Origin of the sequence: Microbacterium sp. Leaf159, assembly GCF_001423615.1 — a bacterium.
GTDB lineage: Bacteria > Actinomycetota > Actinomycetes > Actinomycetales > Microbacteriaceae > Microbacterium.
The window spans coordinates 738,878-963,778 of record NZ_LMOU01000001.1; the positions used below are offsets into that span (position 1 = coordinate 738,878).

The 224,901-nt window shown below is 68.1% G+C and carries 217 protein-coding genes, 2 tRNA genes, 1 other RNA gene and 1 pseudogene (1 of these 221 running past the window's edge); 85 read left to right on the forward strand and 136 right to left on the reverse strand.

Annotation, left to right across the window (positions count from 1 at the left end; all coding sequences use genetic code 11):
- The 3 genes from ASF80_RS03625 to ASF80_RS03635 form a co-directional block, all read right to left on the reverse strand.
- Positions 1-916 (reverse strand): acetyl-CoA C-acyltransferase (locus tag ASF80_RS03625; RefSeq protein WP_414845660.1); only part of this gene is annotated, 916 nt, incomplete at its 3' end.
- 38 nt (positions 917-954) lie between these two features.
- A complete protein-coding gene (locus ASF80_RS03630) occupies positions 955-1,605 on the reverse strand; it encodes a CoA transferase subunit B (protein ID WP_200934739.1) in 651 nt (216 codons plus the stop codon).
- 1 nt (position 1,606) lies between these two features.
- Positions 1,607-2,380 (reverse strand): CoA transferase subunit A, encoded by a 774-nt coding sequence (locus ASF80_RS03635; RefSeq protein WP_056308060.1) that lies wholly within the window; start codon positions 2,378-2,380, stop codon positions 1,607-1,609.
- A 105-nt stretch (positions 2,381-2,485) separates the two neighbouring features.
- Between ASF80_RS03635 and ASF80_RS03640 the strand changes: the two genes are divergently transcribed.
- The 4 genes from ASF80_RS03640 to ASF80_RS03655 are packed head-to-tail and all read left to right on the forward strand — an operon-like array spanning position 2,486 to position 5,486.
- Positions 2,486-3,274, forward strand: coding sequence for an IclR family transcriptional regulator (locus tag ASF80_RS03640; protein WP_056308062.1), 789 nt, complete (start codon positions 2,486-2,488; stop codon positions 3,272-3,274).
- 43 nt (positions 3,275-3,317) lie between these two features.
- Positions 3,318-3,755 (forward strand): MarR family winged helix-turn-helix transcriptional regulator, encoded by a 438-nt coding sequence (locus ASF80_RS03645; protein WP_082488174.1) that lies wholly within the window; start codon positions 3,318-3,320, stop codon positions 3,753-3,755.
- Entirely contained in the window at positions 3,746-4,978 is a 1,233-nt protein-coding gene (locus ASF80_RS03650) for an MFS transporter (protein WP_414845673.1), read from the forward strand. Before ASF80_RS03645 ends, ASF80_RS03650 begins: the two co-directional genes overlap by 10 nt.
- 34 nt (positions 4,979-5,012) lie before the next feature.
- Positions 5,013-5,486: a YbaK/EbsC family protein gene (locus ASF80_RS03655; protein ID WP_056308067.1), complete on the forward strand. Its 474-nt coding sequence runs from the start codon at positions 5,013-5,015 to the stop codon at positions 5,484-5,486.
- 5 nt (positions 5,487-5,491) lie between these two features.
- Here ASF80_RS03655 and ASF80_RS03660 read toward each other — a convergent pair whose 3' ends face one another.
- Positions 5,492-5,872, reverse strand: a complete 381-nt coding sequence (locus ASF80_RS03660; RefSeq protein ID WP_157520969.1) for a hypothetical protein — start codon at positions 5,870-5,872, stop codon at positions 5,492-5,494.
- Between the two features lie 142 nt (positions 5,873-6,014).
- Positions 6,015-6,087 (reverse strand) — tRNA-Lys (locus ASF80_RS03665).
- Positions 6,088-6,234: 147 nt separating this feature from the next.
- On the opposite strand from ASF80_RS03665, the gene hisN reads away from it, so the two are divergent.
- Positions 6,235-7,032: a histidinol-phosphatase gene (gene hisN / locus ASF80_RS03670; protein ID WP_056308072.1), complete on the forward strand. Its 798-nt coding sequence runs from the start codon at positions 6,235-6,237 to the stop codon at positions 7,030-7,032.
- Positions 7,033-7,045: 13 nt separating this feature from the next.
- A complete protein-coding gene (locus ASF80_RS03675) occupies positions 7,046-7,612 on the forward strand; it encodes a hypothetical protein (RefSeq protein WP_056308074.1) in 567 nt (188 codons plus the stop codon).
- A 42-nt stretch (positions 7,613-7,654) separates the two neighbouring features.
- Here ASF80_RS03675 and ASF80_RS03680 read toward each other — a convergent pair whose 3' ends face one another.
- Positions 7,655-7,969 (reverse strand): hypothetical protein, encoded by a 315-nt coding sequence (locus ASF80_RS03680; RefSeq protein WP_056308076.1) that lies wholly within the window; start codon positions 7,967-7,969, stop codon positions 7,655-7,657.
- Positions 7,970-8,055: 86 nt separating this feature from the next.
- Here ASF80_RS03680 and ASF80_RS03685 point away from each other — a divergent pair, with 86 nt between their 5' ends.
- Positions 8,056-8,910 (forward strand): hypothetical protein, encoded by an 855-nt coding sequence (locus ASF80_RS03685; protein ID WP_056308078.1) that lies wholly within the window; start codon positions 8,056-8,058, stop codon positions 8,908-8,910.
- Positions 8,911-8,993: 83 nt separating this feature from the next.
- Here the strand turns inward: ASF80_RS03685 and ssrA are convergent.
- Positions 8,994-9,363, reverse strand: a transfer-messenger RNA (tmRNA) gene (gene ssrA, locus ASF80_RS18670).
- A 142-nt stretch (positions 9,364-9,505) separates the two neighbouring features.
- On the opposite strand from ssrA, the gene ASF80_RS03690 reads away from it, so the two are divergent.
- Positions 9,506-10,174, forward strand: coding sequence for an SIMPL domain-containing protein (locus ASF80_RS03690; protein ID WP_056308080.1), 669 nt, complete (start codon positions 9,506-9,508; stop codon positions 10,172-10,174).
- A 6-nt stretch (positions 10,175-10,180) separates the two neighbouring features.
- On the opposite strand, the gene hflX is transcribed toward ASF80_RS03690, so the two are convergent.
- Complete coding sequence (gene hflX, locus ASF80_RS03695) at positions 10,181-11,692, reverse strand: GTPase HflX (RefSeq protein WP_056308082.1); 1,512 nt, start codon at positions 11,690-11,692, stop codon at positions 10,181-10,183.
- A gap of 68 nt (positions 11,693-11,760) precedes the next feature.
- On the opposite strand from hflX, the gene ASF80_RS03700 reads away from it, so the two are divergent.
- Positions 11,761-12,402 carry a class I SAM-dependent methyltransferase gene (locus tag ASF80_RS03700; protein ID WP_056308083.1) on the forward strand — a complete coding sequence of 214 codons (642 nt, stop codon included), beginning with the start codon at positions 11,761-11,763 and terminating at the stop codon, positions 12,400-12,402.
- Between the two features lie 18 nt (positions 12,403-12,420).
- Here ASF80_RS03700 and ASF80_RS03705 read toward each other — a convergent pair whose 3' ends face one another.
- The 16 genes from ASF80_RS03705 to dapA form a co-directional block, all read right to left on the reverse strand.
- Entirely contained in the window at positions 12,421-13,074 is a 654-nt protein-coding gene (locus tag ASF80_RS03705; protein WP_056308085.1) for an HAD family hydrolase, read from the reverse strand.
- A complete protein-coding gene (gene dapF / locus ASF80_RS03710; RefSeq protein ID WP_056308087.1) occupies positions 13,074-13,946 on the reverse strand; it encodes a diaminopimelate epimerase in 873 nt (290 codons plus the stop codon). The genes ASF80_RS03705 and dapF overlap by 1 nt, the downstream gene beginning before the upstream one ends.
- A 22-nt stretch (positions 13,947-13,968) precedes the next feature.
- Positions 13,969-14,412 carry a GNAT family acetyltransferase gene (locus ASF80_RS03715; protein ID WP_056308089.1) on the reverse strand — a complete coding sequence of 148 codons (444 nt, stop codon included), beginning with the start codon at positions 14,410-14,412 and terminating at the stop codon, positions 13,969-13,971.
- A gap of 27 nt (positions 14,413-14,439) precedes the next feature.
- On the reverse strand, positions 14,440-14,967 hold the full coding sequence (locus ASF80_RS03720) for a dihydrofolate reductase family protein (protein WP_056308091.1): 528 nt from the start codon (positions 14,965-14,967) through the stop codon (positions 14,440-14,442).
- Between the two features lie 64 nt (positions 14,968-15,031).
- Positions 15,032-15,970, reverse strand: coding sequence for a tRNA (adenosine(37)-N6)-dimethylallyltransferase MiaA (miaA, locus tag ASF80_RS03725; RefSeq protein ID WP_056308093.1), 939 nt, complete (start codon positions 15,968-15,970; stop codon positions 15,032-15,034).
- Positions 15,971-15,983: 13 nt separating this feature from the next.
- Complete coding sequence (miaB, locus tag ASF80_RS03730) at positions 15,984-17,531, reverse strand: tRNA (N6-isopentenyl adenosine(37)-C2)-methylthiotransferase MiaB (RefSeq protein WP_056308095.1); 1,548 nt, start codon at positions 17,529-17,531, stop codon at positions 15,984-15,986.
- An 83-nt stretch (positions 17,532-17,614) separates the two neighbouring features.
- Complete coding sequence (locus ASF80_RS03735; protein ID WP_235559871.1) at positions 17,615-18,103, reverse strand: regulatory protein RecX; 489 nt, start codon at positions 18,101-18,103, stop codon at positions 17,615-17,617.
- 486 nt (positions 18,104-18,589) lie between these two features.
- On the reverse strand, positions 18,590-19,633 hold the full coding sequence (gene recA / locus ASF80_RS03740; protein WP_056308098.1) for a recombinase RecA: 1,044 nt from the start codon (positions 19,631-19,633) through the stop codon (positions 18,590-18,592).
- Positions 19,634-19,898: 265 nt separating this feature from the next.
- Positions 19,899-20,123, reverse strand: coding sequence for a DUF3046 domain-containing protein (locus ASF80_RS03745; protein WP_056308099.1), 225 nt, complete (start codon positions 20,121-20,123; stop codon positions 19,899-19,901).
- Positions 20,124-20,145: 22 nt separating this feature from the next.
- The gene (locus ASF80_RS03750) at positions 20,146-20,454 is read right to left on the reverse strand and encodes a helix-turn-helix domain-containing protein (RefSeq protein ID WP_056308102.1); all 309 of its coding nucleotides are present in this window, start codon (positions 20,452-20,454) and stop codon (positions 20,146-20,148) included.
- Positions 20,455-20,595: 141 nt separating this feature from the next.
- Positions 20,596-21,078 carry a CinA family protein gene (locus ASF80_RS03755; protein ID WP_056308103.1) on the reverse strand — a complete coding sequence of 161 codons (483 nt, stop codon included), beginning with the start codon at positions 21,076-21,078 and terminating at the stop codon, positions 20,596-20,598.
- Complete coding sequence (gene pgsA / locus ASF80_RS03760) at positions 21,075-21,650, reverse strand: CDP-diacylglycerol--glycerol-3-phosphate 3-phosphatidyltransferase (RefSeq protein ID WP_056308105.1); 576 nt, start codon at positions 21,648-21,650, stop codon at positions 21,075-21,077. Before pgsA ends, ASF80_RS03755 begins: the two co-directional genes overlap by 4 nt.
- The gene (locus tag ASF80_RS03765) at positions 21,650-24,391 is read right to left on the reverse strand and encodes an FtsK/SpoIIIE family DNA translocase (RefSeq protein ID WP_056308107.1); all 2,742 of its coding nucleotides are present in this window, start codon (positions 24,389-24,391) and stop codon (positions 21,650-21,652) included. Before ASF80_RS03765 ends, pgsA begins: the two co-directional genes overlap by 1 nt.
- An 82-nt stretch (positions 24,392-24,473) precedes the next feature.
- Positions 24,474-24,968: a GNAT family N-acetyltransferase gene (locus ASF80_RS03770; protein WP_056308109.1), complete on the reverse strand. Its 495-nt coding sequence runs from the start codon at positions 24,966-24,968 to the stop codon at positions 24,474-24,476.
- 67 nt (positions 24,969-25,035) lie between these two features.
- Positions 25,036-26,712 carry a ribonuclease J gene (locus ASF80_RS03775; RefSeq protein WP_056308111.1) on the reverse strand — a complete coding sequence of 559 codons (1,677 nt, stop codon included), beginning with the start codon at positions 26,710-26,712 and terminating at the stop codon, positions 25,036-25,038.
- A 68-nt stretch (positions 26,713-26,780) separates the two neighbouring features.
- Entirely contained in the window at positions 26,781-27,758 is a 978-nt protein-coding gene (gene dapA / locus ASF80_RS03780; protein WP_056308113.1) for a 4-hydroxy-tetrahydrodipicolinate synthase, read from the reverse strand.
- A 154-nt stretch (positions 27,759-27,912) separates the two neighbouring features.
- Between dapA and ASF80_RS03785 the strand changes: the two genes are divergently transcribed.
- Positions 27,913-28,452 carry an NUDIX domain-containing protein gene (locus ASF80_RS03785; protein WP_056308115.1) on the forward strand — a complete coding sequence of 180 codons (540 nt, stop codon included), beginning with the start codon at positions 27,913-27,915 and terminating at the stop codon, positions 28,450-28,452.
- Positions 28,453-28,512: 60 nt separating this feature from the next.
- Here ASF80_RS03785 and ASF80_RS03790 read toward each other — a convergent pair whose 3' ends face one another.
- Genes ASF80_RS03790 through ASF80_RS03800 form a run of 3 tightly spaced genes read right to left on the reverse strand, consistent with a single transcriptional unit; the run spans position 28,513 to position 30,556 of the window.
- Positions 28,513-29,274: an SDR family NAD(P)-dependent oxidoreductase gene (locus ASF80_RS03790; RefSeq protein ID WP_056308117.1), complete on the reverse strand. Its 762-nt coding sequence runs from the start codon at positions 29,272-29,274 to the stop codon at positions 28,513-28,515.
- The gene (locus tag ASF80_RS03795) at positions 29,274-29,750 is read right to left on the reverse strand and encodes a dihydrofolate reductase (RefSeq protein ID WP_056308119.1); all 477 of its coding nucleotides are present in this window, start codon (positions 29,748-29,750) and stop codon (positions 29,274-29,276) included. The genes ASF80_RS03790 and ASF80_RS03795 overlap by 1 nt, the downstream gene beginning before the upstream one ends.
- Complete coding sequence (locus ASF80_RS03800) at positions 29,747-30,556, reverse strand: thymidylate synthase (RefSeq protein WP_056308121.1); 810 nt, start codon at positions 30,554-30,556, stop codon at positions 29,747-29,749. The genes ASF80_RS03795 and ASF80_RS03800 overlap by 4 nt, the downstream gene beginning before the upstream one ends.
- A 96-nt stretch (positions 30,557-30,652) precedes the next feature.
- Here ASF80_RS03800 and ASF80_RS03805 point away from each other — a divergent pair, with 96 nt between their 5' ends.
- The 3 genes from ASF80_RS03805 to ASF80_RS03815 all read left to right on the forward strand — a co-directional run bounded on the left by ASF80_RS03805 (position 30,653) and on the right by ASF80_RS03815 (position 32,161).
- Positions 30,653-31,066 carry a thioredoxin family protein gene (locus ASF80_RS03805; protein WP_056308123.1) on the forward strand — a complete coding sequence of 138 codons (414 nt, stop codon included), beginning with the start codon at positions 30,653-30,655 and terminating at the stop codon, positions 31,064-31,066.
- Positions 31,067-31,088: 22 nt separating this feature from the next.
- Complete coding sequence (locus tag ASF80_RS03810; protein ID WP_056308124.1) at positions 31,089-31,655, forward strand: DUF4395 domain-containing protein; 567 nt, start codon at positions 31,089-31,091, stop codon at positions 31,653-31,655.
- Between the two features lie 83 nt (positions 31,656-31,738).
- A complete protein-coding gene (locus ASF80_RS03815; RefSeq protein WP_056308126.1) occupies positions 31,739-32,161 on the forward strand; it encodes an OsmC family peroxiredoxin in 423 nt (140 codons plus the stop codon).
- Positions 32,162-32,167: 6 nt separating this feature from the next.
- Here the strand turns inward: ASF80_RS03815 and ASF80_RS03820 are convergent, their stop codons facing one another.
- The 5 genes from ASF80_RS03820 to ASF80_RS03840 form a co-directional block, all read right to left on the reverse strand.
- Positions 32,168-32,602 carry a hypothetical protein gene (locus ASF80_RS03820; RefSeq protein ID WP_056308128.1) on the reverse strand — a complete coding sequence of 145 codons (435 nt, stop codon included), beginning with the start codon at positions 32,600-32,602 and terminating at the stop codon, positions 32,168-32,170.
- Positions 32,602-33,342 (reverse strand): 4-hydroxy-tetrahydrodipicolinate reductase, encoded by a 741-nt coding sequence (gene dapB / locus ASF80_RS03825; protein WP_056308130.1) that lies wholly within the window; start codon positions 33,340-33,342, stop codon positions 32,602-32,604. The genes ASF80_RS03820 and dapB overlap by 1 nt, the downstream gene beginning before the upstream one ends.
- A 59-nt stretch (positions 33,343-33,401) precedes the next feature.
- The gene (locus ASF80_RS03830; protein ID WP_056308132.1) at positions 33,402-34,004 is read right to left on the reverse strand and encodes a histidine phosphatase family protein; all 603 of its coding nucleotides are present in this window, start codon (positions 34,002-34,004) and stop codon (positions 33,402-33,404) included.
- 80 nt (positions 34,005-34,084) lie between these two features.
- Complete coding sequence (locus ASF80_RS03835) at positions 34,085-35,113, reverse strand: aldo/keto reductase (protein WP_056308133.1); 1,029 nt, start codon at positions 35,111-35,113, stop codon at positions 34,085-34,087.
- A gap of 217 nt (positions 35,114-35,330) precedes the next feature.
- A complete protein-coding gene (locus ASF80_RS03840; protein ID WP_056308135.1) occupies positions 35,331-37,607 on the reverse strand; it encodes a polyribonucleotide nucleotidyltransferase in 2,277 nt (758 codons plus the stop codon).
- 363 nt (positions 37,608-37,970) lie between these two features.
- On the opposite strand from ASF80_RS03840, the gene ASF80_RS03845 reads away from it, so the two are divergent.
- Positions 37,971-39,281: a UDP-glucose dehydrogenase family protein gene (locus ASF80_RS03845; RefSeq protein ID WP_056308137.1), complete on the forward strand. Its 1,311-nt coding sequence runs from the start codon at positions 37,971-37,973 to the stop codon at positions 39,279-39,281.
- Between the two features lie 74 nt (positions 39,282-39,355).
- Here the strand turns inward: ASF80_RS03845 and ASF80_RS03850 are convergent, their stop codons facing one another.
- Positions 39,356-41,281, reverse strand: coding sequence for a GDSL-type esterase/lipase family protein (locus ASF80_RS03850; RefSeq protein ID WP_235559872.1), 1,926 nt, complete (start codon positions 41,279-41,281; stop codon positions 39,356-39,358).
- 154 nt (positions 41,282-41,435) lie between these two features.
- Here ASF80_RS03850 and ASF80_RS03855 point away from each other — a divergent pair, with 154 nt between their 5' ends.
- Both ASF80_RS03855 and ASF80_RS19010 read left to right on the forward strand, forming a co-directional pair.
- Positions 41,436-42,005 (forward strand): DedA family protein, encoded by a 570-nt coding sequence (locus ASF80_RS03855; RefSeq protein ID WP_235559873.1) that lies wholly within the window; start codon positions 41,436-41,438, stop codon positions 42,003-42,005.
- A 39-nt stretch (positions 42,006-42,044) separates the two neighbouring features.
- On the forward strand, positions 42,045-42,221 hold the full coding sequence (locus tag ASF80_RS19010) for a DUF5302 domain-containing protein (protein ID WP_162239110.1): 177 nt from the start codon (positions 42,045-42,047) through the stop codon (positions 42,219-42,221).
- Between the two features lie 63 nt (positions 42,222-42,284).
- Here the strand turns inward: ASF80_RS19010 and ASF80_RS03860 are convergent, their stop codons facing one another.
- Positions 42,285-43,724: a cation:dicarboxylate symporter family transporter gene (locus ASF80_RS03860; protein WP_056311738.1), complete on the reverse strand. Its 1,440-nt coding sequence runs from the start codon at positions 43,722-43,724 to the stop codon at positions 42,285-42,287.
- Between the two features lie 160 nt (positions 43,725-43,884).
- Here ASF80_RS03860 and ASF80_RS03865 point away from each other — a divergent pair, with 160 nt between their 5' ends.
- A complete protein-coding gene (locus ASF80_RS03865) occupies positions 43,885-45,165 on the forward strand; it encodes an ATP-binding protein (protein ID WP_056308141.1) in 1,281 nt (426 codons plus the stop codon).
- A complete protein-coding gene (locus ASF80_RS03870) occupies positions 45,162-45,860 on the forward strand; it encodes a response regulator (protein ID WP_056308143.1) in 699 nt (232 codons plus the stop codon). Before ASF80_RS03865 ends, ASF80_RS03870 begins: the two co-directional genes overlap by 4 nt.
- A 92-nt stretch (positions 45,861-45,952) precedes the next feature.
- Here ASF80_RS03870 and ASF80_RS03875 read toward each other — a convergent pair whose 3' ends face one another.
- From ASF80_RS03875 to ASF80_RS03885, 3 genes are all read right to left on the reverse strand, one after another.
- Entirely contained in the window at positions 45,953-47,305 is a 1,353-nt protein-coding gene (locus ASF80_RS03875) for an FAD-binding oxidoreductase (RefSeq protein ID WP_162239111.1), read from the reverse strand.
- 80 nt (positions 47,306-47,385) lie between these two features.
- Positions 47,386-48,030, reverse strand: a complete 645-nt coding sequence (locus ASF80_RS03880) for an FMN reductase (protein ID WP_056308147.1) — start codon at positions 48,028-48,030, stop codon at positions 47,386-47,388.
- A 1-nt stretch (position 48,031) separates the two neighbouring features.
- Complete coding sequence (locus tag ASF80_RS03885) at positions 48,032-49,255, reverse strand: LLM class flavin-dependent oxidoreductase (protein WP_056308149.1); 1,224 nt, start codon at positions 49,253-49,255, stop codon at positions 48,032-48,034.
- A 108-nt stretch (positions 49,256-49,363) separates the two neighbouring features.
- Between ASF80_RS03885 and ASF80_RS03890 the strand changes: the two genes are divergently transcribed.
- Both ASF80_RS03890 and ASF80_RS03895 read left to right on the forward strand, forming a co-directional pair.
- Positions 49,364-50,521, forward strand: a complete 1,158-nt coding sequence (locus ASF80_RS03890; protein WP_056308151.1) for an acyltransferase family protein — start codon at positions 49,364-49,366, stop codon at positions 50,519-50,521.
- A complete protein-coding gene (locus tag ASF80_RS03895) occupies positions 50,518-51,381 on the forward strand; it encodes a serine hydrolase domain-containing protein (RefSeq protein WP_056308153.1) in 864 nt (287 codons plus the stop codon). Before ASF80_RS03890 ends, ASF80_RS03895 begins: the two co-directional genes overlap by 4 nt.
- A gap of 13 nt (positions 51,382-51,394) precedes the next feature.
- Here the strand turns inward: ASF80_RS03895 and efeB are convergent, their stop codons facing one another.
- The 3 genes from efeB to efeU are packed head-to-tail and all read right to left on the reverse strand — an operon-like array spanning position 51,395 to position 54,910.
- Positions 51,395-52,684, reverse strand: a complete 1,290-nt coding sequence (gene efeB, locus ASF80_RS03900) for an iron uptake transporter deferrochelatase/peroxidase subunit (RefSeq protein WP_056308155.1) — start codon at positions 52,682-52,684, stop codon at positions 51,395-51,397.
- A 46-nt stretch (positions 52,685-52,730) separates the two neighbouring features.
- Positions 52,731-53,963, reverse strand: a complete 1,233-nt coding sequence (efeO, locus tag ASF80_RS03905) for an iron uptake system protein EfeO (RefSeq protein ID WP_056308157.1) — start codon at positions 53,961-53,963, stop codon at positions 52,731-52,733.
- Positions 53,960-54,910 (reverse strand): iron uptake transporter permease EfeU, encoded by a 951-nt coding sequence (efeU, locus tag ASF80_RS03910; protein WP_056308159.1) that lies wholly within the window; start codon positions 54,908-54,910, stop codon positions 53,960-53,962. Before efeU ends, efeO begins: the two co-directional genes overlap by 4 nt.
- A 156-nt stretch (positions 54,911-55,066) precedes the next feature.
- Here efeU and ASF80_RS03915 point away from each other — a divergent pair, with 156 nt between their 5' ends.
- Positions 55,067-56,071: an isopenicillin N synthase family dioxygenase gene (locus tag ASF80_RS03915; RefSeq protein ID WP_056308160.1), complete on the forward strand. Its 1,005-nt coding sequence runs from the start codon at positions 55,067-55,069 to the stop codon at positions 56,069-56,071.
- 9 nt (positions 56,072-56,080) lie between these two features.
- On the opposite strand, the gene ASF80_RS03920 is transcribed toward ASF80_RS03915, so the two are convergent.
- The 3 genes from ASF80_RS03920 to rpsO all read right to left on the reverse strand — a co-directional run bounded on the left by ASF80_RS03920 (position 56,081) and on the right by rpsO (position 57,743).
- The gene (locus tag ASF80_RS03920; protein ID WP_056308162.1) at positions 56,081-56,443 is read right to left on the reverse strand and encodes a transcriptional regulator; all 363 of its coding nucleotides are present in this window, start codon (positions 56,441-56,443) and stop codon (positions 56,081-56,083) included.
- Positions 56,436-57,317: a hypothetical protein gene (locus ASF80_RS03925; RefSeq protein WP_157520970.1), complete on the reverse strand. Its 882-nt coding sequence runs from the start codon at positions 57,315-57,317 to the stop codon at positions 56,436-56,438. The genes ASF80_RS03920 and ASF80_RS03925 overlap by 8 nt, the downstream gene beginning before the upstream one ends.
- 156 nt (positions 57,318-57,473) lie before the next feature.
- Positions 57,474-57,743 (reverse strand): 30S ribosomal protein S15, encoded by a 270-nt coding sequence (rpsO, locus tag ASF80_RS03930; RefSeq protein ID WP_017203073.1) that lies wholly within the window; start codon positions 57,741-57,743, stop codon positions 57,474-57,476.
- Positions 57,744-57,928: 185 nt separating this feature from the next.
- Between rpsO and ASF80_RS03935 the strand changes: the two genes are divergently transcribed.
- The gene (locus ASF80_RS03935; RefSeq protein WP_056308166.1) at positions 57,929-59,221 is read left to right on the forward strand and encodes an MFS transporter; all 1,293 of its coding nucleotides are present in this window, start codon (positions 57,929-57,931) and stop codon (positions 59,219-59,221) included.
- A gap of 31 nt (positions 59,222-59,252) precedes the next feature.
- Here the strand turns inward: ASF80_RS03935 and ASF80_RS03940 are convergent, their stop codons facing one another.
- The 4 genes from ASF80_RS03940 to ASF80_RS03955 form a co-directional block, all read right to left on the reverse strand.
- Entirely contained in the window at positions 59,253-59,807 is a 555-nt protein-coding gene (locus ASF80_RS03940) for a YceI family protein (protein ID WP_056308168.1), read from the reverse strand.
- Between the two features lie 181 nt (positions 59,808-59,988).
- Positions 59,989-60,357 (reverse strand): FKBP-type peptidyl-prolyl cis-trans isomerase, encoded by a 369-nt coding sequence (locus tag ASF80_RS03945; protein ID WP_056308170.1) that lies wholly within the window; start codon positions 60,355-60,357, stop codon positions 59,989-59,991.
- Between the two features lie 233 nt (positions 60,358-60,590).
- Positions 60,591-61,292: an alpha/beta fold hydrolase gene (locus tag ASF80_RS03950; RefSeq protein ID WP_056308172.1), complete on the reverse strand. Its 702-nt coding sequence runs from the start codon at positions 61,290-61,292 to the stop codon at positions 60,591-60,593.
- Between the two features lie 13 nt (positions 61,293-61,305).
- Complete coding sequence (locus tag ASF80_RS03955) at positions 61,306-62,745, reverse strand: PrsW family intramembrane metalloprotease (protein WP_200934740.1); 1,440 nt, start codon at positions 62,743-62,745, stop codon at positions 61,306-61,308.
- An 89-nt stretch (positions 62,746-62,834) separates the two neighbouring features.
- On the opposite strand from ASF80_RS03955, the gene ASF80_RS03960 reads away from it, so the two are divergent.
- Positions 62,835-63,704 (forward strand): fumarylacetoacetate hydrolase family protein, encoded by an 870-nt coding sequence (locus tag ASF80_RS03960; protein WP_056308173.1) that lies wholly within the window; start codon positions 62,835-62,837, stop codon positions 63,702-63,704.
- A 69-nt stretch (positions 63,705-63,773) separates the two neighbouring features.
- Here ASF80_RS03960 and ASF80_RS03965 read toward each other — a convergent pair whose 3' ends face one another.
- The gene (locus tag ASF80_RS03965; protein ID WP_056308175.1) at positions 63,774-65,234 is read right to left on the reverse strand and encodes an aspartate ammonia-lyase; all 1,461 of its coding nucleotides are present in this window, start codon (positions 65,232-65,234) and stop codon (positions 63,774-63,776) included.
- Positions 65,235-65,327: 93 nt separating this feature from the next.
- Entirely contained in the window at positions 65,328-66,242 is a 915-nt protein-coding gene (locus ASF80_RS03970) for a phosphodiesterase (protein ID WP_056308176.1), read from the reverse strand.
- 81 nt (positions 66,243-66,323) lie between these two features.
- On the opposite strand from ASF80_RS03970, the gene ASF80_RS03975 reads away from it, so the two are divergent.
- Positions 66,324-66,890: a TetR/AcrR family transcriptional regulator gene (locus tag ASF80_RS03975; RefSeq protein WP_056308178.1), complete on the forward strand. Its 567-nt coding sequence runs from the start codon at positions 66,324-66,326 to the stop codon at positions 66,888-66,890.
- 24 nt (positions 66,891-66,914) lie between these two features.
- On the opposite strand, the gene ASF80_RS03980 is transcribed toward ASF80_RS03975, so the two are convergent.
- Both ASF80_RS03980 and ASF80_RS03985 read right to left on the reverse strand, forming a co-directional pair.
- Entirely contained in the window at positions 66,915-67,250 is a 336-nt protein-coding gene (locus tag ASF80_RS03980; protein WP_056308180.1) for a hypothetical protein, read from the reverse strand.
- Entirely contained in the window at positions 67,247-68,629 is a 1,383-nt protein-coding gene (locus tag ASF80_RS03985) for an inorganic phosphate transporter (protein ID WP_056308183.1), read from the reverse strand. The genes ASF80_RS03980 and ASF80_RS03985 overlap by 4 nt, the downstream gene beginning before the upstream one ends.
- A gap of 156 nt (positions 68,630-68,785) precedes the next feature.
- On the opposite strand from ASF80_RS03985, the gene ASF80_RS03990 reads away from it, so the two are divergent.
- Positions 68,786-70,885, forward strand: coding sequence for a S9 family peptidase (locus ASF80_RS03990; RefSeq protein ID WP_056308184.1), 2,100 nt, complete (start codon positions 68,786-68,788; stop codon positions 70,883-70,885).
- A 74-nt stretch (positions 70,886-70,959) separates the two neighbouring features.
- Here the strand turns inward: ASF80_RS03990 and ASF80_RS03995 are convergent, their stop codons facing one another.
- From ASF80_RS03995 to ASF80_RS04025, 7 genes are all read right to left on the reverse strand, one after another.
- Positions 70,960-71,988: an ATP-dependent 6-phosphofructokinase gene (locus ASF80_RS03995; protein WP_056308186.1), complete on the reverse strand. Its 1,029-nt coding sequence runs from the start codon at positions 71,986-71,988 to the stop codon at positions 70,960-70,962.
- A gap of 221 nt (positions 71,989-72,209) precedes the next feature.
- The gene (locus ASF80_RS04000) at positions 72,210-74,354 is read right to left on the reverse strand and encodes a DEAD/DEAH box helicase (RefSeq protein WP_056308188.1); all 2,145 of its coding nucleotides are present in this window, start codon (positions 74,352-74,354) and stop codon (positions 72,210-72,212) included.
- A 208-nt stretch (positions 74,355-74,562) separates the two neighbouring features.
- Positions 74,563-75,516: a bifunctional riboflavin kinase/FAD synthetase gene (locus ASF80_RS04005; RefSeq protein ID WP_056308190.1), complete on the reverse strand. Its 954-nt coding sequence runs from the start codon at positions 75,514-75,516 to the stop codon at positions 74,563-74,565.
- Positions 75,513-75,959, reverse strand: coding sequence for a hypothetical protein (locus tag ASF80_RS04010; RefSeq protein ID WP_235559874.1), 447 nt, complete (start codon positions 75,957-75,959; stop codon positions 75,513-75,515). Before ASF80_RS04010 ends, ASF80_RS04005 begins: the two co-directional genes overlap by 4 nt.
- A 53-nt stretch (positions 75,960-76,012) precedes the next feature.
- The gene (locus ASF80_RS04015) at positions 76,013-76,381 is read right to left on the reverse strand and encodes a hypothetical protein (protein ID WP_056308194.1); all 369 of its coding nucleotides are present in this window, start codon (positions 76,379-76,381) and stop codon (positions 76,013-76,015) included.
- Positions 76,378-77,271, reverse strand: a complete 894-nt coding sequence (truB, locus tag ASF80_RS04020; RefSeq protein WP_056308196.1) for a tRNA pseudouridine(55) synthase TruB — start codon at positions 77,269-77,271, stop codon at positions 76,378-76,380. The genes ASF80_RS04015 and truB overlap by 4 nt, the downstream gene beginning before the upstream one ends.
- 28 nt (positions 77,272-77,299) lie before the next feature.
- Positions 77,300-77,947 (reverse strand): hypothetical protein, encoded by a 648-nt coding sequence (locus ASF80_RS04025; protein WP_157520971.1) that lies wholly within the window; start codon positions 77,945-77,947, stop codon positions 77,300-77,302.
- A 76-nt stretch (positions 77,948-78,023) separates the two neighbouring features.
- Here ASF80_RS04025 and ASF80_RS04030 point away from each other — a divergent pair, with 76 nt between their 5' ends.
- On the forward strand, positions 78,024-78,890 hold the full coding sequence (locus ASF80_RS04030) for an A/G-specific adenine glycosylase (protein ID WP_056308200.1): 867 nt from the start codon (positions 78,024-78,026) through the stop codon (positions 78,888-78,890).
- 25 nt (positions 78,891-78,915) lie between these two features.
- Here the strand turns inward: ASF80_RS04030 and ASF80_RS04035 are convergent, their stop codons facing one another.
- The 5 genes and pseudogenes from ASF80_RS04035 to nusA all read right to left on the reverse strand — a co-directional run bounded on the left by ASF80_RS04035 (position 78,916) and on the right by nusA (position 85,876).
- Entirely contained in the window at positions 78,916-81,063 is a 2,148-nt protein-coding gene (locus ASF80_RS04035) for a helix-turn-helix transcriptional regulator (RefSeq protein WP_157520972.1), read from the reverse strand.
- 110 nt (positions 81,064-81,173) lie between these two features.
- Complete coding sequence (gene rbfA, locus ASF80_RS04040) at positions 81,174-81,608, reverse strand: 30S ribosome-binding factor RbfA (RefSeq protein WP_056308204.1); 435 nt, start codon at positions 81,606-81,608, stop codon at positions 81,174-81,176.
- 53 nt (positions 81,609-81,661) lie between these two features.
- Positions 81,662-84,483 (reverse strand): annotated as a pseudogene (gene infB, locus ASF80_RS04045) (translation initiation factor IF-2); the annotation flags it as partial.
- A gap of 95 nt (positions 84,484-84,578) precedes the next feature.
- Positions 84,579-84,833, reverse strand: coding sequence for a YlxR family protein (locus ASF80_RS18675; protein ID WP_082488176.1), 255 nt, complete (start codon positions 84,831-84,833; stop codon positions 84,579-84,581).
- A 59-nt stretch (positions 84,834-84,892) separates the two neighbouring features.
- Complete coding sequence (gene nusA / locus ASF80_RS04050; protein ID WP_056308208.1) at positions 84,893-85,876, reverse strand: transcription termination factor NusA; 984 nt, start codon at positions 85,874-85,876, stop codon at positions 84,893-84,895.
- Between the two features lie 131 nt (positions 85,877-86,007).
- Here nusA and ASF80_RS04055 point away from each other — a divergent pair, with 131 nt between their 5' ends.
- A complete protein-coding gene (locus ASF80_RS04055) occupies positions 86,008-87,363 on the forward strand; it encodes a flavin monoamine oxidase family protein (RefSeq protein WP_056308210.1) in 1,356 nt (451 codons plus the stop codon).
- On the opposite strand, the gene ASF80_RS04060 is transcribed toward ASF80_RS04055, so the two are convergent.
- Positions 87,332-88,372 carry a TIGR00730 family Rossman fold protein gene (locus tag ASF80_RS04060; protein ID WP_056308212.1) on the reverse strand — a complete coding sequence of 347 codons (1,041 nt, stop codon included), beginning with the start codon at positions 88,370-88,372 and terminating at the stop codon, positions 87,332-87,334. The two genes, ASF80_RS04055 and ASF80_RS04060, sit on opposite strands and share 32 nt — an antisense overlap.
- Before the next feature lie 118 nt (positions 88,373-88,490).
- Here ASF80_RS04060 and ASF80_RS04065 point away from each other — a divergent pair, with 118 nt between their 5' ends.
- Positions 88,491-88,994 carry a pyridoxamine 5'-phosphate oxidase family protein gene (locus tag ASF80_RS04065; RefSeq protein ID WP_056308214.1) on the forward strand — a complete coding sequence of 168 codons (504 nt, stop codon included), beginning with the start codon at positions 88,491-88,493 and terminating at the stop codon, positions 88,992-88,994.
- A gap of 68 nt (positions 88,995-89,062) precedes the next feature.
- Here the strand turns inward: ASF80_RS04065 and ASF80_RS04070 are convergent, their stop codons facing one another.
- Together ASF80_RS04070 and ASF80_RS04075 are read right to left on the reverse strand one after the other, a co-directional pair.
- Entirely contained in the window at positions 89,063-90,820 is a 1,758-nt protein-coding gene (locus ASF80_RS04070) for a proline--tRNA ligase (protein WP_056308216.1), read from the reverse strand.
- A gap of 42 nt (positions 90,821-90,862) precedes the next feature.
- Positions 90,863-91,633 (reverse strand): isocitrate lyase/PEP mutase family protein, encoded by a 771-nt coding sequence (locus tag ASF80_RS04075; RefSeq protein WP_056308218.1) that lies wholly within the window; start codon positions 91,631-91,633, stop codon positions 90,863-90,865.
- Between the two features lie 218 nt (positions 91,634-91,851).
- On the opposite strand from ASF80_RS04075, the gene ASF80_RS04080 reads away from it, so the two are divergent.
- From ASF80_RS04080 to ASF80_RS04100, 4 genes are all read left to right on the forward strand, one after another.
- Positions 91,852-93,153, forward strand: a complete 1,302-nt coding sequence (locus tag ASF80_RS04080; RefSeq protein ID WP_056308220.1) for an HNH endonuclease signature motif containing protein — start codon at positions 91,852-91,854, stop codon at positions 93,151-93,153.
- Between the two features lie 81 nt (positions 93,154-93,234).
- Positions 93,235-94,650, forward strand: coding sequence for an RNB domain-containing ribonuclease (locus ASF80_RS04085; RefSeq protein ID WP_056308222.1), 1,416 nt, complete (start codon positions 93,235-93,237; stop codon positions 94,648-94,650).
- 18 nt (positions 94,651-94,668) lie between these two features.
- On the forward strand, positions 94,669-95,577 hold the full coding sequence (locus tag ASF80_RS19235; protein WP_082488177.1) for an NUDIX domain-containing protein: 909 nt from the start codon (positions 94,669-94,671) through the stop codon (positions 95,575-95,577).
- Positions 95,578-95,614: 37 nt separating this feature from the next.
- Positions 95,615-96,307, forward strand: a complete 693-nt coding sequence (locus tag ASF80_RS04100; RefSeq protein ID WP_157520973.1) for a nucleotidyltransferase domain-containing protein — start codon at positions 95,615-95,617, stop codon at positions 96,305-96,307.
- Positions 96,308-96,330: 23 nt separating this feature from the next.
- On the opposite strand, the gene ASF80_RS04105 is transcribed toward ASF80_RS04100, so the two are convergent.
- The 3 genes from ASF80_RS04105 to ispG are packed head-to-tail and all read right to left on the reverse strand — an operon-like array spanning position 96,331 to position 98,765.
- A complete protein-coding gene (locus ASF80_RS04105) occupies positions 96,331-97,197 on the reverse strand; it encodes a hypothetical protein (protein ID WP_056308226.1) in 867 nt (288 codons plus the stop codon).
- 60 nt (positions 97,198-97,257) lie between these two features.
- On the reverse strand, positions 97,258-97,596 hold the full coding sequence (locus ASF80_RS04110; RefSeq protein WP_056308228.1) for a nuclear transport factor 2 family protein: 339 nt from the start codon (positions 97,594-97,596) through the stop codon (positions 97,258-97,260).
- Positions 97,597-97,613: 17 nt separating this feature from the next.
- On the reverse strand, positions 97,614-98,765 hold the full coding sequence (ispG, locus tag ASF80_RS04115; RefSeq protein WP_187249498.1) for a flavodoxin-dependent (E)-4-hydroxy-3-methylbut-2-enyl-diphosphate synthase: 1,152 nt from the start codon (positions 98,763-98,765) through the stop codon (positions 97,614-97,616).
- A gap of 231 nt (positions 98,766-98,996) precedes the next feature.
- Between ispG and ASF80_RS04120 the strand changes: the two genes are divergently transcribed.
- Positions 98,997-100,880: a chorismate-binding protein gene (locus ASF80_RS04120; RefSeq protein ID WP_056308230.1), complete on the forward strand. Its 1,884-nt coding sequence runs from the start codon at positions 98,997-98,999 to the stop codon at positions 100,878-100,880.
- A gap of 21 nt (positions 100,881-100,901) precedes the next feature.
- Here ASF80_RS04120 and ASF80_RS04125 read toward each other — a convergent pair whose 3' ends face one another.
- Positions 100,902-102,218, reverse strand: coding sequence for a M50 family metallopeptidase (locus ASF80_RS04125; protein WP_120493112.1), 1,317 nt, complete (start codon positions 102,216-102,218; stop codon positions 100,902-100,904).
- Positions 102,219-102,300: 82 nt separating this feature from the next.
- Here ASF80_RS04125 and ASF80_RS04130 point away from each other — a divergent pair, with 82 nt between their 5' ends.
- The 3 genes from ASF80_RS04130 to ASF80_RS04140 all read left to right on the forward strand — a co-directional run bounded on the left by ASF80_RS04130 (position 102,301) and on the right by ASF80_RS04140 (position 105,396).
- Positions 102,301-102,873, forward strand: coding sequence for a hypothetical protein (locus tag ASF80_RS04130; RefSeq protein WP_056308232.1), 573 nt, complete (start codon positions 102,301-102,303; stop codon positions 102,871-102,873).
- Between the two features lie 91 nt (positions 102,874-102,964).
- Positions 102,965-103,684 carry a YcnI family protein gene (locus tag ASF80_RS04135; protein WP_056308234.1) on the forward strand — a complete coding sequence of 240 codons (720 nt, stop codon included), beginning with the start codon at positions 102,965-102,967 and terminating at the stop codon, positions 103,682-103,684.
- Between the two features lie 89 nt (positions 103,685-103,773).
- The gene (locus ASF80_RS04140; RefSeq protein WP_056308236.1) at positions 103,774-105,396 is read left to right on the forward strand and encodes a Mur ligase family protein; all 1,623 of its coding nucleotides are present in this window, start codon (positions 103,774-103,776) and stop codon (positions 105,394-105,396) included.
- Between the two features lie 42 nt (positions 105,397-105,438).
- On the opposite strand, the gene dxr is transcribed toward ASF80_RS04140, so the two are convergent.
- Both dxr and ASF80_RS04150 read right to left on the reverse strand, forming a co-directional pair.
- Positions 105,439-106,521, reverse strand: coding sequence for a 1-deoxy-D-xylulose-5-phosphate reductoisomerase (gene dxr, locus ASF80_RS04145; RefSeq protein ID WP_056308238.1), 1,083 nt, complete (start codon positions 106,519-106,521; stop codon positions 105,439-105,441).
- A gap of 37 nt (positions 106,522-106,558) precedes the next feature.
- Positions 106,559-107,542, reverse strand: a complete 984-nt coding sequence (locus ASF80_RS04150) for an FKBP-type peptidyl-prolyl cis-trans isomerase (RefSeq protein WP_056308239.1) — start codon at positions 107,540-107,542, stop codon at positions 106,559-106,561.
- Positions 107,543-107,665: 123 nt separating this feature from the next.
- On the opposite strand from ASF80_RS04150, the gene ASF80_RS04155 reads away from it, so the two are divergent.
- Positions 107,666-108,445: a lysophospholipid acyltransferase family protein gene (locus ASF80_RS04155; protein WP_056308242.1), complete on the forward strand. Its 780-nt coding sequence runs from the start codon at positions 107,666-107,668 to the stop codon at positions 108,443-108,445.
- Between the two features lie 85 nt (positions 108,446-108,530).
- Here ASF80_RS04155 and ASF80_RS04160 read toward each other — a convergent pair whose 3' ends face one another.
- Complete coding sequence (locus ASF80_RS04160; RefSeq protein ID WP_056308243.1) at positions 108,531-109,022, reverse strand: OsmC family protein; 492 nt, start codon at positions 109,020-109,022, stop codon at positions 108,531-108,533.
- Between the two features lie 58 nt (positions 109,023-109,080).
- Between ASF80_RS04160 and ASF80_RS04165 the strand changes: the two genes are divergently transcribed.
- On the forward strand, positions 109,081-110,103 hold the full coding sequence (locus tag ASF80_RS04165) for an asparaginase (protein WP_056308245.1): 1,023 nt from the start codon (positions 109,081-109,083) through the stop codon (positions 110,101-110,103).
- A 62-nt stretch (positions 110,104-110,165) separates the two neighbouring features.
- Here the strand turns inward: ASF80_RS04165 and ASF80_RS04170 are convergent, their stop codons facing one another.
- The 16 genes from ASF80_RS04170 to prmC form a co-directional block, all read right to left on the reverse strand.
- On the reverse strand, positions 110,166-112,934 hold the full coding sequence (locus ASF80_RS04170; RefSeq protein ID WP_056308247.1) for an FtsK/SpoIIIE domain-containing protein: 2,769 nt from the start codon (positions 112,932-112,934) through the stop codon (positions 110,166-110,168).
- A 58-nt stretch (positions 112,935-112,992) separates the two neighbouring features.
- A complete protein-coding gene (locus tag ASF80_RS04175; RefSeq protein WP_056308249.1) occupies positions 112,993-113,790 on the reverse strand; it encodes a PP2C family protein-serine/threonine phosphatase in 798 nt (265 codons plus the stop codon).
- A gap of 245 nt (positions 113,791-114,035) precedes the next feature.
- A complete protein-coding gene (locus tag ASF80_RS04180) occupies positions 114,036-114,857 on the reverse strand; it encodes a large exoprotein (protein ID WP_200934741.1) in 822 nt (273 codons plus the stop codon).
- A 116-nt stretch (positions 114,858-114,973) separates the two neighbouring features.
- Positions 114,974-115,720, reverse strand: a complete 747-nt coding sequence (locus ASF80_RS04185) for a YaaA family protein (RefSeq protein ID WP_056308251.1) — start codon at positions 115,718-115,720, stop codon at positions 114,974-114,976.
- A gap of 77 nt (positions 115,721-115,797) precedes the next feature.
- On the reverse strand, positions 115,798-116,058 hold the full coding sequence (locus tag ASF80_RS04190; protein ID WP_056308253.1) for a F0F1 ATP synthase subunit epsilon: 261 nt from the start codon (positions 116,056-116,058) through the stop codon (positions 115,798-115,800).
- A gap of 2 nt (positions 116,059-116,060) precedes the next feature.
- Positions 116,061-117,515: a F0F1 ATP synthase subunit beta gene (gene atpD, locus ASF80_RS04195; protein WP_045255375.1), complete on the reverse strand. Its 1,455-nt coding sequence runs from the start codon at positions 117,513-117,515 to the stop codon at positions 116,061-116,063.
- Positions 117,516-117,536: 21 nt separating this feature from the next.
- A complete protein-coding gene (locus ASF80_RS04200; protein ID WP_053095762.1) occupies positions 117,537-118,436 on the reverse strand; it encodes a F0F1 ATP synthase subunit gamma in 900 nt (299 codons plus the stop codon).
- Between the two features lie 20 nt (positions 118,437-118,456).
- Positions 118,457-120,097 (reverse strand): F0F1 ATP synthase subunit alpha, encoded by a 1,641-nt coding sequence (gene atpA / locus ASF80_RS04205; RefSeq protein ID WP_056308255.1) that lies wholly within the window; start codon positions 120,095-120,097, stop codon positions 118,457-118,459.
- Positions 120,098-120,144: 47 nt separating this feature from the next.
- Positions 120,145-120,933, reverse strand: coding sequence for a F0F1 ATP synthase subunit delta (locus ASF80_RS04210; RefSeq protein ID WP_056308257.1), 789 nt, complete (start codon positions 120,931-120,933; stop codon positions 120,145-120,147).
- Complete coding sequence (locus ASF80_RS04215) at positions 120,933-121,487, reverse strand: F0F1 ATP synthase subunit B (RefSeq protein WP_056308258.1); 555 nt, start codon at positions 121,485-121,487, stop codon at positions 120,933-120,935. The genes ASF80_RS04210 and ASF80_RS04215 overlap by 1 nt, the downstream gene beginning before the upstream one ends.
- A gap of 27 nt (positions 121,488-121,514) precedes the next feature.
- Positions 121,515-121,751, reverse strand: a complete 237-nt coding sequence (atpE, locus tag ASF80_RS04220) for an ATP synthase F0 subunit C (RefSeq protein WP_042541851.1) — start codon at positions 121,749-121,751, stop codon at positions 121,515-121,517.
- 43 nt (positions 121,752-121,794) lie between these two features.
- Positions 121,795-122,577, reverse strand: a complete 783-nt coding sequence (atpB, locus tag ASF80_RS04225; RefSeq protein ID WP_056308260.1) for a F0F1 ATP synthase subunit A — start codon at positions 122,575-122,577, stop codon at positions 121,795-121,797.
- A 146-nt stretch (positions 122,578-122,723) separates the two neighbouring features.
- Complete coding sequence (locus ASF80_RS04230; protein WP_056308262.1) at positions 122,724-123,299, reverse strand: hypothetical protein; 576 nt, start codon at positions 123,297-123,299, stop codon at positions 122,724-122,726.
- The gene (locus tag ASF80_RS04235) at positions 123,296-124,468 is read right to left on the reverse strand and encodes an MraY family glycosyltransferase (protein ID WP_056308264.1); all 1,173 of its coding nucleotides are present in this window, start codon (positions 124,466-124,468) and stop codon (positions 123,296-123,298) included. The genes ASF80_RS04230 and ASF80_RS04235 overlap by 4 nt, the downstream gene beginning before the upstream one ends.
- Complete coding sequence (locus ASF80_RS04240; RefSeq protein ID WP_056308266.1) at positions 124,465-125,172, reverse strand: L-threonylcarbamoyladenylate synthase; 708 nt, start codon at positions 125,170-125,172, stop codon at positions 124,465-124,467. The genes ASF80_RS04235 and ASF80_RS04240 overlap by 4 nt, the downstream gene beginning before the upstream one ends.
- 47 nt (positions 125,173-125,219) lie before the next feature.
- Positions 125,220-126,080 carry a peptide chain release factor N(5)-glutamine methyltransferase gene (gene prmC, locus ASF80_RS04245; protein ID WP_056311747.1) on the reverse strand — a complete coding sequence of 287 codons (861 nt, stop codon included), beginning with the start codon at positions 126,078-126,080 and terminating at the stop codon, positions 125,220-125,222.
- Positions 126,081-126,181: 101 nt separating this feature from the next.
- Here prmC and cysK point away from each other — a divergent pair, with 101 nt between their 5' ends.
- Together cysK and epsC are read left to right on the forward strand one after the other, a co-directional pair.
- Complete coding sequence (gene cysK / locus ASF80_RS04250) at positions 126,182-127,120, forward strand: cysteine synthase A (RefSeq protein ID WP_056308268.1); 939 nt, start codon at positions 126,182-126,184, stop codon at positions 127,118-127,120.
- An 8-nt stretch (positions 127,121-127,128) separates the two neighbouring features.
- Positions 127,129-127,698 (forward strand): serine O-acetyltransferase EpsC, encoded by a 570-nt coding sequence (gene epsC / locus ASF80_RS04255; protein ID WP_056308270.1) that lies wholly within the window; start codon positions 127,129-127,131, stop codon positions 127,696-127,698.
- A 30-nt stretch (positions 127,699-127,728) separates the two neighbouring features.
- Here the strand turns inward: epsC and ASF80_RS04260 are convergent, their stop codons facing one another.
- Together ASF80_RS04260 and ASF80_RS04265 are read right to left on the reverse strand one after the other, a co-directional pair.
- Positions 127,729-128,130: a phage holin family protein gene (locus ASF80_RS04260; RefSeq protein ID WP_056308272.1), complete on the reverse strand. Its 402-nt coding sequence runs from the start codon at positions 128,128-128,130 to the stop codon at positions 127,729-127,731.
- Positions 128,131-128,253: 123 nt separating this feature from the next.
- Positions 128,254-129,798 carry a CitMHS family transporter gene (locus ASF80_RS04265; RefSeq protein ID WP_056308274.1) on the reverse strand — a complete coding sequence of 515 codons (1,545 nt, stop codon included), beginning with the start codon at positions 129,796-129,798 and terminating at the stop codon, positions 128,254-128,256.
- Between the two features lie 145 nt (positions 129,799-129,943).
- On the opposite strand from ASF80_RS04265, the gene ASF80_RS04270 reads away from it, so the two are divergent.
- Together ASF80_RS04270 and ASF80_RS04275 are read left to right on the forward strand one after the other, a co-directional pair.
- A complete protein-coding gene (locus ASF80_RS04270; protein ID WP_056308276.1) occupies positions 129,944-131,599 on the forward strand; it encodes a sensor histidine kinase in 1,656 nt (551 codons plus the stop codon).
- The gene (locus ASF80_RS04275) at positions 131,596-132,249 is read left to right on the forward strand and encodes a response regulator (RefSeq protein WP_056308278.1); all 654 of its coding nucleotides are present in this window, start codon (positions 131,596-131,598) and stop codon (positions 132,247-132,249) included. Before ASF80_RS04270 ends, ASF80_RS04275 begins: the two co-directional genes overlap by 4 nt.
- 78 nt (positions 132,250-132,327) lie before the next feature.
- On the opposite strand, the gene prfA is transcribed toward ASF80_RS04275, so the two are convergent.
- The 5 genes from prfA to lysA form a co-directional block, all read right to left on the reverse strand.
- Positions 132,328-133,407, reverse strand: a complete 1,080-nt coding sequence (gene prfA / locus ASF80_RS04280; RefSeq protein WP_056308280.1) for a peptide chain release factor 1 — start codon at positions 133,405-133,407, stop codon at positions 132,328-132,330.
- An 11-nt stretch (positions 133,408-133,418) separates the two neighbouring features.
- Positions 133,419-135,419 (reverse strand): transcription termination factor Rho, encoded by a 2,001-nt coding sequence (gene rho / locus ASF80_RS04285; protein ID WP_056308282.1) that lies wholly within the window; start codon positions 135,417-135,419, stop codon positions 133,419-133,421.
- 196 nt (positions 135,420-135,615) lie between these two features.
- Positions 135,616-136,551, reverse strand: coding sequence for a homoserine kinase (gene thrB, locus ASF80_RS04290; protein ID WP_056308284.1), 936 nt, complete (start codon positions 136,549-136,551; stop codon positions 135,616-135,618).
- Positions 136,548-137,855 (reverse strand): homoserine dehydrogenase, encoded by a 1,308-nt coding sequence (locus tag ASF80_RS04295; RefSeq protein WP_056308286.1) that lies wholly within the window; start codon positions 137,853-137,855, stop codon positions 136,548-136,550. The genes thrB and ASF80_RS04295 overlap by 4 nt, the downstream gene beginning before the upstream one ends.
- Positions 137,856-137,919: 64 nt before the next feature.
- On the reverse strand, positions 137,920-139,329 hold the full coding sequence (gene lysA / locus ASF80_RS04300) for a diaminopimelate decarboxylase (RefSeq protein WP_056308288.1): 1,410 nt from the start codon (positions 139,327-139,329) through the stop codon (positions 137,920-137,922).
- A 149-nt stretch (positions 139,330-139,478) separates the two neighbouring features.
- Here lysA and ASF80_RS04305 point away from each other — a divergent pair, with 149 nt between their 5' ends.
- Positions 139,479-140,534 (forward strand): YhjD/YihY/BrkB family envelope integrity protein, encoded by a 1,056-nt coding sequence (locus ASF80_RS04305; protein ID WP_056308290.1) that lies wholly within the window; start codon positions 139,479-139,481, stop codon positions 140,532-140,534.
- 2 nt (positions 140,535-140,536) lie between these two features.
- On the opposite strand, the gene ASF80_RS04310 is transcribed toward ASF80_RS04305, so the two are convergent.
- Together ASF80_RS04310 and argS are read right to left on the reverse strand one after the other, a co-directional pair.
- A complete protein-coding gene (locus ASF80_RS04310; protein ID WP_056308292.1) occupies positions 140,537-141,388 on the reverse strand; it encodes a DUF2993 domain-containing protein in 852 nt (283 codons plus the stop codon).
- 37 nt (positions 141,389-141,425) lie between these two features.
- Entirely contained in the window at positions 141,426-143,090 is a 1,665-nt protein-coding gene (gene argS / locus ASF80_RS04315) for an arginine--tRNA ligase (protein WP_056308294.1), read from the reverse strand.
- Between the two features lie 70 nt (positions 143,091-143,160).
- On the opposite strand from argS, the gene ASF80_RS04320 reads away from it, so the two are divergent.
- A complete protein-coding gene (locus ASF80_RS04320; protein ID WP_056308296.1) occupies positions 143,161-143,970 on the forward strand; it encodes an SGNH/GDSL hydrolase family protein in 810 nt (269 codons plus the stop codon).
- Between the two features lie 16 nt (positions 143,971-143,986).
- Positions 143,987-144,059: transfer RNA gene (locus ASF80_RS04325), tRNA-Arg, on the forward strand.
- Between the two features lie 112 nt (positions 144,060-144,171).
- On the opposite strand, the gene ASF80_RS04330 is transcribed toward ASF80_RS04325, so the two are convergent.
- Entirely contained in the window at positions 144,172-145,044 is an 873-nt protein-coding gene (locus ASF80_RS04330; RefSeq protein WP_056308298.1) for a helix-turn-helix transcriptional regulator, read from the reverse strand.
- Positions 145,045-145,174: 130 nt separating this feature from the next.
- Here ASF80_RS04330 and ASF80_RS04335 point away from each other — a divergent pair, with 130 nt between their 5' ends.
- On the forward strand, positions 145,175-146,155 hold the full coding sequence (locus ASF80_RS04335) for an aldo/keto reductase (RefSeq protein ID WP_056308300.1): 981 nt from the start codon (positions 145,175-145,177) through the stop codon (positions 146,153-146,155).
- A 136-nt stretch (positions 146,156-146,291) separates the two neighbouring features.
- On the opposite strand, the gene ASF80_RS04340 is transcribed toward ASF80_RS04335, so the two are convergent.
- Positions 146,292-148,646: an arylsulfatase gene (locus tag ASF80_RS04340; protein ID WP_056308302.1), complete on the reverse strand. Its 2,355-nt coding sequence runs from the start codon at positions 148,644-148,646 to the stop codon at positions 146,292-146,294.
- Positions 148,647-148,880: 234 nt separating this feature from the next.
- Here ASF80_RS04340 and ASF80_RS04345 point away from each other — a divergent pair, with 234 nt between their 5' ends.
- Entirely contained in the window at positions 148,881-149,603 is a 723-nt protein-coding gene (locus ASF80_RS04345) for a GAP family protein (RefSeq protein ID WP_056308303.1), read from the forward strand.
- Between the two features lie 38 nt (positions 149,604-149,641).
- On the opposite strand, the gene ASF80_RS04350 is transcribed toward ASF80_RS04345, so the two are convergent.
- Entirely contained in the window at positions 149,642-151,999 is a 2,358-nt protein-coding gene (locus ASF80_RS04350) for an arylsulfatase (protein WP_056308305.1), read from the reverse strand.
- A gap of 195 nt (positions 152,000-152,194) precedes the next feature.
- Here ASF80_RS04350 and ASF80_RS04355 point away from each other — a divergent pair, with 195 nt between their 5' ends.
- Positions 152,195-153,844 carry a SulP family inorganic anion transporter gene (locus tag ASF80_RS04355; RefSeq protein ID WP_056308307.1) on the forward strand — a complete coding sequence of 550 codons (1,650 nt, stop codon included), beginning with the start codon at positions 152,195-152,197 and terminating at the stop codon, positions 153,842-153,844.
- 10 nt (positions 153,845-153,854) lie between these two features.
- Here the strand turns inward: ASF80_RS04355 and ASF80_RS04360 are convergent, their stop codons facing one another.
- From ASF80_RS04360 to ASF80_RS04390, 7 genes are all read right to left on the reverse strand, one after another.
- Complete coding sequence (locus tag ASF80_RS04360) at positions 153,855-154,739, reverse strand: formylglycine-generating enzyme family protein (protein WP_414845661.1); 885 nt, start codon at positions 154,737-154,739, stop codon at positions 153,855-153,857.
- A 15-nt stretch (positions 154,740-154,754) separates the two neighbouring features.
- Positions 154,755-156,440 carry a SulP family inorganic anion transporter gene (locus ASF80_RS04365; RefSeq protein ID WP_235559876.1) on the reverse strand — a complete coding sequence of 562 codons (1,686 nt, stop codon included), beginning with the start codon at positions 156,438-156,440 and terminating at the stop codon, positions 154,755-154,757.
- 52 nt (positions 156,441-156,492) lie between these two features.
- Complete coding sequence (locus tag ASF80_RS04370; RefSeq protein WP_235559877.1) at positions 156,493-157,881, reverse strand: hypothetical protein; 1,389 nt, start codon at positions 157,879-157,881, stop codon at positions 156,493-156,495.
- A gap of 158 nt (positions 157,882-158,039) precedes the next feature.
- A complete protein-coding gene (locus ASF80_RS04375) occupies positions 158,040-158,714 on the reverse strand; it encodes a GAP family protein (protein WP_056308311.1) in 675 nt (224 codons plus the stop codon).
- A gap of 22 nt (positions 158,715-158,736) precedes the next feature.
- On the reverse strand, positions 158,737-159,093 hold the full coding sequence (locus ASF80_RS04380) for an SHOCT domain-containing protein (RefSeq protein ID WP_056308312.1): 357 nt from the start codon (positions 159,091-159,093) through the stop codon (positions 158,737-158,739).
- 1 nt (position 159,094) lies between these two features.
- A complete protein-coding gene (locus ASF80_RS04385) occupies positions 159,095-159,529 on the reverse strand; it encodes a DUF6325 family protein (protein ID WP_056308314.1) in 435 nt (144 codons plus the stop codon).
- A complete protein-coding gene (locus ASF80_RS04390) occupies positions 159,522-161,219 on the reverse strand; it encodes a SulP family inorganic anion transporter (RefSeq protein WP_056308316.1) in 1,698 nt (565 codons plus the stop codon). Before ASF80_RS04390 ends, ASF80_RS04385 begins: the two co-directional genes overlap by 8 nt.
- A gap of 243 nt (positions 161,220-161,462) precedes the next feature.
- On the opposite strand from ASF80_RS04390, the gene ASF80_RS04395 reads away from it, so the two are divergent.
- Together ASF80_RS04395 and ASF80_RS04400 are read left to right on the forward strand one after the other, a co-directional pair.
- The gene (locus ASF80_RS04395; protein ID WP_056308319.1) at positions 161,463-161,849 is read left to right on the forward strand and encodes a PLDc N-terminal domain-containing protein; all 387 of its coding nucleotides are present in this window, start codon (positions 161,463-161,465) and stop codon (positions 161,847-161,849) included.
- Between the two features lie 4 nt (positions 161,850-161,853).
- Positions 161,854-162,294 (forward strand): DUF6325 family protein, encoded by a 441-nt coding sequence (locus ASF80_RS04400; RefSeq protein ID WP_056308320.1) that lies wholly within the window; start codon positions 161,854-161,856, stop codon positions 162,292-162,294.
- A 9-nt stretch (positions 162,295-162,303) separates the two neighbouring features.
- On the opposite strand, the gene ASF80_RS04405 is transcribed toward ASF80_RS04400, so the two are convergent.
- Together ASF80_RS04405 and ASF80_RS04410 are read right to left on the reverse strand one after the other, a co-directional pair.
- A complete protein-coding gene (locus tag ASF80_RS04405) occupies positions 162,304-164,715 on the reverse strand; it encodes a LuxR C-terminal-related transcriptional regulator (RefSeq protein WP_414845662.1) in 2,412 nt (803 codons plus the stop codon).
- Positions 164,716-164,889: 174 nt separating this feature from the next.
- Complete coding sequence (locus ASF80_RS04410) at positions 164,890-165,999, reverse strand: DUF998 domain-containing protein (RefSeq protein ID WP_157520975.1); 1,110 nt, start codon at positions 165,997-165,999, stop codon at positions 164,890-164,892.
- 185 nt (positions 166,000-166,184) lie between these two features.
- Here ASF80_RS04410 and ASF80_RS04415 point away from each other — a divergent pair, with 185 nt between their 5' ends.
- The 4 genes from ASF80_RS04415 (at position 166,185) to ASF80_RS04430 (ending at position 170,657) form a co-directional block, all read left to right on the forward strand.
- Entirely contained in the window at positions 166,185-167,018 is an 834-nt protein-coding gene (locus ASF80_RS04415) for a mechanosensitive ion channel family protein (protein ID WP_162239112.1), read from the forward strand.
- A gap of 208 nt (positions 167,019-167,226) precedes the next feature.
- A complete protein-coding gene (locus tag ASF80_RS04420) occupies positions 167,227-168,768 on the forward strand; it encodes an arylsulfatase (protein ID WP_056308326.1) in 1,542 nt (513 codons plus the stop codon).
- Between the two features lie 43 nt (positions 168,769-168,811).
- Entirely contained in the window at positions 168,812-169,699 is an 888-nt protein-coding gene (locus tag ASF80_RS04425; protein WP_268776009.1) for a formylglycine-generating enzyme family protein, read from the forward strand.
- A 28-nt stretch (positions 169,700-169,727) separates the two neighbouring features.
- Positions 169,728-170,657 (forward strand): HAD family hydrolase, encoded by a 930-nt coding sequence (locus tag ASF80_RS04430; RefSeq protein ID WP_056308328.1) that lies wholly within the window; start codon positions 169,728-169,730, stop codon positions 170,655-170,657.
- Positions 170,658-170,726: 69 nt separating this feature from the next.
- Here ASF80_RS04430 and hxlA read toward each other — a convergent pair whose 3' ends face one another.
- Positions 170,727-171,350, reverse strand: a complete 624-nt coding sequence (hxlA, locus tag ASF80_RS04435) for a 3-hexulose-6-phosphate synthase (protein ID WP_056311754.1) — start codon at positions 171,348-171,350, stop codon at positions 170,727-170,729.
- A 76-nt stretch (positions 171,351-171,426) separates the two neighbouring features.
- A complete protein-coding gene (gene hxlB / locus ASF80_RS04440; RefSeq protein ID WP_056308330.1) occupies positions 171,427-172,008 on the reverse strand; it encodes a 6-phospho-3-hexuloisomerase in 582 nt (193 codons plus the stop codon).
- A gap of 91 nt (positions 172,009-172,099) precedes the next feature.
- Here hxlB and ASF80_RS04445 point away from each other — a divergent pair, with 91 nt between their 5' ends.
- Positions 172,100-172,936, forward strand: a complete 837-nt coding sequence (locus tag ASF80_RS04445) for a helix-turn-helix transcriptional regulator (RefSeq protein WP_082488182.1) — start codon at positions 172,100-172,102, stop codon at positions 172,934-172,936.
- Here ASF80_RS04445 and ASF80_RS04450 read toward each other — a convergent pair.
- Entirely contained in the window at positions 172,922-174,553 is a 1,632-nt protein-coding gene (locus ASF80_RS04450) for a DHA2 family efflux MFS transporter permease subunit (protein WP_056308333.1), read from the reverse strand. The two genes, ASF80_RS04445 and ASF80_RS04450, sit on opposite strands and share 15 nt — an antisense overlap.
- Positions 174,554-174,733: 180 nt before the next feature.
- Here ASF80_RS04450 and ASF80_RS04455 point away from each other — a divergent pair, with 180 nt between their 5' ends.
- The 9 genes from ASF80_RS04455 to ASF80_RS04495 all read left to right on the forward strand — a co-directional run bounded on the left by ASF80_RS04455 (position 174,734) and on the right by ASF80_RS04495 (position 184,785).
- A complete protein-coding gene (locus ASF80_RS04455; RefSeq protein ID WP_082488183.1) occupies positions 174,734-175,210 on the forward strand; it encodes a GtrA family protein in 477 nt (158 codons plus the stop codon).
- Positions 175,207-176,679 (forward strand): glycosyltransferase, encoded by a 1,473-nt coding sequence (locus tag ASF80_RS04460; RefSeq protein WP_235559879.1) that lies wholly within the window; start codon positions 175,207-175,209, stop codon positions 176,677-176,679. Before ASF80_RS04455 ends, ASF80_RS04460 begins: the two co-directional genes overlap by 4 nt.
- Positions 176,676-178,685: a glycosyltransferase family 39 protein gene (locus ASF80_RS04465; RefSeq protein WP_056308334.1), complete on the forward strand. Its 2,010-nt coding sequence runs from the start codon at positions 176,676-176,678 to the stop codon at positions 178,683-178,685. The genes ASF80_RS04460 and ASF80_RS04465 overlap by 4 nt, the downstream gene beginning before the upstream one ends.
- 38 nt (positions 178,686-178,723) lie before the next feature.
- On the forward strand, positions 178,724-179,566 hold the full coding sequence (locus tag ASF80_RS04470; RefSeq protein ID WP_056308336.1) for a DUF4397 domain-containing protein: 843 nt from the start codon (positions 178,724-178,726) through the stop codon (positions 179,564-179,566).
- Positions 179,566-180,723, forward strand: coding sequence for a glycosyl hydrolase family 8 (locus ASF80_RS04475; RefSeq protein WP_056308338.1), 1,158 nt, complete (start codon positions 179,566-179,568; stop codon positions 180,721-180,723). The genes ASF80_RS04470 and ASF80_RS04475 overlap by 1 nt, the downstream gene beginning before the upstream one ends.
- Positions 180,723-181,346, forward strand: a complete 624-nt coding sequence (locus tag ASF80_RS04480; protein WP_056308339.1) for a class F sortase — start codon at positions 180,723-180,725, stop codon at positions 181,344-181,346. Before ASF80_RS04475 ends, ASF80_RS04480 begins: the two co-directional genes overlap by 1 nt.
- 19 nt (positions 181,347-181,365) lie before the next feature.
- Entirely contained in the window at positions 181,366-182,157 is a 792-nt protein-coding gene (locus ASF80_RS04485; RefSeq protein WP_056308341.1) for a polyprenol monophosphomannose synthase, read from the forward strand.
- Positions 182,158-182,284: 127 nt separating this feature from the next.
- On the forward strand, positions 182,285-183,484 hold the full coding sequence (locus ASF80_RS04490) for an AI-2E family transporter (RefSeq protein WP_082488345.1): 1,200 nt from the start codon (positions 182,285-182,287) through the stop codon (positions 183,482-183,484).
- The gene (locus ASF80_RS04495) at positions 183,481-184,785 is read left to right on the forward strand and encodes an ion channel protein (RefSeq protein WP_235559880.1); all 1,305 of its coding nucleotides are present in this window, start codon (positions 183,481-183,483) and stop codon (positions 184,783-184,785) included. Before ASF80_RS04490 ends, ASF80_RS04495 begins: the two co-directional genes overlap by 4 nt.
- Positions 184,786-184,800: 15 nt before the next feature.
- Here the strand turns inward: ASF80_RS04495 and ASF80_RS04500 are convergent, their stop codons facing one another.
- Complete coding sequence (locus ASF80_RS04500; protein ID WP_056308343.1) at positions 184,801-185,427, reverse strand: hypothetical protein; 627 nt, start codon at positions 185,425-185,427, stop codon at positions 184,801-184,803.
- Between the two features lie 82 nt (positions 185,428-185,509).
- The gene (locus ASF80_RS04505) at positions 185,510-186,643 is read right to left on the reverse strand and encodes an AI-2E family transporter (RefSeq protein WP_056308345.1); all 1,134 of its coding nucleotides are present in this window, start codon (positions 186,641-186,643) and stop codon (positions 185,510-185,512) included.
- A 113-nt stretch (positions 186,644-186,756) separates the two neighbouring features.
- Between ASF80_RS04505 and ASF80_RS04510 the strand changes: the two genes are divergently transcribed.
- The 4 genes from ASF80_RS04510 (at position 186,757) to ASF80_RS04525 (ending at position 189,205) form a co-directional block, all read left to right on the forward strand.
- A complete protein-coding gene (locus tag ASF80_RS04510; RefSeq protein WP_200934742.1) occupies positions 186,757-187,224 on the forward strand; it encodes a MarR family winged helix-turn-helix transcriptional regulator in 468 nt (155 codons plus the stop codon).
- Positions 187,225-187,250: 26 nt separating this feature from the next.
- A complete protein-coding gene (locus ASF80_RS04515; RefSeq protein ID WP_056308348.1) occupies positions 187,251-187,673 on the forward strand; it encodes an organic hydroperoxide resistance protein in 423 nt (140 codons plus the stop codon).
- Between the two features lie 46 nt (positions 187,674-187,719).
- Positions 187,720-188,697 (forward strand): zinc-binding dehydrogenase, encoded by a 978-nt coding sequence (locus tag ASF80_RS04520; RefSeq protein ID WP_056308350.1) that lies wholly within the window; start codon positions 187,720-187,722, stop codon positions 188,695-188,697.
- Between the two features lie 106 nt (positions 188,698-188,803).
- A complete protein-coding gene (locus ASF80_RS04525) occupies positions 188,804-189,205 on the forward strand; it encodes a RidA family protein (RefSeq protein ID WP_056308352.1) in 402 nt (133 codons plus the stop codon).
- A gap of 18 nt (positions 189,206-189,223) precedes the next feature.
- Here ASF80_RS04525 and ASF80_RS04530 read toward each other — a convergent pair whose 3' ends face one another.
- The 5 genes from ASF80_RS04530 to ASF80_RS04550 are packed head-to-tail and all read right to left on the reverse strand — an operon-like array spanning position 189,224 to position 193,279.
- On the reverse strand, positions 189,224-190,300 hold the full coding sequence (locus ASF80_RS04530; RefSeq protein ID WP_056308355.1) for a DNA polymerase IV: 1,077 nt from the start codon (positions 190,298-190,300) through the stop codon (positions 189,224-189,226).
- A 60-nt stretch (positions 190,301-190,360) separates the two neighbouring features.
- Positions 190,361-190,753 (reverse strand): DUF1304 domain-containing protein, encoded by a 393-nt coding sequence (locus ASF80_RS04535; protein ID WP_056308356.1) that lies wholly within the window; start codon positions 190,751-190,753, stop codon positions 190,361-190,363.
- Positions 190,754-190,780: 27 nt separating this feature from the next.
- Positions 190,781-191,674, reverse strand: coding sequence for a CPBP family intramembrane glutamic endopeptidase (locus ASF80_RS04540; RefSeq protein WP_056308358.1), 894 nt, complete (start codon positions 191,672-191,674; stop codon positions 190,781-190,783).
- Positions 191,671-192,396 carry a tRNA (guanosine(46)-N7)-methyltransferase TrmB gene (gene trmB, locus ASF80_RS04545; RefSeq protein ID WP_056308359.1) on the reverse strand — a complete coding sequence of 242 codons (726 nt, stop codon included), beginning with the start codon at positions 192,394-192,396 and terminating at the stop codon, positions 191,671-191,673. Before trmB ends, ASF80_RS04540 begins: the two co-directional genes overlap by 4 nt.
- A gap of 43 nt (positions 192,397-192,439) precedes the next feature.
- Complete coding sequence (locus ASF80_RS04550; RefSeq protein WP_056308361.1) at positions 192,440-193,279, reverse strand: DUF3097 domain-containing protein; 840 nt, start codon at positions 193,277-193,279, stop codon at positions 192,440-192,442.
- Positions 193,280-193,401: 122 nt separating this feature from the next.
- Here ASF80_RS04550 and ASF80_RS04555 point away from each other — a divergent pair, with 122 nt between their 5' ends.
- The 4 genes from ASF80_RS04555 (at position 193,402) to ASF80_RS04570 (ending at position 197,598) form a co-directional block, all read left to right on the forward strand.
- Complete coding sequence (locus ASF80_RS04555; RefSeq protein ID WP_056308363.1) at positions 193,402-195,450, forward strand: TPM domain-containing protein; 2,049 nt, start codon at positions 193,402-193,404, stop codon at positions 195,448-195,450.
- A gap of 55 nt (positions 195,451-195,505) precedes the next feature.
- Positions 195,506-196,249, forward strand: a complete 744-nt coding sequence (locus ASF80_RS04560) for a PspA/IM30 family protein (protein WP_056308365.1) — start codon at positions 195,506-195,508, stop codon at positions 196,247-196,249.
- A 66-nt stretch (positions 196,250-196,315) separates the two neighbouring features.
- Complete coding sequence (locus tag ASF80_RS04565; RefSeq protein ID WP_056308367.1) at positions 196,316-197,119, forward strand: arginase family protein; 804 nt, start codon at positions 196,316-196,318, stop codon at positions 197,117-197,119.
- The gene (locus ASF80_RS04570) at positions 197,116-197,598 is read left to right on the forward strand and encodes a hypothetical protein (RefSeq protein ID WP_056308369.1); all 483 of its coding nucleotides are present in this window, start codon (positions 197,116-197,118) and stop codon (positions 197,596-197,598) included. Before ASF80_RS04565 ends, ASF80_RS04570 begins: the two co-directional genes overlap by 4 nt.
- Here ASF80_RS04570 and ASF80_RS04575 read toward each other — a convergent pair.
- From ASF80_RS04575 to ASF80_RS04585, 3 genes are read right to left on the reverse strand one after another with little or no spacing between them, the layout of a single operon-like run.
- On the reverse strand, positions 197,556-198,026 hold the full coding sequence (locus ASF80_RS04575; protein ID WP_056308371.1) for an SIP domain-containing protein: 471 nt from the start codon (positions 198,024-198,026) through the stop codon (positions 197,556-197,558). The genes ASF80_RS04570 and ASF80_RS04575 overlap by 43 nt on opposite strands.
- A gap of 33 nt (positions 198,027-198,059) precedes the next feature.
- Positions 198,060-198,782 (reverse strand): tyrosine-protein phosphatase, encoded by a 723-nt coding sequence (locus ASF80_RS04580; protein ID WP_056308372.1) that lies wholly within the window; start codon positions 198,780-198,782, stop codon positions 198,060-198,062.
- Positions 198,779-199,255, reverse strand: coding sequence for a carboxymuconolactone decarboxylase family protein (locus ASF80_RS04585; RefSeq protein ID WP_056308375.1), 477 nt, complete (start codon positions 199,253-199,255; stop codon positions 198,779-198,781). Before ASF80_RS04585 ends, ASF80_RS04580 begins: the two co-directional genes overlap by 4 nt.
- Before the next feature lie 171 nt (positions 199,256-199,426).
- Between ASF80_RS04585 and ASF80_RS04590 the strand changes: the two genes are divergently transcribed.
- From ASF80_RS04590 to ASF80_RS04615, 6 genes are all read left to right on the forward strand, one after another.
- Entirely contained in the window at positions 199,427-200,353 is a 927-nt protein-coding gene (locus tag ASF80_RS04590; RefSeq protein WP_056308377.1) for an alpha/beta fold hydrolase, read from the forward strand.
- Between the two features lie 93 nt (positions 200,354-200,446).
- Positions 200,447-201,961 carry an ABC transporter substrate-binding protein gene (locus ASF80_RS04595; RefSeq protein ID WP_056308379.1) on the forward strand — a complete coding sequence of 505 codons (1,515 nt, stop codon included), beginning with the start codon at positions 200,447-200,449 and terminating at the stop codon, positions 201,959-201,961.
- A 13-nt stretch (positions 201,962-201,974) separates the two neighbouring features.
- Positions 201,975-202,922: an ABC transporter permease gene (locus tag ASF80_RS04600; RefSeq protein ID WP_056308381.1), complete on the forward strand. Its 948-nt coding sequence runs from the start codon at positions 201,975-201,977 to the stop codon at positions 202,920-202,922.
- On the forward strand, positions 202,919-203,788 hold the full coding sequence (locus tag ASF80_RS04605) for an ABC transporter permease (protein ID WP_157520976.1): 870 nt from the start codon (positions 202,919-202,921) through the stop codon (positions 203,786-203,788). The genes ASF80_RS04600 and ASF80_RS04605 overlap by 4 nt, the downstream gene beginning before the upstream one ends.
- Entirely contained in the window at positions 203,785-204,576 is a 792-nt protein-coding gene (locus ASF80_RS04610; protein ID WP_056308384.1) for an ABC transporter ATP-binding protein, read from the forward strand. The genes ASF80_RS04605 and ASF80_RS04610 overlap by 4 nt, the downstream gene beginning before the upstream one ends.
- Positions 204,573-205,367, forward strand: a complete 795-nt coding sequence (locus tag ASF80_RS04615) for an ABC transporter ATP-binding protein (protein ID WP_056308386.1) — start codon at positions 204,573-204,575, stop codon at positions 205,365-205,367. Before ASF80_RS04610 ends, ASF80_RS04615 begins: the two co-directional genes overlap by 4 nt.
- A 9-nt stretch (positions 205,368-205,376) precedes the next feature.
- Here ASF80_RS04615 and ASF80_RS04620 read toward each other — a convergent pair whose 3' ends face one another.
- The 4 genes from ASF80_RS04620 to ASF80_RS04635 are packed head-to-tail and all read right to left on the reverse strand — an operon-like array spanning position 205,377 to position 208,463.
- Positions 205,377-205,994, reverse strand: a complete 618-nt coding sequence (locus ASF80_RS04620; protein ID WP_056308388.1) for a GNAT family N-acetyltransferase — start codon at positions 205,992-205,994, stop codon at positions 205,377-205,379.
- Between the two features lie 4 nt (positions 205,995-205,998).
- Positions 205,999-206,709, reverse strand: coding sequence for a uracil-DNA glycosylase (locus ASF80_RS04625; protein WP_056308390.1), 711 nt, complete (start codon positions 206,707-206,709; stop codon positions 205,999-206,001).
- Positions 206,710-206,712: 3 nt separating this feature from the next.
- On the reverse strand, positions 206,713-207,495 hold the full coding sequence (locus ASF80_RS04630; RefSeq protein WP_200934743.1) for an SDR family oxidoreductase: 783 nt from the start codon (positions 207,493-207,495) through the stop codon (positions 206,713-206,715).
- Positions 207,489-208,463 (reverse strand): DMT family transporter, encoded by a 975-nt coding sequence (locus ASF80_RS04635; protein ID WP_082488184.1) that lies wholly within the window; start codon positions 208,461-208,463, stop codon positions 207,489-207,491. Before ASF80_RS04635 ends, ASF80_RS04630 begins: the two co-directional genes overlap by 7 nt.
- A 34-nt stretch (positions 208,464-208,497) precedes the next feature.
- On the opposite strand from ASF80_RS04635, the gene ASF80_RS04640 reads away from it, so the two are divergent.
- The 4 genes from ASF80_RS04640 (at position 208,498) to metX (ending at position 212,937) form a co-directional block, all read left to right on the forward strand.
- Complete coding sequence (locus tag ASF80_RS04640) at positions 208,498-209,088, forward strand: TetR/AcrR family transcriptional regulator (RefSeq protein ID WP_056308392.1); 591 nt, start codon at positions 208,498-208,500, stop codon at positions 209,086-209,088.
- A 143-nt stretch (positions 209,089-209,231) separates the two neighbouring features.
- The gene (locus ASF80_RS04645) at positions 209,232-210,554 is read left to right on the forward strand and encodes a bifunctional o-acetylhomoserine/o-acetylserine sulfhydrylase (protein ID WP_056308393.1); all 1,323 of its coding nucleotides are present in this window, start codon (positions 209,232-209,234) and stop codon (positions 210,552-210,554) included.
- Between the two features lie 149 nt (positions 210,555-210,703).
- Complete coding sequence (locus ASF80_RS04650) at positions 210,704-211,642, forward strand: endonuclease/exonuclease/phosphatase family protein (RefSeq protein ID WP_056308395.1); 939 nt, start codon at positions 210,704-210,706, stop codon at positions 211,640-211,642.
- An 86-nt stretch (positions 211,643-211,728) separates the two neighbouring features.
- Positions 211,729-212,937: a homoserine O-acetyltransferase MetX gene (gene metX / locus ASF80_RS04655; RefSeq protein ID WP_056308398.1), complete on the forward strand. Its 1,209-nt coding sequence runs from the start codon at positions 211,729-211,731 to the stop codon at positions 212,935-212,937.
- On the opposite strand, the gene ASF80_RS04660 is transcribed toward metX, so the two are convergent.
- The 3 genes from ASF80_RS04660 to ASF80_RS04670 are packed head-to-tail and all read right to left on the reverse strand — an operon-like array spanning position 212,934 to position 215,595.
- The gene (locus tag ASF80_RS04660; protein ID WP_056308400.1) at positions 212,934-213,560 is read right to left on the reverse strand and encodes an NUDIX hydrolase; all 627 of its coding nucleotides are present in this window, start codon (positions 213,558-213,560) and stop codon (positions 212,934-212,936) included. The genes metX and ASF80_RS04660 overlap by 4 nt on opposite strands.
- A 28-nt stretch (positions 213,561-213,588) precedes the next feature.
- Entirely contained in the window at positions 213,589-214,809 is a 1,221-nt protein-coding gene (locus ASF80_RS04665) for an MFS transporter (protein WP_056308402.1), read from the reverse strand.
- Between the two features lie 9 nt (positions 214,810-214,818).
- Positions 214,819-215,595, reverse strand: coding sequence for a helix-turn-helix transcriptional regulator (locus ASF80_RS04670; RefSeq protein WP_120493171.1), 777 nt, complete (start codon positions 215,593-215,595; stop codon positions 214,819-214,821).
- A gap of 48 nt (positions 215,596-215,643) precedes the next feature.
- Here ASF80_RS04670 and ASF80_RS04675 point away from each other — a divergent pair, with 48 nt between their 5' ends.
- On the forward strand, positions 215,644-216,102 hold the full coding sequence (locus tag ASF80_RS04675; protein ID WP_056308406.1) for a DUF2000 family protein: 459 nt from the start codon (positions 215,644-215,646) through the stop codon (positions 216,100-216,102).
- Positions 216,103-216,112: 10 nt separating this feature from the next.
- On the opposite strand, the gene ASF80_RS04680 is transcribed toward ASF80_RS04675, so the two are convergent.
- The 3 genes from ASF80_RS04680 to ASF80_RS04690 are packed head-to-tail and all read right to left on the reverse strand — an operon-like array spanning position 216,113 to position 218,522.
- Positions 216,113-216,445 (reverse strand): MTH1187 family thiamine-binding protein, encoded by a 333-nt coding sequence (locus ASF80_RS04680; RefSeq protein ID WP_056308407.1) that lies wholly within the window; start codon positions 216,443-216,445, stop codon positions 216,113-216,115.
- Positions 216,446-216,450: 5 nt separating this feature from the next.
- Positions 216,451-217,689, reverse strand: coding sequence for a hypothetical protein (locus tag ASF80_RS04685; RefSeq protein ID WP_235559881.1), 1,239 nt, complete (start codon positions 217,687-217,689; stop codon positions 216,451-216,453).
- The gene (locus ASF80_RS04690; protein WP_056308410.1) at positions 217,686-218,522 is read right to left on the reverse strand and encodes an NAD(P)H-hydrate dehydratase; all 837 of its coding nucleotides are present in this window, start codon (positions 218,520-218,522) and stop codon (positions 217,686-217,688) included. Before ASF80_RS04690 ends, ASF80_RS04685 begins: the two co-directional genes overlap by 4 nt.
- Before the next feature lie 56 nt (positions 218,523-218,578).
- Between ASF80_RS04690 and ASF80_RS04695 the strand changes: the two genes are divergently transcribed.
- Positions 218,579-219,646 carry an NADH:flavin oxidoreductase/NADH oxidase gene (locus tag ASF80_RS04695; RefSeq protein ID WP_056308412.1) on the forward strand — a complete coding sequence of 356 codons (1,068 nt, stop codon included), beginning with the start codon at positions 218,579-218,581 and terminating at the stop codon, positions 219,644-219,646.
- An 84-nt stretch (positions 219,647-219,730) separates the two neighbouring features.
- Here ASF80_RS04695 and ASF80_RS04700 read toward each other — a convergent pair whose 3' ends face one another.
- From ASF80_RS04700 to ASF80_RS04710, 3 genes are all read right to left on the reverse strand, one after another.
- A complete protein-coding gene (locus ASF80_RS04700; RefSeq protein ID WP_056308415.1) occupies positions 219,731-220,792 on the reverse strand; it encodes a hemolysin family protein in 1,062 nt (353 codons plus the stop codon).
- Positions 220,789-222,105, reverse strand: coding sequence for a hemolysin family protein (locus ASF80_RS04705; protein WP_056308417.1), 1,317 nt, complete (start codon positions 222,103-222,105; stop codon positions 220,789-220,791). Before ASF80_RS04705 ends, ASF80_RS04700 begins: the two co-directional genes overlap by 4 nt.
- 110 nt (positions 222,106-222,215) lie before the next feature.
- Complete coding sequence (locus tag ASF80_RS04710) at positions 222,216-223,670, reverse strand: GuaB1 family IMP dehydrogenase-related protein (protein WP_056308419.1); 1,455 nt, start codon at positions 223,668-223,670, stop codon at positions 222,216-222,218.
- 158 nt (positions 223,671-223,828) lie between these two features.
- On the opposite strand from ASF80_RS04710, the gene ASF80_RS04715 reads away from it, so the two are divergent.
- Positions 223,829-224,901, forward strand: the 5' portion of a protein-coding gene (locus ASF80_RS04715; protein WP_056308421.1) for a multifunctional oxoglutarate decarboxylase/oxoglutarate dehydrogenase thiamine pyrophosphate-binding subunit/dihydrolipoyllysine-residue succinyltransferase subunit. The gene runs 2,611 nt beyond the window's last position; 1,073 of the gene's 3,684 nt are visible here — the first part of the coding sequence; it begins with the start codon at positions 223,829-223,831; its stop codon lies beyond the right edge, outside the window.

Consider the following 224,901-nt stretch of genomic DNA (forward strand, 5'->3'; position numbering starts at 1 on the left):
CGATGGCTCGCGCCGGCTGCGCCTGCAACGAGTTGTCCGGGCCCGCGGTCTGCCCGCTCGCACCGACGGTCACGAGCACCGGCCAGCCCTTGGACTCCGCCAGCGCACGGGTGGTGACGACGACCGCTGATGCACCGTCGGAGATCTGCGACGAGTTGCCGGCGGTGATCGAGCCTCCCTCGGCGAACGCCGCCCGCAGGCCGCCCAGCGATTCGACGGTCGTGTCGGGACGGATGCCCTCGTCTGCCGACACCCGGAGGTCCTCGCCCCGGCGCTGGGGCACCGAGACAGCGACGATCTCGTCGTCGAACACCCCGGCCTTCTGCGCCGCGGCCGCTCGCTGATGAGACAGCGCGGCGACCGCATCCTGCGCCTCGCGCGTCAGCTCGTAGCGGGAGTTGTGTCGCTCGGTGGAGGCCCCCATGCTCTCGCGGTCGTACGCATCGGTGAGACCGTCGTAGGCCATGTGGTCGAGCACCTCGACGCTGCCGTACGTCCAGCCGTCACGAGAGCCCATCAGCAGATGAGGAGCGCGGGTCATGGATTCCATACCCGCCGCGACGACGACCTCCGCGTCGCCCGTGCGGATCATCCGGGCCGCATCGATGATCGCGGTGAGCCCGGAGAGGCAGACCTTGTTCACCGAGTGCGCTGGCACGTCCCAGCCGATACCCGCACCGATCGCCGCCTGACGCGCGGCGTTCTGTCCTGCGCCCGCAGCGAGCACCTGACCGACGATCACGGCGTCGACATCTGCCGGATCGACGGAAGCCTGCTCGAGGGCGCCGCGGATCGCGAACGCTCCGAGCTGCGGCGCGGTGAAGCTCGCCAGCTGACCCTTCAGCCGCCCCTGCGGAGTGCGGGCTGCCGCGACGATGACGACATCCTCGCGGTCGGTGTGATCGTGTGCGGTCATCTCTGTCCCTCTGTCCTGTCGTTCATACGTGCTGCCGTTCATGCCCGGTGCAGCGCGTCAGCGATGAGGAGCGGCGGTTCGGTCGCAGCGACGACCTGCTCCACGGTGACTCCCGGCGCCAGCTCGACGAGCACGAGCCCTTCCTGTGTGACGTCGATCACCGCGATGTCGGTGATGATCCGGTCCACGACTCCCCGCCCGGTGAGCGGCAGCGAGCAGTCCCGGACGATCTTCGCCGAGCCGTCCTTGGCGACGTGCTCCATGAGCACGATCACGCGGGCGGCGCCGTGCACGAGATCCATCGCTCCGCCCGGGCCCTTCACCATCTTTCCAGGGATCATCCAGTTCGCGAGGTCACCCGTGGCCGACACCTGCATCGCTCCGAGGATCGCGGCGTCGATCTTGCCGCCGCGGATCATCCCGAAGCTCAGCGCCGAGTCGAAGAACGCCGCGCCGGGAAGGACCGTCACCGTCTCCTTGCCCGCGTTGATGAGGTCGGGGTCCACCGAGTCCTCCTGCGGGTACGGACCGACGCCCAGTATCCCGTTCTCCGACTGCAGCACCACGGTCACCCCCTGCGGCACGTGATTCGGCACGAGCGTCGGCAGACCGATGCCGAGGTTGACGTACGAGCCGTCCTGCAGTTCGGCCGCTGCACGGGCGGCCATCTCGTCACGCGTGAGCGCCATGTCAGGCTCCTTCCGCGGCGACCGTGCGCCGTTCGATGCGCTTCTCGATGTCGCCGCCGACCTCGACGACCCGATGCACGAAGACGCCGGGCAGGTGGACGCGATCGGGATCGAGCTCGCCGGGTTCGACCAGCTGCTCGACCTGAGCGATGCAGATCCGCCCGGCCATCGCGGCGAGCGGGTTGAAGTTGCGCGCGGCCTTGTTGAAGATCAGGTTGCCGTGCCTGTCGCCGACGAGGGCGTGCACGAGGGCGAAGTCGGTGCTGATCGCCTCTTCGAGCACGTATTCACGCGACTCTCCCGCGACCTCGAAGCTGCGCACGTCTTTGGGAGGGGATGCCACTGCCACCGCGCCATCCGGGTTGTAGCGTCGGGGCAGCCCGCCCTCGGCGACCTGGGTCCCCACTCCGGTCTGCGTGTAGAACGCGGCGATCCCTGATCCGCCCGCGCGGAGCTTCTCGGCGAGCGTTCCCTGGGGCGTCAACTCGAGCTCGAGCTCACCCGACAGGAACTGGCGTTCGAACTCCTTGTTCTCACCGACGTAGGACGACGTCATCTTGCGGATGCGCTGAGCGGCCAGCAGGACCCCCAGCCCCCAGTCGTCGACACCGCAGTTGTTGCTCACGATGCTGAGGTCGCGGGTTCCCTGCGCGAGAAGGGCCTCGATCAGGGCGATCGGATTGCCGGAGAGCCCGAATCCGCCCACCGCGAGCGAGGAACCGTCCTCGATGTCCGCGACGGCCTCTGAGGCCGATGCCCACTGCTTGTCGATCACGCGTGCTCCTTCGAAGACGTGCCTGAGTCCAGCATCCGCCCGCGGGCGCCCTCACCGGAAGGCGACTCTTGCGATGTGGACGCTTCACGACGTAGCGTCCACATTATGGAATCCGTTTCGCGCAGTGTCCCCGGCGCCCAGGCCATCGCACGGGCCGCCTCGCTCCTGAGACTGGTCACCGCGGGCGGCCCCGACGGCGCGTCGCTGCAGGATCTCGCCCGCTCTGCGGATCTGTCGCGATCGACGGCCCATCGAATCCTGTCGGCGCTGCGAGCCGAGGGGCTCGTCGACCGCGACGCCGAGAGCACGAGGTGGATGCCAGGGCCCGAGCTGTTCCTGATGGGCTCCGTCGCCGCAGCGCGCTATGACGTGACGGCACTGGCGCGCGACATCGTGCGCTCACTCGCGGTCAAGACGGAGGAGAGCGCCTTCCTCTCGGTGCGGCGCGCGGACGAGACCGTCTGCCTGCTGCGCGAGGAAGGGTCCTTTCCGATCCGCTCCTTCGTTCTGAGTGAGGGCGTGCGCTTCCCCCTCGGCGTCGCCAGCGCGGGGCTCGCCATCCTCTCCTTCCTTCCTGACCACGATGTGGACGCGTATCTGGAGAGACATCCCGACCTCGAGACCGCCTGGGGACGTCCGCACCGAGAACGCCCGCTTCGCACGAGGATCGCCGAGACGAAGGAACGCGGGTACGCCGTGAACCCCGGGCTCATCGTCGAGGGCAGTTGGGGCCTCGGCGCCGCGGTGTTCGACCGGTCGGGTCGACCCGAATGGGCCCTGAGCCTGACGGGCGTCGGCTTCCGGTTCGGCCCCGATCGGATCACGGATCTGGGGCGTACCCTCCTCGCTCACGCGCACCAGCTCTCCGCGCGGATCGCAGGCTCACGGCGTTGACCCCGCAACCCGTATACATACCATCGGGTATATACTCGTTGGTATGCAACGTCAGGATGTCATCCCTTCACTCGTGCTCTCCGGGTACGCCCTGGGCCGAATAGCCGCCAAGGATGCCGGAAACGACGCCCCAGCTGCTCAGTGGCGGGTGCTGAACCTGCTCGAGCAGTCCGGCCCGAGACGCGTGGGCGAGCTCGCTGCCGCGGCGCGGACGACCCAACCGGGAATGACGCGGCTGATCGGCACCCTGGAGCGCGAGGGCCTCGTGCTCCGTTCTCCCGTCGCCGAGGACTCCCGGGCGATCGCCGTGGCGATCACGTCGAGGGGCTCGGATGCACTGAAGGCCTGGCGTGCGGAGTTCCGCGACATCCTGACCCCCCGCTTCGCCGGCCTCGACGACGACGAGTGGAGCATCCTCACCCGCGCCGCGGAGATCCTCGCAGCGCACACCGAAACCAACTCGACAGGAGCATCAGAGTGAGCACCACCACCACCTCAGTGTGGAAGCAGCCAGCGCAGGTATGGGCGGTCGCCTTCGCGTGCGTCGTCGCCTTCATGGGCATCGGCCTGGTGGATCCGATCCTGCCCGCCATCGCCGAGTCGCTCCAGGCGAGCCCGTTCGAGACGGAGCTGCTGTTCACGAGCTACCTCGCGGTGACAGGACTCGCGATGCTCGTGACCAGCTGGATCTCGTCCCGTATCGGGGCGAAGAAGACGCTCCTGATCGGCCTCGCGCTCATCGTGGTGTTCGCCCTGTTCTGCGCGCTCAGCGGCAGCGTCGATGCGGTCATCGGCTTCCGCGCCGGCTGGGGGCTCGGCAACGCGCTGTTCATCTCCACGGCGCTCGCGACAATCGTGGGCGCCGCCTCGGGCGGCAGCTCTGCGGCGATCATCCTCTACGAAGCCGCCCTCGGCCTCGGCATCGCGATCGGACCGCTCCTCGGCGGACTGCTGGGCGAGCAGAGCTGGCGCGCGCCGTTCTTCGGAGTCGTGGTGCTGATGGCGATCGCCTTCCTGGCCGTTCTCGTCCTCCTCCGCGGCCCCGGGGAGAAGCGCACCCCCGTCCCCTTCTCGGCGCCCTTCAAGGCTCTCGGCCGCCCCGCGCTGGCGATCCTCGCCGTGGCCGCGTTCTTCTACAACATCGGGTTCTTCATCCTGCTCGCCTTCTCGCCGTTCCCGCTCGGCTTCGGCGCGATGGGCATCGGCTTCACCTTCTTCGGCTGGGGCCTCGCGCTTGCGATCACCAGCGTCTGGGTGGCTCCCCTGCTGATGCGCCGGATGTCGCGTACCAGCGTCATCCTCACTGTCCTGCCCCTCCTCGCGATCGATCTGGTCGTCGCGGGGTTCCTGGTCGAATCCGCTACCGCACTCGTCGTGTGCATCGTCATCGGCGGACTGCTCCTCGGCGTCATGAACACCGTGCTCACCGAAGCGGTGATGGAGGCGACCGACCTGCCGCGTTCGGTCGCATCCTCCGCATACTCCTCGGTGAGGTTCCTCGGCGGCGCGATCGCCCCGCCGCTCGCCGCAGCCCTCTGGCACGCGTTCAACGCCACGATCCCCTACGTCGTCGCCGCGGTCGCCGTCCTCATCGCCGCCCTCACCGTCTTCCTCGGCCGCAGGATCCTCTCGCACATCGACGACGAGCCTGAGGACGCCACGACCGAGGACGCCGAGGCGATCCTGATCGGCGACGCCGCCTGATCCGCGAGTCTGCTGCGTTCGGTACCGTGGGCCCATGAGCGCCCTCCCCGAACGCAGCAGACTCGTCCAGCAGCACCTTCGAGAGGCGGGCGTCGAGTCAGAGATCCGCGTCCTCCCGGACTCCGCCCGCACCGCCGCCGAAGCCGCAGCCGCCATCGGATGCGACGTCGCAGCGATCGCGAACAGCCTCGTGTTCGTCGCGGATGGAACCCCCGTGCTCGTCATGACGAGCGGCGGCCACCGGGTGGACCTCGAGGTCCTCGCCCGGAGCATCGGCGCAGACGCCATCGGGATGGCACCGGCATCCGTCGTCCGCGAAGCGACCGGGCAGGCGATCGGCGGCGTCGCACCGGTCGGGCACCCGGCGCGGCTGCGCACCTACATCGATGACGCGCTCGGTGACCACCCGGAGATCTGGGCTGCCGCTGGCCACCCGCATACGGTCATGCCGCTCACCTTCGAGAGCCTGAGGGCGCTCACCGACGGCGAGGTCATCGCCGTCGCCTGAGCGCGTCACTTGACGGTGACGGTGATCTCCGCGGTCTCCTGATCGCTCACATCCTCGGGAACCGAGCCACGGAACTGGTACTCGAACTGAATCACCGTCGTGCCGTCGCCGACCGGCGCGAAGCGATACGACAGCTCGCTCGGAGCGCCCGCCTCGCCGTCTTCACCGAGGTAACGGGAGCGTTCGTCTCCGGGCCCGAGCACCTCCGGGTCGGGCTCCTGGGTGATGATCCATTCGTCGCCGACGGTGTGATTCACCTCGCCGAAATCGACGACGAGCGCCTCACCCGGAGCCAGCGTCACGGAGGACGTCGTGTGGTCGACGGTCTTCTCCATCACCGTGGAACAGCTGCTGAGCCCCAGCCCGACGACCGCCGTGACAGCCACGACGGCGCACCTCGCCACCAGTATCCGCATCGCCATCCCCTTAGCGTTTGCATCAAACTAGCGCACAGGACGCGATCAGGGCAGTAGCACCGCGGACGCGAAAAAGCCCCGATGACTGGCGAGAGTCATCGAGGCTGATCCGTGCACCCCCTCGGACTTGAACCGAGAACCCACTGATTAAGAGTCAGTTGCTCTGCCGATTGAGCTAGAGGTGCGTGGCCCGGTGAAACCCCGGCCGAGGAATTACATTACCAGCCGATGGCCGCCGTGCGAAATCGAGGCGGGTACATCGCGTCCGCCGCGCGTGTCGCCCCGAGTCCGCCCCTCTCTGGGCCCGCCATCGGGCCCGTTATCCTAAGAGAGTGACCGCCTCCCCCAGCGCCGACGACCTCTCTCGCGACCTCGAGCTCGCCCTCCGGCTGGCCGACGCCGCCGACGCGCAGTCGTTGCCGCGATTCGACAGCCCCGATCTCGAGGTATCGACCAAGGCCGACCACTCTCACGTGACCGACGCCGACCTCGCGACGGAACGAGCGATCCGCGAGGTCCTTGCGTCCGAGCGCCCGGAAGACGGGATCTTCGGCGAGGAGTTCGGCGCACAGGGCAGCACGCATCGTCAGTGGATCATCGATCCGATCGACGGCACGGCGAACTTCCTCCGCGGCGTTCCCCTCTGGGGCACCATGATCGCGCTCGCGGTCGACGGCGTCCCGCAGGTAGGAGTTGTCAGCATGCCCGCGCTCGGCCGGCGCTGGTGGGCAGCCGCAGGATCCGGCGCGTGGACGGCGACGGATGCCGAGCCCCGCCGCATCCGCGCATCCTCGGTGTCGTCTCTCGATGACGCGAGCGTGAGCTTCCAGAGCATCGCGCAGTGGGCGGAGTCCGGCCACCTCGATCAACTGCTGAAGCTCGCCGACCGGGTCTGGCGGGACCGCGCATACGGAGACATCTACGCGTACATGCTGCTCGCAGAGGGACGCATCGACATGGTCGCCGAGTTCGGCGTCAAGGAGTACGACGTCGCAGCGGCCGTGCCGATCGTGCGGGAGGCCGGAGGCCGCATGACCGGCTTCGACGGCACCGAGACGATCTCGGACCTGTCGACACTCGCCAGCAACGGCGTCCTCCACGACGCTTTCCTCGAGCTCCTCCACGACTGACGAAGGCACCGCGATGATCACACGCACGACCTCCGCCGCATTCGGCGCACTGCTGCTCGCAGTGGCGCTCACCTCCTGCGCCGGCACACCTGACGCCGAGGCGACCCCGACTCCGAAAGCTCCGAAGCCCTCCCCCACCGCGACCGCTGAGCCGGTCGCGACGCAGCCTCCGGAGACCGCGACGGAGCCGACATGCGACACGATCGTGTCCGCCGGCACCGTGCAGGCACTCACGGATGCCGGGTGGACGTTCGAGGAGAAGGAGTTCGTGATCGGTGACGTCACGCTCTCCGACGGACTGCTCTGCTTCTGGGCGGACTACACGGTCGCCTCGGACCACGGTCAGCTCTACGGGTGGTCGGAGATCTCCGCCGACGACGCGACGCAGGCGCAGTCCTCACTCCTGTCGCAGGGGTGGACGCGCGAGGACGGCTCCGACGGCATCTACATCACCGAGAACCCGCAGTTCTCGATGGGCACCGACGAAGACGGCTACGGCATGACCTACCTCTTCGGAGACGGCTGGGTGAAGTTCGCCGACACCCGTCAGGGGCTCATCCTCATCGAGTGGGCGGGCTGACCGCGCTCACCCTCCCGTGGGACGCGCGACCCACCTGCGCGATCACTGCGTCGGCGCGTCGATGACCTCGTCGACCAGAAGGATGCCACCCGTCGAATTCACGGACTGCATCAGGTCTTCGATCCACCTCGCGTTCAACTGAGGCTGCTCCGGCTCGTCGAACGTGAAGCGGAGCGGGATGGACGGATGGATCCAGATCGTGGATCGCCCGCCGGGCTCGCCCTCGGGATGACGCCACGACAGGGTGAAGCTCTCCTGCCTGCGGAGCTTCGTCGCGATGACGATCTTCAGGTGCGCGAGCGCGCGGTCCTCTATATGGATCGGAACATCGGATGCTCCGTAGAACAGCGTGGCCATCCGCCCAGAATACTGGTTGCCGTCCGTCATACCGAGCAGACATCGCACGCCCGAGACCCGGATTCCCGCGGTGTATCGTCTCTCGCATGGAGCCCTCCCTCGCCGACATCGCCGTCGAGCTCTACGTCGGACCTCCGGCGGACTTCGTGGCCGCACGCAACGCCCGCGCCGCCGAGACCGCAGACCCCGCCCTGGCAGCCCGGATCCGCGCCCTGAAGAAGCCGTCGGTGGCCGCATGGGTGGTCAATGTGTTCGCGCACGAGCGAGCCGCCCAGCTGGCCGAGGCACTGCACCTCGCACAGGAGCTGCAAGAGGCGCAGGAGGATCTGGATGCTCGGGCGCTTTCCCAGCTCGGCCGTGACCGTCGTGCCCTGACGAACAGGCTCGCGACTGCTGCCGCCGAGCTCGCCGAAGCACGCGGCGAGCGGATCACGGCTTCCACGCGGGAAGCAGTCCAGCAGACGATCACCGCTGCGTTCTTCGACCCGACGGCCGCGGCTGCCGTCACCTCCGGGCGACTCATCCGCGAGCTGGAACCCTCGACCGCCTTCGCCGAGATCGCGGACAGCCTCGTCGGCGGAGGTGCGCCCGTCCTGCCCGAGACCACTGCCAGACCTGTCGACGAGGTCAAGGCGCGCCGTGATCGTCGAGATGCGGAACGAGCCGTGCGCGATGCGGACAGGGCGCATGAGCGCGCTGTGCGCGACGCCGCTGCGGCGGACCGCGCTCTGCGCGTCGCCTCACTACGGGTCGAAGAGCTGGACCGGCGCGAGCGCGACTTGGAGGCCGAGTTGACGACGGTCCGGAACGACGCGAAGCGCGCTCGCGCCGAGGTCCAGCACGCCGGCGAGGAGCAGCAGGAACTCGCTCAGCGCATCGGTGACACCGAGGCTGCCCTGCGGGCCGCGCAGGCGGCTCTGGGGGACCTCGGCCGCTCCTGAACCGAGCCGCGTCCGGACACAGAAGAACCCCGAGGTCGGCACCTGCGTACCGGCCTCGGGGTTCTCTCTCGTGACAGCGACCGTGGTGGAGCTGGGGGGAATCGAACCCCCGTCCAACGCTGAGTCTCCACGCCTTCTCCGGGCGCAGTCTGTGCAGACGTTCTACTCGGCTCCGACCTTTGTCACAGACACCTAAGTCGACAAGCCCAGCCTGGGAAGAGTCCCACGTGACGTCCAGACGCCATCACGCAGCAAGATTCCTAGATGACGCCAGGATCCGTATCGGAATCACATACGGCCTGACGGACTATCGGGCTCGCTTATGCAGCGAGGGCGAAGTCGTTGCGCTTGGTTTCGGCAACTATTGTTTTGCAGAGAGCGTTTACGAGATAACTCTGCATCCTCGGCCCGCTTCTCGTGGATTCACAGGCGCTGTCGAAACCGATCAGCCCCGTGGTCCTTCTCTCGAAGGAGCCGCTGTCACTCTGTGGAATTTCCAACCCGGGAACCGGAGTACCCGAGCATCACAGACTACAACGTTCGTCGCGGCTTCGCCATTCCGCTCGTGCGCCGGGCGCTGGCGTAGAGTCGCCCCATGAGCGAAGTCACCGTCACCGTCCGCGGCGAGCACGAGGCGCGGGTCGCGCCGGAGCGCGCCACCATCCGTGTGAGCGTCCGCGCCGAGGGGCCGGAACGTGCCTCTGTGGTCGACCGGGTGATGAGACTGGCCGAGCCCGTCCGCGACAGCATCACCACGCGTGAAGACGCCGGGACCGTCGTCGAGTGGACGAGCAAGCGGCTCTCTGTTCGCGCCGAGCGGCCATGGAACAACGAGGGCAAGAGGCTCGCCCCGGTGTACTACGCGAGCATCGACCTGACCGCGACGTTCGCCGAGGCATCCGAGCTCTCCATCTGGGTGTCGGACGTGTCCCCCTGGGACGGTGTCGAAGTCGGCTGGGTGAACTGGCACCTCACCGCTGCGACGAACTCCCGGATCGAGCGCGAGGTCGCCGCCGAGGCGGTCGGGGTGGCCGTCGTGCGAGCTCAGACGTACGCGACTGCCCTCGGGCTCGGTGACGTCGTGCCGATCGAGATCGCGGATGTCGGACTGATCGCCCCTTCGCCCGCACCGCCGTTCGCAGGCATGGCGAAGGCGCGAGGATCCGCGCTCGCCTCCGCCGATGCCGGCAGCGCATCCATGGAGTACGAGCCTGACGAGATCGTCATCTCCGCCACCGTCGAGGCGCGCTTCCTCGCGCGCTGAGCCGACTCAGGCGTCCGCTGCGAACGGAGCGAGGTCAGCCGCCAGACGCTCGGACACCCGAGCATGCACAGCGGTGCCGTTCTCCTGGTGCTCCACCGACAGCAGCATCCCGGTCTCGTGGATAGCGGCGACGAGATCGCCGCGATCGTAAGGGACGACCGCATGCACCTCGACCGCAGGCTTCGGAAGAGCCTCCTCGATGGCCGCTCGGAGCTCCTCGACGCCCTCACCTGATCGCGACGAGACGAAGTGCGCCTTCGGCTCGAGTCCGCGCAGCACGAGTCGTTCGCTGTCGTCGATGAGATCGGCCTTGTTGAACACGACCAGTTCAGGCATGTCCCGCACACCCACGTCACCCATCACATCGCGGACGGTCTGCAACTGACCGGCGGGATCCGGGTGCGCGCCGTCGACCACGTGCAGCACGACATCGGCGTCACCGACCTCTTCGAGCGTCGATCTGAAGGCCTCGACGAGCTGATGCGGGAGGTTGCGCACGAACCCGACCGTGTCCGTGAGGGTATAGACGCGGCCGTCCGAGGTCTCGGAGCGACGCACGGTCGCGTCGAGCGTCGCGAACAGAGCATTCTCGACAAGCACCCCCGCGCTCGTGAGCGCGTTGAGCAGACTCGATTTGCCCGCGTTCGTGTAACCGGCGATCGCGACGGACGGAATCGTGTTGCGCTTGCGTTCGGCGCGCTTCGCCTCGCGCGCGGGACCGAAGTCGCGGATCTGGCGGCGCAGCAGCGCCATCTTGGTGCGGATGCGGCGACGGTCGAGCTCGATCTTCGTCTCACCGGGACCACGTGAGCCCATACCGGCTCCGCCGGCACCGACCTGGCCACCGGCCTGCCGGCTCATCGAGTCTCCCCAGCCGCGCAGGCGCGGGAGCAGGTACTCGAGCTGCGCGAGCTCGACCTGCGCCTTGCCCTCACGACTCTTCGCGTGCTGGCTGAAGATGTCGAGGATCACCGTGGTCCGGTCGATGACCTTGACCTTGACGACGTCTTCGAGAGCGCGCCTCTGGCTGGGCGCGAGTTCGGTGTCGGCGATCACCGTGTCGGCGCCCGTGGCGGCGACGATGTCCTTGAGCTCCTGAGCTTTGCCGCGTCCGATGTAGGTCGCGGCATCCGGGTGCGGGCGGCGCTGCAACACGCCGTCGAGCACGACCGCTCCCGCGGTCTCGGCCAGAGCGGCGAGCTCCCGGAGTGAGTTCTCGGCATCTTCCTGAGCGCCCTGCGGGTACACGCCGACGAGCACCACGTTCTCGAGCCGCAGCTGGCGGTACTCGACCTCCGTGACGTCTTCGAGCTCGGTCGAGAGACCGCCCACGCGCCTCAGCGCGTGCCGGTCCTCGAGGTCCCACTGGTCGCCGTCCGACGAGGCGTGAGACGCCGTGGATCGATCCTGCAGCGCCTGCGCGTCACCGAAGACACGCGCTTCGGTGCGCTTCTCCGCATTCGCGAGCACGCGATCGACTGCTTCGTCACCGGTGGAGTGTGTGGTGGTCTCCGTCATCCGTCCCTTATCTCTGGGTTTTGTTGCGAGCCTTAACCTTAGCCCGCGCTGTCCGCTACGCTCACGGTATGGGGTCCGACCATTACTTCACCGCGGCCCCGGCAAGCCCCGAGAACCTGCGATCGATCCGTGTGACGCTCGCAGGCCGTGAGCTGGATGTCACCACCGCTGGTGGCGTCTTCAGCCCGGATCGGCTGGATGCCGGTACTGCCGTCCTTCTCGCAAACATGCCTCCCGTCCCGCCAGGAGGTCATCTTCTCGACCTCGGAAGCGGGTGGGGGCCGATCACGCTGTCGATGGCACTCGCTGCACCCCATGCGACGGTGTGGGCCGTGGACGTGAACGAAAGAGCGCTCGACCTGGTTCGCCGCAATGCCTCGGCTCTCGGTCTCAAGAATGTCAACGCATCTCTGCCTCAGGATGTTCCCGCCGACGTGTCGTTCCGGTCGATCCGCTCGAACCCGCCGATCCGCGTGGGCAAGAACGAGCTGCACGGATTGCTCGAGAAGTGGATCCCCCGACTCGATGAGCGCAGCGACGCCTGGCTCGTCGTGCAGCGCAATCTCGGCGCGGATTCGCTGCAGCGGTGGATCGGCGCGACGTTCCACCCCGGCTTCAGCGTCCACCGGACGACGACGGCCAAGGGGTACCGGGTGCTGAAGGTCCGAAAGCACGGCACCCCTCCGACCGAGCCCATCACGCTCGTCTGACCGACCGCGGCGTGCTGCTCACCGGAGCATCAGCCCTGGCAGCTGGAGCATGTCCGTGAACACGGTCGCTCCTTCTCGCTCCAACCAGTCGGCCGGAGTGAGTCCGCCGGCATACCCGAAGACCCGCATCCCCGCAGCGCGCGCGGCCTGGACTCCGAAACGGCTGTCTTCGACCACCGCGCAGCGTTCCGGCACGACACCGAGCTGCTCGGCCGCGTGCAGGAAGAGGTCCGGATCAGGTTTGCCGTTCTGGACGTCGTCTGCGCTGAAGATCCGCCCCTCGAAGCGCGGGAGGAGTCCGGTCAATCCCAGCGTCCGTCGGATCTTCGCATGCGTCCCGCTCGATGCGACGCACGTCGCGACCCGGATCTCATCGAGCGCGGCCTCGACTCCCGGCACCGCCGTCAGATCGCGCTCGAACGCGTCGATATACCAGGGCTGATAGGGCGACTCCCAATCGTCCGGAAGCGGTCGGCCGAGGTATGCCTCGACCTCGGCGCGGAAATGCGCGGAAGAGCGTCCCACGAAGCGGTGCAGGATCTGCTCGCGCGACAGCGGCCAGCCGAGATCGGCGAGGACCCGACGGTCGACCTCGATCGAGAGCCTCTCGCTGTCGACGAGGACTCCGTCACAGTCGAAGATGACCAGGTCGATCGGTTCGATCGGCTGCATCAGATCAAGTCGACCTCGCCGCTGAACACCAGCTGGGCAGGCCCTGACAGCGCGACGTGCTCGCCGTCCTCCGCCGGGAACATACGTACCCCGAGCGTGCCTCCCGGCACCTCGACGCGCCAGTTGTGAGGGGCCTTCTCGCCCGCCCAGTGGCGGACGGCGAGAGCCGTGGCCGCGACACCCGTGCCGCAGCTGAGCGTCTCTCCGACACCGCGTTCGGACACGCGCATGCTGACGTGACCTATCCCATCGCGCACGAGCGGCTCGCCAGGGACGACGAACTCGACATTGGCCCCCGCAGGGAGCACCGGCTCGAGCACCGGGGCGCGGTGCAGCTCCAGCGAAGCCAGTTCGGCGTCGGATGCGAGAGCGACCACGACGTGCGGGTTGCCGACGTCGATGCCCAACCCGGGGCGTGTGACCGGAAGGCCATCGGCCGTGACCAGCGGGTCGTCGCCGGAGAGCTTCCACAGCCCGAGATCGACCTGGTAGCCCGTCTCACTGCGCGTCACATCACGCACTCCCGCGCGAGTGCCGATCGGAAGCGTCGATCCGGGTTCGATGGTGGCGAGGCCGGACCGCACGAGGTAGTGCGCGAACACACGGATCCCGTTGCCGCACATCTCGGCGATCGAGCCGTCGGCGTTCCGGTAGTCCATGAACCACTCGGCGTCCGGTTCCTCAGCGAGCGCCGCCCGACCGTCGGCGATCGCGGCGGAGCGGACGACGCGGAGGACGCCGTCTGCCCCGATGCCGAAGTGTCGGTCGCACAGTACAGCGACCTGCTCAGCGCTCAGATCGAGAGCGCCGTCGGGGTCGGCGACGATGACGAAATCGTTGCCCGTGCCGTGTCCTTTGGTGAATGCGACCATTCGACCAGTCTAGGGATCCCGGCTATGCGTCGACGATCAGACGCTTTCCCGTGTTCGATACCGAGAACCGCTCGTACCCGAGAGCGTCGTGGAGACCCAGCACTGTGTCGTTTCCCTCGCGGACCATGAGTTGCACCTTCGGGCACCCCAGCGCGAGAAGAAGTCGCTCGGCCTCGCAGACGAGCGCGCGGGCGATCCCCCGGTGCCGGTGCGATGTGGCGGTCGCCAGGTAGTACAGCCACCCGCGATGGCCGTCGTATCCGGCCATGACGGACCCGACGATCGCCGGCTCGTCCTTCCCTGCCGCGGAATCTTCGACCACGAGGAAGAGCTCGGGCTGCACCGTGAGCTTGCGCTCGATGTCGAGTCGCGGGTCGTTCCACGGGCGGGTCAGACCCGCCTCATCCCACAGTGCGACCACCGATTCCGTGTCGCTGCGATCGAACGCCCGTACCACCCAGTTCATGCCTGCAATTCTAGGATCGATGCCACATCAGCCACGCACCACGCGGTACCGCCCGCACATGAAATTGCGGTTGCGCGCGACCTCGACGAGCTCGAGATCCAGGCTCCTCGGGAGGAGCGGCGCCCCGGATCCGAGCGTGACAGGTGCATACTGCACCCACACCTCGTCGAGCAGACCCGCATCCGCGAACTGCCCCGCCAGGTCTCCCCCGCCGACGACCCAGAGGTCCTTGCCGTCCGCCGCGTCGACCATCTCGCCGTGGACCTCGGCGACGTCGCCCTGTGCGATGCGGATCGCGGCCCCCTCGGGCACTTCGAGGGCTCGGTGAGTGAACACCCAGGTGGGCTGCGCATACCCCCAGCGCCCACCTTCGTGTCGCATGACCCACTCGTAGGTCGACGCACCCATCGCGAGAGCGCCGACCGTCTTCTCGAAGGCGGCGTAGGCCATCGGGCCGTCGTGGTCGATGTCCTGCTTCAGGAGCCAATCGAGAGAATGCTGGTCGGTCGCGATGAAGCCGTCGAGGCTGCTCGCCGTGTAGAAGTGGGTCGCCATGCGCTCACCTTCGCATGGACCACCGACATCGGGCACTGGTTGCGGACGTGGCGGCGCACGCACATCACGGCGCGAGGAGCGCGGCAGCGGCGACAGGCGGTTCGTGCCAGGTCAGTCCGGGGTAGCGCTTGAACCACGACACCTGGCGGCGGGCGTACCGGCGCGTGAGTGCCCGCGTCTCCTCTATCGCCTCGGCCCGGGTCAGTCGTCCGTCGAGCTGCCCGAGAGCCTGGGCATATCCGATCGCCCGCGGAGCCGTCGCACCACGTTCGAGCCCCTGCTCACGCAGCGCCCTCACCTCGTCGACGAGCCCGGCCTCCCACATCCTGTCCACTCGAGCGTCGAGTCGGTCGACCAGGGTGCCGCGGTCCACGTGCAGACCGATCAGTCGTGTGTCGGCCTGCCAGAGAGAAGGCTGCTCGGGCAGCGCAGCACCGTGTGTCGCACTCCCCTGCTCGAGGACTTCGAGCGCGCGGATGACCCGCCGGCCGTTCCGAGGATCCACCTTCGAAGCTGCTGCGGGGTCGAGGGTTCTGAGCCGCTCGAGCAGAGAATCGATGCCGTCGGTCTCGAGCTCTCGCTCGAGACGCTCTCGGATCACCGGATCGCGCGGGGGGAACGCGAAGTCGAAGACGATGCTGGAGACGTAGAGACCCGATCCGCCGACGAGGATCGCATCCCCACCGCGCTCCTGGATGCCCGTGACGGCGGCGCGGGCGAGGGGCTGGTACCAGGCCACAGCGGCGTCCTCGTCGACCTCGCGAACGTCGAAGAGGTGATGCGGGATCCCTCTTCGGTCGCTGGGCGCGAGCTTCGCCGTGCCGATGTCCATGCCGCGGTAGAGCTGCATGGCGTCCGCGTTCACGATCTCCGCGGGGTTGCCTCTCTCGCGCAGCGTCTCGGCCAGGTCGAGAGCGAGGTCGCTCTTTCCCGTGCCGGTCGCGCCGACGATCGCCCACAGTCGTGGCGGTCGTGGAACTCCATGCGACTCCGGATCGCTCATGCGCGAGCTGTGGTCACACGCCGACGCGAAGCGTCGGCAGGCCGAGGGAGACAGCGCGGAGGCCGTCCCCGGTGCTCGGGGCAGGAACAGCGCACGAGTCCGCCTGAGCTCGATCCCAGGCGTCTCCGCCACGCGTACGGCGGATCCGTAGGGGCGCTCCGGTCGGATCGTCCGCGAGAAGGTGGAATGGTGCGGCGTGGGTGATCGTCACCGAGACCACGTCGCCAGGGCGCGGCACCGCCGAGCCTGCAGTGACCTCGAAGTGGACGAGTCGGTTGTCCTCGCCACGACCGGTCAGGCGGTGAGTCTCGGCATCCTTCTTGCCCTCACCTGTCGAGACCAGCACCTCGACCTCACGGCCCACCTGCTTCTGGTTCTCCTCGAGGGAGATCCGCTCCTGGAGCTCGATGAGGCGGTTGTAACGCTCCTGTACGACGGCCTTGGGAACCTGGTCCGCCATCGTCGCCGCCGGCGTGCCCTCGCGGATCGAGTACTGGAAGGTGAACGCACTCGAGAAGCGAGCCTTCTCGACGACGCGCATGGTGTCCTCGAAGTCCTCGTCGGTCTCGCCGGGGAACCCGACGATGATGTCCGTGGTGATCGCGGCGTTCGGGATGCGGTCGCGCACCCTGTCGAGAATCCCGAGGAACTTCTCGCTCCTGTACGAGCGGCGCATAGCCTTGAGGATCCTGTCACTGCCCGACTGCAGAGGCATGTGCAGCTGAGGCATGACGTTGGAGGTCTCCGCCATCGCGTCGATCACATCGTCGGTGAAGGCCGCGGGGTGCGGGCTCGTGAAACGGATGCGCTCGAGTCCGTCGATCTCCCCCGCGGCGCGGAGCAGCTTTCCGAATGCCTGTCGGTCGCCGAACTCGACTCCGTAGGAGTTGACGTTCTGTCCGAGCAGCGTGACCTCGATGGCGCCGTCTTCGACGAGCAGGCGGATCTCGTTCAGGATGTCACCGGGGCGGCGATCCTTCTCTTTGCCTCGGAGGCTGGGGACGATGCAGAAGGTGCACGTGTTGTTGCACCCGACCGAGATGGAGACCCAGCCGCTGTGCGCGGAATCCCGCTTCGTCGGGAGAGTCGACGGGAACACCTCGAGCGATTCCAGGATCTCGAGCTCGGCATCGCCGTTATGACGCGCACGCTCGAGGAGTCCCGGAAGGGAGCCCATGTTGTGGGTGCCGAACACGACATCGACCCAAGGGGCCTTGTCGAGCACGGCCTGCTTGTCCATCTGGGCGAGGCATCCGCCGACGGCGATCTGCATGCCGTCCTTGCGTCGCTTGACCCCTGCGAGCTGACCGAGGGTGCCGTAGAGCTTTCCGGAGGCGTTGTCACGCACCGCGCACGTGTTGATGATGACGACATCGGCCTCGTCACCCGCGGCGGCGCGGACGTACCCTGCGCTCTCGAGTGACCCAGACAGCCGCTCGGAATCGTGGACGTTCATCTGGCATCCGAAGGTGCGCACCTCGTAGGAGCGGCTGCGTCCGTCGGCGTCGATTGCTGCCGACGACGAACTGATGATCGTCGGCTCACTGCGCGGGATAGTCATGGTTCCACCATTCTACGAGCGCATTCGGGCACCGTCAGCGGCGGATCGATGTGTCGCAGAGATCGATGATCAGGCGATCGGCCTCAGTCGGAGTCCACGAAACGCACACCGGACGTCGGCCTCCCGAACGACGCCTCCGCGAGAGCGGACTTCGCCGCGGTCATCGCGACCGAGCCGTTGTAACCTCGGCGGGAGAGCTGACCGACGAGGCGCCGCAGCGCTGTGTCACCGTCGAGACGTGACAGCCCCCGCGCCTTGGTGCGCGCGTACTCGAGCGCGCGCTCGGCGTCGTCGTCCGGCAGCTCGTCGAGCGCTGCCTCGACCACGTCTCGGGGGATTCCCCGCTGCGCGAGCGCCCTGGACAGAGCGACACGGCCCTGCCCCTTTCGCTCGACGCCCGACGTGACGAGCTGACCGGCGAGCAGAGCATCATCGAGATACCCTCTTCGACAGAAATCGTCGAGGATGTCATCTACAGCGCCGGAATCGAGACGGGTTCCGTCTTGTTCATGGCCTTTGAGAACCATCCGTGCCTCGGAGATCGAGAGCGACCGAGAGCGCAGCTTTCGCACCAGCAATTCCTCTGCGGCTTCTCGTACGCGTGCCGGATCGGCTCCCCCGTTGTCACCGTCGAGGTCGCTCTGCGGCTGCAGCGCCCGCAACCGTGGCGCAGATCGTGCCGCCGCTCCGCGCGCCGGATGTCGGTCGCTCGGATCGCGGGAATCGATCGACGCGGCCGGAGTCGCGGGTGTCATCGGGCCGGCGTCACCCCACGTCGAGTTCCACGCCGGGGCATCATCCGCTGAGACGGGTGCATCTCCACTGAGCCGGCCGGAGCCGGTGAGCCCGGCGTCCGCGGAGGCACGCCGCTCGGAGCGACCATCTTCCGGCGACTCCGGCGCCGTTCGCTCCGTCGCGTCCGCCGAGCCTCTGCCGGCCGGACGCTCGCGTGAGGCGTTCCGGCCGAACAATGGAATGACGGGGGCGAGCTGATCCCGCCCGCCCCCGTCATCACTCATGGCCCACTCCGATCGCGGAACGACCTCGAACCGTCATGATCACGCCGGGCGACGCTCGGCGAGCTCGTCAGCGGGAGCCTCGACGGCGCCACCGATCCCGAGCTTCTGCTTGATCTGGGTCTCGATCGCGAGTGCGACGTCGGGGTTCTTGAGCAGGAACGTGCGTGCGTTCTCCTTGCCCTGGCCGAGCTGATCGCCGTCGTAGGTGTACCAGGAGCCGGACTTCTTCACGATGCCGTGCTCGACACCGAAGTCGATCAGGCTGCCCTCTCGCGAGATGCCGACGCCGTACAGGATGTCGAACTCGGCCTGCTTGAACGGCGGAGCCATCTTGTTCTTGACGACCTTGACCCTGGTGCGGTTTCCGACCGCGTCGGTGCCGTCTTTCAGCGTCTCGATGCGTCGGATGTCCATGCGGACCGACGCGTAGAACTTCAGCGCCTTTCCGCCGGCGGTGGTCTCCGGCGATCCGAAGAAGACACCGATCTTCTCGCGCAGCTGGTTGATGAAGATCATCGTGGTGTTCGTCTGGTTGAGCCCACCGGTGAGCTTTCGCAGAGCCTGCGACATGAGTCGAGCCTGCAGACCCACGTGCGAGTCCCCCATCTCGCCCTCGATCTCTGCGCGAGGCACGAGAGCCGCCACGGAGTCGATCACGATCAGGTCGATGGCGCCGGAGCGAACGAGCATGTCGGCGATCTCGAGGGCCTGCTCACCCGTGTCGGGCTGCGAGACGAGGAGAGCATCGATGTCGACACCGAGTTTGGCTGCGTAGTCGGGGTCGAGCGCGTGCTCGGCATCGATGAAGGCGGCGATGCCACCGGCGCGCTGGGCATTGGCGATCGCGTGCAGTGTGAGAGTCGTCTTACCGGAGGACTCAGGGCCGTAGATCTCGACGATGCGGCCACGCGGGAGGCCGCCGACGCCGAGAGCGACGTCTAGGGCGATGGAGCCGGTCGGGATGACCGCGACAGGGGCGCGTTCATCGCTGCCCAGTCGCATGACGGAACCCTTTCCGAACTGGCGATCGATCTGGGCGAGTGCGGTCTCGAGGGACTTCTCGCGGTCAGCGGGTGATGGCATGACGGGCTCCTTATGCTCGCGTGGTGCCGCCTGTAGGCTGTCGCGGTCCTCCCGGCTGGGCGGAACTCTCCGACAAGGCGTATGGCTCTTCGGCTTGTCTTCACCGTACGAGGCACCTCGGACATTGAGTCGTCAGCACCAGGAATCAGGGAGAACAAGATCTCTGAACCACTTGTGCAGAAGACTACGCCCTTTTCGAACACATCTTCGATGACACGCCGGTTCGGCGTGTCGGGAGACCGAACGCGTCGAACGCGTCAGACGGTCACTTCTTGCGGGGCTCGAGGCGCCCGGCGCCATGGCGGCGCTCGAGTGGCACGTCCGTCTCGGCGCACAGCGCGAGCCAGATGTCGCGCGGTGGGACTCCGGCATCCAGAGCCTCGTCTGCGGTGCGGCCGGAGAGCTGCGTCAGGACGAGGTCGCTGACGAGAGATGAACCTCGGCCACCGAACTCCGCGTCGACGGCGCGGAGGAACTCACTGCGACGCATGAAGAGCGGGAACCCTCGACGCTCAGCGCAGCGAGAGCTCGGGCTCGACCGAGGCGACGAGGTCGTCGGGAACGACGTCCGGGAACACCTGGATGCCCTCGAGGACGGAGATTCGATCGCCGACCTCGCGCATGATGATCGAGATGGGAACATCGAGCGCGTCCGCCACGGAGGCGAGGATCTCGCTCGATGCCTCTTTCTGGCCCCGCTCCACCTCGCTGAGGTAGCCGAGCGCCACAGAGGCCTTGCTTGCGACCTGCCGGAGCGTACGCCCCTTCTGCAGGCGGAAGTCCCTCAGCACATCGCCGATTTCCTGTCGTACAAGAATCATCGGAACCTCCTCCCAGATCGTCTTCTCGAGGTCTCCCTCGAGGAGATCGCCAGTCTAGTCCTACCGACCTTCACAAAATCTACCTTCGCACGCTGTGCTTTCGGTGTGAGCACATCGATGACAACGGAAGTCATGGCCCGCCTATTCCCGGACGAGTCGAACGAGCAGGGCGAGCGCGGCGTCGACCGCCTGCGCGCGGATCTCTGCGCGATCACCGGGGAACTCATGGGGCTCGATGACGGATGCGGTCGGCGTCACGACGGCGATGTGCACGGTGCCGACCGGTTGACCGTCAGGCGACTCCGGTCCGGCGATCCCCGTGGTCGAGACTCCGACGTCCGCGGGGCGACCCTCGACGCTCACTGCACGCCGAACCCCGTCGGCCATCTGCCGAGCGACCTCGGGGTGCACGGGACCGTGCGCGGCGAGAAGGTCAGCATCGACTCCGAGCAGACTGTGCTTCACCGGTGTCGCGTAGGCGACCACCGCACCGACGAACGACGCGGACGCCCCGGCGACGGAGACGAGTTCGGCAGCGACGGCGCCGCCGGTCAGGGACTCCGCCACCCCGAGGGTCCATCCGCGGGCGACCAGGCCGTCGAGAGCCTCCGATGCGGCAGTCACGAGGGCTGCCGAGAGCCTCTCACCTGCGCGACGATGTAATCGATCCCGCTCGCCACCGTGAGGATCAGCACGACGATCATCAGGAACGCCGTCACGATGATCCAGGGGCCCAATCCGATGAGCACGTGCAACGGGAGAAGTGCCCAGGAGAGCGCAACTGCCTGCACCGCCGTCTTCACCTTGCCCATCCAGGCCGCCGCGACCACATGCTCCTTCGCGACGATGAGCCGGTGGACGGTGATACCGACCTCACGGATCAGGATCACGATGACCAGCCACCAATTCAGTTCACCCAGCACCGCAAGACCGACGAAGCCCGCACCGGTGAGCAACTTGTCGGCGATCGGATCCCAGAGTTTGCCGAAGTCGCTGACGATGTCATATCTGCGAGCGAGATAGCCGTCGACCCAATCGGTCGAGATCGCGACGATGAAGAGCACCGCCGCGATCCATCGCATCACGAGGTCGTCGACACCGTACGTTCCGCCGATGAGGAGCAGGACGAAGAAGATGACCGCGAGCGGGATGCGCGCGACGGTGATCGCGTTGGGAAGCTGCCGGGGAATCGCCATCAGTCGCGCCCCGTCAATCCCCAGGCGTCTTCGTCGCCGTCTCCGTCGGCCTCGACGACCGGCAGGCCCTGGAACTGGGCTTCGACCGGATCGTGCGGCGTTCCCGCGGCAGTGGCCGACTGAGTGGCCGCCGCCGCCGGCTTCGCCGGGACGTCATCGCCTCGGAGCTTCGCCATGACCTGCGGGAGCTGCTCGGCCGTGGCCAGCACATCGCGTGCCTTCGATCCCTCCGAGGGTCCGACGATCTCGCGTGACTCCAGCAGATCCATCAGTCGGCCGGCCTTCGCGAAGCCGACGCGCAGCTTGCGCTGCAGCATCGAGGTCGACCCGAACTGCGACGACACGATCAGCTCGGCGGCAGCGAGGAGGAGCTCGAGGTCGTCTCCGATGTCCTCGTCGACCTCCTTCTTCTTGGCCGGCTCCATCGCCTCCTGCACGTCAGCACGGTAGTCGGGGCGCGCCTGACGGGTCACATGTTTGACGACCGCGTCGATCTCCTTCTCGTCGACCCACGCCCCCTGCAGACGGAACGGCTTCGATGAGCCCATCGGCGAGAACAGGGCGTCACCCTGACCGATCAGCTTGTCGGCGCCGGGGCTGTCGAGGATCACGCGGCTGTCGGTGACGCTGGTCACCGCGAAAGCGAGCCGTGACGGCACGTTGGCCTTGATGAGACCGGTGACGACGTCGACGCTCGGTCGTTGAGTGGCGAGGACCAGATGGATGCCGGACGCACGAGCCAGCTGCGTGATGCGCACGATCGAATCCTCGACGTCGCGCGGGGCCACCATCATCAGGTCGGCGAGCTCGTCGACGACCACGAGGAGGTACGGATAGGGCTTGAGCACCCGCTCGCTCCCGACCGGCAGCTCGACCTCGCCGGCGCGTACTGCTCGGTTGAAGTCGTCGATGTGGCGGAAGCCGAACGACGCGAGGTCGTCGTACCGCATGTCCATCTCCTTCACGACCCATTGCAGCGCCTCGGCCGCCTTCTTCGGGTTCGTGATGATGGGCGTGATCAGGTGCGGAACGCCCGCATAGCTCGTGAGTTCGACGCGCTTCGGGTCGATGAGGACCATCCGGACGTCCGTCGGGCGTGCCCGCATGAGCAGGCTCGTGATCATCGAGTTCACGAAGCTCGACTTGCCGGAGCCGGTGGAACCGGCGACGAGCAGGTGGGGCATCTTCGCGAGGTTCGCGATGACGATGTTGCCGCCGACGTCCTTGCCGACGCCGATCGTCATCGGGTGAGTGCTCTTGTGGGCAGCCGGAGACCGCAGTACGTCGCCGAGCGCGACCATCTCTTTGTCGGCGTTGGGGATCTCGATGCCGATGGCGCTCTTGCCTGGGATCGGCGAGAGGATGCGCACGTCGTTGGACGCGACCGCATAGGCGAAGTTGTTGCTCAGCTGAAGGATCTTCTCGACCTTGACGCCGTGTCCGACCTCGACCTCGTACTGCGTGACCGTCGGTCCCCGCGAGAAGCCGGTCACCTTCGCGTCGACCTTGAACTGCGTCAGCACGCTCGTGATCTGCTCGATCACCTTGTCCGTGGCCTCGGACCGGGCGACCGGAGGCGGTCCTTCGACCAGAAGCCCCGGCGACGGCAGGATGTACGGAGCCACAGGCGCCTGAGGGCCCCGCTCCCCCGGTCCGGCGGTTCCGAAGCCGTCGAGTCCTGGCAGCTCGGGAACCTCGCCGGTGTCGGACTCGTCGTCGAGGAGAGCGGTCGTCTGCTGCCCCGCCAGCGACTCCGTCACCGACCGGACGTCGGAGAGCACCTCGGTCGCGGCGTCGTACGGGTCTTCGACGACGACGGCCTGGTCGTAGGCCGGAGTCGGCTCGGAGGTCGTGAGCAGAGCGGTGATGTCGTCGGAGCCGAGAGTCCCCTCGTCGGGGTCCTCTTCACGGCCGGTCTTGTTGCGCCGCCACCAGGGCAGGACATCAGGATCGTCGACCTTGTCTGCCTCGTCGATCGCGACGGCATCCTTCGTCGGCTTCTCGGTGCGCTCGGCATCGAACATCCACGCGTACAGGTCGCCGAGTCGCTGGCCGATACGGTTCGGCGGCGTCTTGGTGAGGATCAGCACGCTGAGCCCCGCGAGGAGGGCGAGCACGATGTAGGCGCCCACGGGGGTGAGGTACGAGAGGGGCTCGCCGACCATCCACCCGAACAGGCCGCCCGCCTCGCTCAGAGCCGGCATGCCGTCCTTCGGCTGGGCGCGCACGAGCAGTCCTGCAGAATCGGCGCGGCCGGCGGCGATGTGGCAGAAGCCCGCGAGCGTGAGCACGAAGAGGCCGAACCCGATGCCGATGCGGCCGTTGTCGTGCACCGACGACGGATGCCGGAACAGCCACCCCGCGAGCAGCAGGAGCAGCACGGGCATCACGAATGCGACCCGACCGACCAGCAGACCGACCGAGTAGGCACTGATGTTCGAGGCGACCTCGTTGCCGATGAAGAACCATTCGTTGACTGCGCCGGCGATCGCGAGCAGCACGAGCAGGAACGGGAAGCCGTCGCGCCGATCGTCCTTCTCGAGGGTCTCAGGCCCGAACGCGCGGAAGAGTCCGCCGACGCCGTGGGCGAGACCGCCCCACGCGCGCACGGCGACGGGAGGCTTGTCGAGTTCGTCGATGTATTTCTTCGGCGCCGCCTGAGCCTTCGGAGCGGCCTGCCTCTTGGGGCGAGGCGTGGCGCTCTCGGACGCGCGCGCTGACTTCGTGGTACTCCTGGCCATGCTCTCACGTTACGACCAGAGGCCGACATTCCCCGTAATGACGCGGCATTCCGGAGTCTTCGCCCGGGTCCGAGGGTGGCGCTCAGGACATCCGATGAACCATCGTGTCGCGGACTTCTCCGATGTCCGTGACCACGAACCCCTCCGACCGATAGAGCGTCCTCGCGAAGTTGTCGCGTTCGACGCTCAGGCTGATGCGCGGATGCCCCTGCTCTCGTGCGTGCGTCACGAGACGGCGGAGCAGCAGGCGACCGACACCGTGGGCGCGCCAGATGGGCTGCACGCCGATGATGAGCTCCGGCACTGCCGTTCCGACGAATCCGAACCCCGGATCGTCCTGCGACAGCATCCGGTACCAGGCGGCCCCGATCGGCCTGTCATCCGAGTCGACTGCGACGAAGCCTGCATCCGCGGGGCGCATCCACCCCGCGACGTATCGGCGATGCTCGGTCGCGGTGAGGATCTCGTGACGAGCCCGCGCTCCACCTGAACGCCAGTTCGCAGCCTCCACGACCATGTCGCCGAGGAAGCTCCCGTCCGCCTGCGCGGCGGGCCTGATCGAGAAGGCGTCGGACATGCCCAGAGCCTACGGTGCGCGCGTTACAGCCGGGTGTCGTCCGACTGTGAACGCGCGACCGGCGTGGTCAGGCCTCGATGACGAGGGGGACGATCATCGGACGACGGCGGAGCTTCTGGTTGACCCAGCGTCCGATCGTCCGGCGGATGACCTGCGACAGCGCATGGGTGTCGCGGACTCCGTTGCCGGAGGCCTCCTTGAGCGCCGCGATGATCTTCGGCGTCACGTCGTCGAACACCGAGTCGTCCTCAGCGATGCCACGTGCGTGGATCTCGGGGCCCGAGATGATCCGCCCGGTCTGGGCATCCACGACGACGATGACCGAGACGAAGCCCTCTTCGGCGAGGATGCGGCGGTCCTTGAGGTCGGCGTCTGTGATGGCACCGACGGTGGAGCCGTCGACGTAGACGAAGCCGAGGTCGAGCTGGCCGACCACCCGGGCGTCACCGTCCTTCAGGTCGATCACCGTGCCGTTCGATGCGATGATCGTGCGCTCGGCCTCGACCCCCGTGTCCTGGGCCAGTTTCGCGTTGGCGATCAGGTGGCGGTACTCGCCGTGGACGGGGAGGACGTTCTTCGGCTTGAGGATGTTGTAGCAGTAGATCAGCTCGCCGGCTGCGGCGTGCCCCGAGACGTGGACCTTGGCATTCGCCTTGTGCACGACGTTCGCGCCGAGCTTCGTGAGGCCGTCGATCACTCGGTACACGGCGTTCTCGTTTCCGGGGATCAGGCTCGATGCCAGGATGACGGTGTCGCCCGGACCGGGTTCGATCGCGTGATCGAGGTTGGCCATGCGGCTGAGCACTGCCATCGGCTCGCCCTGCGAGCCCGTGGACATGTAGACGATCTTGTCGTCGGGAAGATCCCGCGCCTTCTTGTAGTCGATCAGCAGGCCGCTCGGCACCTTGAGGTAGCCGAGGTCCTCGGCGATCGTCATGTTGCGCAGCATGCTCCGCCCGAGCAGCGCGACGCGGCGTCCGTGCGCGTGGGCCGCGTCAAGGACCTGCTGCACTCGGTGCACGTGACTGGAGAAGCTCGCGACGATCACGCGGCGCGGAGCCTTGCCGATCACCTGGTCGAGCACCGGTCCGATCGAGCGCTCGGTCGGCGTGAAGCCGGGCACGTCCGCGTTCGTGGAGTCGACGAGGAACAGGTCGACTCCCTCCTCGCCGAGGCGCGCGAACGCACGGAGGTCGGTGATGCGACCGTCGAGCGGCAGCTGATCCATCTTGAAGTCACCGGTCGCCAGAACGAGCCCGGCGGGCGTGCGGATCGCGACGGCCAGGGCATCCGGGATCGAGTGGTTGACCGCCACGAACTCGAGGTCGAAGGGGCCGACCTGTTCGCGCTGTCCTTCCTTCACGGTGAGGGTGAAGGCCTTGATGCGGTGCTCCTTGAGCTTCGCCTCGACCAGCGCGAGCGTGAGACCCGATCCGATCACAGGAATGTCGCTCTTCAGACGCAGCAAGTAGGGAACCGCGCCGATGTGATCCTCATGACCGTGCGTGAGCACGACGCCGACGATGTCGTCGAGACGCCCCTTGATCGGCTCGAAGTCGGGAAGGATCAGGTCGACACCCGGCTGGTGCTCCTCGGGGAACAGCACACCGCAGTCGACGATCAGGATCTTGCCGTCGAACTCGAAGATCGTCATGTTGCGGCCGATCTCGCCGAGGCCGCCGAGCGGAGTGACCCGCAGCGTCCCCTCGTCGAGTGCTGCGGGTTCTGCGAGCGGGATGGACATGGTGTCTCCTCAGTCGGACACTCGACGCGTCCGTTCGTTCATGGTGACGCGGCTCACCGCGCCGGGTGTCAGCGAGTCGTGCCGTGCACCTTGGGCAGGGCACCGCCCGCGGCCGCGTTGCGGTCGGGGCGGAAGTTGGAGAAGTCGGCGCCGGGAACGTCCTTCACGAGATCGAGCTCGTCCTCGATGAGGGCGGCCTCCCACTCTTCGGGACCCACCAGCGGCAGACGGACGCGCGGGCTCGAGATACGTCCGAGTCCGTGCAGGATGTACTTGGCCGCGACGGTGCCCGGCACGTGCGTCATGACGGCGCGCACGAGCGGCTCCAGCCGCTTGTGCTCCGCGGTCGCGGTCGTGAGGTCGCCGCGGTTCACGGCGTCGATGATCGTGCGGTACGGAGTCGCCGCGATGTTCGCGGTCACACCGATCAGCCCGGTCGCGCCGATCGCGAGGTGCGGAAGGACGTTCGCGTCATCGCCCGAGAAGTACATCAGGTCGGTCTGGTTGAGCACGCGGCTCACCTCGGAGAAGTCGCCCTTGGCGTCCTTCACGGCGAGGATGTTCGGGTGCTTGGCGAGTCGCAGGATCGTCTCGTACTTGATGGGCACGCCCGTGCGCCCCGGGATGTCGTAGAGGATCACCGGGAGGTCGGTGGCGTCGGCCACCAGACGGAAGTGGGTCAGGATGCCGGCCTGCGTGGGCTTGTTGTAGTAAGGCGTGACGATCATGATGCCGTCGGCGCCGGCCTTCTCGCTGGCCTTGTACAGCTCGATCGCATGCGCGGTCTCGTTGGACCCGCCACCCGTGATGATCTTGGCGCGGCCGGCCGAGACCGACTTGCCGATCTCGACGAGCTTGAGCTTCTCGGGGTCCGTCAGGGTCGAGGTCTCGCCGGTCGTTCCCGTCACGACGATTCCGTCAGCACCGGCGGTGATGACGTCATCGATGTGCTTCTCGACGGCGGGCCAATCGACTTCACCGTCGGCCGTCATCGGAGTGACGAGCGCGACGAGAACCTGTCCGAATGGGTTGCCCGAGTGCGTCATGCCCCCAGCGTATCGGTTAGCGTGCCGCTCACCCAGACGAGGGACGGCGGATGACATCTCCGCGGGCGATCGCGATCTTCTCGTCGAGCACCGGACAGGCCAGCTCGCCGACGGCGAACTCGTCGATCCTAGGGATCCGCATAGGCTCGACTCCATGGCATGGGTCACACACGAGTCGTCGACGGTGTATGAGAACCGGTGGATCGAGGTGCGGGAGGACCAGGTCACGGGACCCGGGGGCGATGGGATCTACGGCGTGGTGACCATGCGGCATCCGGCGGTCTTCGTCGTCGCTCTCGATGATGAAGACCGCGTCTGCCTCGTCACGCTCGAGCGCTACACGACCGGCGTCTCGATCGAGGTGCCTGCCGGAGGTAGCGACGGCGAGGATCCGCTCGCAGCCGCGCAGCGCGAGCTGCTCGAGGAGACGGGCTTCGTCGCCGAGGACTGGACGGCACTCGGAACGATGAACGCCCTCAACGGGATCGCCCACGCGCCCGAGCACGTGTTCCTCGCTCGGAGCCTGACTCCGTCCGATGACTCCACGCACACCCAGGCGGAGGAGGGCATCGACGCCGTCACCTGGCTGCCGTTCTCCGACGTGCTCGGCATGATCTCCGACGGCCGGATCACCGATGGAGAGACCGTGGCTGCCATTGCCTACGCCGGCATCCGTCTGGGCAGATTCCGCTGATCTCGTAGCGCCCTGCTTCGCACGCCACGCGCCCGCTGCAGGACGAGATCGGCGTTCAGCTCAGACGCGACCCCGGCGAGCGACGCCCGACGTCACCGAGCTCGGCAGCAGGCGCGCGATCGCGACGATCGCCTTGTAGCGCAGTGACGGGATCGAGACGGCCCTGCCTCGCGCCGCATCGTGGAGCCCTTCGCGCACGACGTCACGTGCGTCGAGCCACATGAACGCCGGAACGCCCTCGTGCCCCGGCGCGAGCCCCATCCGCTCGTGGAAGGTCGTGTGCGTGAAACCGGGGCAGACCGCGGTCACACTCACCCTGTCGGAGGCGTACTCGGCGTTCGCCCAGCGGCTGAAGCCGATGAGCCAGCTCTTGCAGGCCGAATACGTCGAGCGGGAGATGAACCCGGCGACGGACGCGACGTTGATGATGCGGCCACCGCGGCCTCGCATCGACCCGAGCGCCGCATGCATGAGGCGCATCGACGCCTCGACGTGGACGCGGAGGTGCCGCACCTCGTCGTCGATGTCGTTGTCGGCGAACTGCAGCGGCAGGCCGAAGCCGGCGTTGTTGATCAGCAGATCCACCGGGTCGGAGGCATCGCCCAGACGGTCGGCGACGCGGTCCACATCGGCGGCCTCGGAGAGATCCGCGACGAGGATCTCGACTGCGATGCCGTATTCGCTGCGCAGCTCCGCCGCGACGCTCTCGAGAGCATCCGTCGACCGGGCGACGAGCACGAGGTCGGCGCGGCGACGGGCGAGCTGGCGGGCGAACTCGACACCGAGCCCTGCGCTCGCGCCGGTGATCAGTGCGGTGGGCATCAGCGCTCGTATCCCAGGAAGCGGAAGCGGACTCCCGACCGGGAGGTCTGCCACTCCCCCTCGTCGACCAGCCGCCACCCGGTCTTCGACGGGGCGTAGGCATCGCCCGCGACGTCGAGGTCGAGCTCGGTGACCTCGAGACGGTCGGCATCTGCGATCACGAGCCGGAAGATCTCGGCTCCTCCGATGATCCAGACCCTCTCGTGTCCGCGCACCGCATCGGTGACGGTCGCTGCTCGCCTGACGCCCTCTTCGGTCCAGTCCTGCTGGCGCGTGATAACGATGTTCTCGCGCCCGGGGAGCGGGCGGAATCGTTCAGGCAGCGAGTCCCACGTCTTGCGCCCCATGATCACGGGCGCTCCGAGGGTCTTCTCCTTGAAGTGGGCGAGATCTTCGGGGACGTTCCACGGCATTCCGCCTTCGGCTCCGATGACGCCGCCCTGGGCTTCGGCCCAGATCAGGCCGACCCACGTCACACCGCCACCGCCGCCCGGATCGGGGCATGGTGCTGATAGTCCTCGACGATGAAGTCGTCGTAGGCGTAGTCGAAGATCGATTCCGGCTTGCGTGCGAAGCGCAGCGACGGGTAGGGATACGCGTCGCGGGTGAGCTGCTCGCGCACCTGATCGAGGTGATTGTCGTAGATGTGGCAGTCGCCACCGGTCCAGACGAAGTCTCCCGGCTCGAGCCCGACCTGCTGAGCCACCATCAGCGTCAGCAGGGCGTAGGACGCGATGTTGAACGGGACGCCGAGGAACAGATCGGCGCTGCGCTGGTAGAGCTGGCACGAGAGCTTGCCGTCTGCGACGTAGAACTGGAAGAGCGCGTGGCACGGGGCGAGTGCCATGTCGGGGATGTCCGCGGGGTTCCACGCCGAGACGATCAGGCGTCGGGAATCGGGAGCCTTGCGGATCTGATCGATCACGTCGCTCAGCTGGTCGATGCTCTCGCCGTCAGGCGTCGGCCAGGACCGCCACTGCACGCCGTAGACGGGTCCGAGATCACCCGAGGCGTCGGCCCACTCGTCCCAGATCGTGACACCGTTGTCCTGGAGCCACTTGACGTTGGAGTCGCCTCTGAGGAACCAGAGGAGCTCGTAGGCGATCGACTTGAAATGCACGCGCTTCGTCGTGATCAGCGGAAAGCCCTGCGAGAGGTCGAAGCGGATCTGCCTGCCGAAGACGCTGGTGGTCCCCGTGCCGGTGCGATCCGACTTGTGCGTGCCGGACTCCAGCACGTCGCGGAGCAGGTCTTCATACGGCGTCGGGACGGCTGCGCTCATGTCTGCCAGACTACCCGCCCACAAGCGCCGAGAGTCCGTTCGTCACGATGCGACACATCGGCCCCGGCGTGTCCGAACGGCCCCTATTCTCAATCCATGTCGCCCGGAATCGCCCTCGCCGTGATCGGTGCGCTCCTCGTGATCGCCGCCGTCGTCGGGATCGTGCTGCGGATCCTCGACGGACGACGGCGAGGTGGTGGCCATCTCCTGTTCGATCCCGCCGATGCGGATGCCGATCGGCTCGGCTCGCACGCCACGCTCGTGCAGTTCAGCACCGAGATGTGCGCGCGCTGCCCTCAAGTGCGCAGGATGCTGTCGAGCTACGTCGCAGATGCCGACGGCCTGCATCACCTCGAGGTCGACCTCACGCATCGACCCGATCTCTCGGCGCGATACAAGGTCCTGCAGACCCCGACGACGTTCGTCGTCGACGGCTCCGGTGCCGTCCGCGCGCGATTCCACGGTGTACCGCACCGCCACGCACTCACCGAAGCACTCTCCGCCGTCTGAGGCGAGAAGGACTGGAGCAGAGATGACCACTCCCGCAGGCATCGACCCCCGCGGCCCTCGCTTCGCCGCGACGATCACGACCGTGCTGCTTCTCGCCGCGACGTTCCTCGGGCTCGTCGGCATCTCGACGGCGCGGTCCTTCGGCTGGTTCGCGTACCAGCCGCTCGCGGCGGCGGACTTCGCCTCGGACACGTGGGCGATCGTCGCAGCATCCCCCGCCCAGCGCGCACTCGATCCCGGCTTCCTCCTCACGGTCATGATCGCCCTGCTCTTCCTCTGGAGCGTGCTCTCCCCCGCAACGGCACCCTGGGGTGTCGTGTTCCGCCGGTTCGTGCGGCCACGACTCGCACCGCCCGCCGAGCTGGAGGATCCTCGTCCTCCGCGCTTCGCGCAGGGTGTGGGCCTCTTCGTCGTCACGATCGGACTCGTCCTGCACCTGGTCGGTGTGCCGTGGGCGCTGCCGATCGCGACGGCCGCGGCGTTCATCGCCGCCTTCCTCAACGCCGCATTCTCGTTCTGCCTCGGCTGCCAGATCTACCTGCTTCTGCAGCGTGTCGGCATCCTCGGCCGCACGCCCTCCGCGGCCTGAGCGCGGTTCCGCCCGACGTACCCGATCGATAGGCTGGCCCCACACGCGAGCGCACATCCCGCGACGCGAGAACCGGAGGAATCATGCCCGTCACCAGCGAAGCCACCACCACCTGGACCGGATCCCTCGCGGAAGGCTCGGGCACCGTCGCGTTCTCCTCGTCGAAGCTCGGCACCTTCCCGATCAACTGGAAGGCCCGCAGCGAGGGCAGCGACACCACCACCCCGGAGGAGCTGATCGCCGCGGCTCACGCCTCATGCTTCAGCATGGCCCTCTCGCACGCCCTCTCAGAGAACGGCACCCCGCCGGAGCGCGTCAACACCAGCGCTTCGGTCACCTTCAAGCCCGGTGTCGGAATCACCGGAAGCCACCTCAACGTCAACGCGGTCGTTCCGGGACTCACTCCCGAGGCGTTCCAGACGATCGCGGCCGAGGCCAAGGTCGGCTGCCCCGTGTCCCAGGCTCTCGCCGGCATCGAGATCACACTCGAGGCCACACTCGCCTGAGTCGGATCAGCTCCGCGCGATGCGGATCGCCTCGCGGATGCTGGCGCGGGCGTCCTTGCGGCGCCCCGCCGCATCCTGCACGACACCCAGACGGTAGCGTGCCCGCCAGTCTCCCGGAGCCGCATCCGCGTCGGCGGTGTACCGCTGGATCATCGGATCGGCGTCAGCGCGGGCGATCCGCCCGCTGGGGGTGAGTTCGGTCTCCGCCTCGGGCATGCCGCCCTCGGCATCCAGCTCGCGCCCCAGCCGGTCGGCCGCGAAGCCGAACTGCATCTCGCGCACGAGTGCCCACGCGCCGATGGGGGCGAGCACGATGAGCGCTATCCCCATTCCGATCGATACCGGGGTCCCGACGGCGAAGAACATCACGGCCAGCCACACGGCGACCGCCAGATAGACGAGAAGCGCTGCGCCCATCAGGCCCACGCCGATTCGCGACATCACGAACGGAGGCCGATGTCGATCATGCTCTCGAGACCGACGAACACACCGGTGGCACTCGCTGCGAAGGGAACGGCGAGACGGATGCCCGGAGCGTAGGCGAGGGCGGGGTCGACGGTGTCGTGCGTGAACGTCAGCGATTCTCCGGGCCCGGAGAGGATGACCTCCTGCTTCGCGATGACGCCGGGGCGACGCAGCGAATGGATCGGCACGCTGCCGACCTGCTGTCCACGTGCACGCTGATCGGCATGCGGGGCGCTGACCGGTCCCTGCTCGGCGCGTGCGGCCGCGATCAACTCGGCGGTGCGGACCGCCGTACCGCTCGGCGAATCGACCTTCGCCTCGTGATGCGCCTCGATGATCTCGGCGGAGCCGAAGAACGGTGCGGCCGCAGCAGCGAGAGCAGACCCGAGCACGGACCCCAGCGAGAAGTTAGGGATGAAGACGACGCCGGTACCGGCGTTCTCGGCCAACGGGCGCACGAGAGCGATTCGCTCCGACGACCAGCCGGAGGTGGCCACCAGCACATTGATCCGGCGTTCGACCGCAGCCCGCACGACGTCGACGCTCACCTGAGGTGTCGTCGCATCGATCACCAGCGCCGCGCCGTCCAGTTCGGCGAGGTCGCTTCGAGAGGTGAGCACGCGACTCACCTCGAAGCCCTCGAGCTCGTCGATCACCGCATGGATGATCGAGCCGAGCTTTCCGGTGCCGCCGACGAGTGCTACCTGCGTGGTCATGCGTTCAGTCTATTTCGCAGGGGCTCGCCGAACTCCGCGGCGGGCCGCGCACGGCCGAATCAGACCGGCATGGCGTCGGGGATGCCCGTTCTGAGCTCGACCGGGAGGTGCCCCGTGTCGTTGTGCGTGAGCAGGGTCCACGGACGCCCCTGCTTCTGCGCGATGACGGTGAGACCGCAGTGCGCCTGATTGAGGGTCATCCACCGCCACTCGGGAGCGCCGAGCACCTCGCGGACGAACCATGAGATCACGAAGTTGTGGGTGATGAGCACCTCGTGCACGTCGCCCGGCTTGCGCACGAGGAACTCGTTCACGGCGTCGTACATCTGGGCGCGGCCCGCATCGAGCTCCGCCTCGGTGATCGAGCCGAAGAACGGTTCGTAGGCGGCAGGTGTCTCCTCGGTCATGCCGGTGGGCACGCAGTCGAACAGCAGGGCGGTCGGCGCGGGGTCGACGGACGGGAGTCGGGCGGCGATCGCTCGGGCCGTCTCGTTCGCACGCAGCAAGGGCGAATGCCAGACCGCATCGAGAGGCAGACCCGAGAGGCGGTCTGCGATCAACTCGGCCTGACGCTGACCCCGTGGCGACAGCGGCCCGTCGGCGAGACCATGCTCGGCGTCCTGATGTTCACCATGTCGGACCAGATATATGTAATGCGTCACAAACTCGCTCGCTTCATCGACAGCGCTTGCCGGGATTCACTCCACCCTATGCCAGGTCTGTGACAGGGGCGTTACGACGCTCAGTTGCCGGCGCGAGTGAGCTCGGCGACCTGTGTGCGCGAAAGAGTGACGCCCGCACCCTGCATGAGCTCGTCGACATGATCGGTCGCGAACGTGTTGACGATCGGCGCTGCGATCGTGCGCTGCGCGAGCAACCAGGCGATCGAGACGGCGGCGACCGGCACCTCGAGCTCGGTGGCCACCTGGTCGAGGGCTCGGAGGATCTTGGTGCCCCGACGGTTGAGATGACCGCGGAGCTGCTCGCCACGCACCCCTCTCGAGGTCAGTGCCTTGCTGCGATGCCTGCCGGACAGGAACCCGTGCTCGAGGGCATGCGACGGCGTGACGGCGAGGCTCTGCGCACCCGCCACGAGTCGCAGATCGCCCTCGAACGGCTGCCGACGGATGAGGTTGTACGGAGAGTCGATGACCTCGATGCGCGGGTATCCGGCAGAGGCGAGGATGCGCGCCTCGACGAGTCGCTCCGGAGCGAATCCGAACGCCCCGAGAGCGCCGATCTTGCCTGCATCGACCATCCACTCGACGGTCGCGAGCGTGTCTTCGAGGTTCGTCGTCTTGTCGAGGGTCGCGTCGAGGTAGAGCACATCGATGCGATCGACTCCCAGACGCGTGAGCGATCCCTCGACCGCGCGCACCAGATTGACGGAGCCGAGACCGGGATTGTCGGCGTGCGCGCCGATGCGCACACTGAGCAACGCGCGTTCGCGCTGTCCGCGCGTCTGCAGCCACTGTCCGATGATGTGCTCACTGCGTCCGCCCGAGAAGCCGTCGGCCGTGTGGATCGCGTTGCCGCCGAATTCGACGTAGCGGTCGAGGATCCCGTGGCTCGTCTCGAGATCGACGTTCCAGCCGAACTCCGCCGCACCGAGCATCAGCGGGAACGTGTCGAGACCGGTCTCCCCGAGCGGGACGCGGATGCTCTCCCCTATTCCGGGTCCGACGATCGGGATGGGGGCGGACGGGTGCTCTGCCGCGCTCTGCTGCGCGCGTTCGGGCGACGTACCTGCGCCTACGCTGAACAACCGCATATCCTCACCCCCGCGTCGGTCGGTGCGTACCGACCTGCGTCACTGCCTGTAATTGCACCCCCCGGTGCGTACTTCGAGAGTAAGCGACATCCGCGAACTCGCCGACCAATCCAGGGAACGGCGCAAGAACTTCCCATAACGGTTTGATCACATCGGATACGACGAAGCCCGAGCCGTCCGTGAGGACAGACCCGGGCCTCGTGTCGAAGCGCTCCGATTACTCGGCTGCGGCCTCTTCAGCAGGAGCTGCGTCCGCTGCGGGAGCGTCGTCGAGCACAGGCTCGAGCGACAGCTTGCCGCGGTCGTCGATCTTCGTGATCTTCACGAGGATCTTCTGACCGACGGAGAGCACGTCGTCGACGTTCTCGACGCGCTTGCCACCGGCGAGCTTGCGCACCTCGGTGACGTGCAGCAGGCCGTCCTTGCCCGGGAGCAGGGAGACGAACGCACCGAACGTCGCGATCTTCACGACGGTTCCGAGGAACTGCTCGCCCACCTCGGGGTTGGTCGGGTTGGCGATCGCGTTGACCTGGGCGCGGGCGGCCTCGGCCGACGGGCCGTCGGTCGCGCCGATGTAGACGGTGCCGTCCTCCTCGATGGAGATCTGCGCACCGGTCTCGTCCTGGATCGCGTTGATCGTCTTGCCCTTCGGGCCGATCAGCTCACCGATCTTGTCGACCGGGATCTGCACGCTGATGACGCGAGGCGCGGTGGGCGCCATCTCGTCGGGAGCGTCGATCGCAGCGTTCAGGACGTTGAGGATCGTCAGACGCGCGTCGCGGGCCTGGGTCAGCGCGCCTGCGAGCACCGACGACGGGATGCCGTCGAGCTTCGTGTCGAGCTGGATCGCCGTGACGAATTCGCTGGTACCGGCGACCTTGAAGTCCATGTCGCCGAGAGCGTCCTCGGCACCGAGGATGTCGGTGAGTGCGGCGTAGCGCGTCTCACCGTTGACCTCGTCGGAGACGAGACCCATCGCGATACCGGCGACGGCTGCGCGCAGCGGCACACCCGCGTTCAGGAGCGACAGGGTCGACGCGCAGACGGAGCCCATCGACGTCGAGCCGTTGGAGCTCAGCGCCTCGGAGACCTGACGGATCGCGTAGGGGAACTCCTCGCGGCTCGGCAGCACCGGCACGAGTGCGCGCTCGGCGAGGAAGCCGTGCCCGATCTCGCGACGCTTCGGCGAACCGACCCGGCCGGTCTCACCGGTCGAGTAGGGCGGGAAGTTGTAGTGGTGCATGTACCGCTTGCTCGTCGTGGGCGACAGCGAGTCGATCTGCTGCTCCATCTTGAGCATGTTCAGCGTGGTGATGCCCATGATCTGGGTCTCGCCGCGCTGGAAGATCGCGGAGCCGTGAACACGCGGGATGACCTGCACCTCGGCGTCGAGCGGACGGATGTCCGCCAGACCACGGCCGTCCATGCGCACGCTCTCCGTGAGGATGCGGCCGCGGACGATCTTCTTCGTGACGGACTTGTACGCCGCGGAGAACTCGAGCGGGGCTCCAGCGGGCAGGTTGCCGGCCTCGACCGCTTCGATGAGCTGCGCCTTGACGCGGTCCTTGACCTCGTCGTCCTTGCCCTGACGCTCCAGCTTGTCGGCGATCTGGTAGACGTTCACCAGGTCGTCGTAGGAGCGCTCGGCCACGAAGTCGTAGACCTCGCTGGAGTACGGCGGGAAGACCGGGTACACGCCCGGCTCCTTCGCAGCCGTGGCTGCGAGCTCGGCCTGAGCCTTGACGAGCTGCGCGATGAAGGGCTTCGACGCTTCGAGACCCTGCGCGACGACGGCCTCGTCGGGCTTCGTGGCGCCGGCCTTGATCAGGTTCCAGCTGCCCTCGGTGGCCTCAGCCTCGACCATCATGATCGCGACGTCTTCGGTGCCGTCGGACTTGGTGACGACACGACCGGCGACGATCAGGTCGAACACGGCCTCGCTCACCTGCTCGGCGGTCGGGAACGCGACCCACTGGTCGGCGTGCTCGCCCTGACCCGGGATGAACGCGAGGCGCACACCGGCGACCGGGCCCGAGAACGGAAGACCCGAGATCTGCGTCGACGCGGAGGCCGCGTTGATCGCGAGAGCGTCGTAGAACTCGCCCGGAGCGATCGAGAGCACGGTGATGACGATCTGGACCTCGTTGCGCAGGCCGTCGACGAACGACGGACGCAGCGGACGGTCGATCAGACGGCAGACGAGGATCGCCTCGGTCGAGGGACGACCCTCACGACGGAAGAACGAGCCGGGGATCTTGCCCGCTGCGTACGAACGCTCTTCGACGTCGACCGTCAGCGGGAAGAAGTCGAAGCCCTCGCGCGGGTGCTTGCCGGCGCTCGTGGCCGAGAGGAGCATGGTCTCGCCGTCGAGGTAGGCGGCGACTGCGCCCTGAGCCTGCTGCGCGAGGCGGCCGGTCTCGAAGCGGATGGTGCGGGTGCCGAAGCGGCCGTTGTCGAGAACGGCCTCGGTGGCGGTGATTTCAGGACCTTCCAAGAGGTCTCTCCTTCTTTGTTTAGACTCGCGAATCCGTATGACGCGCGAGCGTGTTCATGAAGGAGCGGATGCAGCCGGATACGGGCGCGCGGGCAATCCCGCGAATGTCGCCTGCGCTGGCCACCAGTAGAAAGCCACCCGACGACCCGCCGAGGAACCCACCACAGGGGACCAGCTCTCCGCCGATCGCTCCATGAGTCGATATGAAGTTGTGCAGCCGACAGACGTCGACCTCGTCCAGCCTACCAGCGGCGCCCCGGAAACCCTCTCGACCGTGCGATCCGGATGTTCGGACACGCGTCGTCCACACGTCGTTCACCGACCGGATGCCGGCCCGTGAGGAGCATCCGCTGTCCTGGCACCATGCGCATGTCAGTGATCGGATGCGGGTACCTCGGTGCCGTGCACGCCGCAGCGATGGCCTCGATCGGACACGACGTCGTCGGGATCGACGTCGATGCACAGAAAGTCGCGGCGCTGGCAAGCGGCACAGCGCCGTTCTTCGAGCCTCAGCTCGCAGAGCTCCTGCAGGAGGGCCTCGCGTCAGGTCGATTGAGATTCAGTACCGAGATGTCGAGTGCGACGGGGGCCGCGATCCACTTCATCGCCGTCGGCACTCCGCAGGTCCCGGGCGGGCATGCCGCAGATCTGCGGTTCGTCGACGCGGCCGTGACTGCACTGCTCCCCCACCTGCGCCCGGGAGACGTGGTGGCCGGCAAGTCGACGGTGCCCGTGGGGACGGCCGAGCGGCTGAGCGCGGCGGTCGCCGAGACCGGCGCGACGCTCGTGTGGAACCCCGAGTTCCTCCGCGAGGGCTGGGCGGTGCACGACACGATCTCGCCCGACCGCCTTGTGGTGGGTGTGCCGTCCGGGAGCGACGGCGAGCGTGCTGCGGATGCGCTGCGCGAGGTGTACCGCCCCGCAGTGGAGGCCGGCACACCGTTCCTCGTGACGGATCTGGCGACGGCAGAGCTCGTCAAGGGCGCGGCCAATGCCTTTCTCGCCACCAAGATCTCGTTCATCAACGCGATGGCCGAGATCGCGGAGGCCTCTGGCGCCGACGTCGCGCTCCTCGCGGATGCCCTCGGACACGACACCCGCATCGGGCGCCGATATCTGGGCTCAGGGATCGGATTCGGCGGCGGCTGCCTCCCGAAGGACATCCGTGCCTTCGCCGCCCGCGCCGAGGAGCTCGGACGCGGTGAGGCCGTGGGATTCCTCCGGGAGGTCGACTCGATCAACCTCCGGCGACGCGAGCGAGCTGTGCAGCTCGTCGTCGACGCCCTCGGGGGTCTGGTGTTCGGACGCCGGATCGCGGTGCTCGGCGCCGCGTTCAAGCCCTTCAGCGATGACATCCGCGACTCGCCCGCTCTCGACGTCGCCGTCAGGCTGCGCGGCCTGGGCGCAGACGTGGTCGTCACCGACCCGGCCGCTCTCGACAACGCCGCGGCGGCGCACCCCCAGCTCGGCTACGCGACCGAACGCGACGACGCGCTCCGCGACGCGGATGCCGTGGTGATCGTCACGGAGTGGGATATCTACCGCCGCGAGATGACTCCCGAGCACGCCGGGTCGCTCGCCGCAGGCCGAGTCATCGTCGACGGCCGGAACTGCCTCGATGCCGCCGCCTGGCGGGCCGCGGGCTGGGCGTATCACGGCATGGGACGCCGCTGATCGAGCCGGGTCGCACGATCGGGCGGTCCCCCGACCCGACCGCCTGAGCCGTCTGGGCGTTCGCCCGGGTCGCGTCAGCTCACCCGCACCCCGCTGCGCGAGGTCGACCGGCCCAGGTACACGTAGTCGTCGTGCTTCGCGCTGCGCCCATCGCCCGCGGCCCGACCGTGTATCCGACGCCACACCCACGGCAGTGCGTGTCTCCGCCACCACAAGCCCGCACCGATCGGCTCGTTCTCGTGCAGCGCCGCATCGAGAGCGCCGAGCGCGTCCGCGTGCGGGACGGCCAGCATCTCGCCCGCTCGGTACGCGAGGAAGCGGTGACCTCGGCTGCTCAGATGCACGAGGTCCTCGCCCCAGTTCGATCGGTCGGGAAGGGAAGGATGCAGATCGGTGTCGATCAGGATCGCCCCGGTGCGGGCGGCGATGCCGGCGAGCGCCGTCGCGAATGCAGCGAATCGGCGGGAGTAGATCGCAGCCGCCCTCCGGCGAGGGAGGAAAGGCGTGACCAGCACGACATCGGCTCCGATGTCGCGGAGTCGCCGGACTGCGCCCTCGACCTCTGCGGCGAGCGCGGGCACGTCGGCGGTGGGCTTCACCAGGTCGTTCGCCCCGATGAGGATCGACACGAGATCCGGTTCGAGTTCGAGGGCGCGCGGGAGCTGGATCTCGCAGACGTCCCGGACCCGCTTCGATCTGATCGCGAGGTTCGCGTAGTGCAGTCCGCCGCGAGCGGCGAGCAGCAGTGCGAGGCGGTCCGCCCATCCGCGCAGGGCTCCGTCCGGCGCCGGATCGCACAGCCCTTCGGTGAGGGAGTCGCCCATCGCCACGTAGCGGTGCCAGCGACGAGGATCGACGGGAGCAGCGATCTCAGGGCGGGTCAGGCGACGCGCGCGGAGCCCCGAGTCCACGGCGCGAAGCGTCCGTGCCTCGTCGAAATGGCCGAGCAGCTGGTCGCACACGCTCGACCAGCTGCGCCCCTGCACTGCCTGGTGTCCTGCCTCGCCGAACGCCCTGCGCTTGCGACCGTCTCCGGCGAGGTCGGCGACCCTCATCCGCAGATCCGCCAGGTCTCCAGGTCGGTACAGCCATCCGTCGATCCCCATCCGCACCAGGTCCAGGGGACCGCCACGTCCGGTGGCGACGACGGGGACCCCGCTCGCGTGCGCCTCCTGCAGGGTCTGACCGAACGTCTCGCTCTCCCCCGGGTGCACGAACACGTCGAACGACGCGGTCGCCGCGGCGAGCGCTTCTCCCTCGAGATGGCCGAGGAAGAGCGCGTGGGGCATCAGGGCGGCCAGCTTCATCCGGCTGGGCCCGTCCCCGACGATCACGAGTCTTGCTCCGGGGATGCTCTGCAGCACAGCGAGGTCCTCGACCTGCTTCTCGGGCGCGAGGCGGCCGACGTATCCGATCACGACATCACCGCCCCACTCCGCTCGCAGCGTCTCGCTGCGTCGGGAGGGCTGGAACCGTTCGGCGTCCACACCTCTGCCCCACCGACGTACCCGATCGACTCCGAGAGAGGTGAGACGCTGCGCGGAGTCGGCGGACGGCGCAAGCGACAGGGTCGCGCGACGGTGGAGCCGGGCGATGTGAGCATGCGCGACACCGGTCGTCACGGGTACCCGGTATCTCTCGGTGTACGCGGCGACATCGGTCTGATACGCCGCGACCGCGGCGACGTCGAGACGCTCTGCGGCGAGCGCTCCCCTCCAGCCCAGCGCGAACGGCGAGGCGAGGTGCACGACGTCGGGCTGGAAGCGACGGAGGGATGCGGCGACGCGGTGCGCTGGCGAGGTGCCCACCCGCACGTTGCGGTACCCGGGGAGGGCAACGCTCGGGATGGGCTCGATGGCAGCACCGTCGATCTCGGTGGGCATGCCGACGGCATCCGGCGCGATCACGTGCGCCTCATGGCCTGTGCGCTCGAGGTGCTTCAGGATCTGCAGGACGGACCCGGTGACACCGTTCATGTGCGGAAGGAAGGACTCTGTCACGATCGCGACTCTCACATGCCCAGGATGCCGCCGACGACGGGTGCCGACCGCGTGAAACCCCTCAGAGCACCAGAAGTTCACCGGATGCTGGATCGCGCGTCACCGGCTATCCGGTCGTTGGTTCCCGTTCACCTGCGCCGAGCACTCTGGAGCCGTGTCCGATCTGCTCGCCGGCCCCTGGGCCCTCGCCGTCATGAGCCTCCTTGTCCTCGGCGACTCGTTCTTCGTGGTCGTGCCGGGGGAGATCGCGGTCACGGCTCTCGCGGCGGTCTCTCAGTCATCGGGGGCGCCACCCCTGTGGGCGGTGATCGTCTGCGCGGGAGTCGCGGCCGCCGCGGGAGACACTGCCTGCTATCTGATCGGTCGCACGGTCGGGACGGAACGGTGGCGGTGGATGCGGGCGCCTCGCGTGCGCCAGGCTCTCGCCTGGGCAGGGCGACGACTCGACGGCGGAACGGCCACCGTGCTGTTCACAGCCCGCTTCGTTCCGTTCGCACGCCTGGCCATCAACCTCGTCGCCGGCGCCTCGCGCATACCTCCCGGCCGATATCTGTGCCTGGTGGGCGTGGCGGCCTTCGGGTGGGCCGCCTATCAGGCGTCCGTGGGCGCCATCGTCGCCGCTCTCGTGCCCGGTGGCCCGGTGGTGGCCGTCGTCGTGTCCGTGGCGGTGGCAGTCGGCCTCGGTGCGGTGATCGACCTCGTCTCCCGCAGAGCGCGGAGGTAATCCACCCACCCGTCGGAGGCGTGCCCTAGGCTGGCGAACATGAGCACCGAAGAAGGCGCCTCCTCCAGCGAGGACATGAAGCGCAAGTTCAAGGAAGCGCTCGAGAAGAAGAACGCGCACCACAGGCAGGGCGAGGCCCACCTGGACGGCGACTCCGCCGTCCACGGCGCACCCGCCCCGCAGACGCGGCGCGAGTTCCGACGCAAGAGCGGTTGACCACACGGATGCGGGAGCCGGCGACTGCCGGCTCCCGCATCCTTCTTCTTCCCGGCCCGAGGCTCAGTTCTGTGCGGCGCGGAGACGCGCCCGCTCCTCTTTCGCAGCCATCTCGTCGAGGGCAGACTCCTTGAGACCCTGCACGTCGACGGCCTTCCGCTCATCGACCATCCCGTGCTCGTCGACCCCGTCGAGCTGCGACTCCTCGAACGGAAGCGCGCCGCTGAGCACCTGCTGAACGCGATCACGATCGATCTGACGCGTCCACGTGCCGATCAGGAGCGTGGCGACCGCGTTGCCGGTGAAGTTGGTGAGCGCTCGCCCCTCGGACATGAACCGGTCGATACCGACGATCACGCCGACACCGTCGACCAGATCGGGACGGTATGCCTGCAATCCACCGGCGAGCGTCGCGAGTCCCGCACCTGTGACGCCGGCGGCTCCCTTGCTCGCGATGATCATGAACACCAGCAGCCCGATCTGCTCGCCGATCGACATCGGCTGCCCCATCCCCGTGGCGATGAACAGCGACGCCATGGTCAGGTAGATCGCAGTGCCGTCGAGGTTGAAGGAGTACCCCGTCGGCACCGTGATGCCGACGACCGGCTTCGATACGCCGATGTGCTCCATCTTCGCGATCAGCCGCGGGAGCGCGGACTCCGACGACGAGGTGCCGACGATGAGCAGGTACTCACGTGCCAGGTACTTGACGAGGCTGAAGATGTTCACCCTGGTGACGGCGAAGAGCAGCGTCCCGAGCACCACGACGATGAACAGGAAGCAGGTGATGTAGAACGCGATCATGAGAACGCCGAGGCTCCAGATCGCCGCGATCCCCGTCTTGCCCACCACCGCTGCGATCGCTCCGAACGCGCCGAGAGGGGCGAGCCACAGGATCATGCCGAGGATGCGGAACACGAGCTTCTGGAGGTTCTTGACCGCATCCATGATCGGCGCGCCCTTCTCGCCGAGCCCCTGGAGCGCGAAGCCCACGAGCAGGGCGATGAACAGCACCTGCAGGACGCTCTCACCGGTGAACGCCGAGAAGAAGGTCGTCGGGATGATCCCGAGGATGAACTCGGTGGTGGTCTTCGCCTCGGTCTCGGTCGCGTCGTAGCTCGAGTTCGCCATGTCGAGGCCCGCACCCGGGTGGATGATGTTGCCGACGACCAGGCCGATCGCGAGCGCGAACGTGGACATGACCATGAAGTAGAGCAGCGCCAGACCGCCGATCTTCCCGACGGTCGCCGCCTTCGCGATGGACCCGACGCCGACGACGATCGTGCAGAAGATGATCGGCGCGATCATCATCTTGATCAGCGACACGAAGCCCTTGCCGATCGGCTCGAGACTCTGGCCGACCTCCGGCCAGATCAGGCCGACCGCCGCGCCGAGCACGACGGCGATGATCACCGACACGTACAGCCAGGTGTGCCGATCCCAGGCCTGCTTGCCCCGCCGCCAGTGGAATCCGGGAAGCGAGAACCCTGTGGTGATGGCCATGTTTTCCTCCTTGATCATGAACGTCTTCGTCTCATGCCCGCAGGCGCCGTCGCCTTCGGTAAGCTCACCGTCGCGGACTTCCCCCGGCAGCACCATTTGTGGTCGTATTGGTCACCACCGATATCCGGACTCCGCGATCACCGACGATCGGAAGGACGCGATGAGACACGCGCGCGACACGAGGAGCACCGCTTCCCGGGTCTTCCTGGTGCTCCTGGCTGCCGCGATCGTGGTCGGCGCTCTGGTGGCCGTCTTCCTCGTCGTGGATGCGCAGCGCGCCACCCACGCGGAAGCCGAGCGGGTCACGGCGGCGACAGCGGTGACGCTCGCGTCGTCCCCTCTCGTCGTCGAGGCTCTTGCGACGGAGGACCAGGCGGACGCGACCCGTGCGCTCGAGCCGTACGCTCTCGATGTCATCGCAGACGCCGATCTCGACTTCGTGACGATCATGACGCGCGACGGCACTCGGCTCACACACCCCGACGTCGACCAGATCGGCGGGGAGTACCTCGGCACCATCCCCGACTCGCCGCGCACACTCACCGAGGTCTTCACCGGCACCCTCGGCCCTTCGGTGCGCACCATCGTGCCGGTGGTCGCATCGGGTGGCGAACTGCTCGGCTGGGTGTCATCCGGCGTGACGATCGAATCCATCTCCGAGACCCTCGTGCGTCGGCTGCCGCTCTCGATCGGCATCACCGTCGGTCTCGTGGCTCTCGGCGCTCTCGGCGCGTGGGTCGCTCGCCGGTTCACACGGGGCATCGCGGGAGACCTGCCACCGGGTCAGGTGAGGGATGCCGTGTCGTCATATGAATCCCTGCGCACCCTGGGCGACGCGCTGCGCGCTCAGACACACGAGCACGGCAACCGCATGCACACGGCGGTCGCGCTTCTCGAGCTCGGCCGTGACGAGGAGGCGATCGAGATCCTGACCGAGACCTCACGCCAGAGCCAGTCGCTCGTCGACCAGGTCACCGCGCGACAGGCTGGCGACCCCGCCGTCGGCGCCCTGCTTCTCGGCAAGGCGTCGCAGGCAAAGGAGCGCGGGATCGACTGGCGGGTCCGCATCGACCCGGCCACCCCCGCTTCCCCGCTCTCCCCCGTCGACAGCGTCGCCGTGCTCGGCAACCTGATCGACAACGCCATGGATGCCGCCGCCACCGGCGCCGAGCGCTGGGTGGAGGTCTCGCTGCGCCCCTCGAAGGACGGCGGAATCGTCCTCGAGGTGTCCGACGGCGGTGACGGCATACCCTCCGAGCTGCGCGAGCGCGTCTTCACCCACGGCTTCTCGACGAAGCCTGCAGGCGCCCAAGGGCGCGGAGTCGGCCTCGCCCTCGTCCGCGCGGTGGTCGTCGGGGTGGGCGGCACCGTGGAGCTCTCCGCTCATCCGACCACGTTCACCGTCATCCTTCCGTCGGCGAGAGGACGCAGGAGCCCATGATCCGCACGCTGATCGTCGATGACGACGCTCTGACACTCGAGCTCCACCGCTCGTACCTCGAGAGGATCGACGGCTTCGTCGTGGGTGGGGAGTGCACCGGCGCCAGGGCGGCACTGACCGCCGTGCTCGATCAGCCGCACGACGAGCCGTTCGACCTGGTCCTCCTCGACATCACGATGCCCGACGGCTCGGGCATCGATGTGCTCCGTGGGCTCCGCGCCCGATCCGCCGCCGTGGACGTGATCGCGATCACCGGCGTGCGCGACGCGGAGACCGTCCGGCAGATGGCCGCTCTCGGCGTCTACCAGTACCTCGTCAAGCCGTTCCCCTTCGCGGTTTTCCACGAGCGTCTGACCGCTTATCGCAACCATCGGAAGCAGGCGCGGTCGACCGCCGGAGAGGCGACCCAGGCCGAGATCGATGCGCTGCTCGGGCGCACGACGGGGACGATCCCGATTCCCAAGGGGCTGTCGCCCGCGACACTGCAGAAGGTGACGGCAGAGCTGCGCTCCTCCGGCGCCGCTGTCTCGGCGAGCGAAGCGGCTGCGCGGCTCGGGATGTCACGCGTGTCCGTGCGGAGGTACCTGGAGCATCTGACCGATTCGGGCATCATCACACGCAGCGCCCGCTACGGCGCACGTGGACGCCCCGAGACGGAGTACCGCTGGACTCGACGCGTCGACGGAGACGACTGACGCCGGCGCCGCACCCGCGTCCGTCCCGATCTTCCGGACGACGCGTCTTTCTGCCGGATGCGGCCCGCTGTCAGACCGGTGTCTGACCGATCTCAGCGCGGGAGCCGCCCCTCGTGGATCAGGGAGTCGGGGTCGGCGGCAGCCCTGAGGGCGCGCAGGCGGTCGACCGCCGCCGGGTCGCCGCAACGCTCGAGAGTCTCGCCCGGACCCAGGAACGTCGGGACCGTGTGTGGAGCGATCGCGTGCGCCAGCACCTCACGAAAGCCCGCCATACTCGCCTCCCCCGGTTCGCTCGGCGCCCCGGGGAAGACCGGCACCAGGGCGTGGAGCAGCCAGCCGGCGCCCTGAAGTGTCGCGAATCCCGCGCGTCGGGGTTCATTCAGCACACCACCGAGCATCCGGATGTCGATGCCCATGATCGGCCACTGCTCCGGCAGCGCGCGGAAGCGGAACAGTTCGTCGATCGTCTCGTCGTCGAGCGACGAGAGCGCAGCAGAGACACCCTTGCCCGGCGTCGGCTCGGTCGGTTCACCACTCGACGCCGCGACAGTCTTCGGCGATGTGGCCCCCGAGACCTCACGACGGACCGTGCCCACTCGCCGCACCTGCTCGATCAGCTCATCGGCGGCTCCGACCGTGGACAGCGCCTGCACGGTCACGAAGCTGCGTCCACGGATCTCGTCGGGAAGCTGCGGAGCGTCGGGCATGCGCATCGAGTTCACGAACACGTTGAGCGATGCAGGGGCCCCCGCGGACAGATCGCGGACGGCCCGCATCACCGGCCCCGCGTCTGCGGCGTCGAACGTGAGCTCGGTTCCCCAGAGCGTCGGTGCGGGAACCAGGTCGATCTCGAGGGACGTCACGATTCCGACGACGCCGCCCGCTCCGCGAAGCGCCCACATCATCTCGGGGTCGCTCTCATCGTCGACCCGCTCATGGGTCCCGTCGCTGCGCAGCACCCACGCGGCCCTGAGGTTGTCGGATCCGAGTCCCGCCGTGCGACTGAACCAGGAATGGCCGCCACCCAGGGTGTACCCCGCGACGGCGACGACCGGGCTCGTACCGGCAGGAGCCACCCATCCTGTTCCTTCGAGCGCCTCGACGACGGCGCCCCAACGGACGCCGCTGCCGACGCGGACCACGCCCGAACCGAGGTCGACCGACAGCTCGTCGAACGCCGCCATTCGGACGATGAGGGCGCCGGCCAGGTCTCCGCCGGCGCCGTGCCCGGTGGGCTGCACCGCGAGCGTCACGCCCCCGTCGCGAGCGGCGTCGAGCAGAGCGCGCAGATCGCGCAGATCGGCCGGTGCGGCCACGCCCACCGGATGCTGTTCGATCGCCAGGTTCCACGGACGACGCGCCGCGTCGAAGGAATCGTCGCCGGGGAGGATGAGGGCGCCGCGCAGAGCATGCCGTGCGGAGTCGAGCACAGAACGAAGGGCCATGAGGTCACCGTACGACGCCCTTCGGACATCGTCTACGGCCTCATGGCCCTGCAGTCGTTCCCGGTCGAGCCGGGGATCGGTCATTCGCCGGCGAGACCACCGAGCATGTGACCGATCGACCGCCCTTCACCGAGGTAGGTGGCCGGATCGTACGGATCGGCGACCGCGGTCGTCTCGCGCCGCGCGATGGCATCGGCCAGTTCACGCGCGCCCTTCTCGACCCGTTTCGCGAGCGGGGCGACGTCGTCCCCGGCTCCTCCCCAATCGCTGGATGCGGCGAACACGCCGGTCGAGACGGCCTCGGCGTGCAGGTAGGCGAACAGAGGGCGGATCGCGTAGTCGATCGCGAGCGAGTGCCTAGCGGTGCCGGCGTTGGCGCCGATCAGCACCGGCTTGCCCGTGAGCGCGTCGGGATCGAGCACGTCGATGAACGACTTGAACAGTCCGTTGTAGCTCGTCGAGAAGATCGGCGTGACGGCGATCAGGGCGTCCGCCGACACGACCGTGTTGATGGCGGTCTCGAGTGCCGGCGGAGCAAACCCGGTGAGCAGGTTGTTCGTGATGTCATGCGCGTAATCGCGCAGCTCGATCACGTCGATGCTGGCGTCGATGTCGTGCGCGGCGAGCGCCTTCACGGTCTCGGCCGCGAGACGATCCGCGAGCATCCGCGTCGACGACGGGTTCGAGAGCCCCGCGGAGACCACGGCGATCCTGCGAGTGGCCATCTCAGGCTTCCTTCCGGCTCAGTCCGAACGCGGCACCGGCCGGAGCCGGGGTGTCCTGGTACGGCGAGTCGCCGGTCAGGTTGTCGCCGCGGTTCGCGCCGGGGCGTGCCTGACGCGTGGGACCGTCGCCGAACTCGGCCTTCACCCGCGACGCGTGGGTCGGGGCATCCGGCACGCTCGCCGGGCGATCCTTCGCGAGCTCCTTGCGGAGCACCGGCACGACCTCCGAGCCCAGGATGTCGAGCTGCTCGAGCACCGTCTTCAGCGGAAGGCCTGCGTGGTCGATCAGGAACAGCTGGCGCTGGTAGTCGCCGTAGTGCTCGCGCATAGCGGCGTAGCGGTCGATGACCTGCTGAGGCGATCCCACCGTGAGCGGGGTCATCTCGGTGAAGTCCTCCATGCTCGGACCGTGACCGTAGACCGGGGCGTTGTCGAAGTACGGGCGGAACTGGTTGACCGCATCCTGCGACTTCGCGGCCATGAACACCTGCCCGCCGAGCCCGACGATCGCCTGCTCCGGCGTGCCGTGTCCATAGTGCGCGTAGCGCTGGCGGTACAGCTCGATCAGGCGCTGGTAGTGCTCCTTGGGCCAGAAGATGTTGTTCGCGAAGAAGCCGTCGCCGTAGTACGCGGCCTGCTCGGCGATCTCGGGCGTGCGGATGGATCCGTGCCACACGAACGGAGCGACGCCGTCGAGCGGGCGGGGAGTCGAGGTGAAGCCCTGCAGCGGGGTGCGGAACTTGCCCTCCCAGTCGACGACGTCCTCACGCCACAGCTTGTGCAGCAGGGCGTAGTTCTCGATCGCGAGCGGGAGACCCTGACGGATGTCCTGTCCGAACCAGGGGTAGACCGGCCCGGTGTTGCCGCGGCCGAGCATGAGGTCCATGCGACCGTCCGAGACGTGCTGCAGCATCGCGTACTCCTCGGCGATGCGCACGGGGTCGTTCGTCGTGATGAGCGTCGTCGAGGTCGACACGATGAGTCGCTCGGTCTGGGCGGCGAGAGCCGCCAGGAACGTCGTGGGGCTCGAGGACCAGAACGGAGGGTTGTGGTGCTCGCCGATCGCGAAGACGTCGAGACCGACCTCTTCGCTGTGCTTGGCGATCGCCAGCGTGGCTTTGATCCGCTCCTGCTCACTCGGCGTGACGCCGGTGGTGGGGTCGCGGGTGATGTCGCTGACCGACATGATGCCGAACTGCACCGGGACGCCTGCCTGCTCACTCATGATTGCTCCGTCTTCTCCGAACCGATGTCTTGCATCCGGTTCTATTCATTTGAATGTATCTGAGTCAACGCGATGCGAGCAACTTTATTCCCCGAGTAGCCTCAGAGGATGAACACCGCCGGAGCCGACACGACGAACCCCGCCACCGGATCCGTCCCGAAGCCCCGCAAGCGTGTTCCCTTCTGGGACAACGCACGCTACGCGTGCATCGTCCTCGTGGTGCTCGGCCACGCGATCCAGCGCCTCACCTACGACTCCGACATCGCGCTCGCGGCATACCTGGCGCTCTACGCCTTCCATATGCCTGCGTTCGCGATCATCTCCGGGTACTTCTCCAAGTCGGGCTCCCCCACCCGCGTGCAGATGGCCCGTGTCATCACGGACATCCTGCTCCCGTACGTCATCTTCGAGTTCCTCTGGACCCTGACGAAGTGGCTCGTCGAAGGACAGGCCGACCCGAACTTCACCAAGCCGTCGTGGACGCTCTGGTTCCTGCTGGCCCTCGGCATCTTCCGTCTCGTCCTTCCCTACCTGGCGCTGCTGCGCTGGCCCCTGTTGTGGACCGTCATCATCTCGATCGGAGTGGGATACCTCCCGAACGTCGACAGCACGTTCTCGCTCTCGCGGACGCTCGGTCTGCTGCCGTTCTTCGCGCTCGGCTGGTGGCTGCGCGAGCGCGATGTCGTCGCGCGTTTCCGCCTGCTCGACGCGCGTCCCTGGTGGGTGCGGCTCGTCAGCCTCCTGGTGCTGGGCGCCGCCGGATTCGCCGCCTGGAGATGGATCGACATCTGGAAGCAGGTCGACCTGCGCCACTGGCTCTTCTACGAGGACGCATACGCGGATCTCGGCGGAGAGCAGTGGTGGGCCGGCGGTGTGCGCATCGCTCTGATGCTCCTCGCGGTGCTCCTCAGCGTGGCGTTCTTCGCCCTCATCCCCCGCGGCACCCACTGGTGGACTCGATTCGGTCAGTACACGATGTACGTCTTCCTGCTGCACTCCTTCGTGCTCTACCCCTTCCGCGAGTCCGGTGCACTGCGCGATCTCGACCCGACGTGGCTGTGGCTGCCCCTCGTCACACTCCTCTCGGTGGCTCTCGCCCTGGCACTGGCCACCAAGCCCGTGCGCTGGCTGTTCCGTCCGCTCGTCGAGCCTCGCCCTCGGTGGCTCTTCCGGGATCCGGAGCTCGCGGGCCGCGAGGGTCATCGCAGCGATCCCACCGGATCCCGTCGGCCGCGCCAGACCGCAGCCGCTAGCCTGAAGGAGTGACTCGAGCCCACCAGATCCGCGACCGGCTCGTGGATCATGCGGATGCATCGGGGTTCGGCGCCCACGGTCTCCACGTCCGCGTCGGCAGCGATGTCGCAGAGCACCGGTGGACCCCCGACGTCCGCGAGGAGATCCACTCCGTCGCGAAGGGCGTGTGCGTGCTCGCCGCAGGCCTCGCCGCCGACGAGGGCCTCATCTCGCTGGACGCTCCGGTGGCCGAGTACCTGCCGGACTTCGTGCTCGGCGACCGCGTCGATGAGGTCACGCTTCGACAGCTGCTGTCCATGTCGAGCGGCATCGACCTCCCCTGGTCCGAGACCCTGATGACCGACTGGCCGGATCTCGCGCGCGAGTTCCTCTCACGCCCGTCGCGCGGGCGCGTCTTCCAGTACTCCAACGCCAGCACCTACACCGCCATGACCGTACTCGCCACGAGAGTCGGCGACATCGTCGACTTCCTGCGCCCGAGGCTGTTCGAACCGCTCGGCATCGACGACCTGGAGTGGGAGCGGTGCCCTCGGGGACGGATCGTCGCCGGGAGCGGCATCGCCCTGCGCACCGAGGAGCTCTCACGCCTGGGACGACTCGTCCACGACCGAGGCGAGTGGGAGGGGCGACGCCTCGTGCCCGCTTCGGTGATCGACGCGATGCACTCCGACTGGGTGGTGGCGGGCGCGAACCCCGCCTACGAGCGCTATGCGCTGGCGGGGTGGGACGGCCCAGGCACTGCGTGGCGTCTGCACGGCGCCTACGGGCAGCTGCTGATCTTCTGCGATGACGCGGTCGTCACCATCACGGCGGATGACCACTTCGGCGCGGACGCGATGTCCGCGTTCGTGGTCGAGACCCTCCGCGCCTGATCGCGGTCTCGCGTCAGGAGAAGAGCTCGGCGCCGACGTACGACCCCGGCGTCGCACCGGCGGGGATCGCCCAGATCCCCGAGCCCACGTGCCGGATGTACTCGTTCATGAGATCCGTGGACAGCCGTCGCTGGAGGGTGATGAACTGCGCGGGGTCGCGCTGATACGACAGGAAGAACAGCCCGGCGTCAAGGCGCCCGAGGTCGTTGTTGCCGTTGACGTAGTTGAACCCGCGGCGGAGGATGCGGATGCCGTCGTTCTGATCGGGGTGCGCCAGGCGCACATGCGCGTTGCTGTCGATGGCCGAGGTGCCGAAGTCGGGTGCGGTGAACTCGTCACCGCCCGACAGCGGCGCCCCCATGCCCTTGTCTCGCCCGATGATCGCATCCTGCTCGGAGAGCCGCACGCGATCCCACGTCTCTATCAGCATCGCGATCTTGCGGGCCACCAGGTACGAGCCGCCCTTCATCCATGCGGGCTCGTCGGACGGCCCCACCCAGACGTTCTCGTCGAGAGCGGCGGAGTCGTCGGCGAGGATGTTCGCGGTGCCGTCCTTGAACCCGAAGAGGTTTCGCGGGGTCGCCTGATCCGATGTCGTGCGGGAGGTCTTGCCGAAGCCGAGCTGCGACCAGCGCAGCTTCGCACGCCCGAAGGCGATGCGGCTGAGGTTGCGAATCGCATGAACGGCGACCTGAGGATCATCCGCGCAGGCCTGGATGCAGAGATCGCCGTGGGACGTCTGCGGATTCAGGTCGTCGCCGAGGAAGGCGGGCAGACGCTCGAGGGCGGCAGGGCGTCCTGCCGCGATGCCGTACCGGTCGCCGTCCTCGTTCTCGAACAGTCCGGGGCCGAAGCCGATCGTGATGGTGAGACCTGCCGCGGGCAGCCCGAGCGCCTCTCCGGTGTCATCAGGCGGGACCTCGGCATCGCCGCCGACCGCACCGGTTGCGCTCACCTCGAGGCCCTGGGTCATCCGAGAGGCGGCGTACGTCCAGTCCTGGAGCAGCGTGATCAGGTCATCGCGATCGGTGCGGGGCATCATGTCGAACGATGCGAAGTGCAGGTGCTCCTGCACGGGTGTGGTGATGCCGGCCTGATGGGCACCGAAGAAGTCGTATGCGTTTTCGGCATCGGCATGGGCCCTGGCACGGCCGAGAGCGACTCCGCCGGTCAGCCCGGCTCCCACCCCGACCGCCAGAGAGGCCACCCCGCCGCCGAGCGCCAGGCCGAGGAGTCCTCGTCTGCTGAGACCTGTCGGCGCGGTCGCCGCGGCCGCCTCCTCCGTCACGGAGTCGGCGGCCACAGCATCCTTCGAGCTTTCTTCCACCTGCGAGATCGTACCCGTCGGATCAGTCGAGGACTGTGCCCGTGAGCTGCGACAGCGGCTCGGCGAGGGCGTTGATGAGGTCGGTGAACTCGCGCTTGTCGGCATCGGTCAGCTCTGCGTATCCGACGAAGCCGTCGGCGAGCGAACCGTGAGCCGCCAGGGACGCCTCGAGAGCCGCGTATCCGTCCTCGATCTCGGTGACGAGCGCCTCACCCTCGTCGCCCTGCGCCGTGGCGAAGTCCTGCACGAGCGAGAACGCCATCTTGGAGCCTTCGACGTTCGCCGCGAAGTCGTAGAGGTCGGTGCCGGACCACCAGTCCTCTTCGCCGGAGATCTTTCCGGTCGCGACCTCATCGAGCAGCGCGATCGCGCCGTTCGAGATGCCGCCGATGCCCTGGTCGTCGAGCGCCGTGGTGAAGTCGTCCGAGTGCACGTAGTCGTACAGCTCCTGCACGTCGGCGAGCAGCTGGTCGCCGTACTCGGCTCGCTCCTCGGCTGTGGACGGCGCCCAGTCCTGCCAGGCAGGCGTCTCGCCGTCGGCGTTGAGCGCGTCCTGCGCGGGTACCCAGAGGTCCTTCTCGATGCGGTGGAAGCCCGTCCAGTCCAGCCCCTCGGCCACGGCATCCACCTCGCGGTAGTCGATTCGCGGGTCGAGGGTGCCGAGAGCCTCGGCGACGGGCTCGATGCGCTCGTAGAAGGCTCGCGTCTGCGGGAAGAGGGCGCGTGCCGTCTCGTCGTCACCCGATTCGTAGGCGGCGACGAGGTCGTCCACCGAGGGCACGAGCTGTCCGACCTGGTCCTTCACGAACGCGGCGTACAGATCGACGGCCTGCTGCTTCTGCTCGGCGTCCTCGCCTGCGACCGCGACGCGGTCTCCGGTCACCGTGAACTCCGACTTGCCGATGCCTTCACCGATCATGCCCGGCTTGCAGAGCGTGAAGTACTTCCCCGGCTGGGCCACGACCGTCAGGGTCCGCGACGCGGAGGGTGCGATGTTCTCGACCTCTCCGACGATCCGCAGTCCGTCGTCCGCGAGCAGATAGAACTCGGACGTCTGACCGCTGTCGTTCGTGACGTCGAACGTGAGCGTTCCGCTCTTCGCGGTCGCGCCCGACACAGCGCACTCCGAGTCGGTCGACGAGACGTCGAAAGCCGCGCCGGCCGCGACGTCGCTCTTGGCGACGCAGCCGCTCAGGAGGAGTGCGGCAGCTCCGGCGGCTGCGACGGCACCGAGGATTCGGCGAGAGGTGGTCATGCTGCTCCTTGCTGGGTGAGAGTGGATGCCGACGCGTCCTCGTCTGCGGAGGTCGGCGGACGAGGCGTGACGGCCCGACGGGTGCGGAGCCCCCGGACGAAGAAGAATCCGACGACGGCCAGATAAAGGGCCCATGCGGTGACCTGGAGCCACGTCATACGCGGCATGAACCCGACGGTCGCCTGGAGGATCGTCGCCCAGACGCTGTCAGGGGCGATGACGTTCGTGACATCGAACGCCCACCCGAACGGGAAGGCCGCCCAGCCGAGGGCGACGGCACCCGTCGCGGCATCGATCGGGGCGACGGCGGTGAAGGGACCTGGCAGCGCACCGGCCTCCTGCAGGTCCATGATCGCGTAGGCGAGCACGCCCGCCGCGACGATGACGAGGAAGCCGCTCGTCCAGGTGAAGAAGCGACGGAGATCCAACCGCACGGCACCGCGCGCGAGGAGCCATCCGATCACGACGGCGGCGAGAAGACCCAGCACCGCGCCGAGCAATGCCGAGGGTGCGTCTCCGAAGGACTGCACCATCGACCACAGCAACAGCGTGGTCTCGATCCCCTCCCGCGCGACCGAGACGAAGCCGATCGCGATCAGGGCCCAGATGCCGCCCTGCGTGAGAGCGCGGTCGAGCCCGCCCTCGAGCGTCGCCTTCATCGTGCGGCCGGCCTTCTGCATCCAGAAGATCATCCACGTGACCATGCCGACGGCGAGCAGCGAGAGCAGCCCGCCGATGAGCTCCTGCGCCTCGAACGTCAGGGAGTATGCACCGAACGTGAGAATCGCTCCGATCCCCAGAGCAAGGGCGATCGCAAGCGCCACACCCGCCCAGAGCCGGGGTAGTGCGTCACCTCGGCCGAGGCGCCGGAGGTAGGCGACGAGGATGCCGACGACCAGCGCGGCTTCAAGGCCTTCGCGGAGACCGATGAGGAATGTGGCGAGCACGGAGGGAGACTCTCTGAGAAAGAATGAGGTAAGGCATCCCTTACCTCAGAGAGATTAGCACCCCGTCCGCGCTGTCCTTTCACCCGCACCTGCGACCGGCGGTAATTCGACGCAATACTCGACCGCACTCCCCTGCAGCCGATCTACGCTCGGTGGATGGCTGATCTCTCGCTTCCCATCCTCGACCTGTCCCAGCTCGATGCCGGCCCCGAGGCCGCCGCGCGGTTCCGCGACGACCTGCGGGCAGCCACCCACGACGTGGGCTTCTTCTATCTCACCGGCACGGGCATCTCCCCGGAGCTCGAAGCGCGCCTGCATCGGGCCGCGCTCGACTTCTTCGCTCTGCCGGACGAGGACAAGCTCGCGATCGAGAACGTCAACAGCCCGCACTTCCGCGGGTACACCCGCATCGGCGGCGAACGGACCCAGGGCAAGGTCGACTGGCGCGAGCAGATCGACATCGGCCCGGAGCGCGAGCCCATCGAGGGCGGACCGGCGTTCAACCGTCTGGTGGGTCCGAACCTGTGGCCGGCAGCGCAGCCCGAGCTCAAGGCGGTCGTCACCGAGTGGCACGACACGCTGACCGAGATCGCGCAGAAGCTGCTGCGCGCCTGGGCCACGACCCTCGGGGCCGAGGAGACGTACTTCGACGAGCCGTTCCGCGACCCGTCGACGCTGATCAAGATCGTCCGCTATCCGGGCACTCATGAGCCGGAGCCCCAGCAGGGCGTCGGAGCGCACAAGGACTCCGGTGTGCTCACCCTGCTCTGGGTCGAGCCGGGCAAGGGCGGACTGCAGGTGGAGCGGAACGGTGAGTGGGTGTCGGCTCCTCCGGTGCCCGGCGCGTTCGTCGTGAACATCGGCGAGCTGCTGGAGTATGCGACCGGCGGCTACCTCAAGGCGACGAACCACCGCGTGATCTCCCCCAGGGCGCCGGAAGAGCGCATCTCGATCCCGTTCTTTTTCAACCCGGCGCTGGACCAGCAGCTGCCACTCCTCGAGCTGCCGGCGGACTTGGCCGCCGAGGCGACCGGCATCACCGAGGATCCGACCAACCCCATCCACGCCACCTACGGGGAGAACGCGATGAAGTCCCGGTTGCGCGCGCACCCCGATGTGGCAGCGATCCACCACGCCGACCTGGTCGGTGCGAAGGCCTGAGGCCGGCGGCTAGCCGCTTTCGTCACTCCGGGTCATGCCCCAGGGCGACTGCCGTCCGCCGAGCTCGACGATCTCTCGGAGCGCATTCAGGTGGCCGTTGAACGCCTGCCGTCCTGTTTCGGTGGAGCGGACCCATGTGCGGGGACGGCTCCCGGCCTGCCCCTTCCGCGTGGCGACATAGCCCGTCGACTGAAGATGGGTTATCGCCTTGCTGAGCGCGGAGTCGTTGGCCTGGAGGACACGGGCGAGGGTTCCGAAGTCGAGCTCGACACCATCTGCGAGTGATGCCAGCACCGAGAATCGGATCGGCGACGAGAAGTTGTCATCGAGCCGGATTCGCGGATGCTGCCCACGCGAGCCGACGTCAGCCACGGTCGTTCGCCCGGGCACGCAATGGACGCGATACGACGAACCCCGCGATCGCCAGAGCTCCTGCGGCCACTAGCGCGACGGTGGAGTCGATGTCTACACCGAAGGATGGCGCGATGGCAAGGGCGCAGAGCACGAGCGCGCCGATGCTGATGACCATGATCTGGGGCCACCGCCACACCTCACCGAGGTACGCCAGGCCCCAGTCGCTTCTCGCTGCGATGCTCACGGTGATGAGCCCCGCACCAGCGAGGATGGTGACGATGCTGGACAGCAACGGGTCGCCGATCCCGACAGCAACGACCGCCGCGGCCAGGACGAGCCCGAGAACGAACGTGGTCACCCGCGCGGGCACCCGGAACGCGGTGGGTCCGTCGGGGCGCACCCTGGGAGCATGACGGCTCGACCAGAGCTGGACCAGGCCGATGCCCACGAGAATGAGGCATGCCGACCACGCCGGGCCCGCGAGGAGCAGGAATGATGCGTCATCCCCGACCGCGATGTACAGCACGGCAGACACCAGGATTCCCAGAACGCAGAGCGCGATCGCACCGTAGTAGAGCCAACGATTCCTGGTGAACCGGCGTTGGGCACCACCGCGCTCGGCCACCCCCGAGATGATCTGCGTGGAAGCGGCCATCAGGACGACGAGCAGCGGGACGGTGCTCGATTCGCCCGAGCGGAGCAGGCCGATGTTGCTGGTCACGAAGAGGAACACGACGGCCGCGCCGATCAGCGTCGTCCATGCCTGGAGCCGCGTGCTCACCTGGGAGTTCCGACGCTCCTCGACGGCTTCCGCTTCTTCGAGATACCGCTGAGCGATGTCCGCGCTCGGCGGTGCGAGCGCCTCCTGCCCCTGGACCGGCTTCTGCTCCATCGTCTGACCTCCGATCACTTTCCCTCAGGAAAGCTCACTACTTTCCTACGGGAAAGTACGAGAGACATCAACCCCAGAACATGACGAAGGCCGCCCCACACCTGGGACGGCCTTCTCAAGAATGTTCTGCGCGATTGTACGCTGGCTCGCTTCGCCTTATCGGCGGAGACCCAGGCGTGCGATCAGCGAGCGGTAACGCTCGATGTCGACGCTCTGGAGGTAGCCGAGCAGACGACGGCGCTGACCCACGAGCAGGAACAGGCCACGACGCGAGTGGTGGTCGTGCTTGTGCTCCTTCAGGTGCTCGGTGAGGTCCTTGATGCGCTGCGTCAGCATCGCGGCCTGCACCTCGGGGGATCCGGTGTCACCGGGGTGCGTCGCGTACTCTTCGATGATCGCCTTCTTGACGTCTGCTTCCAGTGCCATAGATTCGATCCCCTCTCTGCTTGTTGCGCGGTGCCCGACGCCTGATGCGTGAGCTCTCTTTATCCGCGGCCGATCGAACGGCAACCTGAAGAGTCTACCAGGACTCCGTGGCGCTGCGTGACCGGCGGCGGCCTCCGCTCCTCGCACCTCGGATACGCTCGGAACATGCATGACAGGCACGCGGCGTGAGCACGGCTCGCAGTCATCTGATCGATCTCAGTCCACTCAAGGCCAGCCCGGCATTCGCGCGCATGTGGACCGGCTCCGTGCTCGCCGGCATCGGCGGTCAGCTCACGATCGTGACCGTGATGCTGCACGTGTTCGCGCTCACCGGTAGCACCTTTGCAGTCTCGATGATCGCCGTGGCCGGTCTCGTGCCGATGATCCTCGCCGGCCTCTACGGTGGGATGCTCGCCGACGCGTTCGACCGGCGTCGTGTCGCCCTGATCGCCGCGACGGTGACCTTCGCGTCGACCGCCCTGCTCGCAGCCCTCACCTGGACGGGCGCCGAGACGATCTGGTGGCTGTACATCCTGAGCATCGTCAACTCGGCCGCGAACTCCGTCGGAATGGCGACCCGTACCGCCATCGTTCCGCGCCTCATCCCCCGGGACCTGCTGGCCGCGGCATCCGCGCTCAACGGCGTCGCGTTCGGTCTGACCGTGATGGCGGGCCCCGCCCTGGCCGGGATCCTCGTCGCCCTCACCGGATACGGGTGGACCTACACGATCGACGTCGTCCTGATGCTCTCGATGTTCCTCGGGCTCTGGACTCTCCCGACGTTGCGCCCCGAAGGCGAGATCGTGCGCCCAGGACTCGCCTCCCTCGTCGACGGGTGGAGGTTCCTGAAACGAGCGAGCAACATCCGCACGCAGTATGTCATGGACATCATCGCGATGACCTTCGGCCAGCCGCTGGTGCTGTTCCCGGCACTCGGCACCGTGCTGCTCGGCGGCGGCGCGGTGACAACGGGCATCCTCACAGCCGCGGTCGCCGTCGGGACCTTCGCGTCGAGCCTGTTCTCGGGGCGCGTGGTTCAGTACCGATGGCACGGAAGAGGTATCGAGCGAGCGGTCGAGGCGTACGGCGCATCGATCCTCGCGTTCGGTGTGGTCCTGCTGATCGGCGCGTTCTCGGATCCGGCGACGGAGAAGATCCCGAACGTCGCACTGATCGTCGCCGCGTGCATCGCCCTCGCCCTGTCGGGCGCGTCCGACAACGTCAGCTCGATCTATCGGAACACGATGATGCAGGCGGCCGTGCCGGACACCATGCGCGGACGACTGCAGGGCGTGTTCATCATCGTCGTCGCCGGGGGACCACGGATCGGCGCACTGTACGCGGGAACACTCGCGTCGATCACGACGCTGTGGTTCCCGCCTCTGCTCGGCGGATTCCTGGTGATCGCTCTCGTCGCACTGCTCGCACGACGCAGCTCCCGGTTCCGGGCCTACGACGCAGAGAACCCCGAGCCCTGAGGGCCCGGGGTTCTCTGAGATCACCTGGTGATCAGTCCTGCTGCAGCGCGCCCTGCAGGTCGAGGCTGATCGTGACGTCCTTGCCGACGAGCACGCCGCCGGTCTCGAGCGCCGCGTTCCAGGTCAGGCCGAAGTCCTCGCGGTTGATGACGGTCTTCGCCGAGGCGCCGGCCTTGTAGTTGCCCCACGGGTCGGAGCCGAAGCCGCCGAAGTCCAGCTCGAAGCTGACCGGCTTCGTGATGCCGCGGATGGTCAGGTCGCCGTCGACGAAGAGCTCGCCGCCCTCTGCGCGTGCACCGGTCGAGACGAACTCCATCGTCGGGAAGTTCTCGGTGTCGAAGAAGTCACCCGAACGGAGGTGCGTGTCGCGACCCTCGTCCTTCGTGTCGATCGAGGTGACGTCGACGCTCGCCTCGACGCGGGCCTCGAGCGGGTTCTCGGGAGCGACGAGAGTCGCGCTCTTCACACCGAAGGTGCCGCGCACCTTGGAGATCATCATGTGGCGCACGCTGAAGGTGACCTCGCTGTGCGACGGGTCGAGCACCCAAGTGCCTGCGCGGTAGCCGGGAATGTCGATGCTGGTCATGGTTTCTCCTCGGGAGACATCAGCCGCACTGTGCGGCAACGGATGAGGGGCCGTGTTCACGGCGTCACGGGTTACAACTTACATGCAGATGCATGTATTCCCCTGAATGCCGAAGTTCTTCGCCTACTCATGACGAAGGCGCCGGCCCTGACGGGGACGGCGCCTTCCTGTGTCGAGCGACTCAGCCGACGGCGACGAGGTCGATGATGAAGATGAGGGTCTTGCCGGACAGGAAGTGTCCACCTCCGACGGGCCCATATGCCAGGTGCGGCGGGATGACGAGTTCGCGGCGTCCGCCGACCTTCATGCCGGGGATGCCGTCCTGCCAGCCCTGGATCAGGCCGCGAAGCGGGAACTGGATGGTCTCGCCACGACCCCACGAAGAGTCGAACTCCTCGCCGGATTCGAACTCGACACCGGCGTAGTGAACGGTCACGGTGTCGCCGGGCTTCGCCTCGGTGCCGTCTCCTTCGATGATGTCGCGGATCACGAGCTCCGCGGGAGCGGGACCGGTGGGGGCGTCGAACTCAGGCTTTGTGCGATCAGTCATGCTTCCATCCAACCCGAGCCTCGGGGCGCGGGTCAACGCGGTGACGACTGCTCAGAGCGAACACGGGACTCGCCCGGCAGAGCGGGAGCCGACCGCCGGCTTCCACGAAGGTCTTGACACTCGCCCACACCGGGTGCACCCTGTTTACAGACCAACTCAGCGCCCGGTAGACATGCAGGCATCGCCGCAGCACCGGGCGCTGAGTCTGTCACGAGGCGTCGCACCGGGCGGCCTCAGATTCCGGTCGGATCGACCTCGTCCGCATATCCGATGAGGATCGACGCGAGCTCATCGGGCCGACTGAGCGCGACGCAGTGGCTCCCCCGGATCTCGTCCGCGACCACGCCGAGGCGAGTCCGCGCGAGATCATGCAGGAAGTCCGGTGGGAAGAATCTGTCCTCGGTGCACACGACGACACGTGTCGGCACGTTCGGCCATGATGTCAGCGGCCAGACAGCGGCCATCGCCGCTGCGGAGGGATGCGCACGCTCTCGCCGCATCGCCTCCTCGGCCAGCGGGCGAGGAACGTCGTGGAAGAACCCCACGAACGGATCTGCATTTCCGGTGAGTCCGCCGTCCAGCGCGGCCTGCGCCTCGGCGGCCGCACCGAAACCGGTGCTCTGCCACCACTCGTCGGGCGACTCCCCCGGTTCGGGGATCATCGCCGCCAGCATCACGAGGGCGTCGGCCGACAGCCTGTCGGCGACGATCGGCGCCGTGAATCCGCCGAACGAGTGGCCGACCACGATCCCGCCTCGGCGATGGCCGACCGCCGCGACCACGGCATCCGCGTAATCGTCGAGCGTGAGCGCCTCATCATCGCCGGGCAGGTCGGGCGCGAACACCTCGTGCCCCCGCTCCTGGAGAGCCGCCGCGACCAGATGCCATGACCACCCTGTGTCTCCTGCACCGTGCACGAGGACGAAGGTGGCCATGGGTCCTCGTGACTCAGTAGGCCAGCAGCGCGGCTCGGGTGGCCCGTGTCCGCGCGAGCAGGGCCTGCTCATCCGCCGGAGCCATCGGATCGCGTCCGGTGATGGCGCGCTGGCGGACGGATGCGAGCGTCGTCGCATCCTTGATGAACTCCCGCATGAGCGGGCGGCGGTCTCCGCGCAGCTGCGATGCCCAGCCGAGCCCCGTCTTGCGACCGGCCGGCGTCGCCAGCATGGTGACCTCTTCCGGCGTGAACCACCCGGCTGCGGCATAGTCGCCGAGCCGCGCCCTGGTGAGACGCGACTCCTCGCGCCGGAGAGCGATGATCCCGAAGATGAAGCCGACGAACAGCGGCACCTGGAGCACGAAGTACAGCAGGAAGAAGTTCGCGAACGACGATCCGTTCCAGAGACCGTGCAGGAACATCGCACCCAGCATCCCGAGGAGCCCGAAGCCGAGTACGGCGCCCGTGGACGCATGCCGCCGGGCCGCCAGGCCGATCGCGAGGCCGGTCAGCGAGGTGAACATGGCATGGGCGAACGGCGACATGATCGCGCGCAGGATGAAGGTCACGGTCAGCTGCTCACCGCCGCCCTCGATGAGACTGATCGCGAAGTACTGGATGTTCTCCGTGAAGGCGAACCCCGCGCCCACGAGAGCGCCGTACACGACACCGTCGACCGGACCGTCGAAGGCGCGACGGGCGATGAGGAAGATCAGGAAGACGCCGAAGCCCTTCCAGAACTCCTCGACGATGGGCGCCTGGATGACGGCGCCGGCGACCTCTCCCCGGAACCCGAGGACCGCGGTGAGTCCGAGATCGACGAGGAGGGTGAGTCCCACGGCGGCGATCGCGCCCCACGCGATCGCGAAGAACACGAGGGACTTGGGCTCGGGTTCCCACCGGTCGATCATCCGCACGACGAAGAAGACGATCGCGAGCGGAACGAGAGCCAGAACCAAGCCGATGATCGATGCGAGCGGGCCGAGGAAGAGCCCGAAGTACGCGATCAGAGCGAGCAGCAGCAGTCCGAGGAAGCCGAACAGCGAGTAGAGGGCGATGCGTCCGCCGCGACGGGCAGCGGGCAGCGCGGGCAGCCCCTGCGCCGGGGATGGGGCTGCGGGTGCCGGCGGAGAGTAGGGAGTCGGCTGAGCGAGCACGGACGCATACGCCGGACGCTGCGTGAACTGCGCGGGTGTGTAGTTCGACTGCGCGTACTGCTGGGCGGAGTACTGCTGCGGAGCCGGCGGCTGATATCCCGGCTGTGCGTATCCCGGCTGCTGCTGCGGGTATCCCGGCTGCTGCTGTGCGTACCCCGGCTGCTGCTGCGGATACGCCTGCGGCTGCGGCGCTGCCGGAGGCTGCCCCGGCGTCGGCGCCTGCTGGGCCGGAGGGTGTTGGGGCGCAGGCGGCGGCGTGTACGGCGATGGCTGGGACGGTCCTCCGGAACTCATAGGCAAAAGCATATGGGGAACAATCAACTTCCCCACGGTCTGGCGACTTCCTCCAGCAATTCCCGTGGCTCACCGGATAGCGTAGGAGCATGCGGTTCGCTCATCTGCGTCGTGCCGACTCTCCCGCTGCGCATCTCGCAGTGGTGGAGGGTGCCGACGCCATCCTCGTCTCCGATCTCCTTCCCGACCCCCCTGGCTCTCTGCAGCAGCTGATCGAAGGCGGAGAGCAGATGCTCGCCGCACTGCGGTCGGCCGTCGCGGGCGGCGATGCCCCTCGGCATCCGCTCGAAGCATGGGACTTCGCCTCCGCGGTCATCGCTCCCCCCGCCGTCCTCGCGGTCGGGCTCAACTACGCGGCGCACTCGAGCGAGCTCGGTCTGAAGACCGACGCAGCGCCGACCGTCTTCACCCTGTGGCCCAACTCCCTCACCGGGCACGAGCAGACCACATCGTGGCCGCGCGCGCTGAGCGAGGCCGTGGACTACGAGGCTGAGCTCGGGGTTCTGATCGGCACGCCCGCCAAGGACGTCAGCGAAGCAGAGGCGCTCTCGTACGTCTGGGGCTACACGGTCGTCAACGACATCACCGCGCGTAACGTCCAGTTCTCCGAGGCGCAGTGGTCTCGCTGCAAGTCGTTCGACGGATTCACGCCGACCGGGCCTTTCGCCGTCACGGCCGACGAGATCTCCGACCCGCAGGACCTGCACATCTGGGCCGTCGTCGACGGACAGACCGTGCAGGACGCGAGCACGGATCAGATGGTGCGCTCGGTCGCGAAGCTCATCGCGCACCTCTCGCAGTCGCTGACGCTGCTGCCCGGCACGCTGATCTCGACGGGAAGCCCCGGCGGCGCCGGTTACTCCCGTGATCCTCAGATCTTCCTGCGCGATCGTTCGACGGTGACCGTCGGCATCGACGGCATCGGCGAGCTGACCACGCACTGCCGCGTCGAGGGCTGAACGCCTCGCACGCAGACACGGCGAAGGGGCCCCGGCGGATATCCGCCGGGGCCCCTTCGCCGTGTCTCGTCAGATCTCGATGAGATCTTCGGGGGCGATGACCGGGATCGCCGCCGTGATCGCCTCGAGACCGGACAGGCGCGCCGGCGACAACTGCTTGATGACCTCTTCACGCGACATCAGACCGGCCTCGACGACCAGATCGGCCACGTTGCGGTTCGTGAGGAGCGCGGTCTTGGCCAGCGCGGCCGCCGCCGCGTAGCCGATGAACGGGGTGAGCGCGGTGATGACGCCGACCGACGCTCCGACCATCGCACCGAGGCGGTCGCGGTTCGCGGTGATGCCGTCGACGCAGTTCACGCGCAGCGTCCACATCGCCTGGCGCATCCAGGTGATCGACTGGAAGATCGAGTGCGCGATGACCGGCTCGAAGGCGTTGAGCTGCAGCTGACCGGCCTCGGCCGCCATCGTGACGGTCATGTCCGCACCGGCGACGGCGAAGGCGACCTGGTTGACGACCTCGGGGATCACGGGGTTGACCTTGCCGGGCATGATGCTCGAACCCGCCTGCATCGCGGGCAGGTTGATCTCACCGAAACCGGCCTGCGGGCCCGACGACAGCAGCCGCAGGTCGTTGCAGATCTTCGAGAGCTTCATCGCATTGCGCTTCAGCGTCGACGAGAACGACATGAATGAGCCGGTGTCGCTGGTGGCCTCGACGAGGTCGGCGGAGGTGACGAGGTCGAGCGATGTGATCTCGCGCAGATGCTTCAGCACGGCGGGCGCGTAGTCGACGTGCGTCGTGATGCCGGTGCCGATCGCCGTGGCGCCCATGTTGATCTCGAACATGAGCGAGGCGTTCTCGGTGAGACGCGTGTGGTCGAAGCCGAGCGTCGATGCGAACCCGTGGAACTCCTGACCGAGCGTCATCGGAACGGCATCCTGCAGTTGCGTGCGGCCGACCTTGAGCACGTCGTGGAACTCGTGCGACTTGTTGAGGAACGACACGCGCAGCAGATCGAGTTCCTCGAGCAGCGAGCGCAGGGTCAGCGACAGGCCGATCTTCACGGCGGTCGGGTACACGTCGTTGGTGGACTGGCTGCGGTTGGTGTGGTCGATCGGCGAGAGGAACGCGTAATCGCCCTTCTCGTGACCCGCAAGCTCGAGGGCGATGTTGGTGATGACCTCGTTGGCGTTCATGTTCGTCGAGGTCCCGGCACCACCCTGGATGACGCCGACCGTGAACTGGTCATGGAACTCCCCGTCGATCACGCGCTGCGCCGCACGGTCGATCAGGTCGGCCCGCTCGGCATCGAGGACGCCGATCTCGCGGTTGGCTCGAGCGCTGGCCTGCTTGACCATCGCGAGTGCGACGATCAGGTCGGGGTAGACCGAGATCGGACGCTTGGTGATCGGGAAGTTCGCGTCGGCGCGAGCAGTGTGGATCCCCCAGTACGCGTCGGCGGGAATCTCCATGCTCCCGAGCGAATCGGTCTCGGTACGGGTGAGGGCAGGCGCGGCAGAAGCCATGTCACATCCTTGTGGGTAGTGGCGAGTGTGTGGTGCGGGGGATGCATCCAGTCTACGCCCGAGTGCATGCGCCGACAGGGATACGACGGCGCGTCAGCGTTTGCGCGAGAACGCCTCGAGTCGCTTCTCCGGGCTGAGCCTCCCCATCCTCTCCAGCCACGCCTGAGAGAAATGGTCGCCGGTCGGGGCGTCGGCCACCGGAACCACGGTGTGCGTGATCGTGTCGGGTCTCACATGCACGATCTGGAACGCCTGAGCCGCATCCATCCCGTTCACGTCGGCTGCAGGGCGGGCGACGTTCATCGTGTAACACGTCGCCGACGAGACGCTCACCGGCACCCCGGCGAACGTTCCGTGTGCCGAGTAGTGCAGGTGCCCGGCGAGGATCCCGCGCACGTCGCTCCCCCGGATGACCTCGGCGAGTTCGTCCTGGTGCCGAAGCTCCAGAATGTCGAACAGCGGGACATGGCTCGGGAGTGGTGGATGATGCATCGCGAGCAAGGTGCCATGAGGTGCGGGTTCACGGAGCAGGTCGGCGAGCCACGCGAGCTGGCCGTCGTCGAGGTCGCCGTGATGCCAGCCGGGAACGCTCGTGTCCAGAGCGATCAGCCGCAGTCCGTCGAGGTCCCAGACACCGGTGATCGGATCTTGGCTCGGCTCCTGGTCGAGCAGTCCTTCGCGCAGCGCCGGACGTTCGTCGTGGTTCCCCGCGACCCAGACGACGGGTGCGCCGAGTTCGATGGCCACCGGTTCGACGGCGGTGCGCAGGCGCCGATAGGCGTCGGGCTCCCCCAGATCCGTGAGGTCACCCGTGATCACGATCGCCGCGGGGTGCGGATGCACGTTCCGGATCGCGTCGAGCGTGCGGGCGAAGTTCGACTCCACGTCGTAGCGACCGCCGAGCCTCGCGCCGCCGGCGAGGAAATGCGGGTCGCTCACGTGGATGATCACGTGGGATGCCGGTTCGTGACGGCCGAAGACGAACTCGGAGTCGGAGTGCGCTGCCATGATGCCAGCCTAGGCGCGACTCCGACACCGGCACGAGGAGCGGTACCACATCAGCTGTAGTAGTCGAGATAGGGTTCCTCCATGGCGAAGAACCAGACCAGACGAAGACTGATCGCGGATGCCGGACTCTCGGTCCTCGCGGCGGAGGGTTCACGAGGGCTCACTCATCGAGCCGTCGACCTCGTCGCCGGCGTCCCCGTGGGCACCACGTCGAACTACTTCCGGAGCCGCGATTCCCTCGTGGAGGGGCTCGTCGAGCGCATCGGAGAGCGTCTCGCCCCGAGCGAGGACGATCTCGCTCGCCGGTCGTCGGAGGCGCCCAGCAGGGAACTGTTCGCGGACTACATCCGCGACATCGTCCGACGCCTCACCGAGGATCGGGATGTGACGCTCGCCCTCTTCGAGCTACGACTCGAGAGCAGCCGCCGACCCGAGGTCGCTGCGCTCCTCGGCGCGTGGCAGCGGGCCGGATTCGCCGGAGACGTCGAGTTCAACTCGTCTGCGGGACTCCCGGGCGGCCGCCGCGAGATCGCGCTGTTCCACTACGCGATCGACGGGCTGATGCTCGATCGGCTCACCACTCCGATCGATCCGGACACCTCGACGGATGACATCGTCGACGACCTCGTCGCAGGGCTGCTGCGCTGAGAACGCCCGACTCTCGACGCCCGGTCAGTGCCCGACGACGATGATGAGGATGCCGGCCACGACCGCCACCGCGCAGAGTGCGAAGCATCCGTAGGCGCCGAAGAGGGCCACGCGACGCTGTCCGTCCGTCAGAGGACTCTTCTTCGCAGCCTTCGCAGCCTGCTTCGCGGCACGCTTGAGCTCCTTCTCTGTGATCACGGTGATCGCATCGGTGAACTCGGCAGGACTCACGACAGGGGCGCGACCGCTGCGGACCAGCAGCCGGAGCCCGAAAGCGTAGAACGTCACCACTGCGCAGGCGCCGACGAGCGCTGCGAGGAACACCTGGACGAATGCACTCCAGTCGATGTCGACGCTCACTTCGATTCCTCGCTGTTCGCCGTCTCGGCATCGTCGATCTTCGGGGGCGTCTCGTTCTTCGCCGCCTTCTTCGTGGCCTTCGCCCTCGCATCGGCCTTCGCGTCGGCCTTCGCCTTGGCGTCGGCCTTCGCCTGGACCTTGACCTGCTCCCGAGCCTCCGCGCGAGCCTTGGCCTCAGCCTTCGCATCGGCGATGCGCTGCTGACGGCGGGTGAGAGGGGTGGTGTCGGGGTGCTCGATCGCCAGCCCCGATTCCGCCACGTCGCTCATCGCATTCGCGGGAGTCACGGCGTCCTTGCGCGAACGCAGGAAGAGTCCGATGATGACCGCGAGAGCCAGCACCGTGTCGATCGCGATGCCCCAGTTGCCGAGCCATGTGATCAGGAGCGCGGCGAGAGCACCGACGGCACCGGCGGCCGGAAGCGTGAGCAGCCAGCCGATCGCGATGCGACCGGCAGTGCGCCACCGCACGGTCGAACCACGGCGACCCAGCCCCGATCCGATCACGGATCCCGATGCGACCTGCGTCGTCGAGAGGGCGAATCCGAAGGCGCTGGATGCGAGGATCGTCGCGGCGGTCGAGCTCTCTGCCGAGAAGCCCTGTGCGGGCTTGACCTCGGTGAGTCCCTTGCCGAGGGTGCGGATGATGCGCCAGCCGCCGAGATAGGTGCCGAGCGCGATCGTGACGGCGCAGGCGATGATGACCCAGAGATGCGGGTCGGCCTGCGAACTGCTCTGCCAGCCGACCGTGATCAGCGCGAGGGTGATGACACCCATCGTCTTCTGGGCGTCGTTCGTGCCGTGCGCGAGCGCCACCAGCGAGGAGGTGAAGATCTGCCCCCAGCGGAAGCCGTCGCGACCGTCGGGCTTGCCGTCGTATCGCCGCGTGATCGAATACGCCAGCTTCGTGGCGGCGAACGCGATGATGCCCGCGGTGAGCGGAGCGATGAGAGCGGGGAGGATGATCTTCGACAGCACCATGCCGAAGTCGATCCCGCCGACTCCGACTCCGATCAGCGTGGCCCCGATGAGGCCGCCGAACAGCGCGTGGGAGGAGCTCGATGGCAGACCGAGCAGCCAGGTGAGCATGTTCCAGGTGATCGCGCCGATGAGACCGGCGAAGATCATCGGCAGGAACGCATCACCTTGGATGGTGTCCTCTCGGATGATCCCGTGCGACACGGTCTTGGAGACCTCTGTCGAGAGGAATGCACCGACCAGGTTCAGGACCGCTGCGAGAAGCACCGCGGTCTTGGGCTTGAGAGCACCCGTCGCGATGGGCGTCGCCATCGCGTTCGCGGTGTCGTGGAACCCGTTGGTGAAGTCGAAGAAGAGTGCCAGCAGGATAACCAGCACGACGATGAGGGCTGCGGTTTCCACCGTTCGCTTTCGGTCGTTGAGGAAGAAGGAGGTGTCGACGTGATCGACGTGACGAACGAAGAGTTCACCGTGGGTTTGACTTCCGTTAACCGGCCCCGGGCAATCTTCCCACCCTGTCGGGTGCCGGTCAACTCGACCTGGGCTAGCGTGGGAGCCGTGACTGATGCCCCGATCGCAGACCGCCGCTCGACACTCCGCACTCACCACGGGGACACCTTCGATGACCCGTACGAATGGCTGCGGGAGAAGGACTCCCCCGAGGTGATCGCGCATCTCGAGGCCGAGAACGCACACACCGAGTCGGAGCTCTCCCCCCTCGCCGGACTGCGCGAGACGCTGTTCCAGGAGATCAAGGGTCGAGTGCAGGAGACAGACCTCTCCGTGCCGACTCGGCGCGGCGACTGGTGGTATTACAGCCGCACCGAGGAGGGCTCCCAGTACGGCATCCACTGTCGTACTGCTGCGGCCGAGGGCGACTGGACTCCCCCGGTGCTCGAACCCGGCGTTCCGGTGGCCGGTGAGACCGTGCTGCTCGACGGCAACGTCGAGGCCGAGGGCCACGAGTTCTTCTCACTCGGCGCGTTCGACACCTCGGACGATGCCACCAGGCTGCTGTGGGCGACGGACTTCGAAGGCGACGAGCTCTATACGGTGCACGTCCGCGACCTCGTCACCGGAGAGACTCTCGCCGACGAGATCCCCGACACGGGAGGCGCGTTCTTCACCCCCGACGGCACCGGCATCCTCTACACGACCAGGGATGACGCCTGGCGCCCCGACACCCTCTGGCTGCACCGCCTCGGCACGCCGGTGGCGGAGGACGTGAAGCTCTTCCACGAACCCGATGAGAAGTACTGGCTGGGCGCCGGGATCACCCGCAGTCGCAGGTACCTGGTGATCGCCGTCGGCTCCAGCATCACGAGCGAGGAGTACCTCGTCGATCTCTCGGGCGATCTGACCGCGCCGCCCGAGATCGTCTGGCCCCGGCGCGAGGGCGTCGAGTACTCGCTCGAGCACGCGGTCGTCGACGGAGAGGATCGCCTGTACATCCTCCACAACGACGGCGCGCTGGACTTCGAGCTCGTGTCGGTCGCCGCATCCGCTCCCGGGGGCGAGCGTAGGGTCGTCCTGGCGCACGAACCAGGGCGCCGACTCCTCGGCATGGACGCGTTCCGCGACTTCGCCACGGTCGAGTACCGCCGTGAGGGGCTGGAGCGCGTCGGGCTGCTCGACTACTCGACGGACGCCGTCGAGGACATCGTCTTCGACGAGCCCCTGTACTCGGCCGGTGTCAGCGGCAACCCGGAATGGCACTCGCCGTACCTGCGCCTCGGCTACACCTCGTTCGTCACACCCGGCACCGTGTACGAGCTCGACCTCGCGACGCGCGAACTCGAACTCCGCAAGCAGGTCGCCGTCCTCGGCGGCTACGACCCGCTCGACTACGGCCAGCAGCGCGCCTGGGCCACCGCATCCGACGGCACTCGCGTGCCCATCTCGCTCGTCTGGAAGCGCTCCTTCGGCGACCCGGGTTCCGAGGCTCGACCCGTTCACCTCTACGGCTACGGGTCATACGAGCACTCGATCGACCCCGGCTTCTCGGTCGCCCGTCTGTCCGAGCTCGACCGAGGCATCGTCTTCGCCGTCGCGCACGTGCGCGGTGGCGGCGAGATGGGACGGCAGTGGTACGAAGACGGCAAGCTGCTGAACAAGCGCAACACGTTCACGGACTTCGTCGCATGCGCCGAGCACCTCGTCGAGCAGGGCATCACGACCCCCGAGAGGCTCGTCGCGGAGGGCGGCAGCGCCGGCGGCCTGCTCATGGGAGCCATAACGAACCTCGCTCCCGAGCTCTTCGCCGGAGTTCTGGCCGCCGTTCCGTTCGTCGACGCGCTCACGACGATCCTCGACCCGTCGCTCCCGCTCACGGTGATCGAGTGGGACGAATGGGGTGACCCGCTGCACGGGGCTGACGTCTACGAGTACATGAAGTCGTACTCGCCGTACGAGAATGTGCGTGAAGGCGTCGAGTATCCCCGCATCCTCGCCGTCACGTCGCTCAACGACACCCGCGTGCTCTACGTCGAGCCGGCCAAGTGGATCGCGGCGCTGCGCGTCGCAGGAGCCTCGGACGCAATGCTCAAGTGCGAGATGGTCGCCGGTCACGGTGGCGTGAGCGGGCGGTACAACTCGTGGAAGGAGCGCGCCTTCGAGCTGGCGTGGATCCTCGACACGGTCGGGCTCGCCTCACGCTGACCACCCTCAGCGACGAGAGCGGGCCGATCCGGTGAGGATCGGCCCGCTCTCGTGAGGAGTGTCTCGCCGTCGGCTCAGCCGAACAGGGCGGCAGCTTCGTCGTAGCGGCTGCGGGGAACCGTGTTCAGCTCGCCGAGGGCCTCGGCGAACGGGACACGCACGATGTCGGTCCCCTGCATCGCGACCATCTGGCCCCATGCTCCGTCAACCAGTGCATCGGCGGCGTGCAGTCCGAGTCGCGTGGCGAGCACGCGGTCGAACGCCGAGGGCGATCCCCCGCGCTGGATGTGACCGAGGATCGTGGCGCGAGTCTCGATTCCGGTGATCCTCTCGATCGCCGGTGCGAGCTGGTCGCCGATGCCGCCCAGACGGGGGCGGTTGAATGCGTCCAGCCCCTTGTCGCTGTACGCCTCGTCCATGCCGAGCAGCTTGAATCCTTCGGAGACCACGACGAGCGGCGCGCGACCGCGATCGTGGGCACTCGAGACGAGCTCGGTGATGTCGTCGATCGACATCGGGACCTCGGGGATGCAGATGGCGTGTGCGCCCGCCGCCATCCCGGCGTGCAACGCGATCCAGCCGACGTGGCGCCCCATGACCTCGGCCACCATGCAGCGCTGGTGGGAGTCTCCGGTGGTGCGCAGACGGTCCATCGCATCCGTGGCGATGTTGACGGCCGTGTCGAAGCCGAACGAGTAGTCGGTGGCGCGGAGGTCGTTGTCGATGGTCTTCGGCACGCCGATGACGTTGATGCCGTCCTTCGCGAGGCGGTCGGCCGCTGCGAGGGTCCCCTCGCCGCCGATGGCGATGATGCCGTCGATCTTGTGGCCGTAGAGCGTCTTGGCGATGTTCTCCGCGCCGCCGCGCTCACCCTCGTAGGGGTTGGTGCGGCTGGTGCCGAGGATCGTTCCGCCGACCTTCGACAGGCCCTTCACCTCGTGCCGGGTGAGAGGGAAGAAGTCTCCGTCGACGACGCCTCGCCATCCGTCGCGGATGCCGACGAACTCGAGGTCGTATGTCGTGGTGCCCTTGAGCACGATGCCGCGGATCACCGCGTTGAGTCCGGGGCAGTCGCCACCGCTCGTCAGAATGCCGATCTTCATGCTTGCCTCAGACGGGTTCAGGGGAAGGGGAAAAGGCGACGCTGCCTGCGATCGACACTAGTGCCCCGATGCGCGCACGCGCCATTCGAGGCGACGAAAACCGAGGATCTTGCGGTCACCTCGGGACGATTCGCAAGAAATGCCTTGAGCGGCCCGGGAGAACGAGAAATCGGCGCCAAGAATCGAGATTCTTAACGCCGATCTTTCGAGAGCTGCTACCGTCAGGCCGCCCCGAGGGCTTCCCGCAGCAGGTGCATGAGAGCCCCGAGCTGCACGGGCTCCGCCGCCGCGTCATCGACGGCCTCACCGTCGAGAGCCCGCGCCGCGAGCCCCTGCTTCTGGTCGATGAGTTCGGCGATCTTCGCATCGACGGTGTGAGCCGCGATGATCCGCCACGCCGTGACCGGCTCGTCCTGACCGATGCGGTGCACTCGGTCGATCGCCTGAGTCTGCTCCGCAGCTGTCCACGAGAGCTCTGCGAGGACGACGTTGGATGCCGCCTGCATGTTGAGGCCCACGCCGGCTGCCGTCAGCGAGCACACCGCGATGCCGACGTCGGGATCGCTGTTGAAGTCATCGATCGCCTGCTGACGCGCGGTCGACGTCTGGTCGCCACGGATGGAGACCGAGCGGATGCCGGCCGACGCGAAGTGCGCCTCGGCCTGATCCATCACGTCGATGTGCTTCGCGAAGAACACGACCTTGCCCACCGAACGCTGGAGCTGCGCCGCGTAGTCCGCCGCGAGCTGCGCCTTCGCCTGTCCGATGCGACGAACCATGGTGAAGACGTTGTCACCTCCGGTGCCTGCGGCCTTCGATTCCTCGAGCTCGTTCTGAGCGACCAGTCGAACGATGTCCTCGTCGATCTCGCCCGGTGCGAGCCCGCGGTCGCCGCGTGCCTCGATGATCCTGCGGTAACGCGCCGCGAGCCGCTCACCGAGCTCGCGCTCGGCCTGACGGATGCTGCGCCCGAACTCGTCATCCAGCTGCACCGGCAGATCGGCGATGAGCTTGTCGGGGAGATCGGCCGCGACATCCTTCTTCTTACGGCGGACGATCCCCATGGAGATGACCGCTTCACGGGCCTCGGGATAGAACGCCTTGTCTGCAGGCGTGAATCCGGTCGCGTCGAGCTTCTCCATCAGCTCGGGGCCGGGCTTCTCGCCCGTCGTCCAGCCGAGGAAGCGCCAGATCGCGTCGAAGTCCTCGACGTCATTGATCAGCGGCGTTCCGGTGAGTGCGAGCATCAGCGGGTTGCCGCCCGGCGTGCGCTCGCGCACGCGGTTGGCCAGCGAGAGCACGTTCTGGGAGCGCTGCGAGCTGAGGTTCTTGATGAAGTGCGCCTCGTCGACGACCATGCCTCGGAGGCCGATCGATGCGAGCCACGACATGTGACGATCGAGGATCTCGTAGTTCACGATGAAGATGTCGGCGAACGCGTCGATGTCGGTGCCATCACCCTGGATGACCGTCGCTCGGCGCTGCGGCGTCCATCGCTCGACCTCCCGCGCCCAGTTCATCTTCACGACGTTGGGCACCACCACGAGAAGCGGGTACGCGCCGGCGACAGACGCGGCGAGCAGGGACTGAGCCGTCTTGCCGAGGCCGGGTTCGTCGGCGAGGAGGAAGCTCCTGTGTCCCTCGCGCACAGCCTCGAGGAAGCGCGACTGGTGCACCATCACCTCGAGACCCTTCGGCGAGAGGTGGTCGTACTCGGGTGCGGGCGGGAGATCCATGCTCGCCGCGCCTCCCCCTGCGCCCGTCTCGAACGCCTTGTAGAGGGGCCCCATGAGCTCCCAGCCGTCGAGGCGGCGGCGGGGGGTCGTGCTGGCGCGCGGGGTGAGATCCGGAGCGAGGAACGGGTTCGCGAGCTGGCGCGATTCGACGGACGGCGGCGTCACCTGACGTTCGGCGATCGCGGCGGACACGACGGACGTCTGCACGGGCGCTATGTCGGCGATGATGAGTTCTTCGGGGGCGAGTTCCGCACCCGACTCGAGCAGCCAGTCGCGCCGCATCCGCTTCGCGACAGGCGACGTCGCCTGATCGGCTTCGAGCAGCTGGATCAGCGACGTGTCGCGGGCAGCGGTCTTGGCGAGGATAGTCGCGACGCCGTCGAGCCGCTTGAGGAGCTCCGCACGGGCGGCATCGGCGATCTCGGTGTCCGCCTTGACCCTGGCGCGCTCTTCGCGCACCAGGAACGCGATCACCTGGAACTTCACCCGGTTCGTCGGGCCCAGCTTTCCCCGCTGCGACTTCGCCTCGATCTCGCGCACCTTGCGCGCGAGGATCGGGATGAGGGGCGCCTCATCGTCGCGACGAGACGTCTTCTTGCGCCGCGTTGCGGCAGTCGCCGTGGTCGGCATGCTCCTCCTGAGCGTGAAGGCCGAGCATCCACAGGATGCGGCAGCCGTTCTCGATGTCCGCGTGTGGCGTGAGCCAGGACCGTACGAACAGTAGTTCCGGTGATCATCGACGCGCGACTCGGTCGCGAGATTCGCCGACCACCGTGGCCCATTCTACGCCATGCCGACCTGCGGACCGAGATCACGTCACGGAGAGTTGGGGCGGAGTTCAGCTTCGCGGAGCTGCGAGGACCCGTTCGGCGTCGGTGACGTCGGCGGCCATCTGCGACTTGAGCTTCTCGATGCCCTCGAAGGCGACCATGCCGCGCAGACGTTCGACGAACTCGACGGTGACGTCGTGGCCGTACAGATCGAGGTCCGTCTCACCGAGCACGTGTGCTTCGACCTGGCGTTCGAGGACGTCATCGAACGTCGGGTTGGTGCCCACCGAGATCGCAGCCCGGTGACGGATCCCGGTCTCGTGATCGACGAGCCAGCCTGCGTACACCCCGTCGCCCGGCACGAACGAGTCGACCGAGGCCGAGAGGTTCGCTGTCGGGAATCCGAGTTCCCTCCCGCGCTTGAGTCCGTGCACGACCTCGCCCCGCACGTCGACGTGGCGGTCGAGCACACGCGCGGCAGTCGTCACATCCCCGTCCATCAGCAGTTCGCGGATCCAGGTCGACGAGACCCGTCGCTCGGAGCCGTCAAGGAAGACGTCGTCGACGACCTCGACGGTGAAGCCGAGCTGCGGACCCAGCTCCCGCAGCAACGCGGGCGTTCCCGCTCCCCCGCGCCCGAACCGGAAGTCCTCGCCCACGAGCACCGTCGACACCCCGAGCGCTCCGACCAGGATGCTCGTGACGAATTCCTCGGCGCTGCGCGCGGCGAACTCGGCGTCGAAAGTGAGCAACAGAGTCGCGTCGAGTTCGAGCTCGCTCAGCAGCTCGAGCTTGCGCTCGACGGTGACGACGTTCTCGGGGCAGCGATCGGGTCGCAGCACGGCGAGCGGATTGCGGTCGAACGTGACGGCGACCGCGCGGAGGCCGGACTCTTCGGCAACCTGCTTCAGCCGGCGGATGACCGCCCGATGCCCGGCATGGACGCCGTCGAACTTTCCGATCGCGACGACGGAGGGACCGAAGTCCTCCGGCACCTCCTGAGGGTCGCGGAAGACGATCATGCGGACACCTCGGCGGCGGGTGCCTCCTGCACAGCACGGGTCGGTCGGTGGGTGCGCAGCCACCAGATCCCGAAGACCGGGAGCACGAGCGGGATGAACACGTAGCCCCGCCCGAACATCGACCAGACGGTGTCATGCGGGAAGAGGTCGGGGAAGAAGATGCTGAGCGCGCCGATCACCAGGACGCCCGTGAGTTCGAACACGATCGCGATCCACGCCACGACGTACCAGCCACGCCTCTCAGCGAGCACGAGCGCCAGGGTCGCGAGGATGTAGACGACCGCTGCCAGCGCCGAGAGCGAGTACGCCACTGGCGCCTCGTCGAACTGCCGGAAGATCTGCACGAAGCTTCGACCGGTCGCCGCCAGCGCCATGACGGCGTAGACGATCACGAGGACACGGCCGATGCCGGTCATCCTGGAGGTGGGGACGGTGGTGCTCATAGCTCCACCCATTCTAGGTCCGGGCCGGGGACCCAGGATGCCCACCGGGAAGCTCAGGCGACCTGGATCGTCCAGATGACGTGCATCCGCCAGACCATGATCGCGACGGCGAGCCCGGCGACTCCGAGGATGACCGTGCTCCACCTGCTTCTCTCCATGAGCGCCCAGAGCACCGCACCGATCGGCAGCAGCACCGCGGAGACGAGATAGACCCAGTACTCGAGCAGATCACCCGTCGGAGGGTTGCCCACGAGCGGTGCCACGATCGCGACGACGACCTGCACGACCAGGAGCAGCTCGACGAGCGCGAGAGCGCCGACCGAGAAGTCGCTCGGACGCCGACCGGCGAGACCGAGGATGATGCAGAAGAGTCCGGCGGCGGTCGCCACCGCGATCTGGGCGATCGTCAGCCACAGGATCATCGGGTCGCCTCGGGCATGTTCATCGCGCTCTTCAAGTCAGCTCCCCGTCGCTCGACGACGCCGACGAGCACACCGTCCTCGTCGATCGCGGCGGCCAGGACACCGGTCAGTCGAGAGGCCTGGTCGGTGAGCCGTTTGCCGTGCCGGAGATCCCTGGCATCCGCCGCCGAGACGGGGAGCGGGTCGAGCACCCGTGCTGCCGCAGCGGCCGGAGTCAGAAGCGCCGTCTCGACGATGTCCTCGATCACCACGGCATCCGCGACGTCGAAGTCGCCGACTCGGGTGCGTCGCAGCGCAGTGAGGTGTCCTCCGACGCCGAGATCTGCGCCGAGATCGCGGGCCAGTGAGCGGATGTAGGTGCCGGACGAGCAGTCGACCACGACGTCGAGATCCAGGAAGCCGTCGCCCGAGCGCTCGGCGAGGATCTCGAACCGGGAGACCGTGACATCGCGCGCGGCGAGGACGACCTCCTCCCCGGCCCGCACCCGGTCGTAGGCGCGTCGGCCGTCGACCTTGATCGCTGACACCGAGCTCGGCACCTGCGAGATCTCCCCCGTCAGCGTGGCCACACCCGCCGCAACCCGCTCCGGAGTCACCGCATCCCACGCCTGCTCGGGCGCGCGTGTGAGGATCTCGCCGTCGGCGTCGTCCGTGCCGGTCGTCTGCCCGAGCCTGATCGTCGCCTCGTACGTCTTGTCCGCGCCGACGATGTAGGTCAGCAGGCGCGTGGCGCCCTCGACGCCGATCACGAGCAGGCCGGTAGCCATCGGATCGAGAGTCCCGGCGTGCCCGACCTTGCGGGTACCGAGCGCCCGTCGCGTGCGCGCAACCACATCGTGGCTGGTCAGTCCAGCGGGCTTGTCGACGAGGAGGATGCCGGGCGAGACCATCCATCAAGCCTACGGTGCGACCGGATGCTCAGCCGCACACCTCGTACGAGGGCTCGTCCCGGGTCGTGACGACGATGTCGGATGCCACGTCCGCGCCCTCCCTGAACTCGAAGAAGACATGAGCCGCGTCGTCGCTCGCAAGCATGAGCCACGTGCCGCCTCCGATCTGCGCGGTCCCCTCCTGCGCATCCGGGTACGCCGCGAGGACTTGAGCCTTCGTCGCTCCGAGCCCGATCCCCTCCGCCGTGACGGGACTCGGGACCGGTGTCGGGGTCTCGGCGGCCGTGTAGACCGAGATCTCCCCGATCGGCGCCGTGTCGCTTTCCGTGCCTCGCACGAAGTAGACCCCATAACTCGAGTCCGGCGCATTCCACCATGCGGTCCACGCGCAGTTCTCGGTGTCGTTCGTCCACGTCTCGGGTAGGCCGGCGAGAGTGGTGGTGAGGTCGCCGCCGATGTCGATGGGACCGACGCCGCTTTCGCTGATGACCCACGTCGTCGGATCGGCGGGGTCGGCGGTCGGCACTGCGCTGGGCGATGGCGAGGGGGTCGGAGTCGCGGTGGCGGACGGCGACGGGTTGGACGTCGGCGCCGACGCGGGCTCGGACGCGCACCCCGCTATCGACCCCACGAGGAGCATCCCCGACATGATCGCCATCGTCGTCTTCATCTTCATCTGTCCCGCCTCCGGTGCGCTTCGGTTCGCCTAGGCTGTCGAGGTGCCCTCGACGTCTCATCCCGCTGCTGCGACGATGGAGCCTCTGGCTGCATGGTATCGGGAGGCCGCACGCGATCTTCCGTGGCGACGCCGCGAGTTCCACGAGGAGTTCGGTGCCTGGGGAACGCTCGTCAGCGAGTTCATGCTGCAGCAGACGCCGGTGACGCGGGTGATCCCGCATCTCGAGGCCTGGCTCGCGCGATGGCCGACACCGCGTGCTCTGGCAGGCGCCACCCCTGCCGAGGTCGTGCAGCAGTGGGCGAACCTCGGTTATCCCCGGCGGGCGCTGTGGCTGCATCGGGCTGCGATCGAGATCACGGACCGCCACGAGGGCGTCGTTCCCCGCGATGTCGAGCCGCTCCTGCTCCTCTCAGGCATCGGCGATTACACGGCCAGGGCGGTCGCCGTCTTCGCCTACGGCGACCGGCATCCCGTCGTCGACACGAACACACGTCGTGTGCTCGCCCGGGCGATCCTCGGGCAGGCGCAGCCCGGTTCGCCGTCTCGTCGGGACCTCGACCTCATGGACTCGCTGCTCCCCGCGGGCGATGCCGAGTCTGCCGTGTTCAACGCGGCCGCGATGGAGCTCGGCGCGACGGTCTGCACGTCGCGTTCGCCTCGCTGCGAGATCTGCCCACTGATCGACGACTGTGCCTGGGTGGCGGCCGGACGCCCCGACACCGGTGACACTCGACGACGCCAGGCGACTTTCGAGGGCTCCGACCGTCAAGCCAGAGGCGCGGTCCTGCGGGTCCTTCGCACCGCAGCCCCGGAGCCGGTGCTTTTGCAAGGCGTGCTGCCCGACTGGCCGGATCCGCTTCAGCGCGACCGAGCGATCGATTCGCTCATCGCCGACGGGCTCGCCGAAGCCGACGGCGAGACGCTCTCACTCCCCCGTTGAGACCTTCTCCCCCGGGGGAAGCCGGTCAGACGTACTGCCCGATGCGATGTGCCAGCACGGTGAGCTCGACCCTCGTTCGCACCTCCAGTTTCGCGAAGACGCGCCCCAGGTGCACCTCGACGGTGCGGACCGAGACATGGAGCGAATCGGCGATGTCTCGATTGGATGCACCGCTGACGACGAGCATCGCGACCTCGAGTTCCCGGGCTGTCACTATCGACTCCCAGACGCGTCGGCACGACGAGAGCGGGTCGCCGGCCGACGTGGAAAGACGATTCTCCGAAGCGAGCCGCGCGGCGATCGCGCGCGACCACGCAGTTGCGCCTGAGACGTCCAGAAGACTGACAGCGGTCGCGAGATGCTCTCGCCCGATCTCCAGGTCGCCCCTGATGAGGGAGCGTGTTCCGATCATGGCCTCGACCCGCCCCCGAGAGAAAGGAGAGGTGAGCGTCCGCGCTGCATCGACGACTCGTGGCCGTTCGACACGCCAATCCTCGTCCGAACAGCTCGTGATGCGAACCCTCAGCTGCTGAGCGAGGGTGATCTCCGGTGGTTCGATCCGCTGTGTGCTCCACGAAGCGATGTCCGCGACCACGATCGCCTCTTCCAGGCCCGGCACAGACATCGTCGTCTGGGGTGCTCCGCGATCCCGCCAGACGCGCATGCACGCTGCCGCCTCAGCGGAAGCACCTGCGAGGAAGGCCTCGATTCCCCGATCGACGAGCTGGTCGATGCGGACGGGCGAAGGGAGCGCGGAAGTCAGCGCTCTGGCGAACGGGCCGAGCCTGCCGAGCACAGCGAGATCGAGCCGCCGAGCGATGACCACTCCGAGCCCCGCGAACGGGACTGCGATCGGCAACTCCAGTGAAGCTCTGAGCATCGTCTCGCGTGCGGCGCCGATGTCTCCGCGCCACATGAGCAAGAGCACCTCCACGACCGCCCGGTAGGCACCGACGAGCGGACTGGACTCGAACCCGGCGACGAACGGATCGACCTCGACGTCTATGCCGGAGTCGCCCACGGCAAGCAGCCTGAGTCCTCTGTCGACATCTCCTTCGATCGCCGCATGCAGCGCCCGCAGCATCCCCCCAGTGAGGGGGCCCGCTCCGTGCACGTCCTCCGCGCCGCGGTCACCCCCGACGAGCCAGGCGAGCGCGACGACGGGATCACGCAGTGATCGCTCCGCTCCCGACCTCGCGCACCCCTCTCGGAGCTCGTCGAGCCAGAGGCGCATCCCGGGGCGGTCGCCGCGTTCGGCACACAGCACTGCGGCGAAGGCGGCGGCACGCGCCCAGGAGTACCAGAGCCCGGCGTCATCGCTGCGGGGTCGAAAAGCCTCGGCATCGAACTGCGGTACCGCGCCTCGAAGGTGGGCTTGGGCGACGAGCAGACCGCCCAGTCCTTGCAGCCGCTGATGTTCATCGCCGTCGGGGAAGAGCTTCGCGAGTGTGCTCGCCGCTTCGACTGCGTGTCCGGCGGCGATCGCTGCGACACCCGCGACCAGGTTCGCCTCGTCCCTGGTCGTGCCACTCGCGTGAGCCGCGGCCTCTGCGGCGAGGTGGAAGGCCCTCTCACTGCGCCCAGCCTCGGAGAGCTCCCTCGCTATGCGAGTCAGTTCTCCTGCCGCGACCGGCTCCCCGTGCATCGATGCGCGAGCCCTGTGCCAGTCCGCGTCGACCGCTTCGCCGCGTTCGCGGAAGACACGGTGCAGTCGCGCGTGGACGGCTAACGCCACGGATCGTGAGGTAGTCGCTCTCAGCCAGATGGCCAGACGCGGCTCGACGAGGCGGACGCGCCCCGCATGCATGTCCAGATGTCGACCGGCTGCGCCCCGGTGCAACTCGGCTGCGCTCTCACCTGCGAAATCGAGGAGCGGAGCAAGCCTGTCGTCGAGGCGCAGCGAGACCGCCACCAGAACCTCGCGATCGGCGGGGGCGAGTTCCAGATGCGCGAACAGAGCCTCGATCGAGGGGACCATCGGCAACGGGGACGGCAGCGCCCTCAGACCCCGGCGTTGAGCGGCATCGAGCCTGGCGGCAACGGCCCTGATGGTCGGGCCGTCCGCCGCAAGCTCGGAAGCGAGGCGGGCGGCGACATGCGGCGCACAGCTCAGCTCATGCGCCAGGAGGTCGTCGAGGATCTCCTCCATCACCGCCGATGCGACCGAAGTCACCCCGTGCGCACGCGAAGCGTCGATGCCGAACCCCCCAGTCCCCACGGGCGACCGCCCATGCGGACTGAGGTTATCAATACACGCGGATCCTCAGACGAGGGCTCCGATATTCAGGACTGCGTGTCGTCGTCGTCCTGGCGGATGTAGGGGTCTGCGTCGCCTGCGTGTGATGCGGAGGACGCGAGCTTCGCCACATCGGCGTCGCGCTGCTGAGCCTCACGGAGGAGAGCCGAGATGTGGTCGGCGTTCTCAGGCAGCGCGTCGGGGATGAACTCGAGCGTCGGGACGAGTCGAGTGCTCAGCTGCTTGCCGACCTCGCTGCGCAGCATCCCGGTCGCCGATGTCAGCGCCGCCCCGCTGGAGAGACGCTCCTCTTCGGTGCCGAGCACCGTGTAGAACACCGAGGCGTGCTGCAGGTCGCCGCTCACGCGGACGTCGGTGATCGTCACGAAGCCGAGGCGCGGGTCTCGCAGCCCCTTCTCGAGTCGCTCAGCGAGGATCACACGAATGCGATCGGCCAGACGTGCCTGTCGTTCACCAGCCATTGTTCTCTCCCTCTACGTACCCTTCGGGCGAGGATGCATGACGCATCCTCGCNTTCTCGACCAGCTCAGTGGTCTCGATCTCGTCGCCGATCTGGATGTCGTTGAACTTGCCGAGGCCGATACCGGCCTCGTAGTCCGTGCGCACCTCGGTGACGTCGTCCTTGAAGCGACGCAGCGACTCGATGGCGAGGCCATCGGCGATCACCACACCGTCGCGGATGACACGAGCCTTGGCGTTTCGCGTGATCGTTCCCGACCGCACGATGACACCGGCGATGTTGCCGAACTTCGAGGAGCGGAACACCTCGCGGATCTCGGCGACACCCGACTGGATCTCTTCGTACTCCGGCTTGAGCATGCCCTTGAGCGAGCTCTCGATCTCGTCGATCGCGTTGTAGATGACCGAGTAGAACCGGATGTCCACGCCTTCACGCTGAGCGCGCTCGCGCGCCTTCGTGTCGGGGCGGACGTTGAAGCCCACGATGATCGCGTTGTCGATCGTCGCGAGGTTGACGTCGGACTCCGTGATCGCACCGACACCGCGGTGGATGATGCGGAGCTGCACCGAGTCGTCGACCTCGATCTTGAGCAGCGACTCCTCGAGTGCCTCGACGGCACCCGAGACGTCACCCTTGATGATGAGGTTGAGCGACTCGACCTTGCCCTCTTCGAGAGCACGGGTGAAGTCCTCGAGCGAGATGCGCTTGCGGGCCTTGGCCAGCTGGGCGTTGCGCTCGACCGCTTCACGCTTCTCAGCGATCTGACGGGCCATGCGGTCCTCTTCGGTGACGATGAAGACGTCGCCGGCACGCGGCACGGAGTTCAGACCCTGCACCTGCACCGGACGCGACGGGTAGGCCTCGAGGACCTGCTCGCCGTTCTCGTCCGCCATCGCACGCACACGGCCGTAGGCCGTTCCGGCGACGATCGCGTCTCCGACGCGGAGCGTTCCGGACTGGATCAGCACCGTGGCGACCGAACCGCGACCCTTGTCGAGCTTCGCCTCGATGGCGACACCGCGAGCGGCCTTGTTCGGGTTGGCCGTGAGGTCCAGACCAGCGTCGGCCGTGAGCAGCACCGCGTCCAGGAGATCCTGGATGCCGGTGTTGGCACGTGCCGACACATCGACGAACATGACGTCTCCGCCATACTCCTCGGCGACCAGACCGTACTCGGTGAGCTGCTGACGGACCTTGGCCGGGTTGGCGTCGGGCTTGTCGACCTTGTTCACCGCGACCACGATCGGCACGTTCGCCGCCTGGGCGTGGTTCAGCGCCTCGACCGTCTGCGGCATGATGCCGTCGTCGGCCGCGACGACGAGGATCGCGAGGTCGGTGACCTGCGCTCCACGTGCACGCATGGCGGTGAACGCCTCGTGACCCGGGGTGTCGATGAAGGTGATGGCACGCTCGATGCCCTCGTGCTCCGTCCACACCTGGTACGCACCGATGTGCTGCGTGATGCCGCCGGCCTCACCGTCGATGACGTTGGTCTGTCGGATCGCGTCGAGGAGTCGCGTCTTACCGTGGTCGACGTGACCCATGACGGTGACCACCGGAGGACGGATCTCGAGGTCGTCCTCGCTCTCCTCCTCGAGCTCCTGCTCGAGGTTGAGACCGAAGCCCTCGAGGAGCTCCTTGTCCTCGTCCTCGGGCGAGACCATCTGGATCTTGTAGCCGAGCTCGGCACCCAGTACCTCGAACGTCGCCTCGTCCAGCGACTCGGTGGCCGTGGCCATCTCGCCGAGGTTGAAGAGGATCGTCACGAGGGTTCCGGGCTGGACCGTGTAACCGGTCAGCGTCTCGATCTTGTCGGCGAAGTCCGCGATGGATGCGCCACGGCGCATGCGGATGATCTCCCCGTTACCGCGGGTGACGTTGACGCCACCGACGACCGGGGCGCTCCGCATCTCGAATTCCTGCCGCTTCGCCCGCCGCGACTTGCGCTGCTTGCTCTTGCCGCCGCCCTTGCCGAAGGCACCTGCGGTACCTCCACCGGGGCCACGACCGCGACCGCCACCGCCACCGGGACGACCTGCGAAGCCACCGCCGGGACGAGCGCCGGGGCCCGCACCGGGTCCACCGGCACCACCGGGACGACCGGGGCCACCCGGACGCTGCTGGAACGGTGCACCACCGGGACGACCACCCTGACCGCCGCGCGGAGCGCCGGGACGGGGGGAACCGGGACGAGGCGCACCCGGACGCGGGGCGCCGGGACGCGGAGCCTGCGGACGCGGGATGTTGCCCGGCGTCGGGCGCTGGCCCATTCCCTGCGCCGAGGCGAAGGGGTTGTTCCCCGGACGCGGACCGGTGGGACGCTGTCCCATGCCCTGCGCGGTGGAGAACGGGTTGTTTCCGGGGCGCGGGGCGCCGGGCTTCGGAGCTCCGCCGTCGTTCGACTTCGGAGCCGCGGGGCCGGGGGTCTCCGCCGCCGGAGCAGCAGGCTCGGCCGGAGCCTCGGCTGCCGGAGCAGCGACAGGCGATTCCGGAGCAGGCGCCGGCTTGGGTCCGGGCTTCGGACCAGGAGTCGGTGCACCGGAACCGGGCTTCGCAGCACCGGGGGTCGTAGCATCGGGCGTTGCCTCTGCCGACTTCGCACCGGGCTTGGCAGCACCGGGCTTGGCGGCACCGGGCTTGGCTGCACCGGGCTTGGCTGCAGCAGGCTTCGCTGCGGCAGCGGGTGCCGCATCGCCGGACGACTTCAGCGAGGCGTCCGACTCGATGGCAGCGCGCAGCTTGCGCGCCACCGGAGGTTCGATGGTCGAAGAGGGGCTCTTGACGAACTCTCCGAGTTCCTTGAGCTTTGCAAGTGCGATCTTGCTGTCGACGCCGAGTTCGGCGGCGATCTCGTGTACGCGTGGTTTACCAGCCACAATTCTCCTGTCTGGGGTCGGTCCACCCAGACAGGGCAGACCACTAGTCGCGGACGGGTCTCATTTCGAGCCGTTCACTTTGTTTCCATAGCCGTTCAGCCTTTGTTTCTTGGTGGGTGCTGTTCGATGTTCCGCGTGTCCAGATCGCTGGAGACGCGCAGTGCTCTTCCGAAAGCCCGACGCCGCAGAGCGGCATCCATGCATTCCGGTGTCGGATGAACCCACGCGCCTCGCCCCGGCAGGACAGCACGCTCATCGATGATGAGCGTCTCGTTCTGGGACACCACCCTGAGAAGAGCGGCGCGGGGAGCACGCGTGCGACAACCGACGCACATTCGTACGGGTTCCATCTTACACCTGTGTTCCCGTCCGACTCACGCGAGGGGCGCGAGCCGGACGTGACGAGCGGTCAGTCCAGGACGCTGTCGGGCTGAATATCGATCTTCGCGCCCGTGAGCTTGGCGGCGAGGCGGGCGTTCTGCCCCTCCTTGCCGATCGCGAGCGAGAGCTGGTAGTCGGGCACCAGGGCGCGCACGGCCTTGGTGTTCGCGTCGAGGATGAACGCGCTCGTCACCTTGGCGGGCGAGAGGGCGTTCGCGACGAAGGGCGCGAGTTCCGGATCGAAGTCGACGATGTCGATCTTCTCCCCCGCGAGCTCTTCGGTGACGGCACGGACGCGACGGCCCATCTCACCGATGCAGGCACCCTTGGCGTTGATGGCCGGGTCGTTGGCCCGAACGGCGATCTTCGTACGGTGGCCGGCCTCGCGGGCCAGCGAGACGATCTCGACGAGTCCGGCGGCGATCTCGGGGACCTCCAGCGCGAACAGCTTGCGGACGAGCCCAGGGTGCGTACGCGAGACGGTGATCTGTGGCCCCTTGAGACCCTTCGCGACACTGGTCACGTACACCCGGAGGCGCGACCCGTGCGTGTACTCCTCGCCCGGCACCTGCTCCTCGGGAGGAAGGATCGCCTCGACGGCCCCGAGGTCGACGTGGATCATGCGGGGATTCGGGCCCTGCTGGATCACTCCGGCGACGATGTCGCCTTCCTTGTCCTTGAAGTCACCGAGAACGACGTCGTCCGCGATGTCGCGCAGACGCTGGCTGATGACCTGCTTGGCGGCGAAGGCCGCGATGCGTCCGAAGTCGTCGGGCGTGGCATCCTCTTCGCCGATGATCGCGCCCTCTTCGTCCTTGACGACCTGCAGCACGGCGACGTGCCCGGTCCGACGATCGAGTTCCACGCGAACCCCTTCGGGGGTGGCTCCGTCTGCGGAGACGTGCTTCGAGTACGCGGTCAGGATGGCCTGTTCGATGATCGAGACGAGTTCATCGAAGGGAATCGCCTTCTCCTTCTCGATCCCACGCAGCAGACTCAGTTCGATATCCATGACGGCTCCCTATTCAGCTCTCGTCGCGCGGGTGTGCTCGCACGACATCCGTACCACGATACCCTGTGCCCACCGCCCCATGCCACGGCGGCCGCCGCAGCGCCGCGGCGCCAGGACCGCAGGAGGACCCAGTGACCACGTACGACGCCATCGTCATCGGAGCAGGGATGTCGGGAGTGACGGCCGCGAGGATGCTCTCCGACGCCGGCGAGAGGGTCCTGGTGCTGGAGGCTCGCGATCGCGTCGGGGGTCGGATGAACACCGACCGGACGGCCGGCTTCCCCGTAGACCTCGGAGCGTCCTGGGTGCACGGCATCGACGGCTCGCGCCTCTGGGACCTCGTGCAGGCCCTGGACATCCCCACGATCGAGTACACGGTCGGCAGCTTTCAGGCCGGTGGCCGCCCGATCGAGAACTTCGACGGGAACGGCACGCCGATGGATGCCGCGAGTACGGCGCAGTGGATCGAAGACGTCGCCGCGGCCGACCGCCTGCTGGTCGAGGAGATCGCCACGTCCTCCCCCGGCGACACGTACCTCGATGTGACCGAGCGGGCGCTCGACCGCTCCGGTTTCGATCCGGAGCGCATCGACGAGGTCCGCGAGTTCTTCCGACACCGCGTCGAGGAGCAGTGCGGAGCCTGGATCGGCGACCTCGACGCGCACGGACTCGACGAAGACGCCATCGACGGCGACGAGGTGATCTTCCCGCGCGGTTACGACGAGATCCCCCGTCGTATCGCCGAGGGGCTCGACATCCGGCTCGAGCACATCGTGACGCGGGTCGCTCGGACGCCGGACGGGGTCGTCGTCACGACCGACGCCGGCGACTTCTCCGCCCGCAGCGGGCTGGTCACGGTGCCGCTCGGCGTGCTCAAGGCCGGTTCGATCGACTTCAGCCCACCCCTGCCCGACGCCGTCACGGGTCCCGTCGAGCGTCTCGGCATGGGCGTCTTCAACAAGATCTTCATCCAGTTCCCGGAGCGCTTCTGGGACGAGGAGAGCTATGTGATCCGAGCGCTCGGCGAGGCCGGGGAGCACTGGCACTCCTGGTACGACGTGTCGGCGGTCAGCGGGCTGCCCACCCTCCTCACCTTCGCCGCCGGCCCGTTCGGACGTCGGATGCAGGAACTCGCCGACGAGGAGATCGTCGCAGACGTGCTCGGCGCGCTGCGCACGCTGTACGGCGACGCCGTCGGGGCGCCCACAGCGCACTGGATCACCCGCTGGGGACACGATCCGTTCTCGAACGGGTCGTACTCGCACCTGGCTGTCGGGTCATCGCATCACGACCACGACGACGCGGCCGGCCCCGTCGACGGAGTGCTGCACTTCGCGGGCGAGGCCACCTGGGGCGATGAGCCCGCCACGGTGGGGGCCGCCTACTACTCAGGCCACCGCGCGGCCGAACGCATCCTCGGGCACGAGGTCGATCTCGCCTCGTTCGCGGCAGGGATCAGAGCGCGGGAGCAGAATCCAGCGAGTTGATCGCACCGATCAGACGGAACAGGTTGCCGACCTGGCGCTGATCGAGGTGAAGCGCGAGCCGAGGCAGGTGCAGCACGTCGTCGTCGGCGACCTCGGGCGACCGGGGCGCGGATCGCTCGATACGGCCGCTCACCAGCATCCCGGCGAACTGCTCGTTCAGACGATCGAGCTCGGTATCTGTCGGTTCGGTGCGGAGGCGGAGCACCAGGGTGTCCCCCACCCAGCGCAGCGAATCGTAGTTGCGCCAGAAGCCGGCGATCACCGCGGCCGCCGACTCGACCGAGTCCGTGATGACGACACGGTCGAAGTCGCCTTCGGAGATCACACCGGTCGGCGCGAGATCCTCGTCGATGAAGCGCTTGAGCCCGTTCCAGAACGTACCGCCGGGTTCGTCGAGCAGCACGATGGGCGTCGGCTCGGCCTTGCCCGTCTGCTGCAGAGTCAGGAGCTCGAACATCTCGTCCAGAGTGCCGAATCCGCCCGGAAGGCAGATGAAGCCGATGGACTCCTTGATGAGCATGAGCTTGCGGGTGAAGAAGTACTTCATCGCGACGACATGGTCGCTTCCCGCGACGAGGCTGTTCGCCTTCTCCTCGAACGGCAGCCGGATCGAGACGCCCAACGAGAGCGCAGGACCCGCGCCTTCAGCCGCCGCCTGCATGATTCCGGGGCCGGCGCCCGTCACGACCATCCAGCCGTCCGCGGCGAGAGCCTCAGCGACGGCTCGCGCCTGGACGTAGAGCGGATCGTCCTGCCGCGTGCGGGCCGATCCGAAGACGGTGACCTTCGGCACTCCCTCGAAAGGCGCGAAAAGCCGAAAGGCGTCGCGCATCTCGGCCAGCGCCGCGGACGCGATCTTGAGGTCGAGCCTGTTGGTGCCGTCCTCGCCCAGCAGGATCGCCGTACGCATCATGCGCATCACCAGACGCCGATCGGTCTTGACGCCGGCCTCGTCCAGCACGGCGTTGATCTCGGAGCTCAGCGATTCCGGCAGCGGTTCCTCGGTCATGTCTCCAGACTGTCACGCGTGGCCTGACGCATGTGCGGCGCAACGCCGCTCGCGATCATGTGGCGCTCTTCCTGTCAATCCCCGTGCCTCGCGGTCACACGAGTACGAAGCTGTCGACATGACAGAGATCACTGGACCTGAAGCCCTGGCCCGAGTCGCCGAGCTCGTGGAGGACATCGACTTCACGATGCTGACGACGACAGACGACGACGGCAATCTCGTGAGCCGCCCCATGTCGACGCGGCAGATGGACGACGCCGGCGACATCTGGTTCTTCACTGCGGAAGACACCGAGAAGGTCGACGAAGCACGCAAGCACCACGACGTCGGATTGTCGTACTGCGATGCCAAGGGGATGCGCTACGTCTCGGTCGCAGGCAAAGCGACGATCGTGCACGACCGCGCGAAGATGGAGGAGCTCTACTCCCCCTCGCTGGAGATCTGGTTCGCGGACGGCCTCGACACCCCCGGAATCGCCCTGCTCAAGGTGACACCGACCGTGAGCGAGTTCTGGGAGCCCGCGAAGGGGAAGATCGCCATGGCAGCGGGCGCACTGAAGTCGCTCGTCACCAAGGACACACCCGATGACGACATCATGAACCACGGGCACATCGTCTGCTGACGCCCGACTCGCTCATGAGAACGCCGCGCACCCCGGAATGGGGATGCGCGGCATTCTGATGACGGCGATCAGCGCCGGCTGAGCCTTTCGATGGCCTCGGCCACCGACACGGCGTCGCGCTCACCGGTGCTGCGATCCCACAGCTCGACCTGGCCCTCGGCGGCGCCGCGGCCCACGATGACGATCTTCGGAACGCCGACGAGCTCGGCGTCGCCGAACTTGACTCCGGGCGAGACCTTCGGGCGGTCGTCGTAGAGCACGTCGAGCCCCGCGGACTCCAGCTGCGCCGACAGGTCGGCTGCGACGTCGAATGCGACCTGGTCGCGGCCTGCGGCGACGACCTGCACGTCGAACGGGGCGACGGATGCGGGCCAGATGAGCCCCTTCGCATCGTTGTTCAGCTCAGCGATGATCGCCAGGATGCGCGTCACGCCGATGCCGTACGACCCCATCGTGACGGTGACGAGCTTGCCGTTCTCGTTCAGCACCTTGAGTCCGAGCGCTTCCGCATATTTGCGACCCAGCTGGAACACGTGGCCGATCTCCATACCGCGTGCGAGCTCGACCGGACCGGAGCCGTCAGGAGCCGGATCGCCCGCGCGGACGTTGGCGATCTCGACGATGCCGTCGGCGAAGAAGTCACGCCCTGCGACGACCGAATGCGCGTGCTTCTCGTCCAGGTTCGCACCGGTGATCCAGCTCGTCCCCTCGCTCACACGGGGGTCGACCAGGTAGCGGATGCCGGTAGCCGATTCCTCGCCGAGCACAGCCCCCGTGGGTGACCAGGGGCCGATGTAGCCCTTGACGAGCAGCGGATTCTTCTCGAAGTCGTCTGCCGTGGCGGTCTCGACCTCTGCGGGCGCGAACGCGACCTCGGCCCGCTTCTCATCGACCTCGCGGTCGCCGGGGATGCCGACGACGACGAGCTCACGGGTGCCGTCGAGGTGCGTGAGGGCGAGCACGACGTTCTTGAGCGTGTCCGCTGCGGTGTAGTCGCCGTCCAGGTGCGCGTTCGAGTGCGCGACGAGAGTCTCGATCGTGGGCGTGTCCGGCGAGTCGAAGATCACCGGTGTCGCATCCGCGTCGAACGCGATCGCGTCGGGTACTGCGGTCGTGAACGCCTCCACATTGGCGGCGTATCCGCCGCCGCTGCGGACGAACGTGTCCTCGCCGACGGGAGTCGGGTGCAGGAATTCCTCGCTCCGCGAGCCTCCCATCGCTCCGGCATCCGCCTGGACGATGACGTACTCGAGGCCCAGGCGCTGGAAGATGCGCTCGTAGGCATCGCGCTGAGCCTGGTAGCTGACGTCGAGGCCCTCATCGGACGAATCGAACGAGTAGGCGTCCTTCATCGTGAACTCGCGTCCGCGAAGCAGACCTGCCCGGGGACGGGCCTCATCGCGGTACTTGTCCTGGATCTGGTAGAGCGTGAGGGGAAGGTCCTTGTACGACGAGTACAGGTCCTTCACGAGCAGCGTGAAGGCTTCCTCGTGCGTCGGGGCGAGCAGGTAGTCGCCGCCCTTGCGGTCCTGGAGACGGAACAGCAGGTCGCCGTACTCGTCCCACCGCCCGGTCGCCTCATACGACTCGCGCGGCATCAGAGCCGGGAAGTGCACCTCCTGCGCGCCTGCTGCGGCCATCTCCTCGCGGACGACGGTCTCGATCTTGGCCTTCACGCGGAGCCCCAGCGGGAGCCACGCGAAGATGCCGGCAGCCTGCGGTCGGATGTACCCGGCGCGGATCAGCAGCTTGTGGCTCGCGACCTCTGCGCCTGCAGGGTCTTCACGGAGCGTGCGGAGGAAGAATTTCGAAAGACGAGTGACCACGGGGCAAGTCTACTGACCGGTGGTCACTCGTTTCCCGATGCGTCAGTTGAGTGCGGGGAGTCCGTTGGGGATCACGCCGCCGGCGTACAGGCTCGCCGCGAGGTCCTGCACGGCGGTGAGCGCCACGCGCTGCGGAAGGGGTCCGTAGGAGATGCGAGCGACGCCGAGCTTCTCGTACTCCGACGCCGCGAGGGTGCCGGGCAGCCCGATGACGCTGAGCTTGCCCTCGCCGAGGCCCTCGACGAGCTGACGGGTGATGTTCGCGTCGAGCATCCCGGGAACGAAGACGGCGGTGGCTCCGGCGTCGAGGAACGCACGGCCGCGCTGGATCGCGTCGGCGACGCTCTCGGCGACCGGCCGGTGGCCCGCACGCACGAACGCGTCGGTGCGGGCGTTGAGGGCGAAGGGCACGCCCTCGGCCTCGGCTGCCTTGACGATCGCCTCGACAGCCGCGACCGACTCGTCGAACGGCTTGAGGCGGTCTTCGACGTTCGCACCCACCACGCCTGCGCCGATCGCGAGACGCGTGGTCTCGCCTGCGTCACCGTAACCGTCATCGAGATCAGCGGTCACAGGAACGGAGACGGATGCCGCGATGCGCCCGACCATGTCGATCATGATGTCGCGGGTGATGGTGCCGTCCTCGAATCCGAACGAGGCGGCGATGCCATGCCCCGCGGTGGCGATCGCCTTCGTCTCGGGAAGCTTCGCGACGGCGCGGGCGGACACGACGTCCCACACATTCACGACACGGAGGATCTCCGGAGCCTCGTAGAGTCCGATCAGGGTCTTGGCCTTCGCAGCAGTGGTCATGCCTCCACGCTAACGCCCAGTATTCCGGTCTGGGTCGGACGGACACGCGAATCACAGGTTCCGGACAGTGCGTCGACGTTCATCGACTCGGACCTCACGGTGCTGTTCTCCCTGCAAGTCATTGTCGTGTTCTGGCATGTCGATGTTCTCGACCTAGGCGTGGGTTTTCCCGCCTGATCTGGGGCGGGAATGTCTGTGGTCCGTGGTGTGATGCAGGCATGACGGCACTGATGGACGCGACGGTGGAGCAGCTGGGTGCGCTCGGCGCTGTCACCGAGATGCTCGTCGAGGTCGATCGCACGATCGGGTCGTTGCTGGCCGCACGTGACGGACTCCTCGCTCTCGGGTCGCGGATCGCCGTCGAGGCGGCCGGGCAGGTCGAGGAGGCGACGGCAGACGGAGTCGATCTGGCTACGCGGGCTGTCGCGGCGGAATTCGGCGCCGCTCTGCGGGTCAGCGATCGGACTGTGCAACGGCGCATGCTCGATGCCGAGGTCATCGTGTCTCGGTTCCCGCGGGTGTGGCGGGCGCAAGGTGCAGGTCTCATCAGCGCCGCACATGCGCGGGTCATCGTCGATGCGGGTCGGCACCTTGAAGATCCTGCCGCGCGCGATGCGTATGCCGCGCGGCTGGTCGCGTTCGCGCAGACCGAGTCCCCGAATCGGGTGGGGCGGATGGCGAGGCGAGTAGCCGACCGGTTCCAGCCACGCAGCATCGACGCCCGCCACGCCGATGCCCGCAAGCAGCGTGGCGTATGGGTGAAGAACCGGGCCGATGGGATGGCGGAGCTGAGCATCTTCGGCCCGGCCGCGCTCGTGCACGGCGCGTTCGAGAGGGTCGACGCGATGGCGAAAGCGGCCCTCGCTGATTCGTCGAACGGATCCAGTTCTCGCTCGTCCCGGGACGCATCATCCCGTGACGAGCGCACGCGGGGTCAGGCCCGCTCCGACGTCGCCCTCGACCTTCTCCTGACCGGCGCACCGGCCGGGCACGACACAGAGGGGATGCTCGGAGCCATCCGAGCGACGGTGTCGATCACCGTCCCCGTGATGTCGCTGATCGGCGCGAGCACTGTCCCGGCCGAACTCGACGGGTGCATCCCGATCGACATCCGCACCGCGCAGTTGCTCGCCGGCACGGCGGCCGGGTGGGATCGCGTCCTGACACATCCGATCACCGGAGCGCTTCTCGCGGTCGACCGCTACCGGCCCTCCGCCGCAGTGAGACGACACCTCACAGCCCGAGACCAGCGATGCCGGTTCCCGGCCTGCGGATATTCCGCCCGAGACTGCGACATCGACCACACGCGAGACCATGCCACAGGCGGAACCACCGACGCCGACAATCTCGGTGATCTCTGCCGACGCCACCACTCCCTCAAACACCGCACACCATGGCATGTCGAACACCTCGGCGACGGCGTCTTCGCCTGGACCAGCCCGACAGGCCAGACCTACCTCGACAAACCCCCGGTGCAGAACACCAACATCGTCACGGAGGACGACACACCACCCTTCTGATAATCCTCCGACGGCGCGGATTCCGCCGGTTGAGATCCGCCGGCCGCACGTCCCTCGTAACGGGCGACATAGTGTGGGGTCATGCCTCAGCGCCGATCCCACGTTGCTCCGTCCGCCGCGCAGACGGAACTCTCCGTAGCGCTCGCCGCTCTCCGGGAGTCTCTGGACGCTCCCGCAGATTTCTCCGCCGCGGTGCTGGCCGAGGCTGCTGCTTCGGAAGCCGCGACTCCAGAAATCGACCTGCGCGACGTCCCGTTCGCCACGCTCGATCCGCGCGGGTCTCGCGATCTCGACCAGGCCTTCCACCTCGAGCGGCGGGAAGGCGGATACACCGTTCGCTATGCGATCGCCGATGTGCCCGGATTCGTGGCTCCCGGCGGTGCGGTGGACGAGGAGGCCCGTCGTCGGGGCCAGACGCTGTATGCGGCGGACGGCACGGTCCCCCTGCATCCGAAGGTGCTGAGCGAGGATCGCGCGTCGCTGCTGGCGGATGTGGATCGCCCCGCGCTGGTCTGGACCTTCGCCCTCGATTCTGAGGGAGTCGTCGAGGACTTCCGGCTGGAGCGGGCCCTGATCCGCTCGCGCGCGCAACTCGACTACGTCAGCACCCAGGCGGCGCTCGACCGGGGCGAGGAAGGCCCGGCCACCCTGCTCCCGGAGATCGGCGCTCTGCGGATCGCACAGGAGAAGATCCGAGGCGGCGCGAGCCTGAATCTCCCGGACGAGGAGGTCGTGCGAGGAGTCGACGGAACCTATTCGATCGAACGTCGGCACCCGCTTCCCGTCGAGGAATGGAACGCTCAGCTGTCCCTCATGACGGGTATGGCGGCAGCTTCCCTGATGATCGAGGCCGGCATCGGCATCCTGCGGACGATGCCTCAGCCCGACGAGAAGTCCTTCGATGCGTTCCGTCATCAGACAGAGGCGCTCGGCCGCCCCTGGACGACGGGCCGATACGGCGACTATCTGCGCGAACTGGATCGCGCCGACCCCATGACCCTCCCGATCCTCGAGGCGGCGGCGTCGCTCTTCCGCGGAGCGGGCTACGTGACCTTCGACGGCTCTGTGCCGTCCGACATCGAGCAGGCGGCGATCGCCGCACCGTACGCGCACGCCACGGCGCCTCTGCGCCGTTTCGTCGATCGCTGGTCGCTCGCGATCTGCCTCGCCGTGTCCGAGGGGCGCGAGGTGCCGGTCTGGGTCCGCGAGTCCCTCGCTGGTCTCCCGGCACTGATGCAGGAGTCCGGTCAGCGCGCGTCCAAGCTCGATTCCGCGACGATCAACTGCGTCGAGGCTGCGCTGATGACTCCCCTGGTCGGCTCCACGATCGATGCGACCGTGATCGAGATCCGCGGCGAGCGGGCGACGGTCCAGATCGCCGACCCTGCCGTCACCGCTTCCGCCCCGATTCCGGACGGCGCCGTTCCCGGAGACGTCGTGCAGCTGCATGTCGTGCGCGCCGACATCAGCCGCGGTGAGATCGAGTTCTCGGTCTGACCGCCTAGGCTCTGGGCCATGCCGATCTCGCCATACCTGAGCGACCTCCGTGGGCGCGTGGGGCATGCTCTCCTTCTACTCCCCGCCGTCACGGCGGTCATCCGGCGGGACGATCGATTTCTGCTGTGTCGGCAAGCGCACGCGCGCGAGTGGGGACTCCTCGGCGGCGGAATCGAGCCACTCGAGAAGCCGGAGGACGCCGTCCTGCGGGAAGTGCGGGAGGAGATCGGCGTCGCAGCCACCATTCACGGGATCGTGGGGGCATACGGAGGCGAGGATCTGCTCGTGAGCTATCCGAACGGCGATCGTGTCGGATACACGACGATCGCCTACTCGTGTTCGATTCCGGTCGACGCGGAGTTGCAGTTCACAGACGGTGCGCTCATCGAAACGGGGTGGTTCACGACGACGGAGATCGCGCGACTTCCGCGCGATCGATGGGTCGACAGGATCATCGGCGATGCCGGCCGCCCCGGTGGGGTGCTGGCAGCGGATCAGATGAGCGTGGTTGAGAAAGCCGTGTGCTACGTCATCGCGGAGGATCGCCTGCTCGTCTTCACCCACGACGACACCGACATACTCGCCACCGGCGTTCAGGTCCCTGCGGGAACCGTGCGGGATGACGAGAGCGCTGCACAGGCGGCTGAGAGAGAATTGTTCGAGGAGACCGGACTCCGCGGCGCCGTGACGCGCAGCCTCGGCACCGAGTTCTACGACCTCGCCCCGCTCCGCGATGAAGTGGCACTCCGACATTTCTTCCGGTTGGAGGTCGTTGATCCCGAGGTCTCCGCTGTCTGGCAGGCCGGCGAAGCCGATCCGGCGACCGGCGACTCTCCCATCTCATGGACATGCCGGTGGATCCCGCTCGCTCAGGCGCATGTGCTCGCCGGTGGCCTCGGTGCTCGACTCGGCGCAGCGCTCCGCTGACGCCGGAACGCGCACGGACGGTCGTTACTCTTGCGACGTGGACCACTTCACTGTCGCTGAACGATTCGTCGCCGCCCGCTACCCAGGCGCAGCCGTCGCCATCGTGGCGGGAAGCACCGCACGCAGCGCGCGCACCCCGACGAGCGACATCGACCTGCTGCTCCTCGGAGAAGAGCTCTTCGACGCCGACGATCAGACGAGCGAGGCCTCGACTCAGGTGTTCGAGGGCGAGATCTTCGAGGTGTTCGCGTACACACCGGCGGGTTTCGACGAGTGGGCCGACCGAGGCATCGCACAGCACCGCCCGGTGACCGTGCACATGCTCATCGAAGGCACCGCGATCCGAGACGACGGACGCCTCGCCGCTCTCCGCCGTCGTTGGCAGAAGGTCCTCGACACGGGTCCCTCACTCAGCACGCAGGAGTGCGCCTTCCGTCGCTACGTCATCACCGATGTGCTCGACGACCTCAGGGATGCGGCAGACCCCCTCGAGCAGCAGGTCGAGGCCGCCATCCTGTTCGAGAGGATCGCGGAGCTCATGCTCCTCAGCGAGGGACGCTGGATCGCGACGGGCAAATGGCTTCCGAGGCGGCTCCGGGACTTCAGCAGCGAGCGCGCCGAGCTGCTGAGCACCCCGCTGCTCGACCGCGATTACGCGACGTTCGCCGCCCGTGTCGAAGACGAGCTCGACCGCGCAGGCGGCCGGGTGCAGAGCGGCTTCGTGCGCTGAGCGATCTCGTGTGCTGAGCAACCTCAGGAAGCGGGCACGGCACGCGTCGTCATGACCAGAAGCTGCGGATCTGTCAGGTCGAGCGTCACCGAGATCGAGACGAACTCGGTGAGGGATGCCACGTGCGTGCCGCCGCACAGGATCTCCGCCGTCCCTTCGGGCAGCTCGCAGTGCCAGCTGCGACGATCCACGATCGTCGGGCCCTCGGTCACCACGCGGCTCGACGCACCCGACGCGACCCAGTCGGCCAGCCGGGCGTTGATCGACGCCTCACGATCCGCGAGTGTCGCGGCGAACGTCTCGGTGTCGAAGCCCGCCCTGCGCAGGCTCTTGCCCAGGCGGTACTCGTCGACCGCGCCGTCCGCGTGGATCCGGCTGGACTGATTGGCCTTGCCCTCGAAGTTCGGCGCGCCCAGAGCATCCTCGCCCGGATCCTTGCGCCACAAGTCCGCAAGGGCAAGATCGAGTGCCAGAGACGCCAGATGACACGCGGTGTGACCTCGGCTGAGACCGGCCCGACGGGACGAGTCGACCGACAGTTCCACGCGTGCGCCCTCCACCAGCCAGGACGGGGTCTCTCCTTCGAGCGGATGACCGACGAGCCACGTCCAGCCCTCAGCGCCGCGCTTCGCTGGGATGTCGGATCCCACCGCGAACTCGCCCTCGTCGGACACCGCGGCCATCAGAGCCTCGGTGACGCGGACGGCGGCCCCCTCGATAGCGATCTCGCCGCTGTCGCCCGGCTGATCCGGCCAGGTGTGATCGACCGGATGGAACGGCGTCGCGTCCACGACGACGACCGTGCCCGCGGACGTCGATTCTACCCGGGCGACAGTGCTCGATCCCGAGACATCGCCGCCGGCGAAGGACACGACGGTTGACGAGGACATGGGGCTCCTTGAGAGGTTCATGACGAGCGCCGCCCCCGCAGGAGGGGTCGTGCGATCGAATCAGTGGGACGGCGGGATGGTGAAGCTCGCGAGCCTGTCCCCGTCGACGACGAGGATCCCATCGGATTCTCCGGTGAAGACGCTGCTGGTCCACCCGAATCGGATGCGGGTGGTGTCGCCCTCCGTCGTCGCGGACAGGACCGTCATCCGGGCTCCGGCGCCGATCGCGTCGGTGTCGGCCCAGCTGCGCACGCCGTCGCGCCCCGCTTTGACGGTGCCCCAGTCGCTCACGAAGCCCTCTTCAGTGAAGGCACCGACGAAGGCATCGGTGTCGGCTGCGTTGATCGCATCGACCAGCGCCTGGACGGGGGCTGGTACGGCCGGCTTCGGCGACGTCATCTCACGCGTCCCGACACTCAGACCGTGACGACCTGCGCGGTGCCGAGCGGCGCCTCGGGTCCCATGTCCGCGGCGATCCGGTTGGCCTCTTCGATCAGTGTCGCGACGATGTCGGCCTCAGGCACGGTCTTGATGACCTCGCCCTTGACGAAGATCTGGCCCTTGCCGTTGCCGGAGGCGACTCCGAGGTCTGCCTCGCGAGCCTCGCCAGGTCCGTTCACGACGCAGCCCATGACCGCGACGCGCAGCGGCACCGTCATGTCCTTGAGGCCCTCGGTCACGTTCTCGGCGAGCGTGTACACGTCGACCTGCGCGCGTCCGCACGACGGGCACGAGACGATCTCGAGCTTGCGCTCACGGAGGTTCAGCGACTGCAGGATCTGGTGCCCGACCTTGACCTCTTCGGCGGGCGGCGCCGAGAGGGACACACGGATCGTGTCGCCGATGCCCTCGCCGAGGAGGATGCCGAACGCCGTGGCGCTCTTGATCGTGCCCTGGAACGCCGGCCCTGCCTCGGTCACGCCGAGGTGCAGGGGCCAGTCGCCTCGCTCGGCGAGCAGGCGGTAGGCCTTCACCATCACGATGGGGTCGTTGTGCTTGACCGAGATCTTGAAGTCGTGGAAGTCGTGCTCCTCGAACAGCGATGCCTCCCAGACAGCGCTCTCGACGAGCGCCTCTGCCGTGGCTTTGCCGTACTTGGTGAGGATGCGACGGTCGAGCGATCCGGCGTTCACGCCGATGCGCAGTGAGACGCCGGCAGCCTTGGCGGCCTCGGCGATCTTGCCGACGTTGCCGTCGAACTCGCGGATGTTGCCCGGGTTCACGCGCACGGCACCGCAACCGGCATCGATCGCGGTGTAGATGTAGCGCGGCTGGAAATGGATGTCCGCGATCACCGGGATCTGACTCTTCATCGCGATGATCTTCAGCGCGTCGGCGTCGTCCTGATGAGGAACGGCGACACGGACGATCTCGCATCCGGATGCGGTCAGCTCGGCGATCTGCTGGAGAGTCGCGTTGATGTCCGTCGTCTTCGTCGTCGTCATGGACTGCACGGTGACGGGAGCGTCACCGCCCACGAGCACCTTGCCCACCTTTATCTGGCGAGACTTCCGTCGCGGGGCGAGGACTTCGGGGATCTTCGGCATCCCAAGGTTCACTGCTGGCACAATCCCCAGCCTACGCCGCCTGGATGCACACAGGCTGGATGTCGGACGGCTCGGGTCGCCGGTCATACGGCGGGGTGAGTATTCGACGGTGTGATAGTTTTCAGCCCATGCTCGCGAACTTCACCTGGTGGCCCGCCTCTTAGGCGGTGTGTTCGCGTTCCCACGAATCCAGACCGCCTCCGGGGCGGTCTTTTCGTTGAGCCGAGCCGGAGCCACGCACAGGAGACACCGATGACCCTCTCACGTCTTGCCGAGCTCACCGCAGATCCCACGGCCTCGTTCGTGCTGATCGCGCGCGACGGCGCGGACACCGTCGAGCTGCTCACGGGCGAGGTCGTCGACGTCGACCTGCTCGCCGACATCCCGCTCACGATCGACGGGACTCCGCGCGAGATCTTCGCCATGGTGCCGTACCGCCAGGTGCGCGAGCGCGGATTCGTCGCCCAGGATGACGGAGCGCCGCTGCGCTGCATCGTGGTCGACGAGCACCTGCATCTTCCGGCTCCTGCGCTGATCGCCGATCTGCCGGCCGCCGCCGTCCCCCTGCGCGACGGCGGATTCGACATCGCAGACGAGGAGTACGCCGCGATCGTCGAGACCGTGATCGCCGACGAGATCGGCCGAGGCGAAGGCGCCAACTTCGTGATCCGCCGCGACTTCACCGCCGAGATCGACGTCGACGACCGCACTGCCGCCCTCACGTGGTTCCGCGCCCTGCTCACACACGAGCGCGGCGCCTACTGGACCTTCGCCGTCGTCACGCCCGGGCACATCGCCGTCGGCGCGAGCCCCGAGGCGCACGTCGTCGCCCGCGGCGGCGTCGTCACGATGAACCCGATCTCGGGCACCTTCCGGCACCCCGCCGGCGGTGCCACCAAGGAGACGCTGGTCGACTTCCTCTCCTCCACGAAGGAGACGGAGGAGCTGTTCATGGTCGTCGACGAGGAGCTCAAGATGATGAGCGCCGTCTGCTCCGACGGCGGTCGCATCACCGGGCCGCACCTCAAGGAGATGTCGCGCCTCACGCACACCGAGTACATGCTCCGCGGGCGCAGCGCGCTCGACCCCCGCGACATCCTCCGCGAGACCATGTTCGCGCCCACCGTCACCGGCTCGCCGATGCAGAATGCGTGCGCGGTCATCCGCCGCCACGAGAAGAAGCCCCGCGGGTACTACTCCGGTGTCGCGGCGCTGTTCACCCCGAATGTCGAAGGCGGGCACGATCTCGACGCCCCCATCCTCATCCGCACCGTCTATCTGAAGGACGGCTCGCTCAGCGTGCCCGTGGGAGCTACGCTCGTGCGCCACTCCGACCCTCACGGAGAGGTGTCCGAGACACACGGCAAGGCGGCCGGAGTGCTCGGCGCGATCGGCGCGATCGACCGGGACAGTGCCGCTGAGGCACGCGAGGACGCGGATGCACCGGGCGCACCGCAGTCCCTCGCCGCCGACCCGACGGTGGCCGCGCTCCTCTCTTCGCGCAACGCGCGTCTCGCGGACTTCTGGCTGAACCCCCAGGGCGACGACCTCACAGGTCCGTTCGCGGGGAAGACGTCGATCGTGGTCGACGCCGAGGACCGTTTCACGACGATGCTCGCCCACCAGCTCCGCCACCTGGGGCTGGACGTCACAATCCGGGCGTGGAGCGAGGTGACCGATGCGGAGCTCGACTCCGCCGACCTCGTCGTCGCCGGCCCCGGCCCCGGCGACCCTCGCGACACCGACAGTGCTCGCATCGCCCGGATGCGACAGGTCGTCTCGGGCCGCGTCGCCGCGGGCGCACCGCTGCTCGCGGTCTGCCTGAGCCATCAGATCCTCAGCGACAGCCTCGGCATCGACCTCGCCCCGCTCGGTGCACCGCATCAGGGTTTGCAGAAGGCTGTGCCCGTCTTCGGCGAGGATGCGTCGATCGGCTTCTACAACACCTTCACCGCCAGGGTCGCACCGGGGACCACGTCCGTGGGTGCCGCCGAGGTGTCCGCCGACCCCGCGTCAGGAGACGTCTACGCACTCCGCGGCGAGCACTTCGCATCGGTGCAGGGCCACCTGGAGTCGATCCTCTCCCGCGACGGCATCCGCACTCTGGAGCGTCTGGTCTCGCACGCGCTCGCCTGAGCGGCGCTGCGGCCGGTCTGCTCAGCCCCCGAAGAGTTTCACCGGGTTGAAGAGATCGGCGAGCAGCAGCACCGCGCCCATCGCGATGAGCAGCGTTGCGACGACGACGGTCAACGGCACCAGCCTGGTGGCGTCGACGGGCGCGGGCGGCGGACGACGGAACAGCTTCGCCCAGGCGCGACGGATGCCGTCCCACAGTGCGACGACGACGTGACCTCCGTCGAGCGGCAGCAACGGGATCAGGTTGAACACGAAGAGGGCGACGTTCAGCGAGCCGAGCAGGCCGAGCAGCACCGAGAAGCGGTTGAGGACCGGCGCGTCGGTGGCCGCCACCTCGCCGGCGATACGACCGACGCCCACGACGCTCAGCGGTCCGTTCGGATCCCGCTCGCTGCCCGTCACCAGGGAGACACCGGTCTCCCAGATACGGACGGGGAGCGTCAGGATCATCGAGCCGACGCGAGCCACGGTGTCGCCCGCCATCTGCGGGCCTGCTGACAACGGCTGCTGCACGAAGCCCATCTGCGCGCCCATGCCGACGTAGCCGACCTCCTTGACCACGGGCTGACCATCGCCTGCGATGACCGGCTGACCGCTCGCGTCCGTGATGGTGCGCTCAGCCTCGATAGGCGTGATGGTCAGGGTCTTCTCTGCCCCGTCGCGGAGTACGACGAGATCGAGCGTCTCGCCAGGAGCCGCCTGCACGATCGCGGTCGCCTCCGCGAAGGTCGACACCGGCTGACCTCCCACGGACACCAGCACATCGCGAGGCTTGATTCCCGCCTCCGCGGCGGGCGTCGCCGGATCATCGGCCGAGCACTCCGTCGCCGTGGAACCGGCCGGAAGCACGCACTCGCTGACGGATGCGATCGTCGTGGTTCCCTGCTGCACGCCGATACCCGACACCAGGACGGTGAAGATCACGATCGCGAGGAGGAGGTTCATCAAAGGGCCGCCGAGCATCACGATGACGCGCTTCCACACGGGCAGGCGGTAGAAGACCCGATCCTCTGCGCCCTCCGCGATCGTCTCGTCATTCGCGGATCGTGCGTCCTGCACGAGAGCCCGGAAAACGCCCTTCGCGGGTCCCGATGCTGTGGATGCCGGGTACATCCCCGACATCGAGATGAAGCCGCCGAGCGGCAGGAGCTTGAAGCCGTACTCCGTCTCGCCGATCCGCTTGGACCAGAGCCTCGGACCGAAGCCGATCATGTACTGGCCGACACGAACCCCGAAGAGCTTCGCGGGCAGGAGGTGGCCGACCTCGTGCAGGCCGATCGAGAGGCCGAGGCCGATCAGCATGAACACGATGCCACCCAGATAGAGCAGTGCTTCCACTCCCCCAAGCTAGTGCTCGCAGCCTAGGAATAAGCCCCACGCCGCGACAGGGCCCGCCGGGCAGGCCCATTAGGCTTGTCGGGTGACCTCCCGCCAGCTGCGACTCCTGCGCGCGGCTTCGGCATCGACGGTCGCCACGCTCCTCGCTGCGACGTCTCACACGATCGCCGGGGGTGCCGCGCCGCATCCGCTTCTCGTCGTCGCCGTCATGACGCTCGTCGTCCCGATCGCCGCTCTGATCATCGGCGGGCGCGCCTCACGGCTCCGGGTCGCGGCGACCGTGTCGGTCAGCCAGGCGGCCTTCCACATCGTGTTCCAACTGCTGGGCGCTCCGACCGGGACCACCGTGCTCTCCGGGCATCAGCATCACCTCGATCTCGCCTCCCTCGGCCCGATGGCTGCGGCGACCGCCCCCGACCTGCTCATGGTCATCGGCCACCTGGGTGCCGCGGTGATGACGACCGCACTGGTCTGGCACGGCGAATCGATGGTGCGTGCGGTCGCCGGGTGGATGCAGGCGCAGCTGCGCCGTGCGGTCACCGCCTTCCGCGCGAGCCACCGGCATCCGACCCCTCCCGTCTTCGCCCTGCCGCTGCTGGTCGATCGCGCTCTCTCCCTCTCTCTGTCGCGTCGAGGCCCCCCGGCGATCATCTGATCGTCACATCGCCTCACCGAGGCGTTTCCTCACCCCGCGGATGCCGCGCCCATCTCTGCGCGCCCGCACGACAGCAATCAGGAGTTCCACCATGCGTTCCACCACCCGTCGCAACACCAGCGCCCGCCGCACCCCCACCACCCGCCGCAACGTCGCCGCCGGACTCATCGGAGGCGCCGTGCTGGCCCTCGCGATCCCCGCGATGGCCAGCGCCCACGTCAGCGTCAGCCCGGACGAGCTCACCGCAGGAGACCACGGCGTGCTCACCTTCTCGTTCGCCCACGGCTGTGACAACTCACCCACCACCTCGCTGAAGGTCACGATGCCCGAGGGGCTCGCCTCGGTCGCACCCACCATGGACAGCGACTGGACGATCGACATCGAGAAGGGCGACGACGGCCTCGTCAGCGCCGTGACCTACACCGCCGTGACACCGGTGCCGAACGAGCTGCGCGGCGCCGTCAGCATGTCTGTCGGGCTCGACGAGAACACCCCCGATTCCCTCGCGTTCCCCGTGATCCAGACCTGCGTCGACGGCAGCACCGAATGGACGCAGCTCGCAGAGGATGGCGAGGACCCGCACAGCCTCGACGCGCCAGCTCCCGTGGTCGAGGTCGCCGCCGCGGCCGCAGACGGTCACGGCGAGCACGACGCTGCGAACGACGCCGAAGACGCGGACGACGCCGATTCTGCTGCCGCCGATGAGTCAGGGGCTTCGAACGCGCTCGGCACGGCGCTGGGCGCAGGCGGCCTCGTCGCGGGCGTCGCCGCGCTCATCGTCTCCGTGCTGGCCTACCGCCGCAAGGTGTGACGTCCCGGCGCGTCTCCTCGGCTCGATGGGGCCGAGGAGACGTGCCGCACCCCGTGATCTCTCCGGAGCCGTGAGATCATGGATGCGACATGTCGATTGAACAACAACCGAGCCTGCCTCCCGTGCTCCGCCCCGCGAACCCGCCCCGGCGTGAGCTGTCCGAACTCGCCTCTCGATTCGCGCGCGACGTCCGCGGGGAGGTGAGCGGTGTCACCCTGTCGGGGATCACGCTCGCCACCGCCGACCTCCGCCCCGGCGAGGCCTTCGTCGCGATCCGAGGCGTGAACCGCCACGGTGCCGAATTCGCGGTCACCGCCGCCGAGAAGGGCGCCGTCGCGATCATCACCGACGAGGCCGGCGCCGAGATCGCGGAGCCCGCAGGCCTGCCCGTGATCGTCGTCGACGACCCGCGCGCGGTTCTCGGCGCGTTGAGCGCCTGGGTCTACGGCACCGGAGCAGGCGAGCCTCTCCCGCTGCTGTTCGCGACCACCGGGACGAACGGCAAGACGAGCGTCTCGCACCTGCTCGAGGGCATCCTCGACCAGCTCGGCGTCATCACCGGGCTCTCCTCGACCGCAGAGCGGCACATCGCGGGAGAGGTCATCGTCTCGAGACTCACCACCCCCGAGGCATCCGAGATGCACGCTCTGCTCGCGTTGATGCGCGAGCGCGACGTCGAAGCCGTGGCCGTCGAGGTCAGCGCGCAGGCGCTCTCGCGTCACCGCGTCGACGGCATCCGCTTCGATGTGGCCGGATTCACGAACCTCAGCCACGACCACCTCGACGACTACGCCGACATGCAGGAGTACTTCGAGGCGAAGCTCCCGCTCTTCCGCCCCGACCGCGCGACGCGTGGTGTGGTCTGCCTCGACTCCGCCAACGGGGCGATCGTGGTGGAGCGCGCGGAGATCCCGGTCGTCACCGTCGGGACGCCGTCCATCGCTGCCGACCCCGCTGCCGCCGCGAACGCCGACTGGGTCGTAGAGATCGACGACGAACGCGCGTCAGGGACCACTTTCACGCTGACGGGTCCTGCCGGATCCCTCACGACCACCGTTCCGGTGATCGGCCCTCACATGGCCGCGAACGCCGCTCTGGCTATCGTGATGCTGCTCGAGGGCGGCTATGCCTGGGACCGCATCGTGGCAGCCCTCGAGCGCGACGGCGGCATCGACGCCCACCTGCCCGGTCGCACCCAACTCGTGTCCGGTGACACGGGCCCCGTCGTCTTCGTGGACTTCGGGCACTCCCCCGACGCCTTCGAGAAGACTCTCGCAGCCGTGCGCCGCGTCACCCCGGGCAGAGTGCTGATGCTGTTCGGCGCAGACGGCGACCGCGACGCCAGCAAGCGCTACGACATGGCTCGCACGGCCGTCGAGGGCAGCGACATCCTCGTCGTCACGGACCACCACCCTCGCTTCGAGGACGCGGAATCGATCAGGGCCACTCTGGTCGCCGGAGCCCGCCGCGCACGCCCGGACGCGGAGATCCACGAGTACTCGCCGCCCGAGGCGGCCATCGTCGCCGCCGTCGGCCTCGTCGGCGAGGGCGACTCGATCCTGTGGGCCGGCCCCGGACATCAGGACTACCGCGACATCCGCGGAGTGCGCACCCCCTATTCGGCGCGCGAGCTCGCTCGCCGTGCTCTGCGCGCAGCGGGATGGCCGGTGCCGGACTCGCACTGGCCCGTGCCCTATCCCGACGAAGACTGATCACGGTCAGTGGCCGCAGCGACCGCTGCGGCCATTGTCGTCTCAGGCCTTGGCGATCAACTGATCCGCCTTGCGGCGAGCCCACTCCTCGGCCTCGGCAAGGGTCTCGACCGTGAGCGTCTGCGGCGGCTCATGGGCGTCGACCACCCGTGCGATCGTGTCGACGATCCCGAGGAACGGCAGTCGCCCTTCGTGGAACGCGTCGACCGCCTGCTCGTTCGCGGCGTTGTAGACCGCGGGGAACGTGGCTCCCGCACGGCCCACGGCCTTGGCGAGGGCGACGGAGGGGAAGGCTTTGTGATCGAGGGGTTCGAAGGTCCAGGACGTCGCCTGGGTCCAGTCGAGCGGGCGGCCCACGCCGCCGACGCGATTCGGCCAGTCGAGTCCGAGCGAGATGGGCAGACGCATGTCGGGCGGAGACGCCTGGGCGATCGTCGATCCGTCGATGAACTCGACCATCGAGTGCACGATCGACTGCGGATGCACGACGACCTCGATGTCGTCGTAGGCGACGTCGAACAACAGGTGGGCCTCGATGACCTCGAGCCCCTTGTTCACGAGCGTCGAGGAGTTCGTGGTGACCATCCGGCCCATGTCCCAGGTGGGATGGGCGAGGGCCTCCTGCGGAGTCACCTCGGCCATCTCGTCGCGCGAACGTCCGCGGAACGGTCCGCCGGATGCCGTGACGACGAGACGTCGCACCTCGGCGTGGGTTCCACTGCGCAGCGCCTGCGCGATCGCGGAGTGCTCCGAGTCGACGGGGACGATCTGATCGGGGGCCGCAGCCGCGAGAACGAGCTCGCCGCCGACGATGAGCGACTCCTTGTTCGCGAGAGCGAGAGTCCGCCCTGCCTTCAGCGCCGCGAGAGTGGATCCGAGCCCGATGGATCCGGTGATCGCGTTGAGCACGACATCGGCATCGACGTCCCGCACCAGCTGTTCGGCCTCGGCGGCGCCGAGCGCCGTGCTCTCGACCTGGAACGTCTGGGCCTGCTCAGCGAGCATCTCCGCGTTCGAGCCAGCACCGAGGCCGACGAGTTCGAATCGACGGGGATTGGCGCGGATGACGTCGAGCGCCTGCGTGCCGATGGAACCTGTGGAGCCGAGGACGATGATGCGACGCATGCCGCCAGCCTATGGCAAGCCCTCGGCCCCTCAGCCCTTACGGGGCCTGCTCGATGGGCGTGGTCGCGAGGATGTCGACGACGAAGACCAGGGTCTCGTTCTGCAGTTCGTTGCCCTCGGATGCGCCGTAGCCGTCCTTCGGGGGCATCGCGACGACGACCTGGGATCCGACCTGCTGGCCTTCGAGCGCCATCTTGAAGCCGGTCACGACGCCGCTCGTCTGGAACTGCGAGGGCTCTGCGTCGCGGCTCCAGCTCGAGTCGAACTCGGTGCCGTCCGACCACTTGACTCCGCGATACTGCACGGTGACCAGGTCACCGGCGCCGACGACGGCTCCGTCACCCTGCTTGAGGACCGCGACCTCGGTCTCGGTAGGAGCATCCGAGTCCGGGATGGTGATGGTGGGAGAGCCGGCATCGTCGAGCTCGACGGTGGGCATGCCCTCGGTCGCATCGACATCAGAGCCGGAGGCGGTCTTCGGGAGCTGCTCGATGGTCTCGACGTAGAGGACGCTCGGGTTCATGCCCTCCTGTGCGGCCGGCAGCGTCAGAACGATGCTCGAGCCGATCGGGAGGCACTCCGCGGCGACGGTGAAGACGGTCGACTGGGTGGGGTCCACGATCTGCTGCGGCTGCTGCACCGCGAGAAGAGCGGACAGCACGCCGTCGGGGCCGCGCTCCGAGGTGCTGAGCACCTCGTTGGTCGTGGCATCCACGAGCTGGTAGCGCAGCGAGACGAGATCGCCGGGCATGACGTCGTCGCCGTCGCCCTCGACCACGACGGAGCGCTGGGCTTCGGCGAGATCGGCATCTGCGGGAACAGTGACCTTCGCGTCGGCTCCGGTGCCCTCGACGGACACGGCGTCGGAGCCTGCGCCCGAGGCCAGGTCTGCGAGGCAGGAGCTCTGCGCCGACGGATCGGGCGTTCCTGTCGATTCCGGTGCAGCATCGCCGGAGCACCCGGCGAGGAACAGGGTCGCCGCAGCGACGGTGGACAGGACGATGAGCGGACGCTTGCGCACAGTGAGACCTCAGGATCGCGGGCGGGACACCTCATCATCCCCCATACCCCTTTGTCGATGCTGGGAGGCGCGCTCTGGCGCTTCATTCCCACCGAGGCATGGATCCGGGGGTAATCTGCTCTGATGACGTCAGAGCAGTCCGTGGAGCCCGAATCCTCGCCCGCAGAGACTGAGAAGCCTCGTCACGCCGGTTTCGCTTACGCGCTAGGCCGCAGCCTCATCACGCCTCTCGCGCGCACGATCTACCGCCCTCGCATCGAGGGAAGGGAGAACGTCCCGAAAGACGGCCCCGTCATCTTCGCGAGCAATCACCTCTCATTCATCGACTCGATCGCGATTCCGGTCGCGGCTCCGCGCCCCGTGCACTTCCTGGCGAAGTCGAGCTATTTCGAAGGACCGGGGCTCAAGGGCTGGTTCAGCAAGACCTTCTTCGAGTCCATCGGGGCGATCTCGGTGCGCCGCGGCGCAGGCAAGGCCGCTCTCGATGCACTCGAGGTGCAGCGTCAGCTGCTCGACGAAGGGCTCGCCGTCGCGCTCTACCCCGAGGGAACTCGCTCGACCGACGGACGTCTGTACAAGGGACGCACCGGGGTCGCCTTCCTCGCGCTGCAGACCGGCGCACCGGTCGTCCCCGTGGGGCTGATCGGCACCGACAAGATGATGCCGGTCGGTGCCAAGGTGCCGACGCTCAAGGAACGCATCACCGTGCGGTTCGGTGAGCCGCTGGATCTCTCCCCTCACGGCCCCGCCACGAGCGGTCGCGCGCGTCGGCTCGCGACCGACGAGATCATGGCGGCAATCCATGCGCTGTCCGGGCAGGAGCTTGCCGACGCGTACAACGAGGCGCCGGCTCAGGGCACGATCGAGAAGATCAAGCAGGCTCTCCCGCACGAGCGACGCTGAAGTCTCGGATCTCCTGATCTCCTGATCTCGGCCGTCGCGCGGCGCCGTCCGCCGCGGCTGGACACCGCCCGCATCGTCTGCGGACCTAGCTCTGTGCGCGCACCGTGGCCTCGTGACGCACGGGGAAGTTCATCGAATTCGCGATGAAGCACCACGCGTTGGCCTGTGCGTGTGCGCGCTCGGCGGCGTCGATCATGGATGCATCGGCGACCACGACCTCAGGGCGCAGCATCACTTCGACGAAGGCGCCACCACCCGTGCCGTCCTCACGCATCATGCCCGAGGCGGTGTCGCGGTACGAGACGACCACGACACCCGCAGTGACGCAGGCGTGCAGGTACGAGAGCAGATGGCACTCGGAGAGCGAGGCGAGCAGGAGGTCCTCGGGATTCCAGCGCGACGGGTCGCCGCGGAACGGCTTGTCGGCGGATGCCAGAACGTCGGGCTTGCCCTCGACCTCGAGCGTCACGTCGCGGCGGTAGTCGCGATAACCGCTGGTGCCCGTGCCGGAGTTCCCGGTCCAGGTGGACGTGAGTGAGTAGCGGTGCTCGCCGAGAGGCGCGGGACGATCTGCCATGCCGACAGTCTGCCAGCCGCGGCGAACCTCGGGAACTGCTCTGCCCTGGCACAGCCCCATGCCGAACCGACGATATCCTGGGGAGGTGCTGGAGACTCTCACCGTTCAGGATGCCGTAGAACTCGCCGTGGTCGAACGGAGCGGGTTCGTCGAATCCCGCCATGCCGGAGCGGCCGTGGTCCTCTCCCCCGACGGCGACGTCATCGCCCGTCACGGCAATGCGGATGCGCTGATCCTTCCGCGATCGAGCCTCAAGCCGCTCCAAGCGGTGGCGTGCATCACGGCCGGCGCCTCTCTCGAAGGCGAGCAGCTCGCCATGTCGACCGCGAGCCACAGCGGCACGGACCGGCATGCGTCCGTCGTGCGCGACGTGCTCACAGAAGGCGGACTCACCGAAGACCACCTCGCCTGCCCACCCGCGTGGCCCGGAGACACGTCCGCCCGCGACGAGCTGGTGCGCGAGCACGGGGCACAGACCCGGATCCGTATGAACTGCTCCGGCAAGCACGCGGCGATGCTGCGGGCCTGTGTCGCCACGGGCTGGCCCACCGACGGGTACCTCGATCCCGCGCATCCGCTCCAGGTGCACATCCGCGATGTCATCGAGCGCCTCACGGGCGAGAAGGTCGCCCACACAGCGATCGACGGATGCGGCGCGCCGGTGTATGCGCTCACCTTGACCGGCCTCGCCCGGTCGATCCACCGGATCGGGACCGCCTCTGACCGCTCCCCCTTCGCTCTGCACCGTGTCGCGGGCTCGCTGGTGCGCGCGGTCCGCGAACACCCCTGGACGATCGACGGCCCCGGTCGCCCTGACACGATCGCCATCGAGAAGCTCGGGGTCTTCGCGAAGGGTGGCGCCGAGGGCGTCATGGTCATGGTCGCCCCGAACGGCACCACCGTCGCCCTGAAGATGCTCGACGGCGGCGCCCGCGCCTCCACGATCGTCGCTGCGACGCTCCTCGCACGCGCAGGCGGACTGACCGACGCCGAGGTCGCGACGCTCGGTGCCGCGCTGTCGCTCGAGGTGCTCGGCGGAGGGGCGGACGTCGGAGTCATCCGGCCCGGCAGCGGCATCTGAGGCCACGCGCCCCAGGCTGATCCTTCTCAGGGAGGCCGCGACCGTCCTCGGGTGCGCCGACATCACCGCGTGCCGACGAGCGCGGGGATCACCACTCGCCGGGGCGCGGAGTCTCCCGACAGCGACCATGCTCGTGCTGCATGGAGACGCGAGTACGGAGGGAGTTCCCGTACGCCCGCCAGTTGCCGCAGGTCCGTCGGGTTCTCGGCTCTCACGAGCACCTCGCCTTCACCGCGAATCCGCTGCCACAGAGCCCAGTGACGCTGCCAGCCGTCCGACTCGCCGACCAGGATCACCGGGCGACCTGAGTTCACCGCCTCGACCGGCTCGCCCGAGACCGACAGGACATCGCACTCGAGATACGCACGAGCCAGTGTTTCGGCGACCACGGCGGCGCCGGGTGTGACGAGCGCGTTCACTGCTGACCGTGGACTCCACGGGGCATCCTCGTCGGCGTGCGCCGTCGCGCGCCGCAGGCCCGTCGGGCGGAGTCTCTCCTCCGGAACCCATGTGATCTGCAACTCACGGTCCCCCATTCGCAGGCGACCAGGCGGACGATCGCGGTCGTAGCCGTCGGACTCGCCGCCGGCGGCCAGATGATCGACACGGCTCGGCATGCGCAGCAGCCCACGTCTCGGCAACGAGTCGAGCAACCTCCCGACCTGCCCTGCCGCCCGCGTCGCCGTCACCACGAAGGTGGTGCCCCCGCCACTGCGCAGAACCTGCTCCCACAGCTGGGCCAGATGCTGTCCGTACTCGATCGGCAGGTCGTTGATCTGGGCATCGATGTCGTCGCAGAGCACGAGTTCACGCCTCGGCGCACGACCCGACACGAGTGCGACGACCGCGTCCCAGGCGCGCTCCGGATCACGAGGAATCCACAGCGCCTCCGGATGCTGGCTCGCCAGAGCACGCAGGGCCGAGGTACGGCCGGAGCCGGGAGCGCCGATCAGGGCGATGCCACGATCCGAGCCGACCGTCAGGACCTCGAGCGGCTGACTCTGATGCTTCGGGTCGTCGACCCGCCCGAGGATCAGCTCTCCTCGCGCGAGCATCTCGCGGCTCAGATCGGCCAGAGGAAGGACCGCCGGCAGCGCGGGGAGCCAGGGGCTCTGAGGCGTCTCGACCCCTGCCCAGGTCACGGCGACAGCACGGAGGTCTGCAGCGCCGGTGAGGGCGACCCTCAAAGGAAGCGGGTCAGAGTCCTGGGGGCGACGGGCGAGAGCGAGCCCCCTCGACTCCACGCCACCCGGGAGGTCGGCGGCCGCGTCCGTGCCGATCACCGCGCGACTGTCTGCGGCCTCACCCACACGCAGACTCACCCGCAGCGGGCAGTTCGCCGCGAGCGCGTCCCGGATCACCCCTGATGCGCGCTGGGTTCCGAGGATGAGATGCATGCCGAGCGCTCTGCCGCGAGCGGCGATGTCCGTGAACACGACACCGAGATCGGTGTGTTCCTGCAACAGCGCAGCGAACTCATCGACGACGATCACCAGCCTCGGCATCACGATCTCTCCGATGTCGCGCGCGCCGGCCGCTGCAAGCACCGTCTCCCGTCGACGCAGCTCCGCCGTCAGGCTCGAGACGCCGCGCCGTGCTCCCCGTTCATCGAGATCGGTGATCACCGCCGCGACCTGCGGGAGCGCCCGCAGCGGCTCGAACGCGGTTCCGCCCTTGAAGTCCGCAAGCACGAAGATCACGCGCTCCGGGCCGTGCACGCTCGCTATGGCCGTCACCCAGGACACCAGAAGCTCGCTCTTGCCGCTGCCGGTCGTCCCCGTGACGATGGCGTGGGGCCCATCGTCGACGATGTCGAGAATCAGGTCGTCTCGCTCACCCCTGCCTATCGCGGCCGGCAGCCCGCTCCGCGACATCGGTTGGGTGAGATCCTCGAGCCGCACTGCAGCGGGGAGAACGTCGAGATCCTCCGCGTCGTCGACACGAGACTCGCCGATGACTGCGGCCTGGGCGCGGGACAGGCACTCCGCAGACACTTCGATGATGCCCTCGGGTGTGCGCACTGTCGCGCGATGCGGTTCGACGATGTCGATCACCGTGATGATGCCCTCCGGCACGTCGTCGTCGCGGGCAAGCAGCCAGAACATCGCATCCACCGCCGGTCGCGTATCACCGCTCCGCGCGATGCCCAGCCGGAACGCCCTGCGACGAACGGCCCCGGCATGAGAGAAAGCGGACACTCCCCATTCATCGAGATGGTCTCCCACGATCGCGAGTTGCGCGGCGCCGAACCGCAGACACAGCTGGACGACCAGTGCTCGTGCCGCGGCATCGACGATCGGCGCAGCACCGCGCAGCGCGACGCCACTACCGAGAGCCACGGCGATCGGCACCTTCTCGAGCCGGCCGCACCTCGAGCGGAACTCCCGCTCGCGCTCTCCATCCCCTCCTGCCGCCCTGACCGTGCTCCGGGCGATTCCGCTGCCGACGACGATGTCGGTGCCCGCCTCGGGCGCATCGAGTCCGCGCAGCGGGGACTGCTCCAGGCACGACGCGGCGTCCGGCTGCCGGTGCCAGCGGATCTGACGCTCTTCATCGTGAAGCCGGGCGAGCTGGGCCTCTGCCGCCGACCAGGCCACGGCGCTCTCCGCTTCTGCCAGCCGATGCGCCTTGCGTCGGGAGCGCGCACCGTCGATCAGCGAAGCGAAGATCATCAGTGGTCCGAGCGCCGCGAAGCACAACGAGAAGAGCGAACCGGTCACGAGCCAGAGGACCACACCGGCGACCACCGGCACGAGCGCCGCGATGAACGGGGTCGGCGGTCGGCGCGGCGGGGCGGGGGCAGCAGGGATCGTGATCGGCAGGGAGTCCATGCCGATCAGTCGACACCATCGAGGGGCCGCGTCGGGCGCCCTCCACAGCAGTCGGGACCTATTCGGTGGGAGCGTCCGATGTGGAGGAAGATTCGTCCGCTACCTGCACGATGACGAGCGTCACGTTGTCACGCCCGCCGTTCTCGAGAGCTGCGGCGAGCATGGCATCGACAGCCGCCGCAGGATCGGCGTGCTCACGGAGGAAATGCTGGATCCCGTAGTCCGTCAGCTCTTTCGTGAGGCCGTCCGAGCAGATCACGAAACGATCTCCGGCGCGTACCTCGAGAGTGACGTAATCGGGAGCGGTCAGCTCGCTCGCACCGACAGCGCGAGTGATGACGTTGCTGTACGGGTGCCCCTCGGCCTCTTCCGGGCTGATCTTGCCCGCGGCGATGAGCTCCTGGACGACCGAGTGGTCGGTGGTCACCTGCACGAGACGGTCGTCGCGAAGAAGATAGACCCGCGAATCGCCGATGTTGAGTGCGGCCCAGTGCGGCTCGTCATTCTCGAACTCGAGGAACACTCCGGTGAGTGTCGTTCCCGTCCCCTCGTCGGTCGTCTCCGGGTGGTCGGCGATGTCACCGACAGCCAGCTGGAGAGCACCCTCGATGGACTCACGCTCGACGGATCCTGAAGCGACGACGGCCTCGAGCCGGTCGACCGTGCTTCGGCTCGCGATCTCGCCACCGGCATGGCCGCCCATGCCGTCCGCGACGATGAACAAGGGATAGTCCGCGAAGAACGCGTCCTGGTTCGTCTCGCGTCTCTTGCCGACGTCGGTGACTCCTGCCCAGGAGAGCAGCAGCGTGCGCTGCGCAACCGTGACGCTTCGCGTCTTCGTCCTCGTGTCAGACACTCGTCGCCTCCGAAATTCCTGCGGGTCGGGCCGCGCCGGGATACTCACACATCGTAGTGGACACAACGACGCTCGCACCGCGCCCGGGTCTCGGCAACGCGAGAAGAACGGTGGCGCCGACCCGGCGCTGCGACGTGAGCATTCCCCCACGCTATCGCCTTCACCCGACACGCCTGGAATCGGCGAACACGATCCCAATACGCAACAGAGCCCCCGACCGGAGTCGGGGGCTCTGCATCACGTGATCAGGCCGGAGGCTGCGTGGGGTTCGTCGGCGGCACGGGCGGTGCTGCCGGCGGAGCTGCGGGCGGTGCCGGCGGGACCTGCGGTGCGGCAGGAGGTGTCGACGGTGCTGCCGGGGGCACGCCGGGAGCCGACGGCGCCGACGGAGCAGCGGGAGGCGCATAGCCCGGCTGAGCGGGCGGCGCGTAGCCGGGCTGAGCCGGGGGCGCGTAGCCCTGAGGAGCAGGAGGTGCGTAGCCCTGGGGAGCGCCGTAGCCCTGAGGGGCGCCGTAGCCGGGGCCGGCCGCCGGACGCGGCTGCACGGGGATGCCCTGCCAGACGGTGCGGTCGGCGAGGAAGCCGTTGTTCGCCCACGATGCCGGAGCGATGTTCGGGTTCCAGCGCGACTTGTCGAAGGCGTTGATTCCGAGCCACACGAGAGAGAGGAAGACGTACAGGATGACCCAGACGGAGTCCTTCTGCAGCTTGAGACCGACGCGCCACGCGGCGAGGACCGCGACGATCGCGAATCCGATGCCGACCAACCAGCCGAGAACCGGGATCCAGGTTAGCAGGCTGGCGAAGACGAGCCACGGGCTCACATCGCCGAGCTTGAAGAAGATCATGAGGTTGTAATACGGAACCCAGGCACGCCACTTGCCCTCGACGCCCGCCTTCTCGAAGATCTTCATGAGGAACAGTGCACTGAGCACGTAGCCGCCGACGGCGAAGACGAAGATGAAGATGGCGTAGATCGCCCAGAAGGCGGCCGCTGCGGCCCCGCCCCCGTCGTAGTTATACGATGACGCGATCGCCGCGCTTACGTCGCCGATAAATGAGAACATGAACCCCTCCGGATCCGATGGAGCAGACGCCTTGCGCGCCGCGACACCCACCATAGCGGGGTCGCGATATACGGGGCAACGACACACGCAGGAGAGGCCGCCTGTGTGACGCTGTGTCACTCGGAGACGACGAACTCCAGGATTCCGGGCTCCGGCGCGTCTCGGAGCACGATACCTCGCGACTCGGCCCAGGTACGCAGGGTGCGCACCGACCGCACGCGCGGGCGGTCTTCGGCAAGCGCCCGGGTCAGCAGCCCTTTGGACTTCTTGTTGAAGTGGTTGAGCGCACGCCCATGCTCGGTCACCACCCGCACGTACGCGGAGGGGACGGAGGCAGGCACCGGCCCGAGCGCGACGTAGGCCTCGCTTCGCAGGTCGAGGACGAACGCCGGGTCCTCCCCCGCTATCGCCTCGGTCGTCGCGTCCGCCCAGTGACGGCGAAGCGCCGACAGTCCCGGCAACGATGTGCCGGCCGCCAGCCGGTATGGCGGGATGGCGTCGAGAGCACCGATGGGCCCGAGCGGCGCCGAATGGATCCACGCATGCGATCCGAGCCAGCGTCGGGACGCCGACGACAGCGTCTGTGCGTCGAGGGCATCGTAGAGCACTCCTGTGTAGCGATCCACCGCGGGCATCGTCGCGGCGGAGCGCAGCATCCGGTTGTGGACCACGTCAGCCGCCTGCTTCGGGCTCAGCTTGAGCACCTTGAGTGCGGCCGCCTCGTCGGCTGCGAGATCGACGAGCGCGTCGATCACGGCATGACGTTCGCCGTGCAGACCGGGAAGCGCGAGCGCGCTGACATCGAGGGGGGCGCCGTTCCCGCCGGGGCGCTTCGTCTCTGACGGAGGAAGCAGGATCTTCATGGGACCTCTGGGGATACAGACGCGTCCGCCTCGGCTCCCACTGGGGGCGCCGAGGCGGACGCGATGAACTGAACTGATCAGGCGATGAGAGCCGCGTTGCCCGCCACGATCGTCAGGACGTCGCTCTCCATCGAGAGGAACCCGTCCTGTGCGTTGGCGAGCACCTTGGTGCCGTCCGTCTGCGTGATGCGGACCTCGCCCTGGGCGAGGATCGCCAGAACCGGCTCGTGGCCGGTCATGAAGCCGATCTCACCTTCGACGGTCTTGGCGACCACGAGGCTCGCCTCTCCCGTCCAGACCTCCGCGTCTGCGGAGACGAGGCTGACATGCAGCGCCATGGTCAGCCGTTCTCCTTCTGGATCTTCGCCCACTGCTCTTCGACGTCGGAGATGCCACCGACGTTGAAGAAGGCCTGCTCGGCGACGTGGTCGAAGTCACCGCGCGTGATCGCATCGAAGGACTCGATGGTCTCCTTGAGCGGGACGGTCGAACCCTCGACGCCCGTGAACTTCTTGGCCATGTAGGTGTTCTGCGAGAGGAACTGCTGGATGCGACGTGCACGCGACACGACGATCTTGTCCTCTTCGGAGAGCTCGTCGACACCGAGGATGGCGATGATCTCCTGCAGTTCCTTGTTCTTCTGGAGGATCTGCTTCACCGTGGTGGCGACGCGGTAGTGGTCCTCGCCCAAGTAGCGGGGGTCCATGATGCGCGACGTCGAGGTCAGCGGGTCGATGGCCGGGTACAGACCCTTCGACGCGATCTCACGCGAGAGCTCCGTGGTGGCGTCGAGGTGGGCGAACGTCGTCGCCGGGGCCGGGTCGGTGTAGTCATCGGCGGGCACGTAGATCGCCTGCAGCGAGGTGATCGAGTGGCCACGGGTCGAGGTGATGCGCTCCTGAAGGAGGCCCATCTCGTCGGCGAGGTTCGGCTGGTAACCCACGGCGGAGGGCATGCGGCCCAGCAGCGTGGAGACCTCGGAACCGGCCTGCGTGAAGCGGAAGATGTTGTCGATGAAGAGCAGCACGTCCTGCTTCTGCACGTCACGGAAGTACTCCGCCATCGTCAGAGCCGAGAGCGCGACGCGCAGACGCGTTCCCGGCGGCTCGTCCATCTGGCCGAACACGAGGGCCGTCTTGTCGAAGACACCCGCCTCTTCCATCTCGTGGATGAGGTCGTTGCCCTCACGGGTGCGCTCACCGACACCGGCGAACACCGACACACCACCGTGGTCCTGCGCCACGCGCTGGATCATCTCCTGGATGAGGACGGTCTTTCCGACACCGGCGCCACCGAACAGACCGATCTTTCCACCGAGCACGTACGGCGTCAGGAGGTCGATCGACTTGATGCCGGTCTCGAACATGGTGGTCTTCGACTCGAGCTGGTCGAAGTTCGGAGCCTTGCGGTGGATCGGCCAGCGCTCGGTGACTTCGATCGTCTCGCCGGGCTCGAGGTTCAGGACCTCGCCGATCACGTTGAAGACCTTGCCCTTGGTGACGTCACCGACGGGGACCGAGATGGCCTCACCGGAGTCGCGCACCTCCTGGCCGCGGACGATGCCGTCGGTCGGCTTCAGGGCGATGGCGCGAACGAGGTCGTCGCCGAGGTGCTGAGCGACCTCGAGCGTGATCTCGACGGACTCGTCGCCGATCGTGATCGTGGTCTTCAGCGCGTTGTAGATGTCGGGGATCGAGTCGTGCGGGAACTCGATGTCGACAACCGGACCGTTGACGCGTGCGACGCGCCCGACGACCGCGGTCGCCGGCTGGTCAGCCGTGGCGGTGGTGGTCATTTTCGTCTCTTTCCTGATGGTCTATTTGCTCGACGAGAGTGCGTCGGCGCCGCCGACGATCTCCGCGATCTGCTGCGTGATCTCCGCCTGACGCGCGTTGTTGCGCAGGCGGGTGTAGTCGGTGATGAGCTTGTCGGCGTTGTCGCTGGCCGACTTCATCGCCTTCTGCGTCGCAGCCTGCTTGGCAGCAGACGACTGCAGGAGAGCGTTGAAGACGCGGCTCTGGATGTACACCGGCAGGATCGCGTCGAGGACTGTCTCGGCATCCGGCTCGAACTCGTACAGCGGGTAGACAGCGCTTCCCGCTTCCGAGTCATCGGCTTCCGCGATCTCCAGCGGAAGCAGGCGCACGGATTCCGGCGACTGCGTCATCATGCTGACGAAGCGGTTGTACACGAGGTGGATCTCGTCGACGCCGCCCTCGTCCGCACCGCGGGAGAAGTCCTCGAGCAGCGTGGCCGAGATCTCCTCCGCCGTGTGGAACGACGGGGTGTCGGTGTCGCCGGTCCACTCCGCGGCCGCCGCGATGCGACGGAACTGGAAGTAGCCGACGGCCTTGCGACCGACGAGGTAGAACACCGGCTCCTTGCCCTGCCCACGCAGGAGCTCCGCCACCTCGAGACCCTCACGGAGGATCTGCGAGTTGAAGGCTCCGGCAAGGCCCCGGTCCGACGAGAAGATCACGACCGCGGAGCGGCGGATCGTCTCGGGCTCGCGGGTGAGCGGGTGGTCGACGTTCGAGTGCGTCGCGACGGCGGATACGGCCCTCGTCACGGCTCGCGCGAAGGGGCTGGACGCCTTGACGCGTGCCATCGCCTTCTGGATGCGCGAAGCCGCGATGAGTTCCATCGCCTTCGTGATCTTCTTGGTCGTCTGAGCAGAAGAGATCTTCTGCTTGTAGACCCTGAGTTGAGCGCCCATGAAATCAGTTCCTCACGCGATTACGCGCGACGACCCTTGACGATCTTCTCCTGGTTGACGTCCTCAGCCTCAGCTGCAGCGTGCTCCTCGTGACCGGGAGCGCCGATGGCCTGCCCCTTGCCACCCTGGAACTCCAGGAGGAAAGCGTCGGTGTGCTTCTCGAGCTCAGCCACCGTGTCGTCGTCCAGGACGTTGGTCTCGCGCAGGGTGTCGAGGACCTTCGTGTTGCGACGGAGGTAGTCGAGCAGCTCGCGCTCGAAGCGGAGGACGTCAGCGACCTCGATCGTGTCGAGCTTGCCCTTGGTTCCGGCCCAGATCGAGACGACCTGCTCCTCGACGGGGTACGGCGAGTACTGCGGCTGCTTGAGCAGCTCGGTCAGACGCGCACCACGGGAGAGCTGACGACGCGACGCCTGGTCGAGGTCGGACGCGAACATCGCGAAGGCCTCGAGCGAGCGGTACTGAGCGAGTTCGAGCTTGAGCGTTCCCGAGACCTTCTTGATCGACTTGACCTGAGCGTCACCACCGACTCGCGACACCGAGATACCCACGTCGACCGCAGGACGCTGGTTGGCGTTGAAGAGGTCGGACTGCAGGAAGATCTGGCCGTCGGTGATCGAGATCACGTTGGTCGGGATGTACGCCGAGACGTCGTTGGCCTTGGTCTCGATGATCGGAAGACCGGTCATCGACCCCGCGCCGAGCTCGTCGGACAGCTTCGCGCAACGCTCCAGCAGACGGGAGTGCAGGTAGAAGACGTCACCCGGGTAGGCCTCGCGGCCCGGCGGACGACGCAGCAGCAGCGAAACGGCGCGGTAGGCCTCTGCCTGCTTCGACAGGTCGTCGAAGATGATCAGGACGTGCTTGCCGCCGTACATCCAGTGCTGGCCGATGGCCGAACCGGTGTAGGGAGCCAGGTACTTGAAGCCGGCGGGGTCGGAGGCGGGAGCTGCCACGATCGTGGTGTACTCCAGGGCACCGGCCTCTTCGAGCGCGCCCTTCACCGAGGCGATGGTCGAGCCCTTCTGGCCGATCGCGACGTAGATGCAGCGCACCTGCTTGTTGACGTCGCCCGACTCCCAGTTGTCCTTCTGGTTGATGATCGTGTCGATCGCGATCGCGGTCTTGCCGGTCTGACGGTCGCCGATGATCAGCTGACGCTGGCCGCGGCCGACGGGGATCATGGCGTCGATCGCCTTGATGCCGGTCTGCATGGGCTCGTGCACCGACTTGCGCTGCATGACGCCGGGCGCCTGCAGCTCGAGCTCACGCGAGCCCTCGGTGGCGATCGAGCCGAGGCCGTCGATCGGGTTTCCGAGCGGGTCGACGACGCGACCCAGGTAGCCGTCGCCCACGGGAACGGAGAGGACCTCACCCGTGCGGGTGACCTCCTGTCCTGCTTCGACACCGGTGAAGTCGCCGAGGACGACCACACCGATCTGGTCCTGGTCGAGGCTCAGCGCGAGGCCCTTGGTGCCGTTCGCGAAGGCCACGAGCTCGTTGGCCATGACGCCGGGCAGGCCCTCGACGTGCGCGATTCCATCCGCTGCGTCGATGACGGTGCCGACCTCGGTCGCCGCTGCCCCGGTGGGCTCGTAGGCGGCGGCGAAGTCCTTCAGCGCGTCACGGATGACGTCGGGGCTGATCGATAGTTCTGCCATTGTCTTCCCTTTGTATCTGGGTGCGCGGTTCCCCGCGCGAAGTCGTGTTAGCCCGCGAGCTTCTGGCGAAGGTCGGCGAGTCGAGCGGAGATGCTGCCGTCGATGACATCGTCGGCGATCTGCACGCGCAGGCCTCCGACGACGGCGGGGTCGAAGACCTCGTTGAGGGATACGTTGCCGTCGTAGCGGCTCGAGAGTGCGGCGCTCAGGCGGGTGCGCTGTGCGTCGGTCAGCGGCTTGGCGGTATGCACCGTCGCCACCACCCGGTCACCCTGATCCGCGACGATGCGCGTCGCCCGCGACAGCATCTGCCGGATGCGACGCTCACGCGGCTGGCGGACCAGCGACGAGACGATCAGCGCGGCGGCGTCGCTGACGCCCCCGGCCAGAAGCCTCTCGACGAGAGCACCCTTGGCGTCCTCTCCCCCGAGGCGGGTTCCGAGCGCGAGCTCGAGATCCGCGTTCGCGGCGATGACCCGGGAGAAGCCGAACAGCTCTCCCCCGATGTCGGCCTGGGGAGTGGAGATCGCCGCAGCGCGGATGGCCAGTTCCTCGACGCCGTCGACGAGCTGCGACGTGGAGGACCAGCGCTGAGCGACGACGGTCTTCAGGACGTTCTGCACGTCCTGGGAGAATCCGCCGAAGACCGCCGACACGACGTTCTGTCGCGCCTCTGCCGGAGCCGAGGGATCGGTGAGCGCGCCGCTCAGCTGAGACGACTCCGCCACGGTCCTGGCAGCTGCGAACAGCTCCCTGGCCGAGTCGAGAGTGACGTCCTTCGCTGCGGCAAGCGACTGAGTGGATGCCGCGAGTGCCTGAGTGGTCGCGCTGCCCATTACTGAGCCGCCTTCTCGGATGCTTCGAGGTCGGCGAGGAAGCGGTCGACGACCGCCGTCGCGCGAGCATCGTCCGAGAGCGTCTCGCCGACCACGCCACCGGCGAGGTCGATGGCGAGCGAGCCCACCTCGCTGCGCAGCGACACGAGAGCGGTCTGACGCTCCGCCTCGATCTGCGTGTGCGCGGTCGCCGTGATGCGAGCGGCCTCGCTCGACGCGGTGTCCTTGGCTTCGGCGACGATCTTCTTGCCGTCCTCACGGGCGGCCTCGCGGATCTCTCCGGCCTCGGTGCGCGCCTCGGCGAGCTGCCGGGTGTACTCCTCGAGAGCGGCCTCAGCCTGCTTCTGGGCCTCGTCGGCCTTGGCGATGTTGCCCTCGATGGCGGCGGACCGCTTGTCGAGCATCGCCGTGAACTTCGGAAGGGCGACCTTCCACACGACGACGAGGATGACGAGGAACCACAGGCCCGACCAGATGATGTCGTACCACGCAGGGATCAGCGGGTTGTGTGTTTCACCCTCTGCTGCGAGGTTCGTGACAAGAGCGTTCAGCATCCTGTCTCCTTCAGAAGTCGGTAGAGATTACGGGAAGGGGATGAATCCGACGGCGATGCCGACGAATGCAAGCGCCTCGGTGAAGGCGATACCGATCCACATGAGGACCTGGAGGCGGCCGGCCAGCTCGGGCTGACGAGCGACACCCTCGATGGTCTTGCCGACGACGATGCCCACACCGATGGCCGGGCCGATTGCGGCGAGGCCGTAGCCGACCGAAGCGAGGTGACCGTTGATGTCTGCGAGAACCGTAGTAGCGTCCACGGGTTTTTCCTTTCGTTGGGTGGGACGGCAGTTGCCGACCCGCTCAGTGCTCTTCTGCGACCGCGAGCTGGATGTAGACCGCGGTGAGGACGGTGAAGACGTATGCCTGGAGGACGGCGACCAGAATCTCGAAGAGAGTGAAGGCGCCGCCGAAGGCGAGGGTTCCGACACCGAGGGCGGCCCAGCCGCCACCTGCGGTGAAGAAGAAGAACTGGGTGGCCGCGAAGCACAGCACCAGGAGCATGTGACCGACGACCATGTTCATCAGCAGTCGGAGCATCAGTGTGACGGGCCGGATGATGAAGGTCGAGAGGAACTCGATCGGCGTCACGATGATGTAGACCGGCCAGGGCACGCCCGCCGGGAACAGCGCGTTCTTGAAGAAGCCCAGCGGGCTCTTCTTGATACCCGCGTAGATGAAGGTGATGTAGCTCACCAGTGCGAGCGTCAGCGGCACGGCGGCGATGCTCGTTCCGGCGATGTTCAGGAACGGGATGATTCCCGTGATGTTCATGAACAGCACCATGAAGAAGATCGTGGTGAGGATCGGCAGGAATCGGTTTCCGTCCTTGCGCCCGAGGAGGTCGTGCGCGATGTTGGAGCGGACGAAGTCCAGCCCCATCTCGACGACGCTCTGGAAGCGGCCGGGGACGATCTTCATCCGTCGGGTTCCGAGAACCAGGATCAGCACGACGGCGACCACCGCGATGAACTGGACGAGGTGGATTCGATGGACGGGGATACCCGCCACAGTGAAGAGGATCTCCGGGAAGAACTCGTCGATCGAAGGTCCGTGGAACTCGCCGTCAGTGGCGAGCTTGGGCATCAGGGTCGCAGCAAGATTGAACAGCGCGGGCTCCAGCTTCGGGGCACCGGTCAGAACCGGGGCGACGATGGTCGGTGTGCTTCAAGCGCAAGCGCTCGCGAACGAGCGGCGGGCACGTCATAACACTATCAGAATCTGAGGGTGTCCTAAGACCGCGGGGCGTCTTCTGCCGACCCTTCTTCGTCGCGGGACTCGGGGATCAGGTCGTGGCGTCCGGGGGCACGATCCTCAGGCACGACGGTCGGCAGCTGGATGCCCGGGGCATGGTCGGTCGGCGCCTGCGTGGGCAGGGACGCGTCGCTCACGTTCGGCAGTCTCATCTTCGTGATGACGATCACATCGATGACCAGGGTCGCCACGACGCCCGTGACGATCGAGAGGAAGAACACCATCGGACTGACCCACGGCTGTCCGCTCAGAACGATCATGATCACCACGAACAGCCCGAGCTTGAGCAGCCAGCCGCCCAGGACGATCGCGAAGAACAGCTGCACGTAGAGCGGGTCTCCGAACCAGCGGTTGGCGATCAGGATGCTGAGCGCGGTGATCCCGAGGAACAGCATGGCGAGCACGACCCCGAGCAGGCCGCTCACGAGACCCTCCACGCCGTCGACGAGAAGGCCGATGCCGCCGGCCACGAGTGCGAGGACCACCATCGAGAAGGCGGACCAGAGCAGAGTCCTCCGCAGGATCGGATTGCTGGAAACGGGGCTCGGGCTCACGGGGACTCCACGGGTGTCGGGTCGGGCTCAGCAGACGCCGCGGACTTCCGTCGGCGCAGAGGATTCAGGGTGATGACGAGGCACGCGGCGATGCCGATGACTCCGAAGGCGACGCCGGGGATGTACTGGCCGGGCCAGTCCTCACGGGCGCCCACGTACATCAGGAGGACGGCGAGGGAGATCACTGCAGTCCAGGCGTAGAAGATCAGGACGGCATCGCGGTCGCGGTGACCGAGGTCGAGCATGCGGTGGTGCAGGTGCTTGCGATCGGGAGAGAACGGCGACTTGCCGGCGTTCATGCGGCGGAGCACCGCGAGGCCGAAGTCGAGGAGCGGCAGCAGCACGACCAGCAGCGGCAGCAGGATCGGGATGAAGGCTCCGAGGAGCTGGGAGCGTCCGAGGCGCTCAGGGTCGAGCGCCGAGGGCTCCAGCTGACCGGTCACCGCGATCGCGGAGGTGGCCATCAGCAATCCGAGGACCAGAGCGCCGGAGTCTCCCATGAACAGCTTCGCCGGGCTCCAGTTGAACGGCAGGAATCCGAGGCACGCGCCGATCAGGACCGCCGCGAGGAAGGAGGCGAGGTTGAAGTAGCTGGAGGCACCGGTGTCACGGGTCAGGATGTAGGAGTACGCGAAGAAGACCCCGTTCGCGATCAGGCACACACCGGCGACGAGGCCGTCCAGACCGTCGATGAAGTTGACCGCGTTCATCACGATGACGATCGCGAACATCGTGATCGTGATGCTCAACCAGCTGGAGAACACGATCAGGTCGCCGAACGGCAGAGACAGGATCTGCAGCCCGCCACCCACCGTGATGATCCCGGCGGCGAGGAACTGCGCGCCGAGCTTGATCATCCAGTCGAGATCCCAGAGGTCGTCGACCACGCCGATGATCGCGATCAGCAGCGATGCGGCGAGGATCGACCACATGGTCTGGGGAGGCATCCACATGTTCGCGAAAAACGGGTTCGCCGCAGACACCCCGATCGCCGCCGCGATGCCGAGGAAGATGGCGACTCCACCCAGACGCGGGGTCGGCGTGGTGTGCACATCCCGCTCGCGGATGCTCGGGTAGAGCTTGAACCGCAGGCTCAGCCGCCAGACCGCCCAGGTCAGCGCGAACGTGATCGCGGCGGTCAGGATGATCGTGAAGAGATACTGCTTCACGAATCCCCGTCCGATTCCGCAGGCTCCTCAGCGGGCTCGAGCAGATCGCCGAGCACCTCCTCGAGCCGCTCGCGGCTGACAGCACCGGCGCGGAGGATGCGCACTCCGCCCGTGGTCGGCTCGGCTCCACGAGGGACGAGGGATGTGGCATCGACGATGGTCGAGGCGACGCCGTCGCGGCTCATGCCGTCTGCGAGGTAGACGGACACGCTGTCACCGAGCATCCGCTCGGCATCGAACGCCGAGATCGCCGCATCGCGACCGGTGAGGTTCGCGCTCGACACCGCGAGCGGACCGGTCTCGGCGAGCAGCTCGAGAGCGACACGCCCTTCGGGCATGCGCACGGCGACGGTGCCCTGGGTCTCCCCCAGGTCCCAGACGAGCGACGGCTGGGCCGGCAGCACGATCGTCAGGCCGCCGGGCCAAAAGGCGTCGACGAGTCGCTGCACGGGCTCCGGCACCGACTCCGCCAGCGCGTGCAGGGTCTCCTTCGTGCCGACGAGGACGGGCGGCGGCTGGTCGCGACCTCGGCCCTTCGCATCGAGGAGCCGCTGCACCGCGGCGGGCGAGAAGGCATCGGCGGCGACACCGTAGACGGTGTCGGTGGGCATCACGATGAGTTCGCCGCGGGCGATGGCCTGGCGGGCGTGGCGCATGCCGGCGAGGAGCTGGGACTCGTCGCCGCAATCGAAGATGGAGGACATGACGATCCGATTCTAGTTGGGGATGTCTGGGCGGTTCGTGTCCGCTTTCAGGGGCGCAGAGCGGTCGTGGCCCGATCACGCAGGGTCAGGTCGCGATGCGTCGCCGCTGCACGCCATCCGTCGCGGGTGAGGATGCTGCGGATCTCCTCCCCCTGCAGCTCCCCATGCTCGATCACGAGCAGTCCGCCCGGATGCAGGAGTTCGAGGGCGCGGACGCTGAGGACACGCACGATGTCGAGGCCGTCCTCTCCCCCGTACAGCGCCATAGACGGGTCGTACAATCGCACCTCGGGGTCGCGGGGCACGGCAGCGTCAGGCACGTACGGCGGGTTCGAGATCACGACCGACGCGGTGCCGTCGAGCTCACCGAAGGCGTCGGCGAGGTCCTCGTTGACGAGCGTCAGGTTGTCGACTCCTGCGGTGTTCCTCGCCGCCCACGGATAGGCATCGGGAGACAGCTCCGTCGCGAAGATCCGGGAGTGGGGCACCTCGGTCGCCATGGCCAGCGCGATGGCCCCGCTCCCGGTGCCGAGGTCGACGCCGATGGGCTCGGGCGACGGCGATCCCAGAAGGGCGTCGATCGCGTACTGCACCACGGTCTCGGTCTCGGGCCGGGGGACGAAGACACCCGGTCCGACCGCGAGCTCGAGGTGCCGGAACGGCGCCGTCCCGGTGATGTGCTGCAGCGGCTCCCTCGCCGAGCGGCGGGTGACGAGCGCGTCGAAGGCGACCGCAGGGTCGTCGGCGATCGCGTCGCCCCTGATCACGGCAGCCTGCACCTCTCCCCGCCGCGCACCGAGGATGTGTCCCGCCAGGAGCTCCGCATCGACGAGCGGATCCGGGACGCCGGCCTCCGCGAGTCGTCGGGCGGCGGCGTGCACCGCGGAGGCGAGGGAGATATCAGGCATGAGCACAAGCGTAGAGCGCGGGAAGGTGTCATATTGCCCGACCCCCGAGGGCGCTCGCCTAGGCTGGAGCCGCAGTCACCCCGCACAGGAAGGCTCTCCCCATGCCCGGTATCCACTCCGACATCACCAGCGCGTTCGGCAACACTCCTCTGGTTCGCCTCAACCGGGTCACCGAGGGTCTCGGCGCGACCGTGCTCGCCAAGCTCGAGTTCTACAATCCGGCGTCGAGCGTCAAGGACCGGCTCGGCATCGCGATCGTCGACGCTGCTGAGGCGTCAGGCGAGCTGAAACCCGGGGGCACGATCGTCGAGGCGACGAGCGGCAACACCGGGATCGCGTTGGCGATGGTCGGTGCAGCGCGCGGCTACAAGGTGATCCTCACGATGCCCGCGTCGATGTCGAAGGAGCGGCGCATGCTCCTCAAGGCCTTCGGCGCCGAGCTCGTCCTCACCGACCCCACGAAGGGCATGACGCACGCGATCTCCGAGGCTGAGGCCATCGCCGCCCGGACGCCGGGCGCCGTGCTGGCGAAGCAGTTCGCCAATGAGGCGAACCCCGCCATCCACCGCCGGACCACAGCCGAGGAGATCCTCCGCGATACCGAGGGCTCCGTCGACTACCTCGTCGCGGGCATCGGCACCGGCGGAACCATCACCGGCGTCGGCCAGGTGCTGAAGGAGCGCGTCCCAGGCGTTCAGATCGTCGCCGTCGAGCCCAAGGACTCCCCCATCCTGACCGAGGGACACCCCGGACCGCACAAGATTCAGGGCATCGGACCGAACTTCGTGCCGCCCATCCTCGACCGCGACGTCCTCGACGAGGTCATCGACGTCACCTTCGACGATGCCATCCGGGTCGCACGGGAGACAGCGAGCCGTGAGGGCATCCTCGTGGGCATGTCGAGCGGTGCCGCGATCTGGGCAGCCCTGCAGGTCGCGCAGCGTCCGGAGGCCGCAGGGAAGACCATCGTCGTCATCATCCCCTCGTTCGGTGAGCGCTACCTCTCGACCGCCCTGTACGAGCACCTGCGCGAATCCTGATCCGTCCGATGGGCATGATCGGCCGAATGCGCGAGGACATCGCGGCAGCTCGACTTCGCGACCCCGCTGCTCGCAGCGCAGCAGAGGTGGCACTCCTCTATCCCGGACTGCACGCCATCTGGGCGCACCGCGTCTCGCATGCGCTCTGGCGCCGGCGGCTCCGCCTGCTCGCACGCGCGACGTCGCAGGTCTCGCGCTGGCTGACGGGCATCGAGATCCATCCCGGCGCGCAGATCGGGCGGCGGTTCTTCATCGATCACGGCATGGGCGTGGTCATCGGAGAGACGGCCGAGGTCGGCGACGACGTGATGCTGTACCACGGGGTCACACTCGGCGGCCGGACCAGGGACTCCGGCAAAAGGCATCCGACCCTCGGCGACGGCGTCGCCGTGGGTGCGGGAGCCAAGATCCTCGGACCCATCATGATCGGCGAGGGATCGGTGGTCGGCGCGAACGCCGTGGTCACCCGCGATGCCCCCGCAGACAGCATCCTGGTCGGGATCCCGGCGAAGGCACGGGCGCGCGTCCTCGGCGAAGACACCAAGGCAGTGCTCACGGCGCCGGAGTACTCGATCTGAGAGTCCTTCCGGCTCCGGCCGGGACGCTTCTCAGCGAGCCCGCGACTTCTCGACCTTCTTGCGCAGGAAGATCAGCGGAAGCAGCACGCTGCCGAGCGCCGTGACGAGCCACACGATCACGGCTCCGAGCAGCCAGCCGGCGAGATCCACGATGCGCAGGCCGCCGATCGGCAGCAGCACGACGACGACCAGGGCGATCAGAGTCGACACGATCCCGATGCCTCCCATCAGCACCGGCGCGTAGCGGTCGGCGATCTTGCTGACCCAGGGGGCGAGCACGCTCTGCACGATCGCGAAGATCAGGATGCAGATGACGAACCCCCACCACTTGTCCCACTGGATCTGGAATCCGTCGAGCACGAGATCGGCGACGATGAGGCCGAGACCTGCGGACACGACATACAGGAGCGCGCGGAAGAGGAACGTGATCACGGCCCGAGCCTAGCGCCACCGCGCGGAACGACGGGGAACCGCAGTGTGATCGTGACTGTCACTCGGGTTCGACCGAGCGCGATCGCGGGGAGCCGGAGCGTCCGGCTCCCCGCGATCTCTGCGTCACTGCGCCACGAAGAAGGGGATGGCACCGGACAGGATGCCGACTCCGAGCATGACGAGCGACACGACCGTCGCTCGCCACAGCACCTTGCGGTGGTGATCGCCGAGGTTGACGCTCGCCAGCGAGACGAGCAGCAGGATCGCCGGCACGAGCGGACTCTGCAGGTGCACGGGTTGCCCGATGATCGACGCGCGCGCCATCTCCACCGGGTCGATGCCGAACGCCGCAGCGCTCTGGGAGAGCACGGGGAGGATGCCGAAGTAGAACGCGTCGTTCGACATGAAAAACGTGAACGGGATCGACAGGAGTCCGGTGATGGGTGCGAGGAACGGGCCGAGTGCCGGCGGGAGGACGTCGGTGATCCATGTCGCCATGGCGTCGACCATCCCGGTGCCCGACAGGACTCCTACCAGCACTCCGGCCGCGATCACCATCGAGACGACCCCCACGATGCTCGGCGCGTGAGCGACGATCTCGGACGCCTGGTCCTTGATCCCGCGGAAGTTGACCAGGAGGGCCACGGCGGCGCCGACCATGAACACGTACGGGAGCGGCATGATGTCGAGCACCAGCAGCACCATGACGGCGACCGTGAGCGCCAGGTTGAACCAGATCAGCCTGGGTCGGAGCGTCGGCCGTGCGGGGTCGAGCATGGTGTCGGCCATCGCGGTGTCCGCGAGGTCGACGCTCGCGGCGGCGACGGGGCCGCGTCCGCCGGAGACGACGACGATGTTGCCGGTGCGCAGCGCGGCGCGGGCACCCGGAGTCGCATCGGAGCCGCGGAAGAGCTTCGGGACCGTCGAGAGCGCCCCGCCGTCGACCCCGGTGAGCCGCCCGTCGGAGTCGAGCCGTCCGAGCCGTCGGCGCTCCTGCAGGCCGAGCATCCACGCGAAGCCCAGCGTCACGACGATGCCGACGCCGAGTGCGGGGAGCATCGGCACGAAGATCTCCGTGGGCTGCAGGCCGAGGGCTGTCGCCGCGCGCACCGTCGGACCGCCCCAGGGCACGATGTTCAGCGTGCCGTTCATGAGTCCGGCCACGCAGGTGAGCACCACGGGGCTCATGCCGAGCCGCAGGTAGATCGGGAGCATGGCAGAGGTCGTGATGATGAACGTCGTGGACCCGTCTCCGTCGAGCGAGACCGCACCCGCGAGGATCGCCGTGCCGAGCACGACCTTCGCGGGGTCGTCGCCCAGCAGGCGCGTGATCATCCGGATGAGCGGATCGAACAGGCCGACGTCGATCATGATGCCGAAGAACATGATCGCGAACATCAGCAGTGCGGCGGTCGGCGCCATGGTGGCGATCGAGTCCAGGATCATGTCGCCGAGGCCGAGGCCCGCTCCGGCGAAGAGACCGAAGACGGTGGGGACCAGGATCAGCGCCACCATGGGCGTCAGGCGCTTCGTCATGATGAGCGTCATGAACGCCAGCACCATGGTGAATCCGAGGAGGACGAGAACCCACTCCGGCGGCACGAACGCCACGTCGTACGTGGGTGCCTCTTCTGCGGCCGCGGGCAGGCCGGTGAGCATGTCGGGCATACGGTGACTCCTTCGTCGTCGCACCGTCATCTGCGACGGATCCTGACGAGACTAGGCAATGCGCCGCGTGCGGGTGCGGTATCCCGCATTCCCGGACGTTGTGCGCGTAGCGTGGGTTCTGCGCATATTGCGCGAAGGGAGCACCGTGTCGAGGACGACGACGATCAGACCGCGTTTCGCGACGCGCACGCTCCTGCTGCACCTCGCCACCGTCGCGCTCGTGGTCGCGCTGTGCACGGGCGTGTACCTCGCTGTCGCCCTCCAGCAGCTGCGTGCAGAGGCCGAGTCCACTGCGCTCGGCATCGCCAGGACGTTGGCGGAGGATCCGCAGGTACGGGCGGAGGTCGCGCTCATCTCCGCCGCGAACGATGCACCGGACGCCGAATCGCTCAGAGACGGAGACCTGCAGCGCATCGCGATGGACGTATCGACCCGCACGGGTGCACTGTTCGTCGTGATCACCGACGAGGACGGCATCCGCCTCGCCCATCCGATCAGCTCGCGCATCGGCGAAGTCGTCAGCACGCCCTTCGAAGAGGTCCTCGAGGGGAACGAGGTCGTGGACTGGCAGACCGGAACGCTCGGCGAATCGGCGCGCGCGAAGATCCCCGTCCGCGACGATGCAGGCACGCCCGTCGGCGAGATCAGCGTCGGCTTCGAGCGGACGGGGGTCTTCGACGACCTGCCCCCGCTGCTCGCCGTGATCGGCCTCACCGCGCTCGGAGCACTCGCGCTGGCCGGCCTCGCATTCCTCCTTCTCCGCCGGCGCTGGGAGCACCTCACTCTCGGCGTCCAGCCGGAAGAGCTCGTGGCGCTCGTGCAGAACCAGACAGCGGTCCTGAACGGTGTGGACGACGGAGTACTGGCCGTCGACTCCGCCGGGATCGTCAGGGTGAGCAACGACGCCGCAGATCGGATGCTGGGGCTCGACGCCCCTGTGGGCCGCCCCTTCGCCGACCTCGGACTCCCTGCTTCCGTGCTCGAAACCGTGACGGGTGACCGAGCACGATCGAGCGCCGTCGTCGACGACCGCGTGCTGTACCTCGACTCGAGGCCTGTCGTGCGTGACGGGCGGGCGCTCGGCGATGTGCTGATCGTCCGCGATCGCACCGACCTCATCGCTCTGACCGAGCGGCTGGAGACTGTGCGCACCATGACCGCCGCGCTGCGCGTGCAGCGGCACGAATTCGCCAACCGCATGCACGTCGCCGCAGGGCTCATCGACGCGGAGCGGGTCGATGATGCCCGGGCCTTCCTCGGCGAACTGGTCGAGCGCGGCTCCGTGGCCTTCCCGGTCACGGGGCTCGCCCTGCTCGGCGATCCCTTCCTGCACTCGTTCCTCGGCGCCAAGGGCGTCGAGGCAGGCGAGCGCGGCGTAGCGCTGCGCATCGCAGACGAGACGCAGCTGATCGGCAGTGTGGCAGCACCGGAGGACGTCGCGGCTGTGCTGGGCAACCTGGTCGACAACGCCGTGACGGCGGCCGTCGCGGGCGAGAGGTCGCCTCGCTGGGTCGAGGTCGCCGTGCTCGGCGACGGCGATGCGCTCGTGGTCACGGTGTCGGACTCGGGAGCAGGTCTCGGCGACGTCGACCCTCTGTCGCCGCGACCTTCCGCCGAGGACGCCGGCGCTGCCGTGCACGGTCACGGCATCGGACTTCCTCTGGCCCGCGAGATCGCACGGCGGAGCGGCGGGGAGCTCTGGATCATCGACCCCGGAGGAGCGCAGCACGGCGCCGTGTTCGCCGCGCGCCTCAGCGGCGCTGTCTCGCCCGTCGTGCCAGCTCAGAAGGAGAACTCATGACAGACCCCGTGCGTGTCCTCATCCTCGACGACGACTTCCGTGTCGGCCATCTGCATCGCGGAATCGTCGACGAGCAAGCCGGCTTCATCGCTCTCGAGCCCGTGCGATCGATCGCCGAAGCGCGGGAGAGCATCCGTTCCTCTCGTCCCGACCTTCTGCTGGCGGACGTCTTCCTGCCGGATGGAGACGGCATCGCACTGGTGCAGGATGCCGGGGTCGATGCGATCCTCATCTCGGCGGCCGACGACGCCCCGACGGTACGCCGTGCATTGAAGTCGGGTGCCGTGGGGTATCTGCTCAAACCGTTCGATCGACGCGCACTCACCGGACTGCTCGACCGGTACGCACGCTATCGCAACCTCCTCGCCGGGGATCGTCCTCTGCAGCAGGACGACGTCGATCGGGCCCTGGCGATCCTGCACGGCTCAGGAGAGCCCGTCTCGGTCTCACGTTCGGCCACCGAGCAGCTGGTACTCGCCGCGCTCGGCGACGGGGAGGCGTCGGCGGCGGAGGTCGGAGAGCGCGTCGGAATATCCCGAGCCACTGCGCAGCGTCATCTCGCCGCGCTCGCGGCGCGGACCGTGGTCGAGGTGAGCCTGCGGTACGGAGCCACCGGACGACCCGAGCATCGCTACGCGGCGCGGATCTGAGGACGCGCGAGCCGCGAGGGGCGGCTGCGGAGCATGACTCCCGTCCGACTCCGGGCGCGACGCCGGTCAGGAGCCCGGTCAGGACTCCGAGCCGACGGCGGCGAGACGCGCCTCTTCGTCCGCCTGGATCGCACTCTCGATGATCGGCTCGAGTGCGCCGTCCATCACCTGATCGAGGTTGTACGCCTTGAATCCGGTGCGGTGGTCGGCGATGCGGTTCTCGGGGAAGTTGTATGTGCGGATGCGCTCGGAGCGATCCATGCCGCGGATCTGCGACTTGCGCGCGTCGGATGCCGCGGCATCCAGCTCCTCCTGCTGCTTCGCCAGCAGTCGCGCACGCAGCACGCGCATCGCGGCCTCGCGGTTCTGCAGCTGCGACTTCTCGTTCTGCATCGACACGACGATGCCGCTGGCGAGGTGCGTGATGCGCACGGCCGAGTCGGTCGTGTTCACCGACTGACCGCCGGGACCCGAAGAACGGAACACGTCGATCTTGAGATCGTTCTGGTTGATCGCGATCTCGTCGGGCTCATCCACCTCGGGGAACACCAGCACGCCGGTGGTCGAGGTGTGGATGCGGCCCTGCGACTCGGTCGCGGGAACACGCTGCACCCGATGCACGCCGCCCTCGTACTTGAGGTGGGCCCAGACGCCCTGAGCGGGATCGGTGGACGATCCCTTGATCGCGACCTGGACGTCCTTGTAACCGCCGAGGTCGGACTCGTTGCGCTCGAGGAGCTCGGTCTTCCAGCCCTTCGACGCCGCGTACTGGATGTACATGCGCAGCAGGTCAGCGGCGAACAGCGCCGATTCGGCACCGCCCTCCCCCGCCTTGATCTCCATGATCACGTCTCGCGCGTCGTCCGGATCCCGCGGGATCAGCAGGCGCCGGAGCTTCTCCTGCGCGGCCTGAACGCTCTCTTCGAGACCGGGCACCTCATCGGCGAACGCGTCGTCCTCGCGGGCGAGTTCGCGCGCCGCGTCCAGATCGTCGGATGCCGCCACCCACGCCTCGTGGGCGGCGACGATCCTGGACAGCTCGGCGTAGCGGCGGTTGACGCGCTTCGCTCGGGCGGCATCGGCGTGCACCGCCGGGTCGGAGAGTTCCTCCTGCACCCGGCGATGCTCGTCGATCAGAGTCTGGACGGACTCGAACACAGTGGCTCCGCTCAGCGGATGTTGTTGTCGTGACCGTGCGCGCCCGAGGGGAGCGTCGGGATCGACTTCTGCATCTGCACCAGGAACTCGACGTTCGAGTGAGTCTCCCTGAGCTTGCCCAGGACGACCTCGAGTGCCTGCTGCTGGTCGAGGCCCGCGAGGGCACGACGCAGCTTCCAGGTGATCTTGACCTCGTCGGTCGACAGCAGCATCTCTTCGCGGCGGGTGCTCGACGCGTTGACGTCGACGGCCGGGAAGATGCGCTTGTCGGCGAGCTGACGCGACAGACGCAGCTCGCTGTTGCCGGTGCCCTTGAACTCCTCGAAGATGACCTCGTCCATCTTGGAGCCGGTCTCGACGAGAGCAGTGGCGAGGATCGTCAGGGATCCGCCGTTCTCGATGTTGCGCGCGGCACCGAAGAAGCGCTTGGGCGGGTACAGCGCCGACGCGTCGACGCCTCCCGAGAGCACGCGTCCGGATGCCGGAGCCGCGAGGTTGTACGCACGGCCGAGGCGGGTGATCGAGTCGAGCAGCACGACGACGTCGCGACCCAGCTCGACGAGACGCTTGGCGCGCTCGATGGCGAGCTCGGCGACCGTGGTGTGGTCCTCTGCGGGACGGTCGAAGGTCGAAGCGATGACCTCGCCCTTGACGGTGCGCTCCATGTCGGTGACCTCTTCGGGGCGCTCGTCGACGAGCACGACCATGAGGTGGACCTCGGGGTTGTTCTGCGCGATCGCGTTGGCGATCTGCTGCAGGACGATCGTCTTACCGGCCTTGGGAGGCGCGACGATCAGGCCGCGCTGGCCCTTGCCGATCGGGGCGACCAGGTCGATGATGCGCTGGGTCAGCTTCTCGGGAGCCGTCTCGAGACGCAGACGCTCCTGCGGGTAGAGCGGGGTGAGCTTGCCGAACTCGACGCGGGTGGCCGCGTCGTCGATCGACAGGCCGTTGATCGAGTCGACCTTGACCAGCGCGTTGTACTTCTGACGACCCTGCTGCTCGCCCTCGCGAGGCTGCTTGATCGAGCCGACGATCGCGTCGCCCTTGCGCAGGTTGTACTTCTTGACCTGTCCGAGCGAGACGTAGACGTCGCTGGGGCCGGCGAGGTAGCCGGTCGTGCGGACGAAGGCGTAGTTGTCGAGCACGTCGAGGATTCCGGCGATCGGGATCAGGACGTCGTCCTCGCCGATCTCGGTGTCGAACTCGTCGGTCGGCGCTCCACCGCGGCGCTTGTTGCGCTGACGGTTGCGGCCGTTGCCGCCCTCGTCATCGGCGGAGTTCTGCTGCTGAGGCTGCTGCGACTGCTGCGACTGCTGCTGCTCGCCGGCCTGACCGCTGCCGTTCTGGCCGCGTCCGCGGTTGCGGCTGCGGTTGCGGTTGCGGCCGCGGCCACCCTGCTCGTCGCCGCCGTCAGCGGAGTCGGAGGAATCGGCGGCGGGAGCGGAGTCTGCCGGGGCGGACTCGGCGGGCTTCTCGGCTGCCGGAGCCTCGGATTCGGCCGCGGGCTTCTTGGCGGTGCGGCGTCCGCGACCGGTCTTCTTCGGCTCGTCGGACGAATCCGCCGCCGGAGCGGACTCGGCAACCGGAGCGGAGTCAGCAGCAACAGCAGGAGCAGCAGCAGAGTCGGCTGCGGGCGCCTCGGCGGCGGGCTCGGCGTCGGCCTTCTTCGCGCGGCTGCGACGAGGAGCCTTCGCCTTGGGTGCGGCGTCGGCGGCCGGAGCGTCGGCGGCGGGCGCCTCGGACTTCGCGGGCGCCTCGGACTTCGCGGGCGCCTCGGTCTTTGCAGGTGCCTCGGACTTCACGGGTGCGCTGTCGGCGGCGGCATCGGCCGCGGCAGCCTTCTCAGCCTTGGCGGACGCCGTCGCGGTGGTCGCGCGGCGCGGTGCACGCTTGCGGGCCGGGGCCACTTCGGTCGCGGCGGTGGTCGCGGCGTCGGAGCTCGCGGCCTTGGCCGGAGCAGCGGCGGCGGGTGCCGCCTGGTCGTTCTGGGTCTCGGAGAAATTCTCCACGAGTACTCCCTCTTTGGTCTCGGAGACGTGAGCGGTACGCGCACAACGGGTGCTGCGCGCGGTCGCACGGGCTGACGCTCGGCGTCAGCCAGCCTCGGCACTGGGTTCTCGAAAAGAACGAGTTCTCGGTGAGAGCAGTGCCACAGGGGTTTGCGTGCGGGTCTTGCAGAGTTGCAATGGGGCCAGATTCACGCAGTTACGTGGAGCCCTCCGCTCGATTCCCCACTGTACCACCACGCACGTCGACCGCGAGCAGCAGCGCTTCCCACGGGGTGTCGGTGGTGGATTCGGCGAGTTCCACGGCATCCTGACGGCTGCCTGGCCCGTCGGCGAGGACGAGCACGCTGGGTCCGGCGCCGGACACCACGGCGGCGAAACCGGCGGCGCGCAGAGCCTGCACGAGTCGCTGCGTCTCGGGCATCGCCTCGGCGCGGTAGTCCTGATGAAGGCGATCGGCCGTCGCGTCGAGCAGCAGTTCGGGGCTCTGGGTGAGAGCCGCGATGAGCAGCGCCGAGCGCGAGACGTTGAACACCGCATCGGCGGTCGACACCTGAGGCGGCTGCAGCGAGCGGGCCTTCGACGTCGACATCGTGTACGACGGCACGAGCACGAGAGGAGAGACGCCACGGTGCACGAGCAGCTTCTTGTGCTGCGCGCCCCGCTCGCCCATCCACGCGATCGTGAGCCCACCGAAGAGGGCGGGTGCCACGTTGTCGGGGTGCCCCTCGATCTCGGTCGCGAGACGCAGCATGTCGGCGTCGCTGATCTCGACGTCGCCCTCGAGCAATCCCTTGGCCGCGAGGATCCCCGCGGCCACGGCCGCTCCGGAGGAGCCGAGACCACGACCGTGCGGAACCCCGTTCTCGGCCACGATGCGCAGACCGGGAAGCGGACGATCGACGTCGGCGTAGACGTGAGCGATCGTGCGGACGATCAGGTGGGACGCATCGCGCGGGATCTCTGCCGCGCCCGAGCCGGAGACCTCGATCTCGAGCTCACCCGCGGGCAGCTCCGTGACGACGAGGGTGTCGTAGATGCTCAGCGCGAGCCCGAGCGTGTCGAAGCCGGGGCCCAGGTTCGCGCTGGTGGCGGGTACGGTCACCTCGACCGTGCGCGCTGATGCCACCGTCATTCGCCTTCCACGCGCAGCACCGAGACGACGCGCTCGACGACCGAGCTGTCGGCGAGTGCATCGACGGTCGCGCTGAGAGCCGCATCGGTGGCTCGGTGCGTGCCGATGACGAGACGGGCGGTGGGCTCGTCTTCGCCCTCGACCGTCTGGACGACCGTGGCGACCGAGACGTCGCCGTCGCTCAGGATGCCGGCGACGGTCGCGAGCACGCCGGGGGCGTCCGAGACCTCGAGAGTGATCTGGTAGCGCGTGGTGACGTGGCCGATCGGCACGACCGGCAGGTTCGCCCTCGTGGACTCCCCCACGCCGACCCCGCCCGCGATGTGGCGGCGGGCCGCCGAGACGACGTCACCGAGAACGGCGGATGCCGTCTGCACGCCACCGGCACCTGCGCCGTAGAACATGAGCGAGCCGGCCGCCTCCGCCTCGACGAACACCGCGTTGTTCGCGCCGTGGACCGACGCGAGCGGGTGGGTCTTCGGCACGAGCGCCGGGTAGACGCGCACCGAGATCGACTCCGCACCGTTGGCCTCGATGCGCTCGCAGACGGCGAGCAGCTTGATCACGAATCCGGCCGCCCGGGCCTCGTCGATCATCGATGCGGTGATCGAGGTGATGCCCTCGCGGTACACGGCGTCGAGCGGGACAGCCGTGTGGAACGCGAGGCTGGCGAGGATCGCGGCCTTCTGCGCTGCGTCGTAGCCCTCGACGTCGGCCGTGGGGTCGGCCTCCGCGTAGCCGAGGCGCTGTGCGTCGGCGAGCACGTCGGCGAAGTCGGCGCCCTCGGTGTCCATGCGGTCGAGGATGTAGTTGGTGGTGCCGTTCACGATGCCCATGATGCGGACCACCCGGTCGCCGGCGAGCGAGTCGCGCAGCGGGCGGATGATCGGGATCGCACCGGCGGCAGCGGCCTCGTAGTAGACGGAGGCGCCGACACGGTCGGCAGCCTCGAACAGCTCGGGGCCGTGCGTGGCGAGCAGCGCCTTGTTGGCGGTGACGACGTCTGCGCCGGAACCGATCGCCTGCAGGATGCTCGTGCGCGCCGGCTCGATTCCGCCGATCAGCTCGATCACGATGTCGGAGCCGAGGATGAGCGACTCCGCGTCGGTCGTGAACAGCTCCTTCGGCAGGTCGGTCTCACGGGGCGCGTCGAGGTTGCGCACGGCGATGCCCGCCAGTTCGAGCGAAGCCCCCGCGCGGTCGGCGAGCTCGTCGCCGTGACGCAGCAGGAGGTCGGCCACCTGGGAGCCGACCGCGCCGGCGCCCAGAAGCGCCACCCGAAGTCGTCGGTACTCAGTCGTCATTGCTACTCCTTAGGAGGGTGGATCAGTCGTGTGTCGTCGGCTGCCGCATCGCGTGACGCGCGGCTCACCGGTGGTTCTGGGGCGCTTCGATGCCCGCATCCCGAGAAAGGACGTCGGCGATCGTCTCGCCGCGGACGATGACCGTCGACCGCCCGTCGCGAACGGCGACGATCGGAGGACGCGGGACGTGGTTGTAGTTGCTCGCCAGCGGAGCGCAGTAGGCACCTGTGGCAGGGACCGCCAGAAGATCGCCGGGCGCGACGTCGGCCGGAAGGAACTCATGATCGACGACGATGTCGCCCGACTCGCAGTGCTTGCCGACGACGCGGCTGAGCTGCGGAGCGCCGACGCCCACTCGTGAGGCCAGGCGGGCCGAGAACTGGGCTCCGTAGAGTGCGGGACGGGCGTTGTCGCTCATGCCCCCGTCGACGCTGATGTAGCGACGGGTCGCCCCGGACTCCAGCGCCACGTCCTTGGTCGTTCCGACCTCGTAGATCGTCACGCCGGCGGTGCCGACGATGGCTCGGCCGGGTTCGAACGACAGTGCCGGGATCGCGATGCCGCGTGCCGCGCAGCCTTCGGCGACCGCCGTCACGATCTCACCCGCGAGCGTCTCGATCGGCGTCGGGTCGTCGACGCTCGTGTAGGCGATGCCGAAGCCGCCGCCCAGATTGAGCTGGGGCACGGGCCCGCCCTCGAGGAGTGCGGCATGGAGTTCGAGCACGCGGGACGCGGATTCGCGGAAACCGGCGACGCCGAAGATCTGCGAGCCGATATGGCAGTGGAGACCGGCGAAGTCGATGCCGGGGATCTCTCGGATGCGGGCGACGGCCCGCTCCGCCTCGGGCAGCGGGAAGCCGAACTTCTGGTCTTCGTGGGCGGTCGCGAGGAAGTCGTGTGTCTCGGCGTGCACGCCGCTGATGACACGCACCAGCACGCGCTGGGTCGCGCCGGTCCGAGCGGTGATCGCCGCCAGCCGCTCGATCTCGATCTCGCTGTCGACGATGATCGTCCCGACGCCCACCTCGACGGCGCGTTCGAGCTCGGCGACGGACTTGTTGTTGCCGTGGAAACCCATCGATGCCGGAGCGACTCCCGCGGCGAGGGCGACCTCGAGCTCTCCCCCGGTGCACACGTCGATGCGGAGTCCCTCATCGACCACCCACCGGGCGATCGTCGTGGTCAGCAGCGCCTTGCCCGCGTAGTAGACCTGAGCGGTCGTGCCGTGCTCTGCGGCGGCCGTGTCGAAGGCGAGTCTGAACGCCCGCGCCCGGGTGCGCACCTCGTCCTCATCGATCACGAGGAGCGGTGTGCCGTAGGTCCGGGCGAGCGCTGTGGCGGCGATGCCGGCCAGCTGCACGACCCCGTCGGAGTCGCGGATCGTGGACGCGGGCCACACGGCGGTCGGGAGAACGTTCGCGTCGTCGGGCTCGACGAGCCATTCCGGGGCGAGCGAATCGGCAGGGGAAAGCAAGGAACACCAATCGTGGGACGGGTCTCGGGCGGGAACACGCACTGCGAGGTTGACCCCGATTCTAGGGCACCCTCCATGCCGCATCCGTCATGGTGACACCCTGCGTCAACCCCCTCAGAGCACTTGTCGGCCACTCGTAAGGTGGGGGGATGAGCAGCGAATCCGCAACCCCCGACGCCGACCGCCCCGGCCTGATCCCCCGCGTGAGCGCTGCGGCGATCCGGTGGGCGTTGAGGCAACGCCCGGTGCGCGCGTTCTTGCTGTACTCCGAGCGCCGAGGCCCCATGCTGGCCGACAGCGTGACGTACCGCGCCCTGTTCAGTGTCTTCGCCGCCGTACTTCTCGGATTCTCGATCGCTGCTCTGTGGCTCGCAGGCAACCCCGAGGCCTGGGACGCGATCATCGCGGCGGTGCAGTCGGTCGTTCCCGGTCTCATCGGCGAGGACGGGATCATCGACCCATCCGACCTCGAGGCACCGGTCTCGCTGTCCATCGCCGGTGCGATCTCGGTCGTCGCGCTCACCGGTTCGGCTCTCGCCGCCGTCGGCTCTCTGCGCACTGCCGTGCGGCTCCTCGCGGGCACGGCCCAGGCCGACATCCTCTTCATCTGGGTGATGCTGCGCAACCTCGTACTCGCCATCGGCATCGGCCTCGCATTCGTGGCCGCAGCCGCGGTCACCTTCATCGGGCGTATCGGCATCACCTGGATCTCAGGCCTGCTCGGCATCGCCGAGGACTCCCCCACGGCGACCTGGAGCATCCGCATCGTGTCGCTCGTCGTGGTGCTCGCGCTCGACACCGCTCTGATCGCCGGTGTCTTCCGTCTGCTCTCGGGAACGCATCCGTCGGCGCGGTCCCTCTGGACCGGCGCGCTGCTGGGTGGGATCGGTCTGCTCATCCTGCAGGAGCTGTCGGGGCTGTTCATCGGAGGCGCTACCAGCAATCCGCTGCTCGCGTCGTTCGCCTCGCTGCTGGCGCTGCTGATCTGGCTCAACCTGTCGACCCAGGTGATCCTGATCTCCTGCGCGTACATCGTCACGTCGGAGGAGGAGCGTCACGACCGCGTGCACGCCCGATTCGGTGCGACGACGTTCCCGCAGCGGCGCGTGCAACGCGCCGAAGCCGAGGTCGCCCTCGCCACCACGGAACTTCGCGCCGCGCAGAAGGCCGAGAAGGAGTTCCGCACCGGCTCGACCGCCGGCTGACCTCAGCTCTGGGGGCACACACCCTTGTCGAGCAGGCTCGCATCGGTCGCGATCGCACCGTCGACGTCCACGTCGATCACAGCCTCGGTGCCGTCGATCTCGAGCCCCGTCAGGGTGATGCCGGCGGGGAGCTGATCGGCGATGCACACACGCTGCGTCTCGGTGAGGCGATCGCCGAGGGATCCGAGAGAGGAACCTACCTGATCGGCGTCGACCTCGAGACCGCCGATCGTGAGCCCCACGGGGGTCAGCTCGAGGTCACCCTCGGCGATGCCCGGCGTCACGGTGAGAGAGACAGGGATCGCGATGCCGAGGACGCTCACCGTTCCGGCGACGGTCGCATTCGGAGCATCGAGCGTCACTGTGTCGACGGGAAGATCGGTGCCGGCGAGCAGGGTGGTGAACTGCGATTCGTCGATCCGGATGGTCCCTGTCGCCCCGCTCAGGTCTCCGCCACGCAGCGGCACCCCGGTCGCGGTGACGTCGACCGCGCCGGTGATCCCCTGCAACGTCACCGAATCCGTCGAGAGATGAAGGGTATCGAGCGTTCCGCCGATCAGCTGCGGGATCAGGATGCCGTCGGCCTCCACGTCGAGCTCCTGGTCTGCGGGCAGGTCGAGCTGATCGATCACGATTCCGCGGACGATCCCGGGAAGGACCGAACGCACCACGAGCTCCGCTGCGACGGCCAACAGCGCCAGCACGACCACGATGATGAGCAGCACCCACGGCCACCGCTTGCGCTTGCGCTTCGCGGGCACGGCGGCGACAGCATCCTTCTCGCCCGGGATCACGAGCGTCGGATGCTCGGAATCAGCGGCGGGATACGGAAGGGTGTGGTTGTCGTCGCTCATGCTGCCATCCTGCCCTACAGGGCGGACGGCAGCCGAGTCACATCCGCTCGGGAGCGGACACGCCGAGGAGGTCGAGACCGTTGCGGAAGACCTGTCCCGCGGCATCGTTGAGCCACAGGCGCGTGCGGTGCACGGTCTCGATCGGGTCGTCGCCCTGGGGGATCACGCGGCAGTTGTCGTACCAGCGGTGGTACAGGCCGGCGAGCTCCTCGAGGTACCGCGCGACGCGGTGCGGTTCGCGGACCTCGGCAGCGAACGCCACGATGCGCGGGAACTCCTGCAGAGCACCGAGCAGTGCGCCCTCCGTCTCGTGCGTGAGCGTCTCAGGAGCGAACTCCGAGCGGTCGACACCGGAATCGGCGGCGTTGCGCGCGACATTGTGCGTGCGGGCGTGTGCGTACTGCACGTAGAAGACAGGGTTGTCGTTCGTGCGCTTCTGCAGCAGCTCCGGGTCGAGCGCCAGCGGCGAATCGGCGGGCGAGCGCTCCAGCGAGTAGCGCAGTGCATCGGTGCCGAGCCACTCGCGCAGGTCGTCCATCTCGATGATGTTGCCGGCACGCTTGCTGAGACGCGCACCGCCAACCGAGACGAGCTGACCGATCAGCACCTCGACGTTCTTCTCGGGGTCTTCTCCTGCGGCACCGGCGATCGCCTTGAGGCGGTGGACGTAACCGTGGTGGTCTGCGCCCAGCAGGTACAGCTTGTACTCGAACCCGCGGTCGCCCTTGTTGAGGTAGTACGCGGCGTCGGCGGCGAAGTAGGTGTACTCGCCGTTCGAGCGACGGATCACACGGTCCTTGTCGTCACCGAAGTCGGTGGTGCGCACCCAGACGGCACCCTCGTCGTCGAAGACATGTCCCTGCTCGCGCAGACGGTCGACGGCGCGGTCGACGAAGCTCGTGCCGTCCTCCCCCTTGGCATGCAGCGTGCGCTCGGAGAACCACACGTCGAAGTCGACGTTGAACTTCGAGAGCGACTGCTTCTGCTCCTCGAGCTGGAACCCGTAGGCGAGCTCACGGGTGACGACCACCTGCTCGTCGTCCGCAAGGTCGAGCAGATCAGGACGGGCTGCGAGCACGCGAGCCGCGAGATCGCCGATGTAGCTTCCGGCGTAGCCACCCTCGGGGGTGGGCTCGCCCTTGGCTGCGGCGAGCACGGAGTTCGCGAAGCGCTCCATCTGCACGCCGGCGTCGTTGATGTAGTACTCGCGGGCAACGGTCGCACCGGATGCCGCGAGCACGCGGGCGATCGCATCGCCGAGGGCCGCCCAACGCGTGTGGCCGATGTGCAGCGGACCGGTCGGGTTCGCGCTCACGAACTCGATGTTGATGCTCTGTCCGGCCTGCGAGTCGTTGTGGCCGTAGTCGACGCCTGCATCGACGATCAGCTTCGCCAGCGCGCCTGCGGCCGCCGCATCGAGGCGGATGTTGATGAACCCCGGGCCGGCGACCTCGGTGCTCGCGATGCCGTCGATCTCAGAGAGCCCGTCGGCGATCTGCTGGGCGAGTTCGCGAGGGTTGGTGCCGAACGGCTTCGCCAGACGCATCGCGATGTTCGAGGCCCAGTCGCCGTGGTCGCGATTGCGCGGACGGTCGAGCACGATGTCGGATGCGGCGAGCGCGAGCGGCTCGCCCGGACGTCGTTCCTCGGCGATCGGTGCGAGGACGGCGAGGAGGGCTTCGGCGAGCGTTTCAGGGTTCATAGCCCTCTCAGTTTACGGCGCGTCACGCGCCCGAATTTGCGAGGGCCCGATCGTGATCTACAGTCATGCCATGAAGGCCGCATCCGCCCGCCACCGCCTGCCCGTCGCGGGCCTCGCCGTCGCCGTGATCCTGGCTCTCGCCGCGGTCATCCTCGGTGTGTGGCGTCCGTGGGTTCCGGTGCCGTCTTCTGCGCCCGTCGGAGCCGCTGCCGCCGCCGACGAGGCAGTCACGATCGCCCCCGTGCCACTGCTGCTCCCCGAGCATCCGACCGTTCTGCTGTTCGGGGATTCCTGGACCTACGGCTCAGCTGCGACCGAGCCGACGCTCGGCTACGCATACGTTCTCGCGGACATGATCGACGGCGAGACCATCGTGAAGGGTGTGCGGGGCAGCGGCTATCTGAAGCCGGGGCTCGATGGTCCTGCGTTCGGCGAGCGCATCGCCGCGCTGGATCCGACACTGACACCCGACCTGATCATCATGCAGGGATCGATCAACGACCGCGCTCAGGGCGAGGCCGGTTACCGCGAGGCCGTGACCGCAGCGTGGGATGCGATGTCCGCGAAGTACCCCGAAGCGACGATCGTCATTCTCGGTCCGGCACCGCATGAGCTGCCGGTCGGCGCCGGGACCGCCCGAATCGACACCGATCTCAGTGAGCTGGCCGCAGCCCGGGGATGGTGGTACATCTCCCCCATCGCGCAGAACTGGATCACGGATCAGAACTACCTGTCGGTGATCGACGTCGAGGTCGGACGCCGGCATCCCTCGACCGACGGCCATCGGTATCTGGCGGAGAAGCTCGCCGCAGCGCTCGCGGAACTCGGCGACGCGCCGGTGACCGAGGCCGGAGGGTCGGAGACCACGCCCGAGCAGTGATATTGTCGACCGGTACGCCTCCGTAGCTCAGTGGATAGAGCGCCGGTTTCCGGTACCGTAGGTCGCTGGTTCGATTCCAGTCGGGGGCACACACTCCGCAACGCGAAAGGCCGCCTGTTCTCAGGCGGCCTTTTCGTTGTCCCCGTTCGCGGAGACCTTCGCACTGTTCTCGACGGCGGAGACGAGACTGGCTCCGGAACGTCAGCCGATCGCTCGCTCGGTCGTCGTCTCGGTCAGATTGGCGAGCAGCTGCAGGCGCTCGTGAGTGGCGGATCCGGGTTCCGCCGAGAAGACGATCATCTGGAGTCCGCGGTCGGCGGCGAGGTCCATCGCCTGGAATGTGAGCTCCAGATCGCCCACCACCGGATGGTGGACGGTCTTCAGCCCGGTGCGATGTTCCCGGACATCGTGCGCTCCCCAGAGCTTCCGGAAGAGGTCGCTGCGGGTCGAGAGTTCACCGATGAGATCGCTGAGTTGCCGGTCGTACGGCGAGCGCCCTGCTTCGCCGCGAAGAAGGGCGACGATCTGTCGGGTCTGTCCTTCCCAGTCGGGGTAGAAGGTCTGGGCGCGCGCATCGAGGAAGACGAAGCGTGCGGCGTTCGCGGGCGGTCGCGCGTGGTCGAGCATCTCGGAGAAGACGGCTCGGCCCAGCATGTTCGTGGCGATGGCGTCGAGCCGGCCGTTCTGCACGTACACCGGGACGGTGGACATCGCGTCGATGGTCTGACGCATTCCGGACGTGAGCTGCGTCTTTCGCACAGGGCGCCGTCGCTGCTGCGGATGGGCGCCGGTGTTGGCCGCCCGGATCAGGTCGTGCAGATGCGCGTGTTCCGCGTCATCCAGCTGAAGGGCTCGACTGACCCCGTCGATGACCGATTCCGACACCCCCGCCGCGTTCCCGCGCTCGAGGCGCTTGTAATACTCCGAGCTCATCCCGGCGACAAGGGCGACCTCTTCGCGACGCAGCCCGGGGACGCGGCGACGGCCACCGAAGTCCGGCAGCCCCACCTGCTCCGGGGTGAGCTTCGCGCGCCTCGAGGTGAGGAAGTCGCTGATGGCGTCACGAGTGTCCATGACTTCGAAACTACGCCGGTGCCGGCGATCTATGGGGTCCCTGCCGGGGCACCCATAGACAGGGCCACGCTAACTCCGACGTGAGGGCGTTGACTCGAGTCATCCGTCGACACAGACAGAAGGACATGAGATGAAGAACGCACACCTGGGAGGCCTGGAGGTCTCCCGCATCGGCCTCGGCGCCATGACCATGGCCGGCACGTACACGACCGGTGGCGGTCTCGACAACGACGAGTCCATACGCACCATCCACCGCGCCCTCGACCTGGGCATCACGCACATCGACACCGCCGAGATCTATGGCCCCTACCTCAGCGAGGAGATCGTCGGACAGGCGATCAAGGGCCGCCGCGACCACGTGAAGATCGCCACCAAGTTCGGGCTCGTCTCCCACTCCGGTGGCGGACCCGGCGTGACCGACAGCGCCCCCGAGAACGTGAAGGCCGCCGTCGAAGGTTCCCTGCGCCGTCTGGGAACCGACCACATCGACCTCTACTACCAGCACAGGGTCGACCCGAACACGCCCATCGAAGACACCGCAGGAGCGGTCGCCGACCTGATCGCCGAGGGCAAGGTGCTGCACTTCGGGCTCTCCGAAGCGTCAGCGCAGACCATTCGGCGCGCCCACGCCGTGCAACGCGTCTCGGCGCTGCAGACCGAGTACTCGCTGTGGACCCGCGATGTGGAGGAAGAGATCCTGCCGCTGCTCCGCGCGCTCGGGATCGGCTTCGTCCCCTACTCGCCGCTCGGTCACGGGCTGCTCACGGGCCAGATCCGCTCTGCGGCCGACATCCCCGACGACGACTGGCGCAAGACGAACCCGCGGTTCGTCGGCGAGAACTTCACCCGCAACCTCCGACTCGTCGACGAGGTGCGCGCCATCGGCGCAGAGATCGGTGCGACTCCTGCGCAGACCGCACTGGCGTGGATCCTCACCCGCGGTGACGATATCGCGCCCATCCCGGGAACGCGCCGCGTGGCTCGCGTCGAGGAGAACACCGCCGCAGATGCCATCGTGCTCACTGCCGACCAGGCCGCCCGGCTGACGGCAATGGAACCCGCGTCCGGCGAACGGCACGACGAAGCCAACATGGTCTCCATCGACAAGTGACCGGGCTTCGCCCGCTGAACGACAGGCGGACCTCGCAGGGCCTCATCGCGATGCTGCCGGTCACGTGAAGAGGGACCATCCTGACGGATGGTCCCTCTTCTGTCTCTCCGTCGCGGGCCGGTCTGTGAGTCGTGCTCTACTGGTGCCGCATCGCCGCCTCGAGCCAGGCCTCCGGGTCGACGAGGTGATTGTGGTCGTCGAGACCGAGATCGATCTGCGCCCAGTGGATCGTGCCGGAGAAGACGCCGCCCTTCGTCGCGTATCCCTCGTACGCGGGCATGCCGGTGTCGAGTCCGACGTCGAGTCCCTCGTCGAACGAGAAGTACATCGGGTGCGTGCGGACGACCTCGGAGGTGCCGACCGGTTCGCCGTCGACGAAGAGGGTGACCGTGCCACCCCGACCGATGCCTCCACCCGCATAGGCGAACTCGGAGCGCACCTGATGAGTGCCAGGAGTGAGGGGGCCAGCCGAGAGCGCGGTGCTTCGGAGCAGCCCGCAGTAGTTGTAGTGGAAGCCGACCTTGCCGCCCTCGCCGAACAGCGACCATCCGCCGGTGCGGCCGCCCTGCGCGAGGATCGCTCCGTCGAGGGTGCCGTCGTCCGGGACGACGATCTCGGCCGTCGCCGACCACGACCGGTTCTTGACGTTGATCGCGACGTTCTCGTTGAGCCGCGTCATCCCCGGGTAGAGCCGCAGCGTCTCGCCCTGGACGATCGTCGGCCGGCCGGCGAACTCGGGGTTCATGCGCTGAGCCGCGCGATCGTCGAGCGGGATGACGTTGTAGCGCGTCGCCTCGATCAGGAACAGCTGCTGCAGCTCGGCGAGCTTCTCGGGATGCTCCTTCGACAGGTCGTTCGACTGCGTCCAGTCGACCGTCGTGTCGTACAGCTCCCACACGTCCTCCGAGAAGTCCGGCGCTGCGCTCACGACATCCCACGGAGTGCGGTGTCGGGTCTGGGCCGTCCATCCACGGTGGTAGATCCCCCGGTTGCCCATGATCTCGAAGTACTGCGTGTGATGGCGCTCCGCCGCCGAGGCGTCATCGAACGAGTAGGCGAACGACGTGCCGTGCATCGGTACCTGCGTCACGCCGTTGACCGTGTGCGGTTGAGCGAGGCCCGCGAGCTCGAGGATCGTCGGGGCGACATCGATGACGTGATGCCACTGGTCGCGCACCTCGCCCTTGGCGGCGATGCGTCCCGGCCAGTGCACGATGGTGCCGTTGCGGGTTCCGCCGTAGTGGCTCGCGACCTGCTTCGTCCACTGGTACGGGGTGCACATCGCGTGGGCCCAGCCGACCGCATAGTGGTTGTAGGCCTCAGGACCGCCCACCTTGTCGAGGTTCTCCTGCCAGAACTCGACGGTCTCGTACTCCGCACCGCCGTTGGCCGCCGTGGAGAGCATGAACGCCCCCTCGAGACCGCCCTCCGCAGACGCGCCGTTGTCGCCGATGATGAACAGGACGAGGGTGTCATCGAGCAGCTCGAGCTGTTCGAGAGCATCGATCACGCGTCCGGTGTGATGATCGGCGTACTCGAGGAAGGCCCCGTAGACCTCCATCTGATGGGCGAGGATCGGGCGTCGCTCCTCGGGCACCTCATCCCACGAGGGAATTCCCTCGCTGCGTTCGGTGAGCACCGCATCCTCTGGGATCACGCCCAGCGCCTTCTGCCGCTCGAAGGTCTCGGCCCGCAGCGCATCCCACCCCTGGTCGTACTTTCCTTTGTGCTTGGCGATCCACTCCTTCGGCACGTGGTGCGGCGCATGAGTCGCCCCCGGAGCGAAGTAGATGAAGAACGGCTTGTCCGGTGTCAGCGCCTTCTGCTGATTGATGTAGTCGATGGTCCGATCGGCGAGGTCGGGCATCAGGTGGTAGTCGGGATCATCGGGTGCCTCTACGAAGCTCACGCCGTCGATGAGCGCAGGCGTCCACTGGTTGGTCTCACCGCCGATGAAGCCGTAGAACTTCTCGAAACCGCTGAACGCCGGCCAGTGATCGAAGGGCCCCGTGGGCCCGGATTCCCATACGGGAACCTCGTGGCACTTGCCGAACTGCGCGGTGTTGTATCCGGACTGTCGCAGGATCTCGGGCAGCGGGACGCACGAGTTAGGACGCGTCGAGCGATAACCCGGCGAGGGGGTCGCCGTCTCGGTGATCTGCCCCATGCCGACCTGGTGATGGTTGCGCCCCGACAGCATCGCGGCCCGGGTGGGCGAGCAGATCGCCGTGGTGTGGAACCGGCTGTACCGCAGGCCGCCCGCGGCGAGACGTTCGGCCGTCGGCATCGGCACCGGGCCACCGAAGGCACTGGATGCCCCGAATCCGACGTCATCGAGGAGTACGAGCAGCACGTTCGGCGCCTTCTTGGGCGGACGCTTCATCTCGATGGGCGGAAGCTTCTCCTCCATCTTCTTCGCGTCCATGACCATCGGTCCGACGTAGGTCTGGTCAGGAATCGGCAGAGAGCTTCCCGGAAGTTGAGTGTTCATGTTCGTCGTCTCCCGATCGTGTCGTCGCGGCGCAGCACCGCCTCGTGAGTCCAGGTCTATCGATCACGCACAGCGTCCGTCACCGTCTCCTCACCCTGAGCGGGTGACTGATCCGCATCGCCCGATGCGCCCCACGGATACCGTGTGCACAGGCGGCGCCCCCGCATTCAGCGCAGACGCCCGGGACGAGGGACGAGGGCTCGGAATGAACGCGCAGCGAGGGCGAGTGGACCGATGACCGATCTGGTGCTGTCTCTGCTGCCGCTGGCGCTGGGCGTCGTGATGAGTCCCCTCGCGATCATGGCGCTCGTCGCGGTGCTGCTTTCGCAGCGAGCGCGCGTGAACGGTGTGATGTTCCTGATCGGCTGGGCGTTGGGCGTCTTCATCGGCGTGTTCGCGAGCTTCGCCGTGCTCGGCTTCTTCGAGGTGCACGAACGCAACGCGCCACCCCTGTGGGTGCCGATCGTGCGGCTGCTGATCGGCATCTTCCTGCTGCTCGGGGCGGTCTGGATCTATCGTCGCGGGCGAGCCCACACTCTCGCGATGGCACAGGCCTCCTCACCGACAGAGGTCACCGCTGCCGCGCCTCAGCTTCCCGGATGGCTGAAGTCCGTGGAGACCTTCACCCCGACCCGGTCGCTGGTGCTCGGTACCGGGATCTTCCTGCTGAACCCCGTCGACCTGTCCTGCGCGATCCTGGCCGCCCTCGACGTTCGCCTCGCCGCACTCGACACGACGACCGGTGTTCTCGTGCTCCTCGTCTTCGGGCTCGTCGGCGTGCTGCCCATCGGCATCCCCGTCGTCCTCGTCCTCGTGAAGGGCGAAGCCGCAGACCCCGCACTGCATCGCATCCGCGCCTGGATCGCCTCCCACACGAGCGTCCTCAACGCCGCGCTGGTGCTCGTGATCGCCGTGCTCCAGCTGCAGAAGGCGGTATCGGCACTCCTCGCCTACTGATCTCGCATCGACGATCAGTAGGCGAGAGGCCGACCTCGCTACTGCTTGAGCATCGCGACGGCGAGCTTGTGCTCATCGTCGATGAGATGCGAGTGGTCATCGTCGCCGAGGTCGATGCGGACCCACTCGATGTCTCCGGTGAACGCATTGCCCGTCGCACCGTAGTCGGGCGAAACCGGCGAGGCGAGATCGGCGCCGACGTCGACCGTCTCGTCGAAAGTGAACTGGAACGGGATCGTCTTGTTCACGCGACCCTCTCCGATGGACACCCCGTCGGCGAAGAGCGTCACCGTGCCGCCCTTGGCCAGCCCTCCGCCGTCGTAGCCGAAATGTGCGCGCAACTCGGTGGCACCCGCGGGGATCGGCTCGGCCGAGCGCACGATGTCCACGTCGATGCCCAGCAGGTTGTAGGCGAACACCAGGGACCCCTCGTGCGCGTAGAACGACCAGCCGCCGTAGGCACCTCCCTGCGCGATCACCACCCCGGATGCACCGTCTTCGGGGAGATCGACCTGTGCGGTCACGGTCCAGGACTTGTTCTTGATGTTGATCGAGGTGTTCTCGCTCATCCGCTTCATGCCCGGGTAGAACTTCTGCGAGTCGCTCACGACGAGCTGAGGGCGACCCGCGATGTCGGGGTTCATCCTCTCCGCCGAGCGGATGTCGAGCGGCAGCACGTTGAAACGTGCCGCCTGGATCAGGAACAGCCGCTGCAGGTGGGCGAGCCGCTCGGGCTCTTCGGCCGCGAGGTCATGCGACTGCGTCCAGTCACTCTCGACGTCGTAGAGCTCCCACACGTCGTCGTCGAGTCCGTGCGAGGAGCCTGCCCACGGGTCCTTGTGCTTCGCGACGGCCGTCCAGCCCTTGTGATAGATCGCGCGGTTGCCCAGCATCTCGAAGTACTGCGTCTGGTGCTGCTCATCGGCGTCCGCATCCTCCGCCGCGAAGCTGTAGTTCATCGGCGTTCCCTCGTACGGGCGCTGGGTCACGCCGTTGACCATCGACGGCTCGGGGATCCCGGCGGCCTCGAGAACGGTCGGGGCGACGTCGATGACGTGGCTGAACTGGTGACGGACCGCGCCCTGCTCGACTCCCCCGCCGGGCCAGCTGACGATGGTGCCGTTGCGAGTGCCGCCCCAATGGCTGGCCACCTGCTTGGTCCACTGATAGGGCGTGTCCATCGCGTGGGCCCAGCCCACCGCGTAGTGGTTGTACGACCGCGGGGTGCCGATGTCGTCGATGTGATCGGCGACGTACTGCTCGGTCTCGATGTCGTTCATGTGGTTGATCGTGAAGCCCTCGTTCGTGGTTCCGTGCATCGATCCCTCGGCGCTGGCGCCGTTGTCACCGATGATCACGTAGACGAGCGTGTCTTCGAGGATCCCGAGCTCCTCGTACGCATCGAGGAGCCGCCCCACATGATGGTCGGCGTACTCGAGGAAGCCTGCATAGACCTCCATCTGACGCGCCAGCGCCGGCTTGATGAGATCGCTCATCTCGTCCCACGACGGGATGCCGGGGCTGCGCTCGGTGAGCACGGCATCCGCCGGGATCACCCCCAGCTCCAGCTGGCGGGCGAAGGTCTCCTTGCGGATCTCATCCCAGCCCTGATCGAAGTGCCCCTTGTACTTGTCCGCCCACTCCTCCGGCACGTGGTGCGGCGCATGAGTCGCACCGGGGGCGAAGTAGGTGAAGAACGGCACATCGGGGGCGAGCGACTTCTGCTGCCGCGTCCACGCGATCGCCTTGTCGGTCATGTCTCCCATGAAGTGGTAGCCGTCGTCGGGCGTGCCCCACGGCTCGACCGGTGTCGTGTTCTCGTAGAGGGCCGGGTACCACTGGTTCGTCTCACCGCCGATGAAGCCGTAGAAGTACTCGAATCCGTTGCCGGGAGACGGCCACCCCGAGAACGGCCCGATCGCACTCGCCTGCCAGACCGGGACTTCGTGGCACTTGCCGAACTGCGCCGTGTTGTATCCGTTCAGCTTCAGGGTCTCGGCGAGCGGCGCGCAGCTGTTCGGGCGCAGCGAGCTGTATCCCGGCGCCGACGTGGCGATCTCCGTGATACCGCCCATGCCGACCGTGTGGTGATTGCGACCTGAGAGCAACGCGGCGCGGGTCGGCGAGCATAGAGCGGTGGTGTGGAAGCGGGTGTACTTCAGCCCGGCTGCGGCGACCCGTTCGAAGTTCGGCGTGTGCACCGGTCCGCCGAATGCGCTCGATGCCCCGAATCCGGTGTCGTCGATCAGCACCACGAGCACGTTCGGCGACCCCTCCGGTGGGCGCACGGGTTCGATCGCTGGGAAGCGCGTGTCGGGGTCGGTCGCGTCGTACGTGACCGTGCCGGTGTAGGCCAGATCCGGGATCGGAAGAACAGAACGCTGCGTGTCGGCCATCGTCACTCCTCAGTGTCGCGGCGAACCCGGAAGCCCGCCTCCTGGCGCCCAGCGTACGGTCGCGTCCCGTCGCGGATTCCGACGCATCGCCCGCGGCGGGTGACCCACCATCTCCGCTCTCACTGACGCGATGTCAGCATGAGAGCGTCGTCCACTCCAGCGCGACGGCGACCCGACCAGGAGGGGAGGACCAGGATGACGGATGCGGTGACATCGCCCTCGCGGACGCCTGCCGGGTCGCGTGGGCGGTGGTGGTTCCCGACACTCGTCGGCTATCGCCGCGAGTGGCTGACATCCGACATCATCGCCGGCCTCGCCGCCGGCGCGGTCGTCGTGCCGCAGGCGATGGCCTACGCCACGATCGCGAACCTCCCGGTGCAGGTCGGTCTCTACACCTGCATCATCCCGATGCTCGTCTATGCGCTCCTCGGCGGATCCCGAGCGATGAGCGTCTCGACGACCTCGACCGTCGCGACCCTCACCGCGACCACTCTCGTCACCACCACCACTGCCGCCGGAGCCGACGATCCGATGGGCGCCCTCATGGCGTTGACGATGCTCGTGGGCGTCATGCTCGTGATCGCCCGGCTGCTGCGACTCGGATCGCTGGTCGAGAACATCAGCACGGCGACGGTGCTCGGCATCAAGATCGGCGTCGGCGGAACCGTCGCCGTCGGGCAGCTCCCGAAGCTGCTCGGCGAGACCTCCAATGCCTCGGGCGAGGGATTCTTCCGATCGATCCTCGCGGCTCTCGAAGCGTTCGACAGCGTCAACTGGCCGACGGTGGCCCTGTCCGCCGCGTCGATCGTCATCATCCTGCTGTGCAAGCGCTTCGTGCCGAAGATCCCGGGGACGCTCGTCGTCGTCGCCCTCGGAATCCTGCTGGTGTGGCTCGCGCACATCGACGAGTCAGGTGTGGCGCTCGTCGATCCGGTGCCCTCAGGACTGCCGGTGCCCGGGCTGCCGGATCTCACGGATCTCGGCGCCCTCGTCCCCGGCGCTCTCGCCATCGCGGTGATGGTGTTCCTCGAGACGGCCGCGGTGGCCCGTGGCATCCGTCGCACCTCCGAGCCGCCGATCGACGCCGATCAGGAACTCCTCGCCGCCGGGGCCGCGAACCTCGCAGGCACCTTCTTCAGCGTTCTCCCCTCTGCCGGCGGCTTCTCTCAGAGCGCCGTGAACCAGAGCGCCGGCGCTCGCACGCAGCTCGCGACCCTGGTGACCGTCGCCCTTGCCGTGCTGGTCGCGCTGTTCCTCGGTCCTGTGGTGTCGCTGCTCCCCCAGGCGACTCTGGCGGCGATGGTCCTGGTGGCGGTGGCCGGTCTGATCGACATCCCGACGCTCGTGCGCTGGGCGCGCATCAGTGCCGTCGACTTCTGGATCGCACTCGTCGTCGCGGTGATCGGCCTGACGGGCGGGCTGCTCGCCGCCGTCGCGGCAGGCGTCGCGGTGACGCTGATCCTCGTGCTCCGCGAACTGAACATCCCGCGCCTCGAGGTCGTCGGAGAGCGCGACGGCCGAGTGGCGATCCGCACCCTGCGCGGCCTCTACACGGCGAACGCCCTCGCGAACGAGCGGGCGATCATCGATCTCGCCCTCACGCGTCCCGAACCGGTGCGAGCTGTGATCTTGGATGCCCGGAGGCTCGACACCGTCACCATCACCGTGCTCGACACACTCGCAGACCTCGACCGCGAGCTCGCGGCACAGGGCATCGTTCTGCACATCGCCGCACTGCCCGAGCGCGCGAGCGTGATCGCGACGAGGACCGATTGGTATCAGGGGCTGATCGCGGCCGGCCGCGTGCACGCGCACGTCGCCGAGGCACTCGCGGCGCCGGTCTGAACACCGGAAGTCATCGGGCGCAGCGGAAACCGATGTGGGTCATCGCCGTGTCCTCGGCCTGGGCCGAACGGGCAGCGGGTCGGTAGCGCAGGCAGTACTCCGGAGCGCACAGGTGCGACCCTCCCTTGAGCACGCGCCGAGGGATGCGCGATCCGGGCTCGGCTGAGAGCAGACTCGGACGCTGTCCGGCATCGACCGCGACCGCTCCCGGAACGGTGTGGCGGTGCATCCAGTAGTCGTCCGTCCATTCCCAGACGTTGCCGATCATGTCGTACAGCCCGTACCCGTTCGCCGGGAACATCCCCACCGGAGCCGTGCCGACCCACCCTGCCGCACCGGTGTTCAGATAGGGGAACTCTCCCTGCCAGGTGTCTGCCATCACGACGCCATCAGGCCGGACGTCGTCTCCCCACGCGTACCGCGCACCGACCAGACCGCCACGCGCCGCCCATTCCCACTCGGCTTCGGTGGCGAGCCGCTTTCCCGCCCAGGCTGCGTACGCCGCGGCATCCGGATACGCGATGTGGACGACGGGATGGTCCATCCGGGCGTCGATCGAGGAGTCGAGACCGAACGGATGACGCCAGTGCGCGCCAGGCTCCCAGCGCCACCAGTGCCGCCAGTCGCGCAGGTCGACGGGCCCGTTCGTCGCGGTGAACACCATGGCACCGGGTACGAGATCGTCGGGATGCACGCCCGGATAGTCGGCCGGATCCATCGCCCTCTCGGCGACCGTGACGTATCCGGTGTCGCGGACGAACGAGGCGTAGGCCTCGTTGGTGACCGGATGCTCGTCGAGCTCGAACGCCGCGACCTCGCGTTCGTGCACCGGCCCCTCTTCGGGGTAGAACTCCTCGGACCCCATGAGCAGGGTTCCGCCGGGAATCTGGATCATCGACACCATCCCTGTCTACACCCCCGTCTCGCCGGATCGCCGCCGAGCGACCTCGTCGAGCGCCTCGGCGAGCGCATCGCCGAGGCGCTCGCGTTCGACGAACACGTTCTCCTCGCCGATGATGCTGCGCACGCCGGTGGAGGCGAGCTGGGCGTGGACGCGGGTTCCGACGCCCGCGACCATCAGAGTGGCCCCGGCTGCGGCGAGCTCCTGCGCGTACGAGCGGAGCATCGTGAGAAATGTCACTCCCAACTCGTCTGTGCCTCGCAGACGGATGATGACGTAGGTGCCCACCGCTGTGCCGTCGGGGCTCGGCAGCTGCTGCCGGAAAGACGGCGCCGACGCGAAGAACAGACTGCCGTAGGGCGTGAGCACGATCGTCGAGCCGGCGACGAGAGCCGAGGGCGGGTCGGTCTCGGTCGGACGCCCGCTCGCGTCGTCGAACACCCACTGCCTGACCCGCACACGATTGGACTGACGGGCGATGTGAAGGATGACCGCCAACCCGACCCCGCTGAGCACCGCGTACTGCAGGGGTATGGCGAGCGTGAGCCCGAAGGTCACGAGGAAGACCGCGATCTGCACCGGTCCTGTCTTCAGGACCATCGCGATCTGGTGCGGCTTCACCGTCCGCACCCCGACGAGGATCAGGAGCCCCGCCAACGCCGGCATCGCGATGTAGCCGATCAGCGGCGCGAACAGCAGCACGCTCAGCACCATCACGACACCGGCGATCAGATTCGCCGACGCGCTGCGGGAACCCGCGGCCCGCGCCAGCGCGGTCGCGGACATGGATCCCCCCACCGGCATGCCCTGGAGCATCCCGGTCGCGATGTTCGCGACCCCCTGCCCTCGGAAGTCCGCCGACGCATTCGGATATGTGCCGTCGGGGTTCGGCATCGAGCCCGAGATGGCCGCGCCCTGCACCAGCCCCACGAGAGCGAGGGACAGAGCGGGAACGAGCATCGCGAAGAACAGCGACGGGTCGGGCAGAGAGATGCCGGGGAGGCCACGCTGCACCTCGGCCACGTCGGAGATCGTGCCGACGCCTGCGGGAAAAGCCACCGCGAGGGCCGAACCGAGCACGATCGCGACCACCATCGACAGTGCTCCGAGTCGGGTGCGCTCGAGCAGGAGGATCGTGGCGATCGTGACCGAGCCGACCAGGATGGATGCCCAGCTCACCTGACCGAGGTTCAGCGCGACATCGACAACCCGCCACAGTCGGCCGTCTTCCGAGCTGTCGTATCCCGTGAAGTTCTCGAGCTGGCTGAGCACGATGTTCACCGCGACGGCGTTGACGAACCCGATGAGCACAGCTGTCGGGATGAAGCGCACGAGGCTGCCGAGTCCGGCGAGGCCCAGTGCGAGCATGGCGATGCCCGCCATCACGGTCAGGGTCGCCATGGCGGCCGCGCCATCGGCACCGTGCATCTGCGGCACGTCGGCAATGATCACCGCCATCGCTCCGGTCGCCTGCACGGTCATGAAGACCGACCCGGTCGCCAACGCGCCGGAGATCGTGCCGACGATGTAGGCGTTCAAGCCGAACAGCGGATTCACACCCGCGAGCAACCCCGCCGCGAGTCCGTCGGGCACGCTCTCGATGCCGAGCACGAGTCCTGCCCGGAGATCACCGCCGATCGTGCGCCGCGAGCCGAACCGGCGCCGGTAGCGCGTCCATCCGGTGCGCAGCGTCACAGCGTTCCTCCCCTGTCTCCACGGTCGCCGCGGTCAAGGCTCGCGCCCGCCGTCAGCTCGTCTGCGCGCCGGGTGCCGGCTCCGCGTCGATCTCGATCTCGAGCTCGGTCTCGAGTCCAGGCTCACCTTCAGGTTCAGGTTCAGGTTCAGGTGCTGTTTCGGTTTCGACCTCTGTCGGTCGTCGCACCAGCTCGACGACAAGGACGAGCCCGAGGAGCGCGAGGACGAGCCCGATGATGATGCCGAACGAGACGGGTCGGTTGACGATCAGGATCAGCACGGCCAGGAGCATCCCCGTGACGAGGATCGGCCCGCGGAACCTGTCGACACCGGCGCCGAATCGTCCGGTCGAGAGGCCACGTCGATCCCCCGCACGCCTGATCGAGGCGAAGCCGCTCTCGGCCGCCCCACGGAGCTTGCGCGCGATCGGGCTCGATCCGGCGATCCATGCCCAGGCGGCGACCACGACTCCGACGAGCGCGAGAGCGGCGATCGTCGAACTCAGCAGCGAGGTGAGCATGTCGAACATCGACTCCGCCGCAGCAGCCGTCATGATCGACGGGCTCACGGCGCCGATGAAGAATCCGCGACCGATTCCGAGACCGGCGGAGAAGAGGAGGAAGACGAGCGCGAACCCGAGGCTCGTCCAGAGCACCGCGCGCGGCCGGTCGCGCGCCAGCAGCACGCCGACGACGAGGAGCCCGAGCACGATCCACGGGAGCCAGAATCCTGAGCTCACCGCCACCTGGTAGACGGTCCTCACCAGCACCAGCGCGTCGGCCTGCGCGATCGGGATGGATCTGTCGATCTCGGGGATGAGATCCGCGAACCCGACGCCCCGCTCCGCGAGTTCGGCCTTCACCCGAGCGATCACGACTCCGAGGTCCACCGACAGCACACCGTCGTCGGCGAGCTGCAGCGCGGTGTCCGGACTGTTCTGCATGATCGCGACAGCCCTCTCGTGCGTGAACCGGAGCGACTCCGCCCAGATCGTCGCGAACTGGTCGGAGGCTACGAGATCGTGCACGACACCGTCGACGAGCCCGACCAGCCCGCTGGCCGCCGGCACCTCGAGCAGGGTCAGGGCGGACTCCGCGCGCGGTGGCAGGTCGAGTTCGCGCAGCCCGTCGAAGACGTCGCCGACGACCGCGGTGAGGTCGACCTGCTCGTGGATCGCTGCGCTGACCTGGTCGGCGACGAACTCCTGCACGTCCGGGTCCTGTGCCAGCGGAGCGAAGGTCGCGACGAACTGATCGGCGTCCACCAGCTGAAGCCGCGCCCACGTGCCCATCGCCGCGATCGGCGAGATCAGCACCGCGAGCACCAGCACGATGCCCGCGACGACGGATCTGCCTCGCGGCCTCCTCCTCGGCGCACGAAGGCTGGTGTTCTCCTGCTCGAGAGCGCGGACCCGGGCCCTCAGATCGTCCAGTTCGGTCATGTGCCGTCCTCCTCGTTCATCGACGCCGCCGACGGCGCATCAGGATCGCCGTCATGATGCCGACGACCACCATCAGGATGGCCAGAGCGAGCAACGCGAATCCGCCGATCATCACCCAGTCCATGTCCGCACCCTTCTCCCGTCCTCGCCACCGCAGCTCACGAGAACGCGGCGATCCCCTTGCCGATGATCGTGACCCCGAGCACCAGCAGCAGCACCGTCATGATGACGGCGTTCTCGGCCTGCAGCCAGTCCCGGAGCCGGCCGAGCGGCTCGCGCAGCGCTGCGGACGCCAGGAGGAACCCGACGACCGGAATCAGCACGGTCGACGCCGCCAGCACGGTGAAGCAGACGATCACGATCGTCACCTCGCCTCCGGACAGGCCGAGCGCACCGAGCGTCATGCCGGCGCTGGCTCCGAGGAGCAGATTCTTCGGGTTCGCGCCCGAGAGCAGCAGCCCGAGTCCGAGCGTCGCGACGAAGGACATCCCGTCGATCTGCTGCATCCACTTCGGCATCTCAGGCATCACGTCACCCTGCGGACGCCCGCGCCACTGCTTCACCGCCATCAGCACGAGCAGCACGCCGAGCACGATCTGCACGACTCCGAGAACGGGCTTCGACGTGTCGTCGGACGCCTCGGGAAGAACCGAGGACAGCAGCGTGAAGACGGTGGCGACGATGGCGATCCCCGCGATCCAGCCGACCAGGAAGCCGACGCTCGTCGTGCGGGCGCGCGGCGACATCAGCATCAGGATGCCCGCGATGATGGGCAGAGGGCTGATCGCGATGCCGAGCGCGAGCGGCAGCAGCTGTCCGATGGCCTGGCCCATGAGAGTCTCCTTCGCCCGCGGGCTAGCTCAGCAGCTTCTGCTTGGCGGCGGCGAACTCCTCCTCCGACAACACCCCGGAGTCCTTCAGCGAGGCCAGCTGCTGAAGCTTCGAGATCATGTCGTCGGCGCTCGTCGACGCGGCGGCCGGTGCGGCCGGCGCGACAGGGGCGGCATACTGCGCCGCCGCGTTCTGCGCGGCCGCGTCGATCTGCGCCTGCTGCTGCGCGGCGGCGTACTGCTCCTGCTCGTACTGGCCCTGCGCGCGCTGCTCACGGTTGCGCATCGCGGCGCCCTGCACTGCGGTCGCGGTTCCTGCGACGACCGCGGTTCTGGCGGCGAGGCCGATCAACCCGGGGCGGCCGAATCTTCTGAATGGCATGTCATTCACCTTCCTGGTCGAGGATGTCCATCATGGCGTTCACGACGGGTGCCGGAACGCGCTCGCTGCGCAGCACCTGACCGCCGGCGGCCGCCAGCTTCTGCGCGAGTTCTCGGGCGAACGAGAGCTCGAGGACGACGATGGCGGCAGACTGCCCCGGCGGGACCAGCGCGGCCAACGCGTCGACGTCCTCCTCCCCCGCGATCCCGGAGGCTATCGGGGTGATGTCGCCGAGGCTCAGGGGTCCGCCGTCCGTGTCGAGTTCGAGGATCTCGATGTCCCCCTGCTCGGACTTGGTGAGGACGACGAAGTCGAGGAGACGCACGACCCCGCTGCTGATGAGATCGGTGAGAGCTCGAAAGGTGGCCGGATCCGGCCTGTCCCCCTCGAAACCGACCAGATAGAACTCCGCCGGTCCGAAACGGAAGTCATTCATGAAGCTGCCCTTTCTCTGGGTGGGACGATGTTGACGATGTACTGCGCGCCTGGTCCTGCAGTGATGAGACGGCCGCCCTGTTGGTGTCGAACACCTGCTGGCCCGTCAGTATCCCGAGCCGCTCGAGACGCGGTCGAGCGCTCGAGCGCAGGCGGCTGAATGCGAGTGAGACGCCGTGATCGTCGAGCCAGTCGACGAGACCTTCGAAGGACTCCGCAGCAGTGACGTCGGCGTCGGTCACCGCTTCGAGGTCGATGACGACGTGATGCACGACATCTGCGCCCGGTGCGGTGACCGCGGCGCGGATCGCCTGCGCGAAGACGTCGCCGTTCGCGAAGAAGAGCGGAGCCGCCATGCGCACGACGACGATCCCCGGTGCCGTCATCGACCCGGCTGCCCCCTCTTCGAGCAGAGAGTCCCCGGGCTCGCCGTCGTCTGCCAGGACGTCGATGGCGGGATTCGCCGCACGCTTCGCGAGATTGATCAGCGCGAGCACGAAGGCGACGACGATGCCGGGGATCGATCCGACGAAGAGGGTCACGAGGAAGCACACGGCCCCGACCGCGAACTCGAATCTGTCGAGTCTCCACAGCGAGACGAGCTCGCGGAACCCCAGGAGCGGCAGGATCGCCACTCCGACGATGGCGCCGATGGCGGGAGACGGGATGTCCTCGAGAAGCCCGGTGCCGAAGAGCAGCAGGAGGAGTGTCCCGACGGCCAGGACGAGAGAAGGCAACTGGGTGCGAGAGCCCGCCTGGTCCATCGCCGCCGTCCGGCTGGTCGACGATCCGACGGCGAAGCTCCCTTGCGCCCCCGCCGCGATGTTCGCGACCCCGAACGCCATCAGGTCGCGGTTCGGGGAGGTGCGGTAGTGGCGCTTCTCGCCGTATGACCGCGACACGAGCAGCCCTTCGGCGGTGGTCACGAGCGTCAGCGCTATCGCCGAGGGGACAAGGAGAAGCCAGGTCTGCCAGTCGATCACGGGCCAGGTGAACGACGGCGGACCGGCGGGCACCTCCCCGAGCACCGCGACGCCCTTGTCGCCGAGGCCGGCGATCACGACCACGACGGTCGCCACGACCAGCACGACCAGCGCCCACGGCACCATGCGAAGGAACCTCTTGCCGAGAAGCAGCACCGCCACAGATGCCGCGGCGATCAGCACCGACCAGCCGTTCGCCGAGCCGAGCCCGCCGAGAAGGTCACCCACCTTCTCGACGAACTCACCCCCCGAATCGATCTTCACGCCGAGCATCTTGGCGATCTGCGACACCAGGATGTCTAGCGCGAGTCCCCCGACGAACCCGATCAGGATCGGCTTGGACAGGAAGTTCGCGAGGAAGCCGAGTTTGAAGACCGCGAGCAGGATGAACATCACGCCGCAGATGATCGCCTGAGCGAGCGCGAGCACGGCGTAGTCCGCTGATCCTGCGACCGCGAGCCCGCCGATCGACGATGCGACGAGCGCGGCGGCCGCGGCATCCGGCGAAGCGACCAGCTGGCGCGACGACACCACGAGCGCGTAGATGACGGTGGGGACGACGAGCGCGTAGAGGCCTGCGGTCGCCGGAAGCCCGGCGATCTGCGCGTAGCCGATGTTGAGCGGGATGGCGATCGCGAGCAGCGTCACGCCGGCGAGCAGCTCGCGCACGATGTTCGCACGCGTCAGTCCTGCCAGCGGTCGCTGCACCTGGTCACCTCCGTACCGTCGTCCCGTGCCGTCGCCACGGGTGCGGGCGATGTGCGACTCATGCTCGCACCGGTGCGCAGGACGGCGATCGGTGCGCTCACCCCAACGGGGTGACCGCAGCACAGAGCGGCGTCGCGAAGGGCTCCGAGAGAGGCTCGCCCGCTCTGGGTGAGGTGGCGGTACAGCGGGCGGTGGGCGCTGTCAGGATCTCGGTACGCATTACCTCAACGAAAGGAGTCGATGATGTCGATCTGGGACAGCTTCTGGGCCATCATCTGGTGGTTCTTCTGGGCATTCGTGTTCATCTCGTACCTCATGGTGCTCTTCAACATCGTCGCCGACCTCTTCCGCGACCACTCGGTCAACGGCTGGGTCAAGGCGATCTGGATCATCTTCCTGATCTTCGTGCCGTTCCTCACGGCGCTGGTCTACCTCATCGCCCGCGGCAAGGGGATGGCCGAGCGGGGTGCCTCCGCGTATCAGGAGCAGCGGCACGCAGCCGACTCGTACATCCGCAGCGTGGCGTCGCACAGCCCGAGTGATGAGATCGACAAGGCGTCGAAGCTCCTCGCCGCGGGGACCATCACGAACGAGGAGTTCGCGTCCATCAAGGCCCGAGCCCTCAGCTGATGACATGGGCGAGATGGTCGGTGTGACGCGAGCTCTCGGCGACGTCGAGTTCTTCGTCGTGAGACTCGACTCCGACCATCTCCGCCCGAGTGTTCTCGAGGCGCTGCTGAGGCAGGTGGAGGCCGGCACCGTGCGCGTTCTCGACGTGCTGCTCATCCGGCGCCCGACGCCGCACGAGTTCGGTCTCATCGAGGTGGACTCCGACGAGTTCACCCTCGCCGGACTCGAGCTCCATGCTCGGGGCTTGGTCGCCGAAGACGACGTGAGACATTTCGCCGCCGTGCTCCCTGTGGCCTCGTCCGCCCTGCTCATCCTGGTGGAGCCGACCTGGGCCGAGCAGTTCTCCGCCGAGCTGACATTCAACGGCGACACCGTCCTCGCAACGCAGTTCATCCCTGCCGCGGTGGCGAACGCGGTGCTCGGATCCACGCACGACCTCCGCTGAGGCTGCGCCTCAGACCGTGGTCTGCACCGCCTCGCGACGCGAAGAGACGCCCAGCTTGCGGTAGATCGACCGCTGATGCGTCTTCACCGTGTTGATGGACAGGTTCAGGACCGCTGCGATCTCCGGAAGGGTGCGCGCGGTCTGGAGCTGCTGGTAGACATCCCGCTCCCGATCCGACAGGGCGCCGACACGCGAACCGGACACCTCGGCGACGAGGCACCGAGCGATGAAGTCCTCGAACTGGCTGCCGAAGTGCACGTGCTCGTGGAGCAGCTTGCGCACTGCGGATTCGCGCGGACCGAACGGCAGCCGGATGTCCTCCGCCGACGCGACGGCGAGCGCAGCCTCGCAGAGCTCGTGTGCCCCGTCGTGATAGCCCGCGTGACGCCGCAGGACTGCTGCGGTGATCAAGGTCGACACCTTCACGTACGAGACCTCCGAGAACGTGCGGAGGCTCCGGAGCATCTCGAGAGCGGTGGCGTACTCCCCCGCCCTGCGGAACACACCGGCGAGCGCCACGCACACGACCGGGAGGTCGGGGCACTGCACATACTTGCTCGCGATCCGCAGCGCCCGATCCTGGCGACCGACGGCCTCTTCCAGAAGTCCGATCGAGGATTCGCGGAACACCGGCCAGGCGATCCCGTGCACGATCTCGAGCGGGATGTCCTGAATCCCTATCGCCGCACGGCGGCAGGCAGCGGCGTCTCCGGTCTCCGCGGTGGCGTAGGCGATCATCATCCGCGCGATGCTCGTGAACGACCGATCCGCACCGCCGTTCGAGAGCAGGGCGCCGAAGTCGTCGATCGCTTCGTCGACGTCGCCGGACCAGTAGGAGACATACCCGGCGGCCGCATCTGCGCTACCGCCGGCATACGTGTTCCAGGACAGCCGCACACCTTCCATCCGCCCGACGGCCGCGAGCGACGCGCGCGCAGCGGCGAACTGTCCCGCCCACGTCTGCCCGAAGGCCAGATGGCCCAGAGAGCGCTTCGCGAGCTCGTCGTCTCCCGAGTTCTGCGCCTCCCTGGCAGCCGCCGCGAAGTACTCGACCGGCAGGGAGGGATCGGTGCGGTGGCGGATCTCGGTCCAGCCCATCAGGTAGTTGATCGCGGCACGATCGCTGAGGGCCGTCGCATCCTCGCTCAGGAGCATCTCGCGCACATCGGCGCTCGCCTGAGCGAGCTGATCGCGATCGTCGGCGATGAACAGGTGCGCCAGTTGCAGAACGGCAGGGCGCCGAGTGGGGCCGGCTGCGTCGATCAGGCCGACCGCCCGGTGGAAGAGCTCTCGTGCGACGTGTCGGTCGCCGAGCACATCGCTCGCACAGGCACGGATGAGGAGCACTTCGGCATCGTCGGGTGCGTGGCGCAGCATCTCGGTCGCGGTGCGTTCGACCTCTGCGGCCGCCGACCCGACGACGAGTCCCACCCAATGGTCGAGAAGCGTCTGACGCGCGCGCTCGGTGTCCTCCGCTCTGAGCGAGTGGGTGATCGCGGAGATGGGATCGGTGTCGTCGAGATGCGCTGCGGCCCGGCGATGACAGGCCGCAGCGCGGGCGGGGTCGGTCTGCAGTATCTCGGCACATTGCTTCGCGAATGCCGCGTGCCACCGATACACCGGACAATGCGGACCTTCGAACTTGTCCAGGAACAGCCCGAGCCGCACGCAGGTCTCGAGCAGCTCAGCCGCGCGAGGATCCTGGGTCACGGCAGCTGCGAGGTCGCCGGTGAGTTCGCCGCAGACACTCGCATCGAGGACGAAACGCGAGATGTCTGCCGGCAGCACCTCGAGAACGTGCTCTCGCACATAGTCCCCGAGGAAGGCCGAGGCGATCGCCGCATCCGAGTCGGGGCGCGCGCCCCCGATCAGCATCAGGCGCACGGCGATGGGCCACCCCCGCGTCTCCTCGAGGATCGACTCGGGAGCGAGATCGACCGGCTCCCTCGCATGAAGGGTCCTGACCTCGGACCCGGTGAAGCTCAGGACGTCGGCGCCCACGAACGATCCCGGGTTCATCAATCGCTGTCTGGACGAGGTCACCTCGAGGAGAGTCGTTCCGACGAGCACGATCCTCAGCTGATCGGGCGCCTGCTCCGCGAGGAGCCCCAGCAACCCGCTCCGCCAGTCCTCTCCCGCCCGATGCGCGTCATCGACGATCAGATGGATCGTGCTGTCGATGTCGGCGAACACGCGGCAGATCTCCTGATACGCCCGGCCCGGATCCTCCAGATCGCGCGGGAAGAGCAGTGGACCCCCGGCTCGTTCGGAGGCGACATTGAGAGCATCGACGACGCCCTGCGCGAGCCTGCTCGGATCGGAGTCGTAGGCGTTCAGCGCGAGCCAGGCGACCTCATCCTCGGACTTCGCCCATTCTGCGGCAGCCATCGTCTTGCCGAAGCCGCTCGGCGCGCTGATCACAGTGAGCGGGCTGCTCGCGACCGCGGCATCGATCGCTGTCGTGACTCGCTCCCGGGAGATGATGCCCGGTGGCCGCGAGGGAGCTCTGAACCGTACTTCTGGCCCGGATTTCGTCAAGCGGGGGAGGCTGACCATGCGTTCAACGTACTGATATATCGGGGTGGGAACAAGGACTCATGCGTGTGCATCCACCACTGCCCCCTGAGGAGCAGAAGGCGCCGCTCTGTCCGTCGCGACGGCATCGCGCGCGAGAGCATCCGCGGTGCGGATGAACAGGATGATCCAGGTGAAGACCAGCGTTCCCGCCACGAGCTCCACCGCCGTGAGCGTGTAGTAGCCGACGGCGAACAGCACCGCGAGAGCGACGATGACGAGGATGAACACGAATCCGAGCATGAGGAACGTGCGCGACACTCCGGGAATCCACAGCCGCAGCATGAACACGAGGATGCCGAAGGCCACGACCATGCCTGAAGCGACGCCCGTGTGCAGGGCGAAGAACTCATCGACCGGGAACACCCCGACGAGGCCGAGGAAAATCCCGACGATGACGAGGCTCGTCCGCACTCCCGTCACGCCGCGCGGGTTCGGGGTCGGAATCCCCCGCGTCGCGGTGCGCGCGAGCGTGGTCACGAGGATGCCTGCCACGATCAGCGTGAGATTGAAGGTTCGCGCCGAGAGGTCGTTCGTCATGCCGAGGGCGCTCAGGTTGTCCTTCCACCACAGCGGGTCGCTGGCGGTCAGCATGCTCGTGACCACTCCGAACACCAGGAAGACGGCCAGCACGAGCGCGAGCAGCTGCAGATCCATGTGGGTCGCGGAGAAGTACACGACGTAGGCCGTGACTCCTGCAGTGGCGGCCGACAGCAGCAGCACGGGGATCGGGAAGACCACCGCGCCCTCGAACCCCTGCTCCATGATCGTGGCGACCAACGTCCAACCGAGCAGGGCGATCACGGCGTGCGCGAAGGCGACGGCAGCGAGGTCGAGGATCACGAGCACCCGCGCCTGTCTCGGTGCGGTGCGGTCGGAGGCGACGACGTACCCCAGCACGAAGACGACGATCGCCGTCGCGGCCGACGCTATGGCCGCGAACTGTCCGACCGACCCGCTCCCGGCGATCGGTGCCGACCGCAGGCCGAAGACGGGCAACGCGACGAGGCCGGTGACGATGAACGCGACGATCGAGATCTGCAGGCCGATCGCCTCGCGGGCGCGCTCCCGCGGCTCGGTGCTCGATCGTGCGACGTCGAGGAGATCCTGAGGTGCCGGATTCGTCATCATCCACACAGTGTCGACCCGATGCGGTCGCCCCGCGACGGAGCCTTCATCCCATCAGGGCGAGGCGGGAGGGACGCACGCGGATCACCCGCCGCGGGTGATCCGCACACGCGCGAGCGATGGATGCGGACCACCCTGGGAGACATGCGAGCGAGGCCGAGTGCGTCAACGGTGTGGAGGATGCCGTCGTGAGCCTCGACGATCTGTTCCCCTCCGGCATCACGACCTGGCAGATCGCGCTGGCGATCCTGTCAGTCGTCGTCGGCTGGGTCACGTCCCACTTCGCGCGGGGGGCCGTACTCAAGCTCGCCGCGCGCACTCCCGGCATCTCGGATTCGGTCGCACAGCTCGCCGCGCGCGTCACGCAGTACACCCTGCTGCTCGTGGGAATCGGCATCGGGCTCGCCTTCCTCGGCGCGAACGTGCAGCCGCTGCTCGCCATGACGGCGATCGCGGTCGTCGTGCTCATCCTCGTGCTGCGGGGAGTCGCCGACAACTTCGCCGCGGGCGTCCTGATCCAGTCGCGGCAGTCGGTGAAGATCGGCGAGCAGATCTGCGTCGAGGGACCCGACGGCGCGATCCGCGGGGTCGTCAGAGAGCTCACCGGCCGCACCGTCATCATCACGACGGCGGACGGCAGGACGGCGCACGTTCCGAATGCTCTGCTGCTCACGGGCGTGCTGCTCAACGAATCGCGCCACGGCGCGCGACGGAGCACCCTCGAGATCCGCGCGGCCCGCGCTGAGGGTCGCGAGTTGCAGAGCCTGATCGAGGTCGTCCTCGACGCTGCGGCCGAGATCGACGGAGTCCATCGCAACGAGCACGCGCAGGTCCTTGTGACATCCGTCTCGCCGACACGATGGATCCTCTCCCTGCAGTTGTGGCACCATCCCCTGCACGCTGCGACGGTCGTCTCGGATGCGGTGCAGCAGGTGGCCGCAGCGCTGGAGGCGGCCGGCATCACCGCTGTCGTGGTCGCTGATCGAGGCGAGAACCCCCTCGTCGTCGCCGAGCAGATCTGACTCGCGGCACCTCACCCTCACCAGGTGAGCACGACCTACCGTTGCCCCAGACCGGCGTGCACGATCGACATGATCACCATCGACAGCATCACCATCGACAGCGACGGGAGTCAGACATGCAACACGTGACAGCTCGATCAATTCGACAAGACGGTGCACCGCCGGTGACGAACGACAGCTCGCGCCCCGTCGATCAGGGAGGTCTCTGATGCCTGGCGGAAAGCCCAACATCCTCGTGATCTGGGGCGATGACATCGGCATCTCGAATCTGAGCTGCTACAGCGACGGCCTGATGGGCTACCACACCCCGAACATCGATCGCATCGCCGAAGAGGGCATGCGCTTCACCGACTCGTACGGCGAGCAGAGCTGCACCGCCGGCCGTGCGTCGTTCATCACCGGACAGAGCGTCTTCCGCACGGGGCTGAGCAAGGTCGGCATGGCCGGTGCCGACATCGGACTCCGCGCCGAGGACGTCACGATCGCCGAGGTGCTGAAGCCCCACGGGTACGCCACCGGGCAGTTCGGCAAGAACCATCTGGGCGACAAGAACGAGTTCCTGCCCACCGTGCACGGCTTCGACGAGTTCTTCGGAAACCTCTACCACCTGAACGCGGAGGAGGAACCAGAGGCGGCGAACTGGCCGTCGCCCGAGGAGTTCCCCGGGTTCAACGACCGCGCCCGACCCCGCGGCGTGCTGCACAGCTGGGCGACCGACGAGTACGACGACACCGTCGACGGCCGCTACGGACCCCGCGGCAAGCAGCGCATCGAGGACACAGGGCCACTCACGCGCAAGCGCATGGAGACGATCGACGAGGTCTTCGCCGAGGCCGCCCAGGACTTCATCGGGCGCGCGGTGGCGGACGACACTCCGTTCTTCGCCTGGGTCAACACGACCCACATGCACTTCCGCACGCACCCCAAGCCCGAGAGCATCGGTCAGGCGGGGCGCTGGCAGTCGGAGTATCACGACACGATGATCGACCACGACAAGGTCGTCGGCAGCCTGCTCGACCAGCTCGACGAGCTCGGCATCGCCGACGACACGATCGTCATCTACTCGACCGACAACGGCCCCCACATGAACACCTGGCCCGACGGCGGCATGACACCGTTCCGCAGCGAGAAGAACACGAACTGGGAAGGTGCGTTCCGCATCCCCGAGATGATCCGCTGGCCAGGACACATCGAGGCCGGAAGCATCTCGAACGAGATCGTTCAGCACCACGACTGGCTGCCGACCTTCCTCGCGGCGGTCGGCGACACGACGACGGTCGATGAGCTGAAGAAGGGGAAGGAGATCGGCGACGTCACGTACAAGGTGCACATCGACGGCTACAACCTGCTCCCCTACCTGACCGGGGAGGTCGACAAGAGCCCCCGCAAGGGCCTCATCTACTTCTCGGACGACGGCGATGTGCTCGCGCTGCGCTTCGACAACTGGAAGGTCGTCTTCATGGAGCAGCGGGTGCAGGGCACTCTCCAGGTGTGGATGGAGCCGTTCGTGCCGCTGCGCGTGCCGAAGCTGTTCAACCTGCGCACCGATCCCTACGAACGGGCGGACCAGACGTCGAACACCTACTTCGACTGGCTGTTCGAGAACGACTTCCTGATACTCGCCGCGACGAGCCTGGTGTCGCAGTTCCTCGAGACCTTCGAGGAGTTCCCCCCTCGCCAGAAGGCCGCGACGTTCAGCATCGATCAGGCGGTCGCGAAGCTCGAGGCGTTCCTCGCCGGGGGCGATTGACCTGATCACGAACATCTCGATACTCCCCGCCGTCGATGGCCTCGTGCGGATCGACGGCGGGGAGTTCACCATGGGCTCCGACCACCACTACCCAGAGGAGGCGCCGGCGCACCGTGTGCGCGTGAGCGGCTTCTGGATCAGTCCCGCCGCGGTCACGAACCGGGAGTACGCGGCCTTCGTGCGCGCCACCGGCTATCGCACGGTGGCCGAGCGGCCTCTCGACCCGGCGGACTTCCCCGGCGCTCCGGTGGAGAACCTGCAGCCGGGCTCGATGGTCTTCACCGGCACGCCTGGTCCCGTGGATCTGCGCCATCTGAGTCAATGGTGGGCGTGGACCCCCGGGGCGAACTGGCGACGCCCGTTCGGACCCGGCTCGTCGATCGGCGACGCGGCCGAGCATCCCGTCGTGCACATCGCCTACGAGGATGCTCAGGCCTACGCCGACTGGGCGAGACTGCGCCTGCCCACGGAGGCGGAATGGGAGTTCGCGGCACGGGGCGGTCTCGACGGGGCCGCGTACACCTGGGGCGAGGAACCGGAGTCTGCGGGTGACCGGCGCGCGAACTACTGGCACGGCGACTTCCCCTGGCGTGCCATCCGCGGCTACGGCTCGACCGCCCCCGTGCGCTCGTTCGAGCCCAACGGATACGGCCTGTTCGACATGGCGGGCAACGTGTGGGAATGGACGTCCGACTGGTACCACGACTACGACGGCGAGGGCGGATGCTGCGCTCCGTCGAACCCCCGCGGGGGAAGCCGTGAGGAGAGCGTCGAGCCGTCGGGTCATTTCGATGTCCCGCGCAAGACCGTGAAGGGCGGTTCTTTCCTCTGCGCGGACAGTTACTGCCGTCGTTACCGGCCGGCGGCCAGACGCGGGCAGATGATCGACACCGGTATGAGCCACATCGGGTTCAGAGTGGCTCGCAGCTGACAGCAGAAGATGATGAGGAGACGTGCGAATGAGTACACCCCTGGCTTCATGGCGTGAGAGCGCCAGCCGAGATGCGATCGTCGAGTTCGTCGAGGCGGTCACCACCGGACCCGGTGCCGTGCCCCAGGAGGAGCGCATCGGGGTCTTCGACAACGACGGCACGCTGTGGACCGAGAAGCCCATGCCGACCCAGCTGCACTACATCGTCGAGCAGTGGGCCGCGGCCGGTCGCGAAGACCCGACTCTCGCTGCGCAACAGCCCTACAAGGCCGCCGTCGACGGGGACTATGCCTGGTTGGGCGGCGCGATCGACAAGCACTACGCCGGGGACGACTCGGATCTGCACACCCTGATCGGAGCTCTCGTACGGACCACGATCGGTCTGAGCGTCGACGACTACCAGGCGGCCGTCGCCGCCTTCTACCGCGACGCCAGACATCTGACCCTCGCCCGCGCCTACACGACGGTCTCGTATCAGCCCATGGTGGAGCTGCTCCGATATCTCGAATCGCACGGTTTCACCTGCTACATCGTCTCGGGCGGTGACCGGGACTTCATGCGCCCCATGACGGTCGACACCTACGGCATCCCTCCCGAGCGCGTGATCGGCTCAGCGGTCGGGCTCCGCTATGACAGCGACAGCAACGACGTGCGCTACGGCGAGAACTTCGACTTCTTCGACGACGGACCGCAGAAGCCGATCCGCATCTGGACGAGGATCGGCCGTCGCCCTCTGCTCGCCGCCGGCAACTCCAACGGGGATGTGCCGATGCTGCGATTCGTGCAGAAGCATCCGCGATCCCTCAGCCTGCTCGTGCACCACGATGACGACTCCGGACGCGGCGACGCCCCCTACGACAAGGGCGCCGAGGACGCACTGGCTCAGGTCGAATCATCCGGCTTCACCCGTGTGAGCGTGAAAGACGACTGGGAGACGGTCTTCGCTCCGCAGTCGTGACATGCACCGCAGAGAGGGACCCCGCCCACCCGGGCGGGGTCCCTCTCTGTCAGACGGATTCGAACGGCCTCAGCCGATGGCTGCGCGGAGCTCGGCTGCGGCGGCGCCGACATCCGGCGCACTGTAGATCGCGCTTCCGGCGACGGCGATCTGCGCGCCCGACTTCTGCACCGAGCCGATGCTGGCGGCGTTCACGCCGCCAGCGACCGAGAACGGCACTCCCGAAGCCTCTCCGTTACGCAGCAGCGTGTCGAAGGTGAAGCCCTCCTCGGCCTGCTCGTCGAGACCCGCGTGCATCTCGACGAACTCGGCGCCCAGTTCGACGACCTCCTTCGCCCGCGCGGGCTTGTCCTTCACTCCGATGAGGTCGACGACGATCCCCTTGCCATGCTTCTTCGCTGCTTTGACGGCACCCGCGATCGTGCTGTCGCCCGCGGTACCGAGAACGGTCACGAGGTCTGCACCGGCGGTGAAGGCGATGTCGGCCTCGAGCTCGCCGGCATCCATGGTCTTGAGGTCGGCGAAGACGATCTTGTCGGGGTGGGCCTGCTTGATCGCGGTGACTGCGCTGAGGCCAGCGCTCTTGATCAGCGGGGTGCCGAGCTCGAGGATGTCGACGTGCGGAGCAGCCGCCTCGGCGAGCGCGAGCGCGGCCTCCGTCGTGAGCGTGTCCATTGCGAATTGCAGCTTCATCATGTTCCTTTCATTACTGCGGTCATGCACTAGTGGCTGCGGTGGACCGGTCACGGCAGTGACCCGGTCGTCGCGGTCATTCGAGGTTCGAGTGACGAGGCCAGAGGGCGTCGGCGTCCTGGCCGCTCCGCGCCCAGAGAGCGTGGAACAGCGCATCGCCGATCAGCACGACGGCCTGTTCGAAGAGGCTGCCTGCGTACTGGGCCGAGGCCGCACCTGAGCGATCGAGCTTGCCCGCCGCCGGCACGACGATCGTCGCCGACCCCGAGAGCGAGGCGAGCGGCGAGGACCCGTCGGTGGTGATCGTCGCGACCTCGGCGCCGACCCCCACAGCGGTCTCCGCTGCACGTACGATGCCCGAGGTCGTTCCCGAACCGCTCGCGACGAGAAGGAGATCGCCCCGCGAGATCGCCGGTGTCGTCGTCTCCCCCACCACATGGACGTCGAGCCCCAGGTGCATCAGCCGCATCGCGGTCATCCGGAGTGCGAGACCGGAGCGTCCCGCACCGAGCACGAAGACCCGAGGCGCGTCGGCCACCAGATCGGCCACGCGTCCGAGGGAGACAGGGTCGGTGCGGATCACCGATCCGAGCACGGTGCTGACCTCATTCGACACGAGCCCCAGGGAATGCCCGAGGCCGACCTCCATCACGTCCATTCCTCCATCGTGCGCCCGTGATGCCGCTGCCGCCCCCGCCCGATCGCATGGTTCCGCCTACCCGAAAGGATGGGTGGGGCATGATGGGTAGGTGACCACCATCGACGCGACTCCGACGATCGACTCCCCCGCCCTCCGACGCGCGCAGCAGGAGGGCGCTCGGGCGCTCTCGGAGCTCGGCGATCGACATGCCGTGACCCTGGAATCGCTGCTCGCGATCCTGCGCTCCGATCGACTCGATGACCGGGCGGCACGGAACCTCGCGATCGAGGCCGCCGCGAGTGCACTGGTGCAGCTGCGCGTCGCGAGCGATCAGCACCTGGATGCCGTCCTGGAACCGGTGGTCGGCGCCTTCGCACGGCTTCAGTCGGACCTCCGCCCTCTGGAGCGGTTCGGCGACCTCGACCTCCAGTTCGTCGAGCCGCCCACGACCGGACGCGCGCTGCCGAGCGAGGTCGCACACGCGGCGCGGGCGATCGTCCGCAACTCGGTCCTCGCGATCGTCGACGACGGCACAGCCCGTCGGGTGCGCATCCAGTGGGACTGCGACGGCCTGAACCTGCTGATCGGGATCAGGGACGACGGGCGCGGTGAGCTCTCGGTGCGCGACGATGCGCTTCGCCCGGCTGCCGAGAGCGTCGTCGCGTTGAACGGAGATCTGGCCGTGTCGTCCACCGAAGGGTGGGGCTCCGCGATCGACATCCGCCTCCCCCTCGACCCACCCGCAGCCCCCGAGCCCCTCGGCGATGTCTCAGAGCTGTCCGCCCGAGAACGCGAGGTCCTCCGCCTCGTCGTGGGCGGCTCACGCAACAGGGAGATCGCGACGATGCTCGGGATCAGCGACAACACGGTCAAGTTCCACGTGTCGAATCTGCTGCGCAAGACCGGATGCCGCACTCGCGGAGAGCTGGCGTCACTCGCCCGCTGATGCCTCGGGGACGGCGTCGGACGCCGTCTCATCGTCTTCATCGGAGCGCGAGCGGGTCGTCGATCCGAGAGAGATCGTCGAGAGCAGACCCAGCGTCAGGAAGCCGGCTGCCGTCCACGCGGCGAAGCGCGTGCCGTCGGAGAAGGCGGCCTTGGCATCGTCCGCGATGGCTGCGGTCTCGGGGTTCGCCTCGAGTCCGCCGATCGCCGCACCGGCGCTGTCGACGACCGATGACACGACCTGGTCGCGCTGATCGGCCGAGAGCCCTCTGTCATCGAGCGAGGAGGCGAGGATCCCCGCGGTGCTCGTGAACAGCACGGTGCCGAGCACGGCGACTCCGAGCGCCGCCCCGAGCTGCCGGGAGGTCGACTGGGTTCCGGATGCCGCGCCGCTGTCGGCGACCGGCACATCGGCGAGCACGACACCGGTGAGCTGGGCCGTCGCGAGACCCACGCCGAGTCCGTAGACGAACAGGAACGGAATCAGAGGCACCCACGAGGCATCCGGAGCGATGACGAAGCCGACACCCGCGACGCCGATGATCTCGGCGATCAGCCCGGCACGCACGACCCACACCGGTGCGACCTTGCCGCTCGCCGCCCCGGCGGCGCCACTGGCGACGAACGACCCGCCGGCCAGCGCCAGCAGCAGCAGGCCCGTCTGCAGCGCATCGAACCCCAGCACGAACTGCAGCCACAGCGGCAGCGCGAGGATGATGCCGAACTCGCCGAGCGAGACCACGGTCGCCGCGATGTTGCCGTTGCGGAACGAGGGGATGGAGAACAGCTTGAGCGCCAGCAGAGTGGACTTCCCGCGGCGCTCACGGTGCACACCCCAGGCGATGAAGGCGATCAGCGCCACGACTGCGAGCGCGAAGGCGAACGGGATCGGCGAGAGGTCGAACGGCCACTTCCAGTCGCCGATCTGCGGACGCTGATCCACGAGCCACCACCCGTACGTGCGCCCCTCGATCAACCCGAACACGAGGCTTCCCATGGTGACGACCGACAGGATCGCCCCGACCACGTCGATGCGGGAGGTGCGATCGCTGCGCGATTCGGCGACGGTGAGAAGCACGCCGACGACGATGATGATCCCGAGAGGGATGTTGATGCCGAAGGCCCATCGCCACGAGAAGGCGGTCGTCAGCCATCCGCCGAGCAACGGTCCGACGGCGGCCATGCCGCCGATCGTCGAGCCCCACACCGCGAAGGCGATGCCGCGTTCGCGCCCGCGGAACGTGGCGTTGATGATCGACAGGGTCGTCGGCAGGATCATCGCTCCACCCACGCCCTGCGCCAGGCGGGCGAGGATCAGCATCCCGCCGTCGGGGGCGAGTGCCGCGAGCACGGACGACGCCGCGAAGACCGCCACGCCGATGAGCATCACCCGGCGACGGCCGAATCGATCGGCGAGGCTGCCGAACACCAGAAGCAGCGCGGCGAAGACCAGCGTGTAGGCCTCCTGCACCCACTGGACCTCGGTCGAGGTGATGCCCAGGTCGTCGACGATGGCGGGGATCGCGACGTTCACGATCGTCGAGTCGACGATGATCAGCGAGACCGCGATGCTGATGAAGACCAGGCCCACCCACCGCAGCCGAAAGTATCGTTCCATGACTACTAGCTTAGCTAGCAATTGGAGCACAGGCGAGAATAGTCCGAAATCCCGCGGAAAACTGGGTTCCGCTCATCTCTGAGCGAAAGACGACCACCTCGCCTGGGCGCCGCCAACCGATATTTCGCTCCCGGCCGAATTAATCCAATCCGCATCGCGGGATGCCTCCGAACCGCGAGTATGACGCTTACCCCCTCCGCGCCATCGCTCCTGCTGTCTCGCCTCGTCACGGCGGTGCGAGAAGCGATCCCCCAGCTCGCCACCTTCGGCGGGGTGGGACTCATCGCCTTCGTCGTCGACGTCGGCGGATACAACCTGCTCAGGGCCACTGTGATGCCTGACCACGTCATCTGGGCCAAGGTGATCTCCGTCACAGTGGCGACCGGCGTCGCCTGGCTGGGTCATCGCTATGTCACCTTCCGCACCACCCGGCGTCCGGCGGTCGCCAAAGAGCTCCTGCTGTTCCTTCTCGCGAACGGCGGCGGGCTGCTGATCGCCTCCGCATGCCTCTTCGTCTCGCACTACCTGCTCGGATTCACCTCCGCTCTCGCCGACAACATCTCCGGCAACGTCATCGGGCTCGTCCTCGGCACCCTCTTCCGCTACTTCACGTACCGGTTCCTGGTCTTCCGCACTCCACAGGAGGCAACATCGTGACCGTCCTCTCGTCACTCATCCCTCGTCGTCTCGAGAGCGATCCCGCTCCCGAGCCGCTTCTGACGCCCTCCCCCGATCAGGCGCCGGCGCCCCAGGGCGTGCCCAACCGCGAGGTCCTCGACCCAGGACTCATCGACGCATCGCAGAACGCGGCCGGTGTCGACTGGGCCTCTGTCGTCGGCTACTCCGGGCTGATCCTGGTGGCTCTCGCGCTGACGATCATCGCGGTGACCACCCTCTGGTGGATGCTCTACGCCTGGCGCTCCAAGAGCACCTACGACAGCACGGCCTTCTCGAAGGAACCGCACGCCCCCCAGCACACGTTCACGCTCCTGGTGCCCGGCCGGCACGAGGAGGAGGTCATGGGGCAGACGCTCGACGCCCTGGCGGCCCAGACGCACCCCGACGTGCAGATCATCGCGATCGTCGGGGACGACGATCCGGGCACGACCGCCGTGGTGCGTGCGGCGGCCGCACGGCATCCCGATCGCATCGAGGTCGTCGTCGACGACAGCGTGCCCAAGAACAAGCCCAAGGCCTTGAACAGAGCGCTCCCCTACGCCGCCGGTTCGATCGTCGGCGTGTTCGACGCCGAGGACGAAGTGCACCCCGAGCTGCTGCGTCACATCGACTCGCGGTTCACCGAGACCGGCGCGACGGTCGTGCAGGGCGGCGTGCAGCTGATGAACTTCCGCAGCAGCTGGTGGTCGCTGCGCAACGTTCTCGAGTACTACTTCTGGTTCCGATCCCGCCTGCACTTCCACGCGGGGGCGAAGTTCATCCCGCTCGGCGGCAACACCGTGTTCGTCAAGCGCGACGCGCTCGAGTACAACCACGGATGGGATGCCGAGTGCCTCGCCGAGGATTGCGAACTCGGCGTGCGCCTGTCGAGCCAGGGCGAGAAGGTCGTCGTGGCCTACAGCCCCGAGTACGTCACCCGTGAAGAGACCCCCGGCACCCTGAAGTCGTTCTACAAGCAGCGCACGCGCTGGAACCAAGGGTTCCTCCAGGTGCTGCGCAAGGGCGAATGGCGGACCCTCCCCACTCGCGGACAACGTCTCTTCGCCCGTTACATGCTCGCGATGCCGTTCCTGCAAGCGGCGACGGGCCTGCTGATCCCGCTGTCGGTGTTCCTCATCCTCGTGGTGAAGGTCCCCACGATCGTGGCGCTGCTGACGTTCATCCCCCTCGCACCGACGATCGTCACGGTCGCGGTCGAGATCGCGGGTCTCGGAGAATTCGGCAGGCTGTACGGCCAGAAGGTGCGCGTCATCGACTACATCCGTCTGGTTCTCGGCACCATCCCGTTCCAGGTACTCCTGGCAGGCGCCGCCATCCGCGCCGTCTTCCGCGAGCTGCGCGGCGAGCGCGGGTGGGAGAAGACGGAGCACACCGGCGCCCATCGCGAAGAGGAGTCGACGCCTACGGGCGCAGCCTCCGCACGGATCCGCGAGGAGGTGGCAGCGTGAGCACCACACTCGAGAAGCCCGTGCAGGCCGATCCGACCGATGGGGCCATGCCGTCGGCAGAGGAAGACGGAGCCGGCCGCGGCTGGGGAGGTGTCCGTCGCCTGGGCGACTGGATGCGCACCCATGCCCGTGACCTTTTCTGGCTCATCCCCGTGCTGGTCGTGAGCGCCGTCGTCAACTTCCTGAACGTGGGCGGAGCGCCGCAGCGCATCGACGATGAGGGCACCTATACGGCGCAGGCGTGGGCGGTCACGCACCTCGGCGAGCTCGCCCACTACACGTACTGGTACGACCACCCGCCGCTCGGCTGGTTGCAGATCGCCGGCTACACGCAACTCACCGGCGCGTTCGAGCGTTGGGACATCGCAGTGCTCGCGGGGCGAGAGGCAGTGCTGGTCGCCGCTCTCATCTCGGTGGCGCTGCTCTGGGCACTCGCCCGTCGGCTCGGCATGTCCCGGGGCGCGGCTGCGGCCACCGGCATCCTGTTCGCCCTGTCACCGCTGGCCGTGCAGTTCCACCGCACCGTCTACCTCGACAACGTCGCGGTGCCGTGGCTGCTGCTCGCGTTCTTCCTCGCGACCAATCGACGCGGCCAGCTCGCGGCGTTCGCCGGCTCCGCTGTGGCGTTCGGCGTCTCGGTGCTGACCAAGGAGACCTTCCTGCTCGCCCTGCCGTTCCTGATCTGGGTGATGGTGCGGTCGGCACGCAAAGAGACCCGTCGTTACACCCTCTCGGTCGCCGCGAGCATCCTCGTCCTGATCGGCGGCAGCTATCTGCTGCTCGCCGCGGTCAAGGGAGAGCTGTTCAGCGGCCCCGAACGGGTGAGCCTCATCGAGGGCATCACCTTCCAGCTCGGCTCGCGCGAAGGCAGCGGATCGATCACGGACCCGGACTCGCTGATCAACCGCACGCTGGGCATGTGGTGGCAGCTGGATCCCGTGTTCATCGTGCTCAGTCTGCTCGCGGCGGCAGCCGCGCTCCTCCTTCCCCGCCTCCGCCCCTACGCGGTTCTGGTGCTGGCCATGACGCTGTTCATGTTCCGCCCTGGCGGATATCTGCCCGTGCCGTACGTCATCATGCTGATCCCGTTCGGTGCCCTCCTGATCGCCGGAGTCGTCGACCACGCCATCGCCCGACTCCGTCGTAGGGGCGCGAGCCGCAGACCGCTGGCGATCGGTGCGGTCGCGGTGGCCGCGATCGGCGCGATCGTCGCCGTACCGCTGTGGACGACCCAGCTGCGCGGATTCGTGCTCGCCGACCTGGACGCGCCGCTGCGCGGCGCGCAGGAGTGGCTCATGGAGAACGCGTCAACGGATCAGCGCGTGATCGTCGACGACGCGATGTGGGTCGACCTCGTGAAGGCCGGCTGGGATCGGGACAACGTGATCTGGTACTACAAGCTCGACACCGATCCCGCCGTGCAGGCCGACTCGCCGAACGGGTGGCGGGACGCCGACTACGTCATCACCACAGATTCGATGCGCACGTTCCCCGGCGCGTTCCCGCAGGTGCAGGAGGCGATCGACAACTCCGTCGTCGTCGCCACGTTCGGTGAGGGCACGCAGGCGGTGGAGGTGCGACGAGTCACGATCGACGGCTCAGCGCAGGCCGCTGTGTCGCTCGAGGCGGCAGCGGAGAACCGGGCCGCCCTCGGTTCGGAGCTCGCCACCAATCCGGAGGTGCAGCTGAGCACCGCAGACCGGGATCGACTGACCGCCGGGCAGGTCGACGAACGGATCATCGCCGTTCTCGCCACGCTGGCGGGCGCGGGATCTGTCAGCGTGACGGGGTTCCCCATCGTGGCAGGTGAAGACGGCGGCACGTTCCGTCAGCTCGCACTGTCGGCGATCGCGGGCTCTCCCACCGTCGTCGACGGAAGGCTCAGCGCCGACGCGGAGGCGCTCGTCGACTCGCTCACCGGGGTCTATGCACCGGCGTCCGTCGAGATCGACGGCGATGACGTCGTCCTCCGCTACCCCGTCTCGGTACAGCCCACGCTGCCCTGAGTCACGAATCCACCGATCCATCACCGAAGGAGCACATCATGAAGAATTCACGATTCCCGCACCTGAACGTCGCCGCTGCGACCGGGGCGACAGCGCTGCTCGTCCTCGTCGCCGCACCTCTGCCCGCTACGGCGGCAACGAGCCCCGCGGCGAGCGCCGCCGCACCCGCCGCCGTGAGCGAACAGGCCGGCTGGCTGCGTCTCGGCCATCTCTCGCCCGACACCAAGTCGGTCGACGTGCGCGTCTCGGCGGTCAGCGGCGGATCCACGCTGTTCGAGTTGGACGGCGTGGGATACGGGGACGTCTCCGACTACCGGGAGCTTCCCGCGGGCAGCTACACCGTGAGCATGGTGCCGGCCGGAGCCTCCGGATCGAGCGTCCCGGTGATCTCCGAGACCGTGACGATCGAGAGCGGCACCGCGACGACCGTCGCCGCCTACGGCCCGACCGCCGACCTCCAGGTGCGAGCGTTCGATGACGATCTGACCCAGCCGGCGGCCGGCGCCGCCCGCATCCGGTTGATCCAGGCGTCGACCGTCACCCCCGAGGTCGATGTCACGACGGCACAGGGCGACGCGATCGCGCGAGATGCCAAGGCAGGTTCCGCCACCGGTTATGCGGAGATCCCCGCGGGCGATTGGACGCTCGACCTGAGCGGCGACGGCGTGACCGACACCGCCGATGTCTCGGTCACGCCGGGCAGCGTCACGACCCTGTTCGTCCTCGACACCTCCAGCGGCGGGCTGACCATCCTGCCGATCCTCGACAGCTCGTCGGTGGGCGACGTCCCCGACGGCGGTGTCGACACCGGTGGCGGCTACCTGTCGTCGGCGGAGGTGGAGTCGACCACGCCCGCGAAGTTCCGGGGAGAGGCGCTCTGATGCGACGCAACACACTGATCGCCGTCGCGGCGGGCGCTGTGCTGGTGACCGCCGGCACCGCCGTGGTCGCGGTCGGCGTGAGCACCTCGGATCACGCGCCTCCCGAGGCGAAGCCCGAGGCCACCTCCACCGCTCTGCCGCCGTCGGGAGCCGAGGGTCCCGCTCTCGACGCCCCGGAGCTGGCGACCGCGTTCCTCGATGACTGGGTCGAGGGCGGAAGGGTGGTCCGCCACGATGAAGGCGGCGACACCGTGAGCGAGGGGCAGGCCTACGGTCTGTTCGCCGCGGTGATCGCCGAGGACGAAGAACGTTTCGACGAGATCTGGGAGTGGACCCAGGAGGAACTCGTGCGTCCGGACGGGCTGATGGCCTGGCGCTGGGATGACGGCGAGGTCGTCGACGACGAGCCCGCATCGGATGCCGATCTCGACGCCGCGCGCGCCCTCGTCCTGGCGGGCGACCGGTTCGGTCGCGCAGACCTCCGCGAGGACGGCGTCGAACTCGCTGCCGTGATCGCCGATCGGCTGACCGTCGAGACCGATCGTGGACGCATCCTGCTTCCGGGCCTGTGGGCAGCAGATCGTCAGCCCTACGCGTACAACCCGAGTTATGCCTCGCCTGTCGCGTTCGAGCTGCTCGGCACCGCCACGGGAGACCCGCGGTGGACCGAGCTGCAGGCAGGCAGTGCGAATGTGACGAGCGAGATCCTTAACGCGACCGATCTGCCTCCGGACTGGGCGCAGGTGCACGCTGACGGACTGATCGAGCCCATGCCGGGCCCCCTCGGCGAGGGCGATCCCGTGCAGTACGCGTTCGACGCTCCCCGGCTCCTCCTGCGCTACGCGGAGTCGTGCGCGCCCGACGACATCGCGCTCGCCGGCCTCCCCTATTCGACGCTCGACCGCGAGCAGGACGTGTCGGCCCGTCTCGACCTCGGAGGCGGCGCTCTGGTGGAGGAGCAGTCGCCGCTCGGCTTTACCGCCCGCGCCGCGTCCGCTCAGGCAGCCGGCGACGGCGCGGCCGCCACAGCAGACCTCGAGCGCGCCGCAGACCTTGCCACCGAGTTCCCGACGTACTACGGCACCGCGTGGGTCATGCTGTCGACCGCGATGCTCACCGACGACGCCCTCGGCGGCTGCGGGACGGGACGGGTCTGATGTCCAGGAGCAGCGCGACCCGAACCGTCGTCGCCGCCGCGGGGGCTCTCGTGCTCGCGCTGCTTCTGAGCGCCTGCGGAGCGACTGACGCGGCATCCTCACCGTCGTCATCTCCGAGTCCGGGCGCATTCTCGGCCGGCGGCCTGCAGGATCCCTCCGCACCGGAGCCGGTTGCGGATGCCTCGCCGCCGACGCGGGTGCAGATCCCCGCGATCGGCGTCGACACGACGCTGGAGAATCTGACGATCGATGCGAGCGGACGCCTCGCTGCCCCCGTCGACTTCGACCTCGCCGGATGGTACTCCGGCGGAGTCGTGCCGGGCCAGGTGGGTCCGGCGATCATCGCCGGCCATGTGGACTCGCCCACCGCGCCGGCCGTGTTCGCCGACATCGGCGCGCTTGCAGCCGGGGACGAGATCTTCGTCACCCTCGCCGACGGATCGGCACTCACCTTCGTGGTCAGCGGCACGACCCAGTCGGCGAAAGCGGAGTTCCCCACCGCAGCCGTCTACAGCAACGTCCCCGCCCCCGAACTGCGACTGATCACCTGCGGCGGAATCTTCGACCCGTCCACCGGCCATTACCTCGACAACCTCATCGTCTTCGCGGAACTCCGCGACTGACTCCGGCGAAAGGACCCCCATGAACGAGACACTCGTCATCATCCCGACCTTCAACGAGATCGAGAACATCGAGGCGATCGTCGACCGCGTCCTCGCAGCCGCCGACGCCGACATCCTCATCGTCGACGATTCCTCTCCCGATGGCACGGGCGAGCTGGCGGATGCGCTCGCCGAGCACCACCCCCAGGTCAACGTGCTGCATCGCACCGAGAAGAACGGACTCGGAGGCGCCTACCTCGCCGGTTTCGCCTGGGGTCTCGAACGCGACTACTGGGCGCTCGTCGAGATGGACGCCGACGGCTCCCACCGCCCTGAGGAGCTGCCGAAGCTCGTCGAGCAGCTGATCGACCACGACCTGGTCCTCGGATCCCGCTGGGTTCCCGGCGGCCGCGTGGTCAACTGGTCACGCCACCGCGAGGTGCTGAGCCGGGGAGGCAACCTCTACGCACGTCTCGCTCTCGGCATCGACGTGCGCGACTCGACCGGCGGATACCGGGTGTTCAGCGCCGCTGCTCTGCGCGGCATCGACCTCGCCCACGTCGCCTCGCAGGGGTACTGCTTTCAGGTCGACCTGCTGTGGCGGGCCCTCGAACGCGGACTCCGTGTCGTCGAGGTCCCCATCACCTTCGTCGAGCGTGTGCACGGGGAATCGAAGATGAGCGGCTCGATCGTCTCCGAATCCCTGGCCCTGGTGACCTGGTGGGGTCTACGCCGTCGACTCACGGCGATCGGGCTGTTCCTTCGCGGCGGCCAGAGGCTGCGTTCGGTCAGGGCGCTCTCCCACCGGATGCTCCCGCCAGTGCGCTCGTGATCTGCGCACGCCCTCGGATCGCCCGAAAGGGGTGACGAGGCCGCTCTCGTCGTGTCCGCTCGGTGTCAGGATGATGCCGCGCACGACGTGGCACGGCATCATCCGGGGCGAGAGGATCGAGAGCGCGATGGAAGAGTCGGCAGAGCAGCGCTCACGGTCTCACGGCCGAACTCGCGCCGCCGGCACGAGAGTCCTCGTTGTGCTGGCGTGCGCGGCGATCACGCTGGCCGGAGTGTTCCTGCTCCGGGATGTGATCGCACCGCTCGCCGTAGCCCTGGTCATCGTCGTGATCTGCAGTCCGGCGAGCACTGCCCTCGCCCGACGAGGGTGGCCACGGAGCATCGGCGTCGCGGCCATCGTCGTGCTCGCCTACTCCGTACTGCTCTCGATGGGCGCGCTCGTCTGGATCGCCGGCGTGCAGTTCACCCGGCTTCTCCGAGATCTCTCCCCCGGCGGTGATCTGGCCCACGCCGCCGGGCAGCTCGACGGTTGGGTGTCCGGCGCTCTCGGACCACCGGGCGCCGACGCATCCGGCGCCGACGCATCCGGCGCCGATGCATCCGGCGCTGCCGTGACCGGGTTGCTCCGCCTCGTCGCCGGTGCGAGCTCGGCTGCCGTCGGCATCGCCGTCGCCCTCTTCCTCGTCTGCGCGTACGTGGTCGTGATGGCGGTGGATGCCGGGCGATACCAGCGCGCCTCGATCGTGTTCGGCGCCCGCAGGGCCGAGACGATCGCGCGGATCGCGCGCCTGAACTCCGACATCCGTCGCTACTACGTCGTCAACACCGTCTTCGGCGCGATCGTCGCCACGATCGACGGCCTGGCGCTGTGGTGGCTCGGGGTCCCTGCGCCCCTCCTCTGGGCGGTGCTGGCCTTCGTCACGAACTTCATCCCGAACATCGGGTTCGTCATCGGGCTCATCCCCCCGGCGATCCTCGCCCTCGCCGTCGGCGGCTGGCCCCTGCTGCTCGGGGTCGTGGCCGTCTACTGCCTCGTGAACGTCGTGCTGCAGGTGTTCGTCCAGCCCAAGTTCGTGAGCGATGCGGTCGGACTGAGCCTGACTCTGAGCTTCTTCGCGGTCGTGTTCTGGACGGTGATCATCGGACCGGTCGGCGCCCTGCTGGCGGTCCCGCTGACTCTGCTCGCTCGAGACTTGCTGCTCGGCGGCAGGGACGACGACACCGTGTGGCTGCGGTGGGTGTCCGGAGATCGCGGAGCGATCCCCTCTGCGCACGAGATCGCGCGCGGCTCTCCACGCGAGAACACCCGCCGAGAGGGGCGGCGCATCCCCTGGAATCAGCACGGGATCCGAAGGCGACCGTCATGACCGACGACATGTCCTCGACCGCCCGAGAGCTGCCGCGCTGGACCGTCCGCCGGCTGCTCGTACTGTCGCTGCCGAGCGTGGTGATCGGCGTGGTCTCCGCGCTGATCCTGTTCGGACTCGACGAAGTGGCCGCGCTCCTCCAGCACGCCCTCTGGTCAGGACTGCCGGCTCTCGCAGGCATCGATCCGGACTCGCCGTGGTGGATCCTGTCGGTGCTCACCCTGACAGGACTCGCGATCGGGCTCGGAGTACAGCTGCTTCCCGGACACGGCGGTCGGGACTCCGCGACGACCGACCTCATCGCGCCGCCGCTGCCTCTGGCCGCGCTCCCGTCTCTCGCTCTGGTGAGCGTGCTGGGACTCGCGGGCGGAGTCAGCCTGGGGCCTGAGAGTCCGATCATCGCCATCAACACCGGCATCCTCGTCGCGGCCTTCGGCAGCCTGTGGCCCGGCATCTCGAGAGAACTGGTCGTGCTGGTCACCGCCGCCGGGACGATCGGCGCACTGTTCGGCACACCCGTCGCCGCAGCGCTCGTCTTCACCGGGGTCGTCGGATCCATCGCGTCGGGAGCGCTCTGGGACAAGCTCTTCCTGCCCCTGCTCGCCGCCGGAGCAGGCTCCGTGACGATGTCACTGCTGAGCCATCCGGAGTTCGCCGTCCCGCTGCCCGCCTACGACACGGTCGCCGCGATCGATCTGCTGAGCGCGAGCGTGATCGCGGCTGTCTCCGCAGCGATCGGGATCGGCGCGTCCGCGGTCTTCCCGTTGCTGCACCGCTCGTTCCGGCTCCTTCGCCACCCGGCCCTCTACGTGACGCTCGGCGGCGCGCTGCTGGGGGTGCTCGGCGCCATCGGCGGTCCGATCACCCTGTTCAAAGGCCTCGAGCAGACTGCCGCCATCACTGCGAACAGAGCCGACTACAGCGTCGCCGAGCTCGCCGTCATCGTCGCCGTCAAGGTCGTGGCGCTGATGATCGCGGCAGCAGCCGGGTTCCGCGGCGGGCGGGTCTTTCCCGCTGTGTTCATCGGCACCGCGATCGGAGTCCTCGCGAACGCCGCAGTCCCCGGCATCCCGGTGAGCCTCGCGGTCGCCGCAGGCGTGCTGGGCATGGTGCTCGCGGTCTCGCGCGACGGGTGGATCGCCCTCTTCATCGCCGTCGCGGTGACCGGCAGCGTCACCGTGCTCGCCGTATTGTGCGTCGCCGTCCTGCCGACATGGCTGCTGGTGTCGCGCGCACCGGAGATGGTGATCCACGCCCGGCCAGAGGAGTCTCCGGCACCGCTGCGACCCGAGACGAGCTGAGCGGAGAACCCTCGGTCAGATCTTGATCGGGAAGGTGAGCAGGATCACGAAGCCGACGACCGCGATGGCAGCGCTCAGAGCGAGGAACGTCCTGCGGCGCCAGGCGGCGCTCTGGTGCTGCGACAGCGCGGCGAAGAAGAGCACCAGGGCGAACAGCACCGTCAGCAGCGAATAGTCGTCGCCCCGCTGGTTGTTGGCGAGGGCCTCGTCGAACTTGGCGTCGGCTCGGGCATTGAGCTCCTCTGCCTCGACCGCCCCTGGCGGCACGTACTCCTCCATCGCGAAGGGGCCCTGGGATGCGCGGTCCTCGGCGTTCCAGGCGTCGAAGGCGAGCGCGAACTCGGGGGTGAACCGATCCTCGATGAACTGCACCAGCTCCTGTCTGCCGTCGGCCTCCGCGAGCACCCATTCGGTGTAGACCGTGAGGTCGTACTGACGCGCGGCCTGCGCCGTTCCCTCCGCCGACGCCGCCTGCACACGCGCGCTCGATGCCTGGCTGAAGGCGATCGACATCTCGCCGCCCCACTTCGACGCCTCGAAGCCGCACCAGGCGGTGATGACCGCGGTGATCGAGAGCAGGACGACCGTGAGGATGTCCAGGATCCGATCGACTCGGGGGCGATCGTGGGAGGTCTCGTTCATGCGCCCATTGTCGACGTGGACCCGGGATCACGTGCACGGCCGCTCACCCGACAGGGGTGACCGCGGCGAGCGGAAACGATGGTCACTCCGCCGGAGCCGACGTCTCCCGATCCTGACGCGGTATCCAGACCTGACGGATGATGATCAGGATCGATGCGGTGATGGGGATCGCGACGAGCGCTCCCAGGAGCCCGAGCAGCGTCGCACCGATCATCGCGCCGATGATCACGAGGACGCTCGGCACTGCGGCGGCGCGACCCATCACCCTCGGCGTCACGATGTACGCCTCGATCTGGATGTAGACGAAGTATGCGAGGACGAACACCAGAGCGGCGGTGGGGCTGACGAAGAGAGTGGCGACGCCGCCGATGACGAGGAACACCAGCGAGCCGATCATCGGCACGAGTGTGATGAAGAACGCCACGATGGCCAGCAGCGCCGGCGCGGGCGAGCCGACGACGAGCTGGAGCACGAGGACCACGGCCGCATTGATGGCCGACAGCGTGACGCCGCCGGCGACGACGCCACCCACAGACGACGTCACTTCGTCGAGCAACCGGGAGAAGCGCTCACGACGGTATTCGGGCACGAGTCGCGCTGCCGTCGTCTTGATGCTCTGCAGCGAGGCGACGAAGTAGAGCGTGAGAACCGAGACCATCACGAAGCTCGACACGGCGCCGATCACGCCGAATCCCGCCTTGAGCACTCCGCCGGAGATCGTCAGGACCGAGGACAACGTGGTGAGGGAGTGCACGCTGTCTGCGATGACGGCGGAGAGATCGACGCCGAGGTTCTGCTCGAGGCTCAGATACCAGTCGCTCTCCTGCACCGACTCGATCGTCTCCGGCGCGTTCGCGATCACCGCCGCGAGCTGGCGCACAGTGGCGGGCACGACGATGACGAGGATCGCGGCGACGAGGACGAGGAATCCGACGGCGACGATCGCCACCCCGACGGGTCGGCGCACACCGCGACGCTCCAGTGCGCGCACGGCAGGATCAAGCCCCAGAGCGAGGAACCCGCCCAGGAAGATCGACATCAACACCGTCGAGATACCCGCGATCGTCGCGGCGAGCGCGATCGCGAGGAGCACGCCGACGGCGACGGCGAATCCGGAGCGCAGCGGATATGCCGGCAGCACGCGCTGCAGACGTCCCCACCGCGGCGGAGCCGGCGGTGCGGTCGAGCCGTCTTCTACTGATGTGGTCTCGTCCACGTCAGCAGAGTAACGAGATGTTCCCGGGGGTCAGGATCGGCGCTCGCCCGCTTCGGGTGATGTGGACAGGGGCTTAGGTTGTGCACAATCTACTTGTGTGCAATTCTTGAAACATGTCCGTGACCGATGAGATGGTGTGCTTCTCCCTGTATTCCGCCGCACGCGCGACGACGCAGGCCTACCGCTCGCTCCTGGCACCGTGGGGGCTGACCTATCCCCAGTACCTGGTGCTCGCGATCCTCTGGATGGAGGGCGAGCAGACGGTCGGCTCACTCGGCGATGCGATGCAGCTCGATTCGGGCACACTCTCCCCTCTCGTCCGCCGCCTCGAGCAGGCGGGTTACGTCGCACGGGCGCGAAGCTCGGCCGATGAGCGGGTCGTCACAGTCGGCCTGACCGACGCAGGAACGGCACTCCGCTCCGAGGTCGCACCGGTCCACACCGCGATCGCCGCCCTCGCCGGCATGCAGGACGACGACCAGCGTCACCGCCTGATCGCCGAGCTTCACGAACTCACCGCACGACTGCAGAGTTCCGCAGCCGTGCCCGCACCCTCTGCGCGCGCGCCGCGCGCCGACTGACCCCAAACCCGGAAGGAATCCACACGATGGACGCTCTCTACACCGCCGAAGCACTCGCCACCGGAGCAGGACGAAACGGCCGCGTCGCGACCGGCGAAGGTCGCCTCGACCTCGACCTCGCCATCCCGAAGGAGATGGGCGGCAGCGGAGACGGCGCGAACCCCGAGCAGCTGTTCGCCGCCGGCTACGCGGCCTGCTTCCACTCCGCACTGCAGACGGTCGCCCGCGCACAAAAGGTGAAGATCACCGATTCCTCTGTCGGCGCTCGCGTGCAGATCGGCTCGAACGGCGAGGGCGGATTCGGCCTCGCCGTGCAGCTCGAGGTCGTCATCCCCGACCTCCCCCACGACCAGGCCCAGGCTCTCGCCGATGCCGCGCACCAGGTCTGCCCCTACTCCAATGCCACGCGGGGCAACATCGACGTCGCGATCACCGTCACCGACGACTGATCCGCTCGACACCCTCCACCACGACCGATCCCACAAGGAGAACATCATGCGAGCCCTCACCCACGACACCTTCGGCGATCCCGAGCAGGTTCTGACCGTCACCGACCGCCCCACGCCCGAGCCCGGCCCCGGCCAGGTGCGGCTGCGGATCGTGCTCTCGCCGATCCACAACCACGACCTCTGGACGATTCGCGGCACCTACGGCTTCAAGCCCGAGCTGCCCGCAGCATCCGGCACCGAGGCGCTCGGCATCGTGGATGCACTGGGCGAGGGCGTCGAGAACCTCACCGTCGGCCAGCGGGTCGCCACGGGCGGCACGTTCGGCGCCTGGGCCGAGTACGTCGTCGCGAATGCCGCAGGACTCATCCCCGTATCCGAGTCGCTGAGCGATGAGAGCGCCGCACAGCTGGTCTCGATGCCGTTCAGCACGATCAGCCTGCTGCAGTTCCTGGGCGCCGAGAAGGGCGACTGGATCGTCCAGAACGCGGCGAACGGCGCCGTGGGCCGCATGCTCGCCCAGCTGGGCGCAGCGCGGGGCGTGAACGTCATCGGCCTCGTGCGCCGTGCTGCAGGTGTCGACGAGCTTCGCGAGCAGGGCATCGAGAACGTCGTCTCGACCGATCAGGACGACTGGCGCGAGCAGGTCGCGAAGCTGACCGGCGGGGCGCACATCGCGTTCGGCGTCGACTCGGTCGGCGGATCGTCCGCGGGTGACGTGCTGTCGCTCCTCGGCGAGGGTGGGACGCTCGTCGCCTTCGGCGCGATGAACTCCCCCACCATGGAGATCGCGTCCGGCGACGTCATCTTCAAGCAGGCCACGGTCAAGGGCTTCTGGGGCAGCAAGGTCATCCAGACCATGGATGCCGCCACGCGTGGCGCCCTGTTCGGCGAGCTGATCCAGCGCGTCACCGAGGGAACCCTCACCCTTCCGGTGGCCGGCGTCTTCGACGCGGCGGACGCAGCAGACGCCGTGCGTGCGAGCAACACTGCCGGCCGCGTCGGCAAGGTCCTGCTGAAGTTCTGACCTGAGCTGAGCTGAGCGGGGCGGGGCGGGGCGGGCTCAGCGCCCGCCCCGCTCACTCCTCGCCGAGCCCCTCGCGGATGTCCGCACCCGGGTGCAGAATCGGCGCATGGAGATCACACTCGCACAGCCGGCAGGACTCGTCGTGAGCCCCGCCTTCAGCCATGTCGCCGTCATCCCCCCAGAGGCGACGACGATCCTCGTCGGCGGTCAGAACGGCGTCGACGAGACCGGAGCACTCGTCTCGACAGATGCCGCCGAGCAGTCGCTCCGGGCCGTCCAGAACGCTCGCACCGCCCTGGAGTCCGCAGGCGCGGGCCTCGATGACGTCGTCAGCTGGACCATCCTCATCCACCAGGACGCCGACCTCCGTGCCGCCTACGGAGCCGTCGCCTCGACGCTCGCGCGAGACGGCGCTCCTCCCCTGGTCACCGCCGCACTCGTCGCAGGGCTCGGTGTGCCGGGGGCTCTGATCGAGGTGAGCGCGGTGGCCGCCGTCATCCGCGAGTGATGAGCGCAGGCGGACGACTCAGATCCTGCCACGCACCGGCGTGCGCTCAGCCGAGTCGCCGCCGTCAGGCATCGTCATCTCCGCGCGCACGCCGAGAAGTCTCACCTCGCGCTGCGGATCGAGCGTTTCTCCGAGGGCGAGAGCGGCGGCGATCACCTCGTCACGCTCTGCGGTCGGAGACGCGAGCTTGCGCCCGAAGGTCTTCGTCTCGAACGGCGCGTACCGCACCTTGAGGTGCACACGCACGACCGCCCGCCCCTCGTCGGCACAGTCGTCGAAAGCATGACCGGCGAGCTCCGCGAGCGCGGCCTGAATCTCGGCGGGCGTGGTGAGGTTCTGCTGATAGGTCGTCTCGCGGCTGTGGCTCCGCGCCACCCACGGAGTCGGATCGACCACAGTCGGCCCGAGACCTGATCCGAGTCCGTGATACCAGACGCCCATCCGCGGACCGAACTCGGAGACGAGCAGGTCCTCGTCGGCATCCGCAAGCTCTCGCACCGTCTGGATGCCGTGGGCCGCGAGCCTCTTCTGCACCTTCGGCCCGACTCCCCAGAGATCACGGGTCGGCTTGTCCCCCATCACCTCGAACCAGTTCTCGACGGTGAGGCGGAACACGCCTCGCGGCTTGCCGAACTCCGTCGCGATCTTCGCGCGCACCTTGTCGTCACCGATTCCCACCGAGCAGTGCAGTCCTGTCGCCTCGAGCACGGCGGCCTGAGCCGAGCGTGCCACGCTCTCAGGGTCATCGGTGTCGACCCCGAGGAAGCACTCGTCCCAGCCGATGACCTCGAGCACCACACCGGGCAGGGCACGCAGCGCTGACATCACCTCGGTCGATGCGGCCTCATACGCCTCGTGGTCGACGGGGAGGAACACGGCATCCTCCGGCGCCTTCCGCGCCGCGATCTTGAGCGGCATGCCCGACCCGATGCCGAACGCCCGCGCTTCATACGACGCCGTGGACACGACCGCGCGCTCCGTCGGATCGCCGCGGCCCCCGACGATCACCGGAAGGCCGGCGAGCTCGGGCCTGCGCAGCACCTCGACCGCAGCGATGAACTGATCCATGTCCACGTGCAGCACCCAGTCGGCCATGCCTCGAGTGTGGCCCGAGTCCGCCGGGTTGTCACCCCTCGCGAGCGGTCAGCGGAGCTGTCAGCCGACGGCGACACCGATGGCCGTCGCGATCACGGCGAGCAGCGGCAGCGTGCCCTGCATAGCCGCCGCGCGCAGCTTCGACGGGTCGGAGAGCACGAGCACGAGAGCGGCGGCCAGCATCATGCCGGTGCCGGCGAACACCAGGGTCAGGCCGACCGTCGTGAATCCGATGATCACGAAGCCGACGCCGAGCAGCGCGGTCAGCGCCAGAAAGAGGTTGTAGAACCCCTGGTTGAAGGCGAGCGCCTTCATCGTGATGGCGTCGGCCTCGGTGGCGACACCGAAGAGCTTCCTCGTCTCGGGCTCGGTCCACTTCAGCGACTCGAGCGCGAAGATGAAGACATGGAATGCGGCTGCGGCCGCGGCGAGGACGAGTCCGACGATGAGCATGAGTCGATCGTATCGACCCGCGGAACTCTAGAGCAGGAAGATCGGCAGGAGTCCGGGATTGTGCGCGTGCACGAGCACGGCGAACACGACCGCGTCGAAGAGCAGATGCACCGTCACCACGTATGCGAGCGAGTGCGTGCGCATGAAGATGAACCCCTGCAGCAGCGCGAACGGAATCGTGAGCAGTGGTCCCCACTCGCGGTACCCGAGCTCCCAGAGGAACGAGACGAACACGATCATCTGCAGCACGTTGGCAAGCGCATCCGGAAAGTGGCGACGCAGCAGGGCGAAGACCGTGCAGATGAAGAAGAGCTCGTCCCAGATGCCGACCGCGCCGACGCCGACGAAGAGCCGGGCGATGAGGTCGGGCGAATCGACGACCGGCCAGTTCTGATACACACCGCTGGTGATGAAGTAGAACGGCAGGATCAGCCAGCCCAGCACCAGCACCGCGACCAGCCATCCCCACTGCAGGCGGCCCCAGCGACGATGCGCACGCCAGGGAAAACTGATCGCGCGGTCGCGGAAGACGAAGCGCGACACCACGTACGGCACCGCGACCGCGCCACCGAGGGCGAGTGTGAAGCGCAGCATGGCGAGGTTGTCGAGCTCGGCGGCGAGCGGGATCACGCTCACGATGAGCATGCCCAGGGCGATCAGGGCGAGGTCGCGGGTGAGCGAGGGCTGACGGGCCACCCCGATGACGCGGGCCGTCTCGCGTCGGGATCCGACGCTCACGGTCTGGTCGGCGACGACGGGGCGTCCGCGTTCGACGAGCCACGCTCCCCCGACACCGAGCGCGAGCAGCGCCCAGCCGAGCCAGGCGGTCTCGAGGACGAAGAACGCCGGTGCCGCCGCGCAGACCAGAAGTGCGGGGATCACAGCGGGCCAGGTCGCAGACCTGCGCTGCACGTCGGTCACGCGCGCGACTTCCGCCGATACACGAGGTCGCGGATGTCGCGCCCCTTGGCGATCCCCTTGCGCTCGAAGGCGGTCATCACCCGTCCGTCGAACCGCTCGGCCCATTCGCCGTCGAAGGCGCGCTCGTACAGCGGATCGGCATCGAGCACCTCGCGCATCTGCAGCGCGTAGTCCTCCCAGTCCGTCGCGAGTCGCAGCAGTCCGCCGTCACGCAGCGCCCGCGCGGCCGTCTCGCCGAATCCCGGTCGCACGAGCCGACGCTTGGTGTGCTTCTTCTTGTGCCACGGATCGGGGAAGAAGATCCAGACCTCGGCAGCCGCAGCCTCAGGCAGGTACGACGAGAGCACCTCCGGCGCGTTCGCCTCGACGACGCGCACATTGCGGGCACCCTCGCGATCCGCGTCCAGCATCGTGCGGGCAAGTCCCGCGCGGAAGACCTCGACGGCGAGGAAGTCGTCGTCCGGGCGGGACGATGCGGCAGCCACGATCGCGTGTCCCTGGCCGGATCCGATCTCGACGTACAGATCTGCATCTCGGCCGTACTCGACGCTCGGGTCGAGTCGCGCCTCGGGATGCACCGAGGTCCAGGCGACGTCGCGCGGCACGTCGAGCAGATAGTGCGGGCCGAGCTCGTCGAAGGCTCGTTCCTGCGCGTCGGACATCCGCCCGCTGCGGCGCACGAAGGACACCGGTTCGTCACGGAAGGTGCGGGGTTCGGGCATGCTTCCAGGGTAGTCGGCGGCGTCCGGAGTCACGGACCGGAGATCAGTCGGCAGGAGCCGTCACGAAGTCGATGAGCTCTTCGACCCGACCCAGCAGCGCGGGTTCGAGATCCCGATACGTGTGCACCTTCGACAGGATGTGCTGCCAGGCACGACCCGTGTCGCCCTGCGTCTCGTGCGGCCAGCCGAACGCCCGGCAGATCCCGGTCTTCCAATCGGTGCCCCGCGGGATCTCCGGCCACTTCGCGATCCCCAGGGCGCGCGGCGTCACGCACTGCCAGACGTCGACGAACGGATGGCCCACGATGCGCACATGCCGGCCGTGCGGGCCGCGGGCGACCGCCTCCGCGACACGCGACTCCTTCGAGCCTGGCACCAGGTGGTCGACGAGCACTCCGTACCGACGAGACGCGGTCGGCGGCTCCGCGGCGAGCAGATCGTCGAGCAGGTCGACTCCCTGCAGGAACTCGACGACGACGCCCTCGACGCGCAGGTCGGCTCCCCAGACCTTCTCCACCAGCTCGGCGTCGTGCTTTCCCTCGACGAGGATGCGGCTGGGCAGGGCGATCCGTGCACGCTGGTCGGCGACCACGAAGGATCCCGAGGCGGTGCGCCTGGCGCCCTGCTCCTTCGGGGCGGGGACGGTGAGCCGCACCGGCGCTCCGTCGATCAGGAATCCGCCGCCGAGAGGGAAGAGCCGCTTGCGTCCGAGCCGATCCTCGAGCTCGACGTTCCCTCCCTGCACGCGTGTGACCGCACCGCAGTAGCCGTCGTCCGCGACCTCGACGACGAGATCGACCTCGGCGGGCACCTGAGGCACCGGCTTCGCCGCGCGCTCCCGCCAACCAGCCGCGAGCACATCCGATCCGTACCTGTCGTCCATGCCCTCCAGCGTATGTGTCTCCGCTGAGGGCGAACGGCTATCGCCGCTCGGATGCTGTCGCGTGTCGGCCTGTGTGCATAGACTCGTGCCATGGGGCTCGGCTGCCGGTCGGAGGGAACACGATGAAGACACGGTGGCTGGCGCTGGCCGCACTCACTGCGGCTGCAGCGGCCGGAGCATTCTCCGCATCCGCCGCGTCCGCGACCGACCCGGTCACGCTCGACTCCGGGTACGTGACCGATGACGCCGGGGTTCTCTCTCCCAGCCAGGAGGATGCGGTCGAGGCGCGACTCCAGACCCTCAGCGACAACTCCTCCGCCGACCTCTTCGTGGTGCTGGTCGACGATTTCACCTCTCCCACCGACAACGTCGAGTGGGCTGACACCGTCGCCGAGAACAACAATCTCGGGTCCGAGCAGTATCTGCTCGCCATCGCGGTCGAGGGCCGGAGCTACTACATCTCCGCCGCCCCTGACGGTCCGCTGAGCGACAGCAAGCTCGACGACGTCGAGAACCAGATCCAGAGCCTGGCCGCCCAGAACGACTGGGAGGGCGCGATCACCCTCGCGGCAGACGAGATCCAGGGCGACGGCGGGGCCGGCGCGCTCCGCACCACGCTCATCGTCGTCGGGGTCGTCGCTCTCGGACTCATCGTCTGGCTGATCGTCGCGCTCATCCGCCGGTCCCGGCGCAACGCCGAGATCCGCCGCCGAGGTGCGATGCCCGAGCGCCCCGACCCCAACGACCCCTTCTCCACCCTGACCGACGAGCAGGTGCAGACGCAGGCGGGCGCCGCGCTCGTGCAGGCGGATGACGCCATCACGTCGAGCAGGGAGGAGCTCGGCTTCGCCGTGGCCCAGTTCGGCGAAGCGGCGACCTCGACCTTCAGCGGAGCCGTCGAGTCGGCCAAGGCGAAGATGTCCGAGGCCTTCGACCTCAAGCAGAAGCTCGACGACGAGATCGAGGACACCGTCCACGACCGCCGTGCCTGGCACATCCGCATCATCCAGATCTGCGATGAGATCGACGACGTCCTCGACGACAACACCGAGGCTTTCGACGCACTCCGCAAGCTCGAGCAGAACGCTCCGCAGGAGCTCGAGCGGGTCCGCGGCGAGCGGGCAGCACTCGACACGCTGCTCGCGAGTGCTGAGCCTGCTCTCGCGGCGCTCTCGAGCACGTTCGACCAGGCATCCCTCGTGACCGTCGTCGACAACCCGGCACAGGCCCGCGAGCGCGCCGCTCTCGCCGACCGCTCCATCGACGCCGCTGCCCAGGCGATCGGTGCTGGGCGCTCAGGAGAGGCCGCGTTCGCGATCCGCACCGCCGAGCAGTCGGTCGCGCAGGCGGCCCAGCTGGTGCACGCGATCACAGCGCTGGGCGCCGAACTCGCGAGCATCGAGTCGCAGGCCCAGGCTCTGGTCGCCGAGCTGCAGGCCGACATCGCCACCGCGCAGCAGCTGCCCGACACGGGCGGCGTCCTGTCATCGGCGGCCGCGGCGACCTCACAGCAGCTGCAGCAGGCGCAGGCCGCCCTCGCCGGCAACTCACGCAGCCCTCAGCGGGTGCTCGAGGCGCTCACCGCGGCGAACGCCCAGATCGACGCGGCGATCGCGCAGGGAACCCAGGCCGTCGAGCGAGCCAGACGAGCGCAGCAGATGCTCGAGCAGACGCTGACGCAGGCGGGATCCGAGATCCGCGCCGCGCGCGAGTACATCGAGACGCGGCGCGGCACCGTCGGATCCACCGCGCGCACCCGCCTGTCGCAGGCGGAAGCCACGCTCACGCAGGCACTGAACCTGCGTGCCACCGACCCCGAGGCGGCGCTCACCGAGGCGGGTCGCGCCCTCGACCTCGCCCGACAGGCGACGTCTTCGGCGCAGGCCGATGTCGCGGCGATGAGCCCGAGCAGCTATCAGAACGGCTGGGGCGGCGGTGGCGGAAGCATCTTCGGCGGTGGTGGCGGTTCGGGAGGTTCCGGCCTCGGCGGCGACATCCTCGGTGGCATCATCGGCGGCCTCCTGTCCGGCGGCGGCGGAGGCGGAGGATCCTCCCGGAGCAGCAGCTGGCGATCCAGCGGTGGTGGCGGATTCCGCAGCTCCGGCTTCGGCGGAGGCGGCGGCAGCCGCTCCAGCGGCCGCAGCGGCCGTTCGGGAGGGCGACGCTTCTGAACCGCACACACCACGACCCCAGACATCGAGTCCGACCCTCTGAAAGGAACCACGCATGACCAAGCAGTCCATCTTCGGACGTATCTCGACCCTCGTCCGCGCGAACATCAACTCGCTCCTGGACTCTGCGGAAGACCCGCAGAAGATGATCGACCAGCTCGTCCGTGACTACACGAACAGCATCGCCGACGCCGAATCGGCGATCGCCGAGACCATCGGCAACCTGCGCCTCCTCGAGCGCGACCACGAAGAGGACGTCCAGGCGGCCACGGAGTGGGGCAACAAGGCCCTCGCCGCGAGCCGCAAGGCCGACGAGATGCGCTCGACCGGCGACGCCCCCGACGCCGACAAGTTCGACAACCTCGCCAAGATCGCGCTCCAGCGCCAGATCAGCGCGGAGCGCGAGGCCACGGGTGCCGAGCCGCAGATCGCCGCTCAGACCGAGATCGTCGACAAGCTGAAGTCCGGCCTCAACGGCATGAAGGACAAGCTGGGCGAGCTGAAGAACAAGCGCAGCGAGCTCCTCGCCCGCGCCAAGGTCGCCGAGGCGCAGACCAAGGTGCAGGACGCGGTCTCGTCGATCAACGTCCTCGACCCGACCAGCGAGCTGGGCCGCTTCGAAGACAAGGTCCGCCGCCAGGAGGCTCTCGCTCAGGGCAAGATCGAGCTCGCAGCCTCCAGCCTCGACGCGCAGTTCGAGAGCCTCGAGGACCTCGGAGAGCTCACCGAGGTCGAGGCACGTCTCGCCGAGCTGAAGGCGGGCGGCTCCGCCCCCCGTCAGGCCATCGAAGGTTCCTGACACACCTTGCGGATGCCCCGGACCAGCGTGTCCGGGGCATCCGCTCTTTCATAGCTGGAGGCACCCATGGTGCGATTCCTCGTCGTCCCGCAGTGGCAGGGCTCCCCTGCACCGCGCGCGATGCTCCTCGTCGACGGCGCGTCGGCGATCGCCGGTGATCTTCCGCGCGCGTCGACCACCGTGCTCGATGTGCCCGTCGAGGCCGGCGAGTCACTCGGCACCGGCGTCCGCCGACTCAGCGCCCTGTTGCGCACTCGAGAGCTCGTCGATGCGGCGATGACGACCGACACGGTCGTGGTGGGCGGAGACTGCAGCGTCACCGTCGCGGCCCTCGCCGCTCTTCCCGGCGGCACCGACGATCTCGCGGTGGTCTGGTGCGACGCGCACGCCGACATGAACACACCCGAGACGTCGCCGTCCGGTGCGTTCTCCGGCATGGCTCTGCGGGCGGTGCTCGGTGAGGGAGAGCCGCAGCTCGCGCTCTCCCCCGGCATCCCGCGCGACCGCGTGATCACCGTCGGAATGCGCGACCTCGACGACGCCGAGGTCGCCGCGATCGACGGCCTCACCCCGCTGTCGGTGACAGACCTCGACGATGCCGATGCGCTGGCCGCCGCCGTCGTGGCCACCGGCGCGAGCCGGGTGTGGGTCCACATCGACGTCGACGTGCTGGATCCGGCCGAGATAGCCGGCGTCTCCTCCGCGTCCCCGTTCGGGCTCGCGCCCGCCACCCTGAGCGCGGCGGTCCGCGCTCTCCGCACGCGCGTTCCGCTGGCGGGCGCGACGATCGCGGGATTCGCCCCGCGTTCACCGTCCGACGCGGTCGAGGATCTCGGAGCACTGCTGCGCCTCGTCGGAGCGGTCGCATGACCGAGGACTGGCGCCCTGCGGCGGAACGTGCCCTCGAGCGGGGTCGCCGATTCGACCGCCGCATCCCGTCGTTCCTGCTGCGATCGCCGATCAGTCGCATCGGGTACTGGTGGGGAACGGCCGTCGGCTGGGTGTGGGGATCACTGTGGAGCACCGGTCCCGTCGAGCGCCGGGCGGGCCTGTGGGTGTTCCGCGGTATGCCGAACTGGACGTTCAACCGCGGCGGGGTGTGCGTGGGCGGGTGCTTCCTCACCGGCGATGCCCGGCCGACCGATGCGGTGCTTCGCCATGAGGCGGTGCACAAGGCACAGTGGCTCCGTTACGGCATCCTGCTGCCGGTGCTGTACCTGTTCGCCGGGCGGGATCCGCTCCACAACCGCTTCGAGATCGAGGCGGGTCTGGAAGACGGCAACTACGTGCGCCGGACGACCGCTCCTCAGCGCTCGGAGGGGAGAAGCCCGAAGCGCTCGGGCGCGTAGATCTGCGCGGGCTGGATCTCGAGTGATCCGGTGAGGTGCTCGACGATGTCGGCGGTACCGAGGTAGCCGCCCAGCAGCGTGACGTGGGTCTCGAGCTCGTCGTCGCAGAGCATCTCGTCGGCCCACGCGCAGGTCGCGCGGGCGAGGGCCTCTCCTGGCGCGCACGCACGGCCCGTTCCGGGAGCGCCGGAGCGCTCTCCCCGAGCCAGCCACGTCACGGTCATACGGCCGGGCGCATCGATCACGCCGATGTCCGAGGCCTGTGCGACCTCGATGAAGATCCGACCGGATGCGCACAGCGGCAGTGTCGCGAGGAAGACCTCGAGTTCGGCGAGCGAGTGCTCGTCAGCCGTCACCAGGTGGTGTGCGCGACGACGCGCTGCGCGGCGCTCTGCGCGCGTGCTGCGGGTCTCGAGGAAGGTCTCCATGATGCTTCCATCGTACACCACGTGAAGGGTTGCCTAACCTTGGTCGGCGACCGGTTCCACGAGAGCGGCATGCAGTGCGTCCAGCTCGGCATCCGACATCCCGTTGGCCCGGAGGTAGCCTGCCGCAGATCCCCATCGCGCATCGACGCCGTCGAGCAGCGCCCGCATGACCGGCGCAGGCGACTGCGTGGCCAGCGCCACCGCGTGCAGGGCTTCGGGATGCTGGGAGCGGAGGTACGCGGCGATCCGCTGCGACCTCTCAGGAGGAAGCTGCGACTCCGTGAGCGCGTAGTCCTCGATGATCGCGTCTCGGTCGGCACCGACGGCTGCGAGTGCGAGGGCCACCGTCACCCCGGTGCGGTCCTTGCCCACCGTGCAGTGCACGAGAGTCGGCTCCCCCGCAGCGATGATGCGAATGGCCGCGACGAGCCTCTCACCGCTCTCCTCGAGAAGGTGCAGGTAGAGATCCTCCAGGCTGGTGTCCGTCTCGAAGAACGAACGGACCGACCCGAGGAACAGAGGGAGGTGCGTCGTGTCGGGCCCGTCGATCTCGGTCGGCTCTGCGGCGACCTCCTCGCCGTCCCGCAGATCGACGATGTGGGCGACCCGCTCGCGGACCGCATCCACACCCGCATTCGTCGCCCCGGACAGCTGACCTGAGCGCAGCAGGATGCCGGAGCGGATGCGTCCGCCCTCGGCGGGCATGCCTCCGACGTCCCTGACATTGTTGACGCCGTCGAAGTCGAGGACGGTCATGCCTGCGCCTGCGGGGCCCGGGGCGGAACCGGGTAACGGCCGGCGATGACGACGCGGTTGAACGCGTTGATCGACACGCAGGCCCAGCTCAGGGCGGCATACTCCTTCTCGGTGAAGACGGCACCGACGCGGTTGTACAGGTCGTCCGAGATCCCGTCCTCCGAGATGAAGGTGAACGCCTCGGCCAGCTCGAGCGCCGCCGCCTCCCGTTCACTGAAGACGCCGCTCTCGCGCCACGTGGCGATCTGCATGAGCGTGTCCGTGTCGATCCCCGCCTTGACCGCGCGATCGACATGTATTCGCGTGCAGTAGCCGCATCCGTTCAGCTGCGAGCAGTGGATCATCACGATCTCCTTGAGGCGATCGTCGATGCCGTTCGTCGCGCAGATCTCGCCCACCGTCCGAGAGAACGCATCGAGCGCCTGGTAGGCGGCGGGCTCGGTCTTGGAGAGGTGCACTCGCGTCTCGCTCATACCTCAATGATATTCCGTTATGCGGGCATCTCGGCGGGCTCATCGATGCCAAGGAGAATGCAGATAGCCATGCCTTCTGCACGCAAAGACAGCTTAATGCGCGTTCATATGACTCAATCACTTGTCATTATGATCTCGCATTTCCCGCATATGCGTTCCTCAGAGCAGAATATGGAGGTGGCGATCGACATCACCGAGTTCAGCTATCTTCCCGCACAGGCCGAGGCGCTGGGCGTTCCCGTTCCTCCGAGCGAGCGGCTGACATTGCCGCTCCCGGACGGTCGCCGTGTGAGCGGTGTCCGCTACGGCAGCGGATCGCCGCAGATCACGCTCCTGCACGGGGCCGGCCTCAACGCGCACACCTGGGATACGACCGCTCTCTCGGTGCAGCAGTCCGTGCTGGCGATCGATCTCGCGGGGCACGGCGACTCCTCCTGGCGCGACGACGCCGACTACACCCCTCGAACGCTCGCCGTGGATGTCGCCGCAGCACTCGACGCCTGGACCGACCGGCCGCAGATCCTCGTCGGACAGTCCCTCGGCGGCCTCACCGGGGCGGCGGTGGCCGCTGCGCGCCCCGATCTCGTCGCCGAGCTGATCGTCGTGGACATCACCCCTGGCATCGACACCTCGGCCGGCCCCGCCGCTCTGCGTGAGTTCTATGCAGGCCCCACCGATTTCGCGACGCGCGACGAGCTGGTCGATCGTGCGATCGCCTTCGGCTTCGGCGGCGCGCGCCCCGACACGGAACGCGGCGTCTTCCTCAACACGCGAGTGCGCCCGGACGGACGCGTGGAATGGAAGCACCATTTCGCTCACCTCGCCGCGAAGGCGCTCGCCGCGCACGACCCCGGCGACGTCTCCGCTCCCTCGGTCCTCAACGCCACGGGGTGGCAGGACCTCGATCAGGTGACGGCCCCGGTGACGCTCGTCCGCGCGATCGACGGCTTCGTCAGCGCTGCCGACGCGGACGACTTCGCCCGCCGTCTTCCCGACGCGAGCGTGGTCGCGATCCGGGCGACGCACAACGTGCAGGAGACCGCCCCCGCGCAACTCGCCGCGCTGATCACGGACCGCGTCGCGACCACCGGATTGTGACGTTCCGTTCCACATCCCGCCCCACCTGCCCGACACATCCCTAGGCTCGTTCCACCGGCACACAGCAACTGCCGCACCGAGAGGAAACAACCCATGTTCCGACGTACGCGACGGCTCGCGCTCTTCTCCGCGATCGCGGCGAGCGCCGTCATCCTGAGCGCCTGCACGGGCACTGCGGCCCCCGAGACCACGGCGCCCACCGGCGAACCGGATCCCGATGCCACGCTGCAGGTGGGACTCGTCCTCGAGCCCACGAACCTCGACATCCGTCACACGAGCGGTGCTGCCCTCGAGCAGATCCTCATCGACAACATCTACGAGGGCCTGATCAGCCGCACGCAGGAGAACGAGATCATCCCTCGGCTCGCCTCTGACTATGAGGTGTCCGACGACGGACTCACCTACACGTTCACACTGAACGACGGCATCACCTTCCACAGCGGCACCGCTCTCACCTCCGCCGACGTCGTGGCCTCGTATGAAGCAGTCCGCACGGACGCCACACTGCAGGGCAACGCCGAGTTCGCCTCGGTGGCCTCGATCACCGCGCCCGACCCGACGACCGTGCAGATCGTGCTGACCGAGCCGAACCAGAACTTCCTCTTCTCCCTCACCGGGCCGGCGGGGCTCGTGTTCCAGGCAGGCGACACCACCGACCTCAAGACCGCGGAGAACGGCACCGGCCCCTTCACCCTGACCCGCTGGAACAAGGGCAGCGCGATCACGTTCGCCCGCAACGACGCCTACTGGGGCGAGCCGGCCGGAGTGGCCGAGGTCGAGTTCCAGTACATCCCCGACTTCACCGCAGGTGTGAACACGGCGCTCGACGGGGGCGTCCAGGTGCTCACCGCCGTGGATCCCAACCTCGCATCGCAGCTCGAGGGCGACTTCACCCTCACGACGGGTCGTACGACCGACAAGGCGACCCTCGCGTTCAACAACGCCAAAGCTCCCCTCGACGACGTCCGGGTCCGCGAGGCACTGCGCCTCGCGATCGACCACGAGGGGCTCGTCGAGGCCGTCGGTGCGGGGTCGACGCTGTACGGCCCCATCCCCGAGCTCGACCCGGGCTATGAGGACCTCTCGGATGTCGTCTCCTACGATCCGGAGAAGGCCAAGGAGCTGCTCGCCGAGGCCGGCCAGGAGGATCTCGAGCTGACCCTCACGATCCCGAGCTTCTACGGCACGACCGTTCCGAAGGTCCTGATCTCCGATTTCCAGAAGGTGGGCGTGACGCTCGACGTCGACTCGGTCGAGTTCCCCACCTGGCTGGAGGACGTCTACACGAACCACGACTACGACCTCAGCTTCGTGCTGCACGTCGAGCCGCGTGACTTCGGCAACTTCGCGAACCCCGACTACTACTTCGGCTACGACAACGCCGAGGTGCAGGGCCTCTACGCCGACGCACTCGCCGAGGTCGACCCCGACAAGTCGGCGGAGCTGCTGGCGAAGGCCGCGCGTATCGTCTCCGAGGACCATGCGGCCGACTGGCTCTACAACGGGGCGACGATCACAGCGGTGAGCCCGCTGGTCTCCGGATTCCCCCAGGACTCGATCAACTCGCGCATCGACCTGGCAGGCGTCACCGTCGCCACCGAGAAGTGACGACGCTCACTTCGTGATCCGATATGCGCTCGTCCGAGGAGCCCTGCTCGTGGCAGGGCTCCTCGTGTCGAGCGCGCTGATCTTCCTGACCCTCCGCGTGTTCCCCGGCGACGTCGCTCAGCTCATCGCCGGCACGCAGGCCTCCCCCGCCGAGGTCGAGGCGCTCCGCGAATCCCTGGGCCTCAACCGTCCTCTGCCGGCGCAGTACGCGGAGTGGATCGGGGGGATCTTCCGCGGCGATCTCGGCACGTCCCTGCTCTCCGGAGCATCCGTCGGGGAGGAGCTGCTGCTCAAGGCGCAGGTGACCGTGCCGCTCGGCATAATGTCTCTGCTGATCGCCGTGCTCATCGCTGTGCCCTTCGGAATCCTCGCCGCTGTGCAGCGCGGCCGTCGCGGGGGCACCGCCCTCAGCGTCGGCGCACAGGCCCTCGCCGCCGTGCCCGTGGTCTGGGCGGGGATGATGCTGATCGTCGTGTTCTCGGTGTGGCTCGGGTGGCTCCCTCCACAGGGATTCCCCCGTACGGGATGGAGCACGCCTCTGCAGGCGATCGAGTCACTGCTGCTCCCCGCTCTCACGATCGGCATAGTCGAGGGCGCCATGCTCATGCGCTTCGTGCGCAGCGCCACACTCCAGGCGGCGGGTCAGGACTTCGTCCGCACGGCTGCGGCCAAGGGACTCACCCGAACCCGAGCGCTCATCTCGCACGGCATCCCCGCTGTGGGCCTGTCGATCATCACGGTCCTCGGGCTCCAGATCGCGGGGATCATCGTCGGCTCCGTCGTCATCGAACAGCTCTTCACCCTGCCGGGCATCGGGCGGATGCTGGTCGCCGACGTCGGGACGCGTGACCTGATCAAGGTGCAGAGCGAGCTGCTGGTGCTCACCGGCTTCGTCCTCGTCGTCGGCTTCCTCGTCGACCTGATCCATCGGGCGATCGATCCCCGCCAGAGGGAGGCATGATGCCCGGTTGGCTCCCGAGGCTGTGGCGCACCTCCACAGGGCGCTTCGGCCTGATCGTGGTCGCCGTCATCGCGGTCACCGCGCTCGTCGCGCTGTTGTGGACGCCGTTCGATCCGCAGGAGTCCGACGTCCGCAACCGCTGGGCGGTTCCCAGCTGGCCGCATCTGCTCGGCACCGACGACACCGGACGCGACATCCTCAGCCTCCTCATGGCGGGCGCGCGGACCACGGTGTTCGTCAGCGTCGGAGCCGGGATCATCGCGACTCTCGTCGGCATCGCCCTCGCCGGCCTGGGCGCGCTCACCGCCCGCTGGCTGCGCGAGACGGTCGCGGTGCTCGTCGACATCCTGATCGCGTTCCCCGTGCTGCTGATCGCCATGATGATCTCCTCCGTCTGGGGCGGTTCGCTCTGGGTCGTCATCTGGTCGGTCGGCATCGGCTTCGGTGTGAACATCGCGCGTGTCACCCGCCCCGAGCTGCGCAGAGTGCAGCAGAGCGATTTCGTGCTCGCCGCGCGGGCGTCCGGACTCACGACCTCGCAGAGCCTCGTACGCCACCTGCTGCCGAACGTCGCACCCGTGTTCATCGTGCAGCTGTCGTGGTCGATGGCGGTCGCCGTGCTCGCCGAGGCCGGACTCTCGTATCTCGGCTTCGGCGCCTCGGTGACCGAACCGAGCTGGGGGCTGCTCCTCGCCGACCTGCAGCGCTACATAGGCGTGCATCCGCTCTCGGTCATCTGGCCGGGGCTCGCGATCACCCTGACGGCTCTCGCACTCAACCTCCTCGGCGACGGCCTGCGCGAGGCCACGGATCCGACGCTCCGACACCGCGCGGCGGAGATCCACACCCCGGCGGTGGTCGCATGAGTCTCGTCGTCGAAGACCTCGTCGTCCGAATCGACGGCCGTCCTGTCGTCGACGGCATCTCGTTCGAGGTGCCGGACGGCGCCAGAGTCGGCCTGATCGGCGAATCGGGCTCCGGCAAGTCGCTCACCGCGCTCGCGGTGCTCGGACTCCTCCCCGACGGCGCGACGGCGAGCGGCAGCATCCGCTGGAACGGCACGGAGCTGATCGGCATGCGCGACCGAGAGCTCGCCGAGCTCCGGGGCGACGAGATCGGGATCGTGTTCCAGGAGCCGCGCACAGCACTCAATCCCATCCGCACCGTCGGCCGGCAGATCGCCGAGTCGATCCGCATCCACGAGGGCATCGGCAGACGCGAGGCACGAGCGCGCGCCGTCCAGGAGGCCGCCCGCGTGCGACTCCCCGACCCGGAGTCGATCGTCGACCGGTACCCGCACCAGCTCTCGGGCGGTCAGCGTCAGCGCGTGGCGATCGCGATGGCTCTGGCCTGCCGCCCTCGACTGCTCATCGCGGATGAGCCGACGACCGCGCTCGACGTGACCATCCAGGCCGAGATCCTGTCGCTGCTGCTGGCCCTGGTCGAGGAGCAGGGCATGTCGCTCGTCTTCATCACACACGACCTCGCCGTGCTCGCACAGGTCGCGACTCGGGGCGTGGTCCTCGAGGACGGCCACGCGGTCGAGCAGGCACCGGTGAGCACGCTGCTGAGCGCCCCCGCATCTCCGGTGACACAGGGTCTCCTCCGCGACGCGACCGCCACGCTCTGGCGCCCGCACGGGGGCCTCCGATGAGCCTGATCGAGGCACGCTCCCTCCGGCGAGACTTCGTGGTACCCAAGCGTTCGGCGTTCGAGCGGACGAGGACGCAGACGGCGCTGGCACCCACAGACCTCGACATCGCCGAGGGCTCGTCCGTCGGCATCATCGGGGAATCCGGATCGGGCAAGTCCACGCTCGTCCGGCTGCTGCTCGGACTAGATCGTCCGACGTCCGGCACCGTCGAGGTCGACGGAAGGGCGGTGGATGCCGCGGCATCCGCGCGCTCCCTGCACTGGCTGCGGCGGCAGACCGGTCTCGTGTTCCAGGACCCCTATGCCTCACTCGACCCTCGGATGACGGCCGCCCAGATCATCCGCGAGCCGCTGTGGGCCCTCGGCATCGAGGGCGACCACCGAGCGCGGGTCCGGGAGGTGCTGCAGCAGGTGGGCCTCGAGCCCGACATGGCCGACCGCTATCCGCACGAGTTCTCCGGTGGTCAGCGTCAGCGGATCGCCCTGGCGAGGGCGATCGTGCACGGGCCGCGCATCCTCGTCGGGGACGAGCCGCTGTCCGCCCTCGACGTCACTGTGCGCGCTCAGATCCTCGACCTGCTGATCGAGCTGCGCCGCTCCTCGGACCTCACCCTGGTCCTCGTCTCGCACGACATCGGAGTGGTGCAGAACCTGTGCGACACGGTCGTCGTGATGAAGGACGGGAGCATCGTCGAGCGTGGCTCCACCGAAGAGGTCCTGCTGCACCCGACGCACGACTACACGAAGACGCTGCTGGCCGCGATCCCGGTCATCCCCGCTCCCCCGGAGTGACCGCGACGCTCACCGACCCGAGCTCGTGCGGAAGAACCTGCGGCGCCGGGTGGGGCGCAGCGCGCGGCGCATGTAGACGGTGCCGAGGTCGCGACCGAACTTGTGTCCGACCCGGCCCATCCGCCCGGCCTCGACGAAACCGAGCTTGGCGTGCAGCCGGATCGACGCATCGGCCTTGGTGTCGCTGATCACGGCGACCATCTCTCGGATCCCGAGCTGTTCGCATGCGTCGATCAGAGCCTGCAGCAGAGCGGCTCCGAGTCCCTTGCCGCCGGCTCCCGGCCCCAGATAGATCGAATCCTCGACCGTGTAGCGGTAGGCGTTCTTGCCTGCCCACGGCTGCGCGAGCGCATAGCCGATCACGACACCCGCCGGCGAGACGGCGACGAGGAACGGCAGTCCGAGCCTGCTCAGCAGGGCAAACTTCTCACGCCAGTAGGGGATGCTGCTGCGCCTCTCGTCGAGGGTGACGACGGAGTTGCTCACGAAGTGGTTGTAGATCTCGCGCACGTACGGGAGGTCTCCGGCACGCGCGGCGCGGATCGAGTACGAGAACACGTCGGGCTCGGGCTGCGGGCGCAGATGGCGCGGCAGCACACGGCGGCGATCACCGGGCTCGAACTGCATGCGATCAGCTTAGACGCGGCTCCCCGTCGACGCGCCAGTCCACGGGAGACGCGCCCTGCCGTTCGAGCAGCTCATTCGCCCGCGAGAACGGCCGGGAACCGAAGAAGCCACGACGCGCGGACAGCGGCGAGGGGTGCGCAGAGGCGATCACGGGCGTATCGCCCAGCAGAGGCTGCAGATTCTCGGCGTCCTTGCCCCAGAGGATCGCGACGAGGGGCCTGTCGCGTGCGACGAGGCTGCGGATCGCCAGCTCGGTCACCGCCTCCCACCCCCACCGACGATGCGAGCCCGCCTCACCGGGGCGCACGGTCAGCACCCTGTTCAGCAGCAGCACGCCCTGATCGCTCCACGCCGTGAGGTCGCCATGGGGGGCGGGAGGGATGCCGAGATCGGTCTCGCGCTCCTTGTAGATGTTGCCGAGGCTGCGAGGCAGCGGACGGACGTCCCCGTCCACCGCGAAGGACAGTCCGATCGGATGACCGGGAGTCGGATACGGGTCCTGACCGGTGATCAGCACCTTGACCTGCGACATCGGGCGTCGGAACGCGCGCAGCACCTGGTCCCCGGCCGGAAGGTAGCCCCGCCCCGAAGCCTGCTCCTCGCGGAGACGCTCGCCCAGCGCAGTGATCACATCCTGCGCCGGAGCCAGAGCGGTGGCCCACTCGGGGTCGATCCGGCCGTCGGCGGCGAGTTCGACGAGAGTGCGCGCAGCCATCGATCAGTCGATCGGGCGCACCCGCAGCGGGCCGCGCGCGAGCAGATGGTTCGCGGACTGCGCCACGGGGCGCATCGTGATGAGGTCGAGGTTCACGTGGCCCGGCGCATCCAGCGCATACGCGATGACATCGGCCACGTCCTCCGCGAGCAGCGGCGCCTCGACACCCGAGTACACCGCTTCGGCGGCCACCGCGTCACCACCCAGACGGTTGAGCGTGAACTCCTCGGTGTGCACCATCCCGGGAGCGATCTCCGCGACACGGATGGGCTCGCCGTTCAACTCGAGGCGCAGGGCGTGCACCAGCATCGACTGCGCGGCCTTCGCCGCGTTGTACCCGCCGCCTCCCGCATAGGCGACCTGCGCGGCGGTCGAGGTCACGAACACCGTGTCCGCGTGCCCGTCTGCCGCGGCCGCGCGACGCAGCAGGGGCAGCATCCCCGCGACCAGCCGCTGGCTGGACAGGACGTTGGCGTCGTACATCCACTGCCAGTCGGCGGTCGAGGCGTTCTCGACGCGATCGGTGCCGCGCGCTCCGCCCGCGACCTGCACGAGTGCATGCACGGGACCTGAGGCCTCGAGCTCTCGGATCAGCGCCGCCACGGCATCCGGATCCGTCAGGTCGCAGGCGATCGTCGATGCCCCGGTCTCCTCCGAGAGCGCGGCCAGACGGGATGCGCGTCTGGCGACGCCCACGACTCCCCACCCGCGGGCGCGCAGAGCACGCACCGTCGCCTCCCCGATTCCGGAACTCGCACCGGTCACCACTGCACGCCTGTTCACCATGCCTCCACCGTACGATGTTCCGGCCGCGAACGCGGGCGCACGCCGTCGGGTCGCGTTTTCCGGTCATCATCGTCGGGGCGGGAGTCTCCGATGAGGACGACGGCGACTCCGATTCCGCACAGCACGAATCCGATGACGGTGACGAGGGTGAGCGGCTCCCCGAGCAGCATCCCACCGGCGAGCGAGGTGGTCGGCGCGATCAGGAACAGCAGCGCCTGAAGTGCGGTGATGCCCACCCGTCGCAGAAGCCACCAGTAGAGGCCGTACGCCGCCAGGGTCGGGAACACGGCGGTCAGGACGACCGCGAGCCAGAACGACGCCGACGACGGCGGGGTCAAGGCGCCTGCCACTGCCGCGATCACCAGCAGCAGCACCGCCGTCACCGTGACGTGGACCGTGAGAGTCAGGAGCACCCCGGTCTCCACCGACGACTTGCGCTGCAGCAGCGTTCCGACGATGAGGCACACCATCGCGACGGCAGGCAGGAGATAGGCGACCAGCGGGGCAGCCGAGGATCCGAACTGCGAGCGCACGACCAGGAGGACTCCGACCGCCCCGACCCCGAGTCCCACCCACTGCGAACCTCGCACGCGCAGACCGAGCACCGGACCGACGAGCACGGCGACCACGAGCGGCTGCACGGCGTCGATCAGAGCGACCGTTCCCGTCGCGATGCCCGCGGCGACGGACCCGTAGACCGCGACGCAGTAGCCGAACTGCGCGAAGAGTCCGATCGACGCCTGAGCGCGCAGATCACGACCGCTCACTCCCCTGCCCGCGCCGGTGATCAGGACGACGGCGAGGAGGACCACGGCGAGCGGCACGAAGCGCCAGACGAGGAGCGTCAGTGCAGAGACGTCGACGGTGGCGAACGCCGGGATGATGAACCCCGAGCTCCAGGTCACGACGAAGGCGGCCGAGGCGGCGACCGTCCCCACAGCACGAAGTACACCGATCTGTTTACTCATGGGAATGACTATACAGACTGGTATAGTCATTCCCATGGCGCAGTCGGTTCCGGAACTCGTCCCCCTGACCCCGGGAGGACGGAGTGTCCTCGACGCGGCTTCGAGGCTCTTCTACGAGCGAGGCATCCACGCCGTGGGCGTCGACACGATCGCCGAGGCCGCCGGGGTCACGAAGAAGACGCTCTACGACCGGTTCGGGTCGAAGGAGGCCCTGGTCGTCTCCTATCTGCAGCACCGTGACGCCCGATGGCGCGACCACGTCGCGTCAGAGCTCGCACGAGTGCCGGAACCCGGCCCCGAGCGCGTGCTCGCGATCTTCGATGCCGCGATCTCATGGTCGGACGAGAACAGCCCCAAGGGGTGCAGCGCCATCAACGCTCGCGCCGAGATCGGCGAGGGCAACGACGACCACCCGGTGTTCCCCGAGGTCTCCCGGCAGAAGATCTGGCTGCTCGACGTCTTCGAGGAGCTCTGCGCCGAGGCCGGCGTGCGCGATCCCCGCGCGACGGCCCAGGCGATGATGCTGCTCTACGAGGGCGCGATCGTCACGGTGGGCATGGCGACGTTCGCCGAACCGTTCGCGATCGCGCGCACGTGGGCTGCGGCGCTGCTGGCGCAGGACTGAGCGGCGGACGGCTCCGTCCGCGCGCGCGGCCCGTGTTCATTACGTCACATTTCCCACTCACTGTTGACAACCTCCGATATTCCGTACTGTCGCTTGCAACGACATCAGTCGAATCGACCTTCCAACAGTTCCAGGGGGAACACATGTCCGCACCCGAGACCTGGCGTTTCGAGACCAAGCAGATCCACTCCGGCGCTGCTCCCGACCCGGTGACCAAGGCCCGCGCCACGCCGATCTACCAGACCACGTCCTACGTGTTCGACAGCGCCGACCACGCGGCGAACCTGTTCGCACTGGCCGAGTTCGGCAACATCTACACCCGCATCCAGAACCCGACCCAGGACGTCCTGGAGCAGCGCCTCGCGGCGCTCGAGGGGGGCACCGGCGCCCTCGTCCTCTCCAGCGGCCAGGCGGCGTCCACGTTCGCGGTTCTGAACATCGCGCAGGCCGGCGACCACATCGTGTCGTCGAGCTCGATCTACGGCGGCACGTACAACCTGTTCAAGTACACCCTCGCGAAGCTCGGCATCGAGGTCACGTTCGTCGAGAACCAGGACGACCCCGAAGAGTGGCGCCGCGCGATCCGCCCGAACACGAAGCTGTTCTTCGCCGAGACCATCGGCAACCCGCAGATCAACATCCTCGACATCCGCACCGTCGCCGACGTCGCGCACGAGGGCGGCGTGCCGCTGATCGTCGACAACACGATCGCGACCCCGTACCTGATCCGTCCGTTCGAGCACGGCGCCGACATCGTCGTGCACTCGGTCACGAAGTTCCTCGGCGGCCACGGCACCACCATCGGCGGCGCGATCATCGACGGCGGCACGTTCGAGTGGTCGAAGAACGTCGAGCGGTTCCCCGGCCTCACCGAGCCCGACCCCTCGTATCACGGTGCCAGCTACACGGCGGCCGTCGGCGACCCGCTCGCCTACATCATCAAGGCGCGCGTGCAGCTGCTCCGCGACCTCGGATCGGCCATCGCGCCGCAGAGCGCCTGGAACCTCATCCAGGGCATCGAGACGCTGTCGCTGCGCATCGAGCGCCACGTGCAGAACGCCCAGGAGATCGCCGAGTGGCTCGACAGCCGCGACGACGTCGCCTCGGTGAACTACTCCGGCCTGCCCTCCTCCCCCTGGTACGCCAAGGCGAACCAGTACGCCCCCAAGGGCGTCGGCGCCGTGCTGTCGTTCGAGCTGAAGGGCGGTGTGGAGGCCGGCCGCGAGTTCGTCAACAGCCTGTCGCTGTTCAGCCACCTCGCCAACATCGGCGACGTGCGCTCGCTCGTGATCCACCCCGCGTCGACCACGCACGCGCAGCTCACGCCCGAGCAGCAGCTCACGGCCGGCGTCACGCCCGGCCTCGTGCGCCTGTCCGTCGGCATCGAGAACATCGACGACCTCAAGGCAGACCTCGACGAGGCTCTCGCTGCGGCTCGCCGCGTGTCGGAGGCCGCTCGCGCCTGATCCGGCGCTCAGATGTCAGGAGATGCCCCGGGCTGCGGCTCGGGGCATCTCCGCGTCCAGCGCCGGGCCTCCCTGCGCCGGGCGAGCAGCACGCTCGGCTGGCGCACAGACGTCTGCGTCGAGAATGGGAAGCCTGCCCGGAGGAGCCCATGATCGACGTCACCACGAAGCCGACCGCCCGTCGGCGCGCATCCGCGCCTGCCGGACGCGTCATCGCAGTGGTCGGAGTGGCTCTTCTCGTCGGGATCATCTGCACCTGGGTCCCCGGCGTCGTCGGCACCGCTGCAGCCGCTGCTCTGCCGTGGTGCGGGCTCGCCCTCGCCGTGCTCGTCGTCTTCGCGCTGACCCTGGCGCGCCGCGTCACGCTCGTGCTGCTCGCACCCGTCCTCGTCTGGGCCCTCGCGATGCTGCCGTCCGCGCCCGGTCTCGTCGCAGCCTCGCCTCCGCAGAGCACGCCGATCGAGATCGTCAGCCAGAACGTGCGCGCCCACTCGGGAGGAGCGGCGGCCTCGGCGGCCGAGCTCGCCGACATGTCCGCCGACGTGATCGCCCTCACCGAGCTCGACGGCGACAGCCTCGCAGCCGCACGGGACACCCTCGCCTCTGCATACCCGCACTCGTACGCGATCGGCACGGTGGCAGTCTGGAGCCGCTATCCGATCGCGGACGCACAGCCGCTGACCCTCGGGCTCGACTGGAAGCGCGCGCTCCGGGTCGTCGTGAACACGCCGGATGCCGACGTCGCCGTGTACGTCATGCACGCGGCGTCCGTGCGTCTCGGCGTGCAGCAGGAGCGCGACACGATGCTCTCGGGGATCGCCGACGCCGTCGCCTCCGACCCCGCGGAGTCGATCGTGGTCGTGGGCGACTTCAACGCCGCATCAGCCGACCCGGCCCTCAGCGCCGTCCGGGCGCAGCTCGACTGGGTCAGACCGACCGACGGCACCCTCGGCCTCACCTGGCCCGCAGCGCTTCCCCTCGCCCGCATCGATCACGTCTTCGTGCGAGGACTGACGGTGCTCGCATCGACGACGGCGCGCGTCGGGAACAGCGATCACCTCGCCACGGTCACGGCCCTCGCCGGCTGAGAGCCATCGCGCCGCGGCCTCCACGCGACGCACCCGGGAACCGTAACGTTCGTCCGACGCATCGCCTGCCGGGCGAGAATGGAAGCATGGACTGGCAGACGACCTCTGAAGACACGGTGCCCTCGGCGCCCGTGACGGAGGCCGACGTACGTCTGCTCCGCGCGCGACCACCCGCGACCGGCGCCTGGCGCGACGGAGACCCCGCCGGCGGACGCCGATTCACCTCCTTCGGCGCCTTCCCCACCGAGAGCGGCTCGGAGCTCCCCGGCATCCGCCTCGCCTATGAGACCTGGGGAGAGCTGAATGCAGCGCGCGACAACGCGATCCTGATCCTGCACGCTCTCACCGGCGACAGCCACGTGCGCGGAGCCGCCGGGGCCGGTCACCCCACCACCGGCTGGTGGGACGACATCGTCGGACCGGGTGCACCGATCGACACCGACCGCTGGTTCGTCATCGCGCCGAACATGCTGGGCGGATGCCAGGGTTCCACGGGGCCGGCGAGCATCGCGCCGTCCGGGTACGAGTGGGCGTCGCGATTCCCGTATCTGACGATCCGCGACCAGGTCGCCGCCCAGGTGCGACTCGCCGATGTTCTCGGCATCGACGTCTGGGCAGCCGTCGTCGGCGGCTCAATGGGCGGCATGCATGCGCTCGAATGGGCGGTCTCGCATCCTGAGCGCGTCGAGCGCCTCGCCGTGCTCTCGTCTCCCCCGGTGACGACCGCCGACCAGATCGCGCTCAACACGGTGCAGCTCGAGACCATCCGCATGGATCCGCGCTTCCAGGGCGGCGAGTACTACGACCTCGCCGACGGAGACGGTCCGCACCGTGGCCTGGCTCTCGCCCGCCGCATGGCGCTGCTGAGCTACCGGAGCCCCATCGAACTCAATCAGCGGTTCCAGCGCTCGTGGCAGTCGGGGGTGTCGCCACTCGGGCACGGCGGACGATTCGCGGTCGAGTCGTACCTCGACTTCCACGGCAACAAGTTCACCCGACGGTTCGACGCGAACAGCTACATCACCGTCGTCGAGGCGATGAACTCGCACGACGTCGGACGCGACCGCGGAGGGGTCGAGGAGGCGCTCCGCACCGTGACCGCCACCACCCTCGTGCTCGGGATCGACAGCGACAGGTTGTTCCCCGTCGACGGACAGCACCGCATCGCGCGGAGCATCCCGAACACCCTCGACGGCGACGAGGCAGTCGTCCTCAGCAGCGACTTCGGGCACGACGGGTTCCTCATCGAGACCGAAGCCGTCGGAAGGCATCTGCGACGGCTGCTCGACAGCTAGCTCGGAACGATCCGCCACGGCAGCGAGCCGGTCTCGAGCCGCAGCCCCTCCCACTCGAAGGCGGTGCCGAGGTCGGATTCGACGACCCTCGTCGAGAAGTGACGCGCGACGCCACCTGCCGAGAGTGCCTCCTCGGTGCTCTCGAACCCGCTCAGCTGATGCAGCGTCACCCAGGTCGGGGGAAAGAGCATCCATTCCCCGGTGGAGTGCTTCCGCAGCGCGTCAGCGGGCGTGATCCAGGTCGCATCGACGACCTCGTCGGCAGAGACCCGCAGCGCACCGTCCTGGGCATCCGGGGCATCCGTGACATCCGCGAGGAAGAACCAGGTCCTGATGCGGATCGGCGCCTCGGCCGGCGGCTGCCATCGGGACACGACGACAGGGTCGGCGATGACGAGGCCGACCTCTTCGAACGTCTCGCGGACGGCAGCGCGACGGGCGTCGTCCTGCTCATCGTCGCCGTCTCGGCGATCGCCCCGCTCGACCTTGCCTCCCGGGAAGACCCAGGCGCCGGGGAAGGAACCGCGGTCGGGGCGACGCATCAGCAGCACCTCGAAGCCTTGAGCGGCGGGTCTCAGCAGCACAGCCGTTCCTGCGACGGGAAGATCGTCTGGCTCGGTCACACGCTCACTCTACGACCGCGATGCCGGGTCAGGCCGAGGCGAACGCGGGCCTGCGGGCTTCCGCCCGATACGAGAGGAGGGCGATCAGCAGCCCAGCCACCGCGAGCGCAGCGCCGGTCCACGAGGGAGCCGTGAAGCCCCAGCCGCCCGCGATCACGACACCGCCGAGGAAGGCGCCGAGGCTGTTGCCGATGTTGAGCGCGGAGTGGTTCATGGCCGCCGCGATCGACTGGTTGTCTCCCGCCACGTCCATCAGCCGGGTCTGGATGGTCGGAGACAGCACCGACGATACGAAGCCCACGACGAACACGAGCAGCGCGAGCGTGATGATCCAGAACGAGAACACGGCGAGGAGTGCGAACACGACGGCCATCGCGGCGAGTCCGAACAGCAGCGTGCGACGGAGGTCGATGTCGGCGAGATGGCCGCCCACGAGGTTGCCGGCCGTCATCCCCAGTCCCATCAGCACCAGGACGATCGGGACGGCCCATTCCGGTGAGCCTGAGACGTCCGTCACCAGCGGGGCGATGTAGCTGTAGACCGCGAAGAAGCCCCCGAAGCCGATCGCACCCACTCCGAGCGTGAACCAGACCTGCGGGATGCGGAAGACGCCGAGCTCTTCACGCATCGTCCGCCCGGGTGAGCCGGGGTGCTCCGGCACGAAGAAGATGATGAAGACGGTGGCGAGCGCGAACACGAGCGCGACGACGGCGAAAGCCGCCCGCCATCCCCACATCTGACCGAGGAAGGTCCCCAGCGGCACCCCGACGACGTTCGCGACGGTGAGACCCGTGAGGATGAATGCGACGCCCTTGGCGCGGTTGCCCGGCCCCATGACATCGGCGGCCACGAGCGCTCCGATGCCGAAGTAGGCGCCATGTGGCAGACCCGCCAGGAAGCGAGACGCGCCGACGAGCTCGAACGTCGGCAGGAACACCGTGAGCGCATTGAAGACGGTGAGCGCCACCGCGAGTCCGATCATCACGCGGTGCCGCGGGTAGCGCGCGACGAAGCCCGCGATGGTCGGCGCGCCGACCACGACGCCGAGGGCGTAGAGCGAGATCAGCCAGCCGGCCTGGCTCAGTGCGTCTTCGGGGCTGCTGGCCCACAGTGTGGGCAGGAGCTCGCTTGCGATGTTGGGCAGCAGGCCCATGACGACGAACTCGGTCATGCCGATGCCGAAACTGCCGATGGCGAGGGAGAGGAGCGCCCACTTCGCCGCACCCCTCGATTCAGTCGAGGGATTCACCCGTCGATTCTACGGGGTCGCGAACGCACCCGGCGTCGTGCCGAGCACCCGTCGGAAGTGGCGCGTGAGGTGGGCCTGGTCATAGAACCCCGCGTGCGCCGCGGCCGACGCGGGCGAGACGCCGTCGACGAGCATCCGACGCGCGAGGTCGATGCGTCGGCTGAGGACGTACTGGTGCGGCGCGAGCCCATACGTCTGCGTGAAAACCCTCGAGAGGTGGCTGGGGTGCGCCCCGAACTCCGCTGCGACCTCGGCCACCGTGAAGGACTCCGCGAACCGCTCGTCGAGGAGCGCGTGCACCCGGCGAGCGAGTGGTGCGTCATCGAGGCCGTTGCCCGCTGATCCGAGATGGGTGAGGATCGACTGCCGCAGCACGAGCGTCCAATGCTCGGCGGCGAGCAGGTCTCCGGGCTCAGCGAGGGCCGCATGCACCCGTCGCGCCGCCATCAGCGCTGCTGTGCTCGGCACGGTCGGGCGCGACACCGACAGGCCTGAGGCGTGCCCGGGAAGCCAGGCGCTGTCGAGATACACCACGCGCTTGCGATAGATCCGACCGTCGACCGCCGACCGACCGTTGTGCGAGATCCCAGGAGGCAGGACGGTCACTGCCCCGGGTGCTGCGATGTGTGCGGATCGCCCCAGATCGTACGAGACGGCTCCCTCGTCCACGAGCATCACCGTCCACCCGTCATGCGCGTGCGGCGGATAAGCATGGCCGAACGCCGCGTGATAGACCTCGCGCACCGACGGCACCGCAGGGTGCCACGCTCGCAGAAGTTCCGGCATGCAAGAAACGTACAAGACGATCTCGTGCATCGGCGCGATCGTGGAACCATGACCACTGCCTCACTGCCGACCGCTCTGCCGTCCGCCGCGTCTCACCGATTCGACACGAAAGTCGTCGTGCTCCTGCGCGAAGGGCTCACGGTATGGCAGGAGCTGAACGTCACGTCGTTCCTGATGTCCGGCATCACCGTGAGCGCTCCAGGGCTCACGGGCGAGCCGTACAGAGACGGCGACGACAACGTCTACCTCCCGATGCTCCGCCAGCCGGTCCTGGTGATGACGGCGGATGCCGAGCTGCTCCGGGCCGCACGGACCAAAGCCACAGCACGGGCGGACGTGGCCATCGCGGTGTACACAAGGGAGCTGTTCGCGACAGGGCACGATGACGCCAATCGAGCGGCTGTCTCCGCCGTCGCGGCGCACGACCTCGATCTCGTCGGAATCGCACTGCGCGGCCCTCGCAACGCTATCGATCGGATGACCAAGGGAGCGCGCCTCCACGACTGAGCGGAGTGGTTCAGCCCTGCTCTGACTCCTCGATCGCCGCTTCCAGTCGCTCGATCTTCGCATCGAGCTCGCCGGAGTAGCCGGGACGGATGTCGGCCTTGAGCACCAGCGACACCCGTGAGCCGAACGGCATCACGGCTTCCGTCGCGCGCTTGACCACGTCCATGACGGTGTCCCAGTCCGGTCCTTCGACCTCGGTGAACATGCTGGTCGTGCGGTGCGGCAGGCCGGACTCTCTCACGACGCGGACGGCGGCGGCGACCGCGTCGTGCACGGAGGCGTCCGAGCGCTCCGATCCGTCGGAGGGGGTGCCGCTCGGGGCGACGGAGAAGGCGATCAGCATGGGTTTCACTCCCGGTTCGTTGAGGGTCGGTGTGCGGGCACTCGGACGACGGCGCGGATGCCGACGACCAGGGCCACGACGAGCAGGACGTTGCGCAGGCTGAGGATCACGACGGGAAGCGTCTCGGCTCGCAGCAGCGCGTCGTAGTTCAGCGGGTAGACGAGGCACGTGAGCGCGCAGAGAGCGAGCACGATCACGGCCGGAATAGCGGCGCGCGCTCGATCGAGCACGAGCCAGAGGATCGCCGGCGCGATCAGCCACGTCTGGAACTGCGGCGAGCCGACCTTGTTCAGCACGATCAGCGCGGTGACGAGCGACAGCGCGAGCGGCGGGAAGAGACGGGGGAAGGACGCTCCCCGCATCGCCTTGACCGCGCCGACGACCGTGATGACGACGACGAGGACCGCCATCAGAGGCGTGAGCACGGCACCGACGACATCCGCCCCCTGCGCCTCGATCTGGAACGTGAGGATCTCGAAGCTGTACTCGATGCGAGCGGAACCGAGCACCGCGAGCCACAGGAAAGGCGTGGCGGCGACCGCCTCGATCTGCAGGCCGCGTCCGGTCTGCTGGGTCAGGAAACCCAGGATCTCGGTGTCGGCTCCGAGCAGGAACAGAAGCGCGATGACGCCGGCCGTCACGGCCACTCCGGCGAGCAGGATCCGCATCCTGCTTCTGGCCGCCACGACCGCCGCGAGCAGAAGCGCTCCGGGCCAGATCTTGATCCAGGCGCCGATCGTGAGCAGCGCGGCCGCTGTCGCCGGTCGACGGGTGAGCCAGAGCCCCGCGATCACCGCGACGGGCACGGTGATCGCATCGATCCGGTAGATCGCGATCGGGCCGAGAAGCATCAATGCGGCGGTCCAGAACCACCCGGCGGTCCGTCGCGGCTGCGAGGGCGAGCGGCCGATCAGCACGGCGAACGCGACCGCATCGAGAACCGTGACGAGCACCGCCCAGGCGATCAGGTACGCCTCTGAGACCCCCATCACCGCGATCACCGGCAGAGACAGGATCTTCGCCAGCAGCATCGGCACGAGCGCGAGCTGGGGATAGACCCACGTCTCAGTGATCCCGACGATCGGACCGCCCGAGAGCGCGGCCGACGACCAGGGTTCGTAGACCAGCACGACATCGCCCATCGGCTGGCTCGGGTAGAGCCACCCCGTCACCGCGACGATGACGTGCACGAGCAGGAAGGCGCTCCAGAGCACGAGGATGCGCATGGTGCGGTTGCGGCTCACGCGAGGACGTCCGCGATCGCGCGAGGAAGCGCCTCCGCCACATCGAGGGCGACGATCGGATGCCCGTGCCCGCCGCCGTGCACTCCGGTGCCCGCGGCGATCCGCCCGGCATGCCCGTGCAGCCAGGCTCCGGTCGCGGCGACCTCCGCGACCGGAGCATCGGGATTCGCGGCGAGCAGCGCACCGAGCACGCCGCCGAGCACGTCGCCGGTCCCCGCTGTCGCCAGCCACCCGGTGCCCGCGTCCACGAGGATCACCGAGCCGTCGGGGTCCGCGATGAGCGTCTGCGCGCCCTTGAGAAGCACGACGGCACCGAGCCGTGTCGCAGCATCCGCCGCCGCGCGCGCACGGTCTTCGTCCGGAGATGCTCCGATCCGCGCCTGGAGCCGGGCGAACTCGCGCCCGTGCGGGGTCAGCAGCAACGGCGCTCGCGATCCTGCGGCAAGATCCAGCGCGCCGGCATCGACGACCACCGGAACCGCATCGTCGAGGATCTCCCGCAGCTCATGCTCGTCGTCCGCCGTGCGCGTGGCCGCGTCGGTCCCCGATCCGATGACCCACGCTTCGACGCGCGCACCCGACGCCTGCGTGCTGACGACGGTCTCGGGTCGCCGGGCCATCACGGCATCCGCCGCGCGGCCGCCTCCGATGTATCGCACGAATCCCGCGCCCGTGCGCCACGCGGCCTCGACGCCCAGCACCGCGGCGCCGGGGAAGGCCACAGAGCCGGTACGCAGTCCCACGACCCCGCGCGAGTACTTGTCGTCCTCCGGCCCGGGGACCCGCACGAACCGCGCGGCGTCGTGACGGGACCATTCGCGCACATCGGGCATGAGTCCACGTTAGTGCGACGACCCTCCCCACCTCACCTCGGCAGTAGCGTCGGAGGGTGAGCATTCTCTTCTCCCCCGTCAGCATCCGATCCGTCACGTTCCGCAACCGCCTCTGGGTATCTCCCATGTGCATGTACAGCGCCGTCGACGGCGTCGTGCAGGAGTGGCACCACACGCACCTCGCCCAGTTCGCGTCGGGCGGCGCCGGCCTCATCGTGGCCGAGGCGACCGCCGTGGTGCCGGAGGGCCGTATCTCCCCCCGCGACGCCGGCCTCTGGAACGACGAGCAGCGCGACGCGTGGCGGCCGATCGTCGAGGCGATCCACGCGCGCGACGCAGCCGCCGGGATCCAGCTCGCGCATGCCGGGCGCAAGGCGTCGACCTGGTGGCCGTGGGCCGACGAGCGCGGGTCCGTGCCCGAGACCGAGGGCGGCTGGATCACGACCGCCCCCTCCGCCGTCGCCTTCGAGGGCTTCGCCTCCCCCGTCGCACTGGATGCCGAGGGCATCGAGGCCGTGGTCGACGGCTTCGCTGCCGCTGCGCGCAGATCGCTGGACGCCGGCTTCGACGTCCTCGAGATCCACGGAGCGCACGGGTACCTCCTGCACCAGTTCCTGTCGCCCCTGTCGAACCTGCGGGAGGACGAGTACGGAGGGTCCCTCGAGAACAGGGCTCGGCTGCTGCTGCGCGTGGTGGAGGCCGTACGCGCCGTCGCCGGAGAGCAGGCGCCCCTGTTCGTGCGCATCTCCGCGACCGATCACGCCGAGGGCGGCTTCACGCCCGACGAGGCCGCGACCGTCGGCGGGTGGGCGTCCGAACGAGGCGCAGACCTGATCGACGTCTCCAGCGGCGGCCTGGTCGCACATCAGCAGATCAGCGTCTTCCCCGGCTACCAGGTGCCGCTCGCCGAGACCGTCCGTCAGGGCGGACGCATACCGGTGTCCGCAGTCGGCCTCATCACGGCGGCGGAGCAGGCCGAGAAGGTCCTCGCCGACGGAGCGGCCGACGCGATCTTCGCCGGCCGGGAATGGCTGCGCGACCCGCACTTCGCGCTGCGCGCAGCCCACGAGCTCGGTGCCGATGTGTCGTGGCCGCCGCAGTACGAGCGCGCGCACTGGCGCTGACCGCTCCGAGAAGACGACGAAGCCCTCCGATCCGCACAGGATCGGAGGGCTTCATCGTGATGTCGCGATTCTTCGTGTGGTGACTCAGTGGCCGCGGATGCGACGGGTCGCGTCCTGCACCTCTCCGACGAGCTCTTCGAGGATGTCCTCGAGGAACAGCACGGCAGTGGTGCGCCCCTGGGAATCCCGCACCTTCGCCAGGTGCCTGCCCGCACGGCGCATGACGGCCAGAGCATCCTCGAGGTCCGTGTCCTCCTGCACAGGCACCATGTGGTGGATGCGCTTGGACGGCAGCGGCTCGACGAGCTTCTCGGCGGCATCGGGGCCGTCCGAGGCCCGCAGGATGTCCTTGAGGTGCACGTACCCGACGGGCACGTCCTCGCCGTCGACGATCACATAGCGCGAGAACCCGTAGCGAGCGACGGCCTTCTCGATGTCATCCGGTGTGGTCGACTGCGGCAGCGTCACGAGATCACTGAGCGGGACGGCCACGTCACTGGCCTTCTTGTCGGTGAACTCCACCGCCGCCGCGACCGTGCCCGCCGTGTCGGTGAGCATTCCCTCGCGACGAGACTGGTCCACGATCGTCGCCACTTCGTCGAGCGTGAACGTCGACGCCGCCTCGTTCTTGGGCTCGACTCGGAACAGCCGCAGCACGCCGTTGGCGGCCGCGTTGAGCACCCAGATCACCGGCATGAAGATCTTCGACACCAGCACGAGCGGCGGCGCGAGGATCAGCACGGCGCGGTCCGGGATCGAGAACGCGAGGTTCTTCGGAACCATCTCGCCGAACACCACGTGCAGGAACGAGACGATCAGCAGCGCGATCGCGAACGACACGGCGTCGACGACGCCGTCCGACCAGCCGATCGCGTGCAGCGGCACGGCGAGCAGGTGGTGGATCGCCGGCTCCGAGACGTTCAGGATCAGGAGCGAGCAGATCGTGATGCCGAGCTGCGAGGTCGCGAGCATCAGCGTCGCGTGCTCCATCGCGTAGAGCGCCGTCTTCGCGGCGCGTGATCCTCGATCGGCCTTCGGCTCGATCTGCGAGCGACGCGCGGAGATCACCGCGAACTCGGCACCCACGAAGAACGCGTTGGCGACGAGCAGCACGACCAGCCAAGCCAGTCCTCCCCAGTCGTTCATCGGGAGACCACCTCTGCTGGATCGCCGGGACTCGGAACGTATCGGATGCGGTCGACGCGGCGTCCGTCCATGCGCACGACCTGCAGCTTGCCGGTGTCGAGGGCGACCTCGTCGCCGACAGACGGCACGCGCTCGAGCACGCTCATGACGTAGCCGGCCACGGTGTCGTACACGTCGCCTTCCGGCACCTCGACGCCCGCACGGTGGCGCAGCTCGTCCGGCCGCAGCTCACCGGGGAAGGTGATGCCGTCGCGGCCGCGGATGACGCCCGCCCTGGTGCGGTCATGCTCATCGGACACCTCTCCCACCAGCTCCTCGACCAGGTCCTCGAGAGTCACGAGTCCGGCGGTGCCGCCGTACTCGTCGACGACGACTGCGAGCTGGTATCCCCGTGCCCGGAGCTCCGAGATCAGAGCATCGACGTGCACGGTCTCCGGCACCCGGAGCGGATCGGTCGAGATCGCACCGACCGGCACCTCTGCCCGTCGGTCGCGGGGAACCGAGATCGCCGCCTTGAGGTGCACGACGCCCGTGATGTCGTCGAGATCGTCGTCGTACACCGGGAAGCGGCTGTGCCCCGTTCGGCGGGCGAGCTGGATGACGTCGTCCGCCGAATCGCCCGCGGCGAGCGCGTGCATGCTGGGTCGAGCGGTCATCACGTCGGCGGCCGTCAGCCGCGAGAAGGTGAGCGTCCGGTCGAGGAGGCTCGCGGTGTCGGCCTCGAGCAGGCCGGCGCTCGCGGAACGCCGCACCAGGGAGGACAGCTCTTCGGCGCTGCGGGCGCCGGAGAGCTCTTCCTTCGGCTCGATCCCCATGCTCCGGAGCACTCCGTTGGCGCTGCCGTTGAGCACGACGACGGCCGGTTTGAAGATCGTCGTGAATGCGACCTGGAACGGGATCACGAGCTTGGCCGTCGCGAGCGGAAGCGCGAGCGCGAAGTTCTTGGGCACCAGCTCGCCGAGGATCATCGAGAGCACGGTGGCGACCAGCATCGCCACGATCGTCGCGATCGGGCCGACGGCCGCCTCGGGGATGCTCCACGCGACGAGCGTCGGACCCAGCAGGTTCGAGAGCGCCGGCTCCATCGTGTAGCCGGTCAGCAGCGTCGTCAGCGTGATGCCCAACTGCGCAGACGACAGGTGGGTCGACGTGTGCTTGAGGGCGCTGATGGTCAGGGAGAGACGGGATTCACCGCGGGCCTGACGGGCCTCGAGATCGGCACGGTCGAGATTGACCAGAGCGAACTCGCTCGCGACGAACAATCCGGTGCCGACAGTGAGCAGAAGCCCCACGCCCAGCAGGATGTAATCCATCAACGATTCCCCTCGCGAGCGAGGGGCGGGCAGTGGGGCGATGTACTACAACTGGGAGGGTCGTCCATAGTGAGCACGATTCTACGGGATCGCTCTGCGGACGAGGGCGGCTACCAGCTGACCGGCAGGGCCTTGCCCTCTTCGTACCCGGCGGCCGACTGCAGACCGACCAGCGCCCGCTCGTGGAACTCCGGAACGGACGACGCTCCGGCGTAGGTGAACGACGAGCGCACGCCGGACGTGATCATGTCGAGGAGGTCCTCGAGGCCGGGGCGGAGCGGGTCGAGGTAGATCTTCGACGAGGAGATCCCCTCCGCGAAGAGCTCCTTGCGCGCCCGTTCGTACGCGTCGAGGCGTCCGAACCGCGCCTGCACGGCCTTCGTGGATGCCATGCCCCACGACTCCTTGAAGACACGGCCCTCGGCGTCGCTCTGCAGCTCGCCCGGCGCCTCGATCGTGCCCGCGAACCACGAGCCGACCATGACGGACGCAGCGCCCGCGGCGAGCGCGAGTGCGACGTCGCGCGGGTAGCGCACTCCTCCGTCGGCCCAGACGTGCGCACCGAGTTCGCGTGCGGCCTCGGCGGTCTCGAGAACTGCGGAGAACTGCGGACGGCCGACGGCCGTCATCATGCGGGTGGTGCACATCGCGCCGGGACCCACGCCGACCTTGAGGATGGAGGCACCGGCCTCGACCAGGTCCCTGACCCCGTCTGCGGTGACGATGTTCCCCGCGACGATCGGGATGCCGAGTCCGAGTTCGGACACGGCGCTCAGGGCGCGGAGCATGCCCTCCTGGTGTCCGTGCGCGGTGTCGACCACGAGCACGTCGACGCCGGCGGCGGCGAGCGCCTTGGCCTTCGATGCCACGTCGCCGTTGATCCCGACCGCTGCGGCGACCGCGAGACGGCCGTCGCGGTCGACCGCTGGACGGTACAGGGTCGCGCGCAGCGCGCTGCGCGCGCTGAGCGTGCCGACGAGGTGTCCGTGGTGAGCGATCGTCACCATCTCGACCCCCGCGTCGGTGATCACGTCGAAGGCGTGGCGCTCGGATCCGATGTCATCCGCATCGAGCGAGGGCGTTCCTGCGTGCACGAGGTCGCCCAGCTGCGCGTCCGGCAGCGCCGTCGCGAGCCGTGTCGCGGGGAGCACTCCGAGGATCCGATCCACGTGATGCGGGGCCGGGCCCGATGCGACGACGATCCCGTGTCCGGCTGTCGGCGGCATCAGGCGGAGCGCATCCGACACCGACGCCTCGGGCGGCAGCACCAGGGGCGTGTCCCAGAGCACCGGCTGCGCCTTGACGTCGCGGATCGCGGCGTCGAGATCCTGCAGGGGCATGTCCTGGGGCAGCACTCCGAGTCCTCCGCGCCGCGCGAGGACGGCCGCGAGGCGTGGGCCCGTGACGGAGTTCATGTTGGAGGCCACGAGCGGAAGGGTCGCAGGGGTCCCGTCCTGCGGAGCGAGGTCGACCTGCAGACGGCTGGTGACGGCCGAGCGGCGCGGCACCAGGAACACGTCGGAATAGGTCAGATCGACTGTGGGCGACTCACCGGAGAACTCCATACCCCCACGCTACTCAGATCGGGCGTCGAAGGCGCACGCCTTCGACGATTGCATGTGGAAACACGTTAGGCTTGGAGATCGAGAGTGTGCGGGCCCGGACGCATCCTGCGTCGTGGCGTGCACATATGGGATTCAGCGATGAAAGAGGGCGATCCAGCGTGTCGAACCAGGTGACCGGCGTCGGGGGCGACGGGGGGTTCGGAGCCAATTCCTGGCTCGTCGAAGAGCTCTACGAGCAGTTCAAGGTGAACCGCGACTCCGTCGACAAGGAGTGGTGGCCGATTCTTGAGAAGTACCAGTCCGATGCCGCGACCGGTTCGTCAGCGCCTGCACCCGCTGCCGAGCAGCCCGCGCACCCTGTGACCGCCCCGATCCCCGTCATCGGCGCGCAGCCCGTCGCGCGCACGACGACGAAGCCCGCGGCGCCCGCGCCGATCCCGGCACAGGCACCGAAGCCCGCGCCCAAGGCCGAGGCACCGGAGTCCGCGGAGCCCGTCGAAGAAGACAAGGTCACGCCGCTCCGCGGCCTCCCCAAGACTCTCGCCGCGAACATGGATGAGTCGCTGACCGTCCCGACGGCGACCAGTGTGCGCACCGTGCCCGCGAAGCTGATGATCGACAACCGCATCGTCATCAACAACCACATGGCTCGCACCCGCGGCGGCAAGATCAGCTTCACCCACCTGATCGGGTGGGCGCTCATCCGCACCCTCGATGAGTTCCGCAGCCAGAACGTCTTCTACGCCGAGGTCGACGGCAAGCCATCGGTGGTCGCGCCCGCGCACGTCAACCTCGGCATCGCGATCGATCTGCCCAAGCCCGACGGCACCCGTGCGCTCATGGTCCCGAGCATCAAGCGCGCTGACACCCTCTCGTTCAGCGAGTACCTCGTCGCCTACGAGGACCTGGTCACCCGCGCCCGCAACAACAAGCTCACCGCTGCGGACTTCCAGGGCACCACGGTCTCGCTGACCAACCCGGGCGGCATCGGCACGGTGCACTCCGTACCGCGACTGATGAAGGGCCAGGGCTGCATCATCGGCGCCGGCGCCCTCGAGTACCCGGCCGAGTTCCAGGGAGCGAGCGAGCGCACGCTCAACGAGCTCGCGATCGGCAAGACGATCACGCTCACCAGCACCTACGACCACCGCGTCATCCAGGGCGCGGGTTCGGGCGAGTTCCTCAAGAAGGTGCACGAGCTGCTCATCGGTCAGCGCGGCTTCTACGACGA

What these genes read in the sequence shown, in the direction of transcription:
- ASF80_RS04350 (WP_056308305.1), bottom strand. Translation starts at nt 151,999, where the DNA reads ATGGCCGACACGCAGCGTTCTGTTCTTCCGATCCCGGATCTGGCCTAC.
- ASF80_RS04535 (WP_056308356.1), bottom strand. Translation starts at nt 190,753, where the DNA reads ATGCTCATCGTCGGACTCGTCCTCGCCGCGGCCGCAGCCGCATTCCAT.
- ASF80_RS04410 (WP_157520975.1), bottom strand. Translation starts at nt 165,999, where the DNA reads ATGATGACGAATCCGGCACCTCAGGATCTCCTCGACGTCGCACGATCG.
- ASF80_RS19235 (WP_082488177.1), top strand. Translation starts at nt 94,669, where the DNA reads ATGCCGATCTCGCCATACCTGAGCGACCTCCGTGGGCGCGTGGGGCAT.
- ASF80_RS04705 (WP_056308417.1), bottom strand. Translation starts at nt 222,105, where the DNA reads ATGGATTACATCCTGCTGGGCGTGGGGCTTCTGCTCACTGTCGGCACC.
- ASF80_RS04385 (WP_056308314.1), bottom strand. Translation starts at nt 159,529, where the DNA reads ATGAATGACTTCCGTTTCGGACCGGCGGAGTTCTATCTGGTCGGTTTC.
- ASF80_RS04475 (WP_056308338.1), top strand. Translation starts at nt 179,566, where the DNA reads ATGCGACGCAACACACTGATCGCCGTCGCGGCGGGCGCTGTGCTGGTG.
- ASF80_RS04165 (WP_056308245.1), top strand. Translation starts at nt 109,081, where the DNA reads ATGCCGAACCGACGATATCCTGGGGAGGTGCTGGAGACTCTCACCGTT.
- ASF80_RS04155 (WP_056308242.1), top strand. Translation starts at nt 107,666, where the DNA reads ATGACGTCAGAGCAGTCCGTGGAGCCCGAATCCTCGCCCGCAGAGACT.
- ASF80_RS04265 (WP_056308274.1), bottom strand. Translation starts at nt 129,798, where the DNA reads ATGCCCGACATGCTCACCGGCCTGCCCGCGGCCGCAGAAGAGGCACCC.
- metX (WP_056308398.1), top strand. Translation starts at nt 211,729, where the DNA reads ATGGACTGGCAGACGACCTCTGAAGACACGGTGCCCTCGGCGCCCGTG.
- ASF80_RS04520 (WP_056308350.1), top strand. Translation starts at nt 187,720, where the DNA reads ATGCGAGCCCTCACCCACGACACCTTCGGCGATCCCGAGCAGGTTCTG.
- ASF80_RS04670 (WP_120493171.1), bottom strand. Translation starts at nt 215,595, where the DNA reads ATGCCGGAACTTCTGCGAGCGTGGCACCCTGCGGTGCCGTCGGTGCGC.
- ASF80_RS04510 (WP_200934742.1), top strand. Translation starts at nt 186,757, where the DNA reads ATGTCCGTGACCGATGAGATGGTGTGCTTCTCCCTGTATTCCGCCGCA.
- ASF80_RS03870 (WP_056308143.1), top strand. Translation starts at nt 45,162, where the DNA reads ATGATCCGCACGCTGATCGTCGATGACGACGCTCTGACACTCGAGCTC.
- ASF80_RS04560 (WP_056308365.1), top strand. Translation starts at nt 195,506, where the DNA reads ATGACCAAGCAGTCCATCTTCGGACGTATCTCGACCCTCGTCCGCGCG.
- ASF80_RS04075 (WP_056308218.1), bottom strand. Translation starts at nt 91,633, where the DNA reads ATGACCACTGCTGCGAAGGCCAAGACCCTGATCGGACTCTACGAGGCT.
- ASF80_RS04495 (WP_235559880.1), top strand. Translation starts at nt 183,481, where the DNA reads ATGACCGACGACATGTCCTCGACCGCCCGAGAGCTGCCGCGCTGGACC.
- ASF80_RS03865 (WP_056308141.1), top strand. Translation starts at nt 43,885, where the DNA reads ATGAGACACGCGCGCGACACGAGGAGCACCGCTTCCCGGGTCTTCCTG.
- ASF80_RS04345 (WP_056308303.1), top strand. Translation starts at nt 148,881, where the DNA reads ATGACCGATCTGGTGCTGTCTCTGCTGCCGCTGGCGCTGGGCGTCGTG.
- ASF80_RS04565 (WP_056308367.1), top strand. Translation starts at nt 196,316, where the DNA reads ATGGTGCGATTCCTCGTCGTCCCGCAGTGGCAGGGCTCCCCTGCACCG.
- ASF80_RS04295 (WP_056308286.1), bottom strand. Translation starts at nt 137,855, where the DNA reads ATGACGACTGAGTACCGACGACTTCGGGTGGCGCTTCTGGGCGCCGGC.
- ASF80_RS03875 (WP_162239111.1), bottom strand. Translation starts at nt 47,305, where the DNA reads ATGGCCCTTCGTTCTGTGCTCGACTCCGCACGGCATGCTCTGCGCGGC.
- ASF80_RS18675 (WP_082488176.1), bottom strand. Translation starts at nt 84,833, where the DNA reads ATGGAACCCGTACGAATGTGCGTCGGTTGTCGCACGCGTGCTCCCCGC.
- ASF80_RS04595 (WP_056308379.1), top strand. Translation starts at nt 200,447, where the DNA reads ATGTTCCGACGTACGCGACGGCTCGCGCTCTTCTCCGCGATCGCGGCG.
- ASF80_RS04590 (WP_056308377.1), top strand. Translation starts at nt 199,427, where the DNA reads ATGGAGGTGGCGATCGACATCACCGAGTTCAGCTATCTTCCCGCACAG.
- ASF80_RS04185 (WP_056308251.1), bottom strand. Translation starts at nt 115,720, where the DNA reads ATGAAGATCCTGCTTCCTCCGTCAGAGACGAAGCGCCCCGGCGGGAAC.
- thrB (WP_056308284.1), bottom strand. Translation starts at nt 136,551, where the DNA reads ATGACGGTGGCATCAGCGCGCACGGTCGAGGTGACCGTACCCGCCACC.
- ASF80_RS03715 (WP_056308089.1), bottom strand. Translation starts at nt 14,412, where the DNA reads ATGAACTGGGTGGTACGGGCGTTCGATCGCAGCGACACGGAATCGGTG.
- ASF80_RS03975 (WP_056308178.1), top strand. Translation starts at nt 66,324, where the DNA reads ATGGCGAAGAACCAGACCAGACGAAGACTGATCGCGGATGCCGGACTC.
- ASF80_RS04635 (WP_082488184.1), bottom strand. Translation starts at nt 208,463, where the DNA reads ATGAGTAAACAGATCGGTGTACTTCGTGCTGTGGGGACGGTCGCCGCC.
- hflX (WP_056308082.1), bottom strand. Translation starts at nt 11,692, where the DNA reads ATGACGGAGACCACCACACACTCCACCGGTGACGAAGCAGTCGATCGC.
- ASF80_RS04680 (WP_056308407.1), bottom strand. Translation starts at nt 216,445, where the DNA reads ATGCTGATCGCCTTCTCCGTCGCCCCGAGCGGCACCCCCTCCGACGGA.
- ASF80_RS04630 (WP_200934743.1), bottom strand. Translation starts at nt 207,495, where the DNA reads ATGGTGAACAGGCGTGCAGTGGTGACCGGTGCGAGTTCCGGAATCGGG.
- prmC (WP_056311747.1), bottom strand. Translation starts at nt 126,080, where the DNA reads ATGCCTGATATCTCCCTCGCCTCCGCGGTGCACGCCGCCGCCCGACGA.
- ASF80_RS04550 (WP_056308361.1), bottom strand. Translation starts at nt 193,279, where the DNA reads ATGGACGACAGGTACGGATCGGATGTGCTCGCGGCTGGTTGGCGGGAG.
- ASF80_RS03880 (WP_056308147.1), bottom strand. Translation starts at nt 48,030, where the DNA reads ATGGCCACTCGCAGGATCGCCGTGGTCTCCGCGGGGCTCTCGAACCCG.
- ASF80_RS04015 (WP_056308194.1), bottom strand. Translation starts at nt 76,381, where the DNA reads ATGATCCTGTGGCTGACGATCGCCCAGATCGCGGTGGCGACCGCCGCC.
- ASF80_RS03785 (WP_056308115.1), top strand. Translation starts at nt 27,913, where the DNA reads ATGGCATGGGTCACACACGAGTCGTCGACGGTGTATGAGAACCGGTGG.
- ASF80_RS04450 (WP_056308333.1), bottom strand. Translation starts at nt 174,553, where the DNA reads ATGGAACGATACTTTCGGCTGCGGTGGGTGGGCCTGGTCTTCATCAGC.
- ASF80_RS03700 (WP_056308083.1), top strand. Translation starts at nt 11,761, where the DNA reads ATGGGGTCCGACCATTACTTCACCGCGGCCCCGGCAAGCCCCGAGAAC.
- hxlB (WP_056308330.1), bottom strand. Translation starts at nt 172,008, where the DNA reads ATGGACGTGATGGAGGTCGGCCTCGGGCATTCCCTGGGGCTCGTGTCG.
- argS (WP_056308294.1), bottom strand. Translation starts at nt 143,090, where the DNA reads ATGAACCCTGAAACGCTCGCCGAAGCCCTCCTCGCCGTCCTCGCACCG.
- ASF80_RS03960 (WP_056308173.1), top strand. Translation starts at nt 62,835, where the DNA reads ATGCGGTTCGCTCATCTGCGTCGTGCCGACTCTCCCGCTGCGCATCTC.
- ASF80_RS04395 (WP_056308319.1), top strand. Translation starts at nt 161,463, where the DNA reads ATGTCGATCTGGGACAGCTTCTGGGCCATCATCTGGTGGTTCTTCTGG.
- ASF80_RS04370 (WP_235559877.1), bottom strand. Translation starts at nt 157,881, where the DNA reads ATGACCGAACTGGACGATCTGAGGGCCCGGGTCCGCGCTCTCGAGCAG.
- ASF80_RS04320 (WP_056308296.1), top strand. Translation starts at nt 143,161, where the DNA reads ATGAAGGCCGCATCCGCCCGCCACCGCCTGCCCGTCGCGGGCCTCGCC.
- ASF80_RS04120 (WP_056308230.1), top strand. Translation starts at nt 98,997, where the DNA reads ATGACCCTCTCACGTCTTGCCGAGCTCACCGCAGATCCCACGGCCTCG.
- ASF80_RS03950 (WP_056308172.1), bottom strand. Translation starts at nt 61,292, where the DNA reads ATGGCCACCTTCGTCCTCGTGCACGGTGCAGGAGACACAGGGTGGTCA.
- ASF80_RS04005 (WP_056308190.1), bottom strand. Translation starts at nt 75,516, where the DNA reads ATGATCGTCTTCCGCGACCCTCAGGAGGTGCCGGAGGACTTCGGTCCC.
- rbfA (WP_056308204.1), bottom strand. Translation starts at nt 81,608, where the DNA reads ATGGCTGGTGAACGACAGGCACGTCTGGCCGATCGCATTCGTGTGATC.
- ASF80_RS03790 (WP_056308117.1), bottom strand. Translation starts at nt 29,274, where the DNA reads ATGCCCACCGCACTGATCACCGGCGCGAGCGCAGGGCTCGGTGTCGAG.
- ASF80_RS04180 (WP_200934741.1), bottom strand. Translation starts at nt 114,857, where the DNA reads ATGTTCTCATTTATCGGCGACGTAAGCGCGGCGATCGCGTCATCGTAT.
- hxlA (WP_056311754.1), bottom strand. Translation starts at nt 171,350, where the DNA reads ATGAAGCTGCAATTCGCAATGGACACGCTCACGACGGAGGCCGCGCTC.
- ASF80_RS04675 (WP_056308406.1), top strand. Translation starts at nt 215,644, where the DNA reads ATGACCACTGCCTCACTGCCGACCGCTCTGCCGTCCGCCGCGTCTCAC.
- ASF80_RS04000 (WP_056308188.1), bottom strand. Translation starts at nt 74,354, where the DNA reads ATGCCGACCACGGCGACTGCCGCAACGCGGCGCAAGAAGACGTCTCGT.
- ASF80_RS03945 (WP_056308170.1), bottom strand. Translation starts at nt 60,357, where the DNA reads ATGACTGATCGCACAAAGCCTGAGTTCGACGCCCCCACCGGTCCCGCT.
- ASF80_RS04080 (WP_056308220.1), top strand. Translation starts at nt 91,852, where the DNA reads ATGACGGCACTGATGGACGCGACGGTGGAGCAGCTGGGTGCGCTCGGC.
- cysK (WP_056308268.1), top strand. Translation starts at nt 126,182, where the DNA reads ATGCCCGGTATCCACTCCGACATCACCAGCGCGTTCGGCAACACTCCT.
- ASF80_RS03860 (WP_056311738.1), bottom strand. Translation starts at nt 43,724, where the DNA reads ATGGCCATCACCACAGGGTTCTCGCTTCCCGGATTCCACTGGCGGCGG.
- ASF80_RS04140 (WP_056308236.1), top strand. Translation starts at nt 103,774, where the DNA reads ATGTCGATTGAACAACAACCGAGCCTGCCTCCCGTGCTCCGCCCCGCG.
- ASF80_RS04240 (WP_056308266.1), bottom strand. Translation starts at nt 125,172, where the DNA reads ATGTCCTCCATCTTCGATTGCGGCGACGAGTCCCAGCTCCTCGCCGGC.
- ASF80_RS03955 (WP_200934740.1), bottom strand. Translation starts at nt 62,745, where the DNA reads ATGAGTTCCGGAGGACCGTCCCAGCCATCGCCGTACACGCCGCCGCCT.
- ASF80_RS04310 (WP_056308292.1), bottom strand. Translation starts at nt 141,388, where the DNA reads ATGAGCGACGACAACCACACCCTTCCGTATCCCGCCGCTGATTCCGAG.
- rpsO (WP_017203073.1), bottom strand. Translation starts at nt 57,743, where the DNA reads ATGGCACTGGAAGCAGACGTCAAGAAGGCGATCATCGAAGAGTACGCG.
- ASF80_RS04400 (WP_056308320.1), top strand. Translation starts at nt 161,854, where the DNA reads ATGGGCGAGATGGTCGGTGTGACGCGAGCTCTCGGCGACGTCGAGTTC.
- ASF80_RS04615 (WP_056308386.1), top strand. Translation starts at nt 204,573, where the DNA reads ATGAGCCTGATCGAGGCACGCTCCCTCCGGCGAGACTTCGTGGTACCC.
- ASF80_RS04105 (WP_056308226.1), bottom strand. Translation starts at nt 97,197, where the DNA reads ATGTCCTCGTCAACCGTCGTGTCCTTCGCCGGCGGCGATGTCTCGGGA.
- ASF80_RS04025 (WP_157520971.1), bottom strand. Translation starts at nt 77,947, where the DNA reads ATGAAGATGAAGACGACGATGGCGATCATGTCGGGGATGCTCCTCGTG.
- ASF80_RS04525 (WP_056308352.1), top strand. Translation starts at nt 188,804, where the DNA reads ATGGAGATCACACTCGCACAGCCGGCAGGACTCGTCGTGAGCCCCGCC.
- ASF80_RS03915 (WP_056308160.1), top strand. Translation starts at nt 55,067, where the DNA reads ATGGCTGATCTCTCGCTTCCCATCCTCGACCTGTCCCAGCTCGATGCC.
- recA (WP_056308098.1), bottom strand. Translation starts at nt 19,633, where the DNA reads ATGCCATCACCCGCTGACCGCGAGAAGTCCCTCGAGACCGCACTCGCC.
- ASF80_RS04700 (WP_056308415.1), bottom strand. Translation starts at nt 220,792, where the DNA reads ATGAACGACTGGGGAGGACTGGCTTGGCTGGTCGTGCTGCTCGTCGCC.
- miaB (WP_056308095.1), bottom strand. Translation starts at nt 17,531, where the DNA reads ATGACTATCCCGCGCAGTGAGCCGACGATCATCAGTTCGTCGTCGGCA.
- ASF80_RS04190 (WP_056308253.1), bottom strand. Translation starts at nt 116,058, where the DNA reads ATGGCGCTGCATGTCAGCCTCGTCTCCGCAGACGCGGAGGTCTGGACG.
- ASF80_RS03965 (WP_056308175.1), bottom strand. Translation starts at nt 65,234, where the DNA reads ATGGCTTCTGCCGCGCCTGCCCTCACCCGTACCGAGACCGATTCGCTC.
- ASF80_RS04360 (WP_414845661.1), bottom strand. Translation starts at nt 154,739, where the DNA reads ATGATCCAGATTCCCGGCGGAACCCTGCTCATGGGGTCCGAGGAGTTC.
- ASF80_RS03885 (WP_056308149.1), bottom strand. Translation starts at nt 49,255, where the DNA reads ATGAGTGAGCAGGCAGGCGTCCCGGTGCAGTTCGGCATCATGTCGGTC.
- ASF80_RS03705 (WP_056308085.1), bottom strand. Translation starts at nt 13,074, where the DNA reads ATGCAGCCGATCGAACCGATCGACCTGGTCATCTTCGACTGTGACGGA.
- ASF80_RS04420 (WP_056308326.1), top strand. Translation starts at nt 167,227, where the DNA reads ATGCCTGGCGGAAAGCCCAACATCCTCGTGATCTGGGGCGATGACATC.
- ASF80_RS04200 (WP_053095762.1), bottom strand. Translation starts at nt 118,436, where the DNA reads ATGGGCGCTCAACTCAGGGTCTACAAGCAGAAGATCTCTTCTGCTCAG.
- ASF80_RS04455 (WP_082488183.1), top strand. Translation starts at nt 174,734, where the DNA reads ATGACGCTTACCCCCTCCGCGCCATCGCTCCTGCTGTCTCGCCTCGTC.
- nusA (WP_056308208.1), bottom strand. Translation starts at nt 85,876, where the DNA reads ATGGATATCGAACTGAGTCTGCTGCGTGGGATCGAGAAGGAGAAGGCG.
- ASF80_RS04330 (WP_056308298.1), bottom strand. Translation starts at nt 145,044, where the DNA reads ATGGACACTCGTGACGCCATCAGCGACTTCCTCACCTCGAGGCGCGCG.
- ASF80_RS04380 (WP_056308312.1), bottom strand. Translation starts at nt 159,093, where the DNA reads ATGCCATTCAGAAGATTCGGCCGCCCCGGGTTGATCGGCCTCGCCGCC.
- trmB (WP_056308359.1), bottom strand. Translation starts at nt 192,396, where the DNA reads ATGCCCGAACCCCGCACCTTCCGTGACGAACCGGTGTCCTTCGTGCGC.
- ASF80_RS04645 (WP_056308393.1), top strand. Translation starts at nt 209,232, where the DNA reads ATGTCCGCACCCGAGACCTGGCGTTTCGAGACCAAGCAGATCCACTCC.
- ASF80_RS03775 (WP_056308111.1), bottom strand. Translation starts at nt 26,712, where the DNA reads ATGTCCATCCCGCTCGCAGAACCCGCAGCACTCGACGAGGGGACGCTG.
- ASF80_RS04530 (WP_056308355.1), bottom strand. Translation starts at nt 190,300, where the DNA reads ATGGCCGACTGGGTGCTGCACGTGGACATGGATCAGTTCATCGCTGCG.
- ASF80_RS03815 (WP_056308126.1), top strand. Translation starts at nt 31,739, where the DNA reads ATGCCCGTCACCAGCGAAGCCACCACCACCTGGACCGGATCCCTCGCG.
- ASF80_RS04580 (WP_056308372.1), bottom strand. Translation starts at nt 198,782, where the DNA reads ATGACCGTCCTCGACTTCGACGGCGTCAACAATGTCAGGGACGTCGGA.
- ASF80_RS03655 (WP_056308067.1), top strand. Translation starts at nt 5,013, where the DNA reads ATGAGCGCCCTCCCCGAACGCAGCAGACTCGTCCAGCAGCACCTTCGA.
- ASF80_RS04625 (WP_056308390.1), bottom strand. Translation starts at nt 206,709, where the DNA reads ATGGCTGCGCGCACTCTCGTCGAACTCGCCGCCGACGGCCGGATCGAC.
- efeO (WP_056308157.1), bottom strand. Translation starts at nt 53,963, where the DNA reads ATGACCACCTCTCGCCGAATCCTCGGTGCCGTCGCAGCCGCCGGAGCT.
- ASF80_RS04485 (WP_056308341.1), top strand. Translation starts at nt 181,366, where the DNA reads ATGAACGAGACACTCGTCATCATCCCGACCTTCAACGAGATCGAGAAC.
- ASF80_RS03805 (WP_056308123.1), top strand. Translation starts at nt 30,653, where the DNA reads ATGTCGCCCGGAATCGCCCTCGCCGTGATCGGTGCGCTCCTCGTGATC.
- ASF80_RS04275 (WP_056308278.1), top strand. Translation starts at nt 131,596, where the DNA reads ATGACAGACCCCGTGCGTGTCCTCATCCTCGACGACGACTTCCGTGTC.
- ASF80_RS04065 (WP_056308214.1), top strand. Translation starts at nt 88,491, where the DNA reads ATGACAGAGATCACTGGACCTGAAGCCCTGGCCCGAGTCGCCGAGCTC.
- ASF80_RS03845 (WP_056308137.1), top strand. Translation starts at nt 37,971, where the DNA reads ATGCGCATGTCAGTGATCGGATGCGGGTACCTCGGTGCCGTGCACGCC.
- ASF80_RS03750 (WP_056308102.1), bottom strand. Translation starts at nt 20,454, where the DNA reads ATGATTCTTGTACGACAGGAAATCGGCGATGTGCTGAGGGACTTCCGC.
- ASF80_RS04490 (WP_082488345.1), top strand. Translation starts at nt 182,285, where the DNA reads ATGGAAGAGTCGGCAGAGCAGCGCTCACGGTCTCACGGCCGAACTCGC.
- ASF80_RS03835 (WP_056308133.1), bottom strand. Translation starts at nt 35,113, where the DNA reads ATGCGGTTGTTCAGCGTAGGCGCAGGTACGTCGCCCGAACGCGCGCAG.
- dapB (WP_056308130.1), bottom strand. Translation starts at nt 33,342, where the DNA reads ATGACCACGCAGGTAGCACTCGTCGGCGGCACCGGAAAGCTCGGCTCG.
- ASF80_RS04570 (WP_056308369.1), top strand. Translation starts at nt 197,116, where the DNA reads ATGACCGAGGACTGGCGCCCTGCGGCGGAACGTGCCCTCGAGCGGGGT.
- ASF80_RS19010 (WP_162239110.1), top strand. Translation starts at nt 42,045, where the DNA reads ATGAGCACCGAAGAAGGCGCCTCCTCCAGCGAGGACATGAAGCGCAAG.
- atpA (WP_056308255.1), bottom strand. Translation starts at nt 120,097, where the DNA reads ATGGCAGAACTATCGATCAGCCCCGACGTCATCCGTGACGCGCTGAAG.
- ASF80_RS03800 (WP_056308121.1), bottom strand. Translation starts at nt 30,556, where the DNA reads ATGAGCGCAGCCGTCCCGACGCCGTATGAAGACCTGCTCCGCGACGTG.
- ASF80_RS04305 (WP_056308290.1), top strand. Translation starts at nt 139,479, where the DNA reads ATGAGCAGCGAATCCGCAACCCCCGACGCCGACCGCCCCGGCCTGATC.
- ASF80_RS04355 (WP_056308307.1), top strand. Translation starts at nt 152,195, where the DNA reads ATGACGGATGCGGTGACATCGCCCTCGCGGACGCCTGCCGGGTCGCGT.
- ASF80_RS03645 (WP_082488174.1), top strand. Translation starts at nt 3,318, where the DNA reads ATGCAACGTCAGGATGTCATCCCTTCACTCGTGCTCTCCGGGTACGCC.
- ASF80_RS03640 (WP_056308062.1), top strand. Translation starts at nt 2,486, where the DNA reads ATGGAATCCGTTTCGCGCAGTGTCCCCGGCGCCCAGGCCATCGCACGG.
- ASF80_RS03925 (WP_157520970.1), bottom strand. Translation starts at nt 57,317, where the DNA reads ATGGAGCAGAAGCCGGTCCAGGGGCAGGAGGCGCTCGCACCGCCGAGC.
- ASF80_RS04135 (WP_056308234.1), top strand. Translation starts at nt 102,965, where the DNA reads ATGCGTTCCACCACCCGTCGCAACACCAGCGCCCGCCGCACCCCCACC.
- dxr (WP_056308238.1), bottom strand. Translation starts at nt 106,521, where the DNA reads ATGCGTCGCATCATCGTCCTCGGCTCCACAGGTTCCATCGGCACGCAG.
- ASF80_RS04585 (WP_056308375.1), bottom strand. Translation starts at nt 199,255, where the DNA reads ATGAGCGAGACGCGAGTGCACCTCTCCAAGACCGAGCCCGCCGCCTAC.
- ASF80_RS03890 (WP_056308151.1), top strand. Translation starts at nt 49,364, where the DNA reads ATGAACACCGCCGGAGCCGACACGACGAACCCCGCCACCGGATCCGTC.
- atpB (WP_056308260.1), bottom strand. Translation starts at nt 122,577, where the DNA reads ATGCCCAAGCTCGCCACTGACGGCGAGTTCCACGGACCTTCGATCGAC.
- ASF80_RS04210 (WP_056308257.1), bottom strand. Translation starts at nt 120,933, where the DNA reads ATGGGCAGCGCGACCACTCAGGCACTCGCGGCATCCACTCAGTCGCTT.
- ASF80_RS04650 (WP_056308395.1), top strand. Translation starts at nt 210,704, where the DNA reads ATGATCGACGTCACCACGAAGCCGACCGCCCGTCGGCGCGCATCCGCG.
- ASF80_RS03765 (WP_056308107.1), bottom strand. Translation starts at nt 24,391, where the DNA reads ATGGCCAGGAGTACCACGAAGTCAGCGCGCGCGTCCGAGAGCGCCACG.
- ASF80_RS03675 (WP_056308074.1), top strand. Translation starts at nt 7,046, where the DNA reads ATGATCACACGCACGACCTCCGCCGCATTCGGCGCACTGCTGCTCGCA.
- ASF80_RS04690 (WP_056308410.1), bottom strand. Translation starts at nt 218,522, where the DNA reads ATGCCCGATGTGCGCGAATGGTCCCGTCACGACGCCGCGCGGTTCGTG.
- ASF80_RS03685 (WP_056308078.1), top strand. Translation starts at nt 8,056, where the DNA reads ATGGAGCCCTCCCTCGCCGACATCGCCGTCGAGCTCTACGTCGGACCT.
- ASF80_RS03970 (WP_056308176.1), bottom strand. Translation starts at nt 66,242, where the DNA reads ATGGCAGCGCACTCCGACTCCGAGTTCGTCTTCGGCCGTCACGAACCG.
- ASF80_RS03940 (WP_056308168.1), bottom strand. Translation starts at nt 59,807, where the DNA reads ATGACCAGCATCGACATTCCCGGCTACCGCGCAGGCACTTGGGTGCTC.
- ASF80_RS04160 (WP_056308243.1), bottom strand. Translation starts at nt 109,022, where the DNA reads ATGGCAGATCGTCCCGCGCCTCTCGGCGAGCACCGCTACTCACTCACG.
- dapF (WP_056308087.1), bottom strand. Translation starts at nt 13,946, where the DNA reads ATGGTCGCATTCACCAAAGGACACGGCACGGGCAACGATTTCGTCATC.
- miaA (WP_056308093.1), bottom strand. Translation starts at nt 15,970, where the DNA reads ATGAGCGATCCGGAGTCGCATGGAGTTCCACGACCGCCACGACTGTGG.
- ASF80_RS03745 (WP_056308099.1), bottom strand. Translation starts at nt 20,123, where the DNA reads ATGCGTCGCAGTGAGTTCCTCCGCGCCGTCGACGCGGAGTTCGGTGGC.
- ASF80_RS04010 (WP_235559874.1), bottom strand. Translation starts at nt 75,959, where the DNA reads ATGAGCACCACCGTCCCCACCTCCAGGATGACCGGCATCGGCCGTGTC.
- ASF80_RS04170 (WP_056308247.1), bottom strand. Translation starts at nt 112,934, where the DNA reads ATGGACTCCCTGCCGATCACGATCCCTGCTGCCCCCGCCCCGCCGCGC.
- ASF80_RS04555 (WP_056308363.1), top strand. Translation starts at nt 193,402, where the DNA reads ATGAAGACACGGTGGCTGGCGCTGGCCGCACTCACTGCGGCTGCAGCG.
- ASF80_RS04610 (WP_056308384.1), top strand. Translation starts at nt 203,785, where the DNA reads ATGAGTCTCGTCGTCGAAGACCTCGTCGTCCGAATCGACGGCCGTCCT.
- ASF80_RS04215 (WP_056308258.1), bottom strand. Translation starts at nt 121,487, where the DNA reads ATGCTGAACGCTCTTGTCACGAACCTCGCAGCAGAGGGTGAAACACAC.
- ASF80_RS03720 (WP_056308091.1), bottom strand. Translation starts at nt 14,967, where the DNA reads ATGGCGACCCACTTCTACACGGCGAGCAGCCTCGACGGCTTCATCGCG.
- ASF80_RS03690 (WP_056308080.1), top strand. Translation starts at nt 9,506, where the DNA reads ATGAGCGAAGTCACCGTCACCGTCCGCGGCGAGCACGAGGCGCGGGTC.
- ASF80_RS04060 (WP_056308212.1), bottom strand. Translation starts at nt 88,372, where the DNA reads ATGACCGAGGAACCGCTGCCGGAATCGCTGAGCTCCGAGATCAACGCC.
- ASF80_RS03630 (WP_200934739.1), bottom strand. Translation starts at nt 1,605, where the DNA reads ATGGCGCTCACGCGTGACGAGATGGCCGCCCGTGCAGCGGCCGAACTG.
- ASF80_RS04470 (WP_056308336.1), top strand. Translation starts at nt 178,724, where the DNA reads ATGAAGAATTCACGATTCCCGCACCTGAACGTCGCCGCTGCGACCGGG.
- atpD (WP_045255375.1), bottom strand. Translation starts at nt 117,515, where the DNA reads ATGACCACCACCGCCACGGCTGACCAGCCGGCGACCGCGGTCGTCGGG.
- ASF80_RS03820 (WP_056308128.1), bottom strand. Translation starts at nt 32,602, where the DNA reads ATGTCGCGAATCGGCGTGGGCCTGATGGGCGCAGCGCTTCTCGTCTAT.
- ASF80_RS03770 (WP_056308109.1), bottom strand. Translation starts at nt 24,968, where the DNA reads ATGTCCGACGCCTTCTCGATCAGGCCCGCCGCGCAGGCGGACGGGAGC.
- ASF80_RS04430 (WP_056308328.1), top strand. Translation starts at nt 169,728, where the DNA reads ATGAGTACACCCCTGGCTTCATGGCGTGAGAGCGCCAGCCGAGATGCG.
- pgsA (WP_056308105.1), bottom strand. Translation starts at nt 21,650, where the DNA reads ATGGCGATTCCCCGGCAGCTTCCCAACGCGATCACCGTCGCGCGCATC.
- ASF80_RS04085 (WP_056308222.1), top strand. Translation starts at nt 93,235, where the DNA reads ATGCCTCAGCGCCGATCCCACGTTGCTCCGTCCGCCGCGCAGACGGAA.
- ASF80_RS04515 (WP_056308348.1), top strand. Translation starts at nt 187,251, where the DNA reads ATGGACGCTCTCTACACCGCCGAAGCACTCGCCACCGGAGCAGGACGA.
- ASF80_RS04605 (WP_157520976.1), top strand. Translation starts at nt 202,919, where the DNA reads ATGATGCCCGGTTGGCTCCCGAGGCTGTGGCGCACCTCCACAGGGCGC.
- epsC (WP_056308270.1), top strand. Translation starts at nt 127,129, where the DNA reads ATGGGCATGATCGGCCGAATGCGCGAGGACATCGCGGCAGCTCGACTT.
- ASF80_RS03810 (WP_056308124.1), top strand. Translation starts at nt 31,089, where the DNA reads ATGACCACTCCCGCAGGCATCGACCCCCGCGGCCCTCGCTTCGCCGCG.
- ASF80_RS04480 (WP_056308339.1), top strand. Translation starts at nt 180,723, where the DNA reads ATGTCCAGGAGCAGCGCGACCCGAACCGTCGTCGCCGCCGCGGGGGCT.
- truB (WP_056308196.1), bottom strand. Translation starts at nt 77,271, where the DNA reads ATGGTCTCGCCCGGCATCCTCCTCGTCGACAAGCCCGCTGGACTGACC.
- ASF80_RS04335 (WP_056308300.1), top strand. Translation starts at nt 145,175, where the DNA reads ATGAAGAACGCACACCTGGGAGGCCTGGAGGTCTCCCGCATCGGCCTC.
- ASF80_RS04375 (WP_056308311.1), bottom strand. Translation starts at nt 158,714, where the DNA reads ATGGGCCAGGCCATCGGACAGCTGCTGCCGCTCGCGCTCGGCATCGCG.
- ASF80_RS03995 (WP_056308186.1), bottom strand. Translation starts at nt 71,988, where the DNA reads ATGAAGATCGGCATTCTGACGAGCGGTGGCGACTGCCCCGGACTCAAC.
- ASF80_RS04500 (WP_056308343.1), bottom strand. Translation starts at nt 185,427, where the DNA reads ATGAACGAGACCTCCCACGATCGCCCCCGAGTCGATCGGATCCTGGAC.
- ASF80_RS04340 (WP_056308302.1), bottom strand. Translation starts at nt 148,646, where the DNA reads ATGAACACTCAACTTCCGGGAAGCTCTCTGCCGATTCCTGACCAGACC.
- ASF80_RS04030 (WP_056308200.1), top strand. Translation starts at nt 78,024, where the DNA reads ATGGAGCCTCTGGCTGCATGGTATCGGGAGGCCGCACGCGATCTTCCG.
- ASF80_RS04620 (WP_056308388.1), bottom strand. Translation starts at nt 205,994, where the DNA reads ATGCAGTTCGAGCCCGGTGATCGCCGCCGTGTGCTGCCGCGCCATCTG.
- ASF80_RS04640 (WP_056308392.1), top strand. Translation starts at nt 208,498, where the DNA reads ATGGCGCAGTCGGTTCCGGAACTCGTCCCCCTGACCCCGGGAGGACGG.
- ASF80_RS04710 (WP_056308419.1), bottom strand. Translation starts at nt 223,670, where the DNA reads ATGGAGTTCTCCGGTGAGTCGCCCACAGTCGATCTGACCTATTCCGAC.
- ASF80_RS04110 (WP_056308228.1), bottom strand. Translation starts at nt 97,596, where the DNA reads ATGACGTCGCCGAAGCCGGCCGTACCAGCCCCCGTCCAGGCGCTGGTC.
- dapA (WP_056308113.1), bottom strand. Translation starts at nt 27,758, where the DNA reads ATGACGCACTCGGGCAACCCATTCGGACAGGTTCTCGTCGCGCTCGTC.
- ASF80_RS03680 (WP_056308076.1), bottom strand. Translation starts at nt 7,969, where the DNA reads ATGGCCACGCTGTTCTACGGAGCATCCGATGTTCCGATCCATATAGAG.
- ASF80_RS04575 (WP_056308371.1), bottom strand. Translation starts at nt 198,026, where the DNA reads ATGGAGACCTTCCTCGAGACCCGCAGCACGCGCGCAGAGCGCCGCGCA.